193 protein-coding genes, 1 pseudogene and 1 CRISPR repeat array (2 of these 195 only partly in view) are annotated in these 230,686 nt (G+C 61.4%); of the genes and pseudogenes, 88 read left to right on the forward strand and 106 right to left on the reverse strand.

The window, feature by feature from the left end:
* The 9 genes from P9L99_04865 to recJ form a co-directional block, all read left to right on the forward strand.
* Positions 1 to 425 carry the end of an FAD-dependent oxidoreductase gene (locus P9L99_04865; protein MDP8222670.1) on the forward strand. Its footprint begins 925 nt before the window's first position, so only the last 425 of its 1,350 coding nucleotides appear in the window; its start codon lies beyond the left edge, outside the window; the stop codon is at positions 423 to 425.
* 13 nt (positions 426 to 438) lie between these two features.
* Complete coding sequence (locus P9L99_04870) at positions 439 to 840, forward strand: response regulator (protein MDP8222671.1); 402 nt, start codon at positions 439 to 441, stop codon at positions 838 to 840.
* Between the two features lie 891 nt (positions 841 to 1,731).
* Positions 1,732 to 1,970: a CRISPR direct-repeat array (repeat unit 37 nt; unit sequence GGTGTCGGGACGTCCCAAATGACTGGGTATGGCAACG).
* A 274-nt stretch (positions 1,971 to 2,244) separates the two neighbouring features.
* Positions 2,245 to 3,309 (forward strand): tRNA preQ1(34) S-adenosylmethionine ribosyltransferase-isomerase QueA, encoded by a 1,065-nt coding sequence (gene queA / locus P9L99_04875; GenBank protein MDP8222672.1) that lies wholly within the window; start codon positions 2,245 to 2,247, stop codon positions 3,307 to 3,309.
* Positions 3,306 to 4,418, forward strand: coding sequence for a tRNA guanosine(34) transglycosylase Tgt (gene tgt, locus P9L99_04880; protein ID MDP8222673.1), 1,113 nt, complete (start codon positions 3,306 to 3,308; stop codon positions 4,416 to 4,418). The genes queA and tgt overlap by 4 nt, the downstream gene beginning before the upstream one ends.
* Positions 4,419 to 4,433: 15 nt before the next feature.
* Positions 4,434 to 5,558, forward strand: coding sequence for a hypothetical protein (locus P9L99_04885; protein MDP8222674.1), 1,125 nt, complete (start codon positions 4,434 to 4,436; stop codon positions 5,556 to 5,558).
* A gap of 133 nt (positions 5,559 to 5,691) precedes the next feature.
* Positions 5,692 to 6,030 (forward strand): preprotein translocase subunit YajC, encoded by a 339-nt coding sequence (gene yajC / locus P9L99_04890; GenBank protein MDP8222675.1) that lies wholly within the window; start codon positions 5,692 to 5,694, stop codon positions 6,028 to 6,030.
* Between the two features lie 49 nt (positions 6,031 to 6,079).
* Entirely contained in the window at positions 6,080 to 7,669 is a 1,590-nt protein-coding gene (secD, locus tag P9L99_04895; protein MDP8222676.1) for a protein translocase subunit SecD, read from the forward strand.
* A 15-nt stretch (positions 7,670 to 7,684) separates the two neighbouring features.
* Complete coding sequence (gene secF, locus P9L99_04900; GenBank protein ID MDP8222677.1) at positions 7,685 to 8,728, forward strand: protein translocase subunit SecF; 1,044 nt, start codon at positions 7,685 to 7,687, stop codon at positions 8,726 to 8,728.
* 21 nt (positions 8,729 to 8,749) lie between these two features.
* On the forward strand, positions 8,750 to 10,468 hold the full coding sequence (recJ, locus tag P9L99_04905; GenBank protein ID MDP8222678.1) for a single-stranded-DNA-specific exonuclease RecJ: 1,719 nt from the start codon (positions 8,750 to 8,752) through the stop codon (positions 10,466 to 10,468).
* Between the two features lie 20 nt (positions 10,469 to 10,488).
* Here the strand turns inward: recJ and P9L99_04910 are convergent, their stop codons facing one another.
* From P9L99_04910 to P9L99_04925, 4 genes are all read right to left on the reverse strand, one after another.
* Positions 10,489 to 11,286, reverse strand: a complete 798-nt coding sequence (locus P9L99_04910) for an SUMF1/EgtB/PvdO family nonheme iron enzyme (GenBank protein ID MDP8222679.1) — start codon at positions 11,284 to 11,286, stop codon at positions 10,489 to 10,491.
* A gap of 132 nt (positions 11,287 to 11,418) precedes the next feature.
* Positions 11,419 to 13,071, reverse strand: a complete 1,653-nt coding sequence (locus tag P9L99_04915) for a glycerol-3-phosphate dehydrogenase/oxidase (protein ID MDP8222680.1) — start codon at positions 13,069 to 13,071, stop codon at positions 11,419 to 11,421.
* Between the two features lie 102 nt (positions 13,072 to 13,173).
* Positions 13,174 to 13,599, reverse strand: a complete 426-nt coding sequence (locus P9L99_04920; GenBank protein ID MDP8222681.1) for a BLUF domain-containing protein — start codon at positions 13,597 to 13,599, stop codon at positions 13,174 to 13,176.
* A gap of 193 nt (positions 13,600 to 13,792) precedes the next feature.
* Positions 13,793 to 15,592 carry a hypothetical protein gene (locus tag P9L99_04925; protein MDP8222682.1) on the reverse strand — a complete coding sequence of 600 codons (1,800 nt, stop codon included), beginning with the start codon at positions 15,590 to 15,592 and terminating at the stop codon, positions 13,793 to 13,795.
* A gap of 92 nt (positions 15,593 to 15,684) precedes the next feature.
* On the opposite strand from P9L99_04925, the gene P9L99_04930 reads away from it, so the two are divergent.
* Positions 15,685 to 16,074 carry a hypothetical protein gene (locus P9L99_04930; GenBank protein MDP8222683.1) on the forward strand — a complete coding sequence of 130 codons (390 nt, stop codon included), beginning with the start codon at positions 15,685 to 15,687 and terminating at the stop codon, positions 16,072 to 16,074.
* 43 nt (positions 16,075 to 16,117) lie between these two features.
* Positions 16,118 to 17,197, forward strand: a complete 1,080-nt coding sequence (locus P9L99_04935; protein ID MDP8222684.1) for a hypothetical protein — start codon at positions 16,118 to 16,120, stop codon at positions 17,195 to 17,197.
* A gap of 12 nt (positions 17,198 to 17,209) precedes the next feature.
* Here P9L99_04935 and P9L99_04940 read toward each other — a convergent pair whose 3' ends face one another.
* The 5 genes from P9L99_04940 to murJ all read right to left on the reverse strand — a co-directional run bounded on the left by P9L99_04940 (position 17,210) and on the right by murJ (position 25,637).
* Positions 17,210 to 17,554 carry a hypothetical protein gene (locus tag P9L99_04940; protein ID MDP8222685.1) on the reverse strand — a complete coding sequence of 115 codons (345 nt, stop codon included), beginning with the start codon at positions 17,552 to 17,554 and terminating at the stop codon, positions 17,210 to 17,212.
* An 8-nt stretch (positions 17,555 to 17,562) separates the two neighbouring features.
* The gene (locus tag P9L99_04945; GenBank protein MDP8222686.1) at positions 17,563 to 18,354 is read right to left on the reverse strand and encodes a hypothetical protein; all 792 of its coding nucleotides are present in this window, start codon (positions 18,352 to 18,354) and stop codon (positions 17,563 to 17,565) included.
* Positions 18,355 to 18,383: 29 nt separating this feature from the next.
* On the reverse strand, positions 18,384 to 20,489 hold the full coding sequence (locus P9L99_04950; GenBank protein ID MDP8222687.1) for a hypothetical protein: 2,106 nt from the start codon (positions 20,487 to 20,489) through the stop codon (positions 18,384 to 18,386).
* An 80-nt stretch (positions 20,490 to 20,569) separates the two neighbouring features.
* On the reverse strand, positions 20,570 to 21,685 hold the full coding sequence (mraY, locus tag P9L99_04955; GenBank protein ID MDP8222688.1) for a phospho-N-acetylmuramoyl-pentapeptide-transferase: 1,116 nt from the start codon (positions 21,683 to 21,685) through the stop codon (positions 20,570 to 20,572).
* 1 nt (position 21,686) lies between these two features.
* Positions 21,687 to 25,637, reverse strand: coding sequence for a murein biosynthesis integral membrane protein MurJ (gene murJ, locus P9L99_04960; GenBank protein MDP8222689.1), 3,951 nt, complete (start codon positions 25,635 to 25,637; stop codon positions 21,687 to 21,689).
* 153 nt (positions 25,638 to 25,790) lie between these two features.
* On the opposite strand from murJ, the gene P9L99_04965 reads away from it, so the two are divergent.
* Genes P9L99_04965 through P9L99_04995 form a run of 7 tightly spaced genes read left to right on the forward strand, consistent with a single transcriptional unit; the run spans position 25,791 to position 34,031 of the window.
* Positions 25,791 to 26,585, forward strand: coding sequence for an ABC transporter permease (locus tag P9L99_04965; protein MDP8222690.1), 795 nt, complete (start codon positions 25,791 to 25,793; stop codon positions 26,583 to 26,585).
* A gap of 30 nt (positions 26,586 to 26,615) precedes the next feature.
* Positions 26,616 to 27,848: a radical SAM protein gene (locus P9L99_04970; GenBank protein MDP8222691.1), complete on the forward strand. Its 1,233-nt coding sequence runs from the start codon at positions 26,616 to 26,618 to the stop codon at positions 27,846 to 27,848.
* Positions 27,845 to 29,095: an ABC transporter ATP-binding protein gene (locus P9L99_04975; protein MDP8222692.1), complete on the forward strand. Its 1,251-nt coding sequence runs from the start codon at positions 27,845 to 27,847 to the stop codon at positions 29,093 to 29,095. The genes P9L99_04970 and P9L99_04975 overlap by 4 nt, the downstream gene beginning before the upstream one ends.
* The gene (locus P9L99_04980; GenBank protein ID MDP8222693.1) at positions 29,092 to 30,132 is read left to right on the forward strand and encodes a radical SAM protein; all 1,041 of its coding nucleotides are present in this window, start codon (positions 29,092 to 29,094) and stop codon (positions 30,130 to 30,132) included. The genes P9L99_04975 and P9L99_04980 overlap by 4 nt, the downstream gene beginning before the upstream one ends.
* On the forward strand, positions 30,110 to 31,672 hold the full coding sequence (locus P9L99_04985; GenBank protein ID MDP8222694.1) for a radical SAM protein: 1,563 nt from the start codon (positions 30,110 to 30,112) through the stop codon (positions 31,670 to 31,672). Before P9L99_04980 ends, P9L99_04985 begins: the two co-directional genes overlap by 23 nt.
* Complete coding sequence (locus P9L99_04990) at positions 31,663 to 33,138, forward strand: radical SAM protein (protein ID MDP8222695.1); 1,476 nt, start codon at positions 31,663 to 31,665, stop codon at positions 33,136 to 33,138. Before P9L99_04985 ends, P9L99_04990 begins: the two co-directional genes overlap by 10 nt.
* On the forward strand, positions 33,135 to 34,031 hold the full coding sequence (locus P9L99_04995) for a GDSL-type esterase/lipase family protein (protein MDP8222696.1): 897 nt from the start codon (positions 33,135 to 33,137) through the stop codon (positions 34,029 to 34,031). The genes P9L99_04990 and P9L99_04995 overlap by 4 nt, the downstream gene beginning before the upstream one ends.
* Here the strand turns inward: P9L99_04995 and P9L99_05000 are convergent.
* The 22 genes from P9L99_05000 to P9L99_05105 all read right to left on the reverse strand — a co-directional run bounded on the left by P9L99_05000 (position 34,000) and on the right by P9L99_05105 (position 64,709).
* Positions 34,000 to 35,070: a glycosyltransferase gene (locus tag P9L99_05000; GenBank protein MDP8222697.1), complete on the reverse strand. Its 1,071-nt coding sequence runs from the start codon at positions 35,068 to 35,070 to the stop codon at positions 34,000 to 34,002. The two genes, P9L99_04995 and P9L99_05000, sit on opposite strands and share 32 nt — an antisense overlap.
* Complete coding sequence (locus P9L99_05005) at positions 35,015 to 36,532, reverse strand: O-antigen ligase family protein (protein MDP8222698.1); 1,518 nt, start codon at positions 36,530 to 36,532, stop codon at positions 35,015 to 35,017. Before P9L99_05005 ends, P9L99_05000 begins: the two co-directional genes overlap by 56 nt.
* 35 nt (positions 36,533 to 36,567) lie before the next feature.
* The gene (locus P9L99_05010; GenBank protein MDP8222699.1) at positions 36,568 to 38,904 is read right to left on the reverse strand and encodes a methyltransferase domain-containing protein; all 2,337 of its coding nucleotides are present in this window, start codon (positions 38,902 to 38,904) and stop codon (positions 36,568 to 36,570) included.
* Positions 38,901 to 39,983 carry a glycosyltransferase family 4 protein gene (locus P9L99_05015; protein MDP8222700.1) on the reverse strand — a complete coding sequence of 361 codons (1,083 nt, stop codon included), beginning with the start codon at positions 39,981 to 39,983 and terminating at the stop codon, positions 38,901 to 38,903. Before P9L99_05015 ends, P9L99_05010 begins: the two co-directional genes overlap by 4 nt.
* Positions 39,968 to 43,522, reverse strand: a complete 3,555-nt coding sequence (locus P9L99_05020) for a glycosyltransferase (protein MDP8222701.1) — start codon at positions 43,520 to 43,522, stop codon at positions 39,968 to 39,970. The genes P9L99_05015 and P9L99_05020 overlap by 16 nt, the downstream gene beginning before the upstream one ends.
* Positions 43,522 to 45,180 (reverse strand): glycosyltransferase, encoded by a 1,659-nt coding sequence (locus tag P9L99_05025; protein MDP8222702.1) that lies wholly within the window; start codon positions 45,178 to 45,180, stop codon positions 43,522 to 43,524. Before P9L99_05025 ends, P9L99_05020 begins: the two co-directional genes overlap by 1 nt.
* Entirely contained in the window at positions 45,167 to 46,531 is a 1,365-nt protein-coding gene (locus P9L99_05030; protein ID MDP8222703.1) for a hypothetical protein, read from the reverse strand. The genes P9L99_05025 and P9L99_05030 overlap by 14 nt, the downstream gene beginning before the upstream one ends.
* Positions 46,528 to 47,898 (reverse strand): O-antigen ligase family protein, encoded by a 1,371-nt coding sequence (locus tag P9L99_05035; protein ID MDP8222704.1) that lies wholly within the window; start codon positions 47,896 to 47,898, stop codon positions 46,528 to 46,530. The genes P9L99_05030 and P9L99_05035 overlap by 4 nt, the downstream gene beginning before the upstream one ends.
* Positions 47,899 to 47,905: 7 nt before the next feature.
* Complete coding sequence (locus P9L99_05040) at positions 47,906 to 48,829, reverse strand: SDR family oxidoreductase (GenBank protein ID MDP8222705.1); 924 nt, start codon at positions 48,827 to 48,829, stop codon at positions 47,906 to 47,908.
* Entirely contained in the window at positions 48,826 to 50,991 is a 2,166-nt protein-coding gene (locus P9L99_05045; protein ID MDP8222706.1) for a polysaccharide biosynthesis tyrosine autokinase, read from the reverse strand. The genes P9L99_05040 and P9L99_05045 overlap by 4 nt, the downstream gene beginning before the upstream one ends.
* A gap of 12 nt (positions 50,992 to 51,003) precedes the next feature.
* On the reverse strand, positions 51,004 to 51,894 hold the full coding sequence (locus P9L99_05050) for an SLBB domain-containing protein (protein MDP8222707.1): 891 nt from the start codon (positions 51,892 to 51,894) through the stop codon (positions 51,004 to 51,006).
* Positions 51,894 to 53,117, reverse strand: coding sequence for a hypothetical protein (locus tag P9L99_05055; GenBank protein MDP8222708.1), 1,224 nt, complete (start codon positions 53,115 to 53,117; stop codon positions 51,894 to 51,896). The genes P9L99_05050 and P9L99_05055 overlap by 1 nt, the downstream gene beginning before the upstream one ends.
* 70 nt (positions 53,118 to 53,187) lie before the next feature.
* The gene (locus tag P9L99_05060) at positions 53,188 to 53,748 is read right to left on the reverse strand and encodes a hypothetical protein (GenBank protein MDP8222709.1); all 561 of its coding nucleotides are present in this window, start codon (positions 53,746 to 53,748) and stop codon (positions 53,188 to 53,190) included.
* Between the two features lie 39 nt (positions 53,749 to 53,787).
* Positions 53,788 to 55,086, reverse strand: a complete 1,299-nt coding sequence (locus P9L99_05065) for an AgmX/PglI C-terminal domain-containing protein (protein MDP8222710.1) — start codon at positions 55,084 to 55,086, stop codon at positions 53,788 to 53,790.
* Between the two features lie 48 nt (positions 55,087 to 55,134).
* Positions 55,135 to 55,647 (reverse strand): biopolymer transporter ExbD, encoded by a 513-nt coding sequence (locus tag P9L99_05070; protein ID MDP8222711.1) that lies wholly within the window; start codon positions 55,645 to 55,647, stop codon positions 55,135 to 55,137.
* Between the two features lie 12 nt (positions 55,648 to 55,659).
* Complete coding sequence (locus P9L99_05075; GenBank protein MDP8222712.1) at positions 55,660 to 56,229, reverse strand: biopolymer transporter ExbD; 570 nt, start codon at positions 56,227 to 56,229, stop codon at positions 55,660 to 55,662.
* Positions 56,230 to 56,265: 36 nt separating this feature from the next.
* Entirely contained in the window at positions 56,266 to 56,922 is a 657-nt protein-coding gene (locus P9L99_05080; protein ID MDP8222713.1) for a MotA/TolQ/ExbB proton channel family protein, read from the reverse strand.
* 120 nt (positions 56,923 to 57,042) lie between these two features.
* The gene (locus P9L99_05085) at positions 57,043 to 57,276 is read right to left on the reverse strand and encodes a hypothetical protein (protein MDP8222714.1); all 234 of its coding nucleotides are present in this window, start codon (positions 57,274 to 57,276) and stop codon (positions 57,043 to 57,045) included.
* 12 nt (positions 57,277 to 57,288) lie between these two features.
* Positions 57,289 to 58,401, reverse strand: a complete 1,113-nt coding sequence (locus tag P9L99_05090; GenBank protein MDP8222715.1) for a tetratricopeptide repeat protein — start codon at positions 58,399 to 58,401, stop codon at positions 57,289 to 57,291.
* Positions 58,398 to 61,850, reverse strand: coding sequence for a tetratricopeptide repeat protein (locus tag P9L99_05095; GenBank protein ID MDP8222716.1), 3,453 nt, complete (start codon positions 61,848 to 61,850; stop codon positions 58,398 to 58,400). Before P9L99_05095 ends, P9L99_05090 begins: the two co-directional genes overlap by 4 nt.
* A 25-nt stretch (positions 61,851 to 61,875) precedes the next feature.
* Positions 61,876 to 63,987 carry a tetratricopeptide repeat protein gene (locus tag P9L99_05100; protein MDP8222717.1) on the reverse strand — a complete coding sequence of 704 codons (2,112 nt, stop codon included), beginning with the start codon at positions 63,985 to 63,987 and terminating at the stop codon, positions 61,876 to 61,878.
* 14 nt (positions 63,988 to 64,001) lie between these two features.
* Complete coding sequence (locus tag P9L99_05105; protein ID MDP8222718.1) at positions 64,002 to 64,709, reverse strand: hypothetical protein; 708 nt, start codon at positions 64,707 to 64,709, stop codon at positions 64,002 to 64,004.
* Between the two features lie 590 nt (positions 64,710 to 65,299).
* On the opposite strand from P9L99_05105, the gene P9L99_05110 reads away from it, so the two are divergent.
* On the forward strand, positions 65,300 to 68,719 hold the full coding sequence (locus tag P9L99_05110; protein ID MDP8222719.1) for a C25 family cysteine peptidase: 3,420 nt from the start codon (positions 65,300 to 65,302) through the stop codon (positions 68,717 to 68,719).
* A gap of 87 nt (positions 68,720 to 68,806) precedes the next feature.
* Here P9L99_05110 and P9L99_05115 read toward each other — a convergent pair whose 3' ends face one another.
* Positions 68,807 to 69,097 (reverse strand): hypothetical protein, encoded by a 291-nt coding sequence (locus tag P9L99_05115; GenBank protein ID MDP8222720.1) that lies wholly within the window; start codon positions 69,095 to 69,097, stop codon positions 68,807 to 68,809.
* A 123-nt stretch (positions 69,098 to 69,220) separates the two neighbouring features.
* On the opposite strand from P9L99_05115, the gene P9L99_05120 reads away from it, so the two are divergent.
* The 3 genes from P9L99_05120 (at position 69,221) to P9L99_05130 (ending at position 71,966) form a co-directional block, all read left to right on the forward strand.
* Entirely contained in the window at positions 69,221 to 69,961 is a 741-nt protein-coding gene (locus P9L99_05120) for a rhodanese-like domain-containing protein (GenBank protein MDP8222721.1), read from the forward strand.
* Positions 69,962 to 69,968: 7 nt separating this feature from the next.
* Complete coding sequence (locus tag P9L99_05125) at positions 69,969 to 70,868, forward strand: PHP-associated domain-containing protein (protein ID MDP8222722.1); 900 nt, start codon at positions 69,969 to 69,971, stop codon at positions 70,866 to 70,868.
* 102 nt (positions 70,869 to 70,970) lie between these two features.
* The gene (locus tag P9L99_05130; protein MDP8222723.1) at positions 70,971 to 71,966 is read left to right on the forward strand and encodes a hypothetical protein; all 996 of its coding nucleotides are present in this window, start codon (positions 70,971 to 70,973) and stop codon (positions 71,964 to 71,966) included.
* Between the two features lie 9 nt (positions 71,967 to 71,975).
* On the opposite strand, the gene P9L99_05135 is transcribed toward P9L99_05130, so the two are convergent.
* Entirely contained in the window at positions 71,976 to 73,547 is a 1,572-nt protein-coding gene (locus P9L99_05135; GenBank protein ID MDP8222724.1) for a hypothetical protein, read from the reverse strand.
* A 214-nt stretch (positions 73,548 to 73,761) separates the two neighbouring features.
* Here P9L99_05135 and P9L99_05140 point away from each other — a divergent pair, with 214 nt between their 5' ends.
* Positions 73,762 to 74,547 (forward strand): hypothetical protein, encoded by a 786-nt coding sequence (locus tag P9L99_05140; protein MDP8222725.1) that lies wholly within the window; start codon positions 73,762 to 73,764, stop codon positions 74,545 to 74,547.
* Positions 74,544 to 75,410 carry a secretin N-terminal domain-containing protein gene (locus P9L99_05145; protein ID MDP8222726.1) on the forward strand — a complete coding sequence of 289 codons (867 nt, stop codon included), beginning with the start codon at positions 74,544 to 74,546 and terminating at the stop codon, positions 75,408 to 75,410. Before P9L99_05140 ends, P9L99_05145 begins: the two co-directional genes overlap by 4 nt.
* A gap of 9 nt (positions 75,411 to 75,419) precedes the next feature.
* On the opposite strand, the gene P9L99_05150 is transcribed toward P9L99_05145, so the two are convergent.
* Both P9L99_05150 and P9L99_05155 read right to left on the reverse strand, forming a co-directional pair.
* Positions 75,420 to 75,974 carry a class I SAM-dependent methyltransferase gene (locus P9L99_05150; GenBank protein ID MDP8222727.1) on the reverse strand — a complete coding sequence of 185 codons (555 nt, stop codon included), beginning with the start codon at positions 75,972 to 75,974 and terminating at the stop codon, positions 75,420 to 75,422.
* 44 nt (positions 75,975 to 76,018) lie between these two features.
* Positions 76,019 to 77,401, reverse strand: coding sequence for a tyrosine phenol-lyase (locus P9L99_05155; protein MDP8222728.1), 1,383 nt, complete (start codon positions 77,399 to 77,401; stop codon positions 76,019 to 76,021).
* A 216-nt stretch (positions 77,402 to 77,617) separates the two neighbouring features.
* On the opposite strand from P9L99_05155, the gene P9L99_05160 reads away from it, so the two are divergent.
* Positions 77,618 to 78,316: an SGNH/GDSL hydrolase family protein gene (locus tag P9L99_05160; protein MDP8222729.1), complete on the forward strand. Its 699-nt coding sequence runs from the start codon at positions 77,618 to 77,620 to the stop codon at positions 78,314 to 78,316.
* Here the strand turns inward: P9L99_05160 and P9L99_05165 are convergent.
* Positions 78,306 to 79,562, reverse strand: a complete 1,257-nt coding sequence (locus P9L99_05165; GenBank protein MDP8222730.1) for a glycosyltransferase family 39 protein — start codon at positions 79,560 to 79,562, stop codon at positions 78,306 to 78,308. The two genes, P9L99_05160 and P9L99_05165, sit on opposite strands and share 11 nt — an antisense overlap.
* Positions 79,563 to 79,689: 127 nt before the next feature.
* Here P9L99_05165 and P9L99_05170 point away from each other — a divergent pair, with 127 nt between their 5' ends.
* Genes P9L99_05170 through P9L99_05190 form a run of 5 tightly spaced genes read left to right on the forward strand, consistent with a single transcriptional unit; the run spans position 79,690 to position 86,881 of the window.
* On the forward strand, positions 79,690 to 80,814 hold the full coding sequence (locus tag P9L99_05170; protein MDP8222731.1) for a hypothetical protein: 1,125 nt from the start codon (positions 79,690 to 79,692) through the stop codon (positions 80,812 to 80,814).
* A 60-nt stretch (positions 80,815 to 80,874) separates the two neighbouring features.
* Positions 80,875 to 83,226: a tetratricopeptide repeat protein gene (locus P9L99_05175; GenBank protein ID MDP8222732.1), complete on the forward strand. Its 2,352-nt coding sequence runs from the start codon at positions 80,875 to 80,877 to the stop codon at positions 83,224 to 83,226.
* Positions 83,223 to 85,010 (forward strand): glycosyltransferase family 39 protein, encoded by a 1,788-nt coding sequence (locus tag P9L99_05180; GenBank protein ID MDP8222733.1) that lies wholly within the window; start codon positions 83,223 to 83,225, stop codon positions 85,008 to 85,010. Before P9L99_05175 ends, P9L99_05180 begins: the two co-directional genes overlap by 4 nt.
* A gap of 23 nt (positions 85,011 to 85,033) precedes the next feature.
* A complete protein-coding gene (locus tag P9L99_05185; protein MDP8222734.1) occupies positions 85,034 to 85,795 on the forward strand; it encodes a M23 family metallopeptidase in 762 nt (253 codons plus the stop codon).
* A 54-nt stretch (positions 85,796 to 85,849) separates the two neighbouring features.
* The gene (locus P9L99_05190; GenBank protein ID MDP8222735.1) at positions 85,850 to 86,881 is read left to right on the forward strand and encodes an SGNH/GDSL hydrolase family protein; all 1,032 of its coding nucleotides are present in this window, start codon (positions 85,850 to 85,852) and stop codon (positions 86,879 to 86,881) included.
* Between the two features lies 1 nt (position 86,882).
* Here P9L99_05190 and P9L99_05195 read toward each other — a convergent pair whose 3' ends face one another.
* The 10 genes from P9L99_05195 to P9L99_05240 all read right to left on the reverse strand — a co-directional run bounded on the left by P9L99_05195 (position 86,883) and on the right by P9L99_05240 (position 96,374).
* Positions 86,883 to 87,506 (reverse strand): DUF1287 domain-containing protein, encoded by a 624-nt coding sequence (locus tag P9L99_05195; GenBank protein MDP8222736.1) that lies wholly within the window; start codon positions 87,504 to 87,506, stop codon positions 86,883 to 86,885.
* Position 87,507: 1 nt separating this feature from the next.
* On the reverse strand, positions 87,508 to 88,002 hold the full coding sequence (locus tag P9L99_05200; GenBank protein MDP8222737.1) for a DUF2914 domain-containing protein: 495 nt from the start codon (positions 88,000 to 88,002) through the stop codon (positions 87,508 to 87,510).
* Positions 88,003 to 88,071: 69 nt separating this feature from the next.
* Complete coding sequence (locus P9L99_05205) at positions 88,072 to 88,845, reverse strand: SAM-dependent chlorinase/fluorinase (GenBank protein ID MDP8222738.1); 774 nt, start codon at positions 88,843 to 88,845, stop codon at positions 88,072 to 88,074.
* Positions 88,842 to 89,348 carry a DUF4124 domain-containing protein gene (locus P9L99_05210; GenBank protein MDP8222739.1) on the reverse strand — a complete coding sequence of 169 codons (507 nt, stop codon included), beginning with the start codon at positions 89,346 to 89,348 and terminating at the stop codon, positions 88,842 to 88,844. The genes P9L99_05205 and P9L99_05210 overlap by 4 nt, the downstream gene beginning before the upstream one ends.
* A gap of 131 nt (positions 89,349 to 89,479) precedes the next feature.
* Positions 89,480 to 91,744, reverse strand: a complete 2,265-nt coding sequence (locus P9L99_05215; protein ID MDP8222740.1) for a hypothetical protein — start codon at positions 91,742 to 91,744, stop codon at positions 89,480 to 89,482.
* 98 nt (positions 91,745 to 91,842) lie between these two features.
* Positions 91,843 to 92,241 (reverse strand): hypothetical protein, encoded by a 399-nt coding sequence (locus P9L99_05220; protein MDP8222741.1) that lies wholly within the window; start codon positions 92,239 to 92,241, stop codon positions 91,843 to 91,845.
* Between the two features lie 111 nt (positions 92,242 to 92,352).
* Positions 92,353 to 93,147, reverse strand: a complete 795-nt coding sequence (locus P9L99_05225; protein ID MDP8222742.1) for a hypothetical protein — start codon at positions 93,145 to 93,147, stop codon at positions 92,353 to 92,355.
* A gap of 1 nt (position 93,148) precedes the next feature.
* The gene (locus P9L99_05230; GenBank protein ID MDP8222743.1) at positions 93,149 to 94,183 is read right to left on the reverse strand and encodes a transketolase C-terminal domain-containing protein; all 1,035 of its coding nucleotides are present in this window, start codon (positions 94,181 to 94,183) and stop codon (positions 93,149 to 93,151) included.
* A complete protein-coding gene (locus P9L99_05235) occupies positions 94,183 to 95,028 on the reverse strand; it encodes a transketolase (GenBank protein ID MDP8222744.1) in 846 nt (281 codons plus the stop codon). The genes P9L99_05230 and P9L99_05235 overlap by 1 nt, the downstream gene beginning before the upstream one ends.
* 185 nt (positions 95,029 to 95,213) lie before the next feature.
* Positions 95,214 to 96,374, reverse strand: coding sequence for a pyridoxal phosphate-dependent aminotransferase (locus P9L99_05240; protein MDP8222745.1), 1,161 nt, complete (start codon positions 96,372 to 96,374; stop codon positions 95,214 to 95,216).
* A 122-nt stretch (positions 96,375 to 96,496) separates the two neighbouring features.
* Between P9L99_05240 and P9L99_05245 the strand changes: the two genes are divergently transcribed.
* Positions 96,497 to 97,603, forward strand: a complete 1,107-nt coding sequence (locus tag P9L99_05245; protein ID MDP8222746.1) for a methyltransferase domain-containing protein — start codon at positions 96,497 to 96,499, stop codon at positions 97,601 to 97,603.
* A gap of 7 nt (positions 97,604 to 97,610) precedes the next feature.
* Here P9L99_05245 and P9L99_05250 read toward each other — a convergent pair whose 3' ends face one another.
* Entirely contained in the window at positions 97,611 to 98,504 is an 894-nt protein-coding gene (locus P9L99_05250; protein MDP8222747.1) for a DMT family transporter, read from the reverse strand.
* A gap of 152 nt (positions 98,505 to 98,656) precedes the next feature.
* Between P9L99_05250 and P9L99_05255 the strand changes: the two genes are divergently transcribed.
* Positions 98,657 to 99,487 (forward strand): methyltransferase, encoded by an 831-nt coding sequence (locus P9L99_05255; protein MDP8222748.1) that lies wholly within the window; start codon positions 98,657 to 98,659, stop codon positions 99,485 to 99,487.
* Positions 99,488 to 99,511: 24 nt separating this feature from the next.
* On the opposite strand, the gene P9L99_05260 is transcribed toward P9L99_05255, so the two are convergent.
* Complete coding sequence (locus P9L99_05260) at positions 99,512 to 100,381, reverse strand: SUMF1/EgtB/PvdO family nonheme iron enzyme (protein ID MDP8222749.1); 870 nt, start codon at positions 100,379 to 100,381, stop codon at positions 99,512 to 99,514.
* An 88-nt stretch (positions 100,382 to 100,469) separates the two neighbouring features.
* Here P9L99_05260 and P9L99_05265 point away from each other — a divergent pair, with 88 nt between their 5' ends.
* The 3 genes from P9L99_05265 (at position 100,470) to P9L99_05275 (ending at position 103,264) form a co-directional block, all read left to right on the forward strand.
* On the forward strand, positions 100,470 to 101,375 hold the full coding sequence (locus tag P9L99_05265; GenBank protein ID MDP8222750.1) for a formylglycine-generating enzyme family protein: 906 nt from the start codon (positions 100,470 to 100,472) through the stop codon (positions 101,373 to 101,375).
* Between the two features lie 22 nt (positions 101,376 to 101,397).
* Positions 101,398 to 102,294: a methyltransferase gene (locus P9L99_05270; protein MDP8222751.1), complete on the forward strand. Its 897-nt coding sequence runs from the start codon at positions 101,398 to 101,400 to the stop codon at positions 102,292 to 102,294.
* A gap of 94 nt (positions 102,295 to 102,388) precedes the next feature.
* Positions 102,389 to 103,264, forward strand: a complete 876-nt coding sequence (locus P9L99_05275; GenBank protein ID MDP8222752.1) for a class I SAM-dependent methyltransferase — start codon at positions 102,389 to 102,391, stop codon at positions 103,262 to 103,264.
* A gap of 8 nt (positions 103,265 to 103,272) precedes the next feature.
* Here P9L99_05275 and P9L99_05280 read toward each other — a convergent pair whose 3' ends face one another.
* Positions 103,273 to 104,502 carry an FAD-dependent oxidoreductase gene (locus P9L99_05280; protein MDP8222753.1) on the reverse strand — a complete coding sequence of 410 codons (1,230 nt, stop codon included), beginning with the start codon at positions 104,500 to 104,502 and terminating at the stop codon, positions 103,273 to 103,275.
* A 185-nt stretch (positions 104,503 to 104,687) separates the two neighbouring features.
* Positions 104,688 to 105,197, reverse strand: coding sequence for a hypothetical protein (locus P9L99_05285; GenBank protein ID MDP8222754.1), 510 nt, complete (start codon positions 105,195 to 105,197; stop codon positions 104,688 to 104,690).
* A gap of 215 nt (positions 105,198 to 105,412) precedes the next feature.
* Between P9L99_05285 and P9L99_05290 the strand changes: the two genes are divergently transcribed.
* The 4 genes from P9L99_05290 to P9L99_05305 all read left to right on the forward strand — a co-directional run bounded on the left by P9L99_05290 (position 105,413) and on the right by P9L99_05305 (position 109,632).
* Positions 105,413 to 106,099, forward strand: a complete 687-nt coding sequence (locus tag P9L99_05290) for a zinc metallopeptidase (protein MDP8222755.1) — start codon at positions 105,413 to 105,415, stop codon at positions 106,097 to 106,099.
* A gap of 201 nt (positions 106,100 to 106,300) precedes the next feature.
* Positions 106,301 to 107,344: a hemolysin family protein gene (locus tag P9L99_05295; protein ID MDP8222756.1), complete on the forward strand. Its 1,044-nt coding sequence runs from the start codon at positions 106,301 to 106,303 to the stop codon at positions 107,342 to 107,344.
* Positions 107,341 to 108,855, forward strand: a complete 1,515-nt coding sequence (locus P9L99_05300) for a glycosyltransferase family 39 protein (GenBank protein MDP8222757.1) — start codon at positions 107,341 to 107,343, stop codon at positions 108,853 to 108,855. Before P9L99_05295 ends, P9L99_05300 begins: the two co-directional genes overlap by 4 nt.
* A 3-nt stretch (positions 108,856 to 108,858) precedes the next feature.
* Entirely contained in the window at positions 108,859 to 109,632 is a 774-nt protein-coding gene (locus P9L99_05305) for a DUF2225 domain-containing protein (protein ID MDP8222758.1), read from the forward strand.
* A 13-nt stretch (positions 109,633 to 109,645) separates the two neighbouring features.
* Here P9L99_05305 and P9L99_05310 read toward each other — a convergent pair whose 3' ends face one another.
* Genes P9L99_05310 through P9L99_05320 form a run of 3 tightly spaced genes read right to left on the reverse strand, consistent with a single transcriptional unit; the run spans position 109,646 to position 112,907 of the window.
* The gene (locus P9L99_05310) at positions 109,646 to 111,133 is read right to left on the reverse strand and encodes a hypothetical protein (protein ID MDP8222759.1); all 1,488 of its coding nucleotides are present in this window, start codon (positions 111,131 to 111,133) and stop codon (positions 109,646 to 109,648) included.
* Between the two features lie 2 nt (positions 111,134 to 111,135).
* Positions 111,136 to 111,516, reverse strand: a complete 381-nt coding sequence (queD, locus tag P9L99_05315; GenBank protein MDP8222760.1) for a 6-carboxytetrahydropterin synthase QueD — start codon at positions 111,514 to 111,516, stop codon at positions 111,136 to 111,138.
* Complete coding sequence (locus tag P9L99_05320) at positions 111,516 to 112,907, reverse strand: radical SAM protein (protein ID MDP8222761.1); 1,392 nt, start codon at positions 112,905 to 112,907, stop codon at positions 111,516 to 111,518. Before P9L99_05320 ends, queD begins: the two co-directional genes overlap by 1 nt.
* Positions 112,908 to 113,018: 111 nt before the next feature.
* Between P9L99_05320 and P9L99_05325 the strand changes: the two genes are divergently transcribed.
* Together P9L99_05325 and P9L99_05330 are read left to right on the forward strand one after the other, a co-directional pair.
* Positions 113,019 to 114,431 carry a cobalamin-dependent protein gene (locus tag P9L99_05325; GenBank protein MDP8222762.1) on the forward strand — a complete coding sequence of 471 codons (1,413 nt, stop codon included), beginning with the start codon at positions 113,019 to 113,021 and terminating at the stop codon, positions 114,429 to 114,431.
* 104 nt (positions 114,432 to 114,535) lie between these two features.
* A complete protein-coding gene (locus tag P9L99_05330; protein ID MDP8222763.1) occupies positions 114,536 to 118,186 on the forward strand; it encodes an SIR2 family protein in 3,651 nt (1,216 codons plus the stop codon).
* Between the two features lie 40 nt (positions 118,187 to 118,226).
* Here P9L99_05330 and gyrB read toward each other — a convergent pair whose 3' ends face one another.
* The 3 genes from gyrB to P9L99_05345 all read right to left on the reverse strand — a co-directional run bounded on the left by gyrB (position 118,227) and on the right by P9L99_05345 (position 123,209).
* The gene (gyrB, locus tag P9L99_05335) at positions 118,227 to 120,665 is read right to left on the reverse strand and encodes a DNA topoisomerase (ATP-hydrolyzing) subunit B (GenBank protein ID MDP8222764.1); all 2,439 of its coding nucleotides are present in this window, start codon (positions 120,663 to 120,665) and stop codon (positions 118,227 to 118,229) included.
* A 444-nt stretch (positions 120,666 to 121,109) separates the two neighbouring features.
* Positions 121,110 to 121,520, reverse strand: a complete 411-nt coding sequence (locus tag P9L99_05340) for a hypothetical protein (GenBank protein MDP8222765.1) — start codon at positions 121,518 to 121,520, stop codon at positions 121,110 to 121,112.
* Positions 121,521 to 121,847: 327 nt separating this feature from the next.
* A complete protein-coding gene (locus P9L99_05345; protein ID MDP8222766.1) occupies positions 121,848 to 123,209 on the reverse strand; it encodes a sigma-54 dependent transcriptional regulator in 1,362 nt (453 codons plus the stop codon).
* Positions 123,210 to 123,379: 170 nt separating this feature from the next.
* Here P9L99_05345 and P9L99_05350 point away from each other — a divergent pair, with 170 nt between their 5' ends.
* The 3 genes from P9L99_05350 (at position 123,380) to P9L99_05360 (ending at position 128,503) form a co-directional block, all read left to right on the forward strand.
* Complete coding sequence (locus tag P9L99_05350; protein MDP8222767.1) at positions 123,380 to 124,030, forward strand: GTP-binding protein; 651 nt, start codon at positions 123,380 to 123,382, stop codon at positions 124,028 to 124,030.
* Positions 124,031 to 124,259: 229 nt separating this feature from the next.
* Positions 124,260 to 126,881 (forward strand): DNA gyrase subunit A, encoded by a 2,622-nt coding sequence (gyrA, locus tag P9L99_05355; protein ID MDP8222768.1) that lies wholly within the window; start codon positions 124,260 to 124,262, stop codon positions 126,879 to 126,881.
* An 11-nt stretch (positions 126,882 to 126,892) separates the two neighbouring features.
* The gene (locus P9L99_05360) at positions 126,893 to 128,503 is read left to right on the forward strand and encodes a glycosyltransferase family 39 protein (protein MDP8222769.1); all 1,611 of its coding nucleotides are present in this window, start codon (positions 126,893 to 126,895) and stop codon (positions 128,501 to 128,503) included.
* Here the strand turns inward: P9L99_05360 and P9L99_05365 are convergent.
* From P9L99_05365 to P9L99_05390, 6 genes are read right to left on the reverse strand one after another with little or no spacing between them, the layout of a single operon-like run.
* Positions 128,500 to 129,204 (reverse strand): polysaccharide deacetylase family protein, encoded by a 705-nt coding sequence (locus P9L99_05365; protein MDP8222770.1) that lies wholly within the window; start codon positions 129,202 to 129,204, stop codon positions 128,500 to 128,502. The two genes, P9L99_05360 and P9L99_05365, sit on opposite strands and share 4 nt — an antisense overlap.
* Positions 129,205 to 129,213: 9 nt before the next feature.
* Positions 129,214 to 130,413 (reverse strand): glycosyltransferase family 4 protein, encoded by a 1,200-nt coding sequence (locus P9L99_05370; GenBank protein ID MDP8222771.1) that lies wholly within the window; start codon positions 130,411 to 130,413, stop codon positions 129,214 to 129,216.
* Positions 130,413 to 131,897, reverse strand: a complete 1,485-nt coding sequence (locus P9L99_05375; GenBank protein ID MDP8222772.1) for a flippase — start codon at positions 131,895 to 131,897, stop codon at positions 130,413 to 130,415. The genes P9L99_05370 and P9L99_05375 overlap by 1 nt, the downstream gene beginning before the upstream one ends.
* An 18-nt stretch (positions 131,898 to 131,915) precedes the next feature.
* Entirely contained in the window at positions 131,916 to 134,192 is a 2,277-nt protein-coding gene (locus tag P9L99_05380) for a hypothetical protein (GenBank protein ID MDP8222773.1), read from the reverse strand.
* A gap of 3 nt (positions 134,193 to 134,195) precedes the next feature.
* On the reverse strand, positions 134,196 to 135,371 hold the full coding sequence (locus P9L99_05385) for a GNAT family N-acetyltransferase (protein ID MDP8222774.1): 1,176 nt from the start codon (positions 135,369 to 135,371) through the stop codon (positions 134,196 to 134,198).
* Positions 135,372 to 136,901 carry a radical SAM protein gene (locus P9L99_05390; GenBank protein MDP8222775.1) on the reverse strand — a complete coding sequence of 510 codons (1,530 nt, stop codon included), beginning with the start codon at positions 136,899 to 136,901 and terminating at the stop codon, positions 135,372 to 135,374. It abuts the gene before it with no gap.
* A 166-nt stretch (positions 136,902 to 137,067) separates the two neighbouring features.
* Between P9L99_05390 and P9L99_05395 the strand changes: the two genes are divergently transcribed.
* Entirely contained in the window at positions 137,068 to 137,889 is an 822-nt protein-coding gene (locus P9L99_05395; protein MDP8222776.1) for an endo alpha-1,4 polygalactosaminidase, read from the forward strand.
* 9 nt (positions 137,890 to 137,898) lie between these two features.
* On the opposite strand, the gene P9L99_05400 is transcribed toward P9L99_05395, so the two are convergent.
* The 3 genes from P9L99_05400 to P9L99_05410 all read right to left on the reverse strand — a co-directional run bounded on the left by P9L99_05400 (position 137,899) and on the right by P9L99_05410 (position 143,134).
* On the reverse strand, positions 137,899 to 139,332 hold the full coding sequence (locus tag P9L99_05400) for a hypothetical protein (protein ID MDP8222777.1): 1,434 nt from the start codon (positions 139,330 to 139,332) through the stop codon (positions 137,899 to 137,901).
* Positions 139,333 to 139,434: 102 nt separating this feature from the next.
* The gene (locus P9L99_05405; protein MDP8222778.1) at positions 139,435 to 139,641 is read right to left on the reverse strand and encodes an FG-GAP repeat protein; all 207 of its coding nucleotides are present in this window, start codon (positions 139,639 to 139,641) and stop codon (positions 139,435 to 139,437) included.
* Between the two features lie 49 nt (positions 139,642 to 139,690).
* Complete coding sequence (locus P9L99_05410) at positions 139,691 to 143,134, reverse strand: hypothetical protein (protein MDP8222779.1); 3,444 nt, start codon at positions 143,132 to 143,134, stop codon at positions 139,691 to 139,693.
* Between the two features lie 159 nt (positions 143,135 to 143,293).
* Here P9L99_05410 and P9L99_05415 point away from each other — a divergent pair.
* The 4 genes and pseudogenes from P9L99_05415 (at position 143,294) to P9L99_05430 (ending at position 148,460) form a co-directional block, all read left to right on the forward strand.
* Positions 143,294 to 144,664 (forward strand): annotated as a pseudogene (locus tag P9L99_05415) (TIGR03013 family PEP-CTERM/XrtA system glycosyltransferase).
* Between the two features lie 69 nt (positions 144,665 to 144,733).
* Positions 144,734 to 147,130, forward strand: coding sequence for a GH92 family glycosyl hydrolase (locus P9L99_05420; protein MDP8222780.1), 2,397 nt, complete (start codon positions 144,734 to 144,736; stop codon positions 147,128 to 147,130).
* Complete coding sequence (locus tag P9L99_05425) at positions 147,115 to 147,612, forward strand: Smr/MutS family protein (GenBank protein MDP8222781.1); 498 nt, start codon at positions 147,115 to 147,117, stop codon at positions 147,610 to 147,612. The genes P9L99_05420 and P9L99_05425 overlap by 16 nt, the downstream gene beginning before the upstream one ends.
* Complete coding sequence (locus P9L99_05430) at positions 147,609 to 148,460, forward strand: amidohydrolase family protein (GenBank protein ID MDP8222782.1); 852 nt, start codon at positions 147,609 to 147,611, stop codon at positions 148,458 to 148,460. The genes P9L99_05425 and P9L99_05430 overlap by 4 nt, the downstream gene beginning before the upstream one ends.
* Positions 148,461 to 148,468: 8 nt before the next feature.
* On the opposite strand, the gene P9L99_05435 is transcribed toward P9L99_05430, so the two are convergent.
* A complete protein-coding gene (locus P9L99_05435; protein MDP8222783.1) occupies positions 148,469 to 149,239 on the reverse strand; it encodes a GDSL-type esterase/lipase family protein in 771 nt (256 codons plus the stop codon).
* A 101-nt stretch (positions 149,240 to 149,340) separates the two neighbouring features.
* Here P9L99_05435 and P9L99_05440 point away from each other — a divergent pair, with 101 nt between their 5' ends.
* On the forward strand, positions 149,341 to 150,258 hold the full coding sequence (locus P9L99_05440) for a PIG-L family deacetylase (protein MDP8222784.1): 918 nt from the start codon (positions 149,341 to 149,343) through the stop codon (positions 150,256 to 150,258).
* 1 nt (position 150,259) lies between these two features.
* On the opposite strand, the gene P9L99_05445 is transcribed toward P9L99_05440, so the two are convergent.
* The 10 genes from P9L99_05445 to mnmE all read right to left on the reverse strand — a co-directional run bounded on the left by P9L99_05445 (position 150,260) and on the right by mnmE (position 159,259).
* On the reverse strand, positions 150,260 to 150,997 hold the full coding sequence (locus P9L99_05445) for an SUMF1/EgtB/PvdO family nonheme iron enzyme (GenBank protein MDP8222785.1): 738 nt from the start codon (positions 150,995 to 150,997) through the stop codon (positions 150,260 to 150,262).
* Positions 150,994 to 151,806, reverse strand: a complete 813-nt coding sequence (locus tag P9L99_05450; GenBank protein ID MDP8222786.1) for an SUMF1/EgtB/PvdO family nonheme iron enzyme — start codon at positions 151,804 to 151,806, stop codon at positions 150,994 to 150,996. Before P9L99_05450 ends, P9L99_05445 begins: the two co-directional genes overlap by 4 nt.
* 11 nt (positions 151,807 to 151,817) lie before the next feature.
* Positions 151,818 to 152,261 (reverse strand): hypothetical protein, encoded by a 444-nt coding sequence (locus P9L99_05455; GenBank protein ID MDP8222787.1) that lies wholly within the window; start codon positions 152,259 to 152,261, stop codon positions 151,818 to 151,820.
* Between the two features lie 107 nt (positions 152,262 to 152,368).
* Positions 152,369 to 153,121 (reverse strand): formylglycine-generating enzyme family protein, encoded by a 753-nt coding sequence (locus P9L99_05460; GenBank protein ID MDP8222788.1) that lies wholly within the window; start codon positions 153,119 to 153,121, stop codon positions 152,369 to 152,371.
* Positions 153,122 to 153,322: 201 nt separating this feature from the next.
* Positions 153,323 to 153,895 carry a hypothetical protein gene (locus P9L99_05465; protein ID MDP8222789.1) on the reverse strand — a complete coding sequence of 191 codons (573 nt, stop codon included), beginning with the start codon at positions 153,893 to 153,895 and terminating at the stop codon, positions 153,323 to 153,325.
* A 29-nt stretch (positions 153,896 to 153,924) separates the two neighbouring features.
* Positions 153,925 to 154,500 (reverse strand): hypothetical protein, encoded by a 576-nt coding sequence (locus P9L99_05470; GenBank protein ID MDP8222790.1) that lies wholly within the window; start codon positions 154,498 to 154,500, stop codon positions 153,925 to 153,927.
* 48 nt (positions 154,501 to 154,548) lie between these two features.
* Positions 154,549 to 155,712, reverse strand: a complete 1,164-nt coding sequence (locus tag P9L99_05475) for a hypothetical protein (protein ID MDP8222791.1) — start codon at positions 155,710 to 155,712, stop codon at positions 154,549 to 154,551.
* A 35-nt stretch (positions 155,713 to 155,747) separates the two neighbouring features.
* Positions 155,748 to 156,119: a hypothetical protein gene (locus P9L99_05480; GenBank protein MDP8222792.1), complete on the reverse strand. Its 372-nt coding sequence runs from the start codon at positions 156,117 to 156,119 to the stop codon at positions 155,748 to 155,750.
* A gap of 306 nt (positions 156,120 to 156,425) precedes the next feature.
* Entirely contained in the window at positions 156,426 to 157,907 is a 1,482-nt protein-coding gene (locus P9L99_05485) for a hypothetical protein (protein ID MDP8222793.1), read from the reverse strand.
* Positions 157,904 to 159,259: a tRNA uridine-5-carboxymethylaminomethyl(34) synthesis GTPase MnmE gene (mnmE, locus tag P9L99_05490; GenBank protein MDP8222794.1), complete on the reverse strand. Its 1,356-nt coding sequence runs from the start codon at positions 159,257 to 159,259 to the stop codon at positions 157,904 to 157,906. Before mnmE ends, P9L99_05485 begins: the two co-directional genes overlap by 4 nt.
* Before the next feature lie 69 nt (positions 159,260 to 159,328).
* Between mnmE and rsmG the strand changes: the two genes are divergently transcribed.
* Positions 159,329 to 159,943 (forward strand): 16S rRNA (guanine(527)-N(7))-methyltransferase RsmG, encoded by a 615-nt coding sequence (gene rsmG / locus P9L99_05495; protein ID MDP8222795.1) that lies wholly within the window; start codon positions 159,329 to 159,331, stop codon positions 159,941 to 159,943.
* Between the two features lie 212 nt (positions 159,944 to 160,155).
* On the opposite strand, the gene P9L99_05500 is transcribed toward rsmG, so the two are convergent.
* From P9L99_05500 to P9L99_05510, 3 genes are all read right to left on the reverse strand, one after another.
* Positions 160,156 to 160,887 carry a hypothetical protein gene (locus P9L99_05500; protein MDP8222796.1) on the reverse strand — a complete coding sequence of 244 codons (732 nt, stop codon included), beginning with the start codon at positions 160,885 to 160,887 and terminating at the stop codon, positions 160,156 to 160,158.
* A 262-nt stretch (positions 160,888 to 161,149) separates the two neighbouring features.
* Entirely contained in the window at positions 161,150 to 161,893 is a 744-nt protein-coding gene (locus tag P9L99_05505; protein ID MDP8222797.1) for a DUF4190 domain-containing protein, read from the reverse strand.
* Between the two features lie 348 nt (positions 161,894 to 162,241).
* Complete coding sequence (locus P9L99_05510) at positions 162,242 to 163,723, reverse strand: hypothetical protein (protein ID MDP8222798.1); 1,482 nt, start codon at positions 163,721 to 163,723, stop codon at positions 162,242 to 162,244.
* Positions 163,724 to 164,196: 473 nt separating this feature from the next.
* On the opposite strand from P9L99_05510, the gene P9L99_05515 reads away from it, so the two are divergent.
* Positions 164,197 to 164,367, forward strand: coding sequence for a hypothetical protein (locus P9L99_05515; GenBank protein MDP8222799.1), 171 nt, complete (start codon positions 164,197 to 164,199; stop codon positions 164,365 to 164,367).
* Here the strand turns inward: P9L99_05515 and P9L99_05520 are convergent.
* Positions 164,357 to 165,139 (reverse strand): DUF4190 domain-containing protein, encoded by a 783-nt coding sequence (locus P9L99_05520; GenBank protein MDP8222800.1) that lies wholly within the window; start codon positions 165,137 to 165,139, stop codon positions 164,357 to 164,359. The genes P9L99_05515 and P9L99_05520 overlap by 11 nt on opposite strands.
* Before the next feature lie 303 nt (positions 165,140 to 165,442).
* Positions 165,443 to 165,673 carry an amphi-Trp domain-containing protein gene (locus tag P9L99_05525; protein ID MDP8222801.1) on the reverse strand — a complete coding sequence of 77 codons (231 nt, stop codon included), beginning with the start codon at positions 165,671 to 165,673 and terminating at the stop codon, positions 165,443 to 165,445.
* 213 nt (positions 165,674 to 165,886) lie between these two features.
* On the opposite strand from P9L99_05525, the gene P9L99_05530 reads away from it, so the two are divergent.
* The 15 genes from P9L99_05530 (at position 165,887) to P9L99_05600 (ending at position 181,449) form a co-directional block, all read left to right on the forward strand.
* On the forward strand, positions 165,887 to 168,373 hold the full coding sequence (locus P9L99_05530) for a hypothetical protein (protein MDP8222802.1): 2,487 nt from the start codon (positions 165,887 to 165,889) through the stop codon (positions 168,371 to 168,373).
* A 28-nt stretch (positions 168,374 to 168,401) separates the two neighbouring features.
* Positions 168,402 to 169,451, forward strand: coding sequence for a hypothetical protein (locus tag P9L99_05535; protein MDP8222803.1), 1,050 nt, complete (start codon positions 168,402 to 168,404; stop codon positions 169,449 to 169,451).
* 162 nt (positions 169,452 to 169,613) lie between these two features.
* Positions 169,614 to 170,420, forward strand: coding sequence for a ParA family protein (locus P9L99_05540; GenBank protein ID MDP8222804.1), 807 nt, complete (start codon positions 169,614 to 169,616; stop codon positions 170,418 to 170,420).
* A complete protein-coding gene (locus tag P9L99_05545) occupies positions 170,413 to 171,291 on the forward strand; it encodes a ParB/RepB/Spo0J family partition protein (GenBank protein ID MDP8222805.1) in 879 nt (292 codons plus the stop codon). The genes P9L99_05540 and P9L99_05545 overlap by 8 nt, the downstream gene beginning before the upstream one ends.
* A 141-nt stretch (positions 171,292 to 171,432) precedes the next feature.
* The gene (locus tag P9L99_05550) at positions 171,433 to 171,942 is read left to right on the forward strand and encodes a polymer-forming cytoskeletal protein (protein ID MDP8222806.1); all 510 of its coding nucleotides are present in this window, start codon (positions 171,433 to 171,435) and stop codon (positions 171,940 to 171,942) included.
* Between the two features lie 48 nt (positions 171,943 to 171,990).
* Positions 171,991 to 173,814: a sodium:proton antiporter gene (locus tag P9L99_05555; GenBank protein ID MDP8222807.1), complete on the forward strand. Its 1,824-nt coding sequence runs from the start codon at positions 171,991 to 171,993 to the stop codon at positions 173,812 to 173,814.
* Positions 173,811 to 174,386, forward strand: a complete 576-nt coding sequence (locus P9L99_05560) for a hypothetical protein (GenBank protein MDP8222808.1) — start codon at positions 173,811 to 173,813, stop codon at positions 174,384 to 174,386. The genes P9L99_05555 and P9L99_05560 overlap by 4 nt, the downstream gene beginning before the upstream one ends.
* 16 nt (positions 174,387 to 174,402) lie before the next feature.
* Positions 174,403 to 174,834 (forward strand): ATP synthase F0 subunit B, encoded by a 432-nt coding sequence (locus P9L99_05565; protein MDP8222809.1) that lies wholly within the window; start codon positions 174,403 to 174,405, stop codon positions 174,832 to 174,834.
* On the forward strand, positions 174,831 to 175,406 hold the full coding sequence (locus tag P9L99_05570; protein ID MDP8222810.1) for an ATP synthase F0 subunit B: 576 nt from the start codon (positions 174,831 to 174,833) through the stop codon (positions 175,404 to 175,406). Before P9L99_05565 ends, P9L99_05570 begins: the two co-directional genes overlap by 4 nt.
* Positions 175,403 to 175,939, forward strand: a complete 537-nt coding sequence (atpH, locus tag P9L99_05575) for an ATP synthase F1 subunit delta (protein MDP8222811.1) — start codon at positions 175,403 to 175,405, stop codon at positions 175,937 to 175,939. Before P9L99_05570 ends, atpH begins: the two co-directional genes overlap by 4 nt.
* An 18-nt stretch (positions 175,940 to 175,957) precedes the next feature.
* The gene (atpA, locus tag P9L99_05580) at positions 175,958 to 177,478 is read left to right on the forward strand and encodes a F0F1 ATP synthase subunit alpha (GenBank protein MDP8222812.1); all 1,521 of its coding nucleotides are present in this window, start codon (positions 175,958 to 175,960) and stop codon (positions 177,476 to 177,478) included.
* Between the two features lie 9 nt (positions 177,479 to 177,487).
* On the forward strand, positions 177,488 to 178,366 hold the full coding sequence (atpG, locus tag P9L99_05585) for an ATP synthase F1 subunit gamma (protein MDP8222813.1): 879 nt from the start codon (positions 177,488 to 177,490) through the stop codon (positions 178,364 to 178,366).
* Between the two features lie 15 nt (positions 178,367 to 178,381).
* Positions 178,382 to 179,791 (forward strand): F0F1 ATP synthase subunit beta, encoded by a 1,410-nt coding sequence (gene atpD, locus P9L99_05590; GenBank protein ID MDP8222814.1) that lies wholly within the window; start codon positions 178,382 to 178,384, stop codon positions 179,789 to 179,791.
* Positions 179,792 to 179,801: 10 nt separating this feature from the next.
* On the forward strand, positions 179,802 to 180,212 hold the full coding sequence (locus P9L99_05595) for a F0F1 ATP synthase subunit epsilon (protein ID MDP8222815.1): 411 nt from the start codon (positions 179,802 to 179,804) through the stop codon (positions 180,210 to 180,212).
* A 133-nt stretch (positions 180,213 to 180,345) separates the two neighbouring features.
* Positions 180,346 to 181,449: an SGNH/GDSL hydrolase family protein gene (locus tag P9L99_05600; protein MDP8222816.1), complete on the forward strand. Its 1,104-nt coding sequence runs from the start codon at positions 180,346 to 180,348 to the stop codon at positions 181,447 to 181,449.
* Positions 181,450 to 181,594: 145 nt separating this feature from the next.
* Here P9L99_05600 and P9L99_05605 read toward each other — a convergent pair whose 3' ends face one another.
* Complete coding sequence (locus tag P9L99_05605; GenBank protein ID MDP8222817.1) at positions 181,595 to 183,979, reverse strand: VIT domain-containing protein; 2,385 nt, start codon at positions 183,977 to 183,979, stop codon at positions 181,595 to 181,597.
* A gap of 202 nt (positions 183,980 to 184,181) precedes the next feature.
* Here P9L99_05605 and P9L99_05610 point away from each other — a divergent pair, with 202 nt between their 5' ends.
* Positions 184,182 to 185,675: a rhomboid family intramembrane serine protease gene (locus P9L99_05610; protein MDP8222818.1), complete on the forward strand. Its 1,494-nt coding sequence runs from the start codon at positions 184,182 to 184,184 to the stop codon at positions 185,673 to 185,675.
* Between the two features lie 144 nt (positions 185,676 to 185,819).
* Complete coding sequence (locus tag P9L99_05615; protein MDP8222819.1) at positions 185,820 to 187,445, forward strand: hypothetical protein; 1,626 nt, start codon at positions 185,820 to 185,822, stop codon at positions 187,443 to 187,445.
* 50 nt (positions 187,446 to 187,495) lie between these two features.
* Here the strand turns inward: P9L99_05615 and smpB are convergent, their stop codons facing one another.
* The 6 genes from smpB to P9L99_05645 are packed head-to-tail and all read right to left on the reverse strand — an operon-like array spanning position 187,496 to position 195,444.
* Positions 187,496 to 187,948, reverse strand: coding sequence for an SsrA-binding protein SmpB (smpB, locus tag P9L99_05620; GenBank protein ID MDP8222820.1), 453 nt, complete (start codon positions 187,946 to 187,948; stop codon positions 187,496 to 187,498).
* 41 nt (positions 187,949 to 187,989) lie between these two features.
* On the reverse strand, positions 187,990 to 189,573 hold the full coding sequence (locus P9L99_05625) for a glycosyltransferase family 39 protein (GenBank protein MDP8222821.1): 1,584 nt from the start codon (positions 189,571 to 189,573) through the stop codon (positions 187,990 to 187,992).
* Between the two features lie 32 nt (positions 189,574 to 189,605).
* Positions 189,606 to 191,168: a glycosyltransferase family 39 protein gene (locus P9L99_05630; protein ID MDP8222822.1), complete on the reverse strand. Its 1,563-nt coding sequence runs from the start codon at positions 191,166 to 191,168 to the stop codon at positions 189,606 to 189,608.
* Between the two features lie 39 nt (positions 191,169 to 191,207).
* Positions 191,208 to 192,620, reverse strand: coding sequence for a radical SAM protein (locus tag P9L99_05635; protein ID MDP8222823.1), 1,413 nt, complete (start codon positions 192,618 to 192,620; stop codon positions 191,208 to 191,210).
* 2 nt (positions 192,621 to 192,622) lie between these two features.
* Positions 192,623 to 193,093, reverse strand: coding sequence for a hypothetical protein (locus P9L99_05640; GenBank protein ID MDP8222824.1), 471 nt, complete (start codon positions 193,091 to 193,093; stop codon positions 192,623 to 192,625).
* On the reverse strand, positions 193,090 to 195,444 hold the full coding sequence (locus P9L99_05645; protein MDP8222825.1) for a heparinase II/III family protein: 2,355 nt from the start codon (positions 195,442 to 195,444) through the stop codon (positions 193,090 to 193,092). Before P9L99_05645 ends, P9L99_05640 begins: the two co-directional genes overlap by 4 nt.
* Before the next feature lie 225 nt (positions 195,445 to 195,669).
* On the opposite strand from P9L99_05645, the gene P9L99_05650 reads away from it, so the two are divergent.
* From P9L99_05650 to P9L99_05675, 6 genes are read left to right on the forward strand one after another with little or no spacing between them, the layout of a single operon-like run.
* Positions 195,670 to 196,617, forward strand: coding sequence for a thiamine pyrophosphate-dependent dehydrogenase E1 component subunit alpha (locus tag P9L99_05650; GenBank protein ID MDP8222826.1), 948 nt, complete (start codon positions 195,670 to 195,672; stop codon positions 196,615 to 196,617).
* Positions 196,610 to 197,632 (forward strand): transketolase C-terminal domain-containing protein, encoded by a 1,023-nt coding sequence (locus P9L99_05655; protein ID MDP8222827.1) that lies wholly within the window; start codon positions 196,610 to 196,612, stop codon positions 197,630 to 197,632. Before P9L99_05650 ends, P9L99_05655 begins: the two co-directional genes overlap by 8 nt.
* Before the next feature lies 1 nt (position 197,633).
* Positions 197,634 to 198,764: a biotin/lipoyl-containing protein gene (locus tag P9L99_05660; protein MDP8222828.1), complete on the forward strand. Its 1,131-nt coding sequence runs from the start codon at positions 197,634 to 197,636 to the stop codon at positions 198,762 to 198,764.
* 3 nt (positions 198,765 to 198,767) lie between these two features.
* The gene (locus P9L99_05665; GenBank protein MDP8222829.1) at positions 198,768 to 199,463 is read left to right on the forward strand and encodes a hypothetical protein; all 696 of its coding nucleotides are present in this window, start codon (positions 198,768 to 198,770) and stop codon (positions 199,461 to 199,463) included.
* A gap of 15 nt (positions 199,464 to 199,478) precedes the next feature.
* Positions 199,479 to 200,234 (forward strand): alanine:cation symporter family protein, encoded by a 756-nt coding sequence (locus P9L99_05670; protein ID MDP8222830.1) that lies wholly within the window; start codon positions 199,479 to 199,481, stop codon positions 200,232 to 200,234.
* 32 nt (positions 200,235 to 200,266) lie between these two features.
* Positions 200,267 to 201,529, forward strand: coding sequence for a neutral/alkaline non-lysosomal ceramidase N-terminal domain-containing protein (locus P9L99_05675; GenBank protein MDP8222831.1), 1,263 nt, complete (start codon positions 200,267 to 200,269; stop codon positions 201,527 to 201,529).
* On the opposite strand, the gene P9L99_05680 is transcribed toward P9L99_05675, so the two are convergent.
* Genes P9L99_05680 through P9L99_05700 form a run of 5 tightly spaced genes read right to left on the reverse strand, consistent with a single transcriptional unit; the run spans position 201,523 to position 207,052 of the window.
* A complete protein-coding gene (locus P9L99_05680; GenBank protein MDP8222832.1) occupies positions 201,523 to 202,851 on the reverse strand; it encodes a glycosyltransferase family 39 protein in 1,329 nt (442 codons plus the stop codon). The two genes, P9L99_05675 and P9L99_05680, sit on opposite strands and share 7 nt — an antisense overlap.
* Complete coding sequence (locus tag P9L99_05685; protein MDP8222833.1) at positions 202,848 to 204,179, reverse strand: FAD-dependent oxidoreductase; 1,332 nt, start codon at positions 204,177 to 204,179, stop codon at positions 202,848 to 202,850. The genes P9L99_05680 and P9L99_05685 overlap by 4 nt, the downstream gene beginning before the upstream one ends.
* Before the next feature lie 9 nt (positions 204,180 to 204,188).
* Complete coding sequence (locus P9L99_05690; protein ID MDP8222834.1) at positions 204,189 to 205,064, reverse strand: glycosyltransferase family 2 protein; 876 nt, start codon at positions 205,062 to 205,064, stop codon at positions 204,189 to 204,191.
* On the reverse strand, positions 205,061 to 206,335 hold the full coding sequence (locus P9L99_05695; GenBank protein MDP8222835.1) for a glycosyltransferase family 2 protein: 1,275 nt from the start codon (positions 206,333 to 206,335) through the stop codon (positions 205,061 to 205,063). The genes P9L99_05690 and P9L99_05695 overlap by 4 nt, the downstream gene beginning before the upstream one ends.
* A gap of 6 nt (positions 206,336 to 206,341) precedes the next feature.
* A complete protein-coding gene (locus tag P9L99_05700; GenBank protein MDP8222836.1) occupies positions 206,342 to 207,052 on the reverse strand; it encodes a DUF502 domain-containing protein in 711 nt (236 codons plus the stop codon).
* A gap of 127 nt (positions 207,053 to 207,179) precedes the next feature.
* Here P9L99_05700 and P9L99_05705 point away from each other — a divergent pair, with 127 nt between their 5' ends.
* On the forward strand, positions 207,180 to 207,662 hold the full coding sequence (locus tag P9L99_05705) for a GNAT family N-acetyltransferase (GenBank protein ID MDP8222837.1): 483 nt from the start codon (positions 207,180 to 207,182) through the stop codon (positions 207,660 to 207,662).
* Between the two features lie 13 nt (positions 207,663 to 207,675).
* Positions 207,676 to 208,104 (forward strand): gamma-glutamylcyclotransferase family protein, encoded by a 429-nt coding sequence (locus P9L99_05710; protein ID MDP8222838.1) that lies wholly within the window; start codon positions 207,676 to 207,678, stop codon positions 208,102 to 208,104.
* A 26-nt stretch (positions 208,105 to 208,130) separates the two neighbouring features.
* On the opposite strand, the gene P9L99_05715 is transcribed toward P9L99_05710, so the two are convergent.
* Entirely contained in the window at positions 208,131 to 209,105 is a 975-nt protein-coding gene (locus tag P9L99_05715; GenBank protein ID MDP8222839.1) for a metallophosphoesterase, read from the reverse strand.
* Positions 209,106 to 209,229: 124 nt separating this feature from the next.
* Between P9L99_05715 and P9L99_05720 the strand changes: the two genes are divergently transcribed.
* Both P9L99_05720 and P9L99_05725 read left to right on the forward strand, forming a co-directional pair.
* Positions 209,230 to 210,105, forward strand: a complete 876-nt coding sequence (locus P9L99_05720; protein MDP8222840.1) for an HDOD domain-containing protein — start codon at positions 209,230 to 209,232, stop codon at positions 210,103 to 210,105.
* A gap of 98 nt (positions 210,106 to 210,203) precedes the next feature.
* Entirely contained in the window at positions 210,204 to 211,823 is a 1,620-nt protein-coding gene (locus P9L99_05725; GenBank protein ID MDP8222841.1) for an aryl-sulfate sulfotransferase, read from the forward strand.
* A gap of 7 nt (positions 211,824 to 211,830) precedes the next feature.
* On the opposite strand, the gene P9L99_05730 is transcribed toward P9L99_05725, so the two are convergent.
* Both P9L99_05730 and P9L99_05735 read right to left on the reverse strand, forming a co-directional pair.
* Positions 211,831 to 212,355 (reverse strand): O-acetyl-ADP-ribose deacetylase, encoded by a 525-nt coding sequence (locus tag P9L99_05730; GenBank protein ID MDP8222842.1) that lies wholly within the window; start codon positions 212,353 to 212,355, stop codon positions 211,831 to 211,833.
* Positions 212,352 to 212,981 (reverse strand): hypothetical protein, encoded by a 630-nt coding sequence (locus tag P9L99_05735; GenBank protein MDP8222843.1) that lies wholly within the window; start codon positions 212,979 to 212,981, stop codon positions 212,352 to 212,354. The genes P9L99_05730 and P9L99_05735 overlap by 4 nt, the downstream gene beginning before the upstream one ends.
* Before the next feature lie 135 nt (positions 212,982 to 213,116).
* Here P9L99_05735 and P9L99_05740 point away from each other — a divergent pair, with 135 nt between their 5' ends.
* Together P9L99_05740 and P9L99_05745 are read left to right on the forward strand one after the other, a co-directional pair.
* A complete protein-coding gene (locus tag P9L99_05740) occupies positions 213,117 to 213,713 on the forward strand; it encodes a peptidylprolyl isomerase (protein MDP8222844.1) in 597 nt (198 codons plus the stop codon).
* Between the two features lie 231 nt (positions 213,714 to 213,944).
* Entirely contained in the window at positions 213,945 to 216,206 is a 2,262-nt protein-coding gene (locus tag P9L99_05745) for a hypothetical protein (GenBank protein MDP8222845.1), read from the forward strand.
* A gap of 21 nt (positions 216,207 to 216,227) precedes the next feature.
* Here P9L99_05745 and P9L99_05750 read toward each other — a convergent pair whose 3' ends face one another.
* The 6 genes from P9L99_05750 to P9L99_05775 all read right to left on the reverse strand — a co-directional run bounded on the left by P9L99_05750 (position 216,228) and on the right by P9L99_05775 (position 220,515).
* Positions 216,228 to 216,728 (reverse strand): hypothetical protein, encoded by a 501-nt coding sequence (locus tag P9L99_05750; protein MDP8222846.1) that lies wholly within the window; start codon positions 216,726 to 216,728, stop codon positions 216,228 to 216,230.
* 167 nt (positions 216,729 to 216,895) lie between these two features.
* Complete coding sequence (locus tag P9L99_05755; protein MDP8222847.1) at positions 216,896 to 217,420, reverse strand: hypothetical protein; 525 nt, start codon at positions 217,418 to 217,420, stop codon at positions 216,896 to 216,898.
* Positions 217,421 to 217,430: 10 nt separating this feature from the next.
* Positions 217,431 to 218,120 (reverse strand): hypothetical protein, encoded by a 690-nt coding sequence (locus tag P9L99_05760; protein MDP8222848.1) that lies wholly within the window; start codon positions 218,118 to 218,120, stop codon positions 217,431 to 217,433.
* Positions 218,117 to 218,692, reverse strand: coding sequence for a sigma-70 family RNA polymerase sigma factor (locus tag P9L99_05765; GenBank protein MDP8222849.1), 576 nt, complete (start codon positions 218,690 to 218,692; stop codon positions 218,117 to 218,119). The genes P9L99_05760 and P9L99_05765 overlap by 4 nt, the downstream gene beginning before the upstream one ends.
* 348 nt (positions 218,693 to 219,040) lie before the next feature.
* Positions 219,041 to 219,490 carry a SoxR reducing system RseC family protein gene (locus P9L99_05770; protein ID MDP8222850.1) on the reverse strand — a complete coding sequence of 150 codons (450 nt, stop codon included), beginning with the start codon at positions 219,488 to 219,490 and terminating at the stop codon, positions 219,041 to 219,043.
* An 8-nt stretch (positions 219,491 to 219,498) separates the two neighbouring features.
* Positions 219,499 to 220,515 (reverse strand): glycosyltransferase family 2 protein, encoded by a 1,017-nt coding sequence (locus P9L99_05775; GenBank protein ID MDP8222851.1) that lies wholly within the window; start codon positions 220,513 to 220,515, stop codon positions 219,499 to 219,501.
* Positions 220,516 to 220,698: 183 nt separating this feature from the next.
* Here P9L99_05775 and P9L99_05780 point away from each other — a divergent pair, with 183 nt between their 5' ends.
* The 5 genes from P9L99_05780 (at position 220,699) to ablB (ending at position 224,771) form a co-directional block, all read left to right on the forward strand.
* Complete coding sequence (locus tag P9L99_05780) at positions 220,699 to 221,583, forward strand: zinc ABC transporter substrate-binding protein (protein MDP8222852.1); 885 nt, start codon at positions 220,699 to 220,701, stop codon at positions 221,581 to 221,583.
* Positions 221,580 to 222,353 (forward strand): metal ABC transporter ATP-binding protein, encoded by a 774-nt coding sequence (locus P9L99_05785; GenBank protein ID MDP8222853.1) that lies wholly within the window; start codon positions 221,580 to 221,582, stop codon positions 222,351 to 222,353. Before P9L99_05780 ends, P9L99_05785 begins: the two co-directional genes overlap by 4 nt.
* Positions 222,350 to 223,201 carry a metal ABC transporter permease gene (locus P9L99_05790; protein ID MDP8222854.1) on the forward strand — a complete coding sequence of 284 codons (852 nt, stop codon included), beginning with the start codon at positions 222,350 to 222,352 and terminating at the stop codon, positions 223,199 to 223,201. Before P9L99_05785 ends, P9L99_05790 begins: the two co-directional genes overlap by 4 nt.
* 120 nt (positions 223,202 to 223,321) lie before the next feature.
* The gene (locus P9L99_05795) at positions 223,322 to 223,738 is read left to right on the forward strand and encodes a MerR family transcriptional regulator (GenBank protein MDP8222855.1); all 417 of its coding nucleotides are present in this window, start codon (positions 223,322 to 223,324) and stop codon (positions 223,736 to 223,738) included.
* Positions 223,725 to 224,771 (forward strand): putative beta-lysine N-acetyltransferase, encoded by a 1,047-nt coding sequence (gene ablB / locus P9L99_05800; protein MDP8222856.1) that lies wholly within the window; start codon positions 223,725 to 223,727, stop codon positions 224,769 to 224,771. Before P9L99_05795 ends, ablB begins: the two co-directional genes overlap by 14 nt.
* Before the next feature lie 18 nt (positions 224,772 to 224,789).
* Here ablB and P9L99_05805 read toward each other — a convergent pair whose 3' ends face one another.
* From P9L99_05805 to P9L99_05820, 4 genes are read right to left on the reverse strand one after another with little or no spacing between them, the layout of a single operon-like run.
* On the reverse strand, positions 224,790 to 226,550 hold the full coding sequence (locus P9L99_05805; protein ID MDP8222857.1) for a hypothetical protein: 1,761 nt from the start codon (positions 226,548 to 226,550) through the stop codon (positions 224,790 to 224,792).
* Positions 226,551 to 226,606: 56 nt separating this feature from the next.
* The gene (locus tag P9L99_05810) at positions 226,607 to 227,263 is read right to left on the reverse strand and encodes an RlmE family RNA methyltransferase (GenBank protein ID MDP8222858.1); all 657 of its coding nucleotides are present in this window, start codon (positions 227,261 to 227,263) and stop codon (positions 226,607 to 226,609) included.
* Between the two features lie 39 nt (positions 227,264 to 227,302).
* Positions 227,303 to 228,346, reverse strand: a complete 1,044-nt coding sequence (locus P9L99_05815) for a hypothetical protein (protein MDP8222859.1) — start codon at positions 228,344 to 228,346, stop codon at positions 227,303 to 227,305.
* On the reverse strand, positions 228,339 to 229,073 hold the full coding sequence (locus P9L99_05820) for a hypothetical protein (protein MDP8222860.1): 735 nt from the start codon (positions 229,071 to 229,073) through the stop codon (positions 228,339 to 228,341). The genes P9L99_05815 and P9L99_05820 overlap by 8 nt, the downstream gene beginning before the upstream one ends.
* Positions 229,074 to 229,136: 63 nt before the next feature.
* On the opposite strand from P9L99_05820, the gene P9L99_05825 reads away from it, so the two are divergent.
* Together P9L99_05825 and P9L99_05830 are read left to right on the forward strand one after the other, a co-directional pair.
* Positions 229,137 to 230,009 (forward strand): hypothetical protein, encoded by an 873-nt coding sequence (locus P9L99_05825; GenBank protein MDP8222861.1) that lies wholly within the window; start codon positions 229,137 to 229,139, stop codon positions 230,007 to 230,009.
* Positions 230,010 to 230,133: 124 nt separating this feature from the next.
* Positions 230,134 to 230,686, forward strand: the 5' portion of a protein-coding gene (locus P9L99_05830) for a MotA/TolQ/ExbB proton channel family protein (GenBank protein ID MDP8222862.1). 245 nt of this gene lie beyond the right edge of the window; 553 of the gene's 798 nt are visible here — the first part of the coding sequence; it begins with the start codon at positions 230,134 to 230,136; the stop codon falls past the right edge of the window.

The raw sequence follows: 230,686 nt of genomic DNA on the forward strand, positions 1-230,686 counted from the left end.
CCAACCTCTTCGGCATTCGGCGTGAGAACATCGGCACGATCGGCGTGTGGTCGACGGCCATCGGCGATCTCGCCCTGGCCTGCGCGGGACTGACCGAACGTTTGGCTCAGCAAGCCGGCTACGACTACGTAATCGGCGAAGCCGAGGGCCCGAATCGGCACCCCGGCATGATGCCCGGCGCGAAGAACATCAAGGTCAGGTTGATTTTCGAGCGGCGCACCGGCGTGTTGCTCGGCGGCCAGTTGATGGGCGGCGCCGCGGCCGGTGAAGTGGTCAATGTGGTGAGCGCCTGCATCCAAAAGAAGATGACCTTCGACGACATCGCCACGTTCCAAATCGGCACGCACCCGGCGCTGACGGCTTCGCCGATCGCCTACCAATTGGTCAACGCGGCCGAAATGGCCCAGATGAAAACTTCCGTCTGAAAGGGGACGCGTGATGCCGAAAATTCTACTGATTGACGATGATCCCGATTTCATCGCGGCCCATTCCGCGATCCTGAGCGGTCACGGCTACGAAGTGATCAGCGCCTACGACGGCGAAGAAGGGTTGGCCAAAATCCAGTCGGAAAAACCGGATTTGGTCGTGCTCGACGTGATGATGTCCACCGAATACGAGGGCTTCGACGTGGCGCGCAAGATTCGTGAGGATCTGAAACTGCGCGACCTGCCGATCATCATCCTGAGCAGCATTCACGAAGAAAAGAAAGTGCCCTACCGCTTCGCGCCGGACGACACGTGGCTGCCGGTCGACCTGTGGCTGGACAAGCCCGCCGAGCCCGCGGCGTTTATCGAAAAGGTGCAACAAGCCCTGGGCACCATGCCGCAGCAACCGGGTTGATTCGCGACAACCTTCTACCACAACCCACGCCGCCCGCTTTGCCGGGCGGCTTTTTTTTGCCTCCGCCGACTTGCCGATAACCGCCCCGCTATTCCCGCCGAAGCGGTGAAACGGTGTCGTGCTTTCTTGTCACGATCGGCCGGCTGTGATAACTTGTTTGTTTACCGACTATGATGATTAATCGGCCCTGTTGGGCATTTGTCTTTTCGGTGTGGCTCTTTGAAATTCAGCAGTGATCGCAACCCAGAGACATGGTCTTGTTACGTGTCCCGGTTTTCGCGTTTTTTCCCTGGATTCCCGCCTGCGCGGGAATGACGTTTCCCCACAAATGGACAGGCAATTTACCACAACCTGGATTCCCGCCTGCGCGGGAATGACGGGACGAAACGAAGCGAAAGCGACGGCGTCCGTAGTACCGACAATCTTTCTTTCGTCATCCCCGCGCAGGCGGGGATCCAGACCAAACCATCACGGTTGAAGCTCAGCCTTGCCCGGCCCTCACCCTGGCCTGCGGCCGTCCCTCTCCCACAGGTAGAGGGAAGCGAAAACCGTCGCAGCCTGCCTCCCCTCTCCTTGCGGGAGAGGGGCCGGGGGTGAGGGCGTCCCCTGCACCCTGTCCCCTGTCCCCTGTCCCCTCAATCAAGCCTCGGGGCTGGGTATGGAAACTAGCAAATCCCGCCGATTTCGCATTGGTCGGGGTCGCAGCGGGCCCATGGTGGGCTGCATGCTGTCCCCTGCACCCTGTCCCCTGTACCCTCACGCGAGCCTTCGGGCCGGCAATTTGAGGAGAAAAACTGAGGCTTTACCCCACTAAAAAGGACCGAATGAAGCTTTTTTTTCCAGTCACAGATGCTGTAAACACCCGAAATCTCCAGTCATTTTATAGCTTCTGGTGTCGGGACGTCCCAAATGACTGGGTATGGCAACGGGGTAAAGAATCACCCCCCCCGCCGTTTTGGTGTCGGGACGTCCCAAATGACTGGGTATGGCAACTTTGTTTTTGTTTTTGCTTTTGCTTTTGTTTTACCGGTGTCGGGACGTCCCAAATGACTGGGTATGGCAACGCGACCTTCGTCCCGTCCACCGCGTCGGCGGTGTCGGGACGTCCCAAATGACTGGGTATGCGGCCGGGCGTAAGGGCATTCGCTGTCCCCTGCACCCTGTACCCTGTACCCTCACTCCAGCCTCCGGGCTGGGTATGGAAACATGAGGCGCACGGGGTTGATGTCGGTCTCGCTGGGTCGCAGAGGGTCTAAGTAGGGCTGGGTATCGGGCGGGGGTGAGGGCATTCGCTGTCCCCTGTACCCTGCACCCTGTCCCCTTCCTACCACCCTGCGGCGAGGCCGAAGAATCCCGGGCCCGACGCTTGTTGTCAGCGGCGGGGTTCGTGCTAGACTCCGCCCCATGAGCGAACATGACGACCTGTTATCGACCTACGATTTCGAGCTGCCCGCGGCGCAGATCGCCCAGCACCCGGCGGCGCGGCGCGACGAAAGTCGGCTGCTGGTCGTGCGAAATAGCGGCCAAGTGGACCATAAACGCTTCCGATACGTCCTCGATTTGCTGCAAAACGGCGACGTCTTAGTGCGCAACGACACCAAAGTGCTGCCCGCGCGCCTCATCGGGCGACGCGAAACGGGCGGGCGCGCCGAACTGCTGCTGCTCCACCCACATGCCGACGGCGTCACGTGGCGGGCGATGGTCAAGCCGGCCAAGACGATGCGGGCGGGTCGACGGATGCTGTTCGGCAAGCTGGGCGCGGAAGTTTCCGCGAAGCACGAGGACGGTACGATCGACGTCCGCTTTCCGGTGTCGCGGGACGATTTCGAACGCCTCCTGGCCCAGGAAGGACGCATGCCCCTGCCGCCGTACATTCACCGGCAAGACGAAGAGCCGCCAGAGGTGCTGGCCGAGGATCGCGAGCGCTACCAAACGGTGTACGCCCGGCGCGATGGGGCGGTGGCGGCGCCGACCGCGGGGCTGCATTTCACGCCCGACCTGCTCGCGGAAATTGCGGCGCGCGGGGTGGAGGTCGTCGACCTGACGCTGCACGTGGGGGCGGGCACTTTTCTGCCGGTGCGAACCGAACGTCTCGACGACCACGTCATGCACGCGGAGCGTTACGAACTGAGCACGGAATCGGCGGCGGCAATCCAGACGGCGCGGGAGGAAGGCCGGCGCGTCGTGGCGGTGGGCACGACGGCGACGCGGGTGCTCGAAACCCTCGGCGCAAACGGGCGACCGCTGGCGGCCGCGGCGGGCAGCACGGATCTGTTCATTCGCTCGGGGCATGACTGGAGCGTGATCGACGCCATGCTGACCAACTTCCATCTTCCGAAAAGCACGCTGCTCGTGTTAGTCTGCGCCCTCGCCGGCACCGAACGCTTGCTGGCGGCGTATCGCGAAGCCGTGGCGGCGCAGTACCGCTTTTTCAGCTACGGCGACGCCTGCTGGATCGAACGCGCATGACACATTTTCGTTTCGAACTCTTGGCCACCGACGGGTCCACAGCCGCCCGCCGGGGACGCATGCACACGCCGCACGGCGTGGTGGATACTCCTGTGTTCATGCCGGTGGGTACGGGGGGCTCGGTCAAGACGCTGGACAACCGCGACCTGGCGGCTCTCGATGCGCCGGTCGTGCTGGCCAACACCTACCACCTCTACCTGCGCCCGGGTCATGAAATCGTCCGCAAACTGGGTGGATTGCACGGCTTCATCGGCCGCGACGGCGTGTTTTTGACCGATTCGGGCGGCTTCCAGGTGTTCTCGCTCTCGGACATGTGCAAGATCACCGAAGAAGGCGTGCGCTTCGCCAGCCACATCGACGGCAGCCGACACCTTTTCACGCCCGAGTTGTCCATCCAAGTACAAGAAGCTCTCGGCGCGGATATCATCATGGCCTTCGACGAGTGCATCCCGTACCCGGCCACGGATGAATACGTGCGGCAATCGACCGAGCGCACCCTTCGCTGGACGGAGCGCTGTGTTGCGGCCAAGACCCGCGCCGACCAAGCGCTGTTCGGCATCGTGCAAGGGGGCATGAGCGAAGAGTTACGCCGCTTCAGCGCCGAGCGAACCGTCGCCCTGGACCTGCCCGGATACGCGCTGGGCGGGCTTTCGGTCGGCGAAAGCAAGGAACAGATGATGCGCGTCGCCCGGTTCAGCGCCCCGATGCTGCCGGCCGACAAACCCCGCTACGTGATGGGCGTGGGGCATCCGGAGGATATTCTGGAGATGATCGCCGCGGGCGTCGACATGTTCGATTGCGTCATGCCCACGCGCAACGCGCGCACCGGCACGCTGTACACGTCGAGCGGCCGGGTGAACATCCGCAATGCGGTGCACAAGGATGATCCCGCCCCGCTGGACGCCGAGTGCGACTGCTTCACGTGCCGGAACCACTCGCGCGCTTATCTGCGGCATCTGTTTGTCGCGCGGGAGCCGACGGCGCTGCGACTTTTATCGATCCACAATCTGACTTTCTATTTGTCGATGATGGCGGCGGCCAGACAGGCCATCACCGAGGGAAACTTCGCGGAATACGTGTCCGAGTTTCGCGCCAAAACGGGAACCTAACACGGGAGTCGCACGATGATCACCCACCGAGCGCGACATTGGGTTGCGGCAATCATGCTGGTTTTGTTGGTAGCGGCCGGCTTCGGCTGCGCGAGCCAAGGCGTCGAGGTTGATCCGACCAAAATCCCACCCCTGCCCAACCCGCAACTGGAAATGGTGCTGCGCGTGAATGTAGGGCAAGCGGTGCGCAGCGCCTTGGTCGATCTCGCCGAGCAGCTTCGCGATGATCCGGACACCAGCCGCATGACGGCCGATATGTATATGAGCGATGAGCAGGACGGTCTCGTGCTGGTCTTCGCCAAGCAGGCCGAGCGGGACGGCGCGGTCGCTTTGTTGGCCGAACGCCTGCCGAATTACGACGCCGAGAAAACCGAAGAAGACGACCGTTTTTTGCTGCTGGCCACGCCGCAAGAGGAAGAAGTAACGAGAATCGTGCACGCCGCAGTGGATCAATCGCTGCCGATTTTGCGCGATCGGCTGCAACGTAAAGCCGCCGCCAAGAAGTTACCGAAGAACCGCCGAGCCCGCAAGGAACTGCGGCCCGTATTCTCGCTGACGCCGGAGTATCCCGACCGCATCTTGCTGCGCGCGCGGGGCTTGCTCGTGGAGAAGGACGTGCGCGATGTGATCCGCCTCGGGCCGCGCTTCGAATTCAAATTGATGGACGCCAAAGCCGCGTCGAGCGCGGACGTGGCCGAACTTCTCGCTCCGCACGGGGCGACGCCGCCGCCCGGTTATCGCGTGTATGTACAGGAGCATCCACTTGATAAGAAGGCGTTTTTCTTGTTGCGTGACCTTCCCGAGCTAACCGGAAAGCACATTGTGGCGGCTTCGGCACATCGGAGTACGATGGGGGAATGGTCGGTCGCGGTCGTTTTCGATGAGAAGGCAGCGGCGATATTGGCCGAAATAACGGGCAACAACGTCAATCGGAGAATACCGATTTTGCTCGACAACCGCGTTTTGATCGCGCCGATTATCCGATACACGATTTCCAAAGAAGCGCTAATTTCCGGAAATTTCGACGAAAACGAGGCTCGCACGTTGGCCTTTATGTTAGGTCTCGGGGCGTTCCCGGCGGGGTTGGAGGTGGTGTCGGCGCAAGGCGACGGCCCGTCAGCGAGGCCGGATAACCCTTGAAAATCGCGCCGAACGGGTCGATTCGAAAAAGCAAACTTTATCCGCCTGGGCGATTGCCAATCGTCTTTTCTTTGACTATGATTCCGCATTCCGCGACTTGGTAAAAAATCGCTGAAATACGAAAGGATAGATCATGTTTGCTAACATCGCCTACGCGATGGGCGGCGGCGGCGGCGGGGCCGAAGGCCAGCCGGACATGTTCACGTCGCTGATTCCGATCATCTTGATCGGCATCATCTTCTACTTTTTCCTGATCCGGCCACAGAGCAAGCGGCAAAAAGAGCACCAGAGTCTGCTTTCCGAGCTCAAGCGCGGCGACGAAGTTGTGACCACCGGTGGCGTAATCGGTCGCATTCACAGTGTAACCGACACGGTTATCACGCTCGAAGTGGCGCAAAACATGCGGATTCGGGTTCTGAAGGGACAGATCGCCGGCCTACATACGGCCGAATCTAAACAACAGGATAGCTGACCGAAACGCCTGCGGTTTCGTTGTATTTCACGGGTAGGGTGAACTTGCCATGAAAGACTATCGTATTCTGGCCATCGTGGCGGTGGCCGTTCTTTCCGTCGTCTTTTTGCTGCCGACATTCGTCCCGTCGTTGGATGGTGTTTCCTGGTATCCGGCCGATCCGATCCATCTCGGCCTGGATTTACAGGGCGGCATGCACGTCGTGTTGCACGTCGACGTCGACAAAGCCATCAAAGACGAGTTGGGGCACGTGGGCAAAGACAGCGTGCCGACGGCGTTGGAGGAAGAGAAACTGGCGTTCGCCAACGCGTACGTCAACAAAGACGGCGACAAGCTGATCGTCGAGTTCGCTTCGATCGAGGATCGGACGAAGGCGGAGGCCTATTTTTCGAAGAACTGGGCACGCTTCGACATCGGCGCGTACGGGGCGGAGGGCAAGATCGGCCTGACCCTGAGCCTGCAAGACGAAGAAGTGAAGTTCATTCGCGAAAACGCCATGCGCCAGGCGCGCGAGGTTCTCAACAACCGCGTGGACGAATTCGGCGTGTCCGAGCCGGAAATCTACACCCAGGGTTCAGATCAGATCGTCGTGCGACTGCCCGGGGTGGATGATCCGGAACGGGCCAAGGATTTGATCGGCCGTACCGCCGCGCTGGAATTCAAAATGGTCAACGCCAAGGCGCGCTACGCTTCGACCAAGGAACTTCTGTTGGCCGAAGCGGGCGGCAAAGTTCCTGAAGGTTACGACGTGTATTCGAACAAGGCCAGCCGCACGGGGCAGGATAATTGGTACTTGTTGCGCATCCCGCCGGATCTCTCCGGCTCCTACCTCACCGACGCGCGGGTGGGTTACGACGAATTCCAGAACTCCGCCGTCGATTTCCAGTTCAATGAAGAGGGGTCGCGGATTTTCGCCGACCTCACCGGCAAAAACATCGGCAAACAACTCGTGATTCTGCTCGACGATGTGGTGTACAGCGCACCGGTGATTCGTTCGCGCATTTCCAGTCGCGGACAGATCACGGGTGATTTCACGCGGCAGGAAGCGCTTGACCTGGCGATCGTGCTGCGCGCCGGCGCCCTGCCCGTGCCGATTCGAATCGAAGAGGAACGAACGGTCGGCGCGACCTTGGGTGAAGACTCCATCGCCAAAGGCAAGCTGTCGTTTATTGTCGGCGGCATTTTCGTGCTGATCTTCATGGTCGTGTACTACCGGAAAGTGGGCATCGCGGCCAATACGGCGTTGGTGTTGAACGTGCTGATAATCATGGCCGGCCTGGCGATGTTCGGCGCGACGCTGACCTTGCCGGGTATCGCGGGCATCATCCTCACGGTGGGCATGGCGGTGGACGCCAACGTGATCATCAACGAGCGCATTCGCGAAGAGTTGCGCAACGGTAAGACGCCCAAGGGCGCGGTGAACACCGGATATCAGCGCGCCACGTGGACGATTTTGGACGCCAACATCACGACGTTGGTGGCGGCGGGCGTTTTATACAACTTCGGTACGGGCCCGATTCGCGGGTTTGCGGTGACCTTGGCGATCGGCCTGATTGCCAGCGTGTTTACGGCCATCATCGTAACGCGGGTGATTGTGGAAAGTATCGCCACAAACAGCCGCGAAACCTTGAGCATATAAGGCGAGGACGAGACGATGAAGTTCTTCGAGATCATTCCGCCCGACACCAATATCCAGTTTATCAGCAAGGCAAAAATCCTGGTGCTCGGTTCGGCGGTCGTCGTGCTGGTGGCGATCATTATCACCGCCATCAACGGCCTCAACTGGGGCATTGATTTTGCGGGCGGCTTGGAAATGCGTGTCGATTTTCACGGCGCGGCGCAGAATATCACGATTGGTGACGTCCGCGATGCCATGGGCTCGCTGCCCGAAGACCTGCCCCTCAAAGGCGTCCAGGTCGCGCAATTCCGATTCGAGGACGAAAACAAAAACGCCTTTTCGATCAAAGCCAAAGGCGAAGAAAATGTCGCGCGACTCGAGGCCATTGCCGACGCGAAACGCGCCGCGGCGCCGGAAGATGCGGTCGCCGCAAACCAACAAAGCGCACTGCTCGACTTGTCCACACGCCTGCACCAACATCTGGAAACGACTTTCGGCAAAGGAACGGTGACCGTCGTCTCGACCGACTTGGTCGGCCCCCGCGTCGGCGCGACGCTGCGGAAGAAGGGCTTTTACGCGATCTTTTACGCGTTGATCGGCATTCTGGCCTACGTCGGTTGGCGCTTCAATTTCCGCTTCAGCCCCGGCGGCGTGATCGCCCTGGCGCATGACGTGATCATTACCGTGGGTGTGTTTTCGTTCTTGCAGCGCGAGATCAGCCTCGTGACGATCGCCGCGCTATTGACCATCGCCGGTTACTCGATCAACGACACCATCGTCGTGTACGACCGCATTCGTGAAGGACGCGAGCGCAAATACCGAACAAAGCCGCTGGACGAAGCGGTCAATTTATCCATCAACGAAACGCTCAGCCGCACGTTGCTGACTTCGGGCACGACGCTAATCGTCGTGGCAGCCCTGCTCTTCTTGGGCGGCGAAATCCTCTTCGATTTCGCCCTGGCGCTGATGATCGGCGTGCTGGTGGGCACCTATTCGTCGGTATTTATCGCCAGTCCGATTTACGTGTGGTTGGAAAACGGGTTCGCCGCGCGCCGTAAAGCGCGAGGAGCGCTTCGCTAACCAACAAGGAGCAATAATCCCGTGCCGTCGGCTCGCAAACGTTGGATTATTGCCGAGGCGAATCCCCTCGTCGAGCGGCGGCTGCAGGACGAGGTGGGCGTCGGGCCCATCACGGCGCGGGTGCTGGCCGCCCGCGGTTTGACCGACCCGGCGCACGTCGAACGCTTCTTTCATCCCCGCTTACAAGACTTGCCCCACCCGCATCTCATGCGTGACGCCGAAAAAGCGGCGGGGCGTATCGCCGATGCCCTCGAACGTGGCGAAACCATCGTGGTGTTCGGCGACTACGATGCCGACGGCGTGACGGCCTCGTCGGTGGTTGCCGATTTCATGCGAAACATGGGGCACCCGGTTCGGGTCTACATTCCGCATCGCGTCGAGGAAGGCTACGGAATGCAGCCGGGGGCGGTGCAGGAATTGGCCGCGGCCGGATGTTCGTTGCTGATCACCGTCGATTGCGGCTCTAACGATACGCCTGCAATCACCCGGGCCGCCGAACTGGGCGTGGACACGGTCGTCACCGATCACCACGAAATCGACGGTCCGCTGCCGCCGGCGTTCGCGATGCTCAACCCGCACCAAGCCGATTGCGGTTTCCACGAGGAGCCATTGGCCGGAGTCGGCGTGGCCTTTTTCTTGGTTGCGGCCGTGCGCATCGAGTTGGCGAAACGAGGGCACGAGGTGGCGGATCGTTTCGACATGAAACGATTGCTCGATTTGGTGGCGCTGGGCACGGTGGCGGACATCGTGCCGTTGGTCGGCGTGAATCGGGCGCTGGTCACGGCGGGCTTGAAGTTGATCGATGAGGCGGCGCGGCCGGGAATTGCGGCGCTTAAACGCGTGGCGGGCGTGGGATCGCCGGTGCGCGCGGGTGACATCGGCTATCGGCTGGCACCCCGGATCAACGCCGCGGGTCGCATGGGCGATGCGTCGGTGGGCGTCGATCTACTGCTGACCGACGACCCGGCCAAGGCCCGCGCGATCGCGCAGCAATTGCATGAAGAGAACACTAAGCGGCAGGCGGTCGAGGCGACGATATTCGCCGAAGCGCGCCGGATGTTCACGAGCATCAACGGCCACGAACGGTTGCGTTCGATCGTGCTGGCGCATCCGCAATGGCACCCGGGGGTGATCGGTATTGTGGCCAGCCGGATGGTTGAGGCTTTTCATCGGCCGACGGTGTTGATCGCCGCGCGGGGCGAGGTCGGGCAAGGCTCGGGGCGGTCGATCTCCGCCTTCAACCTGCACGAGGCGGTCAGTGCGTGCGCGAGTCACTTGGAAGGATGCGGCGGGCACGCGCAGGCGGCGGGCTTGCAGATTCGTCCGGAGAACATCGTGGCTTTCGCGCAGGCGTTTGAGGAGCATACGCGCGGCGTGCTGCAAACCGAGGATCTGGCACCGCGGCAGCACGTCGATGCTTGGTGCGAGATCGACGAGATCAGCGAGTCGTTGGTGCGGGAGCTGGGGCAGTTGGCGCCCTTCGGCTGCGGCAATCCGGAGCCGGTGTTGGCGGCGCGCGACGTGGAAGTTCTCAACAAACAGATCGTGGGGCGGGATCACCTGAAGATGCGCATTCCCTGTCGGCGCTCGGCGCTGGCGGTGATCGCCTACGGTTTCGCTCCCATGAGTCAGGAAATCGGTTCGCGGATCGACCTCGCGTTTACGCCGGAATTCAGCTACTACGGCGGCGTCGAGCACGTGCAGCTACGCGCCAAGGACCTTGCCATTCCCGATAAATAGATATTCCTACTCGGCGTCCCTCACACAGCGAAAACCGATATGCGGCGGGTCAATGGCAGGCGGATCGCTGACTTCCATCCACGCCAGCAACGCATGATCGGGGGCTCCCCCATGCCGTTGTCCGGTTCGTAACCGCCGCCGCGCAGTACGTATGAACCGACAAAGGTAGACGACGGAGTCGTCGTCCATTCCATGATGTTGCCGCACATGTTGTACACGCCGTACGGGCTCACGTTTTCGGGAAAGGCGTCAACCGGAGCGGAACCGGTATAGCCGTCGACGCTGCCGTCGCACCCCTCGCCGTCGCACCAATTGGCCCAAGTCGGATGAAACTCGTCGCCCCACGGATAGTTGTGGCCGTCCCGGTCGCCCCGCGCCGCTTTCTCCCATTCGGCGCTGGTGGGCAGACGCTTGCCGGCCCAAGCGCAGTAGTCCCCGGCATCATACCAATTGATGGAGTAAGCCGGGTGTCGATCGCTCACATCCGCCCAGTACTGGGCTTTTCGCTCAGCACAGCCGCCTGCTTCGATGCACTTGTACAAGTCGCCGACGGAAGCTTCGTACACGTCGATGTAGAAATCGGGCAGATCGACAACGTGGTAGAAAACGCCGCACAACCCATTGTCCGGGTCGGTGCAGCTCATACCGAAGGGGCCGGCCGGGATGAGAACCATCGGCGAGTTCCCTATTTCTCTGTCGAATTCCTCCTGGGAATCTTCTTCGTTGCCATCGGGGCGTTCTTCAGGTCCGCAGTTCACGAGTATTGACGCGCAAAGAAGCACGGTTAGCGCAACGACGATGTAGCGGTGATACGGCATGATTCATTTCCTTGCGACGAATTCACGTAGTTTCACAATCGAAAAGCCGAGGCTGAACGCCGTATGGAAGGGGGAATCCGGCGTAATCAGTGTGCCGATACTATAGGAGATTCGCAGCCGTTGGTAAACGGCTCAGTTCGCAACCATGTTTTTCGCGGCGATTTTCTCCAGCGCCGCCTGCACTTCCTTTTTCTCGCGGCTTTTGCTCCAGCCAAGAACGGCGCCGGCTATCTTCCCGGCCGTCGTCACCGCTTCCTCGCTTAGCTGCCCGGTATTGCCCAGGGTGGTGCGCCGCCACAGGATGTCTTCGAGGGTCATGGCCATTTCGCGCTCGGCCGCCTGCACGATCACGGCCGCCGGCAGCGGGTGTCGCGAATCCACCACGGCGCCCAAGCCGTTCTCGTTCATGCGCCCGATGACTTCCTCGCGCATCGTGCCGTAGACAAGGCTGAGACGCTGAAGCATCTCCTCGCCGAGCTTCGGATACCGGCGGCGTCCTTCGGCCATGAACTCGTGCCAGCGGCGAATCGCCCCGCCCGGCAGCGGTGTCCAGGCGGTGTGGCACGTGCCGGGCTCGCGGCCGAGTTTGCGCTCGACCAGGTTCGTCAGCGTTTCGGCCAGGTTGCGGCTGGTCGTGTATTTGCCGCCGATCACCGTGACGAAGCCGTCGACTTTGTCCTCGTCGGCGTGGTCGTAGATTTCGTACTTGCGGCTGGCCTTGTAAACATCGACGTCAACGTCGGTTTCTTCATCGACGATGGGCCGCAGCCCGCCGTAGGTCCAGGTGACGTCGTCCATGGTCAGATGGGCCGAAGGATACACTTCGTTGATTTCGCGCAAGAACTCTTCCGCCGCTTCACGGGTCACGGAGTATTGGTCGGGATTGCCGGAAAAACGCGTGTCGGTGGTGCCTGCCAGCGTCATGCCGCGATAAGGGATCAGGAAGAAATGCCGCCTGCTCAAGGTCTGCAACACGAGAGCGTATTTCTCCGTGATGTTCCGGAAGATAAGGTGAATCCCCTGGCTGCGGATGAGGTGCTTTTTCTCGCCGCCCAAGGCCATCTCGGAAACGAAATCCGCCCACGGCCCCGCGACGTTAACCACAACCGCGGCGCTGATATCGACTTCCTCGCCGGTGTGCGCGTCACGCACTGTGGCGCCGATCACGCGGCTACCGTCTTTACGCAGGCCGACGACCTCGGCGTAGTTGGCCACTTGCGCACCGTGAGCGGCGGCGGCCATGATCATTTCGAGGTGAACCCGTTCCGGGCTGTGCATGTGGCAGTCGTAGTAAATCGCGCCGCCGGTGAGACCCTCTGTAATCACGTGCGGTTCTTCCTCCAGCACGCGGCGCTTGCTGAGCAAACGAAACGACGGGACCTGGCGGTCGGGATCTTCCAGCCAAGCTTTGTCGAAACTGAGCAATTCGTACAGCACCATGCCGGCGGTGATCATCGGGAGGTTGTTTTTCTTCAGGCTGGAATACGTGGGTACGAGGAAGGGCCACGGCTCGACCAGGTGCGGCGCGATACGCTCCAAAATGCGCCGTTCTCGAAGGCTTTCGCGCACCAAACCCATCTCGAGATTCTTTAGGTACCGCAGGCCGCCGTGCACGAGTTTGCTCGTGGCGCTGCTGGTGGCCCAGCCGAAGTCTTTTTTCTCGACCAACGCGGCGCGTAGTCCTCGCTGCGCGGCATCCATCACCGCGGCGGCGCCGGTGACGCCTCCGCCGACGAAAAGAACATCGAACTTGGTGTCGGCCATTATCTCCAAATCGCGTCGCATAGTGCATCTCCGATGCGGTTTGGGCGGATTGTAAGCCGCGTGCCGCACCGCGTCAAACGCTGCGTGCCACGAATGCCTGGGAAAAGTGGTTGGTTGGCGTGGTTATCCGGCGTCGACCATTTCAGCCCATGTGGCTCGTTCGAGAGCACCGGAGAGTTGGTCGATCATTGCACGCTGCTGAACAATCGCGGCCATGATAGCGCGGAGGGGTTCGGTACGGATTTCGGACCCCACGTCCAAATCGACCTTTTTCATGGCCCAATCCGGAAAAATTCGCGTTTCAACGCCCGCCTCGGCCGAAAGCAACAACACATGCTTGTGACGCGGGTCGCCGGTGATTTTCGCGTATAGTTCATCGATCACCGCGTCGGGCCCCTCAATAACCTGAAAAAACATACCGCCGCTGGTCATCAGCACTCCGGTGATTTCTCGCTCGACATTGTCTTCCGCAGACTGAACCGCAAGCCGGCCTATTTCCTCTTTTGAGAAGGTTTGCGCAAAACGGCTTACATACTTGATTCGTTTCATAAGAATGCTCCATTGGTACTTTTATTACGCGAACATCATACTCTTGAGAAGCTAACGCCGGTTCGGTCGGGCGCAAGGCTGCACCCGCTTATTCGGCTTCGTATTCGAAACTCTTGCTTGTGGAGAAACGGCTCGTGATGCAGGGCTCAGAAGCTACAACGATGCCCGGAAACCCACCGCTCGCCCGAAGCGCTCAGTCGGTTTGGGGCTCGTCGACGGGCGGGTTGAGGATCGGCTCGGGATCACGGTGCCGCGGCAGGGTATGAATGCGTTCGATCAATTCCTCATAGGTGCCGGCGGTGAAGGTATCCCACAACCAGTTTGCCCGCGCCTCGTTCATCGGGACGAACTCGCTGTACGCCTCGGTGCCGACCAGGTCCTGGCGCAGCAAGCCGATCACGCCCTTGGCGTAGCTGTCGCCGGTCCACTCGCCGCGTTTCATGTTCTGCCAGCGTTCCAGCGAGCCACGGCGCACGGGGATTTTTTCGTCGACCGGCAGCCACACGAAGCGATACATCTCTTCGGTTTTCGGATGCAGCATCAGCTTCTTTTGGGCCTCGGCGCCGATGTTGGACATGACCCACTTGATGAGCCCTTCGGGTTCGGAGGGCATCAGTCCGGGCCAGGTGAAGATGAGTTCGGGCGCGCGTTCCATCACGTAGTCGATGTCGTATTTTTCGTGCCCGGTGATGGCCACGCCCGTGGGCACTTCGGCGTGGGCGATATGGGTGTCGGTAAGGCCCACCAAATCCAGAATGTACCGGTGCGAGAAATACTTCATCGCGCCGATGGGAATGGTGGCGATTTTCGCCTCCGGGGGGGTATGGCGGCGTAGTTGCTTGGCGACGTAGGCCCAGTCGGCAGTGTTGGTGACGATAAAGCCGTGCACGAGGCCTTGTGGCGGAATGCGTCCGAGGAAGTACACGAACTGGAAGACGATGAAAGCCGCCACGGCGAGCGCGATCTTCCCATTGCGACTCATGGGTTTGGTTTTCTTTTCCTCGCGCCTCCGTTCCAGCGCGCCGATGCCGAACCACCAAACCAACAGCAGCATGGGGACGAAGGCCGGTAGCAAGAAGCGATGGAAGGAAAAGAAGTCGGCCCCCACCAACAGCACGTAGGCGACCGAGGTGGCCAACAGCCCCGCCATGACCCGAAGCCAACGCGGTGCGACTCGTCGCCGCCACGCATACCACGCGGCCACGACGCCCAAGAGCGGCAGCACCATGCCGACGAGCCATCGCACGACGTACAAGATGCCCGTTTGCGTCAGCGACCAACTCGTGTGAGTGACCTTCGCGTAAAAGGTGTTTGGCAGGGGATAGCCGAAGTAGTTCCAGCGCCACAACCAGTAACCGCCGAACAAGCCCACGACCACGACGCTGTACGCGATGGCTTTGGACCAGTTGAGCTTTTTCGGTGATTCCACCCACGTACTCAGCGCCAGCGTGATGGCGACCAGAATGCCGTCGGGCCGCAGCAACCCCGCGGCCACGGTCACCAGGGCGCTGAGGATCGGCCACTTGCCGTGTTCGCGCTCCCACAGGTGCAGCTTGACCGCGCCGAGCCACGCCAAGGCGACCAGCGGCATCTCCATGCCCGAGTACGTCCAGGCCACGCCGGAGAAACCCAGCAGCGCAAAAGCGGCGATGAAGTAACCGAATACGCCGACCGGCTCGTCGTGCTTGGGGCGGATGAAGGACCACGCGAGCAGCGCCACGCCAGCCCAAGCCAGCACGTTGATGACCACCGCGACCAGGTCGAGGCGTTCGGTCAGCAAGGCGAAGGGCGCCAGGATGACCATGTGTAGAAAAGCGGTGCAGCCTTCGACGTGTTCGCCTGGGTTGAAGGCGATGCCGTGGCCCGCGGCCAGGTTGCGCGCGTAGGCGTAGGTGATCCAGGCGTCGTCCACGACTCCGAGCTGCCGCGTGACGAAGCGGAAGGCCACCAGGGCAACGACAAACAAACTGTAGGTCACGGCGTTTCTGCGCATGGCATCCTCAAAAAGTCCGCCGATTATAGTGATGGTTGTCATTGTCTGTCCACGTGGTAATAGTGAAAGTTCATGAGAATGGAGAACGAACGATGACGTCGCGCCGTTGCTTGCTGCTTGTTTTGTTGCTCGTCTTTCTGGTTTCCGCCTGCGCCTCCACCAGTCCCCTGGCCACGAAGTCCGGCGACCGAAAAGCGTTGCTCGGCCTCTGGGAAGAGGAATGGCCGGACCAAGAAGATCACGACCGCTACCGCATCGACGAGGCCGACGGACAGGTGACGATCACGCCGCTTAACCGCACCGACATCCAAGCCGTCAAGGAAGTGTTTTTTCAACACAAGCGCCTTGTTTTCACCCTCGTTCTCAACGGCAGCCCCGTCCGATATGATTTGGTCCTGGTAAACCCGACCTTGCTGGCCGGGCGCGCCAAGGGCGGTGCGCGCAATTTTGATGAGCCGGTCCGTTGGCACAAAAAAGATTAACCCACCTAACCCGGCGCTGCGGCGACGAAGTAAGGGGTCCGGTATGAAACGATGGCGTGTAATCGGTTTGCTCGCGTTGATCGCGGTGGTCGCGTTCGGCTGCTCCACGACCGCCCGGAAGTCGCCGGCTGATGCGACCTTGACCGCAGTAGACAACGCCCCGAGCCCGTGGGCGGGCATCTGGATTGAGGAATGGGCCGACGACGAGCAATCCGATCGTTACCGCGTCACGGTGCAGGGCGAGAACCTGGCGATCGTTCCTTTGACCAACGCCGAGAAACAAAACCTAACGGACATTCATTGGGACGGCGAGCGCCTTGAGTTCGCCAACGAAGTTGGGCAGCGACGTATTTTCTACTCGCTGGAAATCGCGGACGACGGTCGTCGTCTGCTGGGTTCGGCGCGTTCGGCCAAGGGCAACATTACGAAGATCACGTGGCGGAAAATCGCGGCGGCGGCAGGTTCGATGCCGCGCAGTCTAGCCGAAGTCGAAGGCGTGACGGTCAGCGTCGATCGTCGGGATTTCGCGGGCAACTGGCAGGAAGATTGGCCCGGTCGGCCGGAAGACGACGCCTATCGTATCGCGCTCAACGGCGACAAAATCAGCCTCGAAGTGCTTTCCAATCCGGACCGGCAGGCCCTGGGCGACATGGAATGGAACGGCCGGCGCTTGAACTTCGAACTGTACTACAACGATATTCCCTACCAATACGAGCTTTTCCTGGTCTCGAACACCCAACTCGTGGGCCTCGTCTCGGCGCCGAGTGGCGGCTGCAAGCGCGTGGTGTGGAATCGCGTGGGGCCACGGCGGACTTCGTCGTGGCTGCGCACCTCCACATGGAACGGCCGCTGGCGGGAATACTGGCCGCAGCGCGGCGAGCACGACGCGTACCGGTTGCAGGTGTCGCGGGGCGCGAAGATCGTCGTGGAAGCGATGACGAATCAGGCCAAACAGTCGCTCGCGGGGGTGCGCTTTAACGGCAAGACGTTGTCGTTCCAGGTTCGCTTCGGCGAGAACACGATTGTTTACGAGCTGCGCCTGGATGATTCGAACACGATCCGCGGCACGGCGCGCACGCAGGACGGCCAGAGTCGGCCGATCGTGTGGTTGCGCGAAAAATGATCGAGGCTTCGTCTACAATTCCGCCAATCCGCAGAGCTGGTCGACCCGCGTGATGCACTGATCGCGCAGGGCCGCGCCGGTGGCTTTGTCGCGATTATCGAGGATGCACTGGGCGATTTGCTCGTCACGCAAACTGCCCCTGAGGCAATACGAGCACGCCTCGCGCACATCCTCGTCGACCAAGGATTGGCAATCCTCCGGGCCGGTCACGTCGTCGCAGAAATCCGGGTTGCAGTCGACGCCTTTTTGCCCTTCGTCGTCCTCGTCGCCGTCACCGCTGGAAAAACAGGCGGCGGCCATCGTCAACATGAGAACCGCGACCCACAACCAAACCACATTCGCCCTGAACCGATGCATGCCCTCTCCTAGAAGCAGAAGTTGTACCCGACGAAGATCACCGGCGAGATCGGCACGCTCTTTTCCACTCCCGCAGCATGCAGTTGCAGCTCGAAATCCACGAATCCCGGACCGGCTTTGATGCCTACGCCACCGAGCAAGCGACCGCCGAAACCGCCGCCCTTCACGTTTTGCGATTCTTCCTTTTTGTCGTCGGCGACGTCGAGATCGAGGCTCGTGTTTTTCGGAATGACGTCGAAGTCGTAGTAGTTGAACCCGATCCCCGCGCCTGCGTAAGGCTGCACTTTCCCATATCCAAACACCGCGTTCGCGCCAAGGTGAACGGGCAGCCACGTGCCGCTGATTTCCGGGTCGTCGCCGCCCAAAGCGCCGCCGGCGCCGAGCGGGACGTAGCCGAGTGAGCCGGTCACGGCCAGCCGCCACGAGTCGCGCCGCAAGACGGTGCGGGCCACGTTGAGTTCCAGGGCAAGGGCGTAAACGTCGGTAAACGGTATCGCGACGCCGAGTTTCGGCTCAAGACACCAGTCCGGTCCCCGGTGCTTGGCGCCCTTGGCTTTCCGCGAGCTTTTTTTACCCTTGGCCCCTTTCTTCCCTTTTTTCTTTTTGTCTTTCTTCTTCGCCCAAGTCGCCTGATTGGCCGGCGTTTCGTCGAAGGAACTGTCCGCCGCTGTGTTCAGTCCGATAAACGGATGAACATTCGCGTCTTCGGATGCGTTTTCGGCGGCGACGGCCGGTGCGGCCACAGTGACCAAGCAGAAACATAGACACACGAACAATCCAATAGCAGCGCGTGTGCGCATGGCGCGCCCTCCCCTGAGGTTGTTTCGTTTTATTCGTTTTCGTCAATCACGTCGTAGTAACGACCCATCCAGTATGCCTGCAAAAAGTCGGCGCCGCCACCGTTGAGCAAGTCACCGTGTGACTCCGACACGCGGAACGGGCCGTCTTTATAGTAGTTGGTCGTGCCGCCGAACTCCCAGAAAGGCGCACCGTAAATGCCCTGGTGGCGTCCGCCCTGGAAGTAATCGAGTTTCCAAAACAGCGACGGCAGGGGCGAGGCGCACCATTCCGGGTCGATGCGGTGGTCGATATCGAAGGTCTCCTTCGGGAAGGGAATTTCCCGCAGGCGCCAGATCGCGAAGTCCAAGACGTCGAGGGTGTCGGGCGCGGGTTCGGAGAACGAGTACGCCGCGATGGGCCACATCACCTGCCCCGTGACGCCGTTGAGTCGCATGCCGTTGGTCCAGCCGGTGGTGAATAGGCCGAGGCCGTCGGCGCCGGTGGCTTCGATGAGTTGATAGAGCACGATCGTGCCCACGGTGTTGAGGTGTTGCCCGGACCAATCGGACACGCCCCAGAGATAGAACATGCCGTCGCCGATGAAGGTCCACACCTCGTAGAGCAGGTTGCTCCAGATTTCGTCGTAGCGGTCGAGGAAGCGCTGCTCGCCGTTCGTGAGATAGGCCAGCAGGTTGGCGGTCATCTCGTTGAAATTGCCGTCGCGCGCGATCGCGGCGTAATCGGCCAGAATGACGGCGCGGTCGGCGATGCCCTGCCGGTACACGTCGTACTGCGGCTCGTTGGGCAGGTACAGGTAGGACATCAAATAGCTGTAGTAGAGGCCCTTGATCATGTCGTTGTTCCCGCCGGTGAGCCAGTCGTAATCTTCGTACGGCGCGGCCCCCTGCACCCATTCTTTGCTGCCGTCGGCGACATGCGGCCGCACGGCGCGCGCAAACGTGGTGTTGTCTTGCGGGATGTCGTGGGCGAGGAATTCACCGTCCAGCACAAGCAGCCAGTTGTCGAGCGCTTCCTGCTCGCCGGTCACGAGATAGCGCCACACCTGGCTGGCCAGGTAGCAGCCCGACCACAGCAGCGCGTCGCCGGATTCCTTCTGATGCAGTGGCACGGAGTCGACCACCGCCTCGCTGAACATGCCCTGCGGGTTGAGGAAGTAGAGCGGCATCTCCTCGTCGAAGAAGGCTGCTTTTTCGGCCAGCGTCGGCCCGTAGGCGCGCGACCGCAGCATCGTCTCGGCCATGCTGATTTCGTCGAGCCATTTGTTGACGACGCGGATGGTGTCGGGATGATCCCGGTACCACTCGAAATCCGTGCGGTAGTGATGGAAATAGTGAATGCCCGCCTCGAATTCCGGCCGGTCGCGGTAGTCGTCGTAAAACTCGAGCGCGTGGTACTCGCGCAGGAAAATATTGACGAGGGTTTTCAAAAACCCGGACATTTCCTCGTGACTTTGCCGCGTTTCATCCTCGTCAAGAAAGATCGGCGTTTCGCCGCCCGCTTCCTGGAAGGTCCACGTTTCGGTCGCGGCGTATTCCCGCGAAGCCTCCGGCGCCGAGGCGTAAGTGACGGTGTAGCCGTCCTTCGCGGTGGGCGTGGCGGTGGCCTCGATGACCACGCGCGGGCCGTCGATTTCCGCGTCGCGCGCCAGGTCGCCATAGGCGGAAATGAAATCGCCAACCTGCAACGACACGCTCAGTTTGTCGGGATCGACCTGCCCCAGCCACGCGCTGTGGACTTCGTAGTCGATGTCCTTGTAGGCGTCGGCGAAAGTGAGATCGGGGTAGCTCACGAGGCGGACGAACTCGTAGCCTTTTTCGGCCAGGTACACTTCGGCCGTGCCGGTGTAGTCGCCGTGCGTATCGGTGCCGGTGAGGGAGTAAACCCCAGGCGCGATTGCGGTCGGAGACGGCGGCGAATCGTCGTTATCATCATCGTCATCGGCGTCATTGTCGTCGTCGTCGTCACCAACGGTGTCGTCGTCGTCATCAATGGAGTCGTCATCGGCGTCATCATCGTCACCAACGGTGTCGTCATCGGCGTCGGCGTCATTGTCGTCATCGTCGCCACAGCCCGCGGCGAGCACCACGGCCAGCGCGATCAGCAGCAGTAAAAACAAGATCCGTTTGGCGTTCATGGCACAAATCCCCCTGCGTAAAACCGCTTCAGTTTACCCAGGCGGATCGGAGAACGCAAAACTGTCGGTGAGACGAAATCCTATCTCAACTTGAGCGCCAGCACCGCCAACATTGCGGCGATTCCGGCGACGATCCACATCCGGACGACGACTTTCGGCTCGGCTAGGCCACGCAGACGAAAGGCGTCGTGCATCGGGGCGCGGGACAACAAGCGCATGCCCAACGCACCGCGACCGACTCCAAGTTTGTCTTGAATCAGCGAGGAGCCGAACTCGGCGCAGAACAGGAAACCGGCGATCAGGAAAAGCAGTTCCTGTTTGACCAGCACCGCCGCGGTAGCCAACACGCCGCCGATGGCCAGGCTGCCCGCGTCGCCCATGAATACCGTGGCCGGGTAGGAGTTGTACCAAAGAAAGCCGATCAACGAACCGAACAGCGCGGCCAGGAAGACGGCCACTTCGCCCGCGCCTTTGATCTGATCGAACAGCAGGTAGTTGCTGATTTGCGCGTGGGAGAGGATGTAGGCGTAGATGACGTACACGCCGGCGGTCATGATCGCCGGGCCGGTGGCCAGCCCGTCCATGCCGTCGGTGAGGTTAATCGCGTTACTGATGCCCAGCACGACGCCCACGACAAAGGGCAGGTAAAGAATCCACAGGGGGATCGTTCCTTTAATGAAGGGCACGGTGATGTGACCGATCAAATGCCGCTCGTGAGGCGAGATGCCCGGAATGAGACAAACGAGGGCCAACAGCAGCGCGAAGATGCCTTGGTAAATGAGTTTCTCGCGGCGCGACAACCCTTCATCGGCGCGTTTGTGCACGACGATTTTCAGGTAGTCGTCGGCGGCCCCGATGGTCGTGAACCAAAGGAGCGCCAGGAAGAGAATCTGTACAAAACGGCTGGTGAGGTCGCAGGTGAGCAGCGCGACCAGGATCGTCACGAAAGCGAAAATCGTGCCGCCCATCTGCGGCGTGCCTTTTTTGTCGCTGATTTTCATCACGCCGTAATCGCGGGGCGTGTCGTGGATACCGGCGCGGTGCAGCAAACGGATCATCGGGCCGCCGAAGATCAACGTGCCCAAAATACCCAGCACCGCCGCCACGCCCACGCGCACGGTGATGTAGCCGAACAAGCGAACAAAGGACGTGACGGGACCCTGCGCGGCGGCTTGTTCGTAAATCCAGTACAGCACCTTAGGGTTCCTCCGGCAGTCCATCGAGCGCTCGACGCAGCGCGCGTTTGAGCGGCGAAATCGGTTCGACCATCTCCCCGGCGAGCAAAGTGCGGCCCAGCACCCGGCGCAGTTCGGCGACATCGGTCATGACGCCGCGGTCGAAGAGGCGACGACAGGCGTCGACTGCCGCGAGACGAATCGGCCAGCGCGGGTGATCGAGGAAGGCCGTCAGCCGGTCGCCGAGGCCGTCGGTGACGGCCAACTCAGCGTAGGCGCGAATGGCCACCGGGGCGACCTCGAAATGCCGGTCGTCCATGCGTTCGATGACCTTGGCGAAAACTTCATCGTCGCCACGCAAATCCTCCGCGAAGGCGATCGCGGCGCGCAGGGCGTATTGTCGGACTTCCCAGTACGTGTCGTCCAGGGCGTACAGCAGGGCGTCGCGAACCCGCGCGTCGAACGCGCCGATTTCCACGAGGCTGGTCAGCGCGTTGCGGCGTACGAAGCCGACATCGCGGGCGTCGCCGGTCAACACGCGCACGAGCCGCAAGCGCTTTTTCGCTTGTTCGGTGATCGCCCCGACCAGCGCGTCGATTCTGTCGGCCAACTTGAGCGCGCCGATCAGCTTGATGCCGATGTTGCGGATCCACCAGTCGTCGTGCGCCAGGTAGTTTTCGAGGCGCTCGCGAACGATGCTCATTTCTTCTTCGTTGAACTCGCGGCGTCGCGCTTCGGCCAGCAATGCGGCGGCACCCAGGGCGCGCACATTAAGGTTTTCGTCGTCGTGGTGCGGGCGAACGGGCAACCGCCCGAAGGGGCGGCCCAGGCCGAGACGAGCGCTGTAGAAATTCAGCAACTCGAGCAGTGGCCCGGTGCGCATTAAGTAGGCGAAGGCGACGAAAACGGCCAGGCCCAGCACGGCCGGAGTCCCGAACGACCACAGGTTGCGCAGGAAGCCGTGTCCGGAGCCGGGGTCTTGGAAAACGAGCTTGACGACCAGCACCATCACGATACCCGCGACCACTGTTTTGCCCACGGTGGCCAGCAAGTCGCGCGGCGAGAGCGGCGCGTGGTCGGCGGCGAGGCGGCGCGCCACGATGATGTGCCGCCAGACCATGTTGAAGGTGAAACCGATCGAGGTCGCCAAGGCGAGCCCGGCGTGTTGCAGGGGGGTGCGCACCAGCAGCAGGGCGAACACGAGGTACACGGCCAGGCTGCCGGCGTTGGTCACCATGCTCGTGCGGGTATCGAGCTGGCTGGAAAAAACGCGGCTGTAGAACGAGGTCAGCGACCAGCCCAGCAAACCCAGCGCGTAACACACGAGCGCGAGGCTGGTCATGGCCGTGTTGTGGGCGGTGAAGGCGCCGCCTTCGAAGATGACGCGCACCAACGGGGCGGCCAACACCACCATCAACGCGGTCGTGGGCAGGATAAGCATCAAAGTGGCCTCGATGCCGCGGCGAATCAGGTCGCGATATCGCTTGGCGTCACCGGTCGCGGCGACGTCGGCCAGGTCGCGCAGGAAGACGCGGTTGATGCTCATCGACAGCACGCTGAAGGGGAAAACCACCAGGATGCGTGAGAAATACAGCGCACTGACCGACCCGGCGATCAGGGGCGTCGCGAGAATTTTGTCGACCACGCCGCCCGCTTTGTTGAGCGTGGCGTCGATGAAGATGGGGCCGGAAAGCGCGGTGACTTTTTTCACACCCGGCTCGGCGGTGATGGTCGGGCGGTAGGCGTTCCACGCAACTTTTTCACGTAAGCCGCGGCGCAGCAGGAAGAACAACTGAAAGGCGATTTGCAGCGCGCCGCCGACCAACACGCCGATACCCAGCGAGTACATTCCGATCAGCGGGTTGAGTACCAGGACCGAAAAAATCACGCCGATGCTGTAAAACACCGGCGAGAACGCGTTCGGACCGAAACGATCGAAGCTCTGCAGCAACGTGCCCAAAAAGGCGCTGATGCTCATCAAAACAAGGAAGGGAAACATCAGCCGCGTCATGGCCACGGTTTGGCTGATCAGCCCCTTGTCGACGAAGCCCGGCGCCACCAGATGAATCCACCACGGGCAGGTCAAGATGCCCAACGTCGCCAAACCCGCGGAGAGGACGAAGAATAAATTGAACACCTGCCACGCCAGCCGCCAGGCGGGGCGCTTGTCGTCGCTGCGGCCGTGGAAGAGGCGGAACGACGGCAGGAACGCGTTCTCGAGGGCCATCTCGGCAACAACTTCGCGCATCAGGTTCGCCAGGCTGAGTGCCACCGCGAACACGTCCATGACGACGCCCGCACCGAAAAAGCGGCCCAAAAACGCTTCGCGGAAAAAGCCCATGACCTTGGCGCCCAGCGTGCCCACGCCCTGGGAAAATACATTCTCGACTGCGCCTTTGCCCGGCTCCTCCTGCGAAACGATGACGGTTTCGAATTCCAGGCCCAGTTCCATCTCGCCCGGCAGCACGATGGCATCGCCCACCGCCAGCGGCGTGGGGCCGTCCACGTCCTGCGTTCCCGATTCGCCGTGGCGACGCAACATCAGGGCGCGTCCGCGGCGCGGGATCAGGATCCATGTCTCGTCGATGCGGCCGTTGACGGCGCGGCTGGTGCGCTTGATGTCAAAATGGTGCCGCCGCAAGCCGCCGATCTTCAGGCGGACATCATCCCAGCGGCCGGCCCCGACGCGGCTGCGGTCGAAAAGGACTTCGGTGCGCTCGCCGACCGGATCAACCAGGAAAGTGCGGGGCCGCTGCACGCGGGTCGGCTTGGGTTTGGGCGGCGCGACCAGCTTGTCGGCCTCGTCACCGATGCTCGTCAGGCAGTCGATCACCACAAAGCTCGCCGCCGCCTCGCGCATGGCCGCGCGGCGTTCGGGCGTCAAGTCGAGCAGATCGCGCACGGCGTCCAGCACGCGGTCGCCGCTTACGGCGTCGACGACCTCCCCGTCTTCCACGATGCGCCGCTCCTGAATGGCGATGCACGCGCCGCCCGCGGCCATGGTCTCCGCATTCTTGACCTGGTGGTCGCCCGGCAGGCCCGACTTGGGAATCACGACGGCCGGCACACCGAGGCTCATCGTTTCGGCCAACGACCCGGCCCCGGCGCGGCACACGATGGCGTCGGCGACGCGCAGCCATTTTTCGATGTCGTAGAGGTAGACTTCGCGGCGGTAGAAATCGCCCGCCCGGCTTTCGTCGAAGCCGCGGGCGTGCAGGCGGGCGGTCGTGTCCTCGAAGGCGTTGTAGTCCTTGCCCGCGTAGCGGCCCACGCCGTGCATGACGAACACGCGCGAGCGGAGCGCTTCGTCGGCGGCCAGGGTCGGCAGGAAATCGGCGACGGCGCGGTTGATCGTGCGCGCCCCGAGCGAGCCGCCGGTGACCAGCACGACGCGGCGGTCGGGGTCGATGCCCAGTTCGCGTTTCCAGGCGCGGCGTTGGTCTTCGGAGACGGCTTCGCGGCACGCAAGGATTTCGGGCCGCACCGGGTAGCCGACGAACACGCCGTTGTGAACGAAGTGCTCGAGGGATTCCTCGAAACTGACGCAGACGCGGCCGGCCAGCTTGCCGAAGGTGCGGTTGACCAAGCCGGGATATGCGTTCTGCTCGTGCACCAGCGTGGGGCGTCGTAACAAGCGTGCGGCCAAAAGCGCCGGGGCGCTGGCGTAGCCGCCGGTGGCGACGACCAGTCGCGGTCGATATCGCACTAAGAGGGCGAGCGATTTGAGCGTGCCCAGCGCCAGGGCCAACAAGAAGCCGAGCATGGCGAAGGATACTTTGCGCGAAGGCAGGCCGCGGGAGGGTACGAAAGCAACGGGGATGCCGTGACGCGGTACGATGTCGGCCTCGGCCCCTTTGGCGACGCCGATGTAGAGGAACTGCGCTTCCGGGTCACGCCGGGCGAGTTCGCTGGCGATCGCCAAGTTGGGGTAAACATGACCGCCGGTGCCACCACCGGTCAGAACGTAACGCATGGGGCTTTTCGAACCTCTTGGAAGTTGTCATAAAGTAGCACCCCCACGACGGGCACTCAACCGATTCCACGGCTGCTTTCTTCGACAGCCGGACCGGAAAAAGGTTGCGTGCGGCCAATTTGGTTTTGCAGGCAAGTGAGGTATCATCCGGCCATGAAACGAACCCTCGTCGCCCTTTTCGGTCAGCGCCGGCTGCTATGGAGCCTGGTGCTGCTGGATTTGCGCAAGCGATACGGCGCGAGCTTCGGCGGTTTCTTCTGGTCGGTCATCAATCCCCTGCTGCAGATACTCGTGTACACGGTCGTGTTCGGCTACATTTTGGCGGTGAACGTGGGCGGCAACGAAGGCACCGCCAACTACGGTGTGTTCCTGTTCGCGGGCATGCTGCCGTGGATCGCCTTTTCCGAAGCGGTGCAGAAGTCGAGCACGGTGATTCTGGAAAACAAGGACCTGGTCAAGCAAGTGCGCTTCCCGGTGATCATGCTGCCGTTGCAGGTGCTGCTTTCGAGCTTCCTGCACGAGTTGATCGCGCTGGGGATTTTCATCGTGATCCTGGTCCTGCTGGGTCAGCCGCCGCCGCTTTTTGCCTTCGGCCTGATTTTCATTTTCCCGCTGCAACTGATGCTCACGCTGGGCTTGGCGGTAATCGTTGCCGCTTTCCACGTGTTCTACAAAGACGTCGGCCAGTTCATCGCGGCGGTGCTGACGCTGTGGTTTTTCGCCACGCCGATCATCTATCCCATTTCGCTGATCCCCGAGTGGCTGCAACGTTTCTACTACGCCAACCCGCTCACGCCGCTGATCACTACCTACCGCTCGGTCCTGCTGGGTAACGAGATCCCGAATTTCGGGGCGTTCATTTACATGTGCGTTTTCGCCTTCGTCGTGTTCATCCTGGGCATGACGTTGTTCCACCGCCTGTCCAAGGATTTTGCGGACCTGCTCTGATCCCCTCGTTGCTTGTATAATGGAAGGATGATGGACCTGAACCAAGCGGCGACGCGTGCCCGCGACGCCCTGACTATCGAGGCCGAAACAAACGCCGGGGTGCGCGATTTGCTGGCCGTCGCCGAGGACGACGCGGCCGATCGACCCACCCGGCAGGCGGCGCTGCGCTTGCTGGGCGCGCTGGCCGGTGAGGCTTTCGTGGGGCCGCGCATTGTTCACCTGGACGTGGTGGGGGTGTGCAACGCCAACTGCATCTACTGCCGCGATCACTCGCCGTATATTCATGATCGCGAGCCGTGGCGAACCATGGAAATGCCCTACGAGATGGCGGCGCGGTTGGTGTCCGAAGCCGTGGAACTCGGCGCGGAGTTGCTGCCGCTGGTTGGTGCCGGCGAGAACCTGCTGCACACGCGCTTTGCCGATTTGATCGCGCTGATCAAGTCGCAGCCGGTGGAGTTCGAGGTTTATACCAACGGTCTGAACTGGACCGACGAGGTCATCGATCTGTTTGCCGATGCGCCCCGCGCGAAGGCGACATTTTCGCTCAGCGCCGCCACGCCCGCGACGTGGGCCGCCTTTCGTCCCGAGATGAGCCCCGACCTTTTCCTGCGCATCGAAGATTCGATGCGGCGCTTGGTAGCCCGGCGCGGCGCGGGTTTGCGGGTGGGCATCGTGCACGTGCTCAACCGGCGCAATGTGGGCGAGGTGCTGCCGATGATCCGGCAGGCGATCGACCTGGGCGTGGATGAAGTGCAGTACAAGCTCACGGAGATGAACGACGCGGCGTATCCTTTGAAATTGGGCGCGCCGGAGGTGGAGTCGATCCGCCTGGAAATCCGGGAGGCGCGGCGGCTGGCGGCGTTGGCGGGCGTGGATATCCACGACAACATCGAGTTTCAGTTGGATCACCTGGACGTGGAGACGGGGCTCTACACGCCGGGCCTGTACCGGCACCTTCCCTGCTTCGCGGGCTTCGAGATGATAAGGGTGCGACGCGACGGGGCGATCAGTTTCTGCTGCGGCTTGAAATTTTTCGGTTCGGCGAGCGAAATGTCGCTACGCGATCATTGGTTCGGGGAAGCGATGCGGGAGGCGCGGCGCGCGGCGTTGGCCATGCCGACCGGGGCGAATATGCGTCTGCCCGATGGCGGCATGCTCCACGACCCGCAATGCGATTTTTGTTACAATTACGTGTTTAACCGCGCGTACGCGGAAGCGGTCCAGGAAGCGGGCGTGGCGCATCTTTTGGCGGAGCGGCAATGAAGGCGATAGTCGTTCGAAACTTGACCAAGGATTACAAAATCTACAGCCGCCGCGGCCAGAAGGCCAAGGAACTGCTCACCTTCAACCGCCGCGATTTTCACGACACCAAGCGCGCGCTGCACGATGTCACCTTCGACGTGGCGCGCGGCGAGTGCCTCGGCATCATCGGCAACAACGGCAGCGGCAAGTCGACGCTGCTCAAAATCCTGGCGCGTACCTCGTATCCCACGACCGGAAAGATCGAGATCAACGGCGAGGTGAGTTACATTCTCGACCCCTCCACGGGCTTCAACCCCGATTTTTCCGGCCGCCAAAACGTGTACACCAAGTGCGCGCTGCTGGGTATGGATCCGGTCGAAACTGAAAAGCTGTTTCCGGTCGTGCACGAGTTTTCCGGCCTGGGGGAACGCATCGACCACCCCATCCGCACCTACAGCGCCGGGATGGTCGTGCGCCTCGGCTTTTCCGTGGCGATTCACGTGCCCTTCGACGTGCTGCTGGTGGACGAAGTGCTCTCGGTCGGCGACTACCTTTACCAGCGCAAGTGCATCAACGCGATTCGCCGGTTCAAGGAGCAGGGCAAGACAATCCTGGTATCGAGTCACAGCTTGTCGGACGTTTCGACCTTCTGCGATCGCTTGATTCTATTGCACGACGGCGCGATCGGCATGATCGGGCAGACCGATTCCGTCGTGAAAGCCTACATTGAGGATTGCGAGCAGCGTTACAGTCGCATCGAAACAGCCGATGTCGAGGATCCGATCTACGACGAAGTGCTTACCTGCTGCGTGGATCGGCTCGGCACGGTGACGATTCACGAGGTGGCGTTTTTCGGCGCCGACGGCAAGCAGACGACCGTGGTCGACAGCGGTACCGGCCTGACCATGCGCGTGCGATTCGAAGCCCACGAGCCGATCGACAACCCGTGCATCCGCGTGCAGTTCCTGCGCAACGACGGCCTGCTGGCGACCGGCTCCAACACCTATCGGCACGACCTGAAACTCGGCGAACTGCACGGCGTTTACGAAGCCGTCTGCCATTTCCCCCATTTCAACCTGCTCGAGGGCGACTACTACGCGAACATCGGCGTCTGGCCCGACGAGTTCCAAAGTTTCGTCGCCAAGACGCCTTTCGACATTCACGAGTACAACGACATCATCGCCGTGCGCAGCCACCGCATCGACGGCGGCGGCCTGGCCCGCGTGCCCTGCGCGTGGGACGTCAAGAAGCTCGAGGATGAGCCATGAGCGACGTGCGACGCGCCAACGCCGAGCGCTTGCGGCAGGAGCGCGCCCGCGGTGAAACCGTGCTGTCGGCCCGCCCCGTGGAACTGCAGATCGAGCCGACCAATCGCTGTCACCGCGCGTGCCCGACCTGCGCCCGGCATTTTTACGACCGCGCCGCCAACACCCCCGGCGATCTGACGCCCGCGCTGCTGGAGTTGATCGCGCCGCTGTTCGACACCGCCCAGCAGGTGCTCCTTGGCGGTTACGGCGAGCCGCTGCTGGCTGCCATCACCGAGGATATCCTGGGGCAGGCGAACGCCGCCGGTTGCCGCACGGCCATGATCACCGGCGCGGGCGATTTAGACGACGAGAAAGCCGCCATGCTGGCCGGTGTCGCCTTGGATGAAATCGTCGTGAGCGTCGATAGCGCTGACGATGCCGGCATGCGCCGGTGGCGCGGCATCACCCTGACGACGCTGCTGGCCAACTTGGAAAAGCTGCGCTCGCGACGGCCGGAGACTCGCGCGGCGTTCAACGTCACGGTGCACGTGAGCAATCTGGACGAACTGCCCGACATCGTGCGCGTCGCCGCCAAGCACGGCGTGGAACGCGTGGCGGTGTTTCATCAGAAGATCTATTCGGTCACGCAACGCGGCAGCAGCGTGTTGAGTATCCCGGAACACGCGGCGCGGCGCTTTGCCGAAGCCGACGAAGTGGCTGCCGAGGCCGGAGTTGAAATCGATCTGCCGCCCACGGCGGGCACGCGTCCTTGCGAGCAGCCTTATCGCATGTTGGTCTTTCGGCACGACGGCCTGGTGCAGGGGTGTTGTTCCGCGTTGTTCGAGTCGCACATCCCGCGGGTCGTGCTCGGCCGCTTGGGCGAGGATGATCCGCTCGCCCTTTGGAACTCGCCGGCGATGGTCGCGGCGCGCGCCGCCACGCTGGGTTGCGGCCCCAACGATTTTGCTTGTCACTCATGTCCGTTCCGCGTCTTTACGGCCGAGGCGCACGAACGCTTCCTGGACGTTGAAAATAATGACGACGCTTCGACTCTATAGCGACGGCCCGGCGGATCACGATCCGCAGTCGCCGTCGATGGCCTTTGCCGAGATCGTCGCCCGCCTGCGCGACGGCGCCGCGGCGACGGTCGTGCCCACGCCGAGCAACCTATGGCGCCTGGGCCGCGTCGCGCGTTTTGCGTTGTCGTTGCGCGGGCAAGGGACGGCGCTGCCGGACTTTGCGCCCGCCGGGCACGAGCGCCTGGGCAAGCCTTTCGCCGAACATCTCAAGAGACTGCGAACGCTGCTTGCCGACACGCCCGTAACGATCGGCGACGCGAGCGTCGAACTCGGTGAATTGCTGCAGACCTATGATGCGGCGTACACGCCCGGCACCCGCCCCAACCTGCTGCGCCTACTCGGCGCGCTGACCGATGGCTGCTTCATCGGGCCGCACACTTTTCACTTGGACGTGGCCAACACGTGCAACACGAACTGCATCTTCTGCGGTCTGCATTCGCCGCTGCTGGTCGAGCCAAGTCAGCCGACGCGCGGGCGACGTTTCACCGAAGGGTGGAAGACCCGGCGCGTGGACTTGCGGATTTTCGAAGACCTCGTACACGACCTGGCCGAGATCGGAACACGCGAAGACATCTTGTTTTCCGGCGAAGGCGAACCGCTGACCCATCCGGATTTCTTCGAGATGGTGCGCCTGGTGCGCGGCAAGGATCTGGCGCTGACCGTGTTTTCCAACGGCCTGGCGATCGACGACGCGGCGTCGGATTTGTTCGTGGATACGGACCTGAACATTCTGTATTGGTCGTTGTCGGCCGCTTCGCCGCAAACCTTCGCCAAGTTGCAGCCGGCTCACGGCCCGGAAAAGTTCGCGCCGATGCTCCAGGCAATTCGGGATTTGGCGGCCAAAAAAAAGGCGAAGAACCACAAGCCGTACATCATTCAGGCGCACGTGATCAATCGCATCAACGCCCACGAATGCGAAGCCGCGATGGACCTGGCGATCGACGTCGGTGTCGATGCGGTGCGCTATCAAGTCATGCATCAGTGCGGCGCGGGCATGGCGGATCTGCTGATCACGGCCGAACAATTTCGTGACGTGACGGCGCAGATCGATCGCGCACGGCTCAAGGCCGAGAAGCACGGCATCGAGATCGTCGCCAATATCGATTTCCAACTCGAACGCGTCGGCGACACCTTTACGATGCCCAGCGACGTGGCGCCCTTTCATTGGAGCCACGGCCTGTATGAGAACACCGGCTGCCTGGCCGGTTGGTTTTTCAGCCGCAGTTTCACCGACGGGCGCGTCAGTTTCTGTTGCCACGACAAGATCGTCGGCTCGCTGTTTCGCGGGCGTTTCAAAGACCTGTGGTTCTCTGAGCGGTACCGCAAGCTACGGCAGGCGGCGAAAGCCTTCGACCTGTCGGTCAATCCGGATTTGGTCGACGAGAGTTGCGGCGGGCCGCTGCTCGGGCCGGACTGCAGCTACTGCGGCAACTACGAATTCATCAATCAGGCGCTAAACGACCTGGACCGCTTGGGCATGCGGCATTTGTTGACGCGGGAGACGCCGCAATGGCCGTGACGCTGCTGGGCAACGGTCCGGAATTGCACGATCGTCTGGCGGGCGCGGCGGGCGATTTCTCACGCATCGAGCCGCTGTTGCCGACCGCCGACGAAGTGCTGGTCGCGGCCCGGCGGACCAACGTGTTTCACCTGGCGGCCATCACGCAATACGCGGTCGAGCGACGCGGCGGGCGTGTCGAGGTGCCACCGCTCGACCCACATCCCGTGTCCAACCTGCCGCAACGTTTCGGCCAACATCTATCGCTGTTGCAGCGCGCCGCGGCTCCCTATCAAGTGCGCGTGATGATCGACGACGCCGTCCTGCCGCAACTTCTCGCCCACGTCGCCTGCCGGGCCGACCCGCACAACGAAACCGATTTGCTGCGGGTGCTGGGCGTGGTCTGCGACACGGCGCTGGTCGGGCCTCACTGGTTCGTGTTCGAAGTGATTAACCGATGCAACGCCCACTGCCGCTTCTGCAACATTCATTCGCCCCGCCGTCAGCCGGCATCCGATTTTCTAAACGCGAAGTTGCCATTTGCCGTGTTTGAAAGCACTTGCCGCGACCTCGCCCGCATGGGCACCGACGGCGTGACGATTTTGGCCAACGGTGAACCGACGCTGCACCCGGATTTCGCGCGCATGATCACGACCGCGCGCGATTGCGGATTGCGGGTGAACTTCTTCACCAACGGCTTGCTGCTGGATGAGGCGAAGGCCGAGTTAGTCGTTCGCGACGAGGTCGATGAGATGTTCTGCACCGTCAGCGCGGCCACGCCGGAGACCTACGCCGAGTTGCACGGCGACGCCGGCGCGCCCGAGTGGCGCAAGCTGCTGGCGAATCTGCGGCGTTTGTTTGAGGTTCGGCGCCTCGCCGGGCACGGCAAGCCGACCGCGTGGATGGTCAATGTGATTTGCGCGCCCAATGCGCGGGAAATCCTGGCGATGGCCGACCTGGCGGGCGAACTTGGTTTCGACGGTTTCCGGCCGCAGCTATTGCGCGTCGATGACTACAACCGCGACCTCGCCCTGACGCCCGAGGATGTTGCCTACCTGCAAAGCGTGCAGGGCGAGCTGGAATCGCGGCTGGCGGCCAAGGGCGTGGAGCTTTGGGATTCCTATGCCCCCCAACTGCGGCATGCGGGCGACAACCCAGACCTGTGGTCGGGAGATGAGTTCATCGACCACGGGTGTTTCGTCGGCTACTCGCTGGGGTTGGCCAAGAGCAACGGCGATTTGTCGTTTTGCTGCACGGTCAAACCCGTGGCGAACCTGGCCGACGGGTCCTTCCGACAACATTGGGCGGGCGGCCTCTATCACCGCGCGCGGCTGAGCGCGAAGAACCTGCGCGTCGCGGGCGACCTGCGCCTGCTGGACGGCAAGACGCTCTACACCGAAGCCTGCCACCACTGCGACAACCACGACATCAATCGCCGTATGCACGAAATGATGGACCGTTACGACATGTGGAGGTTTCTGGCGTGAAGCGCCGCCTGCTTAAAATCTCCATGGCGATAGCGGTTTTGCTTGTTTTGCTGATCGCGGCGGAAATCGGCCTGCGCTCGATCGGCGTGGGGTATCGGGCCCTAGTGCAAACACCGCCGGCGCGCTTTTCGCCGCAGGCCCGCGTGCGCCTGCTGGCCATCGGCGACAGTTTCACCTTCGGCATCGGGGCGGACGGCCCGGCGAGCTACCCGGATCAACTGCAGCGCCTTCTCGACGAGGAATTCGGGCCCGGTGCGTGCGAAGTCATCAATTGGGGTCTGCCGGCGCAGAATAGTTCCGAAGCCCTGCTGGCGTTATCCGCCGCGTTCGAGAGCGGTATGCGGCCCGATTTCGTGCTCGTGGCGGTGGGCATCAACAACTATTGGAACTGGCACCTGGCGTCGGCTTTTCTGCCCGGCGATGAACCGCTGAGCCGCATTCACGCCGCGTTGTCCGGATCGCGCTTGTGGCGCCTAGCGGCGGTGGCGCTCAGTGGCGGGCCGATGGCGGCGGGACGGCTTTACGCCAAGAACGACGAGAGTGATCGCAACAGCCCGTGGTTCGCCAACATCCGCGATACCAATCCGCCGTGGCTGAGCGCGTGGATCGCGAGCGATCTGAGCGGGATGCGCGATGTGTGTCTGCAGCACGACGCGCGACCGGTGTGGATCAACTACCATGCGCCGAGCCCCGCCACCTTCGCGGCGTGGAGCCGGTTTGCCGACGATCCCGATGTACTGTTGGTCGACGCTCGTTTTGACAAGCCCGATCCCGCCCTGCTTTCCGCCGACAGGTGGCACCCGAACGCCGCGGGTTACGCCCGCGTCGCCGCTGTTATCGCCGAAGCACTGCGGGGTGAAATCACGGCTCGTCGGGCAGGCGAAAACCGGTAGTACGGGCGAATATCTCTTCCCAGCGACGGCCCATCTTTTCATCGGCAAACAGATCCCGCTGACGGCCTTGCGACTCCCTTCCCATGACGACGGCGCGGTCGGGATCGGCCAGCAGTTCGGCCATCGCAGCCGCGAGTTCGTCGGCGTCGCCGGGGTGATACGACAGGCCGGTGCGCCCGGGTTCGAGGTAGTCGCGGACGCCCAGCACGTCGGCGGCGACAACGGCCTTACCGACGGCCATGCAAAACAGGATCGAAAGCTGGCCGAGGCTCTGCCCGCGTTCGGGCAGCGGCAGCACGACGAAGCGCGTGGTTTCGACTTCGTCCTGCAGGCGCTCGAGGGGCATGTAGGGCACGAACTCGACGCCCGACGGCACGGGAACGTTGTCGCGTTCGGCGGGCGGCAACTGCTCGCGGCCGATGATGCGCAGGGGCGGCGGCTGGTCGAGCTTGGCATATGCCCGCAGGAGTGTGGCCCAATCGCGAAACGCCCGCCCGTGTTTGCCCAGGGCGAGGATCGGCCCGTCGCAGCCGGCGGCGAAGTCGTGTCGTTTTTCGTACGCGCCGATGCCGATGGGTACGTAGCTGCGGCGGTGACGAAGGAACGGAAGGTGGCGGTCATAGTAGGCCGTCTGGCCGGAGGCGGCGTAGACGAGGTGGTCGATGCGCCGCGCGGCGAAGCGCACGAGGCTCAGTTTCGCGCCGGCATTCACGCGGCCCATGGTTTCCACATCCAGGATGATCAGCTTGGTGCGCATCCAAAAACACACGCGCAGCAGCAGGGCGAAGGGTAGTCCGCTTTGGGTCGAAAAGGCGACGACGGCATCGTAAAACGGCGCGAGGAATAAGGCGACGAGTGGTTGAAGAATGTAAAATTTCAGCCGCTGCTTTTCGAAGCGGGTCCAGGCGCCGAGGTTGAAGGTGCCGAAAAAGCGCACGCGGGGGCGGCTGCGCCAATGGGCGAAGAAGGCGTATTGCGCCGTGTTACGGGCGGTGTGCGGCCAGTTCGCCAGGAACAGAATTCGCGGGGGGCGCGGCATCGGCCTTCTCTTGCTCCTTACGCACGAGGTTGTACAAAATCACGCTCAGCGCGAACGGTGTGACCGAGATGTACGGCTCCTCCATGAAATACTCGTGAAAGAACCAGTAAATCGCCAGCGCCGCGAGGTACATCGCGGTACCGGAGGAGAATAATCGGATCAGCTCATCTCGCGTGTGGCGAAAGGCGTAAAGCAGGTTGCGCAGCGCCACGTAGATCAGGAACAGGAAAATCGGAACGGAGAAAATTCCCTGCTCGGCCAGCATTCGCCCGTATTCGTTGTGGACCGGCACCGTCTCGGGCATGTTCCACTGGCTGGCCACGTCCCAACTGAGTTCCCGCCACGGCACCGGGTACTTTTGCATGAACTCCCACGATCGCAGTTCGTAGGTGCCCACGCCGATACCCAGCACGGGGTGTTCGGTGAAGGCGCCCAGCGCGTTCCAAAGGAAGAAAAGGCGGTCCATGTAGACTTCGTCGTCTTTGTCGCTGAAGCGTTGAGCGAGCGCGCGCCTGGCGTCATCCGGGATGGCCATGGTGATGGCGCCGACCATCACCACCGCCACAAGGAGCCCGGCAATACTGGCCAGCACCGCTTGCCGGCGCCGCTCGAAAACATGAAATAGCAGGATGTAGAAAAAGCTCAAGGCGATGGCGATACGAGTCAGGCTGACGAAAATGCCCACGACAAAGGGAACCAACAGGAGCGCCCAAGTCCGGCGTTTGAGTACCCGCCCGGAAAGCATACCCGCCACGACGATGGCAAGCGGCCCCATCAGGAACATGGCATAGCGCGGCCCGATCTGGAAGGTGCCGGAGGCACGCCGCACGCCGCCGACGCTGTAGGCATCGATGATCGAAACCCAGGTGCGCGCGATATAAAATTTCGGCGACACGAAGGTTTGCATCGCGCCGAGAATCGATTCGAGCACGCCCCAGGCGATGAAAATTACGAACAGCCATTTGATTTGGTTGCGGTCTTCGATGCTCACGACCAACACAGAAAACAGCGCCAGCGCGAGGAGAAAGTACTTCATGCCCGGCCAGGACGCCCCCACGATCATCACGGAATTCAGCAGGCTGTAAGCGCACGTGAACAGATACAAGCCGAACGCAAGAAAGACGGTGTTGTAGCGCGGTATCTTGCGCCGGACGACGACCACCACGAAATAGTAGGCAAAGCCGATCAGCGTCAACACGGTGATCACGCGCAGGCTGCGACCCAGCAAGTTGACCCAGTAAATCGGAATAAGCGCGAACAGGCTGTAGCTAAGCAACACGGGCCGCCGCATCAAAAAGAGCACCGCGAACAGCACGACCACGAAACCGATGGCGTAATAGTGGTTCTTGTTGACGAAGAGATAAAGCAGTACCACCGCGCCGGTCATCATGACCAACACATCAAAAACCTGCCGCGGCACGCGCGTCAACGCCTGGCTACCGGCTTCGACGCCGCGGTCCATCAAGGAATCGGTTCGCGTTCGTAGTTCGTTAAGCCTCATAACACCCGTTTCTCACGTATTTCGCGCGGCGCATAGCCCGCAAAGGGGGCGTCGTCACGTACGGCCAGCAAAACGCCGCCGTCACCGCATCCGAATAAATCCAGTAAACGCACCAGCGGCCGGACAAGCAAGTGGACCCAACGCTTTTCGTCCAACCGCCGCGCCGCTTTGGCCCACCGCCCGTCGGCGGCGAAGTAGGCGAAGCTTCGCGTCCACGATGTCGTGCTCGAAACATTCAAGACAGCCGTGACGCGAAAACCGGCGGCCCGCAACGCACCGGCCAAATTCTCGCGTCCGAACAAGTGGTAGTGGCGCGGTTGGTCGAGCGGATACCAATATTCGCCGGCCAGGTGCGGTAACAATCCGTCGGCCAACGGCGTGGTCACCAGCAGAACGCCGTCCGGCGTCAACAGTTCGCGCGCCGCACGCAGCGCCGCCATCGGGTCGGGCAAATGTTCGATCACGTGACGGATGGTCACCGCGTGATAACGCCCGGTCAGTTGTCCGGCCGCCTCGGGGAAGGTGCCGGTCACCACTTCCAGACCGCGAGACCGCGCCCGCTCGGCCGCGGCGGCGTCGAATTCCACCCCCGCGACGCGCCAACCGTGCGCTTGCATCTCCAGCAGGAAATCGCCGGAAGCGCAGCCCACATCGAGCAGTCGCCGGCCCTGCCCGGCCACCGCCAGCGGGTTAAAACGCGCCGCAACCGTCAGCCCAAAGAGCCGCGCCGGTAGGTCGCGCAACGTGCGGCCCCAGCCGGCCTGACCGGGCCCAGGTCGACCGTCGAGCTGTCGCCGCAGCCACCGTTCACGCAACGCGAACGTACGGCCTCGGCCGGTGGCGGGCGGTCGCTCGCTGCCGTAGACCGCGTAGTCTTCCGGATAATACGCGCCGATCGCGCCGGGTGTGACGCGCGGTTGTTGACGCCACAGACCGCAACCGGGACAGCGCACTACGGAAAAGCGGCCGGGCAGCCCGTGCAGTCGGTCGGGCACGCGCCACATGAGCTCGCCGTCGGGTTCGCCGCAAAGCGGGCAGCGGATCGTTTCCAACGGGCCGAGCGTTTCTTGCGAAGAACGGCCGGCGGCCTCCTCGCGGCGCAACTTGCCACGGTCGTACAACAACTTGATGCCCAGCAGAACGCTTTCGGCGAGCCGCACGATCAACTTGGTCCAAATCGCGCCGTACACACCCCAGCGAACGATGAAGAAAGGAAGCATGATGATGATCGCCAGCGGCCGGAGCAAACTAGCGAGGTAGAACGTGCGATGGAAGCGCTCCTGGCTGAGGTAGAAGGTCTCCAGATAAATGAGCGCGACAGAGATAAGCGCCGACCAAATCATCCATTTGGCCAGCGGAATCGTTTCCGGATACTTGGGGAAAACCACACGCATGAACGGGTCGACCAGCACCGTGCCCGCCACACCGGCGACGGCCAGCAAAAGAACCATCGGCCCAAGTCGCATGAGAAAGCGCGTCGCCACCGCCGCGCCCGACACCTTCACGGCGCGCGGAAAAACGAGCTTGTTCAGAAACACACCCAGCGAACGGATCGGCTCGCTGAGGCGAAAGGCGAGTTCGTAGGCGGCCATCGTCGTCAAACCGAGTGTGGCGCCCACGATGATGCGGTCGAGATGGTAACTGATGCCGCCGACGATGCCGACCAGGCTCAGGTTCCAGCCGAAACTGTGAAAGTCGTGGTCGACTTCCTCGTTGCGTAACACGCGCCGCTTGACGGCGGTCAGGCCGATGTAATTGCCCACGCCGCGGGTCGCCATGTTCGCCAGCAGGATCAGCGGAAACGGTTGCTGCGTGGCAATCGCCAGAATCGTCGCAGTGGCCACCGCGCATTGAATGCCGCTGTGCACGACCACGTACATCCCGAATCGTTGTTTGCCGAACAACACGCTGCGGTAGTCGTCCATCGCGTAGGCAATCGGGAACATGACCGCGGCGACCATCGCGCCCTTGGCCAGCGAGGGTTTGCCGACCAGGTAAAGAACAGCGGCGACCACGACCAGCAAACCGGAAGCGATCGTGCCCGCTTTCATGCGGCGGCGCATGCCGACGGCCAACGCGCCGTCGTGTCCGCGGGCGGCCGAGCGCTGAATTGCCTGGCTGACTCCCGGCAGCGCAATCAGCGACAGCGTGCCGACGATGGCCATGATGTAGCCCCACCCACCGTAAAAGGACTTCGGGGCGTAATTGGAAAAGCACCATGTCGTGGCGAAACCGGCGGCCATCATCATGGCTTGGTCGACCAGCAACAGCGAGCCGCCCGACAGATAGTAAGACAGGTCGAGCCCCAGGCGATCGGCGAGCCGACGCATCATGCCAACGCCTCCCGCCATGTCTCCTCCACCGTTGTGGCCCATTGCTGAATGTCGAGATGCTCGCGCACGTGCCGCGCCGCCGCTCCGCCCAGGCGCGCCGCTGTTGTCGGTTCACGGCTCAGCCGCGTCATCGCGCGGGCCAGCGCCGGGACGTCGCCGGGCGGCACGAGCAGGCAGTTTTCGTCGTCCCGCAGACCGTAGCCGCCGGTGATGGCTTGCGTTTGCGAAACGATTACGGCGCGCCCCGCGGCCATGGATTGCAGCAAGCTGATCGTGCCGCCGCTGTAATTGTTTTCGCGCACAGGCAAGATGACAAAGGGCGCGCGGCGCAAACGCTCGCGCAGTGCGTCCACCGGTTCCGAAGCGTGCAAGCGGACGTTTCGCGGCACGGCCAAACCGCGCACGAGATCCGGATTGGTCACGACGTCCAGTTCAGTTTCCAACTCGGCGGCGGCGGCGAAAAGCGCGGGCCAATCGCGGCGGTGGTCCAGTCCGAAAGCCAGCGGCGCACCGGGACCCGGCGGCGTGGCGGCGAAGAAGTCGGTCTCGACTCCGAAGGGCACAAAGCGCACGAGGCCGGGCGGCAAATGAAAGACGCGGGTGAGCGCTGCGGCTTCGGCTTCGGCGTACACCAAGATTCGGCGGGCACGCAGCAGCAGCTTGCGGTACATCCAGTAAATCACGCCGGCCGGCTCACCGAAGGTTTCGGCCAGACCGATGGAACTGTAGACGACCGGCGTGTCAAACAGGCCGAGCGCCTGCAGAAAAAGCACCGGGAGGCCCGAGCTGTCGGCCGTGGCGAAAATGAGGTCGACTTCGCGGCACAAGCGGCGCACACGCCACGCTTGTTTCAGATGAAACCCCGTGCGGCGCCCGCCGCGACTAAGCGCATTATCCACGCCCTTGAGCAGACGCCCGCCGAAGTAACTCCCGAAGCCGAGATCGGTCGTGACCACGTCCCAGCCGCGCGCGCGCAGAGTGCGCGTCCCGTAGAGCAACTCGTCGGGGCAGCACCCGGCTTCCGCAGCGGCAAATCGTTCGCCGCGCGGTCGATTGAAAAGGGTCAGAACGCGCGCCATCGTCCACCCCTTTCCGCCGCCTGCCACAGCAGATCGACTTCGCGATCGAGCAAGCGCGCCAAGTCGTATTGTTGTTCGGCGGCGAGTCGCGCGCCGCGCTGCAACCGCGCGGCCAGTTTCGTATCGGACAACACCCGCTCAATCGCCGCGCACAACGCCTCCGCCTGCGAAGCCACCAGCAAGCCGTTTTCGCCATCGACGATGACGTCACGGATACCCGGCGCGTCGGTGCCGATGCACACCAAGCCCGAAGCCATCGCCTCGACCAGCGCCTTGGGATGCCCTTCGACGCGGCTGGGCAACACGAAAATGTCGGCCTCGCGATGCAGCGCGGGCAGGTCGCAGTGCGGCACGACGCCGCGCAGTTCGACATCGAGACCCGCGTTTCCCGCCTGTTCGATCAGCGCCGCCTCACCCTCACCCTGCCCCGCCACAACCAGCCGCACGCTCTCGCGCAGCGGCGTCAGGGCTTCGACGAGCAGGGGCAGGTTTTTCTGAGCGGTCAAGCGGCCGACGAAAAGCACGACGTGTTTGCCGGTAGTTCGCGTTTTTTCTCGCGGCTGGAATTGCTCCAGGTCGACGCCGTTGGGAAGCAGTTCGATTTTCCGGTGCGTGATGATCTGCTGCACGCGATCCAGCAGCGCGGGCGTGGTGACGATCACCCGGTCGGCGAAATACAACGCCACGCGTTCGAGCACGTCGAGGTAAAAGCCGTAGAGGCGACGGCCCTTCACGCGCATGAAATCGCCGTACAGGTACCCGTAGGTCGTTACGTAGGGGACGCGAAACAGCAAGTGCGCCACGATCGCCGGCAGTGCCGCGCCGGTTTGCATCACGCGCAGCAGCGCCAGCCGCCGAAATTTCGCCGCATGCAACAGCGGCATCAGCGCGGCGTAGATCGGTCCTTTCCACTGCGGCCGCCCCGGCACAAAGACGGCATTATCGTAAGGCTGCGCGCGATCGTCGCCGTAGCTGAAAACGTAGGTCCGATCGAAGGCGGCAGAGTAGCGCATGACGTATTGATCGACGAAACGGCTCTCCTGCCCTTCCCGCCGCATCATCGCGAGGCTGTCACCCGAGTTGAGCAACACGCCAAGCGACATGGCGCGCCGGGCCGCTCGCGTGCGGCGCATGGCGTCTTCGGAATCGGCCGCGCTTTGCGACCACGTGAAGTGCTCCGTCGCGTGACGCCGTGCCGCAGCGCCCATGGCGAGCCGGCGTTCGTCTTGTTCGAGCAACTCCTCGATGGCGGCTGCGAACACGCCGGGATCCTCGACCCCCGCGACGCGCCCTGTTTCACCGTCGCGCACGATTTCCGGCAGGCTGCCGCGATCGCTGACCACCGGCGGCACACCCGCCGCCATGGCTTCGGCGACGGCCAGTCCGAACCCTTCGTTCAAGCTGGGAAAGGCGAAAAGGTCCATCGCGCTCAGGGCCGCGGCCTTTTCCTCATCGAGCAAACGCCCGGCGAACACGACCGCATGCTCCACTTCCAGCCGCCGCGCCGTCGTCTCCAATTCCTCCCGCTGCGGACCCGCGCCGACGAGCAACAACTGCGCGTCTGCCCGTTTGCGGTACACACGGGCGAACGCTTCCAGCAAGAAGGCGAGGTTTTTGCGCGGCTGCAACGCGCCGATGAAACCAATGACGGGCCCCTCCCGCAAGCCGAAGCGTTTTCTCGCGTCCTCCCGCGATTCCGGCGGCGATAAATCCTCCGGCGTTCCTTCGACGATGCGGTGGATGCGCAGAGGATCAATCCGGAAGGTTCGCGCCACGTCTTCCGCCGTCGCCAGGCTGGGCACGAGCAAGCCGTCAAGTCGCCGGGCCGTCCATCCCACCACGGCGTTTTCGAGACGGCGGTCGTGATCGATGTGGTGGATCACGCCGATGGTCGGCAGCCGTAACAAGCGCGCGGCGAGGATGAGCCCCGGCCCCATGTGGAACAGGTCGCCGATGCGAAGTAGATCGAAGCGCCGACCGGAACGCGCCCCGATGCGCCAGGCCCCGGCGAAGAACACGAGGTTGGACAACAGCGCGCCGAGCTTGTACGTGCGCCGAATGGGCAGCACGCGGACATCCCAGTTCGGCCGTGGTTCGTGTTCGGTGTGAAACGCGAGCGGAATCGTACACTCGACGCCGCGGTCGGCGAGCGCCTGCAAATTCTTGACATGAAACATGCCGCCGCCCTGCGTCGTCTGTTCAGTCAGGCTGGTGGCGGGCGCGAGAACTCTTAGCGGCCGAGCCGGTCGATTCAGGTTTTCGTAGAGCCGCAGCAACTCGTCAAGCGGCGCATCGCCGATGGCCGCCTGCTTATGTTGTCCGGCCAGTCCCATGCGCCGCGCCAATTCCGGATCGTCCAACAGCCTCGCGACGGCGGCGGCCAAAGCGTCGGGATTTCCGCGCGGCACGAGCAAGCCGGTTTGGCCGTCGTCCACCAACTCTAGATTGCCGCCCGTGGCGGTGGCGACGATGGGCTTGCCCGCCGCCATGGCTTCCAGCGCGGTGCGGGCGTAGGGCTCCGGCCAGCGTGAGGGCAACACGAACACGTCGGCCAAGCGCATCAGCGCGACAACCTCGCCGTGCGGCAACGGCCCGGTGAACACCACACCGTCCAGCGCCGTATCGGGCGCGTGTTCGCGACGGCCCACCACGACCAATTGCGCGTTCGGGTGCGTTGTGCGGATCGAGCCCCATGCCTCGGCCATCTCCGCGGCGCCCTTGCCCAGCGACCAGCGACCGACGAACAGCACGAGGGGGCCGTCGAGTTGCCAGCGGCGTTGCAAGTCTTCGGGGGCGGCGGCGTCGCCGAAGTCGCCCGGCAGATTGTGTACGACAACGTTTTCCCACGCGCGCAATCCCGCGTTCTCGTATAAGCGACGCGTGCCGTCGGAGACGAACACCGCCGCGTCGAGATCGCTAAAGGCCGCGACGTGGCGGCGTCTTGCCGACCACTCGATTTCCCGCCGCGCGTGGTAACGCAGGCGCTTGGCGAAGGGCATGGCCGGTTCATACTCGGCAAGATACTCGCGGGCGCAGGCGCGGAACGAGCGGCGATCGGCGTGCGGCGCCGGAGCATCATGCCGGTGCAGGCAAATTCCCGCCGGGCAAAGCACGCGATAATCCCGCACGGTGAACACGACCGGCACGCGAATCGCCCGGCACGCCCGCTTGGCCGGCACGAGCATCCCCAGCCCCTGCACGTGAACGACGTCCGGGCGGATGTGGCGCAGTTCGCGCCGCAAGCGATAGGTCAGCACGCGTTCGGTGATGGGGTTGCCGAACACGTAGCTGGGAAACACCTGGGGCGCGCCCTTCATGCGACGGGCGAAGGGCAGACGATGAACGGTGATGTGCTTCGCGGCGAGTTCGCGGTCGATTTTCTCGGTTTCGGCAAGCGTGTCCTCGGCGGCCAGATCGAGCGTGACGAGCGACACGCGCACGCCGCGGGCCGCCAGCCGCTCGGCCAAGACGAGGGTGCTCCACTCCGCGCCGCCGGGGCCGTGGGGAATAAAATATTCGGTCACCAAGGCGACGTGCATCACGATTCCACCTTGTGGGCGACGATGCGAAAGCCGGTGCTTTCCGCGGGCCGCCGGAGCGCGCGCCGTCGCTTGCGGGCGGCGAGCCGGGCATACAACGAGAGGCTGAACGCGCCGAGCAGGTCGAACCACGGGGCCGCCGGGGTATCGACGACGATGGGTTCCTCGCGATCGACGCGGAATCCGGATTGGCGCAACAGGGCGTAGAGGCCGTCGCGGGTGTACTCAATTTGGTGCGTCACGTCGGCGAAGAACGGCAGGCCGACGCGGCGAAAGCGCCTTTTCCACGGCGTGTCGGCGTTGGGCGCGGTCAGCAGCAACACGGCGTCGGTTTTCATCACGCGGCGGATTTCGGCGAGCAGATGATGGTGGTCGTCGAGGTGCTCGATCACGTCGAAGGCCAGGACGCGGTCGAACACGCCTTCGGCAAAGGGGAAGCGGCGGTTGGCGTCGGCTTCGATGACCGTCGCTTGTTTGTCGCCCTCCCAACCGAGCCGAAAACGGGCGTGGCCCAACGCTTTCGGATCCACGTCCATACCCACAACGGTCAGCCCCTGCCGCGCGGTGAAGTGCGTGTGCGCGCCGACGTTGCAGCCCACATCCAGCGCCAGGCTGCCGCCCTCCAAATCGCCCGCGTACCAGTAGTGGTCGCGCGATTCGGGCAGCAAATGTTTCGGGTGCAGGAGTTTGGGGTGCTTGCGCGTGAGCACGACGACCCGCGGCGCCAGCCGTCCGGCCATCGACCCGCCTAGTCGCAGCGCGCGCCATGCCGTCCGCTGCAGCAAGCGAATCCCGACCCGCCCCGCTTTGGTGGGTTCGATACCCCGCGAACCGGCGTAACGCCCCAGATTGATCGCCAGCCGGCGGCGGACCGCGACAATCAGCCAACGCCACGAGTCGCCGCGACGCATGACCGTCCATTTGTCGTAGGCCGACCCGGCCAACAGGTCCCACATCAAGCGATGAACGCGGTAGCGCGGATTGTGCGGGTCGATCATTTCGCGCGCGGCGGCCTCGCCGTGAAAGCGGCGGAGCAGTTGCGCCGGGGTTTCGTTGTGGCTGTGGTAGCAGGCCGCGTCCGGCGCGTAGACCAGGCGTCGCCCAAGGCCCAAACGACGCCGCGCCCACAGCACGTCTTCGGAATACGGCAGCGTTTCGTCGAAGGGCTCAGCCTCCCACGCGCTGCGACGCACGCAACTGTTGGCGTTAGAGAAGCCCGGCAGCCGACCATCGAAAAGAAAGCGTCGCTCGGTGCCGTACTGGCGCAGCAAGCCGCGGCGATCAAAGGGATTGCAGTCGGTGTGCGGCAGCGTCTTGCCGACCACGCCGTCCACGAGCGGATCGGTAAAGGGACGCGCCAGGTTGCGCAGCCAATGCCGATCGAGCGGGCGGGCGTGCGCCGATAGGCTCGCGACCAAGGGGGCGGTGGCGGCGGCAAAGCCGAGATTGAGCGCGCGGCCGTACGAGAATTCGGCCTTTTCTATTTGGACCAGCTTCGCCGGGAACCCGCCGACGATCTCCAGCGTGCCGTCGGTGCTGCCGGAGTCGACGACGATCACCTCGGGCTCGATGTCGCGCTGGTCGAAAACGGCGCGCAGGGTATCGGCCACGTGCGCCGCTTCGTTGTAGGTGCGAATGACGACACTAACCTTCGTCAACCGTTTTGTCCTCAGCCTGGGGGCGAACCTGCAGTGATACGTCCTTGAACCACACGCGGCCCACGGCTTTGTCTTCACCCCCAAAACGCCGCAGTCGCACATGTAGCATCCGCAACCCGGCGGGTACGGTCAACTCGGTCTCCACGGTGACGAATTGCCCGTCGCTGACCGGCCAGGATTTCGTGGGCCGACCGCCCACATAGCAGCGGGCCACCGCGGCAAAGATCTTCGCTTCGTAAGGATGCACGACCTCGACGCCGAAGGTTTCGTCGGGAACGAAGCCGTCCACCTTGACCTCGGCGCGCAAGCGATATCGGGCGCCGGGTTCGACGGGTACGGCCTGCCGAACGTGGTACCAGTTGCCGGGTCCGCGGTGGAATACGACCCGCAACGCGCCGCCGTCCGCATCGGTCTCGCGGATGGTCTCCACGCCGGGCACCTTCGTTTCGCGCCACGGGTGCAGCAGCCTGGCCGAATCGGCCGTGAAGTCGCCGTCGGCCACCGCCTCGCCGGGCGCTTGATCCAACGGCGTTTGATTGTGATACGCCAAGGTGCGCGCCCAGGCATCGGCCGCCGCGTCGAAACGCCATTGCGCGAAGAGGTAATCCGCCAGTCGCCGCCACGCGTCGGGCCGGTCGGGGATCGCCTTGCCCACCAACGGCATGGCTTCCGGATGACCCAAGAGCCGCCCGGCCACGTGTTCGATGCCGTCGAGCTTGAAGCGCAAGGACCGCCAGTAACAACGCACCGCGAACGTGTTGTCGTTGTGTTCGAGGGCCAAGTCGCCCGCGGCGCGCCACAAGCGGGGATCGTCGGGATCGTAGGCAAGGCCCTTTTCCAACGCGGGCCGCCATTGTTGATCCCACCCGGTTGCGGAATCGGGCGCGAGGGCGATTTCAGCCGCGACCCGCCACACGCGGGCGCCGGAGATGATTTGGTTGGCCGCGATGGCACGGTCATAAGCGGCGATGGCGGCGCGCAGCATTAAGGTTCGATGCGCCTTGCTTTGCGCGTCGAGTTCGAGCCCGAGGCTCTCCACCAAACGCTGCCGCACCAGCAACGTGGGCGTAACATCGGCCACGGCGAGGCGATGCAGGTTTCGGCCGAGGTGATACCAAAGGTCGGCGTCCCGCGGCGTGCTTTGAAGGGCATTGAGCAAGCGTCCGATTTCGTGAGCGAGTTGGCGATCGGACAAGGTGTTGGCGTTGGCGCGAACGGCCCGGCGCTGCATCGCAACATCGTGCTCCGCCGCGGCGCTGTCCAGGGTGAACAACACCTTCGCGGCCAACAGGACAAAAAGCGTCGCGCTGATCAGCAATACGGCCACCGCTCGCGGAGTTACGCGCGTCATCGCGTCATCCTCCGGTTGCCGGCCAGGTAGGCCACACCCAGCAGGGCGAATAAGCAGATGCGCACGCCGGGGATTTGCAGCGGGAAATCCACGAGGCTATGGAACAACACCGCCACCACGCCAGCGATTGCGCCGACGGTCATGGACCGCGCGAAGTTGCTGCGTCGGCCGGCGAACGCGCGAGTGGCGGCGAGCAAAGTCCAGAACAAAGCTGCGGCGAAAGCCAACAAGCCCGCGAGGCCGGTTTCGGCCAGGAGTTGAATCGGGTCGCTGTGGGCCGCGTTGTAGCGCACGAGAATGCCGGTATCGGGGATGAGGCGGAAATGATCTTCGAAGGTGCCGGCACCGACGCCGAAAAGCGGACCGTGCGCGGCCACGCGTAACCCGACGAGCCATGCCGCGGGGCGGGCATCGGCGGTTTGCACCTCTTCGGGTAATTGCGCGAAGCGGTCGACGATCGGCTCCCGGCTTACCCACACGGCCATGGCGACGGTCAACACGGCGATCAGGGCGATCATGATATCGAAGGCCTTGCGCTGCTTGCGACCCACCAGCCACCAGGCGACCGGCAGCCCGGCGATCACCACGCTGGCCAGGCCGCCCCGGCTTTTCGAGAGCACCAAGCCGAGCATACAGATCGCCGCGAGAAAGAGCACCATCACGAGACGTTCGATTTGCCCTTCTTGGCGTTCGGCGGTGGCGATTTTGCCGCGGCGGTACAGCCCGAGAGCCAACCCCGCGCCCAGTCCCAGGGCCATGAAGGCGGCGAAGTGGTTTCGGTTGATGAAGGTTCCGGTCACGCAGCCTCGGTACGCGAGCTTCGGCAGGTTCCACACCATCTCGCGGCCGGTGATGGTTTCCACCAAGCCGTAGAGCGCGGTCAGCGCCGCCAGGAAGAATACGACGCCGAGCAAACGGCGTATCTGACCGCGCATGTCGTAGCGCAGGGTGACGGCGGCAAAGACCGCTACCGGCGGTATCCACGAAATCAGCGCCCACAACGTCGCCTCGGGGTTCGGCGTCAGGCGGGACCACGCGCCTTCGGCGGGCCAGCCCGCCAACCACGTGACGACGGCCGAGGGCAAAGGAATTAACTGCACGATATGTACGAGGCCGAAAGCGGCGAACAAGACCAACGCGGGCCAGGGTTCCGTGTAGACCAGCTTGCGACGCGAGACGGCCTGCGGCGCGCCATGCCGCCATCGTTCGAAAAGCACGAGCGCCAAAAGCGCCACGCCGAACAGATTGATGAGGCTGCTGAATAATCGACTTTTGCCGCCGAAGGCCAGGACGGAGAAAACAACCAGGGCCAGAACCAGGGCCTCGGTCAAGGCGGCAACAGCCCGCTCGCGCTCGTTGCGGACCACGGCGCGGTTACTCCCCGCCGATCAGCCACCGGACGGTTTTGGCCAAGCCGTCAGCCAGCGAGACCTGGGGCTGATAGCGCAATTCCTGCGCGGCCGCCTCAATGGACGCGACGCTGTGACGCACATCGCCCGGCCGCGGGTCGGTAAAGACCGGGTCCGCGCGGCGGCCGAAGGCATTGCCGATGAGTTCAAGCAACTGCAGCAAGTCGGTTTGTTCGCCGCGCGCGACATTGAACACGCGTCCGGCGGGGTCGGTCGTTTCCATCGCCGCCAGGTTCGCGGCCACGGCGTCGTCGATGTAGACAAAATCGCGGGTTTGTCGGCCATCGCCGTAAATCGTCGGCGGCTGCTGCCCGTGGAGTTTGGCCACAAAAATCGGGATGGCGGCCGCATAGGGGCTATTCGGATCTTGGCGCGGGCCGAAGATATTGAAATAGCGCAGGCTGATCGTGTCCATGCCGTAGACGTCGTGATAGAGCTTCAAATACTGCTCGCCGATGATCTTGTGCAGCGCGTAGGGGCTCAGCGGCCGCAAGGGTGAGGACTCGCTTTTGGGCAGCGACGGTTCGTCGCCGTACACCGCCGCACTGGAGGCGAAGACGAAGCGCTCCACGCCCGCCTGCCGCGCTTTTTCCAGCACGTTGACGGTGCCCTCGACGTTGACGGAGTGGGTGCCGGCGGGATCGGCGATGGTTTGCGGCACGCTGATCGCCGCCGCCTGATGGAACACGACCCGCACGCCGACCATTGCCCGTTCCACATCCGTTTCGCTGCGGATATCGCCGACGACGATTTCGGCATCGACTCCCGAGAGGTTATCGCGCTTACCCGACGAGAGGTTGTCGAGCACTCGCACGTGACTGCCGCGCTTTTCCAGAGCCCGCACGATGTGCGAACCGATGAATCCCGCGCCGCCGGTCACCAAGATCATGTGGGATCCTCTGTCTCGCTGGTATTTTCGCGCCGGCGGCGGACCCGCTTGCGCACCACCTTCTCTTCGCCGTTCACTTCGTCTTCTTCACGCGAGCGGTAGTGATAGTAGTAGTAGTAATAGCGGTATCCGGCGCTGCGGATGTTGAAGTCGTTGAGCACGGTGCCCAGAATGCTGGCGCTCACATCGCCCAGTTGCCGCGCGGCCTTGCTGATGATTTCGCTGGTCGTTTTTCCCGCCTTGGCGATCAATACGACGCCGTCGACAATTTTGGACATCACGACCGCGTCGGTAACCGCGACGACCGGCGGGGAGTCGAAGAGCACGAGGTCGTACGATTCGGCCAGTTCGAGGCCCAACTCCAGCATGCGCGGCGTACCCAGCAACTCCGACGGGTTCGGCGGAATGGGCCCGCAAGGAATGAGATCGACGCCGGGCACTTCGGTGTGAACGATGACATCTTCGATCGCGGCCTCTCCCATGATCAGGTTCGTCAAACCGCGTTTCCGACTGACTTTGAAGGCACGGTGCAGACGGGGGCGGCGCAAGTCGGAGTCGACGATCAGCACGCGTTTGCCGCCTTGCGCGAAAATGATGCCCAAGTTGATAACGGCGGTGGACTTGCCTTCCTGGGGTCCGGCGGAGGTGACCAGGAGGCGCTTGAGTTCCTTGCCGGCGCTGGAGAATGTGATGTTCGTGCGAATTGACCGCACGCTTTCGGTGATGGAACTTTTCGGGAAGCGGTGGCTGAACAGTTCGTCGGGCACGGTTTCGTCATCGGTGGCGAAACTCGGGATGATGCCGAGGAAGGGCACTTCGACGGTGCGTTCGAGGTCTTCGCCGCTCTTGATCGTGGTGTCGAGGAATTCCAGGACGAAAGCCAGGCCGACGCCGCCCATCAGGCCGAGTAACGCGCCGAGCAGCACGTTGACCTTGCGCCGCGGGCGGACCGGCACGGGGCGTTCGGGCTCGCGGGCTTCTTCGATCAAGCGCACGTTGTTGCTGATATCCGGCAGGGACCTAGTGATTTCCGTTTCTTTTTGTCGTTTCTGAATTTCGTCGAAGAGCAAACCTTCCGAGGAGGCTTCGCGCTGCATTGCGCGGAACTGGATTTCCAGGCCGGAGAGCGCCAGCGCCTCTTTTTTGGCGCCGTCGAGTTCGGTGTTGAGCTTTTTCTCTCGCGCCAAGTCGATGGAGTACGTCGCCTGTAGGCTCAAAATAATGTTACCGACCTCTTCGTCGATGCGTTTTTTCAGCTCGGTTTCCTGCTGCGCGAGTTTCTTGTATCCCGGGTGGTCGGGTTTCCATTTCGCGCCGGCTTTGCTGATTTCCTTTTGCATCATCACGAGTTCGGCTTTGAGGTCTTGTATCAGCTTATTCTCGATCACCTCGGGAATCGCCAGCGATTTATCCTGCTTGCGGAACTGAATCGCTTTTTGATAGCGCACCTGGCTGGTAATGCGCTTGCGCTGCGCCTGGGTTAGAGCATCGGACAAATCGCGCACGCGTTCGGCCACGATGTCCTGGCGCTCTTCAAAGGACACGATGTCGTGTTCGACGAGGAAATCGTGCAGTTCGGTTTCTTTTTCCCGCACGCGCTCGGTGCGCGTTAGCTGCTCCTCCCGCAGCCAAACCAGGGCTTTTTGGGCCGCGTCGGATTTGCGCCGGAAGTTTTCATACTGGTACACGCTCGCCAGCGCGTTGGCGATGTCCACGGCGGTTTTCATGTCGGTGAATTCGACGGTGAGGTTGACCAACTGGCTGCTTTTAACCGGCGCAACGCGGACAATGTTCGCCAAGTAGCGCGCGTGGCGGTCAGCGTCCATGCCCACGAAGGGCGGTTGTTGATCGAGGTCGAGGCGGTCGATAACTTTTTCCAGCACGGGTCGGCTGCGAATGATGCGGAATTGGGTTTCGTAGTATTCCTTGGACGCCCAATAGTTTTGCGCGCCGAGGGCGATGACTTCCTTGAAGCCGACGATGTTGGGCGCTTCGGATTCGATTTGAATGACCGCGGTGGCGCTGTAGATGTCGGCCTGGAGCAAGGTGGCGATCGTGACGACCACGGTCACGACGAGGAAAAACGCGGCAATGGTCCACCGGCGCTTGAGCAGAATCCGCCCAAGATCACTCACAACGTTGCCGCGGTCGAGCAATGCCACGTCTTTGCTTCCTTAGAGAATCCGTCGTTTAACGAGGATGACGTCATCGGGCTGCAGCATGATATCCTTGCTGCGGTCCTTGAGCATCGCGCTGTATTTCACCTTAATACGCACTTCCTCGTTCTGTTCATTTTTTCGCGTCACGTAAATGCGGTTCGACGACATCTCGGTGGTGCCGCCGGCCAGCGAAATCGCCTGCAAGAGCGTCAGGCCTTCGGTGAACGGCACGCCGCCGGGTCGTTTGACTTCCCCTAACACATACACCTTTTTGATTTGCGGCACGTACACGACATCGCCGTCTTGCAAGACGTGATTCAGGGACATGTCGCCCTTGTCGAAGAGATCGTGGCCGTCGATGACCAACGGCGGCTGGATACCGACCGCTTTCAGCGCATCTTCGCTTTGGTCGCCTTGTTCGGCGAGCAGCGCGGATATTTCACTCTGCCGCGGGCCCGCGCCGCGCACCAGCAGGATCTTGCCCACCGGCCCAACGATGCCGCCGGCTTTGGAGATGATTTCCAGCACGGTGGTGGGGCCGGTCAAGGAGTAGAGCCCGGGGGTTTTCACGTCGCCGAGTACGTAGACTTTCTTGGCGTGGAATTCCTTGATGGTGAGCGACACCTGCGGGTTGACCAGGAAGCGCTCGCCCAGGAGCGTTTCGAGTTTCTTTTCCGCTTCGCGTACGCCGAGACCGCCGATTTTCAATCGCTTGACGAGCGGATAGCGAATGTAACCGTCGGGCTGCACCGTGAGCGTGCGTTCGAGGTCGGCTTCGTCGTAGACGATAATGTGCACGACGTCGCCCTGGCCGATTTGGTAGTCGTCCTCGGCGGCCGTCACGACGGCGATCACCCAAAGGGATAGCAGCAGAACGATAAGGGCTAGCGGTGGCTTCCGTTTCATTAGAACACTGCTTGCAGATTCACCGAGAGAGTATTGCGCGTGGAGGTTTCCCGGACCTCGTCGTCGTCATACACCCGGTGCTCCAACCGGTACCCGCCGCCTACGTACAACCAATACACAAGTCGGTAGCTGAGATCCAAGGTGCCTTGGATGAAATCTTCGTGCCTTTCGTTCGGCGCGGAGAAATCGTTGTACTGGTAGCTGACGTATGCGTCGGTGTTGAATCGAGAGCCCCAGAGGCGGGCGAACCGCGTGTAGCCCTCGTGGCTGGTATAGTAATTGGTGTTGGCCGCATCGCGGAAAAAGCGACGATAGCCGAAAGTCCACTGTGTATTGCCGAGGAAAATCGCCGTCAGTTCGCCCTGAGCGAGCCACCCGGTGAAGTCATCGTTTTCCTGGTAGTCGGCTGTCTGCCAACCACCCTTGGCCATCATGAGCAAATGCGAAGTGATCTGCCCCTGCAAGCCGCCCATGGCGTACCACGCGGTGGAGTCGAAGGCCTGGATTTGTTCGTAATCGACCATGCCGTAGCCGCCCTGGGTGACCACGGCGGTGCGCGGGAAGAATTTCAATCGCAACTCGCCGTCCACGTATTGGCTGGTCTTGTTGTATTCTTCGTAGGTGTTGTATTCATCCAGCAAGTGGATGTACGTGGATTTGAAGTAGATGTTGTCGTACATACCGTAGCGGAAACCGAGCCAACCGCGGGCGTCGTTGTGGATCTGTTCGCCGCGCAAGTAGTCGACGAACTGCTCGGTCTCTTCGTAGGTCTCCATGATCGTGTAATCGTCTTTGGCGCCGATCATCAATCCGAAGGGTGCGTTGTAGTCGATTAATCCCGAGAAGGTGTGGTTACTGGCGTTCAGGTCGTCGTGCCGGTTGTCGGGATCGTCGTAGCCGAGGTAGTTGTCGTTGTAAAAACGGTACCCCACCCGCGTCTGGAAGGTCGGTACCGTCACATCGAAGTAAATGGAAGGCGCGACGTTGAGCACGAAATCGCCTTCGATGCTTTGCGGAATCGAGCGTTCGTCCTCGGGCTGATAGTCGTTACGCACGAAATATACGTTGTCGTTGTAACGCAGGGCCGAGAACAACGACGGATGTATGGAGAAGGCGCCGAAACGAATGCCGTCGGTCTCCTGCTGCGCCCATGCCGGACCGGCAAGTAGCAACACGACAAACAACGCACCCCATAGGGCTCGTTTGGTTGTGGCAAGCCTCATCAATCTCCTCAAATATTCACGCGGCGATAAACACCGAAGTCGCATTCAGCCACCGTTGGTTCTCGCCGTTTCAGCTCTGTTCATCCTCTTCGCTGACCGGACCCGGAGTAAATTCCTCGGGGACCGGCTCGACTGCTCCAGAGCGGGGATCGGTTGCCGTGGGATCATCGAGAGTTGGATCGTTCAACGTCGGGTCGCCGATCCACTCCTGAAGCGTTTCCACGAAACCGCCCTCTTCATTGATGCTGCGGAAACAATCTGCGATGAGTTTGAGGATTTGTTCAGCCGTATCCTTGTTCTGGTTGAGTTTGGCGAAAACCTTGTTGGCCTCATCTACCCGTTGCTGCATGGCAAAAGCGCGAAGTTTTTGGTACAGGCCTTCCGACTCGCCGGTTAACTCTTTGAGCGAATTCAACCGGTCCTCGATGCAATCGATCTTCTTCGCGTTTTGCTCGCGACGAGCTTGCATCAATTCCTGGTCGAGCCGCACGGCGCTGGCTTTCAACCATTGGAGGAACATCTTGCTTTGTTCCACCTGGCTGGCTTTGTCGGCGCGATCCTGGGCCCAAACCATTCCCGCGATGCCGGTGAGAAATACCAGCAGTACGCAAAATACAATGGTTCGTCTCATCATTGCCCTACCTTTCCATTTTTGCCGACCCGCGTGCGTTTACTCCGCCGGAGTGAAGATAAAGGTATAAGAAACCGTAACCGAACCTTCTTCCGGTTGCGGGAAACGCCAACGCTGCACCCGGCGGCAAACACAACTGGCCACCAGGCTGTTACCCATCGTATTGGACGCCACGTTGCAGCTGGCAACGCTGCCCGTCGAGCCGATGGTAAACATGACTTTCACTTTGCCCGAGAGCGTCGGATTGACGCGCAATTGCATCTCGTAGCAGTGCCGCACGCCGCCCAACCGACCGCGGATGTAGCTGCGTACCTTCGCCGCGTCGATCTTGCCCGACACGCCGCCGCCGGAGGTTGACAGACGGGCTCGAACCCGGCGCTCGCTGCGCTGGCCCGTGCCGGTCGTGCCGCCACGCCCGACGGAGCCGATATCGCCGATTCCGACGCCCGAACCACTGCCGGGGCCACCGGTGCCCGTACCGCGGGTGCCGGTGCCGATCCCGGCGTCGCCCACGCGCCCGACCCGCACGCCGCCGATGCCGTTGAGCGCATCGGTCAGGCCGGAGCCGAGCCCGCTCTCACTTAACAAGTCGGCCACGGCGCCGCTTTGGTCGCTCATTCGCGTGATAACGGCGATGATTCCCTTTTCCTCGACGCCCTTTTGGTCGCCGCCACCACCACCGCCGCCGCCACCGCCAGGTTTGGGTTTGATATCTTCATCCGTTAGCGCGTCTTCCTCTTCCGGGATGATGATGTCTTCCTCGGAGACGATTTGGATGAAGCGGTCGGTGGCGACCTTCATGGCCTCTTCGTCGTCATAATCGACGTTTTCGAGGTAGGCGATCATGCCCATATGCGCCACGGCGCTGATAAAGAGCACGACCAGGAAAAACAGGTCGATGTTACGCACGAAGCTGCCGCGCAATTCCTTGGGCAATTTGACCATGGGGGGCGGAGGAGGAGGAGGCACGAGTTGGAACAGCACGGTGCTGCCGCCGATGGTGATTTTGCCCTTGCTGACCTGGCTGAGAAGAATCTCGAAGCCTTTGTTTGTTTTGGTCAGCGTGCCGGTCTGAATGAGTTCGGCGATGTCGAGCATTTTGTCGTCGACCAATAGTCGGCCGCGCATTTCCGGCAGCAGGTTGATTTTATACCCGCCTTGGGAGAACTCGATCAGTTGATGCCGTTTGGGCACCGCCGTTTCGGCGATGGAAAAGACATTATTCGGGTCCAACCCGATCGTCAGGCCTTGTTTCTCGCTCAGGATGGTGTCCTCAATGAGTTTGCCGTCCTGAATGAGTCCGACCTTGAGCACCCTGTGGAGCGTGGAAGTCGGCATCGTTTCCGTCCCTTTCACCTTGCCGGTGATCAGCGCGCGAAGCGCCGGTTATTCGCCCACTTTAAAGGCCATAAATTTGATATTTCCAAATTCCGCTTTTCCGGCCGTTACCAGGGCTTTGACAAGCAGCTTATAAGGTATCTCCTCATGTGCTTGAATCGTGATATTTCCGTTGAATTCGCGCCCGTATCGCTTGGCGCGTTCTTTCTCGATTTCCGCCTGTTTTTTCAACGCGACGTAAATGGCTGTTACTTCGAGATTATCCGGTTCGACGCCGTCGATTTCGTAGTCGTCGGTGACGCGCGCGACCGCACGCCCCTCCACTACGATCGCGTGCCGGCTGATAATCAATTGCACGGATTCGATGGGAATCTTCGTGTGGACACTGTCGGGTAGATGCAGGTCTTCGGAGGCCCGCACCTGGAACTCGGTGGAGGAAAAGCTCTGCAACAGGAAGACGATGATGACGGTCATCAAGTCCATGAGACTCGTCAGCTTCAGCGGTTCCTGAGGCCGGCGGGAAATCCCGATGCGTTTTCGTTTCGACGCGGCAAAAGCCATCTGGCTTCTCCCCTACAGCAACTTTCCGGCGAGCACCGGCGAGGGGAACAGCAGTTCATCCGTCTCGGTGCCGTCGGGTTGTTTTTTCTTGTAATTGCGGGCCGTATCCATCACGCGAATGATATCGTCGTAAATGATGTTAGGCTCCGGCAACAAAATGATCGTGTTTTGGCCGGGAAACACTTCCTTGATCTCGACGAGCTTATCCTTCAGCTTTTCGTAATCGAATTCGCCGTCGGGCTTGCGCTCGATTGTAAGCTGCGGTTTGTCTTTATCCTTGTCCTTGGCGCCGACATCCAGGATTCCGCCGATCCCGGCGATGGTGAACCCTTCTTTGCGCATGAACACGGTTAAAGTCAGCTTTTTTTCCTCGGGGGTTGGGGTTGGCGAGGCGTCGTCGACCCGCTGCGCGCTGGCGCGCGTGGCAACCGGCAGCGCCGAGTCGATAATGGTCAGTTTGATAAAGGTAGCCGAAAGCAACAGAAAGGGGATCAAAATAGTCATCAGGTTCATGATCGGAAGAATGTTAACATCTTCCGGATGTGATACCCGATGAAGTCGCTGGCTTGGCCTTCCTGCCATCTTACATTCCTTCCGTCCTTACGCCCGTTGGGGTTCTCATTTGACCGGACGCAACGGTTTCTCTGTTTGACGCAACGATCCCAGCATGTTGATCAATTTGACGGAAAACTCGTCGATTTCGTCGATGATTTTGACGGTCTTCGCATCAATGATCGCGTGGGCCAGCATCGTCGGGATCGCCACCATCAAACCGAAAGCGGTCGTGTACAGCGCGACGTAGATGCCCTTCATCAACGCTTGCTGACGCTGACTCGCTTCGACCTGGGCCACCGCGCGGAACGCGTCGATGATGCCCATGATGGTTCCCAACAGCCCCAGCAACGTGGCGATGTTGGCGATCACCTGCAAATAGCCGGTTCGCTTTTGCAGTTTGGGTAACAACTCCAAAGCCGCTTCGTCCACGGCGTTTTGGATGTCCCGTTGATCGCGTCCCGCATGCGAGAGACCGGCTTTCAGAACCATGGATAGCGCGGCATTGGGGGCAGCGTTGCACAGTTGCACAGCGCGATCATAGTTGCGTGCTTCCACCAGCTTCTGAATCTTCTTCATGAATGCCGGCCCGTCGATGTTGTAGCGGAACAGGATGAAAAACACCCGCTCGATCACAATCGCCAAGCTGATGACGCTGAATCCCGCAATGACATACATCACGGGCCCGCCCTTGTTGAACATGTCGTAGAACATGGTTCCCATTAGCTAGATCCTCCGTAACGATTCGCTTTCGGCCCTTTCGTGGCCATTTTTGCTGTCGCCTCTTCATCCGGCGCGATCCCCAACCCCGGCGATCGGCCGATGAAACCAATTCCTCTCCGTCTAAAACGGACCCCCGTCGATCGATTCCTCGACCTTGCTTAGGAAGCTCCGTTTTTTTGCTTGCATTCCAAATTCGATCTGCGCCCGCTGAATGATGTACGCAGCCTCCGGGCGCTGAATCCGCCCCTCGACCACGATCGGGTCCAGCTCGATGTATCCCTGCGCGGCGACCGAAGGCGCCAACGCCAGCACCAGCAGACCGGTGATCAGCAACGCTGCAAGGATCGTTCTCATCGTATCGTCTCCTTACTTCCCCGACTTGAGATCACGCACCCAATCGGGCACGCGATCGTTCGCGTCGTCGCGTTTGCCTGCAACCTGCCAGTAACGTGAATACTGAGCGATGGCGGCTTGCTTGTCGCCGCGCACCTGCTCCAGCAATATGCCGTAATTCAAATACGCCTCGGCCATCTTCGGGTTGATCTGAATCGCCCGTTGATACGCCGTTTCGGCTCCGTCGGCATCCCCCAACGCCCGACGCGCAATCCCCAAATTCACCCACGCACGCGGGTTGGACGGGTCGATTTGCACCGACCGCTCTAGGTGCATGCGGGCCTTATCAAATTGCTTGAGAATAATCTCCAAGGCACCCATGTTGGTCAAGGCACCCGCGTTATTCGGATTGGCTCTCAATGCGCCGTCCAACTGGGCCTTAGCCAAGCTGATTTCGCCCAGTTCCATCAACATATAGGCGTAATTCGCCTGCAAATCCGCGTTTTGCGGGTCCAGCTTTTGGGCGTTCTTGAAAATACGCTCGGCCAGTTGCGGCTTGTCTTTGTAGAAATACAGCAACCCGAGGTTCACGTGCGCCGGGACGAACTTGTAATCCTGCCGGATGATCTCTTTGAAAACCTGTTCGGCCTGATCGTAGCGCCGCATGCGCATGTATACCGCGCCAAGGTTGTTCTTGGCTTCGAGGTTACCCGGCTCGGCGGCCACCACGGCGTTGAATTGCGTGAGTGCCGCGGTCAAACGGCCGGTGGCTAAATACGTAGCGCCCAGGTTGATCACGGCCGGTTTGTAGTTCCGGCGCAACTGCAGAGCGGCCCGCATATCCTTGGCCGCGCTTTCGTTATCGCCAAGTTTCATCCGCGCCACGCCGCGATTGTAGTAAGCCTCGGGCAACCGCGGATACGCGAGGACCGCTTTGGAATACAGGTCCGCGGCCCGCTGCCAATCGCCGCTGCGCGCGGAGTTGTTACCGCGTTGCAGGTACGTGGCGGCGCCGGCCGGTCCGGTCAGCGGTTGTTCGACGGCGGGGGTCGTCGGCGTAGTGGTCGCCGGTTTTTTCGTCGTCGAGGCACAGGCGGCCAGCAGCAGGATCAACAGGATAATCGGGACCGATCGCAGGGCTCTCATTTGGCACCTCCCGCGGCGCCGGCACCTTCCGCGGCGGCCGGAGCCGTCGGCAGTTTGGGCGGCGACAAATCGATCGGAGCGACGGCAAAGGCCGGCGACTCGGCGCTGGTCACGGACTCGAATTTCGGCTCCTCGGCTTGCGGCTCGAGTTTTTTCAATTGGACATAACTCTTGATGATCCACTCGTTGACCTGGCGTTCGTTGATACCCTTGTTGACGTTTTGTTTAAACGCTTCCAGGGCGCGGTTTTTGATGGGGAACGCGATTTCCTCGAGTTTGAAGATGTATTCGTCCTGCTGCTCGGGTTCCAGGTCCTCGGGAACCGGCGCGTTGAGCAACGCGTCAGAGAAATCCTGGTTGATCATACCCAGCATGTGCAGCGCCGCGGTGGCCCACTCGTAACTACCGAAGGTGACGATGTCTTCGTAGTAAATCTTCAGTCGCTTGAAGGCTTCGGCCTTGAGCCTGAGCAGTTCGGTATCGCGGCGAATATTGCCGGTGAAGACGATCGCCGTGTAATCGTCGTAATGTTGCTCGGCAATGTGGAACTGCGACTCGGCGGCGAAGCGGGGGTCGACCTCGTCGGTGCCGCCGGCATCGCGCGCCTTGATGTACACGGCCACCGATTGCAGATAACGGTTTTCCGCACCGGCCGCATCGCCGCGCGCCGTCAATAGCTTGCCCCAGCGGTAATACGTTTCGGTTAAGCGCGCCGCGTCGCTCTCGCGCCTGGCGCAATCTTCGTAGGCCGTTTCCGCTGAGGCGTTGTCGCCCATTTTCTCGTGCAAGCGGGCGATCACGAAGGCCACCTCACCGGCGTCGATATCCGAAGCGTACTCGCTAAGGTATTGCTGGTAACGGCCGAGCGCGGCGGCGTAATCGCCCGACTCTTCCATCAGCGTCGCCGAGTTAAACAACGCGTCGCCAGCGGCTTTGCGGTCGTCGGCGAAGGTGCGGAAGAACAACTCGTACGCCTCGATGGATTTATCGAATTCGGCGAGAATTTGGTAGTTGTAGGCCGCGCGGAGCAAGCCTTCTTTGGATTGCGAATTTTTCGGATACGTCGCGGCCAAGCGCATGTAAGCTTCGTTGGCGGCAACCAGGTCGTTAAGGTAGTTCTCCTGCGCGACGGCGATGTTGTAGACCGCTACGCCCGCGTTGTCGGCGCCGGGATTTTCCGCCACGCCCTTCTCGTATTCCGCGATCGCCTCGCGGACCTTGGCCGGATCGGGCGGATCGGTCGCCGTGGCTTCTTTCATGATCTGCTCGGCGATTTTGAATTGCGCGCCGGCGGCCATCAACGTCTTTTGTTCGTCGGTGATGCCGCTTGCCGCGGGCACGACCTTCAGCTTTTCCTGCAAGCCCTTGAAGTCGCCGGTCTGCTTCGCCGATTGCGTGTAGTAGTAACTGGCCAGTTGCACGACCTCGTGCTGCGGGTACTTGCCGAAGATCTGCTCGAAGTAGCGGTCGGCCGTGGCGAAGTCGCCGTGCAGATAAAAGATCTCGCCGATTTTGTACAGCATCGGCGGGCTTTTTTCCGATTCGGGCAGGTTCACCACGTGGGTTTCGAGCGCTTCGACCCAGCTTTTGGCCGACGGGCCCATTGCCGTGGGTGTAATGGCGACGCCCTTAGGTTCTTCACTGGCGGAGCCGGTTATTTTCGCGGGCTCGGCCAGCGCATCTTTATTGGGCAGCCCGCCCTCTTTCTCAACCTGCGCCTCGTATGCTTTGGCGTTGTTGAACAGCGCCGAGGTCCACAGCTCTTTATCTTGCTTACGCTGGATGACGATCTGGTATTGCGTGCCGGCGTCGTTGTAACGCTCCACTTCCATGTAGCATTCGCCGAGGTTGAAGGCGGTTTCATACGCGCCCTTGGCTTCGGGATAGTTCGCCAGATACAACTCGTAGCTTTCGATGGCCTTCAAGTAGTGAGCTTGCGACTCGGCGCCGCTGGAGTTTTGGGCCTTCTCATGATGGAACGTGGCGCGAGCCATGATCGACGTCTGCACGAGCTTGGCGGCGCGTTCCGACTCGACCTTGCGCGCCCCGTTAACCCGCGACCACTCACTGCCCGGGCCGAGAGTTTTCGCGATGCGATCGTACACTTCCATGGCGTCGTCGAAGCGCGTTTCCTTTTCGTAGGTCTGGGCCAGCTTGCTCATCACCTCGGGCACGTCGGGCGCCAAGGGGAAATTGTTCAGGTAGGCGTCGTAGGCGCGACGGGCCGCTTCGAAGTCGGTGCGTTCGTCGTAGACTTCGCCGACTTTGAGCAGAATCTGCCGGCCGAGCTCCTCGTCGCCGACGGTCTTCATAAAGCCGACCGCGGCGCGTCCGCCGTCCTCGCCCTCGCCCTCGGTGAAGCTGATGGCGATGTAGTCGATCGATTCGCCGCGCAGGTCGTCGGTCTTGCCGCGTCGCCGGGTGACGGGGCGGCTCTGATAGAACTTGAGAACCTCGGTGAAGTAACGCACGGCGTTTTCGTAATCGCTCAGCTTGTAGTAGGACCAGCCGAGCTTATACAGTGCCTTGTCGTAGAACTTGGATTGCGGAAAATTCAACAGCAGGCGGTATTGCTCGATGGCGCGGGCGTACTGATCGCGATCGAAGTAAATTTCGCCCATGCGCACGTAGGCTTCGGGCACCTTTGCCGAGTCCGGGTTTTCCTTGACGATGCGCGCGTAGACAAGCAGGGCGCGGTCGTCGTCGCTTTGTTCCTGCAGGCAATACGCCATCAGGTACATCACTTCGCCGCGTTTTTCGAATCCCGGGAACTTGCGCAAAATCTCGTCGAGCAATTCGACGGTACGCGTGTAGTTGTGCCGCGGCTCCTCGGGTACAATTTCGGTCGCGCCCTGGCTGACCAACTGCTCGGCCTCGTATTCGTAACGATCCCAAGAGTCCAAATAGGCTTGGTGCGCTTCCTCGAAATACAGATTGGCCAGACGGAACAGGATGCCGGGCGCGAGGCTGGTGTCCCGATTTTCGCTGAGAATATTCTCGAAGCGGGTAATGGCCTTACGCCGGGCGACAGACTTGCGCTGCTCGATTTCGCGAAGTCGCGCCCGAAATTTTTCGCGGATTTCCGTCACGCCGGCTTGGGCCACCCCGTCGGTGAGTTGCTGTTCGCGACGCTGGAGGATTTTCAATTGCAGCTTCAAGCTTTTGATACGCCGGCGGATCTGTTGGCGCTTTTCCTGCTCGGACATGCTGATCAGGCCTTCCGCCTCGTCATTCAACTGAGCGATTTGCTGCTCGATTTTCTCGATCTGGGCTTGCACTTCCGGCAGGGTGTCGGGAACCGGCACCGTGTCGACCGCGGCCGCATCGGGCGGCGCAGGCTCGTCCGGGTCGTCGTCCGCCGCGCGGGCCTGCGGCGAAAACACCGCGCCGGCCACGCAGAACACGAGCGCGAACACGGCCAAAGCCATGGGCCATGAACGGAACTTCATCGAATTGCTCCCGGCCGTTTTCAGACTATTCTCCTCCATCGGCATCGGCGGCTGGCGGGTCGCCCTCGTCGCCTTGCTGCAGGTGCCGAAGTTCCCGCAGTTCCTTTTCCATCTCGTGCTGGAGTTTCTTGATTTCCCGGGTTGAGCCTAGCGTGGCGCGGTATTCGACATCGACGATGCCCAAATCGGCCTGCTTGGCGTAATCGAAAACCTGGCGCTCCAAGTCGGCCATTTCCGCTGCGGCGACTTGCGCCAACACACCGCCGGTGCTGGACATCAACCCCGTTACCGAGCGGCTGTAGCCGTCGATCGGTTGCCGTAGTTGGGCCAACTGGGCGCGATAGTAGCTGAGCCGCTCGCGTTTCTTCTGTTCGATTTTGCCGTCCAGGCCAACGAGTCGGCCCTGCAAAGCGGCCAATTGCCCTTCGGAATTGGCGACCGCGGCCGTGATCTCGTCGCGCCGTTGCTCGTCTTCGAGCTTCGCGGCGTCGTTGCGCACGGTCATCAAATCAACCTGCAGCGTCTGAATACCGGCTTGGTATTCGAGATACCGGCGATTGGCTTCCCGCAAGAAGGGGAATTCGATTCCCATTTCCATTTCGCGAAGCTTCGCTTCAATTTCCTGGATCAACTCACGCATTTTGCGCACGTTGAGCCGCTCGCGGTTGACCATGGTGTATAGCGAGAAAATCTGGCGGACCTGTTTGTCGGCGGCCAACCAGTAGGCGGCTTCTTCGGGTACGCCTTTAAGGGCGCGACGCGAAAGGGGCGTACCGTCGGTCAGGGCGTCGCTGGCGTCGGCGACGACGCGGACGTAGTCGGCGTCGGTGTAGCGCGGCCGGGCGTTGGCGATGCTGGCGTAGTAGTCTTCGTATTTCTTCCGCAGCTTGGTGAACCACTGTTCAGCCTTCTCGTACTCTTCGGCTTGCGAATAGATGTTGCCGACCAGCAACTCGGCTTCGGGTATCAGCGGACTATTGGGCGCGGCAATCACCAGCTTATTGAAACTGGTGACGGCCTCTTCCTGCAATTGCGTGAGGCTGGCGTCGATTTCATCGAAAGTGACGCTCATCTCATCCAAGTCGGTGCGCAAGGCGTCGGTTTGTTCGGCGACCGCGGCGACCGAATCCGTGTCTTTTTGGAACTCGACGGTTTCCTGGAACTGGGCGTGTTCGAACAACAGGCCTTCGTAGTTGGACCGCTCGTCCTCGATGGCCTTGAGCAGGTAATCGTTGCGCGTGATAAACACCCAGATCGATTCGTACAGGGCGTCGGGATGGCTTTGGTCGCCCTCATCGACGGCGCGGTAATTGGCCATCGCCTGCGGGAAGTCGTTCATTTCATAATAGATCCGCGCCAAAGCCAGGTGCGTCAGAGAAAACAGGCGCTCCTTGTTAGCCACGTCTTCCTTCAATACTTTATTGAGCTTGCGCAGACGATTAACCGCTTCCCGGTAATTGTTCTGTTTCAGGAAGATGACCGCAGCGTAGTATTGCGCGGTGGCGTAGTAGCTGCCGGTCTCGGGGACTGAATCGAAGATCTCGACCGCCTTGGCAGCCTCGCCGCGCAGATAGTAGGACTTGCCGATGATGTACCGGCCCAGGCTGCCGTCTTCTTCCGCCGGCAATTGGGAGAGCAGCACGGCGTAATAGCGTTCGGCCTCGCTGTAGTTGCGCCGGGCGACGGCGATTTCGATTTGCCGAATCAGGCTCATCGCGTAGTAGTCGCCGGGGCCTTTGGCCAGCAGTTTCTGGTAATAGAGTTTGGCTTCGGGTAGATAGCCGCCATGGAAGAGGGATTCGGCGAGATAGAACGTCGCCGCATCGGCGCTGGGCAGCGTGGCGGCCAATGGATGGTTGACAATGCTGTAGAAGACTTCGGCGGCACCGCGGTAATCGTGCAATTCGTAGAAGAACTCGCGGCCTTCCACAAAGCGCCGGCGCAGCATCAGGCGTTCGCGCTCGTCGATTTCGTCGGCGTAGTTGACGACCAGGTCGTCCACGCCGGCTTTCAACGCAGCGATTTTCGCCTGAGCTTGGGCATAGCGCTGCTCGAGCGGATCATCCTTGGCAAATGCCGGACCCGCCGCCAACATCACGGCGACAATGAGCAGAGCGAAGTACCTGAGGCGTAGCAAGCCGCGGCCTCCTTTTATTCCATTTCGAAGCGGACCTTCAAACGGTCCTTCAGACTGGTGAGAAAGCTGCCTTCGTCGTAGCTGACAGCGCGAACCGTCACCACATCGCCTTCGTTAACAGTGAATAGGTATCGTGCTTTGACTTTGAACAAGTACTGGTTGAGGTAACTAAAGATACCGAAGCCGCGGCCGCGGTAGATCATGTCTACGACCAGCAGGTGCTCGCCGGGCAGCAGGCTTCCCTCGTAAACGGGGAACGACTCCAGCTTTTCCAGGTCGTTCTCCGGCGTATTGACTCCTGAATACACCTCGAAGCCATCCAAGGTGTAGGACAGCGATTCCAATTTGAACGTGCCGCCCACTTCGTGCTGGTGAATGATCGACATGCTGATGATCGAGACCGAGCCGAGCATGAGCTGCTCGCGCAACTGCATGAGCCGCGACTTGCTTTTCATGATGCGCTCGCGCAAGTCGACCAACTGCTCTTCGAACTGGGCCATCTGTTCGGGGCTCAAGCGCTCGACCTGCACGTCGGTTTCCGGTTCCGGCACGGGAGCCGGTTCCGGCGTCGGCGTGGCGTCATCGGCGGGCGGCGGATCCGTAGCGGGGTCGTCGCCTTGCGCATAGCTGAAACCGGCCGACAGGATCAGCACCAGCGCGCAGGCCAGTCCAATCCAAAAATGCGGGAACGCTTTCCTGTTCGTGTTTGCTTGCATGGTCATGCAAACCTCTTCCTTGCCTTGCGCGACGCCGCTTCCGTTTCGTGCACAACCCGAGGTGCGGCGTCATCCCGTTTCAATGCTTACAACGCGATCCCCTTTACACGGTTACTATGTGGCCTAGTTATGTCCACGCCTCACCACCGGAATCGCACTGCCCCTACGCTGTCGGGGCTCGACCAAAAAACACAAGTACAATAACTCCGACATACAAATCCCCCACTAGGATTCGTATGCCGGACCCTCACATCTTTCAGCCGTTTTCGCCCCGACAGGGATAGTATCTACCCCGAAACCTCTTGCCTTCGCACTTTTTCACCCGCTGGTGTCTCCCCCATCAGCGGACATTACGCATTGTGGCGAAGCATTTTTCACGTGTCAAGCATTTCTCCAATTATTAATTGCACTTGCGACGAAGCGGCGCCAATCGCTTCTGTTTCGCAACAAGCCGAGGCCGCGCTGAAACCCCACTAATCTCCTTGCGTGTAGTCGGTGATGGGCGTATTATGCTCCGGTTTTTTGGTGCAAAATGGGAAAAGTGGTCGGCTCGGCAAAAATTGGATCCGGTTCGAAGCTGAAAGGATGAATCGCAGATGAAACACCCCACATATCTGGTCTTGGGTTGCGCCCTGGCGCTCTTGCTTGTAGCGCCGGTCGGCGCCGCACAAATTGACCTCGGCGGCTCAGCACCCCTACAGCTTAACGTGATCGAAGCCGACGCCGCGCACGTGACATTGTCGGTGGAACTCGGTTCTCTGCAATTGGAGCCGATGAAAAACAACGACGGCGAACGCTTTCTCCGTTTAAGCCTGCCGGATGCCGGCGTCCTGCCGCAAATCGGCGCCCCCGAACTGCCGGTGATCACCCGCTTCGTGCGCGTGCCCGCACAGGGCGGCGTTAGCCTGCGCATGCTTTCCACTTCCTACCGCACGATTGACCTGAACGATTTCGGCGGCTATCCGCTGTGGCCGACCCAGGCGCCCATCGACAAGATGCCCGGCGCCAGGGAAAACGCGCCTTTCCAGATGGACGCGGCCGCCTACGCGGCGGATCGCTTCGTTGCGCCGCCGACTGAACTGGGCGACGCGGGCGTGTTTCGCGGCATGCGCTTCGTACCGGTGCGTATCGCCCCGGTGCAGTACAACGCGGTCGCCAACACTTTGAAAGTCGCCGAGCGCCTCGTGCTGCGGGTGCAGTTCGAAGTTTCGGCCGCCGCCGCCGGCACCATGACCGATCCCGCCTACGCGCAGCCGCACTTCGACGCGCTGGCCGGCGGTCTTTTCCTTAATCATGAGGCGATGAAACAAGCCGCGGTCGCTGAAGACGTGCCGGAAATTCCGGTGCCCGGCGGGTATTTGATGATCACCGCCCCGGCCTTCGTGGACAACGCCGACCTGCTCGATCTGGCGGCGTGGAAAGCCCAGAAGGGCTACGATGTCACGATCGTCTCCACCAACGATACCGGCACGACGACCACCGACATCGCCGACTACATTGCCGACGCTTACAACACGTGGGAAATCCCGCCGGCGTTCGTGCTGCTGGTGGGCGACACCGATACCATTCCTTACTTCACGGTCGTCGAAGTCACCGACTTGTACTACGTGACTGTCGAAGGCGACGATTACTTCCCGGAAATGTTCGTGGCCCGTTTCCCGGCCCGCGAGGCGACCCATCTGGCCAACATGGTAAACAAGACCCTGGCCTACGAATGGGCCGACTGGCCGACCAATCAGGATTTCCTGGATGCCACCTTCATGGCCTCGCAGGATAACCACAACATCTCCGAAGGTACGCACAACTACTGGATCGGCACCTATCTCGACGGTCTGGGCTTCACGACGCAGCGGCGCTGGAATTACAGCGGCGCGACCACGCAGGAAGTAATCAACGACATCAACGCCGAGTTGAACTACCTGATCTACTCCGGCCACGGTTACGAAACCGGTTGGGCCGACGGTCCGCCCATGGACGACGGAAACGTGAAAAATGATCTGACCAACACGGTCTACCCGTACGTGGCCAGCCACGCGTGCCTGACCAGTTCGTATCATCTCGAAGAGTGTTTCGCCGAAACCTGGGTGCGCGATGATCATGGCGCCGTGATGTTCTGGGGCGCGTCCACCTACACTCAATGGGACGAAGACGACATTCTCGAACGCAGCTACTCCGACGGTATTCACGGCACGGAGCTGCCACACAACTTCACTACCTTCGGCGAGTTCACGGTGTACGGCCTGACCAAAGTTTACGAGCACTACAGCGGCGGCGGACTGTCGCAGGAGTATTTCGAAAAATACAACATCATGGGCGACGCCTCCGTCGACCTATGGACCGGCGTCCCGGCCGACTTGTCGGTGGTGCACGCGGGCGTGTTGTTCTTCGGTTCCTCCAATTACATGGCCACCATCTCCAGCGACAAAGGGCCGGAAGAAGGCGCCCTGGTCTCTTTGAGTAAAGACAGCGCGTTCTTCGCCGCCGGTCGCACGGACGGCTCTGGGCAAGTAACGCTCGCTTTCGACGCGGTTGATCAGCCCGGCGACTACCTGCTGACGGTCACCGGCCACGACTTGCGCCCCTACCAAGAAGAAGTGCTGGTCACCACCGCCAGTTCGGATGGCGTCTTGACCTGCGGTCCCGACTTGGTCGGCGACGGCTATACGATCAACATCACCGTGGCCGACGCCGACTTGAGCGGTGGCGGCACGATGACCGTGAACGTATCGAGCGAATCGGAACCGGGTGGCGAAACCGTGACCCTCAGCGAAGTCGCTCCGGATACCGGCGCTTTCTCCGGGTCCATCGTAACGGCGAAAGTGTCCGCCAAAGCCGACGGCCTCGTCCAGATCGCCGCGGGCAACACGGTCTCGGTGCTTTATCACGATGCCGACAACGGCTCGGGCCCGGAAGACAAGTACAATTACATCGACGTCGACCTCAGCCCGCCCTCGTTCGCCGGCGTGCAGGACGCCGAGGGCTTAGATCGCACGGTGGTGTTGTCGTGGAATGCGGCGACCGAACCGCACGGCCCGGTTACCTACCAGATTTATCGGTCCGAAACCGGTACGTTCAATTACACGACGCCCGCAGCGCAAACGACGGATCTCGAATACACCGACACCGACCTGACCAACAATCAGGAGTACTACTACGTGGTGCGCGCCACCGATGGCCTGGACAATCAGGACGCCAACACGGTGCAGGTTACCGGCCTGCCGGTCGGCCCCAACCGCATCTTCTTTGAAGATTGGGAATCCGACGCCGTGGCCGATTGGGAGATCATCGACGGCGGCGGCAGCGGCGACACGTGGACCACCACCAACCCCGGCGGCCGCAGTTCGAGTGTATTGACCGGCGTGTTCATGGTCGCCGATTCCGACGAAACATCGTGGCCGCATCCGGCGATGGAAGAGCAGTTGATCAGCCCGAGCTTCTCGACGGCGGGATACAACGATGTGTTCCTGCGCTTCGCTAACTTCCTCGAGCACATGGGCGAGCAATTTTGCAAAGTCGAGATCAGCATCGACGGCGGCGACTGGCAGTTAGTCGCCAATTACCTGGGCGACACCGAGGAAATCTCGGAAGTCGACCTCAGCACGTGGGCCGACGATCAAGACGACGTACGCCTTAACTTCCACTACCACGGCGAGTACGACTGGTGGTGGGCCATCGACGATATCGAAGTCCTGGGCTACGGCGGCGGCGCCGTCGACGATGACGATGATAACGACGACAACGACGATAACGACGACAACGACGACAACGACGATAACGATGACAACGACGACAACGATGACGACGACACCACGGGTGACGACGACACGACCGGTGATGACGACACGACCGGCGATGACGACACCACCGGCGATGATGACACGACCGGCGACGACGATGACGATAATGATGACAATGACGATGACAACGACGACGACAACAATGATGATGATGACACCGCCGGCGACGATGACGACGATGACAACGATGACGACAACGACAGCGGCGGGTGTAGCTGAACCACTGTTTAGCGATTAAACACGAAAGGAGAGGGCAACCCGCCCTCTCCTTTTTTCACTTAAATACGTCGGTGTCGGAGTGCGAAACTAACGCGTCTGCCGCTTCAGATCGTGAATCCGCTTCTGCAGAACTTTCGCCTGCTTCTCGTCGCCTGCGGTGTGCGCCTCGGCTTTCTTCGCCTGCAGCTCCTTGACCTTCTTCTTGATTGCCGACACGTCGCGCTTTTTCTTCTTCTCAATCGGAATATTGAAATGCTCGAAAAGCACGGCAAGCAACTCGTCCTTGCTCATGGCGTGAACGCCGGCGAGGCCTTCGATCTTCAGGGCTTCCTCACGCAGCTTCGGCACGGTCATCTTAATCAGGGTTTTCTTGTCCATAACGACTCCTTGACCCATTACAGTCTTCTAAAAAGGGCCGCAAATATAAAGGCCCGTTCCGCTCCTTGTCAACCCGCTACGCAACGCGCATGTTAAGCGTGCCCGGAACACAAAGGGGGTTTTTTGCCCGGAAAAACACGATGGATCTTCTTCCTGGTAGCCTTGGCCGCCGCGCTGGCCGCCGCCGCTGCGGAAAATCGTGCGCCGGTTATCGACTTCTCCGGCTACACGGCGCTGGTGGACTCCGACCGGCTGGTGTTGCTGATCGACGGCCGCTCTCGTGAGAGTTACCGCTATGGCCATCTGCCGGGGGCGGTGAATTTCCCGGGCTACTTGTTTGATCGTCAGGAACCTATCGCCGGTCTGCCGGAGGACCGCACGAGACCGATCATCGTGTATTGTGGCGACGACCACTGCGGGATCAGCGATTACGTGACGCAGCGATTGTTGGATATGGGTTACGAGCACGTATACGTCTACGAAGAAGGGGTAAACGGGTGGATCAAGCGCGGGCAACGCCTGATTCGCAAACGTCACGAGGCGCTCCCGCGAATCGACGCCGCCGAACTGGCCGCACTGCCGGCCAAGCCGTCGCCGGCGCGCCTGGTCGATGCCCGCTCGCCGGAGGAAGTGCGCGCCGAAACCATCGGGAGAGCCACGCCGTTGTTGCCCGATCAGGTCAAGCCCGGCGCGGCGGAATTACCGCCGGATCGGCGGGCCCGGATCGTAGTGTTCGGTGCCGGCGCGTGGGATTCCCGCCCCTACCATGTGGCCGACCGCCTGCGGATGATCGGGTATAAAAACGTACGTCTTTTCGCTCCCGGTCTTAGCGGTTGGCGCCGATATCAATCCATACGGAAGTAGATGACTCATGCGTAGCGACGACAAACCATCTCCCACCAAAGTTCGCGCGACACCGCGCGTGGCGGCGATGGACCCGCATATCCACACCGATTATTCCGATGGTCAAACAACGGTGGCCGAAGCGGTGGATGTGGCCCGGTCGCGCAACCTGGGTTTGGCAATTTGCGACCACAACGAGATCCGCGGCGCGATCGCGCTGTGGCAGGTCGAAGACCTCGTCTCGATTCCGGCCATTGAGATCGGCAGCGCGGAGCGTATCGAGTTCCTCCTGTATTTCCGCCGGCCCGAGCAACTGGAAGAGTATTTCATCCGGCACGTCGAACCGTATAAGAAGAGCCGTTTCTACGCCAAGCTCAACCGTTCGTTTGAATTGCTGATTCCGGCCGCGAAGGAGAGCGGCGCGGTCGTGTGCCTGCCCCACCCCTTTGCGCCGGGCTGGAAAAACTTCAACTACAACCGCGGCCGCAAGCAGAAAATGATGACCCCGGAATTCATGGAACACATCGATTTGATCGAGGTGATCAACAGCCACATGTCCGACGGGCGCAACTTCAAAGCCTTCATGCTCAGCGAAATCCTCGACAAAGCCGTCAGCGCCGGCAGCGACGCCCACCGGAAAAGCGAAATCGGCGCCGCGTATCTCAGTTTCGGCCGCGAACTGGATGTCGATGAAATCTTCGACCTGCTGCGCGGCCGCATTAAAGTGGGTTCCGAGTCGCGCTACCGCTTCACTCGCACCCTCGGCACTTCGCGCGGCGTAATCGTTGACCATCTCAATCTGTATTTCCGCAAAAGCCACCAAACACAGTGGATGATCCCCTACGAAGAAGAAAAAGAGTGGGATTCGACCAAACCCGACAGGCGCCGCGGCTCGGACCGCCGTAGATTACGCACTAACTCCAAGTAGGCGCGGTCACTACCAAAATCGAAAATATTCGGAACAATCTGGACGCTGCCCGGTCGTGCAAGTATATTTGTCGCTATTCATACACAATCAGGGGAGGATGCGATGCAACAAACTGAACAACTCCATTCCTTCAAGTTTCGCTTTATCAGCAACGGCGCCGCGCGGTCTATCATGGCGAAAAAGGGCGAAATCGACGATGAGCGCCTGATTCTGGACGGTCATGAAATCCGCTTGGCGAATATCGCCGACACTGAACGTCGCGACGATTTGATGGTGCTCACGTTGTACAACTTCGGCGGCTTCGAGAAAAAGCTGCTCAAAAAATTAAGCGAAGAAGGGTCCCTGGTGCTGAAGATGGGCGCGGCCGAAACCCGGCGGCTCGAACGTCAAATCGATCGCGTCAGCTCCGTGCACGACGCCAAACGGGTTCGTGTCGAACTGGAAAAAAACGGCGAGGCGGACAAGTTCCGCGTCGAAAAATGCCCGGTTTGCGACGCGACGATCAACCTGTCGAACCTGGACCGCACCAACTACATCCACTGCCGCTATTGCGACACGCTGCTGGATTACAGCCGGCAGCCGGTCGATGATCCCGATGAATACTACGCGTGCGATGAGTGCGGCATGTACAGCCAAAACAAATCGTACACGATCTTCAACTTTTACTTCCTGCTGTTGTTTTATGGTTTCTCGCACAAGAAACGCTACTTGTGCCCCAACTGCGCGCACAAGGCATTCGTCAAAGCCATGCTGCTAAACGTGCTGTTCATTCTGGGTATTCCCTCGGCGATTTGGATCAAAATCAAAGCCATGCAGGGCCGTGACGCCAAGTATGAAAACTTGTGCAAGGCCAACCGCCTGGCCAGTGACGGTAAGTATCAAGAGGCCGACCAGCATTACCAAAGCATTCTCGTGAAATACGCGGATCACCCCGGCATTCTGCTCAACCAGGCGCTGGCCCATTTCAACGGTGAGGACGTCCCCGGCGGCGTGGCGAAGCTCGAACGAATTTTTCAGGTCTGTGCCAACTATAACCCGGCCCTGCGTCTCGCTCGCGCGGTGCATAAACTCGCCCAGGAAAGTGAAGAGTCCCGCTAGCTCGGTCGGCTAGGGTTGTGTCGGCAGAGGGATCGGCGGCGGCCCAGGTCGTTCCGGAACACGGGCGCCCTGGTGGGTAAACTGATGAATCGCGAACCCGAAGCGATCTTCCACGACCGTGTACTGAGCGGCGATGGTGTCGTGCAAGGGCGGCACGTCCTTTAGGGCTTCGCGGCTGTCGCGCCGACCGTGAAAAAACGGCAGGTGTTGATCGCCGTGCCGCACGACGATCCACTCCGGCTGCCGAATGGAAAACTCGTCGAGTACTTCCTGCTGTAACGGCACCGGATCGTCGGCCGTCAAAATCGGCGCATGGGTGAGAAATCGCGTCGCCGGCGGCAAGCCACTGTAACGATACAATCCCGGCTCGGCCCCCCACACCAGTAACCGCTCGCCGGGTCGCGCGCGGCGCTTCAATTCAACGGCGATTTCCCGTGTCGCGCGATAGCTGAAATCGGACGGGGCATGGTTGAATCGGCCGCTGTAGGCCACGACGTCCTCGCCGCGCAAGTAATGAGCGAATGTATTCCACTGGCGATAAGCGTCGAGCCACGGGCCACCCAGCACGAGCGCGGCGGAAAACGCCACCAGGGCCGACGCGCCGATCCACCGCGGCAGCCCCTGCCTGGCCGTCCAACGCACGCCGGCCGTCACCAGCCAGGCTCCGGTCAGGGCCAACGGACCGAACAGCAGCACGCGATCGCTCGGCGCGGCAAAAATCCCTGCCGCCAGCCACAGCATGAACAGCGCCAATGCCAGCGGAGCCGCCGTGGGGCGCAGTGCCTCATTACGTAACGCGATCGCCGCGGCAACCACAGCCACGATGATATCGACGGCGAAATATGGCGGCTGCGTGCCGAAGGCTTGAAAGTCGGCGTCAAAGGCCTGCCACACCAGGTAGCCCTCGACGGTCGCCAACGTCCACAGGAAATAAAGCAGCGGCAAACCGAGGGCCCCGATAGCCGCCAACAACGCGCTACGATTGGCCCGCACGAAGGTCTCGCCACGTTCACCCGACAGGAGTTCGGCCACCAACAAAGCCACCGCCACCCACAGCGAAACACTCGCGAAAAGCGCCGCTACGCCCAATAAGCCGCCTGCCGCCAGCAAACGCCCCGCCGAACGGCGTTCGCCGACCGGTCCCCACAGCGCCAGGGCGAGCAGAAGCGGCAGCAGCGCCAGGCCGGCTGGAACCAGGGTCTCCAGAAAACCGCCCGCGACGTAGCGAATCGCCAGCAGCAGACACGCCAGACTCGCAGCCCAAAGGCTGCCCCGCGTCCAACGGAACGCCGTCAACCAAAGCGCCAGACACGTGACGACCATCCACGCCCACTCGACCGTCCGCGCCCCGCCTTCCGTTTCTCCGCCCAGCGCCAGCGCGGCACGCATCCAAACAAATGCCCCCGGCGCGCGGTCGTGCCAAAACTCGTGAAGGGTCGGCAGCACGCCGCCCAATTCGCCGCCCACGGCCAGCAAAGCCTGGTCGCGGCCGAAGGGCATAGCTTGGATTGGCGCGAGGATAATCGCGGTCAACGCGGTGGCGGCTGACAACGCCGCCCAAAAGAGGATTTTTTGCTTCATTCCGGCCCATTGTGGATGAATTGGCGGCCCACTTGTAGCGCAAATACCGCCAAAAATAAACTCTTTACCCGCTGCCGTGTCTGTAATGCTGGGACGGCGGCGGCGGTATCGTTTGCCAAGCGCTTTTGCTACACTCCCCAAACCGGCGGAGCGCGAAGCCCGCACCGCGGGGAACAGAGTTTTTTCACGAACGCGCTGGGGCGATATCGAAGTCATGAAGCGAACTCTTTTTCTATTCGTTTGGGTGGGGCTACTGACGTGGCTCGCGGTCCCGTTTGCCGCGGCGGCCGACGAGGAGTCCATCCCCACACAACCTGAGAATTCCACCGACGGCCTGTTTCTGGGTCCCGCCTTCATGATGTCGACCTTCGTCACCGATAAAGGGCAGATCCGGCGGTTGAGCGACCCGGCCGGAGGACAAGAAACCCTCAACGTGCACACCGGCGACTGGAACTGGATCGTCTACCCCAGCTTCTCGCTCGGCTACGATTGGGGCGGCTGGCAAGGCTCGATGCGCGCGGCCTACAACGTTCACCTGGCCAATTTCGACCTCCCCTACGGCCACATCGCCGACGGCGTGTTTACGTCGCTGGAAGTCGGTCCGGAACTGTATGCCGATATCATGGATTTCGGCTTCACGACCCTCGAAGCCGGCCTCGGCGTGGGCGCCCGCTTTCTCGCGCGGGGCAAACTGGATTACCGCGCCCCGTCGGGCCGGGCCTGCATGTCCCGCGATTTCCTGGGCGACTCGACGATCCCCGGATTTTCCATGCATCTGGGCCTGGGCGGGGAATTGATGGCCAGCCCCAACGCCCGCCTGGGTTGGTGGATGCGCGTCTACTACGCGCAGTACACCCTCGAAAGCGATCAGCGAAAATTCGACGCCTGCGCCGACCCGATGCGCGACGTGGTCAACGACAAACTCGACCTGGACGTCTACTCCGCACTGTTCGGAGTGCGCCTGCGTATCTACCCCTTCGCTAAGAGCCGGTCACGATGAGAACCGCCGTCGCCTGCCTTTTGCTTGCCGTCCTGGCCGTCGTCGCCGTAGCCGCCGACGGGGTGGAAATCGCTTCGGGCACGTACGATTTAAAGGAACTAACGAGCCTGGTGGCGCAAACCACCGGCCGCACAATTCTTTACGGCCCCGATTTTTCCGGTTCCGTGCGCCTCGAAATCGCCAAGCCGGAACTGAAGCCCGACGAATTGTGGGAACTCTACCTCTCCGCCCTGGCCCAAGCGGGTTGGGGCGTGGTCGTGCATGACCGCGTCGTGCGCATCGTGCCGCAAAAAGACCTCGCCGGCGAAAGCGGACCGGTCATCATGGCGGGCGAGGAAAAGCGCGACGACGACGGCATGGTCACGGCGCTCTTCGAACTTAACAACGCCAACCCGGCCGAAATCGCCATGAAACTCGCTCCGCTGGTCGGCAAAGACGGCCGCGTGATTCCCCTGCCCGCGCAAGGGCGCCTCGTGGTGGTCGCCTCCGCGGCGAACGTGGAGAAGGTGCGCGAAGTGCTCGGCAAGCTCGATGTGCCCGACAAGCGCGACAACATCCAAATCGTGCGCGTCAAGCACGCCGACTTGAACGACACCGCCGATGTCGTCGGCGTCCTGTTCGGCCGCTACAAAGTGGAAGATGGGAAGATTCGCTCGCGCCAGGCCGCCGGCGGCGTGATCGTGGCGGTCGAACCGCGCAGCGCTTCGCTGGTGTTGCGCGGCGAAAAAGACGAGGTGGAATTGGCCGCCCGCTTGATCCACGAAATCGACGCGGCGGGCGACCCGATCATCATGATCCGCACCCTGCGCCACGCCTCGCCGGGCGAGGCCACGGCCGTTCTCGAAAAACTGCTCGCCGAGTAAGCGCTTCGGTCAGGCGGGTCTTTCCAGCAACGCCAACCGCCCACGTTTCGGTGTCGACCGATCGATCACGGCGAAACCGGCGTCCTCGGCCAGTTTCAGCGACTCGTCGAAATCCGCCGCCGACACATGCCCCTTGGGTTCGATGGCCAGCAAGCGGCCGCCGGGCCTCAACAGGTCGAACAATTCTTGAAACAAGATCCGTTGATCGGGTACTTCGTGGATCACGTGCGCGGTGAGGATGAAATCGAATTCGCCGGGGCGGTTGAGCTCGCCGGCGCTGGCGGCCACGACGGTTTCGATGCGGCTTTCCAGCCCGGCTTTGCGGGCGCGGCGTTGCAGCGTTGCGATCATGCGCTCCTGCAGATCCAGCGCGACGACCTTGCCCTCCGGCCCGACCAATTCGGCCAGCGGCAGGGTAAAAAAGCCCATCGCGCAGCCGAAGTCGAGCACGGTCATTTTCTCGCGTACGTGTGGGCCGAGATTTTCTTTCGGATCTTCGATCAACTTCCGCAACGGGCTTAGCAGAAAGTACCCGATCCACCAGGGGCAGACGTGATCAGCCACGGGTTCCTCCTCCATCGACGGGGCCGGCCAGCAGCCGGCAACCCCTACAGCCGCTCAAACCTCGCTTGGAAGAAGCGGAGCAGTTTCGGTTCGTAGACGATCTTCAGGCCGGTGGCCTGGGCGCGTTTTTCGTACACCTCGCGGATTGCCTCGGCGGTAACGTCCATGTGCGCCTGGGTGTAGACGCGCCGCGGGATCGTCAGGCGCACCAACTCGAGTTTCGGGTAGTTGTGGTCGCCGGTTTCCGGATTGCGACCCGCCGACACCACGCCGCGCTCCATGGCGCGCACGCCGGACTCGATGTACAAATCCGAGGCCAGCGTCTGAGCCGGGAATTGATCCTGCGGAATGTGATCGTAGAAGCGCTTGGCGTCCAGGAAGATCGCGTGGCCGCCGATGGGCACGACAATCGGGACGCCCGCGTCTTGCAGCTTGTGGCCCAGGTACTCGACCTGCCCCACACGCGCGCGGATGTGGTCGTCATGCACGGCTTCGCGAATGCCGCGGGCCAGCGCTTCCATGTCGCGCCCGGCCATGCCGCCGTAGGTATGCAGACCCTCGTAAATCACGACCATGTTGCGGGCCTGGTCGAAGAAGTCCGGATCGTTCATCGCCAGGAAGCCGCCGATATTGACCAGGTGGTCTTTCTTGGAAGACATCGTGCAGCCGTCGGAGTAGCCGCAGGCTTCCCGGAGGATCTCGGCGACGCTCTTTTCGGCGTAACCCGCTTCGCGCTGTTGGATGAAGTAGGCGTTCTCCACCATGCGCGTGGCGTCGAACATGATTTTGATGCCGTACTTTTGGCACAGCTCGTACACCTCGCGGAAATTTTGCATGCTCACCGGCTGGCCGCCGGCCATGTTCACGCAGCCTTCGAAGCTGATGTAGGGGATTTTGTCGGCGCCGACTTTATCGATCCAGTACTTGAGTTTGTCCAGGTCGATGTTGCCCTTGAAGGGGAAATCGCTTTCCGGATCGTGGGCTTCGTCGACGATCACGTCCACGAACGTGCCGCCCGCCAGTTCCTGGTGCACCTTGGTCGTGGTGAAGTACATGTTGCCCGGCACGGTGTCGCCCTTTTTGATAAGGCACTGCGACATGATGTGCTCGGCGCCGCGGCCCTGGTGCGTGGGCACGACGTGCTTGTAGCCGTAGATCTCTTGGATCGTCTCCACCATGTTGTAGAAGTTTTTGCTGCCCGCGTAGGATTCATCGCCGACCATCATCCCGGCCCACTGCCAATCGCTCATGGCTGAAGTACCCGAATCGGTCAGCAGGTCGATATAGACGTCTTCGCTACGAAGCAAGAAGGTATTGAAACCTGCTTCCTGGATGCACTGTTCACGATGTTCGCGAGTCGTCATCTTGATCGGCTCGACCACCTTGATTTTCCAAGGTTCCGCCCAACTGCGATTTTTGGTCGTCATGGCAGCTACTCCTTATGGTTTGATTATTCCCCCAAAACGCGGCTGTATGCGCCGCGCTTAACCACACATTAAATGCCGCATCAGGCGAAGCAGACACTAACGCCAAACGGCCCCCCGCGCAAGTTGGCCGGTGCGTCATTTTTCGCCGAAAACAATCGAGTTTCCACGCCAAATAACATACAATCGCCGCCATGTTTTTTACGCGCCGCCGCCCTTTTGCGCGAGCGCCTCGATCGTCCCGTCGATGTGGTTAACGCCGCCATGCCGGGATACAGCTCGACGCAAATGCGCATGCTGCTGGAAGACAGCGGTCGGCGCTTTCAGCCCGATCTCGTCCTGCCGGCGGGTCTGGGTTCGGACACCATGACCTTGCGCTGGACCGACCGAGATTTGCTGCGCCGCTTTTCCGAAGAGGGTTACCGTTACGACCCGTGGTGGCGGCGCGCCGGCCGCTTCAGCGCCCTGTTTCAACGGGCCGAAACGGTCGTCGAATCCGGCAAACCCATTCCCCGCGACAAGGCCATCTCATGGACGATCATGGGCAATCCCAACGATCCCGAGGCGGTCTTGCGGCGGGTGTCGGTGGAGGATCAGGCCGAGAACCTGCGCGCCATGGTGACCTTTTCGCGGCGGCAGGGGTGGGATATCTGCCTGCTGCTGTTGCCGCGCGATGTGGATGAATTGCGCAAATACCCCGAGGAAGGGTTGCGGCCGTACCGCGAAAACTTTCCGCTCGTGGCTCGCGAAATGAACGCCTGCCTGCTCGATATGCGCGACGTGGTCGACCCCCAGCCCGTGCTGCGGCAGGAAGACAGCATCTTTGTCGACGGTTCGCACCTCAAGCCCGGCGGTCACGAAAGAGTGGCGCGGGCGTTGGCCGAGCGCATCGCCAAGCGAGTGGAAGCTACTCAATAAAGATTTGGCAGGATTCCGGATACGGCGGGTCGCCGATACACTTCGCGCTGTTCAAAATCGGTTCGGGCAAATACCAAAAGCTTCGCACCAGCAGAAGGAAAACGATGAGGACCAGCACGGTCGGCGCGACCCATCGTTTGACCGAAAGCAAGTTGTGTTCCTGCAGCCAACCAACGGCCGCGACAAGACCCATGGCCATCAACATGCAATACGCCGGGTAGGTGAATATCAAATACCGGAAATGCATTTGCCCGCTGCCCGGCAGCCACGGCCACACCAGCCACGGCAAAAGCAGCCATGGCAACAACAGCGCCGCCGCGGGCCGGAAGCGCCGCCACGCCACCAGAGCGCCGATGATCGCCAATTCCAAACCCAGCACGCCGCGCCCGACGCCTACGGTCCAACGTCCGAGCAAGTCGAACCAAAATGTACCGGTGCGCAGGCCCATCGCCGGGGATGTGCCGGAATAGCCGTACAAGTCGCCGGCGTCGAAGTGCTGTTCGACAACCCACACGAATACCGGCATCCAGGGAGCGTAAAGCGCGCAGCCCAGCAGAAATCCCGCCCCCGCTCGCCAAAAGAAGGGTCGCCGCTCGCCCGCCTCCAGCGCGCCGGGCAACAACAAGAAAGCCGCGATCCAACCGGCCGCCACGAAATACAGAAAACCGGCGAAGTAATGACTGTAAGCCGCCCCGGCCAGCGATACGCCGAGAAGTCCGGCCGGCCACCAGCGTTTCGGGTGCCGCGCTAACTCGGCCACCGCGCCCGCAGCCAGCGTCGCGAATAGCAGAATCAGCGCGTAAGGGCGTCCCTCGCGGCTGTAGTACACGCCGTAGAAAAACAATCCCAAAAACGCCGCGGTCAGCAGAGCCGTGCGTCGATCGGCCAGGCGTAAGGCGATGAGCGCCGCCGCGACCACCGCCAACCACCCCGCCAAGGCGGCCGTTAAACGAAAACGAAAACGCGACGAAGTGGCTTTGCCCGAGGGGTCATCATCGTGAACGCCAACCAGCAACATGCCGGCCAGTAAGGCCGAAAGCGGTGGATCCGGCTGTTCGCTCGACCGGCGCTCCCACTTCATTTCGACAATGCGCTCGTACGAATTGCCCGCAGTCCAATAACCGCTTTGCTCGTCCATCCAGAGTTCCGGCCCGCCCAGGTTGTACAGGCGCAGGACCGCCGCCGCCAGCAGTATCGCCGCCGCCAGCCACCAGAAAGGTTTTCTCTTGATGTCGGTTCCGTACAAGCTTCGCCCCCGTTTCGGCCGCATATCTTACGACGGTTTGCCGAAGACGAACAACCAGCGCCCCGTCATTGACCGAAGCTCATGGCGTTTCCCATAATGCCTGACACACCCGGGCGGAGTCTGCGCATTGAAAAAAGCCTTGCTGACTGTTTTCCTCGTTGCCGTCGCAGGCCTAGTTTTGCTTCACGTACTCACGCACGAACCACCCGCCGAACCGATAATGCAAACGCCCGACACGCCGGCTCCACCGCCCGATTGTTCGCGCTATCGCCCGCCCGAACGCGACTGGTCGCAGCGGTGTCCGAACCGCCATTGCGTGGCCTGGGAAACGGCGCTCGACGACCGCTTGTGGCGCGATTCGATCTGGGACAAAAGCTGCCGCTGCGCGTACGAACCCATGGTAGACCATCCGGAAATCGCCCGCGCCGCGCGACCGAAATCGGCCGAACAACTGCGGGAGGAAATTGCCGCCGCCGAACAAGGAGCGCCGCAAAAACCGGCCGATGCCGCCGCCGCCCGCCGGATGATCTTGGAGCGGACCGGCGTTGCCGCGTGGCCCGCCCGTGAGCGCTTGGTGTTCGCCCGCGTTTGCCACAACCAACCGCGCGGTTCGGGTCGCCTACTCGGAATTCTTGTACACGACGAACTGGTCGGGGTGTTTCGCCTGGCGGTTTGGGTCCCCGAGCGAACGGGGCGGCTACCGGCCGTTGTTGCACTGCACGGTCACGGCGAGAACGCCGAGGTCGCCCTGGAGCGACGCAACGCGGAGAATTTCGTCGCCGCCGGATACGTGTTCGCTTCGCCTACAAGCCGCTGCATCACCGGCGACGCGGTCACTGTAGAGCACGAGATCACCGAGCGTTTTCTCACGGCGGGATATTCGTTTTTGGCGGTCCGGACCTATGAACTGGCACTGGTGCGCCGCGTGCTGGCGGGGCTGGATTTCGTGGACGAAACCCGCCTCGGATTGTTGGGCCATTCCAGCGGCGCGATGCTGGTCAACGCTTTGATGCACGCCGACGATTTCGGATTCCGCGCCGCAGTATCGGATCGAAGCGGGCCCTACCTCAACCGCAACCCCGACGGGCTTTACCTCGACACCTTGACGCCCGCGTTGAGCCCGCTCGCGGATTACCTGGCCGATCCGCGCACCTCCCGCGTGCCGCTTTTGGCGCAACCTTACGGCTTTCCCGACGGACCCAAACCGGCGATTGAGTTTTTCGACCACCACTTGAACAACGGGCCGTCCTAACGCGCCAAGCTTGCCAAGCTCCGCCCGGCCCGCTACCGTGCGGCCAACGGGGAGGACGGCGTGCGAAATCGGGTTTTGTTTGCGGTGGTGATCGTGCTTGTCTCGGCCGCGGTTTACGTGCCGAGCTTGAGCGGCGAGTTCGTCTGGGACGACCGCGCTCTGATTACCGGCGACGAGCAAATTCAATCGCTTAGCAACCTGCCCGCCGCCTTTGCCCGCGACTTTTTCGCCGCCGGCGCCGACGACTTCAAGTACGGCTACTACCGCCCGGTCATCACCGTCAGCTACATGTTCGACTGGGCGCTGTGGGGCGAGAACCCGCTGGGTTACAGGTTGACCAACCTGTTCTGGCACTTGCTGGCCACGCTACTGCTGTTTTTGCTGATTCTCCGCCTCTTGCCGACATCGATCTGGCCTGCCGCCGCGGGGGCGGTGTTGTTCGGCCTGCACCCGATTCATACCGAGTCCGTCGCTTGGATTTCCGGGCGCACCGACGTGGTTTGCACCGCGTTGGCGCTGGGCAGTCTGTTGTGCTGGGCGATCTACCTAAACCGCAACGAGGCCTGGGTGCGTTTCGACCAGAAGCCCAAGAAGAAGAAAGAGAAACCGCCGCAGCATCGGCAGGGTCTTGGCTGGGCGGCGGCCGCGGCGGCGCTTTTTCTCGCGTCCCTGCTGGCCAAGGAAATGGGCGTGCTGGTGCTGCCCGCCGCTTGGGGCATGGCCTACCTGCTGACCGCAGAGCGGCGGTCCGCACGCTGGAAACGCCTACTGCCCGAAGCGCTGGTGTTGGCGGTGGTGCCGGTCGTCTACGTATTGATGCGCGTGGGGTTGGCCGGCGTCTCCGTGGCTCCGGCGGGTGAACAACATAGCTTGTGGAAGGCGTTGATGACCTTCCCGAGCGCCTTTGCGGTGTACCTGGGCAAGTTGTTTTTTTCCACCGAATACAACGCGTACTACGTCTGGCCGTATGTGTCGCACCCTTTTAGCGTCCCCGGCCTCATCGGGCTGCTCCTTCTGGCCGTCGGCGTGGCCGGCGTGGTCTACGCCTGGAGGAGCTGGCCGGTGATCGCCTTCACCGTCGGCATGCTGCTCGTCTCTTTCGTGCCTTTGGCCAACCTCGTGCGCATCAGCGCACCATCGGATATGGGCTTCCCGATCGCCGAACGCTTCTTGTACATGCCCTCGGCCTTTTTCGCCCTGCTGCTCGCGGTCGTGCTGCAAGACAGCCTGCGCAAAAAATCGGTGACGGCCGTGACCGCTGTGGCGTTTGCCGTGCTGGGGCTTGGGTACGCCTCGTTCGCCTACGGCGCCGCCGGATTGTGGAAAAGCGAAATCGCCGTCTTCGAAAACACCCTCGAACGTCACGAAGAAGCGCCGCTGTTATGGACCGCCTTGGGCGCGGCCTATCGCCGCGACGGCCGCATCGACAAAGCCGTCGCCGCCTTGCGAAAAGCCGAGACCCTCAACGAACGTCTGCAAAGCGCCGATTGGGTGGCGATTTACAACAACCTGGGCACCGCGCTGGCTTCCGACGACCAACTGGAAGAAGCGCTCGCGCAATTCGACAAGGCCGCCGTGCTGGGCAAGCAGGTCGACCGCGTGCAATTCAATCGCGGCGAAGCCCTGCGTCTACTGGGACGCAGCCGGGAAGCCCTCGACGCCTACGACGCGGCCATTGCGGCCAATCTCCACTACCTCCAGCCGCGCCTGCGACGCGCCGGTCTACTAATCACCCTGGGCCGCGGCGCCGAAGCCGTCGCCGACCTGCAACACGTGCTCTCGCAGCAACCCGGCCATCCGGATGCCGCCGCATTGCTGCAAAAAGCGCAACAAGCCGCCCCCGTCACGCCGACGGTCGGTGACGAGCGACTGCGCCAAGCCAACGAATTCTATCGGCAGGGGAAGCACGCGGAGGCCGAAGTGCTGCTCCGTGCGGTGCTGACCGATCAGCCCGGCGAGGCCGAGGCGATGGTCGGCCTGGCGCACATCGAAGCGCGGCGCAGCAAGCGGGGCGAAGCCGTTTCCTTGCTGCGGCGAGCGGTGGCGGCGCGACCCGATCACGCGAAAGCCTGGTTGACCCTGGGCGCCCTGCTCGGGCAAGTGCGCGACTACGTCGGCTCGCTCGACGCCTACCGCCACGCGGCCGCGTTGCTGCCCGACGACCCCGAGGCGCAGGTCGGCTTGGCTTCTTCTCTGTTCCGCGCCGGCGACAAACAACAGGCCAAGCACCTGCTCGACGAGGCCTTGAAACGCTTTCCGCAGCACCCGACGGTACTTCTCGGGCTGGTCAGTTTCCATTACGAGTCCGGGGAGAAGGATAAGGCGCGCGACATGCTTGAATTGGCCGCGGCTGTAGCTCCCTCTCACCCGCAAGTGCAACAGTTTCGCAAGGCGCTCGCGTCCAAACCGTGAAACCGAACCGCCGCTACCTCTGGTGCCTGCTCGCCGTCGCGGCCGTTGCCCTCTACTGGTTGATCGACCGCTTCGTGTTGCCCTTCGACGAAGTGCGCCGCTACGGTCGCCTGACCGGCCACTTCGATTGGGCGCGGCAGATGCCGCCGGGGGAGTGGGCGTGGTACGCGGCGCTGCTGCTGGCCACCGGCGCGGCCCTGGCGCTTTTGCTGGCTTGGCCCCGCCGTCACTCCGACACGCCGCCGCCCGCCAACCCGTGGCGCATCGTGCTCGCTTTGGCGCTGTTGGCGACCGTCGCGGCCGGTGCCGTCCGCGTGAGCGTGCTCGACTCCGCCGCGATCACCGACGACGAGGCCGCGCACCTGTTTGCGGCCCGCACCCTGGCCTCCGGGCGTCTCACCGCCGAGCCGCCGCCTGCGCCGGAGCACTTTGAGCACATCTTTCTGGGCGTCTATCGCGGACGTTGGTTCAGCCAATATCTCTGGGGTCACGCGCTGCTGCTGGCCTTGGGCGTACTGGTCGGCCTGCCGGGTTTGATCACGGCGTTGCTGGCGGGGGTGATCGTCCTGGGCGTGTTCCTGCTGGCGCGCGAGTTGTTTGACGAGCGCACGGGCTTGGCAGCCGCGTTTTTGGCGGCCTTCAGCCCGCTCATCATTTCGACGGGCGCGACGCTCGCTTCCCAAACGAGTGCGACGGCGCTGGTGCTACTGGGGCTTTGGTTAACGCTGCGCGCGACCGCGACGGGTCGCTTCGGCCACGCCTTTGCCGCGGCGTTATGCCTGGGGTTCGCGTTTTGGTGCCGGCAACAGGAACCGGCGCTGCTGGGTCTCGGCGCGATCATCCTGCTCGTGCGGCGGATCGTCACCGGACCCGGCCGGGCGCGGCTGCTGGCCGGGGGCGCGTTGGGGTCGCTGCTCGTCGTCGTGCCGCTGGTCCTTATCCAATGGCGGCTTTGGGACCAGCCCTTTTGGACGAACTACCAAGCCTATTGGTGGGGCTACCTGAAGTATCCGGGTGTCTCGCCCTACGGTTTCGGACCCGCCCCGTGGGAAGGCGTGCACACCCCTGGCGGCGGCTTGATGGCCACGCTGATTAATTTGACGCGGCTGGACATGCTTTTGCTCGGCCTACCCCTCACACTGGTCGCGGCGGGTGTCGGCTTATGGCGGGCGCGACGCAATCGGCGGGCGTGGGCGATTTTTGCCGGCGTGCCGCTGACCTTCGGCGCATTGTTCTTCTATTTCTGGCCGGGGCTGGCTGACACGGGCCCACACCTCTATCACGCCGCCGGGGCCGTACTGCTGCCCTTCGTTGCGGCCGGGGCGCTGGCTCTGCTCGATCGTTTCCACCGGCCGCTTGTCGCGCTGACCGTCCTCGCCCTGGCTGCGTTGCTGACCGTGTGGCCCTCGCACCTGGGCGCGCTGCATCGCGCCGCGCGCGCCGCCGATGAAATCCCGCGCCGGATTGCGTCGGCCGGAATCGACAACGCCGTCGTCTTTACCGATCTTTACCCCTGGGCGGGCGGAAACGAACGCTCGTGGCGTCTGGGCAGCCCCCTGCCTCGTCCGAATTTGAGCGATTCGGTGTTGTACCTGCGCACTCGCGGCGGCAAGCGCGACCGCGACGTCGCCCGCGAAGTTTTCCCCCGGCGGCGCGCTTTCATGCTCAAAGTCGTGGACGGGCAACTCGCGCTGCTCGCCCTGGAAGACTACACCGGCAAGGAAAGCCTGCGGCGTGTCGCCCGCCCGCGCAATTTGCCCCCGCGACGTTCCGGGTTACAATGAATTCTTCCGAACCGGGGGTTAACGTGGCGCACCGGCGCAGCAAATTTTTCACTTTGTTGGTGCTCGACGATCGAGGGCGCGTGAGGCGCTGGCGGCTGTCGCGGCGCACGTGGCAGGGCATGGTGCTGGGTGCGGCGGCCGTTGCCGTGCTGATCGTCGCCCTGCTGTTCGTTGTCGTACACGACCGCTTTCGCCTGGCTGGTCTCGATCGCGAATTGCGCGGTTCGCAATCCGAACCCGAGGTTGTGGCCGCCGCGCCGGTCTCGCCGCCGCCGAGCGAGGAACTGCTTGCCGCCGCCCGCGCGCAACGCGCGTCGTTGGAACCTGCCGAGCGTTTTTTCGTCGCGGTCGTCGGCGATGCTTACGACGCGCCGCACCGCTGGCCGTTGCGCGGGTGGGTCACCAGCGAGTTCGGCCGTCGCCTGAATTCCGATACCGACGCGGTTGAAATGCACCAGGGGATCGACATCGCCGCGCCGATCGGCAGCGACGTACGCGCCCCGGCGGCGGGTCAGGTATTGATCGCCGAAGAGCGGGCGGGATTCGGCCTGGTCGTCGTACTCGGTCACGGACGCGGGTGGACAACCTACTTCGGCCACTTGGATCGCAGCCTCGTCGTGCCCGGTCAGCAGGTCGAAGCGGGCGAAGTCATTGCGCGCTCGGGCAACACCGGCATCAGCCGCGGGCCGCATCTGCATTACGAAGTTCGCCGGTTCGGTATTCCGCTCGATCCGCGCGTCTCCTTGCCCGGTTACGGTCAAGCGCCGCGCGCTGTCGATTCATAATTCGAAATCGCGGCCGCGCGTCATGGTTTATTACGGCCGCCAAGGGGAGACGACGTGCGACGTCCAAGTTACGGCAGGTTGGCCCTCTACTCGCTGATCGCGCTGCTGCTCGTGCTGCTGGCGGTCGAACTCGTGGCGCGGCGCATGGTGCCCCACGAACTGGCCTACGTCGGCGACGAGAAATATTGGATCCTCGCCCAACATACGAACCTGTACGGCCAGTGGGACGACGCGCAACTATTTCGCATCGAGAATTACACCGCCACGGCGCGTAAAAAAATGTGGCCGCAGCGCGTGATCTGCCTGGGCAGTTCGAGCACATACGGCGCGGGCCTCGAGAAGCGTGAAGAGGCCTTTCCGGGCGTGCTCCATGAGATGTTCCCCGACGTCGAAGTCATCAATGCCGGGTTTGGCGGGTACAACTCGTATCAGCTTGCCATTTACTTCGAGGAAGTGTTGGTGCGCCTGAATCCCGACGTGCTCGTGTTCTACTACGGCGGTAACGAAGGGTACGGCTTTACCACCAAGCGCTTCTACCCGCGGGCCAAAGAAGTCGTGGCCAAGATGCGTGACCGCGGCATTACCGATCGTTCCAGTTTGGAGTTCGCCGTCTTGCGCGGCACCGCCAACCCGATTGCGCTGGCGCTCTATCACCTGCTCGACGGCAGCAAGGCGTTCTTATGGTGGCGCGACCGCGTGGTCACCGCCGGCGTCACCACGGAAATGGTGTACCGGCCGATGGTGCCCAACGATCCGCGGCTGCGCATGAAGCCGACCACGGAACAAATCTTCACCCAATTGGCCGCGTTGACCGCCAAACGAAAGATAACCCTGCTCCTCGTGCCGGAAATTTCCTCGACCCTCGATCACGCCGGCCCACCTGTGTGGTCGGTCATGCAAACGCTTTGCCGCCAGGGAAAGGCTCAATGTGTCGACCCGCTGGTCGAGCAGCCGCGTCTGGACGACACCGCGCTGTTCCTCGATTCCAGCCATCTGACCGTGGCCGGGCACCGCCGCCTCGCCGAAGTGATCCGACCGACGTTACAGGCGGTCTTGGAAGCCCCCGACGAACCTGCGGCCGAGTGATTCAATCCCCGAAATAGCGATAGTGGCCGGTGCGACGCCACGATCCCAGAACGTCTTCCAGCTTCGGCCCCGCGCCGATGTTGTGCACCAGTAGCGGACGCTTGCCGTCGCGGCTGCGGCGGTCGGTGACGATGCCGATATGCGGCACGCCGCCGCCCAGGTCCCACGTCACGATATCGCCGGGAAAGTAGGCTTCGGGTTTTTCGCTCACCGGCAGGCTTTGTCCGTGGCGGGCAAAGAACACCGCAAGATTCGGTACGCGGCGATGGTCGATGTTCGTGTCGGGCCGGGTCAGCCCCCACCGTTTCGGATACGCGGCAAAGGCGGCCCGCATATCTTCGTGCACTTTCTGTTGCAGATCGACGCCCAGCTTGCGGTAGGCGCGGATGACCACGTCGCTGCACACGCCGCGATCCGTCGGCACGTCGCCGCCTGGGTAAGGGATTTTCACGTAGGCGGGGTCGTAGGTGATCTCATGCCGCGTGCGATCCACGGCCGCCGCAACCAAGCGTTGGGCGAATCGCTTTTGCGCCGCTGTTCGCGCCGCGACGTCCTGGGCGGGGATTGCCGACACCGACACGAAGCAAAGCGCCACAAGAAGCGCGGCGCAGCGACGGCTAAACACGCTAATCCTTTTTTTGATCGACACTCTTGGGCGCCGGAACGTCCGACACCGAGGACCGTCCTACAACGAAGGGCACGACCGCCAGCACTTCGTCGTTGGCATCGACGACTTCCACGCGCCAAGATCCGGCCTGCACCGCCGGGATGTTCAGCGAGGTCAGGGCATGGGGTTTGTTCTTGGTCAATTCGACGGTCTGCCGCGCGCGCTGCTCGTCCTCCCGGAACCAAACGACTGCCAGCTTTTCCTTTTCGGTCAGGCCGATGCCGTCGACGCGGCAGTACACCGTACCCACGCGTTTGGCGAAAGCGCCGGTTTCTCCCAAGATACCGCCGTTCGGCGTCGCGCCGACGCCTAAGGTGACCTCCACGGTGAAATCCGGGATGGAGAGCCAATCGGTCAAGCCGGCGGTTGGATCGTCATTCGGCTCGGCCTGCGCCCAGGCAATGGACGCGGCCAGAACCAACAGCCCGCAAAGCACAAACGTACGCACCGACATAAAGCACCTCCGCGTTCGACAACCGCCACCAATGTACGCCCGCAGCCGTCGCGCGACAAGTTTCCCGAGTTACGACACCGAAATCCGCACGACGGTTTCCCGCGTTAGCTCCAACACCCGCGCCGCGTGCCCGTTGCGCACCGCGATCTCCAGCAGGCCACTCGAGCCCACAAGCGCCAACGGTTCGCCAACCTCCACCTCGCCGTAGGCGCGCCGCAGCGCCAACGCCGGACCGCCTTCCGGGATGACGCGAATCGTCCCCGAACCCAGTTCGGCCAACCGCGCCCCCGGCAGTGCGGTGATGCAATTGCCGAAACGGTCGATGTGCACCACGGCGGTCACGAAGCTGTCGCCTTCGCGCTTGAGTCGCCAAGCGGGCAGACGCACCGGATCATCCACCCGCGGGCCGCACTCGGCCGGAGGCAAACCCGTGGCCAGTTGCGCGGCGGCCGGCGCGAATAAATCACGACCGTGAAAGGTCGCCGATGGATCCGGCAGCCATAAATCCGGATCGGCCAACTCATAGACGACGGCCTGCTCGTCCAGAAAAGGCGAAAACACACCGTTGTCCGGTCCGACGAAAAAGTGCCGGCGATGAGCCACGACAATGCCGCGCCGCGCGGTGCCGACGCCCGGGTCAATCACCGCCACGTGCACGGTATCGGGCGGAAAAAACGGCGCAGCCTGGAACAACACGAACGCCCCGTGCAGCACGTCGTGCGGCGGAACTTCGTGGCTGATATCGACCACGTTCGCGCGTGGCGCGCGGCTGAGAATCACGCCCTTCATCGCCCCGGCATAGCCGTCGGCGAGTCCAAAATCGGTAGTAAGCGTCAGAATCATGGTCGGCCGATAAGCTCGGTTTTGTAGGTGTCGACCTTGGGATTGTAATTGACCATCAAATGGTATTGGCCGATCTGCCCCGCGGCCAATACAATCGGATCGACCAAGGTTGTCTCGGCAAACAAGAAGCGATCTTCCTCGTCAAAAAACGATATCTTAACTTTGACTTGTGATATTTCCTGCGAGAACCCGTTCCGCACCTTGCCCTTGATGTGATAGAAATTGCCTTCGCGCGTGTAGGTTTCCTCCACCTCTTCCAACCGCCCCGACGCCTTGGCCGGCACAATCGATCCCGCATCGGGAACGAAGGATCCCTTGACCGCGATCGAGCGATACGCGGCCGGGATGCTTTCCAGCCCTTCGGTGTAGTGCACCACGCCCGCGTCATCCACCCAACGATACAGCACCACCTTTTGCGCCGATGCCTGCGCCAGAGCAAGCGTCGGCAACAACAGCAGCCACAAGCAAAGGATGAATGCCGTTCGTTTCAGGGTATACCTCACCTAGTTGGCGAATTCGCCCCAGCCGATCTTAGCAGCGCCCCGAACCGTGTCAAGAATCAGAGGTGATGATTGATGCGAATTAAGGGAAATTTCGAGCCCTTCCGAGTTTCCGGACGCCTCCTGACTCCAGGTTATTTCCACTGCTTACCGGAGTGGCGTAATCCAATTTTGAGCGAGGCGGACCCGCCGTAGGCGACGTGCAGCCACCCGGCCGCGTCGATTTCGAGGTCGACACCGCCCGAAAGCACCGGGCCGACGTCAAAGATTTCCTCGGACCAGACCCCCGCCACTCCCCAAGCGTGCATCACTTGGGACGGTGCGGCCAGGTAGTACATCACGTGCACGACGCCTTGGGCGTCCAGCGCCGCCGCCGGGGAAAAATAGAGTCCGGGTGTGGCGATCGTTTCCGGCCGCCAGGTCGAATCTCCCGCGTCGCGCCGGGCGTAACGCAAGGCGCCGGTCAGCTCGGCCCGGTACACCAGATGAGTGGCGCCGGTGTTATCCACCAGCAAGTTGACGTACGCGCCGGAGAATTGACTGGCGTCGACGACCTCGGTTTTCCATACGCCGCCGACGTTTTCCGCGAGTTTGACGGCGCCGTGCGTGCGATCCGCGTAGGCAATGCGAACCGTATCGTCGACGCTGACAACAATGTCGGAATAAAAACCCATGTCCCCGGCGTTATCGATAGTGATCGTTTCCCACGGGCCGTCGCGATTGGTCGCATAGCGCAAAGTGCCGAAACCGGCGTCGCTGAAGTAACTGATGTGCGCCCGGCCCGCCTCGTCCAACGCCAGCGACGGATTCAAGCCGGTGTCGCCGTCGCCATCGACGACCAAGGGAGTCCAGGGACCCAACAGGTTGGTGGTGTACATCAACCGTGCGTGATCGCGGTCGTAGTAGGCCACATGCACGTAACCGGCGTCGTCCAGCGCCAACGACGGGTAATAGCCGGTATCGGCGCTTTGGTCGACCACCTCCACGTTCCAGTCGGGACCGTCGCGCCTGGCCAGTTTCAAGCGGTGGTTCGTCAAATCGAAATACGCCGCAACCGTGTCTCCGGCGGCATCGGCGGCGACCGCCGCGTACAAGCCGACCACACCGCTGCCGTCCAAATAATCGAGGTTCCATGAATCGCCGTCACGTTCGGCCAACCCCAACCCTTCGGTGGCGAAATAGCCGGCGTGCAAAACTCCGTCGGCGCCTACGCTCAAGTCCGTCCAGCCGCCCAACTCCTCGTCGGCCGACGCGGCCACGACGAAGCTTTCGAAAGCGCCGCGATCGTCGGAGGCATAACGCAGTTCGCTCAAAACGCCGTCGGCGTAAACCAAATGGTGAACGCCCTGGTCATCGACTGCGAGCGAGGCGAATCGGCCGGCGTCGTCATGGTTGTCCACAACGTCGGTCTGCCACGTCGCGCCGTCGTAGACGCCCAGCCAAAGCGCGCCGCCCGAGCGGTATGCCAGTCGCGGTTGGTCGTCGGGTCCCAATCGCAGGGCGTGGGCCGAACCGATGCTGCCCGTCGCCAGGCGCGTGACGTTCCACGACCCATCGCGAAGCGCATAGGTGACTTCCCCCGCGACGGCATACGCGGCGTGCACCGCGCCGCGCCGGTCCACGGCCACGGATACGTGCGCGCTGGTTGTCGCGGCGCTTTCCACGGTTTCCGAAACCCATGCGCCATCCAGCAAATAGGCGTACACGATTCCGTGATCGGTCGACCCGAACAGAACGTGCGGGATACCGCCGGGGTCGACAAAAAGTCCGGGCGAGGCCTTGGCGATTCCCTCCGCGACGACCGACGGACGCCACACACCGTCTTCCTTGACCATATGGATGAGACGGGGAGTTTCTTCGGTGGTGCGATACGCCACGTGGGGTCGGTTGGCGACATCGACGGCAAGCACGGGCGAGGCCGCATCCGAGGCGAGCCATTCCCGCGAAACAAGGCCCGCCCGCCGTGCGTAGAGGTACAGGCGCTCTTCTTTCACGGCGGTGACGTACACCGTGCCGTTGGGCAAGCGGGCGACGCCGGTGCCGTCATTGCCGGGCAAGCCGCCGTCGACGATATCGATCAGCGGTGCGCTGGTATCGTTGTCGTCATTGTCGTCGTCGTCGTTATCGTCATCATCGTTATTGTCGTCGTTATCATTGTCATTATTGTCGTTATCGTCATCGTCGTCGTCGCCCGCCCCAGCCGGTCCGGGAAGCGGTTCCTCGCCGCCGCCGGGCAGATCGGGCAGCGGGGGCGCAGCGTCGCCGGGCACGAGGCCGTCAAGGATATTATCTTGCGCAAACTCGTTGAGATCTTCGATGAGTTCTTTGACACTGCAGCCGGCAAGGAGAAAAAGGCACAGCACGGCCATCAACAGGAATCTCGCCGATAGTCTGATCACCCCGATACGCCTTCCAATCATGACCCTATCAAGATAACACACAACCGGCGGGAGAGAAGCTGTCGCCGTCGATTCCGGGCGCCTCGCCGGAGGCCCGTCTAATCCAGCGGCAACACGAAACCCATCGCCTGGGTTTCGGCGTCGATCGAGCAGACTTTGGTCATCTCCATACTAGCCCGCGACACATCCTGCATAACCGTTTCGCGGGTGATGGTGAGTTGGTGCTTGCGCATGAACTCTTTTTTGGGGAAGAAAAACCACAGTTGGCCGATCTTGTCGATCTTCGGCTTGAACTGATTGGCCAACGCCGTAGCGTCGTCGCCTTCCCGTAACCAAATCAACACCATCGGGACACTGCCGGCAGCGGGCGGCTCGTTTAAAATAGTAATGCTGCCTTTGTGCTCGACTCGAATACGTTCAACAACTCTCTCGTCGGGGTGAATCACCAACAATTTGTCGTTAGGCCAAATCCCCAATTTTGCAGAAATAGATTTCAATCGGTCTCGCCTCCTTCAAGGACAAACACTTAACTACGCTCATAGCTTCACTGTCCCATGCGGAGCTCGGAGACATTTCCCCGTCACCTCGTTGTCAATACGATGATGTGACTATCGCGTTAAAATCTCCTCTACGCGTTGCATATGCAACCCAATCTCTTTCTGATACTCCATCGCACCTTCCAGTTGCAAGGCGCCACTGGACACGGCTTCGACCATCGCGACCTTCGCTGTCAACACGTTGTACGCGCTGTCAAAGTCGGGAAAGTAGAATTTAACGAAAGGACGCCGGCGCGCATAAATGCCGCGGCCCGCCTTCGTTTTGCCCGCTTTCATGCGCAGATACGCCGCCGGACCGCCCTCGACCTCGTACTGATACACGCGGTCGGGACTCTTTTCGGTCAGCTCGCGGATATCCGGCTCGCCCGCCTTGTTCATTTGCGACATCGCCGCCGTGACCATGAAGAGCAGCAGCTTGACCTTCAACGCCCGCTTTTCCGGGTCTTTCGGATCGGCTTCGGGCATCAGGATTTTCAGCGACAACAACAGCGGCACCACACGCACCAGAATATCCAGGCGGTACAGGCCCTTGCAGTCCAGCAACGACGGCAACGCCGGGCGGCCCGCGAAAAAGTCGTTGAGCCCTTTGAGGTCTTTGAAGACAAACGCCACCGTCGGGTTTTCGTGCCGTCCCGGTTTCACGTCGAGCGTGTCGTTTTCGAAAATCATATGGGCGGCCGCGTCAGCGTCACCCTTGACTTCGAACTGCACGATCCCGGTTAGATTTTTCGTCAGCAGCCGTATCATTTTGTCGTCCTCGCGCACGACCTTGGTCATCGGCAAGGCCGCTCGCAGGAACAAACGAGTCTGTAGTTTATCCAGGTTAATGTCACCATTCGCGGCCATGTTACACCTCGTCTTCCCAGTCTTCGTCCGCCTCGAAGTCCATCTTCAAAACGGCTTCGACCCCTTCGAGGATACCGTCGGCGTCCATCTTGTATACGTGCAGCAGGTCGTCGGGATAACCCACGATCGAAAACTCGTCTTGCAGGCCGTGTTTGCGCAGCACGCAGCCTTTGCCCGAAGCGGCGATTACATCCGCCACCGCCGTGCCCAGGCCGCCGTAGACGTTGTGGTCTTCCACCGTGATGATGCGGCGCGTTTCCATCACCGCTTCCAAAATCGCTTCCTCGTCGATCGGCTTGATCGTGTGCATGTTCAGCACCTTGACCGAAATGCCCTGCTGCCCGGCAATTTCCGCCGCTTCCAACGCGCCGGTGACCGTGCGGCCGGTGGCGATGATGGTCACGTCGGTGCCCTCGTGAAGCTTGATGGCCTTGCCGATTTTGAACTCAAAGTCATCCATCGACTTCCACAGCGGCGGTTCGAAACTGCGGCCGATGCGGATGTAGACCGGCCCGTCATGCTCGATGGCGGCCGTAACGGCCTTGGCGGTTTCGAAGGCGTCGGCGGGCGCGATCACCACCATGCCCGGCATAACGCGCATCACCGAAAAGTCTTCGGTGCAGTGGTGGGTTGTGCCGGCCTGCCCGAAGGACGTGCCGCTGTGCGTGGCGATGATTTTGACGTTGCGCTTCTGGTAGCAGATGTCGGTTCGCACCCACTCGGCGCAGCGCAGTGAGGCGAACGCGGCGAAGGTCGAAACCACCGGGATCAGGCCGGTGGCCGCCATGCCGGAGGCCACGCCCATCATGTTGATTTCGGCGATGCCCATATTGAAGAAGCGATCCGGGTGTTTGTCCCCGAACTTGCCGATTTTCGTTGAACCGGCCAGATCACCGGTCAGCGCGACGAGTTTTTTGTTCTGCGTGCCCAATTGGGTGAGAACCTCGCCGTACACCTCGGCCTGGGTCATGCTGTCGGCGTCTTCCACCGTCCACGTCAAACCTTTGACCGTTTTGTGGTCCGATTTCTTAGCCATCAGATCACCCCCTTGTACGCGGCGCGAAGCTCGTCGAGCGCCTTATCCCGCGTGGCGTCGTCCAAACCGCCGTAATGCCAGGCCTTGACGTCCTCCATGAACGCCACGCCTTTGCCTTTGACCGTGTCGGCGATGATGATGAAAGGTTTGTCCTTCTCCTGGTGCGACTGCTCGATGGCGTCGCAAATCTGGTCGAAGTCGTGACCGTCGATTCGCACGACCCGCCAACCGAAGGCTTCGAACTTTTCGTCCAGCGGCTCCAAGGCCATGATGTCTTCGGTCTTCCCGTCGATGCACAGCTTGTTGCGATCGACGAACACCGTCATGTTCGTGACTCCGAAGTGCGCGGCCGATTGCGCCGCTTCCCAATTCGGCCCGCCGTGCAGTTCGCCGTCGCCGAGGATCACGTACGTGTGCCATTTTTTATTCTGCAGCCGAGCGCCCATGGCCATGCCGATGCCGATGCTCAGCCCGTGGCCCAAACTACCGGTGGAAGCGTCGACGCCGGGCACCTTCAAGCAATCCAAGTGCATGCCGAAGGGCGACCCGGTTTTGTTGAATTTCTTAAGCTCGCCCTTATCGACGAAACCCAGGTCGGCCAAGATCACCGCGTGACCCACGCCGCCGTGACCCTTGCTGAGCAGGAAGCGGTCCCGACTCGGCCAATGAGGCTTTTTGGGGTCGATCTTCATAAACTTGTAGTATAGGGCGACCATGATGTCGGTCTGGCTGAACGCGCCGCCGATGTGACTGCCGCCGCAGTCGTAGGTCGTCTGGATGATGCCTTGACGAACCCGGTAGGCAATCTTCGCCAGCTTCTTCTTCTCTGCTGCTTTTAGAGCCATGACTTGATCCTCATACGAGCGAGTGGTTCACGGATTTTTCCGTATACGCTGAGATGCGGAAAGGAACGCCGCGCCGCATCAATCGTGCTTTCGCAAAGGCTTCCCCCACAAACGGAGAGGCAATTTACCACAAACTTTGGAACGTTTTCAAGCGCGCCAATTCGATGTTTTTTCTCATTTCGGACTCAGTCCACGCCTGCGAAATATTCCGCCAGCCGACGCATACCCTCCACCAGGTTTTCGTAGGAGTTAGCGTAGCTCAAGCGCAGATAGCCCTCACCACCGGATCCGAAATCTGTGCCCGGTGTTACAGCGACCTTCGCCTTCTCCAAAATGTCGAACGCCAGGGCGTACGAATCCATTTCAAGTTTTTGGCTAAAACGCGCCACATTGATGAACACGTAGAACGCGCCGGTGGGCTCAACGGTAACGCCCAGCCCGATCTGCGCACACTGCGCCAGCACCATGCGGCGGCGGCGGTCGTATTCCAGCCGCATGCGTTCGACATCCGCGCCGCAACCCTCCAAGGCCGCAATGGCCGCGGTCTGAATGAAGTCGCCCGCCGAGATGAAGAAATTCTGCTGCATCTTCTGTACAGGCCGCACCAACTCCGGCGGCACGATCAGGTAGCCCAACCGCCAGCCGGTCATCGCGAAGAGTTTAGAAAATCCGCCGACCACGATCGACCGCTTGGTGATCTCCCGCGCACTGACCGCCCGCCCTTCGTACACCAGGCCGTGATAGATCTCGTCGCTTACGACCACCGGACCCAAGCTGCAAATGTCCGTCAAGCGCTCGCGGCCGATGAGGTTTCCCGTGGGATTGGACGGGCTGTTGACTAGAATCGCCTTAGTGCGCGGCGTGATTTTCGCGGCGATGGCTTCGGGACGGTATTGAAAGCCGTCGGCCTCGAACACGTCGACGAACACGCACGTGCCGCCGCCGAAGCCGACGATCTGCGGGTAACAGGCGTAGCCGGGGTTGGATAAAATCACTTCGTCGCCCGGATCGCAAAGCGCGGCGAACACCAGCAACAAGGCCGGGCTCGACCCCACCGTGACGATGACCGTGTCCGGATCGACCTCGCTGCCGTACTGCGACCCATGCCACCGGCCGATCGCTTCCCGCAGGTCGCGTCGCCCCATGCTGTGCGTGTAATGGGTTTGGCCGTGTCGCAAGCCGTGGACGGCGGCATCGATAACACACGCGGGCGAATCGAAATCCGGCTCGCCGACCTCCATGTGAATCACGTGCTCGCCGGCGGCCTCCATCTGCTGAGCCTTTTCCAGCACTTCCATGACCAAAAACGGCGGCAGGTTGTTGCTTCGTTCGCTGGCCTTGATCATCGTCGAATCCTCGCGCCCAGGTTTGTCGCTAACTTACCCGCAATACCGCGCCGCGTTCAATCCACGTTGCCGTCAAGATGTTTTGTGGTAGAGTGAATCGCAAACCATTGGGGGAGAAAAAAATGAAGCGATTAGCGTGGCGTTCGGGCTTTGTCCTGGTTGTTTCGCTGATGTTTCTCGCACTCGCAGCCGGCTGTGACAAAAGCGATAAGTCACCTGCACCGCCAACCCAAGGACAGCCGCCGGCCCCCGGGCAAAACACGGGCGACAACCAGAACGTCACAGAAGGCTATCGTGATCAACCGGCCCGGACGGCCGACTCGCTGGCGGCATTGCCGCCCGATCAAGCCCCGCCCCCGCCGTCGGACATTGTGGAAATTCCCAGCGAGCCAAAGCTCAAAACCGCCGATTCGGGACCGCAAAAGTTCAAAGCGCCGCCCTTGCAGCCACCGCCGAACGCCACGACCGCCTTGCGGCAAATGACTCCGCCGCCCGCGGCGACGATTGACCCGCCGTCGTCGGACACCGAGGACGGGCAGCCGGCCGGCGACACGGCGACCGAATTGATAATCCCGCGCAGTCTGCCCGACGATGCCGAACAAGCTCAGAAGGCTTTTCAGGATTTGCTGCCGGTGATCGAATCCCGCGTGATGGGCGAATTGCGATTCACCGATCAATACCAACAAATGCTGGGCCTGGCGCGTCGCCTGAAGATCAAGAGCGATCACGTGGTCGCCGATATTGGCGCCGGCACCGGTTTTTTATCGCTCGTGCTGATGGAAAACGGCATCGCATTCCACACCTTCTATGCGGTGGACATCAACCCATACGGTCTGCGGGTGCTCGAAGAAATCATTAAGCGCAAACCCAGCCTGATCGGCGGCGCGCAGGTCAAGACGATTGTCTCCCAAGTCGACGACGTCAAACTGCCGGTCGGCGTGGTGGACGTGGCGGTCATCTTGGACTCGCCTTTTTATCTGCCCGAAAACGCCGGCGAGCCCTTTGCCGCCGATCATCCGGCCGTCAAGTGCCTGGCGTCGCTGTATCGCTCCATGAAATCGGGCAGCACGTTGCACGTGATCAATTCGCTAAAGCAGTTGCATCTCGATCGCTTCGAGAACGACAAGCTGATCCCGGCCACCTTCGCGGCCGCCGGATTCCAATCTCCGAAAAAACAGGAATACAAAGAAGGCGGCGAAATGTACCAGCATTTCGTCTTCAAACGCTGAGCGACACTTAGCGCAGGAATAAAACCGCGACGCCCGCCACGGCAACCGCCGCGCCCAGCACGGCCCGTAAGGACACTTTTTCTTTCAACACCAGCACGGCCAAGGGCAGAATGAAGATCGGCGTCGTGCCCTTCAGAATTGTTGCTACCGTCGCCGTGGTGAACGTCAACGCCGCCTGAGCCAGCCAAATCCCCAAAAACGTGCCGATAAACGAAGCCACCGCGAGCACGGCCAGCAAACGTGGTTTCAAGAAGGGCTTGAGCCAACCGATCACCCGTCCCCGCGGCAGGCCGTACACCACAAGGCCCACGGTGCCGGCGAAGATGCGCACAAACGTAGCGTCGGTCGGATCGACGGTCGCGGCGGCTTTCTTCGCCAGCAAAATCGCCACGGCGTTGCACATCACCGCGCCGGTCGCCAGCCACACCCCCGCCCGCCCCGTTCGCTCTTCGGCCGGTGACTGCTGCGGCAGGCGCTCGCGCATCACCCACACAACGCCGCCGATGACCAGCGCCCCGCCCAGCCAGCCTACGCCTGTCAGACGCTCGCCGAGCACGACGAACGCCAACATGGCCGTCACCAGGGGAATCATCGTATCCATCATCAGCATTCGCCGCGGCCCCAGCCGCATCAGGGCCAGGAAAAACAGCGTGTCGCCCAGCGAGATACCCAACAAGCCGCTCAGCGAAAGCATGATCCATTCGTCGAAACCCACGCTGCCGAAACCCTTGAAGGCGAAAATCGCGCCCAGACAGACTAGCGCCACCAGGCCCTTGCCCAAATTCATGGCGACCGAGGACACGTCCTCCCCGAGCTTCCGCCACATGATCGAGGCAACGGCCCAACAAAGCGCCGTCGAAAGCGCAAAAAAACTGCCGATGATGTCGTTGGTCAGGTTCATTCCTCGATATCATCCCATCGTGGGTCGACTCGGGTTATCACGGTGGCGCCAACGGAGGTTTTCGACCGGGAACACGCCCAGCTTGACTTGCCGCGCCCGCCCCACCATTCTGCCGTCCGGAGTTCATACCATACAATCCGGAGGAGTGGTCCATGGCAACAACGCCACGTCTGTTGCGTCTACTTTCCTGGTTGGCGACCCTCACAATCGTCGTTGGTTATAGCGCAATCGGCTGCTCCAAACCACAAGATTCCCCCGATCGCGGGGCCGCGCCCGGCCCGGTTAAAAAACGTATCGTCGCCGAGTTGCCGCCCGACGATCTGCCGCCGCGCAGCCTCGGAGCCTTTCAGCCAATCACCAATGAGCAGCTCGAACAGTATCGGCAAGCCATCGACCAACACATGACCCAAGGGCGCCGTCTGTCCAGCAGCCGCAACGTGTTGCTCGACATTATCCCACTGCTCGGCTTGCGCCCCGGCACGGTGCTTGCCGACGTCGGCGCGGGCACCGGATATCTGGAAATCGCCTTGTTGGAAGAAAACGTAGATTTCGGCGCCGCCTATGCGATCGATGTCGATAAACAAGCCCTGGGGTTGTTACAGCATTTCTTGTCCAAGACCGACCACCCGCGTGCGAAGAACATTCATCTCGTTGCGTCCCAGCCGGAAGATATCGGCATGCCGGCCGGTTCCACGGATATTGTCGCTTTCATCAGCGCGCCCTTTTTTCGGGCCGAAAAGCAGCCCGACGGCTCCCTGCGCCTCGATGCGATCACCCAACGGTGCCTGGTCTCGGCCGTGCGGGCTTTGAAGCCCCAAGGCGTAATCCATGTCTTCAACACCTCCCACACTGACCGATACCTTGATGAAGAAATCACGTATCCCTTCAAAGTTGCCGGGTTGAAAACCGGTGCGATCAACGACCTCTCGCTGGGCAGGATGCCCGTACGGCATTTCGTGTTTACCAAGAGCGGAGAAAAATAGCGCGCTCGTGTCGACGGGATTGAATCAGGGCGCCGTCGCGTTCTTGGCGCAGCGAAAACCGCGGGAACTGACGTACTCGTTGCGCGGCAGACCGACGCGATGGGAGGCCGTAGCGCTCGAGGGCGTGCCGCGAAAGCCGCCGCCCCGCACAACGCGCAAGCCGACGTTCGCTTCGTTAAGCGGGTTCTTGGCGGGCATTCGCGCGTACCAGTCTGCTTCGTAGGCGTCGGCACACCACTCCCACAAATTCCCGGCGATGTCGCACAAACCGTAGGCGTTTTTCTCGAAACTGCACACCGGTGAGGTGCCGACGTAGCCATCGTCGTAGCCTTGGAAAACGCGCCAGAAATGAAATTTCTTGTGGGCCGTGTCGTCGGCGTAGTTCCCGAAACCCGGCGACGGCGCCGCGTCATCGCCCCAGGGGAAAATGTTATCCGGCGACCCGCCGCGCAAGGCTTTTTCGAACTCGGCCTCGGTGGGCAGGCGCTTGCCGCGCCAGCGACAATACCCCGCGGCGTCGTCCCAAGTTACGCCGTTGATCGGGTGGTTGTTGCGGAACCAACGATCCCAGGTGTAGGCGAAATCGTAGCGAGCCCATTTCTCGTCGATGCCCGCCGGTTTTTTATTGGCGGGCGCGCGGCACGCGCCGGCGTCCACACATTCCTTGTACGCGGCAACGGTCACTTCATGCACATCAAGAAAAAACGCGTCGAGCTCAACACGCCGCCGCGGGCCGGCGTTGTCGGGGCACGTGGTAGCTTGGGCGGGCACGCAGCCTTGATCGAATGCCCCGGCCGGTATCGACACCATGCCCGCCGAGGGGCTCGTTTCCGAACAAGCGACCACGCCGCCGACCAGCAGCGCCAACACCAACCCAAAAACGTGACGAAACATGATTTTCACAAGGGTGCATCGTAGCATACGAGCCGGCGCGGTGCGACGTTGCCTTGTGTTCCCACGGCGTTGTGCTAGCGTCGGCTCGATGAACGCGAAAGCCCTTCACCGCTGGTTTATCGCCGCGCTCGCTCTCATGCTGCTCGCCGGCTGCCACCAGAAGCAAAACGCCGCGGCGCCCGTAAGCGACACGATCGATTTCGTGCGCCTTCCCGCCGGACGCTTCGTGATGGGCTCGCCCGCGGGTGAACCGGGCCGCGACGAAGACGAAAGCCCCGCCCATGCCGTGGCCATCAGCCGACCCTTTTTGCTCGGGCGCACCGAAGTAACACAAGCCCAATGGCGCCGCGTGATGGGCGAGAATTCCTCCGCCTTCTTCGCCTGCGGTGACGCATGTCCGGTGGAAGATATTTCCTGGTTCGAGGCCGTCGATTTCTGCAACCGCGCCTCGCAGCTCGAATCCCTCACGCCCTGCTACGAACGCGACGGCGATGCGGTCGCCTTTGACGCCGACTGCACCGGCTACCGCCTGCCCACCGAGGCCGAATGGGAATACGCCGCGCGCGCCGGCGCCGCCACGGCCCTGTGGAACGGACCCTTGGCCGAAACCGAATGCGGCCCGGATAAAAAACTCAACCGCGCCGGCTGGTATTGCGGCAATTCGAAGGTCTCCTACGCGGGTTGCTTGAGCGCCGCCGACGGCGGAGGCGCGGCCTGCTCCGGCACTCATCCGGCGGGCGAAAAGAACGCCAATCCCTGGGGACTGGTCGACATGAACGGCAATGTCATGGAATGGGTCTGGGATTGGCACGCTCCCTATCCCGAAGGCGAAGTCACCAACCCCCGCGGCCCTGCCGAGGGCGAACATCGTGTCTTGCGAGGCGGCGGTTGGCGCTCGTTGGCCCGCCATTGTCGCGCCGCCAATCGCCGCACAAACGTGCCAAGTTACAAAATGAGTGTTATTGGTTTCCGCGTAGCTCGTAACGCCCCGTGACTCGGAAAGGCAGCCTGCAACGATGAAACGATCGATGATCCCGCTTTTGCTGCTCGCCATCGTGGCGACGGTGTTTTTCGCCTGCCAACAAACACCGGAAACCGCACCGCCGCTGGAATCTTCGCCGCCGCCCGGGTCTTCCCCACCGCCCGGATCGTTACCGCCACTTGGATCTTCCCCACCACCGCCGGGAGCGCCACTCGCCCCGCCGCCCGGCAACGCCGGCGGGCAACCGGACGGCAGCTACCTGCGGCCGGTGCCGGGTAGTCTGGTGATGTTCTCCGAGAATCGCGAGGCGAAATGGGAAGAGACCGTCGCGGCCGTGCGCGAAATCAAAGCGAAGGGAAAAAAGCTTTCGGATTATTTCCCCAAGATGCTCGCTTCAGCCAAGATGGCGGATATTCAACCGACCGATGTGGTCGCCGACATCGGCGCCGGAACGGGGTTGCTTGGTATCGCCTTGCTGGAAAACGACGTCGCCTTCGCCAAGCTGTTCGCGGTCGACATCGACAAACCCTCGCTCGATCTTGGCAAGCGGATGCTCGAATTGCTGGCGTTGCCGGGGCGCGAAAAGATCGTCTCCGTGCCTTCCGAATATGATGACGTGAAGCTGCCGCCCGCTTCGGTGGACGTGGCGATCGTCATCAATTCGCCCTTCTATCGCGGCAAGCACAACGAGGCCGGTGACATAGAAGTCAAAACCGAGGCCGTGGCGTGCATGACGTCGCTGTTTCGCGCCGTGAAGAAAGGCGGTCGCGTACATCTGGTGGAAGCGGCGGGTAAAGACGAGAAAACAACCATTCCCAAAGACCTCTACATCGAGGCTTTCCGCCGGTCCGGATTCCGCGAAGTCAAAACCGACACCTTCGTGTTTTTCGCTATGGCGCATCACCATATTGTCTTAGAGAAACCGCGATGATCTCGGTGTTTCGCTTGCCTTATTGAGACTCGGCGTTATGCTGTTTGTCGAGGCAAACACCGCTCGTTTTTCGCTGACAAGGAGGTCGATTGCCATGCCGCGTTACACCGTACTGCTGGCATTGGGCGTGGTTCTCGCCGTCGCGTTAATCGCCTGCCACTCCGGACCGGGGGATTCGCCGACCGGTCAACAAGATCTGGATTCACAGCCCCCACCGCCGCCGCCGCCACCGTCGGCAATGATCGTCCCCGAATACCGGGGTCCGATGCCTACGAGCATGGACGCGTTCCCAACGGTGAGCACGAAAGACTTGCAGAAAATGAAAAAGGCGTTGGCCAAGGCGATAAAGAAAGGCACGAAATTCGCCCCCCTGCACCCCGAATTCGAGGCGCTTTGGGAACGAGTCGAAACCAACGCCGACAGTGTCGTGGCCGAAATCGGCGCCGGTAACGGTTTGTTCACGCTTGTCGGCCTTGAACGCAACGCGCCCTTCCATACCTATTACGCGGCGGAAAGCGATCTGCACTCCGTAAGTTTTCTGAACTATTTATTCACCGATTTGAAAGCGCAGGGGGCCAGAACGGTCAAGGCGGTGCTCTCGGAAACCACGGATTTTCCCCTGCCTCCCAATTCCGTGGATGTTGTCATCATTCACCACCAGCCGCACCTCACGGGTTACTCGGTGGCCGACGGGCAAATCGGCGTCGTCGAGTCCACCATTAAAACCGTGGCTTCCATCACCTCCGCGATGAAAGACGGCGCGGTTCTACACATGATTGTCGACCCGAAACTGAGGCATCAACTGAAGTCGTTGGCTAAACAAGACCCGCCCTTCGAAGAAGCCGCCTATGCTTTCACCCGGGCCGGGTTCACCCTGGAAAAAACCGAACTTCTGGAAGTTGGCGGCGAAAAGTTAATGTACGTGATGCTACGAAACAGTGCTGCGACCGAAAAGAAACCCGCCGAGTAGCCCGCGTCTCAATCCCGCAGAATGCGCACCCCCGGCAAACGCCGCAGAGCGCCCCACGATTTCAGCGTCGGCCAGCCGATCTTCGTCACCGTCGCCCCGAGGCGCGAGGCCAATCGACCCGCAGGGCTCCATGTGACCGGGCGATCCAAGCGCGCCATCACCAGGTGAAAGACCGCCTCTTTCATCAAGGTAAACACCACGCCCTCCGCCGCTCGGTCGCCCCACACGAGCACGCCGCCCAGATTCCCAAATGACACCAACGCGGGCTTGTTGACCGGCGAGTAATCCTTGAGTCGCCGCAGCCGAAACAAACGCTCGATGTTCCGCGCGGCGCAAACGCCCATATCCAGCGCGTGATAGGCCTGCTTGCCCGCCGCACCACCGGTCAGCCCCGCCACATCTCCCACCACAAACAGCGTCGGGAACTTCGGATGCTGCAAGGTCGAACAAGCCGCCAACCATTCGCCGGGATCGCCGGTCAATCGCCGGTCGGCCAATAACGGCGGCGGCGCGACCCCGCCGGTCCAGATCGTCAAGTTCGATTCCAACGTATCGCCGCCGGCTAGGCGCACGCGGCGTTTCAGGATTCTCTTCACCGGCGCGCGGCAAAGAAACCGGACAGGATACCCCGCCGCCAACTGCCGCAGACGGGCGTCGACTTCCGGTGGGCCGTTGGCCATCAGCCGGTCGGCTCCCTCCACGAGCGTGACACTCAACCGCGGGCTGCGACCGTAGGCGCGCAGTATCTCACCCAGCGCTTCGATGCCCTCGAAACCGCCACCCACCACGACTACGTGGTACGGTCGACCGCCGCCTTCCAACTCGCGCAGACGCCGGCCGATGGTCTCGCATTCCGCGACGCTTTTGAAGGAAACGGCGTTCTTCGCCACGCCCGGCACGCCATAGGTCGCATCGACGCCGCCCAGCGCGACAATCGCCGCGTCGTAGAAGTGATGCGTACCCGACGCGGTGACAACCTCGCGCGCCGACGGATCGATCCCGGTTACATCGTCCTCCAAAAAGCGGTGTCCCAGGCGATGCAATGTCTCGCGATAGGGCAGTCGCAACGCCTTCGCCGTTTTGACGCCGGATACCAATTCGTGAATGTTCGGCAGGAATTCAAAGTTCGACCGGCGGTCGATCAGTGTAACTCGGTGTGCCGGTGGCAGCGCACGCGCCGCCGCCAGACCCGCGAAACCACCGCCCAAAATGAGCACTCGTTTTGCCGGTTGGTGCAACAAACCTTCGCCTTTTCGTTTTATGCCGCAAGGAGGCTTCCCTAATACCGTAAGTCGCCGACCGCGCATCGTCCAATATCGCCGCGCGATACGGATGTAACACGAACGCCGGTCATTAAAACGCCCGCAGCCGACCCGAAGGCCGGCTGCGGCTGGCTAGGAGGATGTGGAGGAGACTTCGTGTGCTATGGCTGCTGTACACCACGCCGCTGACGATGACGGCGCATGGGTTTCACTTCGCTTAGCTTTTCAACTTGGGCGTCGGTCAGTACGCCTTGCACCGCGGCGCGATGTTCAATCTGCCGCAACATGATGCTCAGGTGCGCCTCGTTGACGATTCCCGCCGCTCTTTTGGCCGCGTCCAGGTCGATACGGCCGTTGTCCATCGCGTCTTGGAAATCGAGGCGGGCTTTCTGCATGTCGGCTGCCAGTTCGATTATGTCACGGCGCGTCTGGTCGTGCACGGCTTCGAGTTCGGCGATTTGATTCTCGCTCAAATCCAGCTTTTCCCTGACTTCGGGATCGTTCCAAAACGGCCCGAGACCCATGCCGTGTCCGCCGCCTTGGCTGGCGCCCATGCCCATACCCATGCCGTGATGTTTGCCGCCCGCGCGGTTCTGCGCGAAGGCCGGAGCCGCCGCCATCATGGCGACGGCTACGACCAGGAGAGGGATAACGAAGAATTTTCTTTTCATGGCTCTAACCTCTTTGTTCGTTTTTCGCTCGTTCGCCTATGTGGACACGCCTTCCCCCGCCCAGGGTTAATTGCCCGCGTGGTTTTTTTTCGAGCCTCCCGGACGCCGCACGCTTTCCGGCTTCGGTCCGGCACGTCGCAGGATTGAAAAGAAATCGCCCAGTGATTACGTTCTCGGTCGGCGAAAACAACCGCTTGCATGGAGGTATGCCGCGCATGCCGCTCTTCTTTGACCCGACTTTCATCCTGCTTATCCCGGCGGTCATCATGGCCATTTGGGCGCAGTCGAAGGTGCGCAAAGCCTTTAAAAAATACAGCCAGGTTCGTGCCGCCTCCGGCATGACCGGCGCGCAGGCCGCCCGGTATCTGCTGGACCGCGCCGGCTTGCAGGAAGTGGCCATCGAGCCGGTCGCGGGCAAGCTTTCCGACCACTACGACCCGCGCAAGAAAGTGTTGCGGCTTTCTGAAGGCGTGCATGGATCCCCCAGCCTCGCGGCCTTGGGCATCGCCGCTCACGAAGCCGGACACGCCTTGCAGGACAAAGACAACTACTGGCCCATGTCCGTACGCCACGCCCTGGTGCCGGTCGCCAACCTCGGCGCCTGGTCGCTATGGCCCGCCATCATCGGCGGCTTCTTATTCGGCTACCGGCCGCTCATCGACATCGGCATCGTCTTGTACAGCTTCGCCGTACTCTTCCACTTGGTGACCCTGCCGGTGGAGTTCAACGCGTCGTCCCGGGCACTCGCTCTTCTGGAGGGCAGCGGTGCACTGCACCCACAGGAAATCGGCGGGGCGCGCAAGGTGTTGTCCGCGGCGGCGATGACCTACGTCGCGGCGACCCTGGCCTCGGTGTTGACCTTGGTCCGCCTGCTCGTTTTACGCGGCATGACCGACGACTAAGCACACCCCTTTTCCTCTTCGGCGCGGCGACCCGCGAAACCGTTCCTTTGTGACAAGTCGCCTTGGGCGCAGTGCCGCCGTGTGTTAACTTGATTTACAGACACCGTTTTTTAGGACGAATTTGAAGATCGACTCTCCTGACGGCACATTGTCTTTCGCGCTTATTCCACCCGGCGCCGCGCGGCGCCGAAGGGCAAGCTCATGACCGCATTGATCTTAACCGTTTGTCTCATGCTCGGCCTTTCCTTTTTCTGCTCGGTCAGCGAGGCGGCGCTTTACGCTGTTTCGCCGGTTCGCGTGGAAGCGCTCAGGGTTCGCGGCCGGTCGCACGACCTGAAACTGTTCGACCTACGGGCCAACATCGCCCGCCCGATCACCGCGATTCTGTTTCTCAACACCTTCGCCAATACGATGGGCGCGGCGATTGCCGGCTCCATTTTCGGCGAGCGCTTTACGCCGGCGATGATGCTTCCTTTTTCCATCGCCCTGACCGTCGCCGTACTGGTCCTCGCGGAAATCATTCCCAAATCCCTCGGCGTGGGCTACGCCCGCCACCTCGCCCCGATATTGGCCTGGCCGATTCAACTGCTCGTCTGGTCCTTCTATCCGCTGGTTCGCGCCGGCGAGGTTCTCACCAATACCCTCAAACCCAAACAAGGCGAAGTCGGGCCCAGCGAAGATGACATCGTGACCCTCGCGCATATGGGCGCCGAGGGCGGCGCGATCATGCACATGGAAGCCAAGTGGGTGAAGGGCGTGCTCGAACTCGACAAGCTGACCGCGCGGGACATCATGACGCCGCGCCCGGTACTCGTCACACTCGTAGGCAACCAAACGATCGGCGATTTGGGCGCCGAATTGGCCCGTCTTGATTTCAGCCGCCTGCCCGTCACCACCGAAGAAGGGCCGGACCATATCCGCGGCATCGTACTGCGCCGCGATCTGGCCAACGCCTTCCTGCAGGGCGAACACGACAAGCGCGTATCCGATCTGCAATTCAAGCCGAAATTCGTGCCCGAATCGATGCGCGGCCACCAGTTGCTGCGCGTTTTTATCCAGGAAAAAACCCATCTGGTCGTCGTTGTCGACGAATACGGCGGCACGATGGGCGTGGTAACCCTGGAAGATGTTATCGAGGCGATGATCGGCGAGGAAATCGTCGACGAATTCGACGCCCACACGGACCTGCGTGAGTTCGCGCGCCGGCGCGCGGCCGCCAAGCTCGAGGAGGAGGATAACGAGTGAATCCGGATGCCGCCGACCGCCCGAGTCGTGCCCCGGCGTGGCTCGCCGCAGCCCTCGTGGCCGCGTGCTTGATTCTCAATTTGATTTGGGAAGGCGGCGCCACGCCCAGTTTCGGCGGCTTCGACGAAGCCAACCACCTCGGTCGCATCTGGGCCTTCGCCGAGCAGGAAATGGGCCGCGCCCAAGACGTCGAACTCAACCAACCCTTGCACTGGCCGCCCACCGTTCACGAGGGCGCCGCCAAGTTGTGGCTCCTCACCGAGCGTTCCCACATCGCGTTGAAAATCGCCTGGACACTCATGCTCGCCATCATCCTGGTCGCGGTGTATTTCCTCGCCACCGACCTGACCGATTCCTGGGGCGGGCTCGCCGCCGTAACCCTCGCGGCCACCGCGCCGCCCGTGGCCACCTACAGCCGCGCCGTCACCCTCGACATGCCCCTGGCGATGATGACCGCCTTGACCCTCTTCGCCCTGGTGCGCTCGCGCGGGTTCCGCCATCTTGGCTACTCCGTGGCGTTCGGGTTGGCCGCCGGAGTGTCCTGCCTCGCCAAAGGGTACGCCCCGGCCTACTGGATGGCCCCCGCGGCCATCGCCTTCTTCGCCCACGGCTCCTTCGTCGACTTGAACAAACGCGGCTACGAAAATCCGCTGTTCAACCTGGCGGTCGGCAGCGTGTTCGGTGCTCTGATGATGTCGTGGTGGTACGGCGGACGACTCGCCCAGTGGCTCCAAACCCTGACCGGTCACGTGCAGAGCTATCAACAAAGCGGCGCCTTGGATGGCGCGTGGCCCTTGGGCCGCATGATCTACGGCGACATGGGCCCCTTGCTCCCGGCGATCCTCGTCGCGGGCCTGGTGCTGGGCTGGCCCGCTCGCCGCACGCAGCGCAGCGTTTATGAAATCATGGCCGCGCTGCTGATTCCCGCCGCGCTCTTCGCGGTCGCCCCGACAACCTACGCCCGCTTCCTGATGCCCGCGCTCGGCGCCGGCGTCGTCTTGTTCGTCGTGGGACTGTGGCGCTTGCCGTTCCCGACGGCTCGCCGCTGGGTGGTCGGTGTCCTGGCGGCGCTCTCGCTGCTGTTGCATGTGGCGCTCGCCCTCGCCCCGACCCGCGCCGCTGACGCACTGGGCATGTTCGCCCGCCCGCCGCAAAGCGACCCGCAGGCCGTCGCGCTGGCCGAGTGCGCCGCGACCGTCGGGCCGGTGGTGATCGTCGACGACGCCTGGCACCCCTATTTGCCGGCGGGCATGTTGGCTTTTTTGGTGCGACGGGCCGACGGCGAGGTCCACATTACCGCCGCCGACACCGAGCGCGACGACGAAGCCGCCGTGGTCGCCGCCATCCGAGATATCGACGTGGCGGGCTCGCTGCTGGTGCTGCGCGAAGGGTCGGGATTGCCGTTTGACGAAAGCGTCTTGAGGCCTTTTACTTTAAAGCGAGAGGCGGCATGGCGCTTCGGCGCCCGGCAGCCTCGTTTGCAGTGTTGGATACGTAGCGATGCGGAGTAACGAATGACTCGCACCTGGTTGATAGTGGCCGCGATTTTTTTGCTGGCCATTTCCGCGGCGGCGCAAGACCCAACGCCTGCGCCGGCCGACGCCACGCCTCCCGAACCGGTCGTCGTCAAGGTCTTGGCCACGCCCATCGAGTTGATCAGCCCCATCGACAAGGGACCGGTCAGCGGCTGGCGCATCGACGCTTTCACCACCGCGGGCGTCGATACCGATTTCTGCTACCTCGGCGCGTCGAAATCCTACTACGAAAAGCTGATCGCCACCGACCCCCGCACCGGCTACACCGGCTACCCCGGCGATTTCTACCCGAATCTGGAAAAACCCCTCGCGCCCGAAGTGGTCAAAAATATCGGCAAAATATTGCCCAAGGAATACAACCTCGGGAAACTCGAACCGTGGGATCGTTACGAAATCCTCGCCAAGATTTACACCTGGCGCGGCATGCCCGACAAAGACATCGCCAACGCCTACTTGCGCGCCACGTACACCATGCGCGGGCTCTCCCTGGGCGAAAACGAACGTAAGCGGGTCCAAAAAATGCGCAAGCTGGCGATCCGCCACTTCAAGATCGCCATGGATAAGGCCGATTTCAAGCTGTCCGAATCGCCGCAGTTGAAGTATTTGATCGGCGACCTCTACCGCCGCAACGGCCAGTTCCGAAAAGCCCTGCGCTACTACAACGACGCCGCCAAGATGCGCAACCGGCCCGAATGGCTCGAGGAAATGATCATCCGGCAATCGGCCCGCGCCCACGCCTACGACGATAGGTAAGACCCCCGCCCTCTCATCGGATGCAGTGATCGGGCAGCCGCGCGCATAGATCCACCTGCAAAATGCCGAACGACGTGGCCATGTAGCCCACACCCGGCCTGGACGGCGATGGATTAAAACGCCGCGCCGCCTTGCCCACAAACACGCGGTCGATCGGTCGCATCGTCTCGGTGTCGACGATCTCCATCACCCCCGCCAGCTCGTTGACGATAAGCAGCAGCCCGCGATCGGCGTCGAAGGTGGCGAAGCGAAAACCGGGCAGCACCTTGTTCTCGGCCACGACCCGCGGACCGCCGGGGTCGATCTTGCGCACGCGCCCGTAAGTCTCCACGAGGTAGATGTAGGGGTGCCCCTCCTCGCCCAGAACCATGCTCTCGCCGAACAGGCGCTCTTCGTACACGGTTGCCTCGGTCGTCACCTGCTGCGTGGCCGCGTCGTAGGCGATTCGCGTCAGCACGATGTCGTGAAACGAAGCGATCATCCCGTCGCCGTACGGCGCGAAGAAACGCAGCGGCGCCAAGGGAATCACCTTCGAAAAGGCGAACTCGTGCACCCGGCGGCCCGTCGCGCGGTCCACCAGCATCGCCGAGGTTTCGTCGCCGACCAGGTACACGCCCGCCCGCGGCAGGCAGTACCCGGCCATGGTGGGTCCGTACCACGAAAACCCGCGCCCCATATTGACGCTGCGCTCGGCCCAGTTGCGCGCCTCCGCCGGGGGCACGAAGGCGTCGTCACTTCCGCAACGAATCAAATGCACCGAGGTGACCGGGGCCGGTAGCGGGCTGGGTCGCCAGCGATCGGCCGTGACATCGTACACTTCGTTGCGATGCACGGTGACGCCCGCCGGCAGTTTGCGCTTGGCCCCGACGAGCAGCATACGGGGCGACACCTCGTCCACGAAGTTCATCTGGTGAAACAAAAAGCGTTCGCGATAGCCGTCGGTGCCGGCAAACGTGGCCACGGCCTGCACGCCTGTTTGGCTGGTAACCGCGCGCAGCGGCAGCGACGAAGGCAAAAAGAAAAACCACGTAAGCAATACGAGGGTGATGGTGAAGTAATGCGTAAACGCGTCGGCCGGAAAATGAAACCACTCGGTCGTCCAGCCACGTTTCCAGGCAAGGACCGCAAAGCCGCCCAGCAACACCGTCACGACGGGTAAACCGATCCAACCCCCGTACGCTTGCGCCACCGCCGCCAGGTACAACCACACAACCCCGTACAGCGTCACGAAAAACGTGGGGCGTCGCGTGCGCGGCACGGCCATCAGCAGGAAATACAGGGCCGTGAACGCCACGTAATACAGGTTGCCGTAGCTGACCAGGTTCACGATGGCCGCCGGCACGAACACGCCGTAGCCGACCGCGAGCAGAATCGTCTTCCAGCGGCGCCGCTCGGGAATCCACAAGTTGAGCGCGCACAGCGGTATCAATAGAAAAAACATGAACAGCGCCGGGATCCCGGCGATCAGCCAAAAGAGGAAATATGCGCGCCGCGCCTTCATCGCTACTCGGCGTTGTCGGGGAAATAGGTCGAATAGGCGTTGTCGGATTCCCACACATTGCAGCGCAGCAAGCGCACGCGTTGGTCATCCACCAATGGCGCCACCTCCTCGAAAATGTACTTCGCCAGGTTTTCGCTCGACGGGTTGATTTCGTCGAAGGGCGGGATGTCGTTGAGCAGCCGGTGGTCGAGGCGTTCGAGAACTTCGTCCACCGCTTTTTTCAGTTCCTTGAAATCGAGCACCATGCCCAGTTCGTCCAACGTCACCGCGCCCACCGTGATTTCCACGCGCCAGTTGTGGCCGTGCAGGTCTTCGCACTTGCCGCGATAACCGCGCAGATTATGCGCCGAACTGAACGACCGGATGACCGTGATTTCGTGCATCAGTGATCTCCCCTCAGCCAGGTGAGTTTGCCCCAAAACAATCCTAGGAATCCGAAAAAATGTTTCTTGTGCGGCAGGCGGCGCCAAATTCGCCACAAGCGAAACGGGTGGAGGTAGAACCGCAGATGCACGCGCCGCATCATCTTTTTAAGAGTCGCCCGCGACGCCGTCGCCATATGTATCGGCGGGTTGTCGTAATCCACTTCTTCCGGGTGGAAATCCTGCACCAACCCGCGTTGCGCCGCCGTCTCCCAAAGCGGCGTGCCCGGCAGCACGTTGAGCAGGTTGAAGGTGATAAACGTCAGCTTGCTCTTCAGCGCGTAGTCTACGGTTTGCCGCGCTTCTTCCTCGGTTTCGTCCGGCAAGCCCAAAATGAAGAACCCCTGCGCCATCATGCCCTTTTGCACCGTGTAGTCGATGACCATCTCGAGCTTGGCGAAATTGACGTTCTTGTTCAACGCCCGTTGCAGGCGTGGCGAGGCGGTTTCGATGCCGTAGGGAATTTTGAAACACCCGGCGCGCGCGAGCAGGTCGATCAACTCGCGATCCATGCGGTCGGCGCGCAGCCCCACCGGAAACGTGATGGCCAGGTCCATGTTACGCGCGATGAGCAGTTCACAAATGCGTTTGGCGCGGTCGAGGTCGAGATTGAAACAATCGTCGATGAAATGGATCTCACGCACCATGTACTTTTCATACAGCCGCGTGATCTCCTCCACCACCGCTTCGGCTTGTCGCACGCGGTACTTGCGGCCCAGCACGTTTTGGCAGAACGCGCACTTAAAGGGACAGCCTCGCGAACTGGACACCGAATAGTATCGCTTGTGCTTGTACAAATAGCCGTGCCGCGGCTGCTCGTGATACAGCTCCATCGGCGCTAGGTCCCACGCGGGCCACGGCAGCGCGTCCAAGTCCGTCACCGGCTCCGGATGCTGACCCGCGCTCCCGCCCGGATACCCGACGCCCGGCAATTCGAGGTGTTCGACGTCGCTTTCCCAGGCGGCGACCAGAGGCGGCAACACCAACTCGCCCTCCCCGCGCACCACCGCGTCCACGCCGGGAACGCGAAGCACATCCAACATCGAGGAATGAGCATAGGGACCGCCAACCACAATTCGCGCCATCGGCACATGGGACTTGAGTAAGGTCACCGTCTCCCGCAGCACCGCGGCCTCGAGGATCACGGCCGACAACCCCACGACGTCGGGCGCGAAGGCGGTGATCTCTTCCAGATGCAGCGCGAGCGCCTCCTGCCGCGCACGCAGGTCCAGCACCCGCACCTCGTGTCCGGCGTTGCGCAACACGGCGGCCAGATACAGCAAACCCAGCGGCGGCGCGATTTGGTAGTTCCTCTGCGCCTTGTAAAGATTTGCCAGGAGAATGTTCGCCAAGCCGCCCCCTTGTCGTTGGTTTTACAGTAGGGCCCGGTTTTCGCGCCTGTCAACACGACGGTCCTTCGTTCATGATATGCTGAAACGCGTTCGACACCGAAAGGAATCTCCGTGCGGCTGCTGTTGATCAATCCCGCCGAAACCCTCGTCGTCCGGGCGAATCTGCCCGACGAAATCGAGGCCGTGCGCGGCAACAACCCGCCGATCAACCTGCTGCAAGTCGCCGCCGCCGCCCGCCGCGACGGCCACGCCGAGGTGAGCCTCATCGACGCCCACGCCGAAGACCTGACGCCGGTACAAGTCGCCGCGCGGGCCCACCGCCTGCAACCCGACTTGATCGGCCTGACTGCCGTGTCCTTCACCATGCCCGCCGCGCGCGCGCAGGCTCAGGCGCTGCAAGAAGCCCTGCCCGAAACGCCGCGCTGGCTGGGCGGCCTGCAACCCTTTCTGTACCCGGCCGAAACCCTCGCCCTGCCCGAGTTCGACGGCTTAATTCGCGGCGAGGGTGAACACCCGCTGGCGACCCTGTGTCGTCACGGGGGCGAGAAGTCGCGCCTCGGCGATGAACCCGGTTTCTATTTCCAACGCGACGGCGCATTGATTGACACCGGCGTTGCACCGACGGTCGCCGATTTGGACACGCTGCCCCAACCGGCCTACGACCTGCTGCGCCCGGAGTTGTACGGGTCGGTGCTTACCGACTTGCACCCCGTCGCCAACGCCGTCACGAGCCGCGGCTGCCCCTATCACTGCACGTATTGCAGCCGTTCGGTGACCGGCAAACGCTTTCGGGCGCACGGCCCGGCATACGTGGTCGAAAACTTTCGCCGCGCGCACGATCTGGGTTTCGCCGCCCTGCTTGTCTACGATGAAGTGTTCACGATCGACAAGGCGCGGGTGCTCGCGATTTGCGACGGACTGCGGCACGCGGGGATCGATCTGCCCTGGATGGCGCGCGCCACAATCGGAACCGTCGACGAGGAAATGATGCGCGCCATGGCCGCCGCCGGTTGCCGGTGGATCACCTTCGGCATCGAATCGGGCAGCCCCGCGGTGCTGCGCCGCCTCGGCCGTCCCACCGACCTGGAAACGGCGCGGCAGGTTTTCGCCGCGGCCCGGCGCGTCGGGCTCAAAACCCTGGCCTATTTTATGGTGGGCAACCCGGATGAAAGCGCGGCCGACATCGCCCAAAGCGCCGCGTTCATGGTCCGCCTCGACCCCGACCACGTGCACCTGGCGGTGTACACGATGTATCCCGCCACGCCGCTCTATGACGAAGCCGTGGAAAAAGGTTTGCTGCCGGCCGATCTCTGGCGGGAGTTCGCCACCGATCCCGCGTCCGCGTTTACCGCACCGCATTGGCCCGGTTCGTTCTCGGCCGACGACTTGTTCGCCATCGTGCGCCGCCTCTACCGGCGCTTCTACCTGCGGCCGCGCGTCATCTGGCGTGAACGTCGCTCGCTGCTTTCCTGGCGCGCCTTCCGCCGCCGCTTGCGCTATTTGGGAGCGCTTATTACGCGCTAGAGACGTTCCATACCTACGAACTTCCGACTCATGAATCTTTTCGTTTGCGTAGATATCAAAACGATCAGATAATCGACTATCCTGAGTGTAGTGGAGGTATGATTATGCTTGATTTCGTCAAAGAAAAACATCGAGACCGGTTGTTAACTCTTTTTGATGAAGAAGAAGCTGAAGTTGTTCTCAAGTGGCTCGAAGTTTGCGAGCTTCGTAAGCCTGTGGGCGTTATTGGTGCCGGTTTCAGCAAGAATGCCGAGCCGAGGTTGCCGGAATTACGTCCGAATATTCCTTTGTGGAAGGATTTTAGAAAATTATTCGCGCAAGCATTGGTTCCGAAGCCGAATGCCGAAGGAAAAAATAATACGTCGGAATACACAATTCCACACCTGGCCGAGTTGTACGAAGAACAATTCGGTTATCAAGCACTAGTCGACGCACTCCTTGATCTTTTCCCTGATGCCGATTTGAAACCCGGCCCACTCCACAACGCGTTATTCACATATGAATTTGAAAGCATAATAACAACAAATCACTTAGATACCCTTCTCGATCACTCTCCCACATGGGTTAAACTCATTTATGACACGGATTTATTAAAAACCAGACATAATTATGGCGAAAAAGAACTCATCTATATTCACGGCCATAGAGACCACCCGAGTTCCTGGGTCGTAACTCGGTCGCAATACGAAGATGTTTCTCACTCCAAGCCGGGTATTGCGACTCGGATGCGCCAGCTTTTTCTTCAGCACCCGCTATTAATACTTGGTTACAGCCTTTCGGATCCTGATTTCCATTGGGTATATCGCACAATCGGTAATGTACTGGGGAAACACGTCGCATTCACAATTGCGATTTTCCCCGAAAAGCCCGAACCCGCAGAAAAAAAACATTGGCGCCGTCTTGGGATTCATCTTATCAGCTTCAAGAGTTCCGGGTCCGATTTTCCGAGCCAGTTGATGAATTTTATGCAAATGTCTGGCGCCGGTTTATGGTCTTCTCTCAGTTTAGACGCATTTTTAGATACGTTAAAAAACGCTCGCAGTTTTGGAGATCGGCTTCACGTATTACGCGAGGCCTTTGATCATCGACTCCATTTCCCGAATCCTCTTCGCGTATCGCCCGAGCTGGCGTCTCATTGGTTATCGGTGGCAACTTATACCGTTGGCCTTGAAACTTGGACGCAGATACAACAATGGGTTGGTGCTACGGAACTTCCTGAGTCCGTTGTTAATTGGCCAGTTAATGAAAACTTTGATCAGGTTTCATGGAGTTTTTCTTCCTCAATTCCTAAAAAGAGGTTTTCTTTTTTAGTAAATTATCTTCTAGAAGAAAAAGGTGTCGACGTAAGCGAGGTTGCGGAATGGCTTGGGCTGGGAATTAATATCTTGAATGACAGCCCATTTGGTAGTCCATCCGATACAGAAACCGACGTCATCTCTATCGCTGTTGAGGTTTTCAAAAAACTACTTCGACAAAACCCCAGAAGTTATAAGGCCGCCGCTCTGCAGTCGCTCACGGAAGCTCGAAAACTAGCAACAACGCTGAATCTAGATGAATCGGCGGAGCAATGCCGTGTTTTCTGCATAGAGCTTGATCCGACTCATGATCGCATTGAACCGAGCATTGGACCTTTTCACAAAGAACCTTTATCGGCGCAGGAGACTGAGTATTTAGCAGAGATGAAACGCGGATTTGATTCCGCTCGGGCTTGTGACGATCAGGTGAGCTTGCCGGCCTATTTATCGGCAGCGCGAATCGCACGGGCGGCTAAGAACCTACTAAACGAATGGCTTGCTTTGCGGAGTGTCCTCAGCCAACCCAAACGACTTAATGGTAATCTTCCGGAATCCTTACAGGAGTCGATAACGCAAGCCATAACGCGAAAAACCGAAATAGGTGACGCCCCCCCCGTCAAAAGATTTTTGGAATTTGAGCAATATTTTTTGCAGAAAGCTCGAGATGCTCTGGCTGAAGAACGAATGGCAGAGGCACGACGCGAAAAACACGGTACGATCGGTTATTCCTATCACAACGCGTATTATCATTTATGGCGCTTTTTTCGAGTGTTAGAACTAAAATATGTGGCTCCGCAAGTCCAAAAGGGATTCGTCGAAGTACTTATTAAAAGTCAGGCCAATGATGATCTTTCCGTTTTTGAAGAGAGCCTCTCATATGGTTTTGAATATTCGAAAGATATCATAGAACGTCTCGCGGAAAAGAATGACTTTGCCGACGTCAACGCGAGGAGGAATCGAGACGAAAAGATCGTTTCGATATTACTTAATCGGGAAAGCCTTATAACCCAGCGAACAGCGCAACTCAAACAACTCGACTTTATAGCTTCTTTCTTGCTTACTTCTCAGATACCCGACTTCTTTGACTTTCTTTCGAGTTTCAAAAGCACTTTTGGATCGCTCGTCAATACGATGTCGGGTACAAGTATCGTTTCTGACGATTTCGGATCGATATGGCTCAAGGCGATTTCTATGTTGCCGACTGTTGATGCTGGGCGCGCACTTCACAAGTATTATTCAACCTCGTTAGACCCCCGTGAGGATTACGCTTTTTCACGAGAAGTTAACCGTCTAGATTTATGGCAAAAGATTTCAAGGATGCCGAAACCCTTGCAGCGTGATTTGATCGCATTAGTAATCGATCACTGCGTCGAAAAACCCGTTGGCCCGTTTGCCCAAATGAGCACGGGCCGGTGGCTCGAAGTGTTTTTGCATATCTTGGAATCGTTGCCTATAAACGGAATTCCAAACCGCGAGAAGACACGTTTGTTAGTAGCTATCAAAGACCTCATCGAAAACACCCATGAAGACGGTGACGTTCCTTGGCTTGCTTTACTCATTATCGAGCAACTGGTACAAAAAAAGGCACTTTATGAAGACTATTTCAATCCGCTTTTCCGTCAGATTTACAGCGATGCCCAGGCTGCAACTGCAGGAACTGATCGGTTTCTAATAGTTAAAAAGTTGAACACTCTGCTTTCGTTTATGGCCGGCATACAAGAATATGCAAAATCTCGTCGTTTCAGTCGTGAGGAAAATGAAGAGATCATTGATTTCACATACCGGAATCGAAGGTTTCTCATTGGCTATATAGAAAAAAACCCGCATCGTGTGCACCCCATTGCCCGGTTTTTCGCTTTGGCGCATTCTGAAGTGGGGAAAGGACACCAAAAAAAGTGCCTTTTCTTTTTGAGGGCTCTTCTAGATAAGGCACCACAAACGATTGAATATGTATTAACCGAACCAAGCCAACTTCAAATGAAAGATGTGATCATTGACCCAACGAATTTCTGGGGAGACGTCCTAAATGGAAATCTAACACAAACGAGGACCGAAGGCTTAATAATCGCATTCGGCTTTGTCAGACGAACGGCGTGCACCCAAAAAACTCATGATTTTCCGGGCTGGTTCGGACTTAAAGAGTTAGTGTTCTTTAATTTGCGAAATCCGAACCTACACGTTGCCTATCTGGCAGCGCGCGCACTTTCCGAGATCGCGAAATTTGCTAAGAATGCGGCCGAAGCAAAAAGAATTAGTAAATTGCTTCTTCAACTGGCCGAAGACCAACGTCCGGAGATGCGTTCTTGCGCGGCGTTTACCTCGAAGTGGCTTGTCGACAAAGGTCGTGTCGACAAACGTCGTTATTCTTCGCTCAATAAAGCCGCTGAAAAAATATGCCGCAAATTACGCGAAGACCCTTACGCTATCGTCCAAGCTGGCTTGGGCCACCCAAACGCTTGAAAAATATCGGTGGCGAAAGGTCCAGTGCTATTGGAATTGATTACACGTCGAGGTTCGAGACGCGCAGGGCGTTGTCTTCGATGAACTTACGGCGCGGCTCGACCTGATCGCCCATCAGCACGGTGAAGGTTTCATCGGCGGCGACGGCGTCCTCGATTTTCACCTGCAGCAAGCGGCGGCGGTCTGGATCCATCGTCGTTTCCCAAAGCTGATCCGGATTCATCTCGCCCAGGCCTTTGAAGCGCTGGATAGACAGGCCCTTGCGCGCCAGTTCCATCACCTCGTGCAATAGTTGCAGGCGCTTGCCCGTCTCGATCACGACGCCGTTATTGTGCACGTAGAACGGCGGGTCGCCCAGCGCGCCCAAATCGCGATGAATCAAGCGCAGGTTTTGATACTCGACGCCGTTGATCAGCGGCCAGCCGATCGTACGCCAATTGCGAAGACCCATCCGCTCGCGGCAACAGTCGAACTCAAAGACACTGTGTTCTTCGTCCATGACCAACTCGGTGGTCAAATAGCCGGCTTCCTGCAACTGCCCGGTCAGCCTCCGCATCCACGCCTCGTCGGCGAGTTGCTCCTTGTCCAGCAGTCCCATGCCCAGCAATTCAAAGATCATGGACCGCGAATACCCCTGCTGCCCGAGCCGGTCGAGGATGAACTCGAAGCGGATCAGGTCGCGCAAGATCGTGACCAGGGCTTTGCCTTCGAAAGAAAGGTCGGCGGCATTGACCACGCGCAGTTTCTCGACGACGCGCGAAATCAGCAAATTGTTGAGCGCCTCGGTGTCCTTCACGTAGTTGTGGGTCTTGCCGTGCGCCACGCGAAACAGCGGCGGTTGGGCAATGAACAAATGCCCGCGCTCCAACAGATCCGGCATTTGCCGGAAAAAGAAGGTCAACAGCAGCGTGCGAATATGGCTGCCGTCGACGTCGGCGTCGGTCATGATTACGACTTTGTGATAGCGCAGATTCTCCAGCTTGAAGTCTTCGCGCCCGAGTCCCGTCCCGATCGCCTTGATCATCAGGCGGATTTCCTGGTTGGACAGCATTTTGTCGTACCGCGCTTTTTCCACGTTGAGGATCTTGCCGCGCAGGGGCAGAATCGCCTGCGTGCGGCGGTCGCGGGCCTGCTTGGCCGAGCCGCCCGCGCTATCGCCCTCCACCAGGTACAGTTCGCACTTCGCCGGGTCTTTCTCCGAGCAATCGGCCAGCTTACCCGGCAGGTTCGATACCTCCAACGCGCTTTTGCGACGCGTGAGTTCCCGCGCTTTGCGGGCCGCTTCGCGGGCTCGGGCCGCATCGACCGATTTGCTGATTAGTCGCTTGCCCACACCGGGATGCTCTTCGAGGAAAATCGCCAGATTCTCATTGACGACGCCCTCGACGATGCCGCGCACTTCGCTGTTGCCCAGCTTCGTTTTCGTCTGGCCCTCGAATTGCGGCTCGGGCACCTTAACGCTGATCACCAAGGTGCAGCCCTCGCGCACGTCATCCCCGCCCAGGTTTTGCTTGAGGTCCTTCAGCAGGTTGTTGGACGCGCCGTAGTTGTTGAGCGTGCGAGTCAACGCCGCCCGCAAACCAACCATGTGCGAGCCGCCCTCGACGGTGTTGATGTTGTTGCAGAAGGAAAAAATCTGCTCGGTATAGGAACTGTTGTATTGCAGCGCCACCTCGACGACCACGCCGCCGCGTTCGGCCTCAAAGTAAATGACCTCTTCGTGCAGCACGACTTTGTTGCGGTTGAGGTGCTCTACGAACTCACGAATACCGCCCTCGTAAAAGAAATCGTGGCGCTTTTCGCTTCGCTCGTCCGTGATGCTGATATGCAGGCCGCGGTTCAAAAACGACAACTCCCGCAGGCGCTGCGACAACGTGTCGAAACTGAACTCGAACTCCGTGAAGATCTGAGAATCCGGCTTGAACCAAATCTTCGTACCCCGGCGCCGCGTGCGCCCTTTCTCGGCCAGCGGCATCGTCGGATCGCCGCGCACGTAACTCTGCGTGAAGACTTTCCCGTCGCGGCACACTTCCAGATCGAGGCGCTCGGATAGCGCGTTGACCACCGATACGCCCACGCCGTGCAACCCGCCGGACACCTTGTAGGAATTCTTGTCGAATTTGCCCCCCGCGTGCAGCACCGTCATGACGACTTCCGCCGCGCTGCGCTGCTCCTTCTCGTGCCAATCGACCGGGATGCCGCGCCCGTTGTCCTCCACGGTCACCGAGTTGTCTAAGTGGATCGTCACGTCGATGCGGTCACATTGTCCCGCCAGCGCCTCGTCGATGGAATTGTCGACAACCTCGTACACGAGGTGATGCAAACCCTCAGTGGAGGTCGAGCCAATATACATCGCCGGGCGTTTGCGCACGGCGGCCAGCCCCTCCAGCACCTGAATATTCTCTGCGGTATACTGCCCTTCTTGGGGCGTTGCCGCTGCGGAATCGGCGGACGAATCAAATGTCGCGTCATCGCTCATGATGGATTAAATCCTTCTTTTGGAAAGCACGCTTGCCGCGGGTTCGCGGCTGCGAAATCGGCTGGCGTTCACTCGCCGATTCCCCGATTCGCACGCGCTGTGAATTCTTCAAAAACGACCGCGAAGAGTATACCACAGCAGGGTTTTTTGTCAAACCCCTTACGGCATTAAATTACCTTTGTTTTCAAATGGTTACGCCCACGAAACGGGGGACGGCGACGCCGTTGCGCCAAACGGCCGCCCCGTGGCTCGGATTTGGCGCAGACACGCCACAATAACGCCACGCGGCCCGGTGTGCCCGAGCCGTCTGAAACACGCCGTGGATTTATTAAAATAACTTTACGGAGGCGCCGAAGCAAAAGGGCATGCGGTCGGCATGCCCATCATGAAGCACCTCAAGTCGGCGGGTGGAGCCGATGGCTCACCGCATGAGGATCGGTCGCGCTACGCCACGGCGAAACGAATGTGCTTGCCTTCGAATTCCATTTCGATCGCGTGGCGGGCTCCCGGCTCAAAATATTTGGTGAAAAAGAACGTCCGATCATCGTCGGTGATGTTCTCGATCTTCAACCGCAAGAGAAAGCGACCGCTTTTCCCCGCGCGGACCGCTCGGGTCACCCGCGTGAGAAACGGCACGACCCGACGCCGAAACAACACGGCATCCTCGCCGCCGGTTTCTTCGTTCTCGCAAGCGTTCTTGAACGACGCCTTTATCAGGACCAACTCCCCCTGGTCGATTTCCTGGTTGCTGACAATTGAACACGAATCGTTGGCTTTGAGTTCGAAATCGCCGACCTGCAGTTCCACCGCGTCGATCGATTTCACGTTCTTGATGTTGATCTTTGATGCGCCCATGTTCCAAACCCCCTGGAAGCGAGCTTTACTGGATGTTTTTTTCTGCCTCGTTAATTTTTCGTTTTCTAGAGCCGCCATGTACCCCAGAGATCGTGTCGACCTATTCCATCGCTTTACACTACGAGCAAACCTTGTGCCGACGGGCGCAATCGCCGCCAACGACACCGATCCCATTAAATTATTCTTGTTTTTTTCAACGGTTACCTGTGGGGGTAGGCCGGTTGGGCTGGAAAAACGCGATCTCAGTGTTCAATATTTTGACAAACGTCAATTTTTTGATTGTCAAACTGGTCCATAACGGACCGACTCCGGCACTGCGGAATCCCGTCACTCCGGCGACAGAATCCGCTTCAAACGATTGCGGCTCACGTTCAATATTCGCGCCGCCTCGGACTTGTTTCCTTTCGTTATATCAAGGACTTGCTTGGCGTAGATACGCATCGCCAGGTCCAACGACATGGCCTTGGCCAGCGGACTGCCGGGCCCGGCGGCCGCTTCCTCCTTGCGGGTCAGCAAATCCATCGACGTAATCCACAGCCCTTCGGCCAGCAAACAAGCCCGCTCGATCACATTGCGCAACTCGCGCAGGTTGCCCGGCCAGCCGTAACTCGTCATTTTCTCCATCGCATCCCGGTCGAAACCCTTGAATCGACGCTCCATGCTCCGATTGAAATGGTCCAAAAAAGCGTCCGCGTGAGCCAGGATGTCTTCGGGCCGCTCCCGCAAAGACGGCACGTGCAGCCGAATGACGTTGATGCGGTAATACAGGTCCTCACGCAGCAAACCCTGGGCCAGCATGGCCTCCGGATCGCGATGGGTCGCCGCCAGGATATTGCAGTCGATTTGCGTCCCCTCGTGACCGCCCAACGGCACGACAACCCGATCCTGCAAGAAGCGCAACAGCTTCACCTGCACGTGACCGGCCAGCTCGCCGATTTCGTCCAGGAAAAACGTTCCGCCGGCCGCCTTCTGGATCTTCCCCGCCCGGCCCTTGGTCAGCGCGTCGGTAAACGCCCCCGGTTCATACCCAAACAACTCGGCCTCGATGAGCGACTCGGGGATCGCCGCGCAATTGACCGCCACAAAGGCTCCCTCGGCGTGCCGGCTCTGGTAGTGCAGCATGCGGGCCAGCACTTCCTTGCCGGTACCCGATTCGCCCGTGATCAACGCCACGATGTTCGGATACTGCGACACCTGCCGAATTGTGTGGTGTACCGTGGCCATCGTCGGCTGCTCGCTTTGGTACAGCGTCGCGAAGAACTCTTCCTTCTGGCGGCTGCGCAAGCGCGCCACTTCGTGTCGCAGGGAATTCGTCTCATGGATGCGCGAGACCCGCGAGAGCACTTCGGACAACTGCAGCGGCTTGGCCAGGAAATCGACCGCGCCCCGCTTCATCGCCTCCACGGCCCGGCTGATGGTCCCGTACCCGCTGATCATCACGACTTCGGTCTCCGGGCTTTTTTCGCGGATAAGCTCCAACGCCTCCATGCCGGTCATGCCCGGCAATTGCAGGTCCAACATCACCAGGAAAGGCTTTTCCTCCGCCAACCGGACGATGGCCGATTCGGCATCGTGAAAGACGTGCACCGTGTAGCGGGACTGAGTCAGCAGCTTGCTCAACGTTTCGGTGATCATCGGCTCGTCGTCGACGACGAAAATCGGCTCCGGATAGTTGGCTGGCTTCGCCAAGCGGCGGTCCTCCCCCTCGCGTGATAAGTGCGGATGTGCGATACGTTCATTCCTAACCAAAGCCCCGCCCGTGCGCAAGCGATATCCGCCCCGCGTCCGCCCCCTCACCGACGCGCCGGCGATATTTTCCGTTTCGATACCCCGCGCCACTCTGGTATCATCAACGCACCATGAACGAACCCATCTACCTGCGAAACGTGCGCACCGCCCACGAGGCCGCCGCCGAACGCGTGCAAACCCTCGCCCGCGACCGGGGCGCCGCACTCGTCGCGCTCTACGGCCAACCCGGCACCGGGCGCACGAATTTGATTGCCGCGACCCAGGGCCGGGTATCCGAAAGCTTCACGGTCGCCGCCATCGCCGCCTCCCCCGCCGACCACACCGACGCCGAAACGCTGGCCGAGGCCGGGCTGCCCACCGTCGCGGTGGAGGTCGGGCAACTGGGCCACTTGGACGCGGCCATGGTCGAGCAGGCTCTGGCGGCACTGGCCGACGTCGGCCCGAACCTCGTGCTCGTCGAGCAAGTCGGCGCCCACGCGGCCGACCCGCCCCTGGGCGTCAACGCCTCAGTGGTTGTTGTGGCCGCCGCCGGCGCGCAACACCTGCCGGGCAAATTCGAAACGGCCTTCGCGCACTGTCAGGCAGTGGTCGTCAACATGATGGATCTGGTCGCCTTGACCGATTTCCGCCTCACCGACTTCGAAGCGAAGTTGCGCACGGTCAATCCCCGCGCCGAATTGATCCCCGTTTCCTGCCGCACCGGCGACGGCCTGGACGCCTGGGTGCGCTGGCTGGAAAGCTTCTGCCTGGCCAAACGCTGAGCCCAAAAGGACCTCCCGGTCCCAGTCCCTGAAGCCTCTTTTCGCCGCACCGCGCCAAGCGGGCGTAACGTGTTGTTTTTGAAGGGCTTATTTTGCGGACAATACACCCTCCGCCATTGACCGCAAACCGCCATTGTGGTATAAATTAACGATTCATTTAGGCGCGATTTTTCATGACGACTAACCGCGGTTTTTCACGGCGACTTACGAAAGAAAAGCGGACAAAATTATGGCCCCCGACCGACAAATTCCAGTGAACATCGAAGACGAAATGCGTCAGTCCTACCTCGATTACGCCATGAGCGTAATCGTAGGCCGCGCCCTGCCCGACGTGCGCGACGGGCTCAAACCGGTACACCGGCGCATCCTGCACACCATGAACGACACCGGCAACAACGCCGGCAAAGCCTACCGAAAAGCCGGCCGCATCGTCGGCGAAGTCATGGGCACCTACCACCCCCACGGCGACGCCGCGATCTACGACACCATGGTGCGCATGGTCCAGGAATTTTCCATGCGCTACCCGCTGGTCGACGGCCAGGGAAACTTCGGCAGCCTCGACGGCGACCCGGCCGCCGCCTATCGCTACACCGAAGTGCGCATGCACCGCTTCGCCGAGCAACTGCTGGCCGACATCGATAAAGACACCGTCGATTGGCAACCCAACTACGACGAATCCAAGCTCGAGCCGGTCGTTATGCCTTCGCGGGTGCCCAACCTGCTGGTCAACGGCGCCGAAGGCATCGCCGTGGGCATGGCCACCAAGATCCCACCGCACAATTTGCGCGAAGTGATCGACGGCACGATCGCCATGATCGAAAGCCCCGACATCGAGATCTATGAATTGCTGGAGACAATCACCGGACCCGACTTCCCCACTGCCGGGTTCATATTCGGCCGGCGGGGCATTATCGATGCGTACACCACCGGGCGCGGCAAACTGACGGTCCGCGCGAAAATCGAGATCGAAGAATTAGAGAACGGCCGCGAAAAACTTATCATCTTCGAACTGCCCTACCAGGTAAACAAAGCCCGGCTCGTCGAGGAAATCGCGAACGCCGTACGAGACAAAAAAATCGAAGGCATCTCCGATTTGCGTGACGAATCCGACAAAGACGGCGTGCGCGTCGTGTTGGAACTGAAAAAAGACGCCAACAGTGCCGTGATCGAAAACCTGCTTTACAAACTCACCAACTGTCAGACGACCTTCGGCATCATTCTGCTGTGCCTCGTCGACAACCGCCCGCAGGTGCTCAACATCAGGGAAATCCTCGAGCAGTTCATCGCCTTCCGGCGCGAAGTGGTCACCCGCCGCACGCGTCACGAACTGCGTAAGGCCGAAGAGCGCGCCCACATCCTCGAAGGCTTGAAAATCGCCCTGGATAATCTCGATGCCGTCATCACCCTGATTCGCGGCAGCGCCACGCCCGAAGCCGCGCGGCAAGGTTTGATGGAAAGCTTCGGCCTCTCCGAGCGTCAGGCGCAAGCCATCCTCGACATGCGCCTGCAAAAATTGACCGGCCTGGAACGCGACAAGGTCGTCGCGGAATACAACGAAATCCTCAAGGTCATCGAAGAACTCAAGTCCATCCTGGCCAGCAAAGACCTGCTGATGCAGGTCATCAAAGACGAACTGCTCGAAGTGCGGGAGAAATTCGGCGACGAGCGACGCACCGTGATCCTCGAAGACACCGGCGAGCTGGATCTGGAAGACCTCATCGCCGACGAGCAGGTCGTGGTCACGGTCACCAAATCCGGCTACATCAAGCGCAACCTGCTTTCCGAATATCGCGCCCAGCACCGTGGCGGCAGAGGCAAGATCGGTATGGATACCAAGGAAGAGGACGTGGTCGACCGCGTCTTTGCCGCCAGCACACATGATTACATTCTCGTGTTCACCAGCGCCGGCCGCGTATATTGGCTCAAGGTCTACCAAATCCCCCGCGCCCGGCGGGTTGCCCGCGGCAAGGCGATCATCAACTTGATTCAGCTCCAGGAAAAAGACGAACAGCTAACCGCCATCCTGCCCGTCAGTGAGTTCCATGAAGGGTTAAACCTCGTGTTCGCCTCCCGGCGCGGCGTGGTCAAACGCACCGACCTGATGTCGTACTCCAACCCGCGCACGAACGGCATCATCGCCGTCAAACTCGACGAAGATGACGCGCTCGTGGGCGTCGTGCTCACTGATGGCGAACAACACATCATGCTCGGCACCCGCCACGGCAAAGCCATCCGCTTTTCCGAAAGCGACGCGCGCAAAATGGGACGCAATACCCGCGGCGTCAAAGGCATCACCCTGGTGCCCGGCGACGACGTCGTTTCCATGCTGGTCGCCGACGCTTCCCGCGTGCCGATCGAGGAAGATGAGAGCGACGAGATCGAGGAGCCCGCGGCGGAAAACGAAGAAGAGGAAAACGGCCACGAGAAGCGCTACGGCGCGCCGACTATTTTGACCGTCAGCAACCGCGGCTACGGCAAACGCACACCGGTGGAGAAATATCCCCTGCGCCATCGCGGCGGCCAGGGCGTCTACACGCTGAAGCTCTCCGAACGCAACGGCGAAGTCGTCGGGCTCAAGCAAGTGGACGACGACGACGAAATCATGCTCATCACCGACGACGGCAAAATCATTCGCCTGCGCGTGTTCGACATCAGCATCACGGGTCGCAACACCCAAGGCGTGCGGTTGATCAACCTCGAACCCGATCAACACGTCACCGCCGTGGCGCGTATCGATGAAGAACACATCGACAACGGCTTGGACGAAGAGGCGGAAGAAGAGACAGAAGAAGAACCGATCCCGGTCTCCGAAGAGAACGGCGAACCCGAAACCAATAACGACGAAACCTAAGGCGGAACGCGGTGCGCGATTCGACCCCGCCGGCGGCCCCGCAAACCGCCGTCCCGTGGGTCGAAATCGCCGTCGTTCTCCTTGTCGCTCTCGCTTGCGGATTACCCAGCCTTTCCCTGCCGCTGGGCCGTGACCACGGCATTGGTCTGTACATCGGCGAAGTCATCGCCGGCGGCGGCGCGCCATACGTCGATGCCTGGGACATCAAACCACCGGGCGTCTTATATCTGAACGCGTTGGTCTCGCTTGTCCTGGGCAAGCATCCGTGGTCGCTCCGCTTGTTCGACCTGCTTTGGCAGGCGGCGACGGCCCTATCGCTGCTGGCCCTGGGTCGCCGCTGGTTCGGCAACGTGACCGGCCTGACCGCCGGCCTGCTTTATCCCGCGGCCTATTTCTTCGGTCACGACTTCTGGCATTTGGCCAATTTCGACGCTTTCCTGGCGCTGCCGATGACCCTTACCCTGCTGTGCCTCTCCGGCACTCGACGAACGACCGACCTGCTGGCGGGGCTGCTCGTGGGCCTTGTTTTCCTCGCCCGTTTCACCCACGGATTGCTTTTCCTGCCGGTCATCGCCTGGCTCCTCTGGCCCGACGCCGAGGGTGGCGCGTACGCCTGGAAGCCGCGTTTGCAGCGCTTCGGCTTCGTTTGCGGCGGCTTTTTCCTTCCGGTCGCGGCCTTTTTGCTGCACATGTTGCTGACCGGCGGCTTCGGCGAGTTCTTCTACACGCTCTTCGTTTTCGCGCCGCAGTATGCAGTGACCACCGCCTCGGTGTTGGACGTCGAATTCTGGCGCTTGCTGCGGCGGGTGTTCGGCGATTTCATTGTCCGCCACGCGCTGACCGCCGTGCCCGGCCTGCTGGCCGCTCTGTCGCTCGTCGCGGCAAAAAAACGTGATCGCCGGGGTGTCACGGTCGTGGTTTGGCTGCTCGCGACCTTCGTCGGATTTGCGATCATGGGCAAGTTTTTCGCCTACCACTGGCTGCCCCTGTTCGCCCCGCTGGCCCTGCTCGCGGGCCTCTTTGTGCAGTGGATTGCCGACCTCTTCCGCGAACGGCGCCGCGCCTGGGCCATCGCCGGGATCGTCGTCTTTGTCGCGGCAGCCGGGCTCTTCCTCTGGCGCGTCGGCGACACCAACCTCACCCGCGCCGGGCACGCTTGGAACCTGGCCATCGGGCGGCTGGATCGCGCCGCCCACCTGCGCAGCTTCGACTCGGTCGACCAAGGCGGCGACTTCTCCGCCACCGCGAACTACGGCGTCGCGGCCTATCTGCGCGACCATACAGAAGCGGAAGACGGCGTGTTCGTCTGGGGCTTCGAACAGCTTATCTACTACCTCTCCGACCGCCGGCCGCCCACGCGCTTCTGTTCGAATTTCGCCCTCTCCGCCGCATGGCGTCCCGCGGCGTGGGTGCGCGAACTGGAAGACGACCTGCGCCGCCGACCGCCCGCCTACGTCGTGCTGGTCACCCAAGACGTGATGCCCTGGGTCACCGGTCACGGCCTGGATTCGTTAGGGATTTTGCGGCGCGATTTCCGTACGCTTGCCGAATGGATATCCCACCACTACGACGTTGAAACGCAAATCGGGAACATGTTGGTGTGCCGCCGCCGGGGGCCTTAACCGGCCACGTCTATCGCCCGACGCTCCGCCGCAACAAAGCCGTCGCCGAGCAGCCGCGGCAGCCGCCGCAAACAAGCCCCGCGTCCCCAACCGCCGCCCGGTGCGCCGGGGTCGATGTCCACGGGCGTCAGGCACAAGACGCCGCCTGCCGGGCCAAGCGCCCGCCGCGTCAGCCACACCGGGACCAGGCGCGCCACGGTTCCCGCCAGCGGCCAGTCGAAAAGCGTGCTGAGCGGCAGCGAGTCGATTCCTTCGCCGCGACAACCCAACGCCTGTTGTATGCCCGCCTCCCGCAGCGCCGCAACGTGCGCCGCCGATAGTTGCTGGTTGGAGGGAAACGGCGGCATAAAACGAACCGGTGACGGCAAATCGAGTTCCGAAATGGCGGATATTACTGCCTCTACCTCATCCCGCAGGGCTCCAGGTGGGATCGTCCACGGGTCGCGCGCCGTGTCGGTCATGGCGGCGATCTCACACCCCGCCGCGTGGATGGCCAGGACCAGTTCCGGCTCTTGGCGCACGGTCTCACCGAATACGCCGACGGTCGCCGTAACCGAATAAGCCCGAAACCGCTCGAGTAGAAACGAAAGATTCGCCGTCAAACGCGCCACGTGCCGAGGTTTCGCCGCACCGGTGGCCGGAAAGTAATCCGCCCAATCCACACCGGGCACCAACAAAACGTCGAGAATAGGCCAGCGCATCAGGCGGCGTTACTCCCCGCGGGCCGAGGCCACCGCGCGCTCGAAGAGGTCCAGAACCCGCCGGGCGACCACCGCTTGTCCATAGGTTTGCTCGACTTCCCGACGCCCTGCCGCGCCGGCTTTAGCGCGCCAGTCGGCGTCGTCGAATGCGGCCACGATGCGTCGCGCCAGGTCTTCAGGGTCGTTGGGCGCGGCCAGATGGCCGGTGACGCCGTCGCGCACGAGTTCGGGCACGCCGCCGGTTCGCGTGGCCACGACAGGTCGCCCCGCCGCCATGGCTTCGATGACCACCCGCCCGAAGGCTTCCACCGTCCCCTCCGCCGGGTCGGAAAAACAACTGGCGTGCACGACAAGATCCGCCGCCGCCATGACGCGGGGAATATCGCCGCGCTGGCCGAGGAAATGGATCGCATCCGCCAAGCCCAGGTGGGCCGCGAGTTTCTGCAAATTTTCCGTGTACCCCGCGCCGCCCTCGCCCGCCAGTGCCAACACGGCGTTCGGATGCCGGGCCACGACGCGTTGCCAGGCGGCGATGGCCACGTGCTGCCCCTTCCACGTGGTTAGACGCCCGACCAGCAGCGCCACCGGCGCTTCGACCGGCAGCCCGAGTTCCCGCCGCAACTCGGTGTTGGGCGCGGTATCGAAAGCGTCGACATCGACGCCGTTGGGTACAACGACGAATCGCTCCGCGGGTACCGAGGACCGTTCGAGCAGCAGTCGCTTGACCGCTTCGCTGATGCACAGGACCCACGCCGCTCGATCCAGCGGCAACAATTCGCGGCGGCTGAATTCGCGGATCATGCGCACGTGCAGCGTCACCGGCGAGGCAGTATCCCGCACGGCCACGATCACCGGCAAATTCGGCAGGTTGAGATTGTTCACGTGTACGAGATCGGGGCCAAAGTCCTCGATGGCGCGCTTGATTTCCGGTCCGATCCGTTTGCCGAAGCGTCGCAACGCCAGCGTTTGCCCGAGAAAAGGCAGCCCGCCGCCGCTCAGGCCGTGGGCGGGATCGAACACGTTGCGAAAGCCGTCCCACTCGATGGGCAGGCGCGTCGTTTCCTCGCCGAGCAGCGAGGCAAAGAGGTCCGGACGCGAGGCCACCAGGCCCGTCTGGACACCCAGGGAGCTCAGGCCGCGCAGCAGCGTCGCGGCACTATGAATACTGCCGCCCATCTGCGGGCTGTTATCGATCAGCAAAACGCGCATCAATTCCTTTCCGAGCGGCGGCTCTTTCGCCGGATCAGGTCGCGCAGAAAACGCCGATCTTCGCGGTCGGCGACACCCAGCGCCGTGGCCGCCAGCGAGTACACGATCGCGCCGAGGACAATCAGCACCGCCAGTCGGCCGCCGGGCGACCATTCATGCAAAACAAATCGGCTCATGGCGATTAATACTATAGCCATGATCGCCGTCGCCAACACCGTGCGGGCCAGCGGTCCGGCGATATCAAACGCACCCAGCGCCCGCCGCAGAATGTGCTGATTGATCGCGAGCACCAACGCGAAGCTGGCCACCGTCGCCACCGCCGCGCCGTACAAGCCGAAAGACGGAATCAGCGCCAAGTTCGCCGCGAAATTGAAGGCCGCGCCGATCCCCGTCACCTTGGCGACCGACCATTCGCGATCGGTGGCCCGCAGGGTTTGGGCCAGCAGCGGGTTGATGCTGTCCAGCGCCTGCCCCCAGACGAGAATCGCCAGCGCCGCGGCCGCCGGGGCGAATTCGGGGCCGAACATCAGCGGCATGAGGTCCCACGCGATGATCGCCAGGCCCGTCGCGGCCGGCAGCACGAAGGCCAGCAGGTAACGCAGGGCGCGGCGGAACACGAGCCGCAGGCGATCGCGGTTGTCCACGAACAATCGGGCGAGAAACGGGTACATCGCCGAGACGAAGCTGGCGGTCACCAACCCCAGCCCTTCCATCACCTTGTAGGCGGCGTTGTAATAGCCAACCTCCGCCACCGCCGCGTCGCGCTTGAAAAACGAAAGCATCACGATATCCAGCCGCGCGTAGAAAATGATGAACAGGGTCGTGATGAAAAAGGGCCACGTAGCCCGCAGCATCTCGTTCATCAGTGGCACGTCGAGCTTGGCGTCCGGCGCGGCCTCCAAACCGCGCAAGAAGCGCAACGCCAGCAGCAAGGTCAGGGCTTTGGCCACGGCGTACATCGACACCAGCGGAATCAAGCCGTACCCCGACGCCAGCATCGCGCCGCCCAGCGCCACGGTCGTCACCGTGTTGAACACGTTAAGCGCCGCGGACAATTCCATGCGCTCGAAACCGGCCAGCGTGGCGTGGTAGCTAGCCGTCGTCGCGTCGAACACCAGGGCGAAGCCGAGGATGACAATCGCCTGCACCGTGCGCGGATGATAGCCCAGGTGCGGCGCCACCAGGGCCAGCGCGCCGAACACGGCCAGCGCCAGCAGAATGTTGGTAATGCTGATTTGCGTGAGCATGCGCGAGACGCTGTCGCGGCGGCGGGCTATTTCGCGAATGATGTAGGGCCGCGCAATATAGTTGGGGATCACCGCCACCAAACCGACCAGGGCCATCGCCACGGAAAAGCGACCGAAGTCGATATCCCCAAGCCGCCGCGCCATGTAGGCCAAAAAGACGAGGCTCAGCAATTTGGCGATCAGGTTGCCCACGGCGAGCGCCGCGGTGTTTTTGGCGATCCGCGCAAAAGCGCTCATCGGTCGCGCCCCTCCGGGCTAGAGTAGAAAACCGGCCGCGATATACAGCACGAGTCCGGCGGTGATCGCGCTGGAGAAGCCGAAGTGCACCGCCAGCAACATCGCCGCGACCGAGCCCAGCACACTGGCCGCCGAGTTGACCGCGTACATCCACGGCACACCGTTCGGGTGATCGTAACCGAGCAAGCGAATGCCCAACGGGAACGGAATTCCCATCAGCAGGCCCAGCGGCAGGATCGCCGCCACGGAAATCGAGATGCGCGAAACCAACGGCATAGCCAGCGTCGCGTGAAACAGCGACGGGCTCACGACCATAAACACCGCCGCGTACAAGGCCAGCACGCCGACGACAATGCGCAGGCGGGGAATGGCGATATCAGGGTAAATGCGCTCGCTAAGCCAAGCGCCGAACCCCGAGGACATCAAGAACGTAAACAACACGACGGCCAGCGCGTAGGTCGGGTGACCGAGGTAGAGGATGAACTTCGACATCATCGCCACCTCGACCAGCAGGTACGCCAAGCCCAGCGCGGCGAAATAAAGGCCCCAGTTGAGAGGCGGATTGTTTTCCTTGTCGCGCGCCAGGTACGCCGGCACCAGCATCAAAAGCACGACGAACACGAACACCAACCCGAGCAGCGCAAAGAGCAGCAAGGGGCCGATGTTGTGAATCTTGGCGCTGTAGGCTTGTGAGAACACATCCGGCAGGTCCCGTAGGCGCAGGGTGTAAAACAGGAAGGGCCGGTTGTCGGTCGGCGGGGTTAGGTCGAGGGTCTGCTCGGCGAACCAGGCGGCCATGTCGCCGCGCAACGCCAGTTCCTCAAACTCCGGATTTTCGCCCGCGTGGAAGGGGCTGTAGACGATGCGCAGGTCCATTTTCGCGCATTGCTCGACCAGGTCGCCCATTTCATCGAGCGTGAAGGGCTCGTTCTTGATCATCAGATTGGCGAACTCGTCGTTGCGCGCGATGAAGAAATGCTTCTCGGGCTCTTTCACGCCGCGCTGGATCAACACGGTCTTGCCCAGCGCCATGAGCCGCAGCACGATTTCCTTCGCCTCGAACCACCGCTTGATGCTCACCAATCCGCCCGGCTGCAGGTGGTCGAGATACTCGTGCATCGACTGCACGGTGAACACGTTGTTTTCCGTCAGCGTGAACGCCCCGGCCGCCGTGGCCGCCCAGGTGTCGATCAGCGTGAACTGAATCACGTCGTACTTCTCGTTGGTGCGGCGGATGTAGCTGCGGCCCTCGTCGACAACCACCGAGACGCCCGGCCATTGGAACAAGCCGCCGCTTACGTTGGCGAAACGCTTTTCCACCATGTCCACTACGATGGGGTTGTACTCGATGCCGACGATTCGCTTCGCCCCCGCGTCCAGCGCGGTCAGAATGTGCTCGCCGCCGCCGCTGCCGAAAACGAGCACCGACGCGTCGTGCCGCAAAATGAAGGGCAGGCGCTGCAAATTCGCCGACGGCACCTGCGTCTTGGCCGCGTCGCCGTCAAAGGGCGTGATCGGCGTGTGCGCGATGCCGTCGATCTCCAGCATGATGTCGCCCAGTTCCGGCCGCGCGAAGGCGATCACCCGCGAAAAGCTATTCCACTCGGCCGCCAGGCGCGCCGGCTCTTTATTGCCCTTGGTGTATTTGGGTTCCAGCAGATCGGCTCCGGTCGCCAGGTGCACCGCGGTGATCGTCAGCAGGATCACGGCCACGGCCAGGGCGCTGCCGAATTGCACCGGCCGCCGCCACGAGCCCGCGGCCACCACGCCGCCCAGCGCCGCCAACGCGCCGGCCACCAGCACCGCCGCCGGCCCGCCGACCAGCCGCAAAAGCGGAATGGTCAACAGGCAGCCGAGCCCCGCGCCGACCAGGTCAAAGAAGTAGACTTTCCCGGCGCGCTTGTGCCCCAGTTGCAGCATGCCCGCCACAAACAGGCCCGCCGCCGTGAACGGCAGCGCGGCTAGCATATACACCAGCGCAAGCTTGCCCATCCCCGAAACCGACAGATCGAAATCGCCGACCTTCAGCGAAAGCAGGGTGAGGATCAACACGCCGCTCGCCACGCCGAACGCCGATGCCGACCAAGACAGCAGCGAGTCTTCGCGATCCTCGATCCGTTTGCCCAAGACGTGCAGCACAATGCCGCCGAGCCCTAAGCCGAACAAACTGACGCTGACGGCCAGGAAGGCGAAGTGGTACCACATCATGACCGAGAACACGCGGGTCAGCACGATTTCCGTGCTCAGCACAGCGCAGGCGACGATCATCAATCCCAGCAGTCGGTTCAATCGCATGGTTTATCCTTTGCCCAACAGGCGCTTGACCTTGCCGCGCAGTTCGTCGTCGGTATTGAGCTTGCTGTGCAGCATGAAGGCGCGACCGCGCACGCCGCGAGCCGCCTGCCACTGTACCAATTCCCGCGTCAGCTTTGCCCAATGCAATTTGTACGCGGCGTCGCCGCGCAGAAAGTTGTACTCCGCCGCGCCGTCGTCGGCCGCTTCGGCCACCGCGTAACTCAGCGCCACGTAGCCAAGGTTGTAGCGGTCCCAATGCGGGTCGGCGCTGCTGCCCTGCTGATAGAGATACACCCGGTCGCCGACCCGGTAGGCGTAGGTGGCGAACACGAGTTCGCCGTTGATCTCCAACAGGCCGAGCCGCAGCCAGCCGCATTGCAGGCCCAGGCGGGCCATTTCCTTGTGAAAGCCGATGAAGCGTTCGTTGACGAACACGCCCGGCAGGCCGTCGGCGTTCCATCGCTCCAAGTGCAGCGCGATGAAGCGATCCATGTCCGTGTCGAGGGTGTCCGGGTCGTTTTGGTTGCGGTGTACGACCTCATGGTTGAGTTGAAGCTGCCGCACCTTTTTGCGGGCGTTGAAGCGGCCCTTCTTGCTCAGGGTTTGCAGGTACGCATCGTAGCCGCCCATCAACTCGGCATACGGCGCCACGTAACGAAAGCGCCGCCGCGCCCCGCCGAAGTGTCGCGCCAGGCTCTTGCCGACCGCGGGGGCCACCGGGCTTTCGGCGGGCATGTCGCACAGATCGATCACGTCAAAACCGCCGGAGTTTTTCAGATGGCCGAGCATGGCGTCGACGATTTCTTCCTCCCGCCCCGGCAGCACCAGGGGTTGGAGAAAATCCGAGCAGATTTCGCCGCTGCCCAGGTAGGCCAGCACGCGCACCTTGGTTCCCTTGCCCGGCACCGGCATCTTGCGCTCGCCGATCATGTCGATTTCGACTTCGCCGAAGGTTCGCGTCGCGAGAAACAGCGGCATGATGCCCACGACCCGCTGCTCGTCCTCGGCGACCACGATGTGCAATTGCCCCAGTTCGGCGTAGTGCTTCCACCATGTCGCATTCCACGCGTACGAGCTGAAGAGCGCGTCCCCGGCCCCGGCGGCCGACAGCGCTTCCCACGGTTCCTGCAGTTGTTGCAGGCCGTCCCGATCGGACACCGTTCGCAATTCGAGCGTCATTTACAGAACCTCACGCAGCCCTTTGAACCATCCCCACTTGCCGATGACCGTGTCTTTGACGAAGCGCGCCAGCTTGTACTCGAGGGGCCACTCGTAGCGCAGCTTGAACACACGCCAGCGGCTCAGGCGGTGCAGCAGGCGCAGGGGCAGCCGCAGTTTGTGGGTGCGCATTCGTTCCTGCATCACCGTGTCGGGGATCGCGAATTTGAAATAGAAGCGCGTGGCCATATGCAGCAGGCGCGCCAGTTTTTCGTCGACCCACGGCATTTCGGGGTCGTACGGGCTGTAGATGACAAAATCGGAAAGCCGCTTGGCGTAGGGCAGCCCGAACTCGTGGGCCCAGTCGTACAGGGGCGTATCGGGAAACGGCGTGTAGTAGAAGTGCGACATGTCGGCGTCGGGCGCCAATTCCTTGAGCTCGGCCATGAAGCGCAACGTGTGCTTTGTATCGTGCCAGTTTTTCTCGTCGGGGAAGCCGACCATCAGCGAGTACACAGGGTGAATGCCGTACTTCATAACCCGCCGGCTGCATTCCAAAACATCGGCGGGCCGGATTTCCTTGAGGATCAAATCCATGATTCGCTGGCTGCCCGACTCACCGCCGATGGCCAGTTCGCGGCAACCGCTGTCATGAATCAGTTGCATGTAATCTTCTTCGTAGCGCAGCATTTGATCGACGCGCACGCTGGTGCGCCAGGGCACGACCAGGCCGTGGTCGATCATCCCCTCCATAACGCGACGCGCCCGCACCTTGTTGGTGAAGAAATTCGAATCGTGGAAATCGAAGCCCTCGACGCGGTACTGCTTGATGAGTAATTCCATGTCGGCCAGTACGCGCTCGACGCTTTGGCCGAACCAGCCACGCTCGAACAGCGAGGTGATGTGGCAGAAGGTGCACTTGCCGTGGCACCCGCGCGACGAGGTGTAATTGATCGCCCGGTCGATGCCCTGAATCATCTGCTGGCACCGCCCGCCGTCGCGGCCGATGTACCAGTCCAGGTCGACCTTGTCCCACCCGGACGGGAAATCGTCGAGGTTTTTGTCCAGCGGGCGCGGCGCGGTCAGCCGCAGCTTGCCGCCCTCCATGTAGGCGAGTCCGGGCACTTGCGACACGTCGCCGCCGCCGGCCAGCGCGGTCATCAACTCGGGCAGCGTCGTTTCCGACGTGCCCACGGTGCAGTAATCGAGCGTCGGCTCGCCCAGGTTCGCCTCGGGCGCCATCGACGCCTGCCAGCCGGAAAACACGACGGGCAGATCGGGCCGCACCTTTTTGGCCACCTGCGTGGCGGTGATTAAATCGACGAGTTGCCGCCCGACTTTGCCGATGATCACCAGCGCCAGCGCGTCCCGCAGTTCGTTTTCGACCGCGTTTTCCCAGTCATGCGGGTGCCGTTTGGCGTCGAGAATGCGGCCGTCGAACCCGTGGTCGTCGAGGATCGCCGCCAGGCGCATGGCTGCCAGTGGGGCGAAAGTAAAAATCACCGGGCGTTCTTCGCGACCGATGGCGAAAACCACCTTGGGTTTGGGCATGCAGAAATCCCCTCGTTGGTAAAGCCGTGTTTCCCGACCGTTGTTGCGGGTAGAGGATAAACGGAGCGACGCGCGGAGTCAACGAAATGGACTGGCGGGCGTAGCTTGCAACGCTTCCCGCTCTGCGGGAAAATAGCTCGGCCTACGATGTGGAGAGCGGCACGCAATGATTCGAACCACTCCAACCGCGGTCTTATGGTTGGCCGCGACCCTTCTTGCAATCACCGCCGGCTGCGGCGGTAACGACGACAATGGCAACCACCACGCGGGCGGCGACTGGTCGCCGCCGGTGGGAACGACGTGGCAGTGGCAACTGCTCGGACCGATCGACGACTCCTTCGACGTGGACGTGTACGACATCGATCTGTTCGACGTCGAAGTTGCAACCATCGCCGGATTGCAGGCGGACGGGCGTACGGTGATCTGTTATTTCTCCGCCGGAAGTTGGGAAAACTGGCGGGAAGATGCGGACGAATTCCCGGCGCAGGTAAAGGGCGAAACGCTGGAAGGATGGCCCGACGAGCGCTGGCTGGATATTCGTAATCACGCCGTGCGCAACGTGATGGAAAAACGCCTTGATCTGGCCGCGGCCAAAGGGTGCGACGCCGTGGAACCGGACAACGTCGACGGTTACACCAACGCCAACGGCTTCGGCCTGACCAACGCTGACCAGCTTGATTACAACCGCTGGCTGGCGGCGCAATCGCACGCGCGAGGGCTGTCGGTCGGGTTGAAAAACGATTTGGACCAAGTTGCGGAACTCGTCGACAATTTCGATTGGGCGCTCAACGAACAATGCCGCGCATACGACGAATGCGACATGCTCTCTCCTTTCCTGCAGGCAGGCAAAGCGGTTTTCAACGCGGAATACGTCGAGAATTGGTCGGACGCCGCGGCGCTCCGCGACGAAATTTGCGGCACGCATCCGCAGCTATCGACGATCATCAAACAATGGGATTTGACCGCACGCCGGCTGGCGTGTAACTAACTTCCCGCCTCAGCACCCACATCCGGAAGCGTCGTTATCGTCACCGTTGTCGGATGAATCGCCCGCCGCATCGGTGTCATCGGTGTCGTTTTCGTCGTTATTTGTGTCGTCATCGTCATCGCCGGCGTCGTCATCGGCGTCGTCCGCGTCATCATCGGTGTCGTCATCGGTGTCGTCGTCATCGTTATTGTCGTCGTTATCGTCGTCATTATCGTCGTTGTCGTCATCGTCGTCGTCATCGTCGCCCGGAAAGCCCGGCGCGACGTGGTCGAAAAACACGAGGATCGCGCCGCCCATCTCCGCGCCGAACAAGCCGTTCGCCCCCAGCAGCAGATCGGGTGTGTCGTTGCCGTTCAACTCCGCCACTTCCACCATCTGCCCGAGGAAAAACTGGTCGGCGGGTCCGTAGTACAGCGCGTTGGCGTCCACATCGGCCACCGGCACCTCGTCGCCCATTCCATCCAGGCGACTGGTATCGATGCGCGCCGCGATGCCGTTGTAGGAAAAGCCACCGTAGATCTCTTTCGGCGCGGCGAAGATCAGGCTGGGCTCGCCCTTGGCGTCCGGCAGGTGCGTGAGAGCGACGTGTTCGAAGTAGTAGTTCCAATCGCCCGCGCCCAGTAGGGTCAAATCGGCCCCGTCGGTGGTGACATCCAACAACGCGCCCGGCGTCAGACGGGTGCCGTCGATCACGAGCAAGGCGCCCGCGAACTTGCCCGCCACGTCGTAGAAGGGGTCGGCGATAATCGCGTCGGGCGTTGCATCGCCGAGGTAATCGCCGAAGGCCACTTCGACGCCAAACTGCAAGAAGGCCGCGTCATCGCCGGTGAAAATCACGGCGTCGGGATCCTTGAGATCCTCGCCGTCAGCCGAAGGAGTTCGCCCCAGAAAGAGCAAAACCGCGCCGTGATGGCCGTCGTCGGTGTAATCCGGCGCGCCGATCAGCACGTCGTCTTTGCCGTCGCCGTCCAGATCCGCGACCGCGAAGATCTTGCCGAAACCGTCCCCAAAATGGCCGGGCGACAAAATCGTGAAATCGGCCGGCTCGCTTTCCAGATCGATGGTGCGCGGCGACGCGGGGCGATCGATCGGCCCCAACAGCACGTACACCCGCCCGGCGTCTTCGTAGGGTCCGGAGCCGATCAGCAGGTCATCGACGCCGTCGCCGTTGAAATCGGCCGAGCCCATGGCGATGCCCAGCCGCATGTATTCGCGGTCGTGGTAGACGCGCAGGTCCGGCTCGCTTTCGGTCAGGTCGACGACCCATTCCGGCGGCGTGTCATCCCGCCCGTACATCACCGTGACCTCACCGGCCCACATGTAACTTCCCGGTTGCGAGATGAAATCGCCGATGACCACGTCGTCGAGGCCGTCGTCATTCAAATCCGCCAAGGTCAGCGAGCCGCCGAAACCGCCGCAATTCGGTGGTCCGTAGATGAGCACGTCGGGTTTGTAATCGGCCAGGGGAACCGACCCCGAGAGGTCGTCGAAGGGGCCGAACAGTCCGAAAATACGTTCACCCGCCCGGGGCGAAGTCGCGGCGAATCAGTCGCCCGGCGCGGCGATGAACAGGTCGGTAACGCCGTCGCCGTTGAAATCGCCGGTCGCGGTGATGAAGCCGATGTTATCACCCTGCTCGCCCAAAAAACCGATGTCGGCATCCGAGGCGGGAATGGTGACGGTGGCAAAAGCGGCGCCGGCCATCAAAACCAGCGCCGCGGTAAGAGCTATGGCAATACTTTGCTGTCGCATATTTTTCTGGCTCCTCGATCCCGGTTGGCGGCAAGCCGACGGGCAACATCTAACGAAGATAATGCTCCCAAAGCCATTTGTCCGGCGGGACCTGAATCAGGTCGCCGTAGACGCCAAGGTACGCGTTGTTCAGGCCGATCGGGGCCAGTTCGAGGATCGACACCGAATACCCCTCGAACGCGGGGATCGGGAATTCGTCGAGGAACGCCGTGATCAGCGGCAACACGATCGACACCAGCCCCGGCAGGAAAATCTCGAGCAACTCGTCGGGCAAAATGAACATCGACTCGATCACGTCGAGGCTGATCGTCGGGAAGCCGATGGAGAAATCGAGAGCCGTGCCTTCCACGTTGGTGCCCACGGTGACGGGCGCCTGCAGGGCGATCACCATCTGCATGGCGTCGACCGGGTCGCCGGTCTCGGGCACCACCGACAGATTCAGGAAGAACTCGCCCATCTCGAGTTCCAGGCCAACCTCATCGGCCGGGTTCATGTCCACCACCGGAGGCAGTAGCGGATTCAGCTCGATCGCCACCTCGGCGTCGGCCCCGGCGATGTCGCTGATGCCCGGGAAGAACAGTTCGAGATCCCCCGCGGTCATATCCCACGTGAAGCCGAATTGCGGCGCGGTGGTGGAATCCAGCGTGAAGGACATCAAGCCCGAGCGGTACACGATGTGCAGCATCTGGTTGATCAAATTGCCGCTGAGCGCCGCGCCGATTTGGTAGTTCAGGCCGCCCGGCGTGTTTTGACCGAAGTGCGGCGTCGAGGTCAGTTTGTAGAACGAGCCGTCGTGGGCCGGCACGGTCGGGTCGTAAGAGTCCACGTCGGTGATGGCGTCGAGCCAAATCTCGATACCCTCTTCCTCGACCTCCAAATCGTTGAACTCGGCCTCCACGGAAAGCTGGTGCCCGAGCAAATCGAATTCGAACGCCAACTCCAAATCGCCGAGCAGATCCTCGATGATCGCGGGCACTTCATCCTGGATGATCTGGTTCGCGTAGTCTTCGACGATCGGCCACAACGCGTTGAGCAGCGCCGTGGTCAACAGCGGGTCGACGCCGCTGATCACCAGCGACAGCCCCTGCTTGCTGATGGTGATGTCGCCGATGGTGATCATCAGGTCGTGGTTGCCGTCCAAGCCCACATACACCGGCGTCGAGGCGCGAATCCAGTCGGCCGACAACGTCCCCGTGTATTGGACTTCGGAACCGTCATCCTTGGTGCAGGAGATGTCGGCCGCAATGCTCACGTCGAGGTTGTTGATGAGCACTTCGGTGGCGATGTAGCCGGTCGTCGCGTTCAGCGTGAGTTGAATCGGATCGATCGACACGCTGTCCGGCGCCAAGTCGACGGTACACACCAGGAAGCCCAGATCGAAGACCTCGTTGATCGTCAGGTTGTCCTCGAGCAGTTGTTCGAGGTTGAATTCGGTGGCCAGGAAGTCCTCGGCGATCGCCTCCACTTCATCCAAGCCGCCTTCGGTGACCATCGCGCCCACCGAGTCATCGACCCACGAGCCGTTGGGCAGGTAATCGCCGCGCAAGACGCTCAGCGAGTAAAACGCGCTGCGCCCGGACCCGTCTTCCACGTAGGCTTCGAAAATGTTCAAACCGACTTCCAGCGGGAAAGGCACATAGAACATGCCCCCGGCGAACGGAATATCCATGTCGTTGATCTGGAACACGGCGATTTCACCGCCCACGTCGTAGACGTTACCGCCCAGATAGATTTGCGAGGCTTGGGTGAAGGTGCCGCGAGCAGGTGAAGTCCACTCGACGACCGGCGGGGCGAAGTCGAGCACGATGACCGTTTCCTGGTCCGAAACCGTCAGGTAGGTCGCCCGTATGGAGAACGTGCCGGCCTGCATGAAGGTAATCGTCTGCGCCTCTTCGTCCAGGGTGATACCCGTGGTGGGATACACCGAGACCGTGAAGCCTTCTTCGATCGTGTTGCCGTAGATGTCCTGGCCTTCCACGGTGTAATTTTTCGTGGTGCCCGCGTTGAAGATCAACGGCGGTTCGATGTCGATATCCACATCCTGCGGGAAGCCGGGCCGCACCTCGATGGTCTTGGTGGAGAACACGGCCGGATAGCCCAGCGCCTCGGCTTTCAGTTCAAACGAGCCGGTGGCGACGAAGGTGAATTGGTTGCCGTTTTGCGTGACGCCGATCCCGGGCGTGACCGTGAAAACGATCTGCGCATCCGGCAGCGGGTCGTCGAATTGATTGAGCGCCAAGGCGTTGGCGATGACCGTGCTGCCGGCGGGGATATCGGTGGAGGAAACCGCCAGGCTGATCGAGGCGGGGATTTCGTCGAATGCGTAGTGGGTTTCGGTGTCCGAAAGCAGTTCCTTGCCGGCGAATTCGCAACTGGAGGTGAACACGAATTCGCCCGTGGCGATGAAGGTGAACACCTCGCCGTTTTGCGTCCAACCGGTTTCCGGCGCGACGGTGTGGTTGACCGTCACGCTGCCGGTGATGTCGTTGCCTTCTTCGTCGTACGCGGTCACCGCGCGGGTCACTTCCGTGCCGACCTGCGCCGTGGCGTGCGAGAGTTGCAGGTCCAGATACGCCCCGTCGGACATGTTGAAGGACACTTCGTCCGAGTTGGCGCCCAGATCGTTGGACACGTCCACGTGCAAGGTATGCGCGCCCGCGGTCAGGCCGCCCAGCGAGCCGAAAATGCTGGTTGCCGAGGCGCTGAGTTGATCGGTGACATCGTCGCCGTTGAGCGTGGCCGACCAGGTGTCCACTTCGCCGATGGCAATGTTCACATCCACTTCGGGCGTGATATAGGTTTCGCCCCCGACGGGCGCCACGATGTCCACGCTCGGCGGATCGCCGGGATCGTAAGTGAAACTGACGTTATCGGTGGCCCACCCGGCGGCGTTGTCGACGCGCACGAAGAGGCTGTAGACGCCCTTGATGTCGGTCAGGCCGGTCAGGCTGCCGGTGATCGAGGTGGCGGTCGCGGTGAGTTGTCCGGAGATATCTTCGCCGTTAAGCGTCACGACCCAGGTGTCCATGTTGGACACGGCAATGTCCACGTCTACGTTGACGCCGACGTAGGTTTGGCCGTTTTCGGGCGAGATAATTTCTGCCGTGGGGTCGGGCACCGGCGAGCTGTCATCATCGTTATTGTCATCATCGTCGTCGTCGTCATTATCGTCGTCATCATCGTCGTCGTCGTTATCGTCGTCATCGTCGTCGTCGCCGGCGGTGTCGTCATCATCGTCGCCGGTCGTGTCGTCATCACCGGAGGTATCATTGTCGTCGTCATCGTCGTCACCGCCGGTGTCGTCGTCGCCGGAAGTATCGTCGTCGCCGGAGGTGTCGTTGTCATCGTCGTCGCCGGGAGTTACCGGCGGGCTTTCGTCATCGTCGGTGGCGCGGTCGGTCGCGGTTTCATCGTCGCCTCCGGAGCCGCCGCAAGCCGCAGCCAGGGTGAGGGCAAACACGAGTATTACCAGCCACACTATTGAGCGTTTCATGAGACACATCCTCCGCAATACAAATCCAACAAAAACAGGCCTTCCGGCGGCGTGAGTATAGCCGAATCTCACAGTCACCACAAACCAAAGCTCCCGTTTTACCTTGACTCCGCGGCACCGCGTGGCTCATGATAAAACTCTAATTGTGGCAGGATAACGATGCGTTCCAACACAAGCCGTACCTTTGTCTTTACGGTGTTCCAGGACTTGATCGTCCTGGGGTGCATTTCGCTTGCCGGGTACCTGCGTTTTCTGTACGACGCGTATCCGGTATTTACCGTTGAGAAACTCGGCTCGTTTTTCCTGTTGTACATGGTGATCAAGCTTTGCTACCACTACTTCGATCTGTACGAAGTGGCGTTGCACATTTCCTTCCGCGAGTTTTTCACCAATCTGCTGAAAGCTTTCATCGCGGCGATTTTGCTCGTTACGCTGATCGATTCCATCTGGGACACGCCGAAAACGAGTGACTACATCCTTACGTTGACGGTGCCGATCTCCATTTTCGCCACCATCATCTACCGCTTGCTGTGGAACGAATTCAGCCGCGAGTCCAGCTTCACGCAGCGGGTCGTGATTCTCGGCTCGGGCCGCGCCGCGCAATCCGTCCTCGAAGACGTGCTGCGCTACGCGCACTCGGGCTACGACGTGCTGGGCGTCATTACCGAAAAGCACTCGGATCAAGAAGACGTCCTGGGCTTTCCCGTGCTCGGCCACGCCAAGGAACTGATCAAAATCGCGGACGAATTCCCCCTCGACATGATCATCGTCGCCCTGGACGAGCAGCGCGGAAACCTACCGACCGAAGAACTGATGGAACTCAAACTCACCGGCGTGCGCATTATCGACAACGTCACCTTCCACGAGTTGTTCTCGGGAAAGATCATTCTCGAATCCCTGCGCCCGAGTTGGTTCGTGTTCACCGAGGGGTTCAAAGTCGACCGCCTGCGCCTGTTTCTCAAACGCGCCTTCGATTTGGTTTCCTCCATGGTCGGCATTGTGGTGACCGCCCCGATCGCCATCCTGTTCACCATGCTGATCATGTTGACCAGCCGCGGCCCGGTCTTGTACCGGCAAGAGCGCGTCGGCCTGCAAGGCAAGACCTTCATGTTGCTGAAGTTCCGTTCGATGTACATGGACGCCGAAGCGCAATCCGGCCCGGTCTGGGCGGCGCAAAACGACACGCGCGTCACGCCGGTCGGTCGCTTCATCCGCCGCTTTCGTATCGACGAGATTCCGCAAATGTGGAACGTGCTCAAAGGCGAGATGAGCTTCGTGGGGCCGCGGCCCGAAAGGCCCTACTTCGTCAAGTAACTTTCGGCGGTCATCCCCTACTACAACCAGCGCCACGTCGTGAAGCCGGGCATCACCGGTTGGGCGCAGGTGCGCTACCCCTACGGCGCTTCGGTTGAGGACGCCCGCGAGAAGCTGCAGCTCGATCTGTACTACATCAAGCACACGAATTTGGGATTTGATATCAAGGCGCTTCTCAACACGATGAAGATCCTCTTCACCAAAATGGCCCGCTGACACCCCGCTTCCGACGACGCGCATCCCGATGTACCATGACGGCCTGTAAAAACGCCCGAGGAGGCTGTCATGAGCGCGTTTCGCTGGTTCTGGATTCTCTTGCTGGTTGTTTCTCTGGTTGGTGCCGTGGTTGCGTGCGGCGATGACGACGACGATGACAACGACGACGTCACGCCCGGTGACGACGACGATGACGACGATAACAACGACGATGACGATAGCAACGACGATGACACCGCCGACGACGACGACACGACGGATGACGATGACGATGACGATGACGACGATACCGCGCCGCCCGACGTGCTCGATTACGTCGACCCCTTCATCGGCACCGGCGGCCTCGCCTTCGGCTACGCCAGCGGCTACCCCGGCCCCAAGTGGCCCTACGGCCTGATGTCGCTAAGCCCCGATACGTCTTGGCTCGGCATGCATTTCACGTTCAACCACTTCTCGGGCTACATCTACTCCGACACCGAGATTCGCGGCTTCACGCACACCCATTTCCACGGCACGGGCGCGGCCGATTACGGCAACCTGATGGTCATGGCGATGAACCAAGCGCCCGGCCGCACCATCAGCGAAAAGAACTACCGCAGCAACTTTATCAAGACCAACGAATACGCCGAGGCCGGCTACTACGCCGTGTACCTGACCGACCCGGAAGTGAAAGTCGAACTCACCGCCCGCGCGTCCGCCGGGCTGCACCGCTACACCTGGATGGGCGACGGCGACCGCTACCTCGTGGTCAATCCGTGCTCCAAAATCGAGGATAGCTGGATCGAAACCGCCGACTTCGAAATCGACGTGCCGAACCAAACCATGACCGGCTCCGTCCACCACGACGGCGGCCTGGTCGGTCGTAACGAAGGCGTGATGATCTACTTCGCCATGCAGTTTTCCGAACCCTTCACCGAGCACGGCATCTGGGAAAACGGGAACACGTCAAGCGGTGAAACCTCGGCGCAGGGCGAAGACGTCGGCGCGTATTTCGGTTTCAACGTGGCCAAGGGCGAGCCCGTGCTGCTGCGCGTGGGCATTAGTTTCCAGAGCGTCGCCCAGGCCGAAGCCAACCTCGCCGCCGAGATGCCGGATTGGGATCTCGACGACGCCGTGGCCGACAACCAGAACGCCTGGCGCGATGTCATGGGCAAGATCGAACTGGTCGGCGGCACCGAGCAGCAGCGGCGCATCTTTTACACCGCGCTCTACCACACGCATATGATGCCTACGAAATGGAGCGAGCCCAACGGCAAGTACCGCGGGTTCGACGAAGCCACTCACGACGACCAGGGCGTGGACTACTACACCGACTTCTCGCTGTGGGATACCTTCCGCACCGAGCACCCGCTGCTCTTTTTGATCGAGCCCGAAGAAAGCGGCGACATGATGCAGTCCCTCGTGCGGATGATCGAACAAGGCGGCGCGCTGCCCCAATGGCCCGCCGGCGACGGCTACACCGGCTGCATGATCGGCAACAGCGCCATGATGGTCTTCGCCGAAGCCTACCTCAAAGGCATCGACGGGTGGGATGTCCAAACCGCCTACGACGCCGCGTACGAAGTGGCCACCAGCCCGACCGCGCCGCGCGGACGCACGGACCTCCAGAACTACCTCGATAAGGGTTACATCTGTGTGGAGAACAGGGCGCGAGGCGCCAGCGACGCGCTGGAGTACTACTACAACGACGCGGCCATGTCCTGGTGGGCCGACGCGCTGGGTTATACCGCCGACGCCGCGCAACTGCTCGCGCAAAGCCAGAACTACGTGGAGCACTTCAACCCGGAAACCAAGTTCATGGAGCCGCGCTCCTGCGACGGCAACTTCCTGGACGGCTGGTGGCGGTCCAATGTGTTCAGCGAGTACTACGTGGAGGGCAACGCCTGGCACTGGAGCTTCTACGTACCGCATGATCCGGAAGGATTCATCGGCTTGTTCGACAACGAGGAAGACTTCGTCACTAAGCTCGACTACGCCTTCCGCATGGGCCAGGGCGGTCCGGATAACGCGCTGCTGCCCGATACCTACTACTGGTTCGGCAACGAGATGAACATGTTCCACAACTACATGTTCAACTACACCAGCCGCCCCGACCTCGCCCAGAAATACACGCGCTGGATCATGGAGGCCAAGTTCCGCGACGAGCCCGCCGGCCTGGACGGCAACGACGACTGCGGCACGCTCTCGGCCTGGTACGTCTTCAGTTCGCTCGGCTTCTTCCCCCTGGCCGGCTCCGATATCTACACCATCGGCAGCCCGCTTTGGGACGGCGCGGTGCTCCACCTGCCCGGCGGCGACCTGACCATCAGCGTCGAGAACAACAGCCCGGAGAACGTCTACGTGCAGTCGGTGCAGCTTAACGGAGAGGACCTCACCGAGCCCTTCTTCACCCATGACCAGATAGTGAACGGCGGCACGATCGATTTCGTGATGGGGCCCAACCCCTCCACGTGGTTCGCCCGCTAGGCACGATGGAACTCGACCTACACGGCATGACCGTCAAAGAGGCGCTGGCCGCCTTCCGCGAGGAGTACAACCGCCTGGCCCGGCACCATCGGGGCGCCGAACTCACCGTTGTCCACGGCTACAGCACGACCGGCCTGGCCGATCGCTCGATCAAATCGGCATTGCACGCCCTGCTGCGCCGCCATGCCGCCAAGCTTGCCTTCACGCCGGGCGAACAGTTCCCGAGCGGCAACCCCGGCTTCACGCGGGTTACCGTAAACGAACCGCTCGGCGACGAGTTGGAAGACGCCATCCTCGTCTTTTGCGCCACGGGCCAGACCCGCGCGAAAATTATCCGCAAGTTCCTGCGCGGCCGCACCGAAGCCGAACTCACGGCGGTGATCAAAACTCTGCAAACCAACGGCCACCTTCGCCAAACGCGCAAGGGCAAGGTGACAATTCTGCAAACCGTCGACAAATCGGCGACCAAGGACAACGCATGATGCAGTGGAAACCCGCCGCCGTAACGCAAAAGCCGCTCGCGCCCATTGCGGTCGACTGCCACGTGCACCTTTTTCCCGACGACTTGTTCGCGGCCATCGCCAACTGGTTCAAGGCCGTGGGCTGGAACCTGCCCTACCCGCCCAAAACCGCCGACGTCCTGCGACACCTAGAACATTTCGGTGTCGAACGCTTTTGGGCGCTGCCTTACGCGCACAAGCCGGGCATCGCCCGCGGCCTGAACGAGTACCTCGCCGAGCAGGCGGGCCAACACCCGCAGATCGTGCCCTTTTTCACCGTCCATCCCGAAGACGACGTGCGTGCCGAAGCCGAGTACGCCGTGAACACGCTGGGCTCGCGCGGCATGAAAATCCACGCCGAAGTGCAGCAAGTCGGCCTGCACGATAGCCGTCTCGACCCGGCCTTCGACCTGCTGGAAGAGCGCGGCATGCCCTGCGTGCTGCACGCCGGCAACGAGCCCTACCCCGACAAACGCGCCGTGCTCGATTTCGACAACACGCGCCGGCGACTCGAGAAAAACCCCAACCTCACCGCGGTCATCGCGCACCTGGGCGCGCCGGACACCGCCGCGTATCTCGCGCTGCTCGACCGCTTCCCCAACCTGCACCTGGAGGTCTCGTTCACCAACGTGCCGCCGATGATACAGGTTCAGGATCCCGCGCCCGCCGCGCTGGCCCCTTACGCCGAGCGCCTGCTGTACGGCTCCGACTTCCCCTACATCACCTTTCCCTACGCCTGGCAGGCCGACGCCTGGGCGCGGCTCGACTGGGTGAAGGAGCACCACAAATCCTTTTTCGGTGGCACGGCGAATCGCTTGATCGGCGTGTAGCCCCTCGCCTAACGCAACAAGGCCCGCAAGCGCGACGTCAAATGCCGGTTGATGTGCTGGTAAGCGTCGGAGGATAAGTGCAGGCCGTCGTAAGTGAAGCCTTCCTTGAGTTGCCCGTTGGCGTCGCTCACGAGGCGATGAATGTTCCAGAACTCCGCCCCCAGGCGGCGGCAGTTGCGCAGCAGGTCGCCGTTCACGTCGCGGATGAGCAGATTGGTCGCTCGCACCGAGAGCCCCGAGAACGTCACGCGCGTCGGCGGAATCGACACCACCACGGGTTTGATCCCGTGCCCCTGCAGCCGCTGCGCCAGGCTGGTGATGCTCTGCACGACGTGAAAGGCGCGGTCGTGGGCCGCCAGGCGATGAAAGAGCGTCAGGTCGTTGGTCCCGGCCAGAATCACCGCCACCCGCGGCTTGGCTGCAACCACATCGCGAATCAAGCGCTCATGCACGCCCAGCGTCGTGTCGCAGGAAATGCCGCGATTCAAGGCCGCGTGCGGCGTCGTGCGCGGTAGCGGCGCCCAGCCTTCGACCAGCGAGTCGCCGATGAAAACCACGCCCACCGGCGCGTCACTCGTTTTCTCGTCGCGCCGAAATTTCCGAAACCGCTCCACCGCGTGCTCGCGGCAAGAGCCCGGCAGTTCCCGCGAAAAGTGAACCGTCGCTTCGTAACGCAGCGCCGCCGCGTTCGGCCCGCCGGTTTTCTCGGAATCGTTCGCCGCAAACACCACCGCCGCCAACAGCAGCAGCGCCGCGACCCCAAACCAACCGCCCTTCATTTTCACCTCCCGCCCGGTTGCGGGCAGGTTATCACCCCGCACCTTGCGCACCCAAGGCCTGGTATTTACAATTCATCCGTTCGCATCCATGGAGAAAGCACATGCCCATTACTTCACTCGAAGATTTTTTGACCGCCCTTGACCGCATGGAACGGCCGCTGGTCGTCGTCGCTCACCAGGACGACGAAATCACCTTCGGCGGCACGCTGACCCGCTGCGGCGACCGCGCCCGCATCGTCTGGGTCACCAACGGCGACGGCCTCTACTTCCAAACCGACCTCGCGCCCAAAGAATACGGGCAAATCCGCATGGCCGAGGCCCTCCATAGCGCCGCCGCCGCCGGAGTCGACGCCGCGCGCACCGAATGCCTGGATTTCTCCGAGGTCGAGATCTACCGGCGCATGATGTACGTCACAAAGGACCCCGCCGCGGTCTTGCGCCTCAAACCCTTCTTTCAAAAGATCGCCGACGCGATCAAAGACCGCATTTTCGCCCACCGGCCCGAAGTGGTCTTCACCGGCGGCTACCAGGGCGGCAATCCCGAACACGACCTGACGCACTTCTTCACCCGCCTGGCCCTGGATGAGTACGAGCGCGAAACCGGCCTCGAAGTCCCGCTGATCCACGTGCCGATGTACGAGTACACGATCCTGATCGCCATGCGCTTCAACCCCGCCTACCCCGGCTTGCGCTGGCGGTACGTGATCAACGAACGCGAAAAGCAGGCCAAGCGCGAAATGATCGAAGCCTACCCCTCGCAGACGCAGCTTTTCGCCGAGTTCGAACGGGTGGTCGGTGCCGTGAGTTTCCTGGGCTACCTCAAGAACGGTCGGCGGCTGTCGCTGGAAGAGTACGCTTCGATCGAGGAATACGGCCCGGTTCCCAAGGGATGGGACTACCTGAAAAACCCGCACACCTTCGACTGGGCCAATTACATCGGCGACGACTTCGCCGGGGTGCCGGTTTCCTTCGACAAGTCGGTGCGGCCGATCGTGGCGTCCTTCCCGCGGCCGCTGTAGATCAGTCCACGTCCTTCACGCAGCGAAAGCCGATGCGCGGCGAGCGTACGTATTGGTGCGACGCCTCGCGCCACGCGCCCGAAAGCTGGTTGGGCTCGGCATAGAAGTAACCGCCCTTGACCACCTTCACCGCCGCGTCGCCGCCTCGTCCCGGCTCGGGACTGTAAACCTCGGCCGTCCACTCGGCCACGTTGCCCGCCATGTCCATCACGCCGAAATCGGAACGGTCTTTCGGGAAACAGCCGCCCGGCGCCGCAAAGCGAAACACGGTGTCCTTTTTCCGGCAGGCCTTCGCGTGACCGCCGTTGGCCGCCTCCGGCGCGAACTCGTCGCCCCACGGATACAGCGTGTTGCCCCGGCCCCGCGCCGCCCGCTCCCACTCGTTTTCGGTCGGCAGACGCATGCCGCGCCATCGGCAGTAGCTTTGCGCCTCGTCCCAGGTGACGTGCGTCATCGGCAGGTCGTCGCGGCCGAACGGACCAGCCAAATGAATCGCCGCGCACGCCCCCGCGGCCACGCAATCGGTGTACCGCGCGACGGTCACCTCGTGGCGCATGATGTGAAACGCCGCGACCTGCGCCGGACGCTCGGGGTTGTCCTTGGTCAGAAGAGCCGTCGAGCCCGCCATGAATGAGCCGCCTGCCACGAGCGCCAATTCGCCGTTATCGGCCCGGCAACCGGCCCACAGCGCCACGGACGCCAGCCACAAAATCGCGAATCCGGATAGATATCGTTTCATGGAACATCCTTTGAGCAGCGGAAACCCAACCGCAGGCCGCGCCCCGCCGCATGCCGCCAACCGTCGCGCTGAAAAAGCGCCGCCTCGCCGCCGTTGTTGGCGAAGCTGCCGCCGCGCACGGTGTAGGTCCGCCGCCCTTGCGGATCCTCGCCCTTGGCGGAAGCCCGCGGGTTCGTGCCGGAGGTTTTCTCGTGGTAGTCGGCGCGGTAGGTGTCGGCCGTCCATTCGTTGACGTTGCCCGCCATGTCGCGCACGCCGTAGGCCGATACGTCGCCCGGCGCCTTGCCCACCGGCCAGGTGAATCGGTACAGCGCGAGGTCGACCGGGGCGTCGGTGGTGTCGGCCAGGTTGGCGCGATTGGCCTCATACTCGTTGCCCCACGGATACCGATTACCCGCCTCGCCGCGTGCCGCCTTTTCCCATTCGGCTTCGGTGGGCAGGCGTTTGCCCGCGAACTCGCAGTAGGCTTTCGCATCGTGCCAGTTGACCAGCACCATGGGTTGGTCGTCGCCGAAAAAGCGTTCGGAGGTTGCATTCGGGTTCCACTGGCAGCGCCCCGCCGCCACGCATTTTTTGTATGCGCCGACGGTGACTTCCGTGCGGTCAATATAGTAGGCCGAAAGCGTGACGCTTCGCTGCGGCCCCAGCGGCGGCGAACTGCCCGCGCCCATCGTGAACGCCCCGGCGGGAATGACCACCATGCCCTCCGGCGCTTCGCCCGCCCCCGCCACCGCCCCGCACAGCGCTAACAGCAAGCCGATCAATAAATAACAAACACAAAAACGACCACCGGACACCGAACAAACCATTACACGTGCTCTTAGTTGTTATTGTTGTTCGTCAACACCTCATACTCCACCATTATCTGCGCCGTGGGGTTCTTCACCTCGCCGGCCACGGAGAAACTGCCGCCCTTGAACGTCATCGTCGGGGCGCAGCCGTCGGTGGATGGCACGTAATGATACGGCGCGTACGTGTTGGCTTCAACGCGCAGGATGTCTTTCGCGCCGATGGGTAGCTGCACCTTGAGCATCCCGGACTCCTGCGCCAACACCAGCAACTCCTGCCCGACGCCAAGCAACTGATCGGCCTTCTGGTCCGAGATGCCAAACAACTTCTTGAACCACCCAATCGCCTTGGTGATCACGACCTTGGCCACCGGCGCGGCGGCCGCGATGATAATCGGCACGAAGACGCCCTTGGTCTTGGTTTGCTGGAGCGCGTCGGCCTTCACGTAACCGCTTTTCCCGTCCGGCGTCTGCACGCGCCGGCACCCTGCTGACGCTGTCGCGTTTCACGGCCTGACACAAGTCGATAATCCGCACCGAAAACTCATACGTCCGCGCCCGAATATCCGGCCGCCTCAACTCATCACTCATTACCATCCCGGGAACATCGAAACCCGCCGTTGAAGGTCGCACCCGTCGGTCGATGCCCGCCCCGATACGACGCGCGCACGTGTTGGGGGCCAGTGAACCAGCTACCACCCCGAAGCACGCGGCCCAGTTTATTTTGAGTGTTGATCGGGTTGTGCTCCGGCATCCGCGAGTACCACTTTTCGTCGAACCAATCCTCACACCACTCATAGACGTTACCGAGCATGTCGTACAAACCATAGGCGTTCGGCTGCTTCTGGCCCACGGGGTGGGTTTTCTTGCCAGCTTTACTTCTATACCAAGCAACGGCTTCGATGTCATACCAAGCAACGGCTTCGATGTCCCCGTACCGTGCCCCCGTCGTCCCGCCCCGCGCTGCGTATTCCCACTCGGCCTCGGTCGGCAACCGTTTGCCCACTTTCGCGCAGTAGCGGCGCGCTTCGTTCCAATTCACCGTTTCCACCGGGCAGTTGGCGCAGTTCTTGAAGTGGCTGGGGTTATCGCCCATCACGTGCAGGTACTCGGCCTGCGTGACCTCGTGGGTGTCGATGAAAAAGGCATCCACGTACACCCGCTTGCTGGGTTTTTCGCGTTCGAAACACTCCCCATCTCCGGGCGAACAGCCCATCGTGAACCACCCGCCAGGTATTGCGGCCATGCCCTTGGGCGCATCGCCCGCCCCCGTCACCGCCCCGCACAGCGCCGCCGTCACGGCCACGAATACCGCCAAGTAAATAATTCTTTTCATGAGGCCATCCTAGTCAAGCCGCCACGCGAAACCAACCGCGTTTTTTCCCGCCAGGCTGAGCCTGGACCGGGCAAGCCCCGGCGCGACAACTGCCAGGGTGCCATAGTCTCACCGCCATCGGCGGGGAGGCTGTGCGGCTGAGACTTGGGGGAAACGGGGACATGCACTTGTTACGTGTCCCGCTTTTTACCAAGACCCCGTTCACTCGTCGTCGTCGTCGTCCGTCTCGCCGGGCCGATGCGCGATAATATCCACCGGAATGCGGTTGCTGTGCTTACCGCAGAAATCGGAAATCTCGAAGCCGTACGGCGCTCCCACACCGTCCAAGAAGTAATGCGGATCGATAACGATTTGTATCGGTCCGCCTTCTTCGCTCGAACAGCTTGCGTTTTTTATTTGTTTTTCTTCCAAGCATTGTGGTTCGCCGTTGATCACGACAAATGGATAACCGCTGTTTAGACTGCAGTACGGATGGAGATATTCAATGACGAACTTCGCATAGTCCGTGGTCAGCACGGTCGCCGGAAATTTTCTTACCTCTCCGTTGACCGTCAATTCCAACGCCAGCAACCTTGGTTGGCTGTTGGTTGGAACATCGTCACATTGACCTCTACTCGCGCCCTCGCAGCCGATATCGCCCCAGTCAGACCCCGGTGTATTTGACGGTGATTCATTATTATCGTCGTCATCGTTATCCTTCGCACAATTCAAACTTAACAAGAATAACGCTAACACCGCCACAATCAAAAACATAATTAGAGCTGTTTTTTTCATTTTTCCGCCTCGCCCAATTTCGTCTTTGCTCACTTTTCTTTTTCGTCGTCGTCGTCGTCGTTTGTCTCGCCGGGCCGATGCGCGATAATATCCACCGGAATGCGGTTGCTGTGCTTACCGCAGAAATCGGAGATCTCGAAGCCGTACGGCGCACCCTCACCGTCCAAGAAGTAATGCGGATCGATAACGATTTGAGCAGGCCCTTCTTCTTCGCTGGAAGACGTAAAGTTCAAGAATTGCTGGCCTTCCAAGCATTGTGGGACACCGTCGACTACGATGAACGGATAACCATGACGCAAATTCCGGTGTGGATGGAGATATTCAATGACGAACTTCACATAGTCGGTAGTCAGCACGGTCGCCGGATACTCTCTAACATCTCCGTTGACTGTCAACTCCAACGCCAGCAGCCGAGGCTGAACGTTACCGTCATTACATTTCGCACCTTCACAACCGATCTCCCAGTCGTCGTCAATTGGCGAGATGTCGTCATCACCTTCATCCTCGTCGTGATTGTTATCATCCTTTTTCTCACACGCAAAGCTAATTGTGAGCATTATTATTGCAACCAACACAACTAGCACGGCCATTTTTCTATTTGACATGGTTTGCTTTCCTCCTTCGCCCCCGCAACCTTAGTGTCTCGATATGATCTATTCCCAAGTCCCTTCGGTTACACCATTACGGCCGGCCCAATAGACCCAAACGAGTTTATATACGCCTTCATCAAGCGCCGCGTCGCGCAAGCGCTTGTAAACCGACGACGCGACCCAATCGTGGGGATTCGCGCCATCCCATATATCGAAAATATCGCTCACCGATAGACCCGCCTTGCTGTGCATATCCCACCAAAAATTGAGCCAATCCCATTCAACACCACGATTATCATGTGTTCCATCGCAGCCACCAAGCTTGTTAGCCAAGATTCCAGGGCTTTCACAGTCGTAATCCTTGTAGCGGCAATCGTTATCGTATTTATCGTTCCAAATCGCCGCTGCATAGAAATGGGCATTCCCCTCAACGGCCGCAGCGGTTTGGTACTCCCGACTATCCATATGGTGAGGATGATCTATGGATAGGCAATTGTTTTCGCCTTGGTCTCCATAATTGCAAACAGCACTTTGGTCCCCGTCTCTTTTCCAGCCGATTAAATGACCCAATTCGTGAATAATCGTAAATTTGCTGTTGCGGCCTTTGTCTTCAGGAAGACCGTCTTTGTACGGCGCATCGAGGAATATTCGACCGTTTGACATACAACTGCCGCCACTCGGGCAATCTTGCGTGTAGAAATAGAAATTGTGCTCACTAAGGCCGGCGCGACGTTGATCGACGGCATAACTCGCGGCGGCGAGGATGTTCGTTTCGTGCACGTTGTTGATAATCTCATAGGTATATTGAGCGGTTCCGTTGAAGCTAGGTACAAAAGCCCAATCGACCGTTTGTTGGTGATAAACGTCTTCCGGATAGTGTATATACACTTTCACCGTATTGTCATAAGAAACACGCGAGTGGCTGTATAAGCGGACCTGATAGCTTTCGGTCGACGACAATGACAGGGTCGGCGTACATCCGGTGTCTTCGTCCACGTACGCCAAGTACACAACGTCGCCCCCGTTTTCACTGATTTTAGCGCGAATGCCGCGCGCGACTTTGTCGGAATTGTTGATCCAGTAGTCGCCTTGGGACACGGTCGAGCCGTAATCCACTTCAAGCTCGAAGCAAAAGTTGACGTTATAAGTTGCGGCGTGGGCGGCGTGAGCGGTGGTGAAAGCAACGAACAACGCCAGCGCGAACAGCAACCAAGATTTACGCACCATCATCTTCTCCTTACGTATCATATACATAATGGTTTTCACTGTACAACCGCTTCCGGTTCCGCGATGTAAACGCCCGACGCGATGAAACCGGTTTCCCGGGCGTTCTCCGGATCGCCGCGCGCGTCAATGAGCGCCTGCACACGGTTCAGTTCGGCCGCCGTGGTGACGCCGCGCGGGAAAAGCACGGCAAAGGTTTCGTAGTCGTAGATTTCGTGCGGCGCGGGGCCATCACGAACAACGAGGTACCGGTGCGGCAACGACAGGCTGTTGCCTAGCGAACCATCCTCGTTGACCACAACCGCGTCACCGCGAATCCGCGTCGGATACGCAAGCTGGCGTTCGTGCATATCGAGTGCCTCGCGCAGATCCAGAGGTACTGCCACGTCCTCGCTAGGTCCAACCTCCACCAGACCTTCCCAGATGGTTCGGACAAGCGCCCCAAGACGCGCCACGATTTGCGAAGCTCGTAAAGCGACCAACGGGAGCGGTCGCGGTGGCAACATCGTCGTCGGATGCAGGCGGTCCCAGCACCGGACCTTGTCCGGCTCGCAAAGCGACCAGCGGGAGCGGTCGCGGTGGCAACATCGTCGTCGGATGCAGGCGGTCCCAGCACCGGACCTTGTCCGGCTCGCAAAGCGACCAGCGGGAGCGGTCGCTGTGGCAACATCGTCGCCGGATGCACGCGGTCCCAGCACCGGACCTTGTCCGGCACCTCAGCCTTCCGGATCAATACGAAAGCCGCCGAGGCAACTGACGGCCAGGAGGTGGCGGCCGTCGCAGTCCCAGTTGACCTTGCGCAAGGGCGAACCGACGAACCAGCGGCGCGTGATTTCGCCGCCGGGCAGCGCATGCTCGATGAGGATGCCGTCGAAGTAGTTCCACGCGAAAAGGCGGTCGCCCGCCGGGTCGACCAGCACCCCGCGCACGCCGCGCTCGGTGGGGAAGCGGCCGCGCTCGGCCAGCGTTTGCAGTTCCAGCACCACGATGCGGCCCAGCACGGTGGAGGGCGCATAGACCAAGCCGCGCGGTCGGTCGACGGCCACCTCGAGAAAGCCCAGGTCGACCAGTTTGGTTTCGGCCAACACTGCGCTGTCGGCCACCCGTACCCGCCGCAGCCGCCGCCCGGGCCAGGCCGCCTCGCTGATCAGCACCTCCTCGCCCGACAAGGGGATGCAAGCGCCCGGCAGGCGCATCGGCAGGTGGCCCGCGCCGGCCAGGGTGTCGGCCCGCCCCAGGTGGCAGTAGCCGGATTGATCTTCGATCATCGTGATCAGCCCGCTTTGCGGATCGAGGCGTAAGTCGCCGATAGTAAAGCGCATTAGCCGCGGCCCGCGCCGGGAATCGCCGGTGCGCACGTCGATTTCGTGGATGTAGCCCTTGGGCCCGGTGTAGAGCTTGCCGTCGTGCACGGCGCTTTTGATGCTGGCGTCGCCCAGCAGCACCATCGTGCGCGTTTTGCCGTCCGGATCGAGGAAACCAAGCCGCTTGGACGGGGCATGCGGAGTGACGACCCGCACCCCCGAAGCCGGGTCGCACAGCATTTCCATGCGGGTGGGCGGCAAATCGAGGCTGGTTTGGTTATCGAAGAGTTTTTCGACGCCGTCCTGCGCGACAATGCGGCCTAATTCCGAGGCGTTACACGGCAGGTTGCGGGCCGCCAAGGGAGGCGTCAGGGGAAGCAGCAGGGCCAGGATGAAAACCGCCAGCGGGCGGGCGTTCGCCTCGGGTCGCAGCGCAAAAAGAGCCAGCGTCGCCGTCGCCAAACCCCATAGAATGACAAAGGATATCGACGACGACGGCTGCCGCAACAAGGGCACAATCACCGCGGGCAACGCGGCCAGCATCCAGAGCAAAACGCAGATCAGTCGCCGGCGCCGGTCGGCAAAACGCAACGCCAGGGGCGCACCGAACGCCAGCGCCGCCACGGCGGGCGACCACGGCGAAACCAGCGTAGCTAAAGGGGAAATCAGCACGGCGAAGGCCAGCAGCGGGTAGAGCAACACGCCGCGCAGCACCGGGCGAATGCGGCCCGGCCCCGCCAGCGTCGCCGCCACCGCCCCGACCAGGAGGGGCAGCAGAATCAGATCGTCGCGGAATTGCAGCGCAATATAGAAAAAGAGGTAGACGATGCCGCTGGTCGCAAGGCCGTCAATGAGGTGCGGCAACCAGCGGTCGAGGCGTCCGGGCTCGCTCATTTTCCGACACAGAAGCGCGCGAACAGCGCATCCAGCACATCATCGGCAGTGGTCTCGCCGAGGATCTCTCCCAACGCGGTCGCGGCGTCGCGCAAATCGGTGACCACCAGCTCGATTCCGACACCGTTTTGTGTTGCAGCGGACGCTGTTTGGAGTCGATCGGACGCTATTTCGGTCAGATTTTTGTGCCGAATGGTCGCCAATAGCGTCTCCGACGCATCCTCCGACACGCCCAAATCGACCACCAGGCGCTCGCGCAGGGTGTCGATGCCGGTGCCTTCGGTGGCCGAAACGGTCACGTCGCCCAGGTCGGCGAAGTCGGTCGACGGGGCGCGCAGGTCGACCTTGTTCCAGACGATCAGCCGCCGCTCGGGCAGCTCGGCGATCAGCTCGCGGTCGGCCTCGGTAACCCCCACCCCGCCGTCAATCAGATAGATGACATGGTCCGCTTCGGCGACGGCCTGCCGCGCTAGTTCGATGCCCTGCTGTTCCACGTCGCCGGCATGGCGGCGCAGCCCGGCGGTGTCGATCAGGCGGACAGGGATCCCGTCGATGACGACTTCGACCTCGACGCGGTCGCGGGTCGTGCCCGCCTCCGGGTGAACCAAAGCACGGCGCGTTCCGGCCAGGCGGTTGAGCAGGCTCGACTTGCCCGCATTGGGCCGCCCGGCGATCGCCACTTGCGCGCCTTCGGCCAAGGCGCGGGCTCGTTGGTGCCCGGCCAGCAGTTCCGCCACGCCGGCTTGCGCTTGTTCGACCAGTGCCCGCAAGCGGGCTTGATCCACCTCGCCGATATCCTCCTCGGGGAAATCGATTTCGGCCTCGGCCAGCGCCATCGCTTCGATCAAGACGTTGCGCAGTTCGGTCACCTTGGCCGACAGCGCGCCTGAAAGCCGCCGTTGCGCCGCACGAGCCGCCGCGAGGCTGCGGGCTTCGATGAGGTCGGCAACCGCCTCGGCTTGGGATAAATCCATGCGCCCGGCCAGGTACGCGCGACGGGTGAACTCGCCGGGTTCAGCCAGCCGCGCCCCGCCCGCGAGCAGGGACTCCAGCGCCGCTTCGACGATCGCGGGGTTCCCGTGAAGCTGCCACTCGACGACGGGCTCGCCGGTGTAGCTGCCGCCGGCGGGGAAGTAGACGCACAGGGCTTCGTCGAGCGTTTCGCCCGTGGCGTCCAGCACGCGCCCGAGCACCATTTGCCGTGGCGGCGGTTCGTCCATGGAACGGTGTGGCGCAAAGCGCGACCAACCGATCGCCAGGGCGTCGGGGCCCGACAGACGCACCACGGCAATGCCCGCCCGGCCGCGGGCCGTGGCCAGTGCGCAGATGGTATCGCGATTGCTGGGTAGCATGGCGCCAAGTTTGCCTCACCCGCCCGCGCTTGCCAAGCTGCTGTGCTCGCAGTAGGGAGAGGTATGTTCATGACCTTTGCCGAAGCCTTCGCCTTGCACGGGCCCGCCGCGGGTTTGCCGCCGGAGTCCGCAGAGCCCCTCGGCACCTGGCACCGCATGCTCACGCGCTGGAATCGCAAGACAAACCTGACGCGGGTGATCGCGCCGGAGGCGGCGCTCATCTATCACGTGCTCGATAGCCTGCCGCTGACGCGGGCGATACCGGCCGGCGCGGCGCTTTTGGATGTTGGGTCCGGCCCGGGTGTGCCGGGTTTGATCGTGGCGATTCTGCGGCCCGACGTGCACGTGACTTGTGCCGAGAGCGTTTCGAAAAAGGCCGCGTTTCTCGTGCAGGTGCGCGGCGCGCTGCAACTGGCCAACGTGCAAATCGAAAACGGCCGCGCCGAGAAACTTGACACCGCCTTCGATTGGATCGCCGCGCGCGCGGTGGCCGAGCCGGCGAAGCTGGCCGACGAATTCGGGCACTTGCTCAATCCGGGTGGCGTACTGGCGCTGTTTTTGGCGGCGACCGCCGCGCCTTCCCTGCCGGAGGACTTTACCGCCGTGAAAACAGTGGACTACGAGTTGCCGGGCGGCTTCGGCCACCGGCGGCTGGTGTTGGTTGCGCGGACAGAAAGCGAATAATTAAGTATCGTGTCCCGCTATTTCCCATTTCCGCGATTCTGGGCGATCACGATGTCGTTGACGGCATGCCCCCATCCCGCTTTGTTTCACGCCTCACTCAACTCATGGAGAGCGCCTACGGCTTGTCTTGTCAGTAAGCGATCGGGGGCTGGTGTTGGCCACGCTCGGTAGCGTCGGGTAATCGCCGATGGGGCGGCCGAACGCTGGAATTTCTATATACTGTCCCCGGAATTTCCCAGTGCGTTGATTATCTGTGCCATTCCCTGCCCAGCGTACTCTCCCCGGAACTCCTTTTCGGCTAGAGTAATAATCGCAGCTAAAAGCTCGTCCATTTTTATGGTTTCGGGCATATAACACTCATCCTTGTACTCCTGTAGTGCAGTTTCCAACTCTCCTGGTAAAACACCTTTCTTATACGTAACCGTGATTTTATCAGCTATTGTGGTGAAGTTACTTTCATCGAACATTCGACTAAGGAGAATAATGAGATTCGTTGCAGTTTGAAGGTTAGTGGAAACAGCGATGCTTAACTTTTTCGATACTCGAATTAAAGGAACAAGGTCAGACAGTGCAATTCCTTTATCTGCGGCGAATCTGATTCCCTCGGACAGTTTAATTGGGTCATATGAATACCCCTTCTGGCATTCTTTTTGTATTCTGAACATTTCTTTTTTTGACACACCATCATAATGCACTTGTGCTGTAACCAAGTTTTCTTCTACGGCAACGTATTGTTTGGCCGTATAAATCAGGACAAGAAAAACGACTGCCACGACTAGTATTACCAGGGAGACAGCGGTGAATCCGTTTATCGCCATTGAAACCGATATGAGGTTGCATGCAAGTACGGTTATTGGGAAAGCCTTGAATGGCGACCTCTTAATCCAACCATAGATGCTTGCGATCGCACTGATGACATTTATTACAAATATAATTTCGACCAAAAAGAGACCCCTTCGTTGCATTATACCCTTTTTACCAGATAATTACCAGCAATAATTTAAGGAACATCCATAACCGCGTGAGTCAAGGGCCTTCGTCGAAAGCCTTTTCTATGTTGTGCGTGCGTGCGTGCACAGACACCCATTCGCACCGAGTTCCAAGGTATGGGAAGCAATTCGCGATGTGAGACGCCCATTCAGCATAACGGCGCGAGCGACGTGTCGTCCGCCGTCGATTATAACTCCGGCGTGAGAAATTTCTTTTCTAGTCCGTGAAATCATACGTCCTATCGCCCTTGGCATGCCGTACAGTGAATGTGTAGCCGCTCGAGGTGCAGACACCAAAATCGAAAGTCACGCCCGGATCATCAGTAAGGTTTTTGTCCCAGGCGAGCAGATCGCCCAAGTTATCAGCATACGTTGCATTGTTCACGTCTCCGCTGTTCTGGTAATACAACTCCTGGACGATTTTTGCGTTGTACCCCGCGCTCTGAGCCGAAGCGTTATAAGCCTTGCCGCGGAGTTGCACAAAGTTTGGAATCGCGATTAGCGCCAAGAGACCCACCGGCAATATCGCACATTGAATCCACCCGATGATAATGCCGGCGGTTGCCCAGCCGCGGCCTTCATACTGCTGCGGATTGTCGTCAATCAGGCGGCGCGCCTTGTAGCCGAGTATTAGCCCGACGATTCCCAGCATAAAGCACGAGACCATTCCGACGACGCTGCAAACAAATGACCCGATGGCCAAACCCGATGTGGTCCTTGGTCGGCCCGGCACGTAGCCGGTCGGCGGTGAATAGGAACCCGACGCCCCTGGTTGCTCCGCCGCTGCGGAAGACGGTGCCACAATGGGTCGTGCCAGAATGTCTTTCGCCGTTCGCCAAGCGTTTGCCGTGTGGTCATAAACAGCGGTGTTCGCTTGGATCTGGCCTGCCCGCATCATTTCTGCTAGGGCCGCAATGTCCCGTACGGGAATATCCTTATCGCCCAATCTTACTGTAAACATCGACGACCTCTTCTTAGAAATATGTGTGCCTTATGTATACTTCTTTCTGTTACAAAAGAAAATACGTAAACGCCGCTTGCTTTTTCCGGAGCTCGACATTCGTGGAGTCCGAGCGACGCCCTGAGTTCGAGTGTCTTGTCGCGACTTGTCTTTCTGCGCACTGCGGCGGGCCAACGTGCGGATCGAAAACGGCCGTGCTGCCGCTTCGGCGGCTGGTGTTGATCACGCGGGCAGAAGGCGATTAATTAAGTATGGTGTCTCCATAATTACCCATAATTAGGATTTCATTGCCGGATGAGTTTTAGCAAGCGACAGACGGGATTTCGCTTGGTCTAATCTTCCGCTAACTCAGCAGCCGCAGCAGCTGTCGTCATCATCGTCGTCGTCGTCGTCGCCGCCGTTGTCGTCATCGTCGTCGTCGGTGGTGGTGTCGTCGTCAACGTTGTCGGTATCGTCGTCGTCGTCCAAATTGACGTCGTCGGCGTCGTTGACGCCGTTGATGTAGCCGAAGGAAATGCGCATGAAGGTGCCGGCGGGATGGTGGAGGACGAAAATGGGGTCGCTAATTTGCTGGTCGGCGGTGGTCCAACCGAAGTACGCTGCGCCCTGGGGCGGAAACTGGTCGAGTTGAAGCAGCAGGACGTCGGTTTCGCTGGACTGCACCAGGATGTCCGAGCCCTCCGTGTAGGTCGTCACTTGATCCCAGGGCTGGACCGTGCCGTTGCACTGATCGGTGTACCAGAAAAACGAAGTGATCAGCGAGTCGGCCACCGCGGCGTCTTGGAAGCAATGATTGGCGGTGTAAAAATAGGGCGTGAAGGTCTGCGCCTCGTCGAGAATCATCGTACCGGTGCACACCGCCTGGCCGTCGGCGACCTCGAACATCATCTGTCCAACCCCGTTCATGAGCTGGTCTAGCCCGATCATCTCGTTGACGAAGCAGTTCGGATCGAGGTAGCAATCGCCTTCCTTGGTCGACTGGGGCGTCAGCGAGAATTGCCGCAGGCCATAGCTGATTTTGTCGACCGTCACGTCCGGCGGGGTTTTCGACGCGGTGACAACCTCCAGAAATACGAGGTCGCCCGCGGTGATCGGTCCCCAGAAATCGACGGTTGTGGCGGTCCGGGACGGTTCGACGGTTTTGCCGAAAGCGGCGGTCGGGTCGCCGTAAACGATGACCGCATCGGCGGGATTGATGTTAAAGCGCGTGAAGTGCAGGCGCAATGTTTTGGCCTGTGGGGCGCGCAGGGCAATGCGCCAGGAAGTGAGGCCCTGTCCGTTGTCGAGGTGTTCCCAAAGGTCCGGCTCGAAGGTGGGAACTGCAACGTGCACGCCGGTCATTTGGCGTTTGATGTTGGCGCGGGACATTTCCGCGAATTTGCGCTGCGCGGCGTCGACGGCGTCGTCGGTGAGCACGACCGTATGCCCCGGTTGGGCGGGAAGCTGCATGGTCAGGCCGGGCGAAGTGACGGCTTCGTTCGGTTGCGCCAGGGCGTCGGGCATTATCGCCGCGTCTACTTCATGGTCGCCGGCGGCTTTGCCGCTTCCCAGGTAGTCGGAAAGCCCCAAATTCCACGATTTGCCGAACTGGCCGTAGAGGTCGTAGTAGTTGGGATCGTTCAACGGCACGTCGCAAGAGGCGTTGCCGCCGGTGAGCTGACCGGTGATCTGGCCGTCACCGTTAAGCAAGGCGGAGCCCGAGGAGCCGCCCTCGGTCGAACTATCGGTGTAAATGACCGACCACCAATTGAGTTCCTGCGCCATGGCGGCGCCGGCGACGGCGACGATCGCCACGATGGCGATAAATAAGGTTAAGACGTTCCGGTACATGAATTCCTCCTTCGCTGGGAATGGACGAGACGGACTTTGGGGCGTAATTTTATAACGATCTCTCCGACTCGTTTATCGGCAGCATATACAGGCGCCGCCGAGAGGTGCTTTCCTATTGAAGTTCAGCATAGTTCATCCGTCATTTCGGGTCAACTTTTCATGTTGGAACAGCATCCAGATCGGACTGCCCCCACAAACAGAGCCCAGCGATCGTGGTGGATTCGGGCTCGCTTATCAGGGGGCACGTGGCAAGAAGGACGAATGTGGACCGGGCGATTCGGACGCTGCGGCAGGTTGAGGTGCTGCAAGCCAAGGGCGCGACGGTGGCCGAGGCCATCATATCGTGTGCCGTCGGGTTCGGAGCTTCGATCCTTCGCCAACGGCAACAGGGTGTCGAACCAACAGAATCAGTGGTGCCTTAACTGGGTGCAGGTTACGGGCGCGAAACGACAATCGGGCGTCGGAAGACACTGGTGATGCACGCAACCATGAGCCACGATCAGAAACGGCGGGAAAAGCGCGAACGAACACCCGCAAACCTGTTGGCCGTCGTGGCCGGGCCCAAGGGCAAGTCCACCGAAAAGCTAGTCGGGCGCGCCCTGGCCGGGGCGGCCGCCGTAAAAAAGCTCTTTTCTAGTGCGTGAAATCATATGTTTCATCGCCCTTGGCATGCTGCACAGTGAATGTGTAGCCATCCGAATTGCAGACACCGAAAGCGAAAGTCACGTCCGGATCGTCAGTAAGGTTATTGTCCCAAGCGAGCAGATCGCCCAAGTTATCGGCATACGTTGCATTGTTCACGTCTCCGCTGTTCTGGTAATACAACAACTGGGCGTTTCTTGCGTGGTACCCCACGCTCTGAGCCGAAGCGTTATAAGCCTTGCCACGGAGTTGCACAACGTTTGGAATATGGATTAGCATCAAGATTACCACCGGAAATATGACACATTGAATCCACCCGAGAATGATGGCGGCGGTTGCGAAGCGGCGGCCTTCGTACTGCTGCGGATTGTCGTCAATCAGGCGGCGCGCCTTGTAGCCGAGTATTATCCCGAAAATTCCAAGCAGAAAGCCCGAGACCATTCCGACGATGCTGCAAACAAATGCCACAATGGCCAAAACCGGTGTGGTCTTTGGTCGGCCCGGCACGTAGCCGGTCGATAGGCCGGGAACGCCGGTCGGCGATGAATAGGAACCCGACGCCTCTGTTTGCTCCGCCGCTACGGAAGGCGATGCCCCCGAGACAGCCGGCGCCACAATGGGGGGTACCACAATGTCTTCCGCCCTTCGCCAAGTGTTTGCTGTGTTGTCATATACAGCGGTGTTCGCCCGAATCCGGCCTGCCTGCATCATTTCTGCTAGGGCCGCAATGTCCCGTACGGGAATATCCTTATCACCCAATCTTACCGTAAACATCGATGACCTCTTCTTAGAAGTATGTGTGCCTCATGTATACCCCATTATATCATAAAAGAGAACACGTAGGTGCCGCTTGCCTTTTCCGGAGCTCGACATTCGTCGAGTCCGAGCGACACCCTGAGTTCGAGTGTCTTATCGTAATTTGTCTTTCTGCGCACTCCGGCGGGCTAACGTGCGGATCGAAAACGGGCGTGCTGTCGCCGGGGGCTGGTGTTGATCACGCGGGCAGAAGGCGACCAATTAAGTGTGGTGTACCCTTAATTAGAATGATCGGAGGAATTCAGGGAACTATCGCAATCTTTATTCCAGCTTCCACTTGATTTGGAATTCGATTTCCTCGTCCTTGGAGCCGCGTTCGTGCTCGATGTTGACGATCGCCCGTACCGGAACGTAGATGCGCCGACCGGCGATCTGTATCCTGAATTCTTCGTCGTTCTCCAGCGCGTCGGCGAGGCGGCGCAGCTTTTCGATAAACTGTTTTTTCGGATAGGTCTTTTCGACATCTCTTTTCCGTTTACGCGCGGTCGCCATAGGCGTTCCTTTCCGGTTGTCGCTAACTCCCGTTTTCTATACCAAACTTTAGGCCGTTCGGGGAGACGGTGTTGAAAACGTCGGCGGGCTGCCTCCCCGCGCCTTGTGGGAGAGGGGCCGGGGGTGAGGGCGAAACGCCGGCGATTTGACCGGATGTTCAAAAACCGCGACGATGCCCGTGCCGTAATAGGACCTCGGGATGGGGAGGGTATAATGCAGGTTTGGCGTTTCTTGGGTTTGTTGGTGCTGGTTTTGATGATCGTGTCGGCGGGCGTCGGCTGCGACGATGACGACGACGATGACAACAACGATGACACCACCGGCGACGACGATGACGATAACGACGACGACAACGACAATGATGACGACGATAACGACACCGCCGGGGACGACGACGATGACGATGATGAAAACCTCGCGCAGTGGCTAAAGGATCGGCCTTACCTGCAAAACCGCAGCCTGTGGGCGCAGGAAATCGACATGGCCGACCCGCCTTTGGTCCGCACCTTCGGCGCGATGGGCGTGGGCAACGGCAAGGTCTTCGGCATCTTGGGCGACCAAAGCCCCTTTGCCGGGTGGCACAACCTGGGCGGGCCGAACTACCAGAAAGATTTCAAGTGGTTCACCGACAAGCGGCCGCATTTGTACGTCGGCGACCGCGAGGCGCTGCCGCTGCGGCAGGCGATCAGCCGCGTGCGCAACTCGGCGGTGGTGATCACCGAGGCGAAGAACGGCGTTGTGGAGTGGACCAGCGTCAATTTCGCGCCGATCGGGGCCGACGACGTTTTGGCCGAAGATGCGCTGGTGAGCGTGTGGATCGTGCGCAACATCAGCCAGATGACGCTTGAGGACGTGGCGCTGCGCGTGGATTCCTACATCGGGCGTTTCGACGCGGGGCTGTTTACCGAAAGCGATTACACCGGGCGAACGCTTTCGTCCCGGCCCCTCGAAGTGGACGCGCTGGCGGGCGAAAGCGGCAAGCAGTTAGTCGTGCCGATAGGCTCGTTGACGCCGGGTCAGGAGAAGGTCGTCACGCTGCCCTTGGCCTTCACGATCGACACCAAGGATGCGGCGGGGGTTTTTGCGGCGCTTGAAAACGCCGGCCTAGATGCGCTGCTGGAGGCGACGGTGCAGTGGTGGGACCAGTGGGCGTCGCAGATCACGGTGTTCAACACGCCCGACCAGAAATTCAACGACTTGATGCAGGCGCAAGCCGTGGCGATCAAGATCAACCAGGCGGTCAGCGGCGCGGTCGCGGAGATGAGCCAATACTCCAACACGTGGCTGCGCGACCTGCATGGGCCGTCGCTTTATTACCCCCTGATCGGCCTGAACGACGATTTCAAGGACATGGTCGATTACATGTGGGGCGCGATGGTGCTGCGCGGCGGCATTCCCAATGCGATGGAAGTGGACCTGGACGTGTCGAACCTGCCCGCGCAACCGGACTGGGACAATTTGGGCGTCATGAACGGCCGCACCCGCGCCGAAAGCCCGAGCGCACTGGTGCTGGAATACGAAAACTATTACCGGGCCACCGGCGACACGGCGCCGATCATCGAGCGTTGGGGCATGCTCAAGCACGCGCTGCTCAAGCAGAAATACGTCGATGACTGTCTGCTGCATTTTTCCAGCGATGAGACCTTCGAAGATCTGATGGAGGCGGTGTTCGGGGAGAACTTCTTGGCGGAGCCCGATGAGTCCACGCTTTCGTCCTACTCCTCGCTGCTCGTGATTCGCGCCGGCCGTTTCCTGGCCGAGATGGCCGCGGACCTGGGCTACACCGACGACCAGGTCGTGTTCGAGGATTTGGTCGAAGGGGTCACCACCTGCCTGGAGGATACCTACTGGATGCCCGCTAACGGGCGCTACGCGGTCAAGGCGCAAACCGACACCCGCGAGCCCTTCGCGCAACCCTACGAAGACGTGAACACCATGCCGATCTGGCTGAGCGCCCTGCCGCTGGACAACCCGCGCGTCGTCTCGAATTTTGAGAGTACGCTGGAGATCCTGGGGCATGCCAACGGCTTGCTCTATTCGCCGCTGCCGCCTCTTTTCAGGTTGCTGATGCCGCACGCTGAAGAAGGCGTGTTAACCGGGATGAGTCACGGCTACTGGCTCAACAACCTGGACAAGATGTTCCACCCGCTGGCCGACGAAGCCTTCGCGCGGTGGCGGAACGTGTTTACGAAAACCGGCTTCACCGACGAGGCAGTGATCGTGGATGACTTTGGTCACCTGTGGCTCCTGCGTGAACCCTTCGGGGCGGTGTGCGATATCTCGGGCCGCTTCCGCAGTTGGGAATCGGGGATCATGGGCTACGCGTTCCTGTACCACCTGACCGGTATCGACGTCTCGGTGCCGGAGCAGCGCGTGGGCCTGGCGCCGCACCTGCCCGACGAATGGGACGAGTTTTCCCTCGACGGCCTGGCCTATGGGGCCGGTCGTTTCGACCTGGAAGTCAGCCGCAGCGGCGCGGCCGGGCGCATCGTCGTGGTGGCCACCGACGCCGCCTTCGACCTGGTGTTGACGGTGCCGGTGACCGGCGCGGTGACGGAGGTCTTGCGGGACGGCGCGGCGTTGCCGGGCACGGCCTACGAGGTCGAGACCAACGCCTACGGCCGCACGATCGTGCGTTTGGCGCCGATTGCCCTCACGGCGGGAGACGCTGTGGAAATCGAAGTGATCGCCGCGTTGTGAGTCGGCCGATTCGCCCAGGGGGAGGTCGTTGAGTTCACGAGATCGGAAAAGGCTGCTTGTCAGCGTCGCGTTGGGCGTGTTGCTCGGGCTGGTTGCGGTGTCGGCGTTCATGCGTTGGCAGGAGAACAGCGTGGACGCCTCGCAGGCGCGAGCGTGGCGAGCGCAAACTTCGCTTACTGAACCGTGCGCGGAAAAAAGTCCATATTTGGCCGCGTTGCGCCAGTTGCCGGATGCGCCAAGGCCGATTACTTCCGAAGAACTGCGGCAGGCCATTCGCGATAAGACGCGGCACGATGTTTCCTCGAATACCCGGTATCCCTCCCGCGAGCTGGGCACGGAAATCCTTTGGTCATTGAATTTGCGAAAGCTGTTTGAGGGCGCGCCCGGGTCGGCGCTGTCTGTACGCGTCACAGCAAAACAGGACCAGGGTTCCTATTGGCGGGAAGAATTGCGGTTGAGTGACCCCGTCGTTGGCGAGTTTTCAATGCTCTTGCTCGTTCCCAAAGCCGCGCAACCGGTTCCGGTTGTCGTCGGCCTGCACGGTCACGGAAACACGAGCAGCGGCGTTGATTTCGCGCGCGCGTTCAGGATGGACGATCTGGTGGATCGCGGTATCGCGGTGGCCGCGCCGACCTTTCGCGCCATGTGCGCCGACGAGACCGAAAACGAGGTGACTCGGGCTTATCTCGCGCGGGGCTACTGTTTCATCGGGATGCGGGTTTACGAAACGCGCCTTTGCCTGGCCTACCTACGGTCACGGCCGGACCTCGCGCCGGAGCAGATCGGTCTGATCGGCCATTCGGGAGGCAGCGCGATCGGCAATCTGGTGATTCGGCTTGAGCGGGGCATCCGCGCGTACGTCCCGGACATGACCAGTGAATACAATGCGACGCGGGGAAACCTTTTCCTCGACGAGATGTGTCCGGAGTTGTCGCCTTACGCGAGCGCCATTGCGGATTTCGACACGGCGCGCATGACAGTTTTGCCGATGCCCTATGGATTCAAAGCCCCGGTTGGCGGCAGCGATTTGCTTCCTGAGGTTTTCTCGTTTTTTGAGCGCCGGTTGTTAGCGGATTAGATAACGCGGACCGCGGCGCAAAGAGGGGATTCGTGGGCGTTGCGGCCCTTGTCGGGCGGGGTCGAAAGTGCTAAGAAAGACATCTTTGTAATCGGGGTTTTTTATCTGGGTCACCGCACCCGCGGGATGGCTGGGAATCCAACGTCGAAGGGCGTGTAAAGCATGGGCGGAATCATCGCCGTCGCCAATCAAAAGGGAGGCGTGGGAAAGACCACGACTGCGGTCAATTTGGCCGCGGCGCTGGCTATGGCCCAACGAAAGACGCTCCTGATCGACATCGACTCGCAAGCCAATGCGACCAGCGGTTTGGGTGTGGACGCGGCCGAAGTCGAAACGACCATCTATCAGGTGCTCGTCGAGGGCGCGCCGCTGCGCGACGCCGTGTGTGAAACGGCGATTAAGCACCTGCACATCGTGCCCGCCACGCGGGAATTGACCGGTGCGGAAATCGCGCTGGAACGGCGCTCGGAATGGGAGTACGCGCTGGCCGACCAGTTGCGCCCGCTGGCCCACGAATACGATTTCGTTTTGATCGACTGCCCGCCGAGCCTGAGCCGGCTGACGGTCAACGCCTTGGTCGCGGCCGACCGCGTGCTCGTGCCGCTGCAATGCGAATACTACGCGATGGAAGGCCTCTCGCAGTTGATCGATACCGTGGCCGCCGTCTCGGAGAGCCTGAATCCGGATTTGGTGCTGTTCGGCATCGTGCTGACGATGTTCGATGTCCGCACCAACTTGTCACGCCAGGTGGCCGCGGAGGTTCGTTCTCATTTCGGCGACGTGGTGTGCGAGACGGTCATTCCGCGCAGCGTGCGCCTGGCCGAAGCGCCGAGCCACGGGGTGCCGGTGTTTCTGCACGACATTCGCAGTTCCGGCGCGGGCGCTTACTTGGAGTTGAGCCGCGAAATCATCCGCCGCGCGGCGGCGGCCGGCCCGCTCGCGGCCAAAGGGGAGACGGCCCATGGCTGATCGCAAACGCGGATTAGGCAAAGGCTTCGGCGCGCTGATCGATCCCTCGCGGGCTCGTTCGGTGACCGAGCGAAAGACCCAAGACGCGGTGTTCCAGATTCCGGTCGATCAGATCGTGGCCAACCCCTATCAGCCGCGGCACAAGTTTGATGACGAGTCGCTGAAAATCCTGGCCGACAACATTCATCAGGTCGGCGTGTTGCAGCCGCTCGCGGTGCGCCGGAGTTCCGATGAAGGCCGCTTCGAATTGATCGCGGGCGAGCGGCGCTGGCGGGCGGCGAAATTGGCCGGGCTGCGGGAAGTGCCTTGCGTGCTGATCCAGGCCGACGAAGAAAACATGGGCGTGTTGTCGCTGGTCGAGAATCTACTGCGAGAGGATCTCAACCCCTTGGATGAGGCCGAAGCGTATCAGCAGTTGATCGACGGTTTTGATTTGACGCAGGAGCGAATCGCCGAGCGCGTGGGTCGCAGTCGGCCGCACGTGGCCAATACGTTGCGCCTGCTCGGTTTGCCCGAGGCGGTGCGCGTGTATATTGCGGGCGGGCAGCTTTCGGCCGGGCACGGCCGGGCCTTGGCGGCGTTGGACGATGCGGACGTGATGGGTTTGCTGGCTCGGCGGATTGTCGAGGAGCGGCTGTCGGTTCGTGAGACCGAGCTGCTGGTAAAGCGGGTGATTGCCGGTCAGGTAAAACCGGGCAAGAAGAAAACCCGGACGCCGTCGGCGCATCCTTATGAGGAGTTAGCCGACGAGTTGCGGGTTCGTTTGGGGACCAAAGTTAAGCTGACCGGCGGCAAGAACAAGGGTAAGATCGAGATTCATTATTTCGGTGAAGAGGAATTAACGCGTCTGTTTGACCTGCTTGCGAAGTGAAACTTGACGCGTTGCGGCACTTGACAAGGCGACTCGCATAGGCTACCGAAAGGCGGCGCTTGTCTGCGGGTCATATGGGTTAAACACAGGATATCGATGTTGGGACGCCAAGAGCGAAGACGATTCCCCTAGGCACCCGAAATGTTTCCCGACATCGCAGATGAGGAGGAGTCTGGGATGATGCAAGAACAACAGGACGTGGCCACGGCTGCCAAACCGAACACCTTCATTGGGAAGGGCAGTGAGTTTGTCGGCAAACTGACTTTCGAGGGAACGGTCCGTATCGACGGCAAGATCGACGGCGAGATTTTCTCGAAGGGAACGTTGATTGTCGGTCCCGAGGCAGAGGTCAAGGCGAAGATTCACGTCGACACAGTCTATATTTCCGGCTTGGTGCGGGGCAACATCTCCGCAGCTAAAAAGATTGTCATGAAGGCGCCGGGTCGGTTGTACGGCAATATTCAGACACCGACACTGGTTGTTGAAGAAGGCGTCATCTTTGAAGGTAACTGCAAGATGGACAGCGTTGCGCAGCACGAAGAGCGCGATGCGCCGGCGGCTCCGGCTTCTTCCTTCAAAATGACTTCGCCGCCGCCGTCGACAACGGCCAAAAGCACGGGCACGGGCACGAGCGACACGGACAAAGAATAAACTCCAGCGAGGATCGAGGGTCCGCTGGCCTACTTTCGTGGATGTACAGTGAAGCGCGTTTTCTTCCTCATTGCGATATTGCTGCTGTGCGTTGTCGGCTGGGCACAGGCCGATGCGCCGGATCCCCTCCCAGTGGAAACGCCGCCAACCGAAAGCCCCGCCGAGCCGGCGGCGGCACCGATTGCGGAACAGCCGCTGGACACCCCGGTCGTCGCACAACCGGCGGAGACGTTGCCGGTCGCGGCACCGGAAACGGCCCCGGCCGACGCGCCCGCCGCCGAAAGCGGTCATGGGGGCGGTCATCATGGCGTGCCGGGCGACGAGTTGTCGCTTCTGTGGGTGATTCCCTTCGCGGGAATCTTGCTCTCGATCGCGCTTTTCCCCTTATTTGCGCCGCACTTCTGGCACGAACATTTCCCGAAAATCGCCGCCTTTTGGGCCTTGGCCTTTTCGGTGCCTTTCCTGGTGTTGTTCAAGGGCCCGGCGATTTACAGCCTGCTGCACATCTACTTGGTGGACTACATTCCGTTCATCATCTTGCTTTGGGGCTTGTACACCGCCGCCGGGGCCATGATTGTCCGCGGCACGTTGCGGGGCAGCCCCGCGGTCAATTTGCTGCTGCTGCTGATCGGCACGCTGTTGGCAAGCTGGATAGGCACGACGGGCGCGAGCATGTTGCTGATCCGCCCGGTTTTGCGCGCTAACGCCTGGCGCAAGAACAAAACCCACGTGGTCGTGTTCTTCATTTTCCTCGTGTCCAACATCGGCGGGAGCTTAACACCGCTGGGCGATCCTCCTTTGTTCCTGGGCTTCATTCACGGCGTGAGTTTCTTCTGGACCTTGCACCTGCTGCCGCAGATGTTCTTCGTGGTTTCGTTGCTGCTGGCGTTGTTCTTCGCCATGGACAGCTACTATTTCCGCCAAGAAGGTCCGGCGCCGGATGACGGCGTGGCCGAGCCGGTCAAGCTCGACGGCCTGCACAACATCCTGTTCTTCGGCGGCATCATGGGGGCCGTGCTGTTCTCCGGCATGGCGAAGCTGGGGCACCTCACGGTGGGCGGCGTCCACGTCGAATACCAAAACCTCATTCGTGACGGCGTCATTGTGCTGATGGGTGTGCTGAGCATAATGTCGACGAAGAAGCAGTTGCGCGACGACAACGAGTTCACGTGGTTCCCTATTAAGGAAGTAGCATATCTATTCGCCGGGATTTTCGCCACGATTGTACCGGCGCTGGCGATCCTCAAAGCCGGGGCTCACGGCCCGGCGGCGCCGCTGATTAGCGCGGTGGAAAAGCCGTGGCATTTCTTCTGGGTCACGGGAACGCTGTCGAGTTTCCTGGACAACGCGCCGACGTACTTGACCTTTTTCACGACGGCCATCGGCAAACTGTATCCGTCGGGTATCGTGGAAAAAACCGCGGCGCAATTGCTGATGGGGCGCGAGGACCAACTCGCCGCCTTCTTCCAGCAGGTACAGGGCGACCCAGCGATGAAGGGTTACATTGCTGAGACAGCCAAGAGTCACGGCGTGGCGGCCGGAGCGATGACCGCCGAGATGTTCAGCGGCTTCAAGTACCTGCTGGCGATTAGCGTCGGGGCGGTGTTCATGGGCGCCAACACGTACATTGGCAACGCGCCGAATTTCATGGTCAAATCCATCGCCGAAGAGGCGGGCGTGACGATGCCGTCGTTCTTCGGCTACATGCTGAAATATTCGTTACCGATACTGGTGACCTCCTTCGTGGTCGTCACTTTTGCTTTTTACGCCGGCGACGGCGCAATCAACCTGGCGTTACGTTACGGTGTGCCGGCGGTGTCGATCACTTACATTGTGTTCATGCTTTTGTTCCAGCGAGGTGGCCGGCGATGAGCAAAACCTACGTCGAACTGTTGATTGAAGGCCCGGATGAATTCGCCCGCGGTTACGTAAGCGGCTTTGTGGCGGCCCGCGGCTCCCACGCGGAGTTGATTTTCGACAGCGACGCCGGATTCGCCGACGACGGCTTTCTGCAGAAAATCAAGGAAGCACTGCATATCTCGGCGCATATCACGCACTGCATTGTAGACGAGGAAACGGCGCAGCTGGTGCGCGAGGCCACCGACGCCACGGACGAAAGTTTGTTGACGATTCGCTCCGACCGCTTCATCACCTCGGCGTCGTTCGCTTACGAGTTCGAGATTTTCAACCGGGAAAACGGCGCGAAGTTCCAGGCCCGCTTGGCGGATCTACCCGCGGGCGTCGCTCTGGAAGACCACGCGCTGGAAGAGACGCTCGACCCATCGGCGAAGGGCCCGGAACTGTTCAGCCCGGCGCACGACTACGCGCTTGCCGGCAACGGCACGGCGCAGGGGCCGATCGACAAGATTGTTTGGTTGTACAAGGAATTCGACAGCTTCGACCAAGTCGAAGCGCATCCGATACACGTTCGTTACGCGGAATAAGGAAGGATCGCAGCGCATGGATAAAATGAACCTAACCTGGACGCTGATTGCGCAGGCGGTTATGTTCCTGGCGGCGATGGGCATTCTTTCCCGATTGCTGTTCAAGCCGATGCTCGAGGTTTTTCGCAAGCGCGAAGGGCTGACTGATGAGCCTTATGCAAAGGCGGCGCAATTGGAGAAGGATGCGGCGGAATCGCGAAAAGAAGTGGACGCGAAACTGGCGCAAGTTCGCCGGGAAACCGACGCTTTGCGGCAAGAATTGCTGAGCACCGCCTCGCAACAGGAACACGACATTCTGGGCCAAGCCCGCGAACAGGCGACCGACCTTGCCGAGGCGGCGCGTCAAGAGTTGGCGACCGCCGTGCAGTCGGCGAGCGAGTCGCTCGCGGCCGAGTCGGAGGATCTGGCTGACTCGCTGGCCAGTAAACTGCTGGAGATTCAACGATGAAGGCGGTACGGATTTCTATCGTGGCCGGCCTTTTCGCGCTTTGCGCGGCGCCCGCCCTGGCGGCCGAAGGCGAAGGTTTTATTGCCGAGCATCACCTGCTGATCGAGAACCTCGCCGCGGTATTCAACTTCGTGATCTTCGCGTGGGTTCTGTTGCGTTTTGCCGGCCCGAAAGTGAAGGCGATGTTCCAGTCCGGGGCCGACGCTTACCACGTCAAAGTACAGGAAGCGGCGGACGCCTTGGCCGCGGCAGAGGAAGCGCACGCCCAGTGGGCGAAGCGTTTCGATGCGATGCAAGAGGAACTCGACGACGTGCGCGAGACGGCGCGCCAGTTGGCCGAGTCGCAGGCGCGGCAGATTATCGAAGATGCGAAGAAGCAAGCTGAGCGCCTTGTCGCGGACGCCGAGCGCAGCGCCGAGGACGAATTGCGGCAGTCGGTGGATCAACTTCGCGCCGAGATGGCCGACCGCGTGTTGGCGAAAGCCGAAACACTTCTTCAAGGGCGGCTGACGCCGTCGCATCAAAAGATGCTGATTGAGGAAGCGATCAAGAAACTGGAGGCCCGCCAATGAGCGCCAACGTGTTGGGACGCCGTTACGCCGGGGCGTTGTTGGACCTGGGCGTGAAAAACGCCAAGGCGGATTTGTACGGCCGGCAACTGGCGGCGGCAGCCGAAGTATTGGGCGATCCGGCGGTAAAGAAGGCGCTGTCCAGTCCGCTGTTCGACGCAAAGTTCAAGCGTGAGATCATCGACCAAGCGGCGCACGAACTACAGTTGTCGCCGACCGTAAAGAATTTTCTGCGCTTGTTGATCGATAAGCGGCGCATCACGATCTTGCAGGCCATCACGGCCAAGTACGCCGAATTGCTCGACGAACACAACGGCATCGCGCGCGCGACCGTGTGTTCGGCGGTGGAACTGGATACCGCCGCGCTGGCCCGCCTACGGGTCTTGCTGCAACGAAAAGTCGGCCGACGCATCGAATTAACCGCCCACACCGACCCGTCGGTGGTAGGTGGGTTGCGGGTGCAAGTCGGTTCCAAAGTATATGACGCGACGATCGCCAGTCACCTCAGGCGGCTTCGCGAGAAATTGAAACACTAGGTCGAGGGGATTTGGCTAATGGAAATCAGAGCCGAGGAGATCAAACAGATCATCGCGAAGCAGATCGCCGATTACGGCAAAGAAGTAGACGTCGCTGAAACCGGCGTTGTGCTCTCGGTGGGTGACGGTATCGCACACGTGCATGGTCTGGAAAACGTGATGGCCGGCGAGTTGTTGGAATTCCCAGGTGAGGTCATGGGTATGGCGCTCAACCTGGAAGAAGACAACGTCGGCGCGGTCGTGTTGGGCGAAGACATCCACATCCGCGAGGGTGACACGGTCAAACGAACGGGCAAGATCGTGCAGGTACCCGTCGGCAAAGGCGTGCTGGGCCGCGTCGTTAACGCGCTGGGCCAGCCCATCGACGGCAAAGGGCCGATCGAATCCGACGAGTCCCACCCCATCGAAATCAAGGCGCCCGGTATCGTTTACCGGCAGCCGGTGCACGAGCCGTTGCAGACGGGCATCAAGGCTATTGACTCGATGATCCCGATCGGCCGAGGGCAGCGCGAGTTGATCATCGGCGACCGGCAAACCGGCAAGACCGCGATTGCCATCGATACGATCATCAATCAGAAGAACACCGACGTGCACTGCATCTACGTGGCCACCGGCCAGAAGATGTCGACGATCGCGCAGGTGGTCGACAAGCTGGAAAAGTTCGGCGCCATGGAATACACGACGATCGTCGCGGCCACGGCTTCGGACCCCGCGCCGATGCAGTTCATCAGCCCCTACACGGGCTGCACGATGGGCGAATACTTCCGCGATAACGGTATGCACGCGGTAATTTTCTACGACGACCTGTCCAAACACGCCGCCGCCTACCGCCAGCTTTCCCTGTTGCTGCGCCGTCCGCCGGGCCGCGAAGCGTACCCCGGCGACGTCTTTTATCTGCACAGCCGCCTGCTGGAGCGCGCCGCGAAAATGAGCGACGACAAGGGTGGCGGCAGTCTCACGGCGTTGCCGATCATCGAAACCCAGGCCGGCGACATTTCGGCTTACATTCCCACGAACGTCATCTCCATTACCGACGGGCAGATCTTCCTGGAAACCGATCTGTTCTACTCCGGCATTCGCCCGGCGGTGAACGCCGGCCTGTCGGTGTCCCGTGTCGGCGGCAACGCGCAGATCAAGGCGATGAAGCAGGTGGCCGGTTCGTTGCGTCTGGACTTGGCGCAGTATCGCGAGTTGGCGGCCTTCGCTCAGTTCGGTTCGGACCTGGACAAGACGACGCAGGCGCAACTGGCGCGCGGCGATCGCATGATGGAAATTCTCAAGCAGGCGCAGTACGAGCCACAACCGGTCGAGAGGCAGATCGCGTTGATTTACGCCGGGATCAAGGGCCTGCTCGACGGCATCGATATCGGGAAGATGGGCGAGTGGGAAGCCGGTTTCTACCGCTTCCTGGAAGAGCGTCACGCGACGCTGCTGAGCGAGATTCGCGACGAGAAGAAAATCTCTGACGAGCTCGGCGAGAAACTGAACGCGGCGATTGCCGAATTCAGTGAAGTGTTCACGGCCGGTTCGGAAACTTAAGGACGCGACATGGCGACGCTAAAAGACATTAAAAAGCGCATCAGCAGCATCAAGAGCACGCACAAAATCACCAAGGCCATGAAAATGGTGGCCGCGGCGAGATTGCGCGGCGCCGAAGAGCGGATGCGCGCCGGTCGCCCCTACGCCGCGATGCTGGATTCGCTGATCGGCAATCTGTACCGGCGTACGGAGGCGGAGGGCTTCCCGCTGCTGGACGGCAAGGACGAAGTCCACACGGTGCAGATGCTGGTATTGACCTCCGACCGCGGTTTGTGCGGCGGTTTCAACAGCAATATCCTGCGCCGCGCGCTGGCGACCAAAGCGAAGTTCGAGGCAGAGGGCAAGGTCGTTCAAGTGAGTTTCATCGGCCGCAAAGCCTTGGGTTTTTTCCGGCACCGCAGCATCGAAACGACTCGCGAGTACCTCAATATTTTGGGCGATCACAACTTTTCGCTGGCCAAGCAACTCGGCGATGAGTTGATTTCCGATTTCACAGAGGATCGGTGCGACGAAGTGTACCTCGTGTCCAACGAGTTCGTTTCCGTGCTGAGCCAAAATGTTGTGAACCGCCGTTTGGTGCCGGTCGTGTTGCGCGGCCTGGAGCATCCGGACGGCATGGAGTCGGTGGTCGATTACCGCTTCGAGCCCAACAAGGAGCTATTGTTGGCCGACCTGCTGCCGCTGCAGGTTCACTATCAGCTTTATCACGCATTTCTGGAGAGTTACGCGGCGGAAATGGGCGCCCGCATGAGCGCGATGGAATCGGCCACGACCAACGCCGAGGAAATGATCGACAAGCTCACGTTGCAGTACAACCGGGCTCGTCAGGCCGCGATTACGACGGAATTGACGGAAATTATCAACGGCGCAAACGCTATTTCGCAGTAAGGGAGACAGTAGCAAATGAGTAACGGACAGGCGACAGGCAGAATCTCGCAGATTATTGGTGCGGTCGTCGACGTCAAGTTCGAAGCCGATTTGCCGCCGATTTACACGGCTCTCAAGGTCTCGAACCCGACGATTAACGACCAAGAGTGGAACCTCGTACTGGAAGTGGCGCAACACCTGGGTGAAGGCCGCTTGCGCACGATCGCGATGGATTCCACTGAAGGCTTGGTCCGGAATCAGCCCGTGCTCGATACCGGCGGGCCGATTGCCGTCCCGGTCGGCGAGGCCACCCTCGGCCGCATCCTGAACGTCATCGGTGAACCGGTGGACGAAGCCGGCCCCGTGGTGACTGATACCCGTTATCCGATTCACCGCCCGGCCCCGAGCTACATCGATCAGGATACCGAAACCTCCGCGCTGGAAACCGGCATCAAGGTCGTTGACCTGCTGGCTCCGTACGCCCGCGGCGGCAAGATCGGCCTGTTCGGCGGCGCCGGCGTCGGCAAAACGGTGCTGATCATGGAGCTGATCAACAACATCGCCACCCACCACGGCGGCAAGTCCGTGTTCGGCGGCGTCGGCGAGCGGACCCGCGAGGGTAACGACCTCTGGCGCGAAATGAAGGAGTCCGGGGTTATCGACAAAACCTCGCTCATCTATGGCCAGATGAACGAGCCGCCGGGCGCCCGTGCCCGCGTCGCGCTGACCGCGTTGACCGTCGCCGAATACTTCCGTGACGAGTTGGGTCAGGACGTGTTGCTGTTTATCGACAACATCTTCCGTTTCACCCAGGCCGGTTCCGAGGTCTCCGCGCTGCTGGGCCGCATTCCCAGTGCCGTCGGTTACCAGCCGACTCTGGGCACCGAGATGGGCGAGTTGCAGGAGCGCATCACTTCGACCAAGAAGGGTTCGATCACGTCGGTGCAGGCGATTTACGTCCCCGCCGATGACTTGACCGACCCCGCCCCGGCCACCACGTTCGCGCACTTGGACGCCACCACGGTTTTGTCGCGGCAGATCGCCGAGCTGGGCATCTACCCGGCCGTCGACCCCTTGGATTCCACCAGCCGCATCCTCGATCCGCAAATTGTCGGCGAGGAACATTACGCCATCGCGCGCGAGGTGCAGCGCGTCCTGCAGAAATACAACGACCTGCAGGACATCATTGCGATTCTCGGGATGGACGAGCTTTCCGAAGAAGACAAACTCGCTGTCGGCCGGGCCCGCAAAATTCAGCGTTTCCTCTCGCAACCCTTCTTCGTGGCCGCCGAGTTCACCGGCCGCGAGGGCAAATACGTGAAACTGTCGGATACGATCATCGGTTTCAAGAAGATTCTCGACGGCGAGATGGACGATATTCCGGAACAAGCGTTCTACATGCGCGGCACTATCGAAGAAGTCTTCGAGGCAGCGGACAAGCTGTAGGGAGCACGCAATGGCCGATACTCTCATCGTCAAAGTAGTTACGCCGGCTCAGAAGCTGTACGACGGCGAAGCCGGCAGCATCGTCGCGCCCGGCAAGCAAGGCGAGTTCGGCATCCTGCCGGGTCACGACCCGTGGTTGGTCGCCCTGGGCATGGGGCCGCTGCACATTCAAAACGCCAAAGGCGAGTCGTGGGCGTTCTTCCTCAACGGCGGTTATTGCCGAATCGACGATAACCATGTGGAAGTTCTGGCTGAAACCTGCGAGTCCGCCGACAAGATCGACATGGAGCGCGCCGCAGCCGCGAAAGGCCGCGCCGAAGAGCGGATCAAGGCGTCGGCGAAAGATGAAGACGTCGACATGATGCGCGCCGAAGCTGCCTTGCGGCGGGCGCTGTACCGCTTGGAGGTCGCCGGTAAGTAGTTTTTCGTTTCCCTTATGCGATCGACCCGGGGCCCAGCGTCCCGGGTTTTTTATTGGCTGCGTCGTGGGACGGCGCTTTGGCCAACGGGGTTCGCTCGGGTTATGATCGACCCCAACCCCGACAGGAGGAGCTTTGTCCGCCCCATCCACGATGTCGTCCAAACGTGCCAAGCTGCGCCGTCGTCGTTGGCTGCGCCGCATCCTGTTTTTCGCGTTGGGCCTGGCCCTGGGCATCGAAGTGTTCGGTTACGTGTTGCGGCACACGACGCTCAGCGTGTTCGATTTCTTCAAGCTCGAATGGCCCCGGCGCGCTTACACGCAGCACGATTCATTGAAGATCCTCGCGCTGGGCGATTCGTTCACGTACGGCATCACCAGCGGCCGTGAGTCGGAATTTCTGATTGGTTATCCGGAAATTCTCGGGAATCTACTGCATTCGGAGACGGCGACTGTCGAAGTCATCAACCTGGCCTACCCGGCCGCCGACTCCGGCCGGATGCGGGAACGCCTGCAGAAATTTCTAAAAACACCCGCGTCGTATCCCGATGTCGTGCTCATTGCGACGGGCATCAACAACATCGGCTTCGCCAAGTTCGTGGAATGCCAACGCGCCTACGGCGACCGGCCGCCGAGCCTGTCCACCCGGGCGGCGGGCTATCTTTACCGGCACTCGGTGATGTTTCGCATTCTGGCCCTGACGAGTGGTTCGCTACTGCGAATCCGCCTACCCGGCGTCAGCGTCGACGAGTACGTGTATCCCGACTCGGACGGTGTGATTCATTGGGTGCACCCGCCCGCGAAACGCTGGACCAAGGAATGCTTGGCGGACGACGTGCGGTCGATCGTCGCGCAAACCACCAAAACCGGTGCCGTGCCTGTGTTCGTGACGTATCATCAGGAATCCTTCGCCACCGAGAGCGCTCGCGAATTCGCGGTGGCGACCGGCGCGCCCTTGGTTGACGTGGCCGAAGCGGCGCAGCAGATCGATCCGGATTTGCTGGCACGTTATCGGGCTTCGGGTTCGTGGCATCCGAATTTTTGCGGCTACGTGGCGGTCGCCGCGCTGATAGCGCCCGTGGTAGAGGCGCTGCCCGCCGCGCAGGAAAAGGGTTTCCGCATGCGGACCTATGACGAGGTTCGTCCTTTCCTCTACGACGAATTGGCGAAGGATAAAAAAACGGACCGCCCGTGTCCGGCGGTAGTGGGATTGTTTCCGACCACCGCCGCCCTTCCCTAACGCCTCGCGCGACTTACTCGAGGAATCGCTTGCGGGTCGCCGCCGCATTGCCTGCAGGAAATGGCCTCCATGCGCGACATTCCAGCAAAGCGGGCACGAAAAAACCCGGGCCGCGGGGCCCGGGTCGTAATCGGCGGATCGGAGTTTAGAAGCGCACGAAGAAAACCAACGTCGCTTCGTTACCCGGCGCTTTGAAGGACGGCTTTTTGAGCGCGGCGACAATTTTCGCTTTGAGCTTGGCGTCGCCGGTGGTGTCTTTGAGCACCTCGACCTTAGCCACCTTGCCGCTTGCGCTGAGCGTCAGGCGAATCATCATCATCTTGCCGTCGGGCAGTGACATGCCTTTGACGGCCTGGCCGAGCGACCGAGCGACGTCGGTTTGCAGCTTGCGCCGGTACGGGCTTTCGTCGCTGATGCCCAGGAAGGCAACCGGATCCAGGCGCAGGGCGTACGCCGCATTCGGTTCGGCCACTTCGTCGGTCGTGATGATGCCGAGCGCTCCGCCGCGGTGGGGCGACGGCTTGGACGGCGGCGGCGGCGGGGCCATGGTGCGGACGACCGAGGGCCGGTACATGCGCTTGTTTCTGGACTGCAGGGCGCTTTTTTCTTCCGCCTCGCCGAACACGCCTTCGTAGGAGACGCCCTCGGGCATTTCGACCGGCACCTGCACGGTCTGCAATTTGCCGTCAACGTTGCGCACCTTTTCCTCGACGGCCACGAAAGACGTGAACTGCGTCATGAGGTTGTACTTGAGGCCCAGTTGGGTGATCTCGTCTTCCAGCGGCTTGAGTTCGTCGCGTCCGACTTCGAGACGCTGCATCAGTTTTTCGACACGCATGCGCGCCCAGAGGCTTGCCAGTTGTTCCGAGCCGCTTTTCTTGCCGGGCAAGCGGAGGCGTTGTTCGAACTCGGCGGTTCCGTTACCCTGTTTGCCGCCGATGGTCACCGTCGCCCCGCCCGGCTTTGTGAAGCGGCCGAAGATCGCCAGCGGTTGACCCGCATAGAGGTCCGGCATGCGCTCGGGGTAGAGATCGGTGACTTCGAGGCCGTTCCAGTCAACTTCGATGTCGCGCAGCACCGGCGTGTCGAGACGCTGGTGGAATTTTTCGACGACTTCCTGCGTGGCTTCATCTTGGCGCACGAACTGCGCGAAGCCGCGGCCCTCTTCGGCCATGCGGGCGATGAGGTAGAGGTTGGTCGAGCCGCCCACGCCGAACATGAACAGGCGGGCGTCGCCGAGGTTGTCGTTGATCTCGGTGAGAATTTCGGTTTCGTTGCCGATGTAGCCGTCGGTCGTCATCACGACGATGCGCAGGCGCTTGGGATCTTCCGGCCAATTGAGGGCCGTCTGGATAACCGGCAGCATGCGCGTGCCGCCGGTAGCCCGGATTTGGTCGACGAACTTGCGCGCCTCGCGGATATTGGCGGCCGTGGCCGGCACGGGCCCCGAGGCCATCGAGGTGACGATGTCGTTGAAGTCGAAGACCTGGAAGGTGTCGTCGACACGCAGGCCCTTGAGCGCGCGCCGGACCAGTTCCTTGGATTTGGTGAGCGGATCGCCCTGCTGGCTGCCGGAGGAATCGACGACGAAGAGGATTTCGCGGGGGATGATTTCCTTTTTGCTGTAATCGGCTTTCGGTGCGAGCATCAATAGGAAGTAGCCGCTGTCGCCCTCGCTGAATACGACCGAGCCGAAGGACGGCGCCTTGCCGATGACCTTGTAGCGCAGAATGAAATCCTTGTTGGGGATCGTGTCGCGCTCGTCGAGTTTGACAGTGGCGGTGCGGCTGGAGCCGCGCTCCATCTTGATCCAATGGGAGGGGCTTTTCGGGTCGTCGAACTTGACGCCGCCGTCGATGCGCAGTGTCAGGTCGATGTCGTGGCCGGAGCGTTCGCCGGGCTTGATCACCGGCGGGGTGATGCGCGAGGCGTCGGGTACGCGGTCGGTATCCGGGGCCCAACCGCCGCCCTGCTTGCCGACGATTTTTTCGCCGGGAATGTAGCGCGGTCCCACGACCATCGGGAACACGAACTCGTATTGACCGCTTTCGTATTTGAGCACGTCAAAGTAGGTGATTTGGATTTCGATGTTGTCGCCCGGCATGATGTTGGCGATCGATTGCGTGAAGATGTTGGGTCGCTCCTGCTCCAGTAGCGAAGTCGTTTTGCCCGCCTTTTTCGCCTGTTCGTAGATTTTCCGGGCTTCTTCGCGCGGTTTGATGACGCCCTTAATAACGCGGTCGCCGATTTTCATGGTCATGGAATCGACCGCCGCGCGATGCGGCAGCGGAAACACATACACCGCTTCGATGGGGTTTTTAAATGGATTGACGAAGGTTTGCGTCACCGTGACCCGTGCGACGAAACCCGCGACGTCGGCGTCGACCGAGGTATGCGCGAGCGGCACTTCGAGGTCTTTCACCTCTTTGTTGACGACCTTCAGCGTGCCGGTACCGATTTCTTCGGCCTGCGCCGCGGGCGCCAGCGCGAAACACAACGCCAGAATAAGAAGCAAAACAGTCGTTCGCATGATTTGTCCCCTTGATGGTTGTCCATTTGCTCATACCACGGGCGGCACTTGGACAAAAGATGCGCGCGCGGCACTTAGCTTTCGACCCTGCGACGCGTGCTTTGTTCCCCCTGTTTGACGGTCGCCGCGCCGACCGGTACGTTTCCGAAAACTCGTTGGGGCTGTCGTTTGCGGTTCACGGCGCTGCCTCGGAGCGGGATGCATGATCCTTATTTTCCCGATCGGTCACGACCACTTCCGCATGCGCCGGCGCCCTTACGCCACGTACGCGCTCATCGCGCTCAATATCATCATTTATTTTCTGACCAGCTCGGCCCGGAGCGATGCCAACACCGCATGGCAGGAAAATCACAACGACCAGGCGACTTTTCATTGCCGGGTGTTCTTGGCGCTAAAGGGTGAGGAGTTCGGCTACGACCACGCTTCGGCGCGTGATCAGGATGAAGACGCCCCGTATTTCTTTTGCTATGAAAACCATGACGCCGTGGAAGCCACCTGGGTGCTTTTTGAGACAAACGGGCTGACGAGCACCATGCACCCTTTGTATCAGGAATATCTGCGTAAAAAGGTGGTTTGGAACCAGGCACGAACCAACAGCCTTATGGGGCGATTCGCCCTGACGCCGGCGGAATTTCACCCCTTCAAGGCGATATCCGCGCTTTTTTTGCACGCCGATATCTGGCACCTGTTCGGCAATATGCTCTTTCTATTCTTGGCCGGCGCGATTTTGGAGGAAACCTTCGGCGCTTTTCTTTATCTGTTGCTGTATTTGTTGTCCGGTTTCATCGCCAACACGTTTTTCGCACTGCTTTTCACTTCCTCGACGGTGCCGCTGTTGGGCGCCTCTGGGGCGATTTCGGGCTTGTTGGGCGCGTTTTTGGTGCGTTTTGCCAAGGTACGCATCCGCTTTTGGTATTTTTTCTGGTTGTTCTTCTTTTTTATGCGTAAAGGCACGTTTTCACTGCCGGCGTTCATCGTTTTGCCGTTGCTCTTTCTCCAGGATCTGTTGTACGGCGTCCTGACGCTCGAAGGAGGCGCCGGGGTGGCGTATTTCGCCCATGTCGGCGGATTCATTGTCGGCGTGGCTTTCGGCTTGTTTTTGAAACGCTACGAAATATACGCGCCGACCTTGGTCGAAGAGGAAAAAGAAGCTGCGGGACCCGTCGCGGCTGGGCCGATGGCGCGGGTCGCGGTGACCGAGCGCCGGTATCGCCGCAAGATGGAAGCCCCCGCGGCGAATGACTATTTCGGCCGTTTCTTGCTCGTGCAGGCGCTGATGACCGAAGGTGAGGCCGACCGAGCCGCGCAAGAGGCCGACGCGCTGGCCGAGGCGTTGGTTGACACGGATCAAACCGAATTGCTTTCCGACCTGGCGCGCATTTTCGACGAGCCGCAAAGCGTGCCGGTCATGTCCGACCGCGCTTACGTGCAAGCGGCGATCATTCTCGAGCAACGCGCCATGCCGCAGGTCGCTTTGACGATGTATGAGGAACTCGCGCACCACTACCCGGTGTCGCCCCATGCGGCGCGGGCGCTGTTTCGAGCCGCCCGCTTGCTGGCCACGCAACTGGCCAATCCGGCTGGTGCGCACCTGAAATTGGTCGAATTGCTTGAGAAAGTCCCGCATCATCCGACACGGCGGGAGGCGCAACGTGTGATGAACGAATTTCGCGCCACGAAACGGCTGGCGTTTTGACGGCCCGCAGCGCCGAAAAGCCCCGCCAACTTGACACTTTCCGCGGCTGCGTGCTAGTGTCCCGGATTCGCTTGTGATGGAATTTCCTTTTGTTCACAACGCTTTGTTACATACGCGCCGATTCGATCGGCGCTGGAGGCTAGGATGAGAAAGGCCCTGATATGGTTGGCGATCGCCGGATTGTTACTCACGGCGTTACCCACCTTGACGGTGGCGGAAGACGAGCGGTTATCGGCCGTTGGGTTTAATATTCACGGCTTCTACCGCGTGCGTTACGACAACTTTTTCGCGTTGTCATGGGCCTCATCGGAACGCGGCGACGACTCCGACCACTGGAGCTGGATCGACCAGCGCATGATCTTGCAGCCGACACTGATTGTGGCCGACCCCATCCAGATTTACATGGAACTGGATCTGCTGGGCAACGTGATGTACGGCAACAACGAACTGGATACGCAGCCGGTTGTGGTCACGCAGCGCAAGCCCAACGATTTGGAAACCATCGACACGGTGACGTACGACGAGTTGCGCATCCGCACGTCGGACATCTTCAACGATTCGATGAGCAACACCGGCCTCGACGGCGCGGAAGTGGACCCGATCAACATTCGCCAGTTGTTTATGCGCGTCGCGCTGCCCTTCGGTTCGTTGCGTATCGGCCGCCAAGGCGTGAACTGGGGCATGGGCCTGTTCATGAATTCGGGCACGCCGTACCTGCGGTACATGGAACCGCTGGGCAGCATCAACGATCGCAACGCCGGCTTCGACAGCGACGGCGGCGACGTGTACGATCGCGTGCTGTTCATGACGAAGGTCGCGGGCTTCTATATGCCCAGCCTTTCCTACGATCGCCTGGCCGAGTACAACTTCAAAACCGGCGATTACGATATCCACTGCATGACCTTCGCCAACCAATTCCGCAACATTACGTTTTCCGACTCCGGCACCTTCGACTCCGGGTTTTTCATCCAGTCGCGCAGCCAGCACGCCACCGCCGCCAGCATTTGGTTCTATGACGTGTGGTTCCGCCTCGGTTACGCGGGCTTTACGTGGGAACTGGAAGGCCTGGGCCTGCAGGGCAAAGCGAAATTCATCGACCGCGCCGCGGTGCGCGACCTGGAAGAGGACGGTCTGCCAACCGGCGAGCGGGCGGGCACGATCAACATGGACGCGTATATCGGCGCCGGACGTTTCAAGTATGATTCCGGCCGGTGGGCCGTCGGCGCGGAAGCCGGTTTCTCCTCCCCGGCCGATTCGGATCCCGACAACGAGTTCAATCCGGTTGGTGCAGCAGCCATCGAACAAGCCCGCCAACAGGCGGCGACCGACCCGCAAAACGCTTCGAAGACGATCGATTTCGTCAACGCGGTCGTCAGCAACCAAGCGGCCTTCGGTCGTTCCATCAACACCTTCGCTTTCGACCCGAACTACAACGTGGACCTGATCATGTGGGATCGCCTGATGGGCGGGTCGTTCGAAAACGGTGCGTATTTCAAAGTGAACGGCTACATTCGGCCGTTGGACGGGATGCACATCGGGCTGGACGTCATCAACAGCTACATCAACGAAGCCGGGCTGGATAAAAACGGCACCTCGGCCTCACACGATCTGGGCTGGGAAGTCGACGTCAACTTCGCCCAGACCATGTACAAGCACTTCACGGCCGATCTCGAATTCGGCTACATGATTCCGGGGATGTGGTTCCGCGACAATTACCGCGATGTGAGCAACGTGTACACGCTGCAGTTGCGGACGATCGTCGACTTCTAGTCGCCGTCGCCGAGCTAACATAGGAGGGAGCCGCGCGGGCGCTTGGACGCTTAGCGTTTCATGGCGCGATGAGTCTCGCGGTCGGCTTCGCGTCGCTTGATGTCTTCGCGCTTGTCGTATTTTCGCTTGCCGCGCCCGAGGGCGATTTCCACTTTGGCTTTGCCGTCTTTGAAGTACATCCGCAACGGAATGCAGGTCAGCCCGCGCTCGGCGATTTTGCTATGCAGCTTGGCGATTTCGCGGCGATGCAGCAGCAGCTTGCGCCGTCGCGTGGGTTCGTGGTTGGCGCGGTTGCCGTGGGAATAGGGGCTGATATGCACGTCCACCAGCCACGCCTCGCCGTCGATAATTTCGACGAAGCCGTCGGTGAGGTTACAGCGGCCCTCGCGCAGGGATTTGACTTCCGTGCCTTGCAGCGCAACTCCAGCCTCGAATCGATCCATCAATTCGTAGTTGAACCGCGCTTTGCGATTGCTCGCTATGAGTTTTTCGCCTTGACCCATTGCCTTACTCCAAGGCGCCGATAGGTAGCACGTCGGGCCGGTCAGGGCAAACGAAACACCCGCAAATGCTCGCCCGGCGCTTTGGGATCGAGCGCGTAGTTTTCCGTCACGTAGCGTTCAAGTTCGTCGAAGGCGTGATCCCAAACGTCGTCGCCGGCGCGGGGCAGCACGACAAACGCCGGGCGGGCGCGCTGGAGGTCTTGCAAGAGCCGCCGGCGATGTAGGCGAACCCGGTCGTCGACTGCGGCGTGCCAGCCGCCATGCTTGTAGGGCAGGTTCGCGGCGACATCGAAATACATGTAGTGCTTGGTCGGCGCGCGGCGCTGGGCCCAAAAGTAGATTTGCGGGTGATAGGGCCACACGTAAATCGTCTCGTCCGGATCGCTCATGTTGCGCAGGTAGGTGCCCAGCGGTTGAAAAATGAACTTATCGTCGAAGCGCTCGGCGAGGTTGACGTCGTCCCGAGAATAGGCGCGCAGCATCTCGAAATTCACCGCACCCGCGCCGCGCGCGTGATCGCGGATCGTATCGTACGCTTGGGCCATTTCCACCCGCGTCGTAAAACCGAGCGCGAGCAGCGCCAACGCGTAGACGCCCCACCGCCACGCGCGATCCGCCAGGCGTCGCTCGATCAAGCCGATGCCGCCGCCCGCCGCTAAGGCCAACGGTGCGGTGAGGATGATCAGGTAGTGTTTGAAAAAGCGCGAGCCCGCAAACACCGCCACCACCGCCACCGCCAAAAACAACAGATAGCGACCATATGCCGCGCCCTGGCGACCGCTTCGCGGCCACAAGAACAACCCGGCGACAACGGCCGTCCAGATCGGCCACGCGCCCGCTAGGTGCTCCATGGCCCGCCGACCGGCCCGGCGCAACGCTTCCTCGTCCAAGCCCGCGCCCAGATAGCCGCCGAGACGGCCCGGGTGCAAATCGGCGAACATGGTCGCCAAGCCGCCCGCAGACGCCCACCACAAAACAATCAGTGCGAGTGGCGCCAACCCGCCCAGCGCGAACAGACCGACGTTCCTCGCCCGCGCCTTGGCGTCGCCGTGGGGCAACGTGGCGATCCACGGCAGCGCCGCGAGACTGAACAGCGCCGCCTGTTGTTTCATCAGGAAGGCCGCGCCGAGCAAGGCGCCGCTGAGCACGAAGCGCCAGTGCGCGGCACGGTCGTCGCCCGCCGGTAACGCCGCAAAGGCGAAAGCGGCAAAGAGCATCATCCAGGTGTCGTAGTTGGGGCAGCCGGCCGCGGCGGCGGTGTCGACGGCCAGCGCGGCATAGAAGAGCCCGGTGCAGGCCGCGGCGATGGGTCCGCCGGTGCGGTAGGCCAGCCGCGCCAGCAGCAGCAACGCCAGCAAGTGAAGCAGTGTCGCGGTGAAGTAAACGGGTTGCAGACGGTGACCGAACAGCGCGAAGTCGGCCGCAAAAATCAGGTACGCTCCGGGCGGCTTGGTCTCGACGCAGTTTTCGTAAATCGTGCCGCCGCGCAGCAGATCGTCCGCGCCGTAGGAAATCCCGGCCAGGTCGGGGTCGCAAAAGGCCTCGGTCATGCCGGGCACGCGTCCGAAAAGCAGCAGCAACACGGCCGGGGCCAGCAGCAGCAAAAGCGTGACGCGTTGTTTCATGGCCTTATCATTCGAGACCGGCACCCGCGTCGTCAAGGCTTACGATAGACGAGCAGGTTGTCGCCGGGGGCCTGCGGGTCGATCGCATACCAGCGCGTCACCCAGGCGGCGAGTTGTTCGAAAGGCTTATCCCACGCTTGCGGCGCGCGGGGAAAGATCACGAACCGGGGCGGATCACCGGCCAGGTCGGCCAGCAAATCGCGCCGGTTTTTCTCAATGAAGGGGTCCACGACCACGTGCCACGGGCCGCGGCTGGTGGGCAGGCCGACGGCGAGGTCGAAGTAACAGTAGTACTTGGTCGGCGCGCGGCGTTGCGCCCAGAAATAGATTTGCGGCGCATAGGGCCACACGTAAATGGGTTCGTCGGGCCGCGTGTTTTCCCGCACGTAATGGCCGAGGCGTTGGTGCTCGCGGTCGGTGCGGCGATTTTCGAGATCCAGGTCCCGCGACACGAACGCCGCCAGCGCGGGGGAGTCGATGTCGTGACCGGCCACGACCAACGCCGCTTCGCGCAGTTCCATCCGCACGCCGAAAAGCGTCGCCGCCAATCCCAACGCCGCCGCCACGATCCAAACCCTTCGCGGCAGCAAGCGCGCCGTCAGCGCCGCGCCGAAACCGCCGGCCACGGCCAGCGGCGCGGCGAGAATAATGAAGTAGTGGCTGAAAAAGCGCGTTCCGGCCGCCACCGCCAAGCCCGCCGCGGCAAGGAAGATCAGTAAACGGGCCATCGTGCGGCGCTCGTCGTGTCCGCGTCGCCAGGCCACCACGCCGCCCGCGACGGCCAGGTACGCGGGCCACGCGGCCTGCAAGTGCGTCGCCCCGCGCCGCAGCGCCCACGAGACTATGTCGCCCAGCGGCGCCGCGCCCAGGTAACTGCCCAGCCGACCGGGCCGCAAATCGTGGATCATTAGTGCCAGCCCGCCCTTTGCCCACCAAGCCAGCGCGGTGACGACCAGCGGTGCGAGGCCGCCTAATGCCAGCCAGGCGAACTGCCGCGCCAGGCGGCGTCGGTCTGTGGGTCGTTCGAGGGCAAGCCAAGCCCCTGCGGCGAGCACAAACGCAGCGGCTTGCTGTTTCATCAGCCACGCCGTGCCGAGCAAGAGGCCGACGACCGCCGCGTGCCATGCCCGCGCTCGATCGCGCGCCGCCAGCAGTAGCGCCAACGCCCCGGCGAGCGGGAAGGTCATCCAGGTTTCGTGGTTCGGGCAGTTGCCCGACGCGCCGACCGTCAGCGCCAACGCGGCGTAAAACCAAGCCGTGCCGACGCCCGCGACGGGGCCCGCCGCACGCCACGCGACCAGTGCGAGCAACAGCAACGTCAACAGGTGCAGCGCGGTGGCCAGCAAGTAAACCGGTCGCACGGACCGACCGAAAAGCTTGAACGCTGCCGCGAACACGAGGTAGGTGCCGGGCGGTTTGGTCTCGACGCAGTTTTCGTAAATCACCCCGCCGGCCAGGAGATCATCGGCGGCGTAGGCCATTTGCGCGACGTCGGGATCGCAGAAATCGTTGGAATGCGAGGGGGCGCGGCCGAACAGCAGAATCACCGCCGCCAAGCCGACCAACAACGCGCTCATGATTCGGGAATGGTTCACGAACCGATCATTGCGGGACGGCGGCGGCGTGTCAAGTTTTCACTTCCGACCAACAAAAAGCGCCAGCAAGCGGCGGAACACGTCGCGCACCACAGCCGGCGACCACACGTCGCGCACCAGCGCCGCCAAACGCCAGGGGCGGGAAAAATAAAAGGAGAGCGTCGCCCAAATTTGCCGGCGTTTGAGACCGGCGAGGGAAACATCGACCAACGGTACGCTGGGTCGGTCGAAGCGAAATTTTTCCCACGGGACCGCCGGCAGCTTGCCGGTTTCGCGCAAAATGTCGGTGATGGGCGCGCCGGGCAGCGGCGTAAAGAGAAAAAACTGCGCGTGGTGCGCGCCGCTTCGGCGGGCGAAACGAATCGAGGCCCGCAGATCGGCGCGGGTTTCGGTCGGGTAACCGAGAATGAAGTAAGTGTTGACGCGCATTTTGGTCGTGCGCCGGATGAGCGCGATCGCCTCGCGCATAGTGTCGAGATCGACGCCCTTCTGCATATGTTCGAGCACGCGCGGGCTACCGGATTCGACCGCCACCGAGCAGGCGTAGCAGCCGGATCGTTCCATCAGGCGCAGCAGGTCGGCCGACAGGCTGTCGAGCCGCAAGCCGGTGGCGAGGCAATCCCAGCGCACGCCGGGTAAGTCGCGATCGATCAGCGCGTGGCAGAAGCCTTCGACGTGACGTTGGTTGAGGCTGAAGTTGTCGTCGGTGATCGCGAAGGTCGTCACGCCGTAACGCTCGCGCAACATGGCCATTTCGTCGACGACTTTCTCCCCGCTGCGAAAGCGCATCCGCCGGCCGGTAATCAGGCGCCCGGCGCAGTAGGAGCAGTCGAAGGGACAACCGCGCGAAGTCAGGATCGACAGGTGCGGCTGCTTGCGAATGGGCGTCGGCCGCGCCAGGTAACCGGCGACGGGCACGGCGTCCCACGCGGGTTGATCCAGCGCGTCCAAGTCGTCGAGAAACGCCGGCGCGTTGACAACGGCCTTCTCGTCCCGCCGCCACACGAGGCCCGGCACTTGCGCGAGGTCCTCGTCACGGCCGCCCGCTTCGAGGGCGCGCACAAGTTTCGGCAGACCGATCTCGCCCTCGCCCGTCCAGCCGAAATCCGCTTCCGGCACATCGCGCCACAATTGCCCGGCCACACCGGACGGATGCGGGCCGCCCACGACGGTTACGGCGCGCGGATTGATTTTCTTGATGTTGGCAATCGCCCGACGGGCGTGCGCGATGCCCAGCGAAAACAGCTTGATGCCGACCAGCACGGGCTCGTCGCCGGTTACCAGGTCAAGCGCGTAGCCGCGCTCCGGTTTCGTTTCGAGGTGCCCGTCACGCACGGCAACCGGAATCTCGGCCTGCCGCAGGGCTTTGGCCAGATACAGCAAACCCAGGTCAACAACAACGGGAAATTCTTTGGGACCGAAAACCGGTGGCCGGAATAGAACGACACGCATGGTCAAGCGAGCTGCTTTTTCGCAGTGTGCACGGTCCACGCACCGCCGATGACGCCGAGGACCACGCCGAGCAAGGCGAGTGCGACGCCGACTTGCAGGCTGAGCTGCAAATCCGCAGCGGTCGCGCCTTCGATCCAACCGAGGCGGACGCCATGTTTGCCGTACACACGCAGCAGCATCCGCGCGATAAACACGCCGGACACCATGGAAAACAGCAGCGTGCCGGCGCCGGCGTAGATCAACGAGCGCGTCTTGCCGGTCAGCGAGACGACCAAGCCGACCGAGCCCACGGTAATCATCAACACGGCGCAGACAGCCACGAGGTTCCAGGCTGTATCGTGTTGCGCCAAATCGTAGGCGGTAAACACGCGCGCGTCGGGCGTCATCACCGACACCGTGCCCCACGGCAGGAAAAACGCGCTCAGCAAGAGCAGACCGCCCAGCGGAGCCAACACGGCGCGCAGAAGCGTCATTCCGCGACTCCGACCGGCGCGAAGCCGACTTGCAGGTGGCTGCCTTCGGGCGGGCGCATGACGAGTAACTCGCCCACGCGGCGGACGCGCGCGAGGCCGTCGCCCTTCATCACCGTCACGGGCAGATGCCGCGTGACCAGTTGCCCGTCGGGGTTGGCGAAGTCGAAAGTCCAGTCGTCGCCGTCCCATTCGACCCATACGCGGTCGGTGCCGATAAAGCCCCAAATGCGCCCGCCGTCCACGCGGAAAACTCCCTCGCCGTCCAGGTAGGCGTAGCCCGATGAGCCGTCGGCGGCGGCGTCGAAGATCATGGTTCGCGCGCTGGTGGTCACGGCGACCGAACCGGTATCCAACGCGCTGAAATCGCGCAGCGCCCGCTCGGGCTGGGCGATCACGAATTGCGTATTGTCGCCCTCAATCCGCGCGGCGATCACGTCAGTGTCACGAATCCAGGTCACGGCGCGCGGCGTCTCGCCGGTGTCATAAGGCACGGCCACGCTGATGAAACGCCCGCTTTCGCTTTGTGCGACGGCCGCGGTGTGCAGGCTTTCGTGTTCGATCTGCTGCGCCCACATGAAGCTGTGGATGTTGATTAGCGTGCTCGCCGTCGTGTCGCCGAGTGAACTGCCGACGTGCACGTCGACCGCCGCGTCGCCGGGCGCCCAGGTGGCTCCGTCGGCATTCTGCGCAAAGGGGAAGCCGGAGTCGCCGCCCGCCTGGCCGTGCCACCACATGCCGTAGGTGTGCGGCACGCTGCTTTGCAGATCGTCGATGACGATGAGGTAGTCATCTTCGGCGAAGAAGAGGCTGCGACGTACAAAAGTATCTTCCCACTCGCTGGTGCCGGTGACGAAGGGTGCAGCCACGTCGGTCATGGAGTCAACGAGGTAGCCGTCGATGCCCGGGTTCCAGGAAATCAGATCGGGGAAATTGGGCGGGCCATGGCCGTCGACGGTGGGCACGTTGTGATGCTCGCTGGCGCGCACGAGTTGGTGCTCTTCCCAGCGGACGTAGCCTGGGTCCAGCAACAAATATTCACCGCGGGCGAAAAACAGCAGCGACAGATTGTCCGAGTGTTCGTGGCCGCCGCCGGCGACGCGCGACATGCCTTTTTCGGCTACAAACATCGCCCATGAATCATCCTGCTCCCACCCGGAACGAAACACCGCGAAGCCGTCTGCGTCGTTGATGAAATGCGGGCCGAAATCATCTCCCGGCGCCGCGGCCGCGACGCTGTCGTCGTAAAGCGCCACAGACTCCACCGCGACGTCGCTGCAATGCACCGTGAACATGGGCTCGCGGTGGTTGTTGATCCATTCCCAGGCGATGAGCGGTTCGTTCAGCCGTGAAGCGACCAGGCCGCCGGGGTAGCCTTCGGGGTTGGCGTCGTCGACGGGCGGCGGGCTGCCGTCGGGCATGCGGGCTTTGACGAGCCAGAGGCTCGTGGCGTACTGCTTCGGGTGATCCATGGGATTGATGATCTCGAAATCGTTCCATGGGCAATTGGGGCCGATGATGCACAAGCCGCGTTTTTGCAGCGTGTCGTCCGCGCCGACCAACAAGTCGTAGCTGGCCCATACCGGCAGGTGGTTCACCGCCGCGTAATTCGAATAGTAAAGCCCCTCGGCGATGACGCCCTCATCGGTCGTTTGGATATTGAAGATGATGTCGTAGGCCTTTGACATGCCGTAGTTGAACCACTTGTTGGCGTGTTCGTGGTCGTTGAAAGTCATACCTGCGGCGGCGAACGCGGCGGCCACCTTGCTGCCGTGGTTGTTGGTATGAATATCGGCCGCGGCGGCCAACAGATCGATGTAGCGATGGTACCAATCCTCAAACAGCGCTTCGAGATTGGCCTTGATCGCCGCCACGCGCGTCGGATCGACCATCCCCGTACCGGCCAGAATGTCGTAGGCGTAGCAGTAGCCGGTCATGGCCTCGGCGATGTGGATGTCGCTGTCGACAAACACGAGGGGATTCGAGCCGAAATCGGTGGCGATCGCCTCCAATGCCTGTGCGGCGCGTTCGGCCATGGCGGTGTCCTGATCGACCCAGGCGACGAAGGCGGCGGATTTGGCGATGTTGGCCAAGCTGTATTCGCGGCTGGCGTTGTAAGGGTCGGGAGGCGTGGGGGTGAAGCCGCCGTTGGCCCGGCCGCGCACTCGCCCCATGACGGTGATGTAGGGCTCTCGGTCCAGGCGGGCTTGAATGGCCGCCAAATCGGAGTCGGTGAACAGGAGCCGCGGGTGGTAGTCGATTTCCGAGTGCCACGGTCCGGTGGGTTCCGGATTCGCCCACGCGAAAGGGGCCGAAACAAGAAGGATCAATATCAAGGCAACTGAAGTGCGCATGGTTTTTATCCCGTCGCTTTTCGTTTTCAACACGGCGTCGCAACGCTATTTTGTACGTTAACCCAAAACCCCCACGACGGAAAGTGATTCGCCTCGCCCGGCAAGCGGGAAACTCGCGACGAGCGCGGTCATGCCGCGGGGGGCAGCCGGGGCGTTTTTGTACACGCTCGCGTTGAACGGCGGGGCGGCTTTGGGTAAGGTGAAGTCTCAAACAGGAATGAAGAAATGACGTTGCCGCCCTTTCCCGAACACGTGGCTGCCGCACTGGGCTCACTCGCGCTGCGCGAGAAGCTGCTGGCGGGCATGGTGCTAGTGCGCCGTTTCGAAGAGCGCGTTCTCGAATTGTTCAGCGCCGGCGAATTGTTCGGCACCACGCATTGCGCCATCGGCCAGGAAGCCGACGCCGTCGCGGTGATCGACCACCTGCGCGAAACCGACCTCGTTTTCAGCAACCATCGCTGCCACGGTCATTATCTGATTCGCACCGGCGACGCGCTGGGTTTGTTCGCTGAATTGATGGGCCGGCGGGGCGGCGTTTGCGACGGACGCGGCGGCAGCCAGCACCTGTGTACCGGCCGCTTTTTCACCAACGGCGTGCAGGGCAATTTGACGCCGGTGGCCGCGGGCGCGGCGTACGCCGAAAAAGTCAAAAAGAGCGGTGCCATCGGCGTGCTGTTTCTGGGCGACGGCACCTTCGGCGAAGGCGTCGTGTACGAAACCTTCAACCTACTGTCGCTCTGGCAGGTTCCGCTGCTGGTGGTCGTGGAGAACAACCGCTACGCGCAGACCACGTCGGTGGAGGCCAACTTCGCGGGCAGCTTCGTGGCGCGGGCGGCGGCGTTTGCGCTTTCGGCCGGTGAAACGACGAGCCGCGACGCCGAAGAATTGCACCGCCATTTCGCCCCGCTCGTCCGGATGGTGCGCGAGGAGCAGCAACCCCACGTTGAGGTCGTGCACACGTATCGCTATTGCGCCCACAGCAAGGGCGACGATCACCGGTCGGCGGCGGAAATCGACGCGTGGCGCGCCACCGATCCCTTGAACCGGCTGGCCGAAGAAGTAGGTGCCGCGACCGCAGCGCGAATCGAAGCCGGCGTCGCGGAATACCTGCGGCAGTGCGAAGACGCCGCGCGCGCCTTGCCCTTCCCGAGCCTGGAGGCCGCCGATGGCTGAGCGCTACGTCGAATCGCTCAACCGCGCCCTTCACGAAATGATGGCGGACGACGAGCGCGTGTATCTCATCGGCGAGGACGTGCACGATCCGTACGGCGGCGCGTTCAAGGTCACGCGCGGGCTATCGACCGCGTACCCCAATCGGGTGCTCGGCGCACCGATCAGCGAAGCGGCGATCACCGGCTTCGCGGCGGGGATGGCGCTGCGCGGCCTACGGCCGGTATTGGAGATCATGTTCGGCGATTTCCTAACCCTGGCTGCCGACCAACTCGTGAACGGCGCGACCAAGTTCAACTGGATGTACAACGGCCGCGTCACCGTACCGCTGGTCGTTCGCGCGCCGATGGGCGGTCGGCGCGGGTACGGGCCGACGCACAGTCAAAGCCTCGAAACGCTGTTTTTCAACGTGCCGGGGCTGACGATCCTCGCGCCCTCGCACTTCCACGATCCCGGCGCGCTGCTGCGCCATGCAGTGCTGGAGGATGCCTCGCCGGTGCTGTTTGTCGAGAACAAGCTGCTGTATCCGCTTCGCCTGGAGCAACCGGAAAACGGCCGCGCGGGCGACTGGCACGTCGAGGTCGTCGCACCCGAATCACCCTACCCGACCCTGCGCCTGGTCGCCGATCCTGCGGAAACGCCGACGGTTACGTTGTTGGCGTACGGCGGCATGGCCCCGCTCGCTCTCGAAGCGGCGATGAATGCGCTGGTGCGCGATGAAATTCTCGTCGAGGTGCTGCTGCCGTCGCGGGTTAAGCCTTTTCCCGTCGCCGACGTCGCCGGGTTTGTGCGAAAGAGCGGGCGTGCGGTAATCGCCGAGGAATCGCCGCGTGAGGGTGGTTGGGGTGCGGAGATGGCGGCCCGACTGATGGAATCCGCCTTCGCCGATCTGCGCGCGCCCATCGCCCGCGTCGGTGCGAAGGAAACGCCGATCCCGGCGTCGATGCCGTTGGAAAAGCATGTACTGCCGCAGGTCGCCGACATCGAGGCCGCGCTGCGCGCCGTGGCAAGGAGCTGATATGCGCGAAGAAGTGTTCGTAGTTTCGGTTCCGCAATTGGGCGTCAACGACGACACGGCCACCATCGTCGAGTGGTTCGTTGCCGAGGGCGACGAGGTTGCCGTGGGCGCGGCGTTGTGCGCGGTTGAAACGGCCAAGGCGTCCTACGAAGTCGAGGCCGAAGTTGCCGGGCGCGTGGTGCCGCTGGCCGCGGCGGGCACGGAGATCCGGGTCCGCGATCCCATTGCGTTGATCGGCGCGGACATGGACGCGCTCGACACCGAGCGCCGTCGACTGCTTGCTGCTCAGGAAACGGAAACACAGGCCGCCGCTGCTGTCGAAGCCGAGGCTAAGGCGACCGACCAAGCACGCCGATTGGCCGCCGAGCTCGGTATCAATCTCACCGAAATCGCCACGGACGGCATTATCCGCGAAAAGCACGTTCGCGCGTTTGTCGAGAAGCAAGCGCCCGACGACCGCCCGACGCCCGCCGAAATCAAGTGGAACCCCGACCGCAAACCGGTGATGATCTACGGCGCGGGCCGCGGGGCGGTTACGCTAAAGGAATGTCTGGACACTGACCGGGACGTCCAGGTCGTGTGTTTCGTCGACGACGACCCGCAACACCCGCTGTGGCTAAAGGGCCTGCCTGTTTACCATCGCGACCGGCTGGCGGAAATCGTCACCCGCGGCGTGAGTTACCTGGCCACCGAAATCGCCGCCGGAGTCGTGCGGCTGCGTATCCGCGAACTGTGCGACGAGCGCGGGCTGCACCTGATCAACGCCGTTCACCCGCGCGCCTTCGTGTCGCCGTCAGCCACCCTGGGCCGCGGCAATTTCATCAAGGCCGGGGCGGTGGTTGCCACCGGCACGGTGGTGGGCGATTGCTGCGTGATCGACAACGGCGCGATCGTGGCCCATGACAACATCCTGGACGACGCCTGCCACCTGACGCCCGGCGTGAGCCTGGGCAGCGGCATTCGTGTGGGCAGCCTGGCCATCGTCGGCATCGGCGCGGCCGTCGCCACGGGCGTGACCATCGGGCGGCGGGCCATCGTTTCGCCGGGCGCGGCGGTGGTCAAAGACGTGCCCGACGACGCCGTGGTCGAGGGCGTACCGGCGAAAATCGTCGGCCGGCGGAAAGGCGAGTAAACGATGACGGGCGAGGTGGTTTACGTCGTGTGCGGCTGCAAACCCTGGAGCCGGTCCGTCTTCGACGAGCATCTCGCGACACTGCCCGGGCGCTGGCGTTACGTAGCCACGAAGGACGAACTGACGGCCGCGCGCCTGGCGGAGTGGTCGCCGCGGTTTGTTTTCTTCCTGCATTGGTCGTGGAAAATTCCGGCGGCGATTCACGAGCGCCATACCTGCATCGGCTTTCACATGACCGATTTGCCTTTCGGGCGCGGCGGCAGCCCGTTGCAGAACCTGATTGTGCGAGGCGCGACCGAAACGACGCTTACGGCCTTTGGTATCGAGGCCGACATGGACACGGGGGCGATCTACGATAAGCGGCCGCTGTCGCTGGCGGGCACGGCGCAGGAGATTTACGAGCGCGCCTCGCGCCTGGCGGCGCAGATGATCGCCGACTTGATCGCGCAGGACGATCCGCAGACCCGACCGCAAACGGGTGAGCCGACGATGTTCGCGCGGCGCACCCCGGCGCAGAGCGAGATTCCGGACGGGTTGGACCTCGCGCGCTTGTACGATCACCTGCGCATGCTTGACGCGGAAACGTACCCGCGGGCTTTTTTGAAGCATGGCGGCTTTCGTTTCGAGTTCAGCGCGCCGCGCCTGGAAAGCGGCCGGCTGGTGGCGAACGTGACGATCTCGCGCGAAACCGAGAACTAGGGACAAGGCGGGACGATGGAATTCTTGCAGGATTTGTTGGGGCGGGTTTCCGGCTTCGTGTGCGGGCCGTATTTTCTGATACCGCTGCTGGTCGGCACGGGCATTTTCATCACCGTGCGCCTGAAATTCATTCAACTGCTCGGTCTCAAGCACGCCTTCACCGGCGCCAGCGCGGCGGGGGGCGTGGCGGGTTACACCGTGGCGCAGGCGATGCGTTTCGGCATTGCGCGCGGCGTTTTCTCCAATGAATCGGGCCTCGGCTCGGCACCGATCGCCCATGCGGCGGCCCGCACCGAAGAGCCGGTCCGCGAGGGTCTCGTGGCGATGATCGGCCCGCTGGTCGACACGCTGATCATCTGCACGATGACGGCGCTGGTGATTCTGGTCTCCGGCGCGTGGCAAAGCGGCCTGGACGGCGCGACGCTAACCAGCCAAGCGTTTTCCACCGGTTTGCCGGGTAGCGGGATGTTCGCGCCCGGGCGCATGATCGTGAGCTTCGGATTGGTGTTTTTCGCCTTTTCGACGCTGATCAGTTGGTCGTATTACGGGGACCGCGCCACGGAGTTCATTTTCGGCGCGGGTTCGGTGATGATCTACCGCGTCGTCTACGTTGTGCTGATCCCGGTGGGCGCCGCTGGTCGAGTTGAAGATCGTCTGGACGTTCTCGGACATCACCAACGCACTGATGGCACTACCCAATCTGGTCGGCATCGTGCTGCTTTCCGGCGTCGTGGCCAGGTTGACCAAGGACTACTTCCGCCGCGACCATAAGCCGCTTCGTTGATCCACAAGGAGACCGTGTCATGCCCAGCCAAAAGAAAGTTCGTGTCGGTTTCGGCAAAGTCGATATCACCCCGCCCCTGCCCTTTCCCATGGGCGGCATGGCCGACCGCGACGGCCGCCTGGCCAACCGCGTACGCGACCCCTTGTTCGCCCGCGCGCTCGCGTTCAGCGACGGCAAAACCACGGCGGTGATGATCTCCGCCGATTTGTTGCTGTTCGTGATGGTACTGCGCGACGCGATCGAACAGCGCCTGCGAGACCAGGGCGTTGCGTTCGACGGCCTGATGCTCACGGCCACCCATTCGCACTCGGCGGTCGGCGGCTTTTGGGACGCGCCCTCGGCGAAGCTTTTTCTTGGCGAGTACGATCAGAAGTTGTTTGACGGATTGGTAACGAACATCGCGGCCGCGGGCAAGGCGGCGGTCGACGACCTGGCGGCTGCCGACTTGCGCTTCGGCGAAACCGAAACGTCCTACTTGAACTACAATCGCCGCCACAAAGAGGGCGCGATCGACCGCACGCTGGGTGTGCTGCACGTCAAGCGACGTCGCCGCGACATCCGGGTCGTGTTTTTCGGCGCGCATCCGGTGGTGGTTGGGGTTCGCGACTACCACGCTGCTTCGGCCGACTACCCCGGCGAACTGATCAAATCCATCGAAGCTGAGGGCGATCACGGTATGTTCGTCGTCGGCCCGGTCGGCGGTGTGAACGCGTTCTTTCCGGAAGGCCCGATGGATACCGACGTGCACCTCGCGTTGCTGACACGGCTGATGCGAGAGGCGGTCGACGAAGCCGCGGCCAACGCCCGGCCCGTCAAAAGCGACGACGTGGCCTTTGCCGTCGGGCAAACAAAAATCAACATCACGACGCCGAAACTGCTGCCGCAACGCCTGGGCTGGCTCGACACGCTGGCGCTGCCGCTGCGTTTATGGGCGCGGAAATTCGGGCGCGGCGGATTGCGCGACGGCGCGGCGACCCGCGTGCCGGTTTTGCGCGTCGGCGAGTTGATTTTCACCGGTTACCCGGCCGACTTGGGGGCCAGCGTCGGCTTAAAAACGAAGCAGCTCATCACCGAAGCGGGCCTGACGCCGGTGGTTGTCGCTTCACAAACCGACGACTACGTGGGCTACGTGCATATGCCGCTGGAGTACGAACTGCTGGAAAAGCAAGACAAGGCGGCGCTGTGGATGAACATCTACGAAAACGCGATGGGCTTCGGCGGAAGGCAAACGGGAGTCCACCTGCTGGCCGCTTTCGACCGCGCGTTGGTTGAGGTTCAATAGAAGGGGTAGTAGCCCGACAGCTCCGCGCCGACAACCGTCAACACCGTAAGCACCATGCCCGCGCCGACCAGGCCCGCCCACACCGCCGTGTCCGCCTCGTTCCGCTCGCGCAGGTACTGCAGCGCGATCGCCGCCCCCGCCGCGATAAAGGGCACGGCCGGCAACAGATAGCGGGGGTTGGGCAGAATCAGCACCACGAGAAATAGATACGCGCCGCCCAGGGCGAGCAGGGTCGTGGTTTGACGCCCCGCCTTATACAGAGCGAACAGGCCCAGCAACATGAGCGGGAGCACGTGCGCGCCCACATGCAACGGCCACAGCGGCAACATGGTTTCCAGCAGGTAATGAACTCCGCCCGGTCGCGCCAGCAGCGCCATCCACGTCAACCGGGCGGCTTGCGTGGCCAGCAATCCTGATCCGGCGGCGACCCCGGCCAGCGGCGCGATGCACAGCAGCGGCACGCCGGCGATCCACCACGTCGCGGGTTTGCGCCACAAATGCCGATACGCGGGCAGGAGCAGAATCAACACCATCCCCGGTATCAGCAGCGCGATGTTGTAACGACACAGCAGGCCCAGCGTCAGCAGCGCCCCCGCGACGAGCGCGCGGCCCGTCTTGGGTTCCTGCAAAAAGCGCACGAACGCGTCGGCTGTCAGCAGAAACACGAGCAGGAAGGGTCCCTCGAGAATCGCCGCCGCGCCGTTGAAATACCACAAGGGGAAACACAACCACATGAGCGACGCCAGCGCCGCGGTGGGCTTGTCGGTGACGCGCTCGATCAAGCGCGCCGCAACCAGGAGCGACAGCAGTGAGAAGACGATATTGAACAAACGTCCGGCTAGGACGTGCGGCCCGACGAGGTTGTAAAATGCGCCGTACAGCAGCGGCAACAGCGGCGGATGATGCAGACCCAACCACCGGTTGACGGTGCCGTAATCGCGCAGCCAGGCTCGCAGCCCGTGCTCGCCGAGGTACACAGCTTGCGCCAGGTTGAAATTTTCGTCGTTCCAGCGCGACATCGCCAACGCCGACACGACCAACAGCACGCCCTGCGCGATGATCGAAAACCGCAGCAAGCGCACCGGCTCGCGCGACGCGTAATCGGCCAGCGAAAAGAACCCGGTGCGGTGGGTCAACAGCGCGGCCGCCAGCAAAACAGCCTGCGTGGCCAGCAAACCCAGTAACAGGTGATGCGGCAGGAAACCGTCGCCGACGTAGGTCGCGCCCCAAAAAAGCGATAGATAACTGGTCGTCGCCGTCAGCCACGTAACCAGCAGCAGTCCGCGGCCTCGATGCCAATAGCGCGGGTAGGTCACGTTCATTCGCCGGCCACCTCCCTCGCCAACGCGATGGCTCGTTCGGCTACGACGTCCATGTTCTCGTAACGGTACGCGCCGGTGCGGCCGGTTAGCCGCAGATTGGACAGCGCCGTTACCGACGCCAGCACTTCTTCCAACGGCCCTCGGAAGCCCACGCGAAACACGGGATACGCATTGGCCACGGCGATACTATCCCCGGCGATAACGCGGCCGCGCGGCACCAAGCCCACGGCGTCGAGATCGTCCGCGCACGCCGCGACCAATTCGTCCGCCTTGCGTCGCCAGATTTCGTCGCCCTCGTTGCAGAAGACTTCCAGGCACAGGCTCGTGCGGCCCGGCGGCGCCATGCCGGGATCCCAATTGCGCGGCTCATGGCAGCGCCCGAAGCTCAGGTCGGATTCCGGGAAATAGAGCCACGTGTCTTCGGTGACGCGCGGTTGATCGATGATGAGGAACACGCAACGCAATGATCGAAAGGACAACCGGCTCAGCGCTTGTTGCGGCGCGCCGGTCAAGCGCCCGATTTCGGTGAGCGGCATGGTGCTGACAACCAAGTCCGCGGCGAAACGCTTTTTCCCAACGAGAACGCTTTTCACTTTCCCGTCCGCCGTGTCGATCTGCGTGACGCGATGCCCGGTCAGCACCTTCCCGCCGCCCGCCCGGATGCGTTCGGCCAAGGTGTTGGCGATCACGCCGATGCCGCCGCGCGGATACCAGAACCGCGACGCGTAGGTTTTCGGCTTGCCGGCCGGACGCAGCGCCCGGAAGATCGCGTCGCCGAGTCCGAGCAGTTGAATGCGTTCGGCGGCCCATTCGGCGCTGATTTCGCGGCAGGGTATGCCCCACACTTTTTCGGAGTAGGGGCGAAAGTAGACTTCATACAACTCGCGCCCGAAGCGTCGTGTGACCCAATCTTCCAGCGACAAGTCGGATACGGTCGGGGCCAAGTGGGACCGGATCGCCGCGCCCGCGTAGTCCGTCAGCACCTTGGCCGCGCCTTTGAAGCCGAAGTTGCCAAGCGCATTGAGGGGCCGTAGCGGGTAGTCGAAAAAGCGTCCGTTGAGGCGAATCCGGCTTTTGCGGCCGATTTCGAGCAGGTTATCCCCGAGCAGACTGCGTAGCCACGTCATCATGTTCGGGTTTTCAGTAAAGAAGCGGTGGCCGCCCAAATCGAAGCCGGCGTCGTGGATCTGCACGTTGCGGGCCAGGCCGCCGACGACGGGTCCCGCTTCCAGAACGGTCACCTCCACGCCGCGGCGCGCCAGTTCATCGGCACAAGTCAGCCCAGCCAGGCCGCCGCCGAGGATCAACACCGTTTTGGGTCGGGACACGCTAACTCCTCACAACGCCTTACGAATCGTGGGCCGCACGGACCGCCCCCGCCAGCCGTCCCACCAGCCCGCCAACAAGGCTCGCGCCGCGCGGTCGCCGGTGAGCGCAATCGGCGCATAGTATACCAGCGCCGCCGCCAGCGCCCAAATCAAGACGCGCCCGGCCACGCCCTGACGACGCGCCGCCAAGACGCTGTTACGGCCGATGAAATACTGTTTGATGGTGTCGCGCTCGGCGTCGCCACGTGCACCACGATGCAAGACGACCGCCTGCGGCTCGACCCATACGGAGAACCCGGCCCGCGCCAGCCGCCAGCACAAATCGACTTCCTCGTGGTAGGCGAAAAGATTCCGGTCGAAACCGCCGACCCACCGCACCGCCGCCACTCGCAGCAGCATCGCGGCGCCGTGGCCGTGATCCACCATCCGCGGCTGGTCTAGATGCACCGGATCGATGCCGCCCGCGCCCAGGGATGTCGTGAGCTTGTGGCGCAGATTGCGCCGTCCGCCGAGCCCGTCGAGCAAGTAAGGCTTGTCGGCCTGCAGCACCTTGGCGAACACGATCCCGGCTTCGCGCTTTGCGGCCAGCAAGTCGATCATTCGCGCCCCGCCGGCGGTGTCGAGTCGCGCATCCTGATTCAGCAGCAGCACGGCGTCCGCCCCCCGGGCCGCCGCCCACTCGACGGCGTCCTGCGCCCCGCCGGCGAATCCGGTGTTTTCGTCGTGGCGGATCACGGCTCCCGATAGCGCCGCCGTCGAACCGTCGGTCGAGGCGTTGTCGATAACCACGACGCCGTCGTCGCCGCAAATCGCCGCCAGATCGGCCCACGCCCCCTGCAAATCCCCGCCGCCGTTGCGGGCGACAATCGCGCCGACGACTTTCATGGCGCTTCCTTTCGCTCGGCAACCCGCTGCGTCTTTCGCCACGGCAAGGGACGGTTCAGCACGTCGGCCGCCGCCGCCGCGGTGCTCGCCGCCAGGTCCACGGCCACCAACGCGAGCGCGACCGGCACCCGCGCCAGGCGCGCGCCGCGCCACCGGTCGGCATATAGGGCGAGCGCGATCTGCGCCAATGGCAGCGCCGCCCAGGCCGCCACGAACCACCACGGCAGCCACAACGAAGGAACGGCGGAGGCGGTTGCCGCGAGGGCCACGGCAGCCAGGAACGCGAGGCGGTCCAAATAACCGGCCGTAAACAGCAAGCGGTCGACGCTCGCGATTAAGTTCGGCGCGGTGATAAACAGCGCGTGTCCGTGATCGCGCATGACCCGGTGATAGCCACGCGCCCAGGCCGCGCGTTGCGTGCCGAGTGACGCCGCGTCGCGCGCGGGCAAGTGATGACACATCGCCGCCGGCGCCCAGGTGATACGCCGTCCGCCGACCAGCAGCCGTGCGGATAAATCGATATCTTCCAGGCGGTGTCCCGGCGTGAAGCGAAATTCTTCCAGCACCCCGCGTCGCAGCAGGTAGGCCGACCCGAGCAGCGACACCGTGCCGCCCAAACGCGCCGCGCCGGTCAGGGTAAGTCGTTGGTGAACCGCGGCCTCGATGGCGGCGAACACGCCGGCAAAGCGGGGAGTTTCCACCGGCAGCATGCGTCCGGCGACGGCGGCCGCGTCCGGTGTGAGGGCCGCGACCAGTTGAACCAGACAGTCGGGTTCCGGGCGCGCGTCGGCGTCAAACACGGCGACGACATCGGAGTCGCGCGCGGCGTCCAAACCGTCGTTGAGGGCCCCGCCCTTCCCGCCGAGGGCCTCGTCGCGCCGCAGGTTGGTGATCCACGGGCGCGCGTCGGCGAAATCCCGGAGCAGGTCGCCGGTTTGATCGGCGGAGGCGTCGTCGACAAACATCACCTCAAGCCGATTGCGCGGATAGTCGACGCGGTCCCAAGCGGCGAGCGTGGCGGGCAGAACGTCCTGCTCGTCGCGGCATGGGATCAAAACCGTCAGGCGTGGTCGAACGGCGGGTGGCGACGGCGCGGGCGGACGAGGGCCGAGCGCCGCGACGGTGAGCACGATGCGACGGATTGCCACGAGGGCCAGGTACGCCACGACGAGTACGTTGAGCGCCAAGGCCACAGCGAGCAGCGCCCGGGTTCCGGCGAAGAAGCCCACGGCAAAAACGGCGAGAGCCAAGCCGATCAGGCGCCTTCGCATACCGGCCTATTCCTCGGCCGGAGCGGGAGCCGGTGGTTGCACGGTCGGCGCCGGGACATCGGCGCGTTCGGGCGTGGAAATGCCGGCGGACATGATGAGGCGAAACGCCTCTTCGATCGACAGGTCCGTGTCGACGGCGTCTTCGATCGGCACGAGCAGGTAATACCCCGACGTGGGGTTGGGTGTAGTGGGCACGAACACCGACAAGCAGCGGCGACCGATCACATTCGAGAGCAATTTGGTGTGCTCGGATGTAACGAAAGCCATGGAGTACAGGCCCGGGCGCGGATACTCGATGAGCACGACGCGGGAAAACTTATTGCCGTCGGTGGCGAAGAGGGAGGAGGTCAATTGCTTGGTCGCCACATAGACCGTGCGCACGAAGGGAATGCGTTCCAGAATGTTCTCGTACACGCGCACCAGTCGCTGGCCGATGAAGTTGCGAACCAAGAAGCCGACGATCAGCAGAAAAAGGATAAAGAGCGTCAAGCCGAACACGCCCGGGATATGAATTCCGAGGTACGTTTCGGGGCGGTAGGCTTCGGGCAGCCACTTGATCATTCCGTCGGCGATTCTCAGCACCCACCGCAGCACGAGAATGGTAGTGCCGAGCGGCACGGTAACCAGCAGCCCGGCGACTAGGTAGTTACGGACGTCGGTGCGCCAGTTACCGATCAGAAAGGAACGCTTGGGCGATTTGTGTTGCGAGTCCGGCATCGCGATAGTCTCCCGGCCACATGGGTTGGTTCGGCTTTGCGTTTTATTGTGGAGCGCGTTGGGTCCGGGTGCAAGGGTTAAGGCCGCGGGCTTGCCGCGCGTAACGTTCAGATGCTATCAAAACGCGATGATCAACGATGTAATCATTCGAACGGCGGTGTGGTCCGACCTCGACGCCGTCACGGACATGTGGCGGCAGTTGATGGACCTGACGGCGATCTACAATCGGCGTTATCGCTTGCGCCCCGGCGCCCTGGATATGCAACGCGCGACGTTCGGCGATTACCTGCGGCGCACCGACGCGTACATTGTTGTGGCGGAGTCGGAAAGCGACGGCCGCCTGCTGGCGTTTTCCAACGGCTTTATGACGGTGCCGTCCAAGACGTTCGCCCAGGCCATCATCGGCATTTTGGAGAATCTGTTCGTGATCGAAGATTATCGCCGGCAGCAGATCGGCCGCCGCACGGCTGAATACGCGATCGCGTGGCTGACCGAAAAGGGCGCGCACGAGATTTACGTCAACGTGATTCCGAGAAACGCCACATCGGTTCGCTTCTGGGACAAGATGGGGTTTGTCGTGCAGCGTTTGGCCATGACCCGGCAGACGTAGGAGAAATCGGCCCATGTTCGTAGCTCGCTTTTTCGACGGACGCAACGTCGTTGTTTTCCATCCGCCCGAGTTGATCGTCTCGTTCGACGACCTCTTGGAACACCAGCTCCTTTTCGTGTGGGACGAACTGATGGACCCGCATCAGGTGTTCGAGCAAATCGGCCGCTACCCACCCTTCGCGCCGGCGACCCTACCCGACCACGCCCGCGTCGTTGAACGCGAGGGCGAAGCGCGCGTCTATCGCTTGATCGATTCCGAAGGCCAACTGGCCAACGGCTTCGTACTCTTAGGCCTCTCGGATAGTGAAATGGACGTGTTCGACCAATTCGAACAAGTGCCTATCCACCGCGTGCGTCACACCTGCCGCGTGCGGATCGGCGACTTGGAACGCGTCGCGGCGGTTCATTCAGGCGTCGGCTCGTATCTCGGCGACGCCGATTGACGACTGCGTGACGCTGCCGAACGCGGTCACGGCGATCGACCGACGACCTCGATCAAGACGATCTCCGGCGGGCAAAACAATCGCACCTGCGGCGCCCAACGGCATTCCATCCCCACACCGGCGCTGATCATCGCCGTGGTATCCGCCACCTGATACGCTCCCATTTCGAAGGTCTTGCCCATCAGATCCAGCGTGACAATCGCCCCGTAGCCGGGCAGGCGCACCTGGCCGCCGTGGGTGTGTCCAGCGAGGAAAAGATCCCACCCTTTTTCGGCGACCGAGGGCAGCAAACTCGGGAAGTGTTCCAGAAAAATTCCGAAGCGATCCGGCGCGCGGCGTGGTCGCAGATTCATCGCGCGGCGGCGCGGGCTCGCGCCGAACAATTCCAGGGGTACGCCCGCTACGGTAAACAGCCGCGATTCGCTGTGCAGTATTTCGATGCCGATCGTTTCCAGTATCGCGTCGGCGGGCAGGCGACCGCCGTAGTTGCCGGGCACGGCGTACACCGGCACGTCGGGCAGCCGCAGCAAGAACGCCAAGAGCGCCGTGGGTGCGCCGGAGCAGAAGTTGCAGAGGTAGTCGCCGGTCAGCAAGACGATATCCGGCTGCAGGTCGACAACCGCTTCGGCGGTGCGCTCCAAATGTCGGAGGCGGTCGATTTGCGCGTGCAGATCCGTGACGTGGGCGACGCGTAGCGTGGTGCCGACGGGTAGTTTGGCGCTTTCCACACGCAAGCGCTTGAGTACCAGTTGCGTGGGCTCGACCCAGTATGCATAGGCGAACACCACGGCGTACACGGCGCAGAGGGCGAAGACGCCGCGCCGCAGCCAGCGACTCGGTCGGTCCTTTTTTCGCCACCCGAGAGATTCGGCGGCGATGCGAACGGCCAAGAAGGCCGCCGTCAACCAGAGGGCTGTCGAGCCGAGCAATACTACGGCCAAGCCGATCCATTCGGTGGGGCTCATTAGCTCGGCAAATTCCGTCCAAACTTCGTATGTCATGATCGCTCGCTGAAATCCCTTGGCCGTTTCGGTGTTGCGTTTATTCGCCCTATGACGTGCCGCGCCGCTTGCCCGGTCCGGGGCCATATGTCATATTTCTTCTACCGATACCTGAAATGGAACGATGACGAAAGAAGTAAAAGCACTCGCTGAACTCCGCGAACTCATAAAAACCCGGATCAGCAACCGTTTACGCGCCGGCAACCTGGAAGTTCCGGTGCTGCCCCACGTGGCGACGCAGGTTCTGTCGCTGACGAGCGATCCGAACGTGTCGGCGCGCGATTTCGTTGCGCTTCTCGAGAAAGATCAACAACTTTCGGCGCGTTTGCTGAAAATCGCCAACAGCCCTGTGTATGCCGGGCGGGTGAAGATCACCAGCATCCAACGCGCCGTGGTAACGGTGGGAATGGCGACGTTGCGGGATCTGGTGTTTTCCGTGGCGCTGGGCGAGCAGGTTTTTCGCTCCAAGCGTTTCGGCGATTCGATGGCCCGCGTGTGGGAGCACAGCCTTGCGGTCGCCTACATCGCGCAGGAGATCGCGCGCGTGCGGCGGCAGAGCGCCGAGCACGCTTTTCTAGCCGGTCTGATACACGACATCGGCAAGCCGCTCATCATCGAAACCGTTGAACGAATCGATCGCCAATTGGGCGGCGAGACGGCGGTCACCGAGGAAATGCTCGACGAAACCATGCGTGATTTTCACGCCCCGGTCGGGGGCTTGATGGCGAAGGTCTGGCGGTTTTCGGACGAGTTGCAGGATGCGATTCGCTTTCACCACCGCTACGAAGAGGCGGAATCCGGACAGCCGTTGGCGATTCTGATCAACGTCGCCAATGATTTCGCCAAGGCGTTAGGCTTCGACAGCTATGCCGAAGAACCCCCTTTCGACCTCATGGAACGGCCGGGTATTGCCGCGTTGGGCCTCTCGAAAAGCGACATTCAAAATCTACTCACGACCTTGCCCAAAGTGACGCGTAGCCTCATTCAAAGCTTTCAATAAACCACTCGTTGGCATTTAGCGGGTTCTTTTCGTAAAATACACGTAATCTTATCGCCACGCTTGGCGCGGCGCAGGAAAGATGGAGAGTCATACGTGTAATGCGACACTTTGTTTTTTACCGTGTTGGTTTTGGGCTTTTACTGTTGCTGGTTATCGTGGTCGCCACGTTGCTTGCGTCCGCCTGTGACGATGACGACGACAACGACGATTACGATGACGATGACGACGATTCGGTCGCCGATGACGATGATGATGATGACGACGACGATGACGACGACGACGACGACGATGATGACGACACCTCGCCGCCAAATGACGACTACCATGTTTTCGTTATGGAAGCCCCGGTGGAAAATCCGCTCTCACGCGAAATCGTCGTCACCTCTGCGCACCCCTCTTCACTGACTTTGGACGTGACCTCGGCGAACGAAACCGGCCGCGCACTCGTGGTGCCGACCACTTCCGCCGACGGGCGTTGGCATTCGTTTCAAGTATTCGGGCTGTTGGAGAACACCGAATTCGACTACCGCGTGTTAGCCGGGGATCGGAAGGACGAACCGGTGGTCTCCGGCTCCTTCCTCGCACCCAAGCTGACGATGTGGGCTCCCCGCCCCAATCGGGTGGTCAACACGCCGCGCGTGGACCAAGAAGAATGGTTGGCCATGTCGTTAAATACCGGCGGTCTGAACCCTGATTTCACGATCGACCTTTTTAACGCCGTGGCGGTTTACGATCGCGCCGGGCGGCTGCGGTTTTTCCACCGCATGACCGACATTCCAGCGTATTCCATACTGCCGCCGATTACCGGCCTGACGCCGCTGGCAAACGGCGACATGGTTGTGGCGACCACCGAGCGGCTCACCGCCGTGCGTCCCGACGGCGTGCAGTACACCTTCCTCAACCCCAACGTACCCAATTCCGTCTTCCGTAAGGTACACCATCAATTTCAACTCCTCGGCGACGCAGAGGAAAAAGCTCTCTTTGTTTTCAATCGCATGGGGTTGGGCCTGCAGTGCGACCTGGTCACGCCGACCCTCAATGCGGTGGGCGACGGTGCGGCCATCGCTCTGCGTGACGGCACGCTGCTGTGGTCGTGGTCGGTGTTTGAACACATGGACCAGCTTCCGCCGACGACCATGAACTCGATGATGTGCGAAGGCTACCATTGGGGACCGGATACCTACGATTGGACTCACGGCAACGCGGCCGTCGTCGTGCCGGGGCAAGAGGCTATCTTATTTTCGCTGCGCAACACGATGCGGCTGGTCAAAATCAACCTCGCGACGGGCGACGTCGAGTGGCAGATGGGGGAAGGGTTGGACTTCACCTGGCTGGGTAGTGAGCCGGTGGAAGACCGTTGGTTCTACGCCCAGCATGACCCGCAGTACCTCGACAACGGCAACTTGCTGCTGTTCGACAACGGCAACTGCCGTTACTACGGCGACTGTTGGGACGGCCCGTGGTCGCGCGCGCTGGAGTTGGAGATCGACGAGCAGAACCGAACCGTGCGCCAGGTGTGGGAACACCGCATGATTTTCTCGCACGCCATCGGCAACGTCGAGCGGCACGAAAACGGCAACACACTGCTATGCAACGGCTGGAACGGCGACGTGTTGGAAGTGACTCCGGATCACGACGAAGTATGGGAGGCGAATTTCCTGCCCATCGCCATGATCACGCAAGCCCGTTGGTACCCGCCGATGTGGGAATACGAATAACGGAAATTCAGGCGCGCGGGTCGGCCATGACCTTGTGGTAGGTGTCCGCTTCCCGCTGCGAAAAACAGCAAAAACGAACCTCATCGATCTCCGCCCCGCTTTCCAACACGACCGTGACGGTGTCAATCGCCACGCGGGCGGCCGCCTCGAGTGGGTAGCCGTACACGCCGGTGCTGATACAAGGGAAAGCGATGGTTCGCGCGCCGACGCGCTGCGCCTCTTCCAAACTGCGTCGGTAACACGAGGCCAGCAACTTGGGCTCACCGCGCCCGCCGCCTTTCCACACGGGTCCGACCGCATGAATGACGAACTTCGCCGGCAGGTTGTAACCCTTCGTGGTTTTGGCGTCGCCGGTTTCGCAGCCGCCGAGCATGCCGCATTCGGCCAGCAATTCCGGCCCGGCCGCGCGGTGGATCGCGCCGTCGACCCCGCCGCCGCCCAGCAGCGAAGTATTAGCCGCGTTGACGATGGCGTCGACGTCCTGAAACACCACGCCTTCGGGCACGAGCGTCATTTTTTCCCGCGCATTCATTTCGCTTCCTGCCGCACGCCTTCTAGTAACAAAACGGCGACGGTCTCGCCGGGATAGGCGTGCACCTCGGGCATTTTGGCGAACAGCCAACCCGACCATTCTTCTTTTCCCGGTTCCCGGATGACGACTTTGGCGGCCGGGTTTTTCGGCTCGGCGCCGTCGGTGGTGATCGCCTGGCCGGTCATCTTGAACGTGGGGACGAAAGCGACGACCTCGACCTCCAGCGGCGTTCCTTCAATTTTCGCCTTGGCGCCCACGGCGACTTCCAAGGGATTTCCCTCTTGTCCCTTCGGCCCCACGACCAGCCGCACGCGCGGCCATTGGGCAGCGATTTCCGGCGGCACGTCGATCGGTCGTCCGGTCTTGAATTTGGCATCCATCCCCGTAGGCTTTTGGTGCGCCCCCACGAGGCGATCGAGTTCGGCGCAGCACTCGGCGCCCATAGCGCGGGAGTTTTCGTCGCAGCATTCCTGCAATTCAGCCACTTTTTTGGCGAGCTGTTTATCGCCGTGTTGAGTCGGCGGCTTGTCGCCCTGTTGAAGCGCGGCCAACTCGTCGGCTTGCTCCGCGGGCGTACAGGCGACAAACATCGTGATTACCAGTAACCACATCCAGGCGTGTTTCATGTCATCTCCTTATCGCCGCACATCATAGGAAAGGAGTTCGGCACTCACAAGAGAGCCGGAAAACTTGATTTTCGCTCGACAGGCCCTGCCCTCTTTTCTAGAGTAGGCGCTACATTCGTAACTAGGAGAGAAATTATGAACCGCATACGTGTTGTATTCATATTGGGCTTGGCGGCCTTGTTGCTGTTGAGCGTTTCCGCATTGGCTGTAGCACAGAGCGGGAAGAAAACCGAGAAAGGGAAAACCATGCAGGACACGTTCGCTGAAATCGAAACGAATATGGGCACGATCAAAATCAAATTATTCACTGAGCGGGCCCCCATCACGACGCAGAATTTTATCGACCTGGCCACCAGTAAAAAAACCGGCAAGCCTTTCTATGACGGCGTGATCTTCCATCGCGTGATTCCGAGCTTCATGATTCAGGGCGGCGACCCGACCGGCACCGGCCGCGGCGGGCCCGGCTACCACATCGACGACGAATTCCATCCGGACCTCAAGCACGACGGCCCCGGTATCCTGTCGATGGCCAACGCGGGCCCCAACACCGGCGGCAGCCAGTTTTTCATTACGGTGGGGGCAACATCCCACCTCGACGGACGGCACGCCGTGTTCGGTAAAGTCGTCGAAGGTATGGATGTCGTCACCGCGATTTCCACCGCGAAGGCCGGCCCCGGTGATCGCCCGCTTCAAGAGATCGTGATGAAATCGGTGAAGATCACTCACGAATAAACCTCCTAAGAAGCGACTCCCCAAGCCCCGCCGTTGGCGGGGCTTTTTGTGCGCAAAAACCCGCACGCCGCTTAATATCTGTCGCCATTCCGTGGTGTTATGCCGCCACGGGGTATATTTCCGTGCTTTTTTTGCATATAATCCGGTATGCAAATTGCATAAATGGTAGGTGGGTGGTTTCGTCTCGATTACCGCACAATAGCCCAATCTCCGCCCCCAAAGAGGTATCACATGTTGAAAACATCCGTCTTCACAACAGCCGGTTTCCTGTTCCTCGCTCTTTTAATGTGTCTCGCAATACTGCTGGTGATCGCCACCGGCTGTCCGCCTGACGACGATGATGACGACGACAACGACGACGATACCGGCGGCGATGACGATGATGACGACAATGATGATGATGACGATGATGACGACAATGACGATGATAACGACGACGATGACGATAACAACGACAACGACGACAACAATGACGACGATAATAACGACAACGATAACAATGACGACGATGACATTACTGCGAACTTTCAAAATGTTACGTATCATGGCTACGCGTATGGGATACCTTCCTTAGCGATCGCATCGGACGGGGGTATCTTTGTGGCGATGAACGAAGCACATTCGGTGTGTGTGTGGCGCCAGGCGGACGGCGTCAGCGAACTGCACTCGATGCTGGATTACGCCTCGAATCCATCATTGGCGGTCGACTCGGCGGGCGTTTTGCACATGGCCTTCGTCGACCCGCGTGACTTCGCCGCCGGTTACGCGACCTATGCCGATGGCGCGTGGACCGTGCTTCAGCGTTTCGACCAGGGCGACTGGGCCGGCCGCATCGGGCTGGCGATCGATGAGAACGACCGTCCGCGCATTCTGTTTTCGTTAGCGGCGGGTTGGACATTGAGATACGCCGCTTATGACGGGGCCGCGTGGACGATGGAAACCGTCGCGAGTGACGTCGATATCAACGAAATTCACATGCAAACCAGCGGCACGGACGTCCACGCTGTTTTCCGCACGTACCGCGAGGCGTACTACGCATTTCGGGACGCGTGCGGTTGGTCTGTCGAGACAGTGGACGAAAGCGCCACAACAGCGGGTCTAGCCGTTGACGATGCGGGAGTGCCGCACGTGGCAATCGGGATGCAGGAGCCCGCCCGCCTGGCGTATCTGACGCCGGAGGACAAAGCGTGGCGGAAAGAAATCGCCTTCACCTACGGCCCGCCGGACACGACCATGAAGAGCGCGGGCATTGGGTTGGCGGCGAACGGTCAACCGATGCTGCTCGGTGTGGAAGCAACCCTGCCACCCTGGAAGGGAACGAATAAAACGGCGTTCTACTTCGTGCGTCGCCAGCCGGACGGCACGTGGGTAGAGGGGCCGCATTCACCCTTTGGTTACGATTCAGACATGACGGTTCGGCAGGATGAGGCGCATAACCTCTATGTGGCGGCCATGGAAGAAAGGCCCATCGATCTGACGCTGACGGTGTGGGACGGCGCGGAATGGACTCACGAATCCGTACAGGAGGGGGATCTGATCAATCGTGTCGCGGCTACCGTTGCGCCGGACAACTCGATCCATTTCGTCGGCTTCAATAACGACGATTACGAGGTGTTTCACATCACGCAGGTTGATGAAGAGTGGGTTTCCGAAACGGCATATGACGACACGACGTGGAGCGAATCCATACATCTCGTCGCCGATGCCGGCGGCTTCTTGCACGTCACGCATTATCAACCGGGCGGCGACGGGCTGGAGTATCTGACGAACGTGTCGGGCTCGTGGGTCAACGAGGCGCTCGAACCGCCGAATCGCTGCAATGTCTCTGATTTGGCCGTAGATTCCACGGGACGGGTTCACGTCGCCTGCCGCAACGGGGGCCAACCCGACGATTTGTACTACCTGGTGCAAACCGAAGACGGATGGGCGACCGAACTCGTTTGGGAAACGGTGGGCGTCAGCGGCGGATTGGCCATCGCGGTGGATAACGACGACCACCCGCACCTGATGGTGCATTACAATCCTGACGGCCAAAACGAACGTATGATCTACGCGGTGCGCGACGACGATAGTTGGAGCTTCCAAGTCGTCGACTGGGACGTCGAGGGCGCGACAACGGATCTTGCCTTGGACAGCAACGGCGCGGCACACCTGGCCTACTGGGACATGGCCGATAATCCCTCGCGCCTGCAACTGGTGTACGCAACCAATCGCAGCGGCAGTTGGGTATCTGAAAGCGTCATGGAAAACGAAACGAACACCGGTGTTACGTTCGCTCTAGACGCTGCGGGCAATGCCCACTTCCTGTACACGTACATGGATGTCACAACCTACGCCACCAACGCGACCGGCTCCTGGGAACACGTTGATCTTTTCCCCTTCTCGGCGAAGAACCTAGCTGTGTTGATTGCTGATCAGATCTACCTTGCGTACACCGAGTACGCCGCGATTTGGATCGGACAAGCGCCGGAAATCAGCGGGCGACGCTTCTAGGAGCGCCGCCCGGCCGGTGATTCATTCTCCCGCGCGGTCGATGGCCTCGTACGTTTCCTGCCGGGCCGCGGCGAAATCCGCACTCTCCGGCAGCACGTAGCGCTCGGCGCGCGTGAACCAAGTTGAGACACCTTGGTAATTGCGGTACGCCCCAGGCTGAGACGTCGGCACCGTCACCCGCTCCCGTTTGCCCAGCGACCCCTTGCGACCGGTTTTGGACCACCCGATTTTTTCCATGATGATCCGCACCGCAACGCCGACCGCTTGGCGAAACCGGCGGGTTTCGTGAGCGTCGACCCCGGCCAGAAACGCCCCAACCTGCGGCTGCGCTTCCAACTCCCGAATCACGCCCGCCAAGGCGGGCCGGTCATGATCGAGCTCCGCCTCAGCCATACGCCGTACGCGGTCGGGCCGGGCCAAGAATTCGATAACCTCCCGCAAATCAACGCGAGTGTCGGCCATCACGTCGGCGAATCGACTTCCCTGCGAGTCCGCTTGAAACTCGGTAAAACTAATGACCATGGCGTGTTTCCTTTCGTGTGTCTATGTTTTGTAGCGCGATTATATCGCCCTCCACTAACGACACGCAAGGGTTTTTTTCGGTTCCCATAAAAATAGTGAAAAATGCCGGAATACGAGAAACGCCGGGACAGGCCCTCAGTGAACGGGCGCGTGATATCGGAGAGAGGCTATTTGTCGTTCTGCCGCCGCTGTTGCCGCATGTGGTGGCGTCGTTTGCCGCGCACGTCGTCCATGACACGCTGCATTTCGCGCTGGAATTTCTTTTCGAAAAGCATGAATTTCGCGCTGCGTTCGGCGCCGAGTTCTTTGTTGAGTTCGCGGTACTGCTCGTCACGAATATCCATGATTTCACGTTCGTGGGCAAAGATAGTCTGCACGTGTTTCTTGAGTTTGGCTTCGTTGGGCTTTTCGCTGATGAGTTCCTTATGCAGCTCAACGTAGGTTTTTTCGACCTTTTCGATCACGGTGCGGAAGCGAGCGTCGTATTTCTGGATGATGGGAAAAAGGCGCGCCGACTCTTCGGAGTTGAGTTCGAGCACTTCAACCAGCTTGTAAAGCCGCACCATTTCCAGCCGCTTCATGGCCTCGGCGCGGCTGTGTACGTCGCCTAGCGGATTCTCGTCCTGCGCCGCGGCGAGCGCCGGCAGGATCAACAGGGCGAACAGTGAAGCGACGATCAACAAGCGGCGCATGAATGCCTCCTTAGATCTTCCAGTTTTTGACGCTTATGGAAAGTTGGTCGGCGACTTCGACGATTTCGTCGGGATGCAAGTCGGTGATTTCATAATCAGCAGCCGACGGCGAGGCCGGCAGGGCGCCCGGCAGCGTGATCTCGGCGTCATCTAGCAGGGGGTCGACCATCATTTCGGTGACGGCGAGGCGCAGGTCGTCCAGTTCGTCGCTTTTGAGCGTCGCTACGGCTTTGCGCAGTTCCGGATTGACGTTGGCCACGTCGAAAATATCCCCGGCGTTGCGCTTGGTGATTGCCACGCCCTTTTTGGCCACAAAGGTGGGCTCGCCGTAGCTGTCGCCGTTGGGCAGTTGGCCGGTAAAGACGAGCGTGGACACCACGGCCACCATGACAATCGCGGCTGCGGCCCCGGCACGCACCCAAACACCGGGCGCCCAGAACCAATTCCAGAAACGCCGGAACCAGGGGATCCTCACGGTGGCCAAGTTCTGCCTCAGGCGCGGGTAGAACGAGGCGAAATAGGTCTCGCCCGGTTCTTCGGCCGGGTGGGCGACGGCCTCCAAGGCGCGGCGAATTTCTTCGACTTCGCGCGCGCAGTCGGGGTCTTGGGCCACCAACAGTTCAACGGCTTCGGCTTCTTCAGGCGACAGTTCGCCTTCGAGCCAGTCGATGAGCAATTCGGTTCGCTTCTCGCACGTCATGCGGTGCTTTCTCCAAAGTCGGACAAGATCGTCTTCAACGCCTTGACCGCGTAGTGATAGTTTACTTTCGCCGCCGAAATCGAAATGCCGACGGCCTGGGCGATTTCGGCGAAACTCATGTCGCCGAAGGCCCGCATCTGCAAAACCTCGCGCTGCCGCGGCGGCAGCTTTTCCATCGCGCGCCGAACGATCAACCGCCGCTGATGCGTCTCGATGTCTTCCTCGACGCTGCTGTAGGTTATCGCGGAGCGTTCGGTGATTTCTTCACCCTGCCGGCGCGCCCGGTCGCGGATGAGGTTTTTGGAATAATTCATCGCAATGCGAAAGATCCAGGTCTTCAAGCTCGAGCGTCCCTCGAACTTGCCCAGGTTTTTGTAAGCCGACAGGAAGGTTTTCTGGGCCACCTCGTCGGCGTCCTGGTGGTTCCCGACCATCTTCAGCGCCAAGAAGTACACCATGCGTTGGTATTTCTTGACGAGAACTTCGAAAGCGAACTCTTCTCCTTGCTCAACGAAGCGTTGAACGAGGGCTTTGTCGTCATCTAGCAGCATTTCATCAGCGCCTATCGTCAAATCTTGCCTCGTTTGTCTGGACACCCCGGTAAAGACGCAGGTTCAAAGGCCTTCATACACCATAAACGCCGAAAAAATAAGGAGGTGCGCCGGCTGCACGCGGTTTTGGGTCAAGGCTCAGCCTGGGGGGCCGGGCACGGGCGCCCGCTCCTACGGTTTTGTGTGAGGCTCGCCGAGGCGGCGAGGACGCCGGTCGATGTGGCAACGACGTCGTCAGACGCAATCGGTTTTAGCACCGTACCTTGTCCGATCGCGACTAAAGTCGCCCCCACGGTTTTGTGTGAGGCTCGCAGAGGCGGCGAAGACGCCGGTCGCTGATGCAGCACCGTCGCCGGGCGCACTCGGTCTTTAAAGTGTTTCGATGATGATGGGGGTGAAGCTGCCGTCGGGTTTGACGCGGGAAAAGATCAGTTTGAGGAACACGAAACCGAGGACGAGGCCGACGATTGCGGTGATGGCGCGGGCCGGGTCCACGGCGAGAGAAAAGCCGAGCGCGGCGAAAAGCGTCGGGCCCGCAAGTGCGCCGGCGAAAAGTAGGACGAGGGGAAAGAGGTAGGCCAGCGCGGCTAATCCCAATACGCGGTTGGGGTGCATGGCCAGGCGCACGCGTTGTCCGGCCTGAGCTGAGGCGCGGTTGATGGCTTGGACGATGATGACTTTTTGCTGGGCGTCGGCGGCGCATATGCAACCGGCGCCGCACGAGGCCGCGCAGCCGCCTTGCCGGACCTCGACGGTAGCCAAGGGGCCCTGCAAGTCGAGTACGATTCCTTCTTCCATCAATTCGGGTGTGTTGCTCATGGTCTTTCTTAGTCGCCCGCGGCGGCCGGATGCTTACGCTTTTCGGATAAATACATCCACAATCCAAGGCCGAAGCCCATCACGCTGTAGAAGTACGTGATGCTGATCATAATAAGAAACAACGCTGAAAAAACAAGACCTTTGACGCGAAACACGTACCACCAGATGCGGACGTTAAGCATCACGTAGACGACCAAAACCACCAGAACAAAGGGAGCGGACAGCGTGACCGGCAGCACCCACAAGGTCGTGAGGGCCACGGGCAAAAACAGGGCGATCAAGATACCTGAGACAACATTGCCGATCTTGAGGTTGAGGTCGAGGTTGAAGATGTTTTCGCGCGCCATCAGCTTGGTCCAGGGTATGGCGCGGTCGAACAGGTCGGAGCGAATCAGGCTCGACAGGCTGTATTTTTTGGCGTGGCAGACGCGAAGGGAGGGGTCGAGGCGAATGGTTGCGCCGTTTTTGTGCAACCGGTAGCCGAGTTCGATATCTTCCACGCTGGCGGCGGTGTAACTTTGGTCGAATCCGCCGATTTGCTGGAAGGCCTCGCGGCGCACAGCCCCGCAACCACACCAAAACGTGATCGCCTCCCGTTTGCTGGTCAAGTGTGTGAAATGATGGACTAAATTCTTGTATACGGAGGCAAAATTGTCCGCTTCGGGAAAAATCGTATACGCCCCAAATATGGCGTCCAGCTCGGAATCGTAGGCGAAGCGATCCATCATCGCCGCGATCAACCCGGGCGGCACAAGGACATCGGCATCGATGAACACAAGGATATCGCCCGCAGCGGCGGTCACGGCGTGATTGCGGGCGGCGGCGGCGCCGGACTGGCGTTCCATGGTCAGGAGCGTGACATCGCGTTCCCGGGCCAGCCGGGCCGAGTCGTCGGTGCTGCCGTCATCGACGGCGATGATCTCCAGATTCTCGGAATCACAGCGCTTAATACTGTCGAGGCAACGGCCGAGGGTGCCCTCGGCGTTGTAGAACGGAACGATGATGGATACGGCCGGTTGTTGCATAGTGCGGGAACCCTGCCGCATGTATACCCAGCGAAGCCGGTTCGGTCAAACAAAAAACGTGCGGATCGCTTTCGAGGGCCGTTCGTTGGGTGATTTAGCGGCGGCAAGCTTGACGGATGTGAATTCGGTTGCAATATTTGGGGCGTATCAATATTGATAGGATGGTATCAATTAGGGGGCAAAATGACCCAAAAAGCGGCGATATGGAGTGTTATGGCGCTTTTGCTGTGCCTTGGGGTCGCGAATGCCGCGGCTGCGCCGCTCGAGGTGTTTGTCAGCATCGTGCCGCAAAAGTATTTCGTGGAACGCGTCGGCGGCGAAGAAGTCAGCGTCGCGGTGTTGGTTGGGCCCGGCCGGTCGCCGGCCACTTATGACCCGACTCCGGCACAGATGGCGAGGCTCTCGCGGGCGGCGGTGCTCTTTCGTATCGGCGTCCCTTTCGAAAACCGCTTGATGACGAAGATCCCGACGGTGTGCCCCAACCTGCGGATCGTCGACACGCGCCGCGGCGTGAAGTTGCTGGCGATGGAGGAGGATCACGGCCACGATGACGGCCACGACCACGCCGGGATGGATCCGCATATTTGGCTGGACCCGAAACGCGTGAAAGTTCAGGCTCGCACCATCGCCGAAAGTCTCAGTGAATTGCGCCCGGCGGCGGCGGCGACGTTTCGCGCCAACCTGGCGGCGTTCGAGCGCGATTTGGACGAAGTGGACGCCCGTATCGGCCGCGTGCTGGCCCCGTTCCGCGGACGCTCATTCATGGTGTTTCACCCCTCCTACGGATATTTCGGCGACTCCTACGGCTTGGTGCAGATCGCGGTGGAAGCGAGCGGCAAGAGTCCGGGGCCGCGGCAAATCGCTCGTTGGGTGGACTGGGCCCGGGCGGAAAACATCCGTATTGTCTTCGTCCAACCGCAATTCGCCTCCAGCGCCGTGCACACGATCGCGCAATCTATCGACGGGGCGGTCGTGCCCATGGACCCGCTGGCGGAGGACTACCTGACGAACCTGGAGGCCATGGCCCGGCGAATCGAAGAAGCGCTGGGAGATTCGGAGCGACCGTGACGACCACACCCGCCATCGTCGTGGAAAACCTGCATTTCGCCTACAACGATGATGCCGTCTTCACCGGTGCGCATTTGGCGGTCCATGAAGGCGATTTCGCCGGCGTCGTGGGGCCCAACGGCGGGGGGAAGACCACCCTGCTCAAGCTTCTGCTGGGGTTGCTGCAACCGCAACAGGGCGTCATTCGCGTGCTTGGGCAAGAGCCGGGGGCGGCGCGGCAGGCAATCGGTTACATGCCCCAGTCCGTGGATTTGGACCCGGCGTTTCCGATCACGGTGCGCGATGTCGTGATGACCGGGTGCTTGAGCCAGCATCGATGGTTTGGGCGATACACGGCGGCGAACCGGGCGGCGGCCATCGACGCGCTGCGGGATGTGAAGTTGGCCGAGTTGGCGGATCGCTCTTTCGCGAACTTGTCCGGCGGGCAGCGGCGGCGGGTGCTGATTGCCCGGGCCTTGGTGGCCAAGCCGCGTCTGCTGCTGTTGGACGAGCCCACGGCGAATCTGGATCCGGGAGTCGAGCAAAGCTTTTACGAGATGCTCAAGCGGCTCAACGAGCGGCTCACCGTCGTGGTGGTGTCGCATGACCTGTCGTTTGTTTCCGAGTACGTGCGCAGCGCGATCTGCGTCAACCGGAACGTTGTCGTCCACCCGACCGGCGAGTTGCCGCCCGAGATGATCGGCAGCCTGATGGGGGCGCGCCAGCGTATCGTCCGCCACGATCACATCGATTCATCGACCGGTGACGACGAAGAAGGCTGTTGCCAATGACTTTTCTGGCCGATGTCGCCCAGTATCCGTTTTTGCAGTACGCCTTATTGACCGGGCTGCTGGCCAGCGTGGCGTGCGGCATTGTGGGCACGTACGTGGTGACGCGGCGGATCACCTACCTGGCCGGGGGCATCGCGCACTCGGTGCTCGGCGGGCTGGGCGTGGCGCGCTACCTGCAAAAAGTACACGGCTGGGAATGGTTTCATCCCTACTTGGGCGCGTTGATCGCCGGGCTGCTGGCGGCGTTGATCATCGGCGTGATTAGTCTGCGGGCCAAGCAGCGCGAGGACACGGCCATCGGCGCGCTGTGGGCCTTGGGTATGGCGGTGGGCATTTTGTTCATCGCCCGCACGCCCGGATACGATCAGGATCTGATGAGCTACTTGTTCGGCAACATCCTGATGGTTTCGCCGCGGGAACTGTGGCTGATCGCCGCGCTGGATGTCTTGGTCGTCGCGGTGGGCCTGGGGTTTTACAACCACTTCATCGCCATCATTTTCGATCGCGAGTTCGCCCGGTTGCGCGGGGTACCGGTCGATTTCTTCTACCTGCTGCTGCTGTGCCTCACCGCGGTGACCGTCGTGCTGCTCGTGTCGGTTGTCGGCATTATCCTGGTGATCGCCTTGCTGACGTTACCCGTGGCAATCGCCGGGGCCTTTACGCGAACCCTGGCCCAGACCATGGCGCTGGCCACGGTCACGAGCATGGCGTTGACCACGGGCGGGTTGGCGGTAAGTTACGGGCCGGACCTGCCGGCCGGAGCGACGATTATCGTGCTGGCCGGGGTGACGTATCTGCTCGTCGTGGCTCTGCAAGCCCGGCGTCGAGCGCCATCTGTGACGAACTAAGACGGCTAACCAAGACCGCCGATTCCGACCAGCCTTGCCAAACCCGTTGCTTTTCCCTAAAATTAGGCAAGAAAATTACCACTGCGTAGGAAATTAATGTATCCGTTTTGGGGGTAAAACATGCGGATTTCTGATCCCGAAAAGGGGTTGTTTCCGATTGGTACGGTTGCCGATATTATCGGTGTTTCGCAAAAGAAATTGAGGGTTTACGAAACGAATGGGCTTGTGCTTCCGGCCCGTTCGGAGGGCAATCGGCGCCTTTATTCGAAGCGAGATGTGGAGCGATTGACCCTGGTACATTATTTGGTCTCGGTGCGTCGCGTGAACTTGGCCGGCGCGAAAGTCGTTCTGGAAATGCTGGACATCATGCCCGCCAGAATGCGTCGCCTGTTTATCGTCTCCATCGAATCCGAGATCGCGTCGATGACAGCGGCCGACCGCCAAGCATTTGAGGCGCGCACCCCGAGCGGCCGGCATGATGCAGAGGCCCCTCAAATATTAAATATCCAAAGGAGCAAAACAAATGAGTGCGAGTAAAACCGAGTTAGAGAGCGACAAGGCGGCGTTAACCACGCCGTCGGTTGTCGCCGACGACGAAAACGGCAGTGCGATATCCGATGAATGGGGTGGCCTAGAACCGACGGACAAGCAAATGGGAATGGTCCAATTCACGCTGGACAAAGGCGTGAGAACCACGGTAGTCGGCACCGTCTACGGACTCGATTTCGAGATCGAAGGAGACGGCTATTCGCTGCGCGTCTTTTTCGATTACTACAACCGGCGTTTGAAGGTCCTCGACTACGAAGCCGAGGATTATTCGGGGATGATCAAACGCATGGCCCATCTGGCCGAGGCAAACAGCTTTGACAAGGTGTTCATCAAGGCTCGGCTGAAAGATTTCCAAATCTTCCTATCGCACGGCTACATGATGGAAGGCGTCCTGCGTTACTATTTCCACGGCGAAGACGCTTACGTACTGTCACGCTTTTCGTCGCTGGAACGAGCAAGCAGCGACGCGCTGGTCAAAGAAGCCGAATTAATTGAAAACCTGATCTACGGCGAGCGGCCCAAACGCGAGCTCCCACCCCTTGATTCGGACGTGGTAATCACCCGCGCCAAACTCGAGCACATCCCGGCTTTGGTTCAAATTTACCGCAGCGTGTTTGAAACCTATCCATCTCCGCTAACCAATCCGGATTACATCAAGGCCACCATGGATCGTAAGTCCATCTATTGCCTGGCGTTAAAGAACGGCGCGGCTGCTGCCGCGGCCAGCGCGGATATCAGCGGCAAGCACGGCAACGCCGAGATGACCGATTGCGCCACTGATCCGGCCATGCAAGGAAAGGGCTTGATGAAACATATCCTCCTGAATTTGGAGGACGATCTGCGGCAGCAAGGCGTGCAAACCGCCTATACCCTCGCAAGGGCGATGAGTGTGGGTATGAACAGTGTGTTCTACCGCCTCGGATACGAGTTTTCGGGCCGCCTGATCAACAACTGCGACATTTTCGGCCAATTCGAGGACATGAATATTTGGGTGAAGCGTTTGGCGTTTCCGGCCCGTTAAGCGAGCCTTCCCGTTTATTCACTCGTCGAGATCAACGACAAACACGCGGTGAATCCCGCCATCGGCAACGAAGGCCTTGGTAAGGAAAGCGCCCTCCCCCTTCTCGATGCTGCGCCACAAGCGCGGCTTGAATTTCATCAATTCGCCATCGACGTAAACAGCGTCGACGCCGTACTTCGCCAGCCAATTCCGCAGGCTTTCGGCGTTCCAACCCTCGTCGGTTTGCAGGCTCGACATATCCCGGTAGCTCTGCAGCGCACCCACAACCACGGTCGGTGAGAAAGCCGCGATCGCTTGGTTCGCGCCGAAATGCGCCCGCAGAAACGCCATGGACGCTTCGTCGGGTGATCCCCCCAGCGCACGGCATTTCACATGAATGCCGGGAATGAGTACCGCCGCCACGAAAAGAGGCAGGAAAACCAACGCCGCCGCGCGCGCGTACCCTCTGGTCACCAAGAGGCCCGCCGCGAGCACGGAGGCGAAAAAGCCGCTCGTCAACAAGAGCAGCGCCATGCTCCCGGCGATCAATGCTCCCAGGCAAATCGCGAGCACGATCACCAAGAAGCCCTGCAGCATCCGGCGACTCGCTTTTCCGCTCAAGCAGGTTTGCAGGCCGACGGCGGCCAACGCCAGCAGCGACGAAAACGAAAAAGCGAGGTATTCGGCTCGGAAGAAAGTAATGAAGTACGCCAGCAAATAGGCCGGCCACAGCGCCAGCAAATACAATTCGGTACGCCGGCCGCCTTGGACCAACGACCACGCCCCAATCAACGCGAGCAAAATGAGCAACGGCGCTTTCTCCGAGCCGTAAGCGTCCGAAATTTTGGCGGGCAGCGTGGCGATTGTGCGGCCGAGCCGCCGAAGGAAGGCCCGCGGATTGTGGGAAATCGCTTTCATGATGGAGTGATCGTTCGCGGCCGGTGATCCGTAAAGCGATTCGGACGCGCGCATACCGGCTACGGGCACGAAATCGGCCCCAACCTCGTCGGCGAAAACGAAACCCTCGCCCTGCGTAAACGCCAAATAGGCGCGTTCCTTCAAATGCCAATGGAAATCGCCCGTCACCACGCCGTAGCAGGCAAGATACTGACCGACAATCAACAAAAAGGGCACGAGCGAGGCGACGACGAATCCAAGAAGTTTTTTGCGGCGGAAACCAATCCACAACGACATCGCGAAAAACAACACAAACAAGACGAGCCCGTCGTTGCGGGACAACGCGGCCAAAGACACCAACACCGAGGCCGCCGCGACCGCTTTCCATCGCCCGGTGCGCGCGGCGTCAAGAACGAACACCAGCGCAAGAGCGGCAAAAGCGGCAAAGAGGCCGTCGCTGGAGTTGTTGAGAAGCACGGCCGAAGGCGCCAACGCCACGAACAACACGGGAAAGACGAGGGGCGAAATTGTTTTGCGGTAATGGGCGGCGAAAAGCAGGCAGCCTCCCCAAAGCAAAAACAGCATCACGAAACGGCCGACGGTGGCCGCTTTGAGCAGCCAGAAAACGTCTTGTTTCAATCCGGCGTACGGCGCGACGTATAAGAAGCCGGTGAGCGGATTCTCTGCCGGTGCGACCCACTCGAGTTCGGCAAGGGCACGGCCGTTGGAAATGTAAAACGATTCGTCCCAGTTTATTTCGGCAAGGTTCGGAAAAAGCCGTGGCGTGAGAAGCAGGATATCCATCGCGATCAAGAGCGCAATTGCGGGGACGAGAAACCATCGCGTGTTAATGCCGTGGACGCTGAGCGGGCGATCCTCGATCGACAGGGCGACCTCCGCCAAAAAGATAAGAATGGTCCGGGCGAAACGGATGTTGGCCGGGCTTTTGCCTTACGCCGCTAAAGCGCCTTTTTCTTCAGCGCGACGATGAACACTTCGATGCTTTCCTTGCGCGTCGCCTCAGGTCGTACGCACCGCACTTTCTCGTAGGCGTCTTTCACATCGCGAAGCAACGCCTCGAAATCCGGCCCCTGGAAAATCTTGGTCACAAAAGCCGAGCCCGGCGCGCCCAAGCGCAGCGCCCACTGGAAAGCCAACCGCGCCAATTCGGCGCTCCGCGCCTGGTCGACATTGCGCACGCCCGTGGTATCCGGCGCCATGTCGGATAACACAACGTCAAAGGGCTTGGTTTCCTCGCCCAGATCCACGCCTTCGAGAAGATCGCCGACGATCGTGCGAACTTGCGGCGCCTGCACGTCGGTCGGCCGGAGATCAATACCGACAACTCGGCCCGATGCCGTCACTTTTTGCGCGGCGTATTGGAGCCAACCGCCCGGAGCGCAGCCCAGGTCGAGCACCCGCGCCCCTGGGACGAACAGGGAGACGCGGCGGTCGATTTCCGCCAGCTTATACACGGCGCGCGAGGCGTAGCCTTCGTCTTTGGCACGCTGGGCAAAGTGATCCCAACGCGGGTCACCGCTGGTGGGCTTGCCGCTCTTGGCTTTTCCTATTTGCTTGGCGTCGCCGCGCCGCCGTTTGTCCAGGCGTAATCGCATGGCGGCAGCTTAGCCTACGCCGCCGCCGAGCAAAAGGCGTTACGGCGATTCGTTAAAGTAGGTGCGCGAGTCTTTCGCCCAATCCTCGGGGCGCTGGTCCATTACTTGCTCGCCCAGCACGACCTCGAAAAAGGAGCGGTCATTGCGCGCGAAGCGGTCCCAGTTGCCCCGCGCCAGCAGACGGCACGTCAAATGCACGTCGTCGTGCGCCGGCTCGGAAAGATACACGGCTAGGTTGAAGCTGTTGCGGTTCAAGTCACGGTACCAACGCTGCAGGCGCAGCAGGCCGTCGATCATCTCGGCGGCCAACTCGTCGGTGAGGGCATCAAACGACGCGGGCACAGGCGCCACGCCCCACGTTTCCAAATAACCCTGCGGCGCCCACATGTGCAGCCAGTCCCAGGAACCGGTGCGGCCCACGTAGCGCTCGCCGAGGCGGCGCTCGGTTTCCACCAACAACGGCCAAAAGGGCCGATCGTGACGCACGGCGGCTTCGATTTGGCAGCGGCGCAAGGTCTCGGTGAACGTGGGGCCCTGCGCGTCGGCCTGCACTTGCAGGTGCGGATGCACGAGGGTGCCGCCGCTGGCCGGCAGGTGGTTTTGGGTGATCACGCCCATGCGCATGGCGGGGTCGGCGGCGCGAATCTTCAGCAGGTAATCGCGGCTGAGCAGCACGGCGTCGAGCAATTCGTCGGCGTCGTAATCGCCCACCTCTGTGTAGTGCTGCGGGCCGATCACCGTCACCACGCTGTACGGGCCGTAAGGGGCGATGTTGGGGAACAGAAACGCCTTGCCGCGTCGCATGAAACGAACGCCGAAGCGCTCTTCATCCAGGGCGCAGGCGCGTTGGTCAATCACGTCGGGGCAAAACGGACAGTCTTCGTAGCTGGCCGCGATCGGTTCGGATAAATCGGGCCACGCCGTCGAGCGAAGGTTTTTGCCGACCACCCGTGGCGGCGTGATGCGCGTACGGTGACCGGTCAGCGGGCAGATGCGGATCTCCGTCGGCAGTTCCACCATGGCGAATTCACGCCGGGGGTCGCCGAAACGGGCCGTGACGATCTCGCGTTGAAACTCAATCATGGTGTCCAAAACTCGCCAGCGCCCCAAGGGCGCGATGCAGTTGCCGCCGGTAGCGCGGGCGCATAAAGCCCGGCCGCCAACGGCCGCTCCCCACGTTGTCACTAACCACGACCACCGCCGCGGCGCGAACTTTGCGCAAACGGGCGACGGCGTAGAGGGCCGAAATTTCCATTTCCACCAGCGAGCAACCCTTTTCCCGATACGTCGCGACGCGCGCGGGCGTTTCGTAAAAAAGCGTGCCGGTGGTCCATACTTTTTGACGTTGGGTCGCGAGGCCGCACTGTTCGAAGTGCGCCTTCAGGCGGTCGAGAAGTTCCGGGTCGGCGGCGAAATCGCGCTCGCCGGGAAAGTAGGTCGGCGAAACGCCCTCGTCGGCGTGGGCCGATTCGACCAAACACAAATCGCCGAAACGCAGGGAGTCGTCCAGCGCGCCGGCCAGGCCGAAAAAGAGTAGCTCCTTGGCCCCTAGCGCAACGGCCTCTTCGGCGACGACGGCCGCGTGGGGCGCGCCCAAAAACGGCCCGATGACGCCGGCCGCGCCGGGTGTCGGCGGTTCGTAGTAACGTGATTCTCCGAAGTTTCGCGCCCGCCGGCGGTCGACACCGAGATGAGCCAGGTAGCCCTGCAAGTGCTTGCGCAGCGGGACGAGTACGACACGCGGTGTGACAGCCCGTCGCAGCTTGGTGGTGGTTGTCGGTGAAATCAGCGGTCGATCGGCGTCGTGCATGGGCGGTGTTGTATCGCACTTGGCGCGGTTCTACAATCAGCGCGAAAACACCCGGGAGGGGAAATGAAACGGTTGACGTTGGTGATGCTGGTTCTGTTGCTCGCCGCCATGATGACGGCGGGACGTTGCGGCGACGACGATGACGACGAGCCGATCGTTGCCGGCGACGACGACGATGCCGGCGCTTGCGACAACAACACCGCGCCAACCCTCACGGCGGCGATTTGGTATGCGAGCAACGAAACCTTGACCGCACCGCCCACCTTTGCCGAATACACCGGCGTCCAAGTGTTCCTCACCTACGAAGACGCCGAGTGCAACCTGGGCGGCGGTCGCGTTCGCTTCGTCGTCGACGACGAGACGCCGCAGGAAAACATTATTCCCACCGATATTCCCTGTGACGGCGCCGCCGACAAACAGGTGCTGGGTTTCGACCTGACGGCCGCCGGTGTGGGCTCGCACACGTTGACCCTGCAACTCGTCGACCGCTGCGGCGAGGCCAGCGACGACCTGGACCTACCCTTTTCCTTGACTGCTTATGAAGAGCCGACCGACGACGACACCGTCGGCGATGACGATACAATTGCCGAGGCGACCACGCTCGTGGGCGAAATTGGTTTCTACGGCGAATCCACCGACCTGGCCGGTCGGCCGGTGTGGATTCTGCTCTTCACCGAATGGCTCCCCGGCGCGGCGGTGCCCGTCGCGTTCGTGCAACAAACCGTGCCGGAGCAAGGCTTCCCCTTCGACTACGAATGGGACCTGGATGCAGCGGAAGTCGCCCCCGGCGACTATTTCGTGTTCGCTTTTCTCGATATCGCTGACGAGGACGGCGTCTTCAACGAAACCATCGACGCCGTACACGCGCCCTTCCAGGCCACGACAATTATTGCGGGAACGGCGACAACCCAGAACCTCACGCTGGTCGAACCGTAGCTTCCTTTCGCGTCAAACAGAATCCTAACCAGTTGGTTTCATTGCCCTACGCGCTTGCCACAAGGTTGCGATTCTGTCATTCTGGCGCGGCTTTTCGCCGATAGCCCATGAAGGAGACCGGCTCGTGAATGCATTCGTGTTTCAGGTCTTAGCGACGATTTCCCAGGCCTCTCCCACTCCGGCCGCCAGTCCCATTCCGGGGGATGTGACGCCCGCGCTTACCGCCACCCCCCTGGCCACACCCTTGGCCGAAGCGGTTACGCCACTGAGCGAAGCGGTAGCGGATCCTGGTTTCGCCGTGCGCCTGCTTGAGTTCATCGTCAAAGGCGGACCGGTGATGATTCCCATGATCCTGTTGGCCTTTGTGGTCATCGTGTTGATTGTGGAGCGTTACCTCTACCTGCGCCAAATCAACAAGGGCAGCACGCAGTTCTCGGTCGATTTTTTCCGCCTGTGGGACGCGGGTAATCGCGTCGACGCCCACACGCTGGCCAAAAAGCATGACGGCGCAATCGCACGGATGATGGCCGGAGCTCTGGGGTCGCTGGAACGCGGTAAACAGGCCATTCGTGAAGCCATGCAGGAACAGGCGCTGGATGAAATGCCCGCGCTCAACCGCTTCATGTCGGCCATCGGCACGATCGGCACAATCATGCCGATCATGGGCTTGCTGGGTA

It is taken from the genome of Candidatus Lernaella stagnicola, assembly GCA_030765525.1.
In the GTDB taxonomy this organism is placed as follows: Bacteria; Lernaellota; Lernaellaia; order Lernaellales; family Lernaellaceae; genus Lernaella; species Lernaella stagnicola.

Excerpts from the sequence above, each read along its gene's own strand:
- P9L99_05005 (MDP8222698.1), bottom strand. The coding sequence starts at position 36,532 with ATGGACCGCGGCGTCGAAGCCGGTAGCCAGGCGTTGACGCGCGTGCCG.
- P9L99_05310 (MDP8222759.1), bottom strand. The coding sequence starts at position 111,133 with ATGAAGGCGCGGCGCGCATATTTCCTCTTTTGGCTGATCGCCGGGATC.
- P9L99_05110 (MDP8222719.1), top strand. The coding sequence starts at position 65,300 with ATGAAACACCCCACATATCTGGTCTTGGGTTGCGCCCTGGCGCTCTTG.
- P9L99_05740 (MDP8222844.1), top strand. The coding sequence starts at position 213,117 with ATGAACCGCATACGTGTTGTATTCATATTGGGCTTGGCGGCCTTGTTG.
- P9L99_05530 (MDP8222802.1), top strand. The coding sequence starts at position 165,887 with ATGCAGGTTTGGCGTTTCTTGGGTTTGTTGGTGCTGGTTTTGATGATC.
- P9L99_05560 (MDP8222808.1), top strand. The coding sequence starts at position 173,811 with ATGAGCAAAACCTACGTCGAACTGTTGATTGAAGGCCCGGATGAATTC.
- P9L99_05430 (MDP8222782.1), top strand. The coding sequence starts at position 147,609 with ATGATGCAGTGGAAACCCGCCGCCGTAACGCAAAAGCCGCTCGCGCCC.
- murJ (MDP8222689.1), bottom strand. The coding sequence starts at position 25,637 with ATGCGTTACGTTCTGACCGGTGGTGGCACCGGCGGTCATGTTTACCCC.
- P9L99_05050 (MDP8222707.1), bottom strand. The coding sequence starts at position 51,894 with ATGAAACGGAAGCCACCGCTAGCCCTTATCGTTCTGCTGCTATCCCTT.
- P9L99_05435 (MDP8222783.1), bottom strand. The coding sequence starts at position 149,239 with ATGAAGGGCGGTTGGTTTGGGGTCGCGGCGCTGCTGCTGTTGGCGGCG.
- P9L99_05650 (MDP8222826.1), top strand. The coding sequence starts at position 195,670 with ATGACGTTGCCGCCCTTTCCCGAACACGTGGCTGCCGCACTGGGCTCA.
- P9L99_04935 (MDP8222684.1), top strand. The coding sequence starts at position 16,118 with ATGAAACGATGGCGTGTAATCGGTTTGCTCGCGTTGATCGCGGTGGTC.
- P9L99_05680 (MDP8222832.1), bottom strand. The coding sequence starts at position 202,851 with ATGAACGTGACCTACCCGCGCTATTGGCATCGAGGCCGCGGACTGCTG.
- P9L99_05240 (MDP8222745.1), bottom strand. The coding sequence starts at position 96,374 with ATGATCAAGGCCAGCGAACGAAGCAACAACCTGCCGCCGTTTTTGGTC.
- P9L99_05235 (MDP8222744.1), bottom strand. The coding sequence starts at position 95,028 with ATGGCTCTAAAAGCAGCAGAGAAGAAGAAGCTGGCGAAGATTGCCTAC.
- P9L99_05820 (MDP8222860.1), bottom strand. The coding sequence starts at position 229,073 with ATGCACGACGCCGATCGACCGCTGATTTCACCGACAACCACCACCAAG.
- queD (MDP8222760.1), bottom strand. The coding sequence starts at position 111,516 with ATGCACGAAATCACGGTCATCCGGTCGTTCAGTTCGGCGCATAATCTG.
- P9L99_04945 (MDP8222686.1), bottom strand. The coding sequence starts at position 18,354 with ATGCGCACACGCGCTGCTATTGGATTGTTCGTGTGTCTATGTTTCTGC.
- P9L99_05010 (MDP8222699.1), bottom strand. The coding sequence starts at position 38,904 with ATGATGCGTCGGCTCGCCGATCGCCTGGGGCTCGACCTGTCTTACTAT.
- P9L99_04930 (MDP8222683.1), top strand. The coding sequence starts at position 15,685 with ATGACGTCGCGCCGTTGCTTGCTGCTTGTTTTGTTGCTCGTCTTTCTG.
- P9L99_05290 (MDP8222755.1), top strand. The coding sequence starts at position 105,413 with ATGCCGCTCTTCTTTGACCCGACTTTCATCCTGCTTATCCCGGCGGTC.
- P9L99_05420 (MDP8222780.1), top strand. The coding sequence starts at position 144,734 with ATGAGCGCGTTTCGCTGGTTCTGGATTCTCTTGCTGGTTGTTTCTCTG.
- P9L99_05710 (MDP8222838.1), top strand. The coding sequence starts at position 207,676 with ATGTTCGTAGCTCGCTTTTTCGACGGACGCAACGTCGTTGTTTTCCAT.
- tgt (MDP8222673.1), top strand. The coding sequence starts at position 3,306 with ATGACACATTTTCGTTTCGAACTCTTGGCCACCGACGGGTCCACAGCC.
- P9L99_05365 (MDP8222770.1), bottom strand. The coding sequence starts at position 129,204 with ATGCGCTGGCCTATTCTCGACGTTTTGTTGGTGCCCGGTGTGGATTGG.
- P9L99_05330 (MDP8222763.1), top strand. The coding sequence starts at position 114,536 with ATGCTTGATTTCGTCAAAGAAAAACATCGAGACCGGTTGTTAACTCTT.
- P9L99_05775 (MDP8222851.1), bottom strand. The coding sequence starts at position 220,515 with ATGCAACAACCGGCCGTATCCATCATCGTTCCGTTCTACAACGCCGAG.
- P9L99_05810 (MDP8222858.1), bottom strand. The coding sequence starts at position 227,263 with ATGCGATTACGCCTGGACAAACGGCGGCGCGGCGACGCCAAGCAAATA.
- P9L99_04990 (MDP8222695.1), top strand. The coding sequence starts at position 31,663 with ATGGCCGTGACGCTGCTGGGCAACGGTCCGGAATTGCACGATCGTCTG.
- P9L99_05140 (MDP8222725.1), top strand. The coding sequence starts at position 73,762 with ATGAAGCGAACTCTTTTTCTATTCGTTTGGGTGGGGCTACTGACGTGG.
- P9L99_05105 (MDP8222718.1), bottom strand. The coding sequence starts at position 64,709 with ATGACCATGCAAGCAAACACGAACAGGAAAGCGTTCCCGCATTTTTGG.
- P9L99_04980 (MDP8222693.1), top strand. The coding sequence starts at position 29,092 with ATGAGCGACGTGCGACGCGCCAACGCCGAGCGCTTGCGGCAGGAGCGC.
- P9L99_05605 (MDP8222817.1), bottom strand. The coding sequence starts at position 183,979 with ATGCGAACGACTGTTTTGCTTCTTATTCTGGCGTTGTGTTTCGCGCTG.
- gyrB (MDP8222764.1), bottom strand. The coding sequence starts at position 120,665 with ATGAGCGATGACGCGACATTTGATTCGTCCGCCGATTCCGCAGCGGCA.
- P9L99_05450 (MDP8222786.1), bottom strand. The coding sequence starts at position 151,806 with ATGGTTTGTTCGGTGTCCGGTGGTCGTTTTTGTGTTTGTTATTTATTG.
- P9L99_05470 (MDP8222790.1), bottom strand. The coding sequence starts at position 154,500 with ATGTCAAATAGAAAAATGGCCGTGCTAGTTGTGTTGGTTGCAATAATA.
- P9L99_05085 (MDP8222714.1), bottom strand. The coding sequence starts at position 57,276 with ATGAGAACGATCCTTGCAGCGTTGCTGATCACCGGTCTGCTGGTGCTG.
- P9L99_05760 (MDP8222848.1), bottom strand. The coding sequence starts at position 218,120 with ATGACGTGCGAGAAGCGAACCGAATTGCTCATCGACTGGCTCGAAGGC.
- P9L99_05405 (MDP8222778.1), bottom strand. The coding sequence starts at position 139,641 with ATGCGACAGCAAAGTATTGCCATAGCTCTTACCGCGGCGCTGGTTTTG.
- smpB (MDP8222820.1), bottom strand. The coding sequence starts at position 187,948 with ATGGGTCAAGGCGAAAAACTCATAGCGAGCAATCGCAAAGCGCGGTTC.
- P9L99_05095 (MDP8222716.1), bottom strand. The coding sequence starts at position 61,850 with ATGAAGTTCCGTTCATGGCCCATGGCTTTGGCCGTGTTCGCGCTCGTG.
- P9L99_05350 (MDP8222767.1), top strand. The coding sequence starts at position 123,380 with ATGAACGAACCCATCTACCTGCGAAACGTGCGCACCGCCCACGAGGCC.
- P9L99_05375 (MDP8222772.1), bottom strand. The coding sequence starts at position 131,897 with ATGAGCGCTTTTGCGCGGATCGCCAAAAACACCGCGGCGCTCGCCGTG.
- mnmE (MDP8222794.1), bottom strand. The coding sequence starts at position 159,259 with ATGCTACCCAGCAATCGCGATACCATCTGCGCACTGGCCACGGCCCGC.
- P9L99_05635 (MDP8222823.1), bottom strand. The coding sequence starts at position 192,620 with ATGCGTGTCGTTCTATTCCGGCCACCGGTTTTCGGTCCCAAAGAATTT.
- P9L99_05615 (MDP8222819.1), top strand. The coding sequence starts at position 185,820 with ATGAGAAAGGCCCTGATATGGTTGGCGATCGCCGGATTGTTACTCACG.
- P9L99_05295 (MDP8222756.1), top strand. The coding sequence starts at position 106,301 with ATGACCGCATTGATCTTAACCGTTTGTCTCATGCTCGGCCTTTCCTTT.
- P9L99_05340 (MDP8222765.1), bottom strand. The coding sequence starts at position 121,520 with ATGGGCGCATCAAAGATCAACATCAAGAACGTGAAATCGATCGACGCG.
- secD (MDP8222676.1), top strand. The coding sequence starts at position 6,080 with ATGAAAGACTATCGTATTCTGGCCATCGTGGCGGTGGCCGTTCTTTCC.
- P9L99_05745 (MDP8222845.1), top strand. The coding sequence starts at position 213,945 with ATGTTGAAAACATCCGTCTTCACAACAGCCGGTTTCCTGTTCCTCGCT.
- P9L99_05645 (MDP8222825.1), bottom strand. The coding sequence starts at position 195,444 with ATGCGCACTTCAGTTGCCTTGATATTGATCCTTCTTGTTTCGGCCCCT.
- atpH (MDP8222811.1), top strand. The coding sequence starts at position 175,403 with ATGAGCGCCAACGTGTTGGGACGCCGTTACGCCGGGGCGTTGTTGGAC.
- P9L99_05245 (MDP8222746.1), top strand. The coding sequence starts at position 96,497 with ATGAAGCGATTAGCGTGGCGTTCGGGCTTTGTCCTGGTTGTTTCGCTG.
- atpG (MDP8222813.1), top strand. The coding sequence starts at position 177,488 with ATGGCGACGCTAAAAGACATTAAAAAGCGCATCAGCAGCATCAAGAGC.
- P9L99_05285 (MDP8222754.1), bottom strand. The coding sequence starts at position 105,197 with ATGAAAAGAAAATTCTTCGTTATCCCTCTCCTGGTCGTAGCCGTCGCC.
- P9L99_04985 (MDP8222694.1), top strand. The coding sequence starts at position 30,110 with ATGACGACGCTTCGACTCTATAGCGACGGCCCGGCGGATCACGATCCG.
- P9L99_05015 (MDP8222700.1), bottom strand. The coding sequence starts at position 39,983 with ATGGCGCGCGTTCTGACCCTTTTCAATCGACCGCGCGGCGAACGATTT.
- P9L99_05445 (MDP8222785.1), bottom strand. The coding sequence starts at position 150,997 with ATGAAACGATATCTATCCGGATTCGCGATTTTGTGGCTGGCGTCCGTG.
- P9L99_05700 (MDP8222836.1), bottom strand. The coding sequence starts at position 207,052 with ATGCCGGACTCGCAACACAAATCGCCCAAGCGTTCCTTTCTGATCGGT.
- P9L99_05815 (MDP8222859.1), bottom strand. The coding sequence starts at position 228,346 with ATGATTGAGTTTCAACGCGAGATCGTCACGGCCCGTTTCGGCGACCCC.
- P9L99_05675 (MDP8222831.1), top strand. The coding sequence starts at position 200,267 with ATGCCCAGCCAAAAGAAAGTTCGTGTCGGTTTCGGCAAAGTCGATATC.
- P9L99_05230 (MDP8222743.1), bottom strand. The coding sequence starts at position 94,183 with ATGGCTAAGAAATCGGACCACAAAACGGTCAAAGGTTTGACGTGGACG.
- P9L99_05720 (MDP8222840.1), top strand. The coding sequence starts at position 209,230 with ATGACGAAAGAAGTAAAAGCACTCGCTGAACTCCGCGAACTCATAAAA.
- P9L99_04965 (MDP8222690.1), top strand. The coding sequence starts at position 25,791 with ATGAAACGAACCCTCGTCGCCCTTTTCGGTCAGCGCCGGCTGCTATGG.
- P9L99_05065 (MDP8222710.1), bottom strand. The coding sequence starts at position 55,086 with ATGCCGACTTCCACGCTCCACAGGGTGCTCAAGGTCGGACTCATTCAG.
- P9L99_05440 (MDP8222784.1), top strand. The coding sequence starts at position 149,341 with ATGCCCATTACTTCACTCGAAGATTTTTTGACCGCCCTTGACCGCATG.
- P9L99_05380 (MDP8222773.1), bottom strand. The coding sequence starts at position 134,192 with ATGCGATTGAACCGACTGCTGGGATTGATGATCGTCGCCTGCGCTGTG.
- P9L99_05460 (MDP8222788.1), bottom strand. The coding sequence starts at position 153,121 with ATGAAAAGAATTATTTACTTGGCGGTATTCGTGGCCGTGACGGCGGCG.
- P9L99_05790 (MDP8222854.1), top strand. The coding sequence starts at position 222,350 with ATGACTTTTCTGGCCGATGTCGCCCAGTATCCGTTTTTGCAGTACGCC.
- P9L99_05655 (MDP8222827.1), top strand. The coding sequence starts at position 196,610 with ATGGCTGAGCGCTACGTCGAATCGCTCAACCGCGCCCTTCACGAAATG.
- P9L99_04970 (MDP8222691.1), top strand. The coding sequence starts at position 26,616 with ATGGACCTGAACCAAGCGGCGACGCGTGCCCGCGACGCCCTGACTATC.
- P9L99_05055 (MDP8222708.1), bottom strand. The coding sequence starts at position 53,117 with ATGAGGCTTGCCACAACCAAACGAGCCCTATGGGGTGCGTTGTTTGTC.
- P9L99_05735 (MDP8222843.1), bottom strand. The coding sequence starts at position 212,981 with ATGAAACACGCCTGGATGTGGTTACTGGTAATCACGATGTTTGTCGCC.
- P9L99_05255 (MDP8222748.1), top strand. The coding sequence starts at position 98,657 with ATGGCAACAACGCCACGTCTGTTGCGTCTACTTTCCTGGTTGGCGACC.
- P9L99_05030 (MDP8222703.1), bottom strand. The coding sequence starts at position 46,531 with ATGACGCGCGTAACTCCGCGAGCGGTGGCCGTATTGCTGATCAGCGCG.
- P9L99_05370 (MDP8222771.1), bottom strand. The coding sequence starts at position 130,413 with ATGCGCGTTTTGCTGATCGATAACAGCCCGCAGATGGGCGGCAGTATT.
- P9L99_04910 (MDP8222679.1), bottom strand. The coding sequence starts at position 11,286 with ATGCCGTATCACCGCTACATCGTCGTTGCGCTAACCGTGCTTCTTTGC.
- atpD (MDP8222814.1), top strand. The coding sequence starts at position 178,382 with ATGAGTAACGGACAGGCGACAGGCAGAATCTCGCAGATTATTGGTGCG.
- P9L99_05070 (MDP8222711.1), bottom strand. The coding sequence starts at position 55,647 with ATGGCTTTTGCCGCGTCGAAACGAAAACGCATCGGGATTTCCCGCCGG.
- P9L99_05795 (MDP8222855.1), top strand. The coding sequence starts at position 223,322 with ATGCGGATTTCTGATCCCGAAAAGGGGTTGTTTCCGATTGGTACGGTT.
- gyrA (MDP8222768.1), top strand. The coding sequence starts at position 124,260 with ATGGCCCCCGACCGACAAATTCCAGTGAACATCGAAGACGAAATGCGT.
- P9L99_05135 (MDP8222724.1), bottom strand. The coding sequence starts at position 73,547 with ATGAAGCAAAAAATCCTCTTTTGGGCGGCGTTGTCAGCCGCCACCGCG.
- P9L99_05275 (MDP8222752.1), top strand. The coding sequence starts at position 102,389 with ATGCCGCGTTACACCGTACTGCTGGCATTGGGCGTGGTTCTCGCCGTC.
- P9L99_05075 (MDP8222712.1), bottom strand. The coding sequence starts at position 56,229 with ATGGCAGGAAGGCCAAGCCAGCGACTTCATCGGGTATCACATCCGGAA.
- P9L99_05020 (MDP8222701.1), bottom strand. The coding sequence starts at position 43,522 with ATGCACGTCGCCTTGGTGACCGAATATTTTATTCCCCACGGCCCCGGC.
- secF (MDP8222677.1), top strand. The coding sequence starts at position 7,685 with ATGAAGTTCTTCGAGATCATTCCGCCCGACACCAATATCCAGTTTATC.
- P9L99_05305 (MDP8222758.1), top strand. The coding sequence starts at position 108,859 with ATGACTCGCACCTGGTTGATAGTGGCCGCGATTTTTTTGCTGGCCATT.
- P9L99_05385 (MDP8222774.1), bottom strand. The coding sequence starts at position 135,371 with ATGACGCTCGAATTGCGAACGGTGTCCGATCGGGACGGCCTGCAACAA.
- P9L99_05155 (MDP8222728.1), bottom strand. The coding sequence starts at position 77,401 with ATGACGACCAAAAATCGCAGTTGGGCGGAACCTTGGAAAATCAAGGTG.
- P9L99_05200 (MDP8222737.1), bottom strand. The coding sequence starts at position 88,002 with ATGTCGGTGCGTACGTTTGTGCTTTGCGGGCTGTTGGTTCTGGCCGCG.
- queA (MDP8222672.1), top strand. The coding sequence starts at position 2,245 with ATGAGCGAACATGACGACCTGTTATCGACCTACGATTTCGAGCTGCCC.
- P9L99_05265 (MDP8222750.1), top strand. The coding sequence starts at position 100,470 with ATGAACGCGAAAGCCCTTCACCGCTGGTTTATCGCCGCGCTCGCTCTC.
- P9L99_05270 (MDP8222751.1), top strand. The coding sequence starts at position 101,398 with ATGAAACGATCGATGATCCCGCTTTTGCTGCTCGCCATCGTGGCGACG.
- P9L99_04920 (MDP8222681.1), bottom strand. The coding sequence starts at position 13,599 with ATGAAACGAATCAAGTATGTAAGCCGTTTTGCGCAAACCTTCTCAAAA.
- P9L99_05715 (MDP8222839.1), bottom strand. The coding sequence starts at position 209,105 with ATGACATACGAAGTTTGGACGGAATTTGCCGAGCTAATGAGCCCCACC.
- P9L99_05565 (MDP8222809.1), top strand. The coding sequence starts at position 174,403 with ATGGATAAAATGAACCTAACCTGGACGCTGATTGCGCAGGCGGTTATG.
- P9L99_05485 (MDP8222793.1), bottom strand. The coding sequence starts at position 157,907 with ATGAGCGAGCCCGGACGCCTCGACCGCTGGTTGCCGCACCTCATTGAC.
- P9L99_04950 (MDP8222687.1), bottom strand. The coding sequence starts at position 20,489 with ATGAACGCCAAACGGATCTTGTTTTTACTGCTGCTGATCGCGCTGGCC.
- P9L99_05040 (MDP8222705.1), bottom strand. The coding sequence starts at position 48,829 with ATGATCTTGGTGACCGGCGGCGCGGGATTCATCGGTTCGCACATCGTG.
- P9L99_05595 (MDP8222815.1), top strand. The coding sequence starts at position 179,802 with ATGGCCGATACTCTCATCGTCAAAGTAGTTACGCCGGCTCAGAAGCTG.
- P9L99_05540 (MDP8222804.1), top strand. The coding sequence starts at position 169,614 with ATGGGCGGAATCATCGCCGTCGCCAATCAAAAGGGAGGCGTGGGAAAG.
- P9L99_04915 (MDP8222680.1), bottom strand. The coding sequence starts at position 13,071 with ATGCGACGCGATTTGGAGATAATGGCCGACACCAAGTTCGATGTTCTT.
- P9L99_05395 (MDP8222776.1), top strand. The coding sequence starts at position 137,068 with ATGATTCGAACCACTCCAACCGCGGTCTTATGGTTGGCCGCGACCCTT.
- P9L99_05465 (MDP8222789.1), bottom strand. The coding sequence starts at position 153,895 with ATGAAAAAAACAGCTCTAATTATGTTTTTGATTGTGGCGGTGTTAGCG.
- P9L99_05145 (MDP8222726.1), top strand. The coding sequence starts at position 74,544 with ATGAGAACCGCCGTCGCCTGCCTTTTGCTTGCCGTCCTGGCCGTCGTC.
- P9L99_05510 (MDP8222798.1), bottom strand. The coding sequence starts at position 163,723 with ATGTACCGGAACGTCTTAACCTTATTTATCGCCATCGTGGCGATCGTC.
- P9L99_05705 (MDP8222837.1), top strand. The coding sequence starts at position 207,180 with ATGATCAACGATGTAATCATTCGAACGGCGGTGTGGTCCGACCTCGAC.
- P9L99_05475 (MDP8222791.1), bottom strand. The coding sequence starts at position 155,712 with ATGGTGCGTAAATCTTGGTTGCTGTTCGCGCTGGCGTTGTTCGTTGCT.
- P9L99_05780 (MDP8222852.1), top strand. The coding sequence starts at position 220,699 with ATGACCCAAAAAGCGGCGATATGGAGTGTTATGGCGCTTTTGCTGTGC.
- atpA (MDP8222812.1), top strand. The coding sequence starts at position 175,958 with ATGGAAATCAGAGCCGAGGAGATCAAACAGATCATCGCGAAGCAGATC.
- P9L99_05640 (MDP8222824.1), bottom strand. The coding sequence starts at position 193,093 with ATGACGCTTCTGCGCGCCGTGTTGGCTCCGCTGGGCGGTCTGCTCTTG.
- rsmG (MDP8222795.1), top strand. The coding sequence starts at position 159,329 with ATGACCTTTGCCGAAGCCTTCGCCTTGCACGGGCCCGCCGCGGGTTTG.
- ablB (MDP8222856.1), top strand. The coding sequence starts at position 223,725 with ATGAGTGCGAGTAAAACCGAGTTAGAGAGCGACAAGGCGGCGTTAACC.
- P9L99_05670 (MDP8222830.1), top strand. The coding sequence starts at position 199,479 with ATGGAATTCTTGCAGGATTTGTTGGGGCGGGTTTCCGGCTTCGTGTGC.
- yajC (MDP8222675.1), top strand. The coding sequence starts at position 5,692 with ATGTTTGCTAACATCGCCTACGCGATGGGCGGCGGCGGCGGCGGGGCC.
- P9L99_05570 (MDP8222810.1), top strand. The coding sequence starts at position 174,831 with ATGAAGGCGGTACGGATTTCTATCGTGGCCGGCCTTTTCGCGCTTTGC.
- P9L99_05625 (MDP8222821.1), bottom strand. The coding sequence starts at position 189,573 with ATGAAACAACGCGTCACGCTTTTGCTGCTGCTGGCCCCGGCCGTGTTG.
- P9L99_05060 (MDP8222709.1), bottom strand. The coding sequence starts at position 53,748 with ATGAGACGAACCATTGTATTTTGCGTACTGCTGGTATTTCTCACCGGC.
- P9L99_05080 (MDP8222713.1), bottom strand. The coding sequence starts at position 56,922 with ATGGGAACCATGTTCTACGACATGTTCAACAAGGGCGGGCCCGTGATG.
- P9L99_04885 (MDP8222674.1), top strand. The coding sequence starts at position 4,434 with ATGATCACCCACCGAGCGCGACATTGGGTTGCGGCAATCATGCTGGTT.
- P9L99_05390 (MDP8222775.1), bottom strand. The coding sequence starts at position 136,901 with ATGCCCAAACCCAAGGTGGTTTTCGCCATCGGTCGCGAAGAACGCCCG.
- P9L99_05260 (MDP8222749.1), bottom strand. The coding sequence starts at position 100,381 with ATGTTTCGTCACGTTTTTGGGTTGGTGTTGGCGCTGCTGGTCGGCGGC.
- P9L99_05520 (MDP8222800.1), bottom strand. The coding sequence starts at position 165,139 with ATGTTTACGGTAAGATTGGGTGATAAGGATATTCCCGTACGGGACATT.
- P9L99_05770 (MDP8222850.1), bottom strand. The coding sequence starts at position 219,490 with ATGAGCAACACACCCGAATTGATGGAAGAAGGAATCGTACTCGACTTG.
- P9L99_05205 (MDP8222738.1), bottom strand. The coding sequence starts at position 88,845 with ATGATTCTGACGCTTACTACCGATTTTGGACTCGCCGACGGCTATGCC.
- P9L99_05550 (MDP8222806.1), top strand. The coding sequence starts at position 171,433 with ATGTTTCCCGACATCGCAGATGAGGAGGAGTCTGGGATGATGCAAGAA.
- P9L99_05410 (MDP8222779.1), bottom strand. The coding sequence starts at position 143,134 with ATGAAACGCTCAATAGTGTGGCTGGTAATACTCGTGTTTGCCCTCACC.
- P9L99_05695 (MDP8222835.1), bottom strand. The coding sequence starts at position 206,335 with ATGCGAAGGCGCCTGATCGGCTTGGCTCTCGCCGTTTTTGCCGTGGGC.
- P9L99_05505 (MDP8222797.1), bottom strand. The coding sequence starts at position 161,893 with ATGTTTACAGTAAGATTGGGCGATAAGGATATTCCCGTACGGGACATT.
- P9L99_05690 (MDP8222834.1), bottom strand. The coding sequence starts at position 205,064 with ATGAAAGTCGTCGGCGCGATTGTCGCCCGCAACGGCGGCGGGGATTTG.
- P9L99_05825 (MDP8222861.1), top strand. The coding sequence starts at position 229,137 with ATGAAACGGTTGACGTTGGTGATGCTGGTTCTGTTGCTCGCCGCCATG.
- P9L99_05725 (MDP8222841.1), top strand. The coding sequence starts at position 210,204 with ATGCGACACTTTGTTTTTTACCGTGTTGGTTTTGGGCTTTTACTGTTG.
- P9L99_05130 (MDP8222723.1), top strand. The coding sequence starts at position 70,971 with ATGCAACAAACTGAACAACTCCATTCCTTCAAGTTTCGCTTTATCAGC.
- P9L99_05250 (MDP8222747.1), bottom strand. The coding sequence starts at position 98,504 with ATGAACCTGACCAACGACATCATCGGCAGTTTTTTTGCGCTTTCGACG.
- P9L99_05610 (MDP8222818.1), top strand. The coding sequence starts at position 184,182 with ATGATCCTTATTTTCCCGATCGGTCACGACCACTTCCGCATGCGCCGG.
- P9L99_05225 (MDP8222742.1), bottom strand. The coding sequence starts at position 93,147 with ATGGCCGCGAATGGTGACATTAACCTGGATAAACTACAGACTCGTTTG.
- P9L99_05525 (MDP8222801.1), bottom strand. The coding sequence starts at position 165,673 with ATGGCGACCGCGCGTAAACGGAAAAGAGATGTCGAAAAGACCTATCCG.
- P9L99_04925 (MDP8222682.1), bottom strand. The coding sequence starts at position 15,592 with ATGCGCAGAAACGCCGTGACCTACAGTTTGTTTGTCGTTGCCCTGGTG.
- P9L99_05000 (MDP8222697.1), bottom strand. The coding sequence starts at position 35,070 with ATGCCGCGCCCCCCGCGAATTCTGTTCCTGGCGAACTGGCCGCACACC.
- P9L99_05545 (MDP8222805.1), top strand. The coding sequence starts at position 170,413 with ATGGCTGATCGCAAACGCGGATTAGGCAAAGGCTTCGGCGCGCTGATC.
- P9L99_04975 (MDP8222692.1), top strand. The coding sequence starts at position 27,845 with ATGAAGGCGATAGTCGTTCGAAACTTGACCAAGGATTACAAAATCTAC.
- P9L99_05115 (MDP8222720.1), bottom strand. The coding sequence starts at position 69,097 with ATGGACAAGAAAACCCTGATTAAGATGACCGTGCCGAAGCTGCGTGAG.
- P9L99_05665 (MDP8222829.1), top strand. The coding sequence starts at position 198,768 with ATGACGGGCGAGGTGGTTTACGTCGTGTGCGGCTGCAAACCCTGGAGC.
- P9L99_04870 (MDP8222671.1), top strand. The coding sequence starts at position 439 with ATGCCGAAAATTCTACTGATTGACGATGATCCCGATTTCATCGCGGCC.
- P9L99_05750 (MDP8222846.1), bottom strand. The coding sequence starts at position 216,728 with ATGGTCATTAGTTTTACCGAGTTTCAAGCGGACTCGCAGGGAAGTCGA.
- P9L99_04940 (MDP8222685.1), bottom strand. The coding sequence starts at position 17,554 with ATGCATCGGTTCAGGGCGAATGTGGTTTGGTTGTGGGTCGCGGTTCTC.
- P9L99_05730 (MDP8222842.1), bottom strand. The coding sequence starts at position 212,355 with ATGAATGCGCGGGAAAAAATGACGCTCGTGCCCGAAGGCGTGGTGTTT.
- P9L99_05125 (MDP8222722.1), top strand. The coding sequence starts at position 69,969 with ATGCGTAGCGACGACAAACCATCTCCCACCAAAGTTCGCGCGACACCG.
- P9L99_05090 (MDP8222715.1), bottom strand. The coding sequence starts at position 58,401 with ATGAGAGCCCTGCGATCGGTCCCGATTATCCTGTTGATCCTGCTGCTG.
- P9L99_05755 (MDP8222847.1), bottom strand. The coding sequence starts at position 217,420 with ATGCGCCGCTTGTTGATCGTCGCTTCACTGTTCGCCCTGTTGATCCTG.
- P9L99_05660 (MDP8222828.1), top strand. The coding sequence starts at position 197,634 with ATGCGCGAAGAAGTGTTCGTAGTTTCGGTTCCGCAATTGGGCGTCAAC.